Origin of the sequence: Devosia soli, assembly GCF_000970455.1 — a bacterium.
Taxonomy (GTDB): Bacteria; Pseudomonadota; Alphaproteobacteria; order Rhizobiales; family Devosiaceae; genus Devosia; species Devosia soli.
In genome coordinates, this window is the sequence record NZ_LAJG01000023.1 from 1 (window position 1) to 228,129 (window position 228,129).

General features: G+C 60.5%; 212 protein-coding genes, 5 tRNA genes, 3 pseudogenes and 1 riboswitch (1 of these 221 only partly in view). Of the genes and pseudogenes, 134 read left to right on the forward strand and 86 right to left on the reverse strand.

Annotation, left to right across the window (positions count from 1 at the left end):
* From VW35_RS12255 to VW35_RS12280, 6 genes are all read left to right on the forward strand, one after another.
* Nucleotides 1-1,347 (forward strand): Do family serine endopeptidase (locus VW35_RS12255; RefSeq protein ID WP_046143375.1); only part of this gene is annotated, 1,347 nt, incomplete at its 5' end.
* A gap of 223 nt (nt 1,348-1,570) precedes the next feature.
* On the forward strand, nt 1,571-2,899 hold the full coding sequence (locus VW35_RS12260; protein ID WP_046143376.1) for a replication-associated recombination protein A: 1,329 nt from the start codon (nt 1,571-1,573) through the stop codon (nt 2,897-2,899).
* 49 nt (nt 2,900-2,948) lie between these two features.
* Nucleotides 2,949-3,332, forward strand: a complete 384-nt coding sequence (gene crcB, locus VW35_RS12265; RefSeq protein ID WP_046143377.1) for a fluoride efflux transporter CrcB — start codon at nt 2,949-2,951, stop codon at nt 3,330-3,332.
* Nucleotides 3,329-4,318, forward strand: a complete 990-nt coding sequence (locus VW35_RS12270; RefSeq protein WP_046143378.1) for an RluA family pseudouridine synthase — start codon at nt 3,329-3,331, stop codon at nt 4,316-4,318. The genes crcB and VW35_RS12270 overlap by 4 nt, the downstream gene beginning before the upstream one ends.
* Nucleotides 4,315-4,977: an HAD-IA family hydrolase gene (locus VW35_RS12275; protein WP_046143379.1), complete on the forward strand. Its 663-nt coding sequence runs from the start codon at nt 4,315-4,317 to the stop codon at nt 4,975-4,977. The genes VW35_RS12270 and VW35_RS12275 overlap by 4 nt, the downstream gene beginning before the upstream one ends.
* A 2-nt stretch (nt 4,978-4,979) precedes the next feature.
* Nucleotides 4,980-5,759 (forward strand): ATP12 family chaperone protein, encoded by a 780-nt coding sequence (locus tag VW35_RS12280; RefSeq protein WP_046143380.1) that lies wholly within the window; start codon nt 4,980-4,982, stop codon nt 5,757-5,759.
* Here VW35_RS12280 and folK read toward each other — a convergent pair.
* From folK to rimO, 8 genes are all read right to left on the reverse strand, one after another.
* Nucleotides 5,748-6,182: a 2-amino-4-hydroxy-6-hydroxymethyldihydropteridine diphosphokinase gene (folK, locus tag VW35_RS12285; protein ID WP_046143381.1), complete on the reverse strand. Its 435-nt coding sequence runs from the start codon at nt 6,180-6,182 to the stop codon at nt 5,748-5,750. The two genes, VW35_RS12280 and folK, sit on opposite strands and share 12 nt — an antisense overlap.
* Complete coding sequence (folB, locus tag VW35_RS12290; protein WP_046143382.1) at nt 6,182-6,562, reverse strand: dihydroneopterin aldolase; 381 nt, start codon at nt 6,560-6,562, stop codon at nt 6,182-6,184. The genes folK and folB overlap by 1 nt, the downstream gene beginning before the upstream one ends.
* An 11-nt stretch (nt 6,563-6,573) precedes the next feature.
* Nucleotides 6,574-7,416 carry a dihydropteroate synthase gene (folP, locus tag VW35_RS12295; RefSeq protein WP_046143383.1) on the reverse strand — a complete coding sequence of 281 codons (843 nt, stop codon included), beginning with the start codon at nt 7,414-7,416 and terminating at the stop codon, nt 6,574-6,576.
* Between the two features lie 90 nt (nt 7,417-7,506).
* On the reverse strand, nt 7,507-8,319 hold the full coding sequence (gene cysW, locus VW35_RS12300; RefSeq protein ID WP_046143384.1) for a sulfate ABC transporter permease subunit CysW: 813 nt from the start codon (nt 8,317-8,319) through the stop codon (nt 7,507-7,509).
* A complete protein-coding gene (gene cysT / locus VW35_RS12305) occupies nt 8,320-9,156 on the reverse strand; it encodes a sulfate ABC transporter permease subunit CysT (RefSeq protein WP_425283771.1) in 837 nt (278 codons plus the stop codon).
* A gap of 66 nt (nt 9,157-9,222) precedes the next feature.
* Nucleotides 9,223-10,206 carry a sulfate ABC transporter substrate-binding protein gene (locus tag VW35_RS12310; protein ID WP_046143386.1) on the reverse strand — a complete coding sequence of 328 codons (984 nt, stop codon included), beginning with the start codon at nt 10,204-10,206 and terminating at the stop codon, nt 9,223-9,225.
* 143 nt (nt 10,207-10,349) lie between these two features.
* On the reverse strand, nt 10,350-11,276 hold the full coding sequence (locus tag VW35_RS12315) for a DMT family transporter (protein WP_046143387.1): 927 nt from the start codon (nt 11,274-11,276) through the stop codon (nt 10,350-10,352).
* Between the two features lie 47 nt (nt 11,277-11,323).
* A complete protein-coding gene (gene rimO / locus VW35_RS12320; RefSeq protein WP_046143388.1) occupies nt 11,324-12,649 on the reverse strand; it encodes a 30S ribosomal protein S12 methylthiotransferase RimO in 1,326 nt (441 codons plus the stop codon).
* Nucleotides 12,650-12,893: 244 nt separating this feature from the next.
* Here rimO and VW35_RS12325 point away from each other — a divergent pair, with 244 nt between their 5' ends.
* Nucleotides 12,894-13,271 (forward strand): DoxX family protein, encoded by a 378-nt coding sequence (locus VW35_RS12325; RefSeq protein ID WP_046143389.1) that lies wholly within the window; start codon nt 12,894-12,896, stop codon nt 13,269-13,271.
* 51 nt (nt 13,272-13,322) lie between these two features.
* On the opposite strand, the gene VW35_RS12330 is transcribed toward VW35_RS12325, so the two are convergent.
* Both VW35_RS12330 and lipB read right to left on the reverse strand, forming a co-directional pair.
* Nucleotides 13,323-13,838 (reverse strand): DUF4282 domain-containing protein, encoded by a 516-nt coding sequence (locus tag VW35_RS12330; RefSeq protein ID WP_046143390.1) that lies wholly within the window; start codon nt 13,836-13,838, stop codon nt 13,323-13,325.
* 42 nt (nt 13,839-13,880) lie between these two features.
* Complete coding sequence (gene lipB, locus VW35_RS12335) at nt 13,881-14,618, reverse strand: lipoyl(octanoyl) transferase LipB (protein ID WP_083982737.1); 738 nt, start codon at nt 14,616-14,618, stop codon at nt 13,881-13,883.
* A gap of 77 nt (nt 14,619-14,695) precedes the next feature.
* On the opposite strand from lipB, the gene VW35_RS12340 reads away from it, so the two are divergent.
* The gene (locus VW35_RS12340; RefSeq protein WP_046143391.1) at nt 14,696-14,929 is read left to right on the forward strand and encodes a FliM/FliN family flagellar motor switch protein; all 234 of its coding nucleotides are present in this window, start codon (nt 14,696-14,698) and stop codon (nt 14,927-14,929) included.
* Nucleotides 14,930-15,051: 122 nt separating this feature from the next.
* Nucleotides 15,052-15,136: transfer RNA gene (locus tag VW35_RS12345), tRNA-Leu, on the forward strand.
* Between the two features lie 111 nt (nt 15,137-15,247).
* Here VW35_RS12345 and VW35_RS12350 read toward each other — a convergent pair.
* Nucleotides 15,248-15,595: an MmcQ/YjbR family DNA-binding protein gene (locus VW35_RS12350; RefSeq protein WP_046143580.1), complete on the reverse strand. Its 348-nt coding sequence runs from the start codon at nt 15,593-15,595 to the stop codon at nt 15,248-15,250.
* A 152-nt stretch (nt 15,596-15,747) separates the two neighbouring features.
* Here VW35_RS12350 and mgtE point away from each other — a divergent pair, with 152 nt between their 5' ends.
* The 4 genes from mgtE (at nt 15,748) to VW35_RS12370 (ending at nt 19,577) form a co-directional block, all read left to right on the forward strand.
* The gene (gene mgtE, locus VW35_RS12355; RefSeq protein WP_046143392.1) at nt 15,748-17,163 is read left to right on the forward strand and encodes a magnesium transporter; all 1,416 of its coding nucleotides are present in this window, start codon (nt 15,748-15,750) and stop codon (nt 17,161-17,163) included.
* Nucleotides 17,164-17,467: 304 nt separating this feature from the next.
* Nucleotides 17,468-18,145 (forward strand): glutathione S-transferase family protein, encoded by a 678-nt coding sequence (locus tag VW35_RS12360; protein WP_046143393.1) that lies wholly within the window; start codon nt 17,468-17,470, stop codon nt 18,143-18,145.
* Nucleotides 18,142-18,567 (forward strand): DUF1489 family protein, encoded by a 426-nt coding sequence (locus tag VW35_RS12365; protein ID WP_046143394.1) that lies wholly within the window; start codon nt 18,142-18,144, stop codon nt 18,565-18,567. Before VW35_RS12360 ends, VW35_RS12365 begins: the two co-directional genes overlap by 4 nt.
* Before the next feature lie 101 nt (nt 18,568-18,668).
* Complete coding sequence (locus VW35_RS12370) at nt 18,669-19,577, forward strand: division plane positioning ATPase MipZ (protein WP_046143395.1); 909 nt, start codon at nt 18,669-18,671, stop codon at nt 19,575-19,577.
* 49 nt (nt 19,578-19,626) lie between these two features.
* Here VW35_RS12370 and VW35_RS12375 read toward each other — a convergent pair whose 3' ends face one another.
* Nucleotides 19,627-20,046: a winged helix-turn-helix transcriptional regulator gene (locus VW35_RS12375; RefSeq protein ID WP_046143396.1), complete on the reverse strand. Its 420-nt coding sequence runs from the start codon at nt 20,044-20,046 to the stop codon at nt 19,627-19,629.
* 187 nt (nt 20,047-20,233) lie between these two features.
* Here VW35_RS12375 and VW35_RS12380 point away from each other — a divergent pair, with 187 nt between their 5' ends.
* Nucleotides 20,234-22,690, forward strand: coding sequence for a beta-glucosidase (locus VW35_RS12380; RefSeq protein ID WP_046143397.1), 2,457 nt, complete (start codon nt 20,234-20,236; stop codon nt 22,688-22,690).
* Here the strand turns inward: VW35_RS12380 and VW35_RS12385 are convergent.
* On the reverse strand, nt 22,687-23,256 hold the full coding sequence (locus tag VW35_RS12385) for a DJ-1/PfpI family protein (RefSeq protein ID WP_046143398.1): 570 nt from the start codon (nt 23,254-23,256) through the stop codon (nt 22,687-22,689). The two genes, VW35_RS12380 and VW35_RS12385, sit on opposite strands and share 4 nt — an antisense overlap.
* A gap of 158 nt (nt 23,257-23,414) precedes the next feature.
* Between VW35_RS12385 and VW35_RS12390 the strand changes: the two genes are divergently transcribed.
* The gene (locus VW35_RS12390) at nt 23,415-24,590 is read left to right on the forward strand and encodes a D-alanyl-D-alanine carboxypeptidase family protein (protein WP_052951696.1); all 1,176 of its coding nucleotides are present in this window, start codon (nt 23,415-23,417) and stop codon (nt 24,588-24,590) included.
* Here VW35_RS12390 and VW35_RS12395 read toward each other — a convergent pair.
* Together VW35_RS12395 and VW35_RS12400 are read right to left on the reverse strand one after the other, a co-directional pair.
* Nucleotides 24,587-24,814, reverse strand: a complete 228-nt coding sequence (locus VW35_RS12395; protein ID WP_244465896.1) for a sulfurtransferase TusA family protein — start codon at nt 24,812-24,814, stop codon at nt 24,587-24,589. The genes VW35_RS12390 and VW35_RS12395 overlap by 4 nt on opposite strands.
* The gene (locus VW35_RS12400; protein ID WP_046143400.1) at nt 24,804-25,289 is read right to left on the reverse strand and encodes a CAP domain-containing protein; all 486 of its coding nucleotides are present in this window, start codon (nt 25,287-25,289) and stop codon (nt 24,804-24,806) included. The genes VW35_RS12395 and VW35_RS12400 overlap by 11 nt, the downstream gene beginning before the upstream one ends.
* A gap of 189 nt (nt 25,290-25,478) precedes the next feature.
* Here VW35_RS12400 and VW35_RS12405 point away from each other — a divergent pair, with 189 nt between their 5' ends.
* Nucleotides 25,479-26,390, forward strand: a complete 912-nt coding sequence (locus VW35_RS12405; RefSeq protein ID WP_046143401.1) for an SMP-30/gluconolactonase/LRE family protein — start codon at nt 25,479-25,481, stop codon at nt 26,388-26,390.
* Here VW35_RS12405 and VW35_RS12410 read toward each other — a convergent pair.
* Both VW35_RS12410 and VW35_RS12415 read right to left on the reverse strand, forming a co-directional pair.
* A complete protein-coding gene (locus tag VW35_RS12410; protein ID WP_046143402.1) occupies nt 26,387-26,872 on the reverse strand; it encodes a hypothetical protein in 486 nt (161 codons plus the stop codon). The genes VW35_RS12405 and VW35_RS12410 overlap by 4 nt on opposite strands.
* A gap of 89 nt (nt 26,873-26,961) precedes the next feature.
* Complete coding sequence (locus VW35_RS12415; protein WP_046143403.1) at nt 26,962-28,146, reverse strand: MFS transporter; 1,185 nt, start codon at nt 28,144-28,146, stop codon at nt 26,962-26,964.
* Between the two features lie 126 nt (nt 28,147-28,272).
* Between VW35_RS12415 and VW35_RS12420 the strand changes: the two genes are divergently transcribed.
* The 3 genes from VW35_RS12420 to VW35_RS12430 all read left to right on the forward strand — a co-directional run bounded on the left by VW35_RS12420 (nt 28,273) and on the right by VW35_RS12430 (nt 29,676).
* The gene (locus VW35_RS12420) at nt 28,273-28,671 is read left to right on the forward strand and encodes an NADH:ubiquinone oxidoreductase subunit NDUFA12 (protein WP_046143404.1); all 399 of its coding nucleotides are present in this window, start codon (nt 28,273-28,275) and stop codon (nt 28,669-28,671) included.
* Between the two features lie 7 nt (nt 28,672-28,678).
* Nucleotides 28,679-29,095: a DUF2155 domain-containing protein gene (locus VW35_RS12425; protein WP_046143405.1), complete on the forward strand. Its 417-nt coding sequence runs from the start codon at nt 28,679-28,681 to the stop codon at nt 29,093-29,095.
* Nucleotides 29,096-29,178: 83 nt separating this feature from the next.
* Nucleotides 29,179-29,676, forward strand: coding sequence for a GyrI-like domain-containing protein (locus VW35_RS12430; protein ID WP_046143406.1), 498 nt, complete (start codon nt 29,179-29,181; stop codon nt 29,674-29,676).
* Between the two features lie 6 nt (nt 29,677-29,682).
* Here the strand turns inward: VW35_RS12430 and VW35_RS12435 are convergent, their stop codons facing one another.
* The 6 genes from VW35_RS12435 to VW35_RS12460 form a co-directional block, all read right to left on the reverse strand.
* Nucleotides 29,683-30,456 carry an APH(3') family aminoglycoside O-phosphotransferase gene (locus VW35_RS12435; protein WP_052951697.1) on the reverse strand — a complete coding sequence of 258 codons (774 nt, stop codon included), beginning with the start codon at nt 30,454-30,456 and terminating at the stop codon, nt 29,683-29,685.
* On the reverse strand, nt 30,443-31,078 hold the full coding sequence (gene aat / locus VW35_RS12440) for a leucyl/phenylalanyl-tRNA--protein transferase (RefSeq protein ID WP_046143407.1): 636 nt from the start codon (nt 31,076-31,078) through the stop codon (nt 30,443-30,445). The genes VW35_RS12435 and aat overlap by 14 nt, the downstream gene beginning before the upstream one ends.
* 46 nt (nt 31,079-31,124) lie before the next feature.
* Nucleotides 31,125-32,471: an acetyl-CoA carboxylase biotin carboxylase subunit gene (gene accC / locus VW35_RS12445; RefSeq protein WP_046143408.1), complete on the reverse strand. Its 1,347-nt coding sequence runs from the start codon at nt 32,469-32,471 to the stop codon at nt 31,125-31,127.
* 11 nt (nt 32,472-32,482) lie between these two features.
* Entirely contained in the window at nt 32,483-32,983 is a 501-nt protein-coding gene (accB, locus tag VW35_RS12450; RefSeq protein WP_046143409.1) for an acetyl-CoA carboxylase biotin carboxyl carrier protein, read from the reverse strand.
* Between the two features lie 32 nt (nt 32,984-33,015).
* The gene (gene aroQ, locus VW35_RS12455) at nt 33,016-33,453 is read right to left on the reverse strand and encodes a type II 3-dehydroquinate dehydratase (protein WP_046143583.1); all 438 of its coding nucleotides are present in this window, start codon (nt 33,451-33,453) and stop codon (nt 33,016-33,018) included.
* Between the two features lie 123 nt (nt 33,454-33,576).
* Complete coding sequence (locus VW35_RS12460; protein WP_052951698.1) at nt 33,577-34,431, reverse strand: DsbA family protein; 855 nt, start codon at nt 34,429-34,431, stop codon at nt 33,577-33,579.
* Between the two features lie 155 nt (nt 34,432-34,586).
* Here VW35_RS12460 and VW35_RS12465 point away from each other — a divergent pair, with 155 nt between their 5' ends.
* Both VW35_RS12465 and VW35_RS12470 read left to right on the forward strand, forming a co-directional pair.
* The gene (locus VW35_RS12465; RefSeq protein WP_046143585.1) at nt 34,587-35,741 is read left to right on the forward strand and encodes a pyridoxal phosphate-dependent aminotransferase; all 1,155 of its coding nucleotides are present in this window, start codon (nt 34,587-34,589) and stop codon (nt 35,739-35,741) included.
* Entirely contained in the window at nt 35,738-36,241 is a 504-nt protein-coding gene (locus VW35_RS12470) for a GNAT family N-acetyltransferase (RefSeq protein WP_046143410.1), read from the forward strand. The genes VW35_RS12465 and VW35_RS12470 overlap by 4 nt, the downstream gene beginning before the upstream one ends.
* Here VW35_RS12470 and VW35_RS12475 read toward each other — a convergent pair.
* The 3 genes and pseudogenes from VW35_RS12475 to VW35_RS12485 all read right to left on the reverse strand — a co-directional run bounded on the left by VW35_RS12475 (nt 36,238) and on the right by VW35_RS12485 (nt 40,104).
* Nucleotides 36,238-36,603: a VOC family protein gene (locus tag VW35_RS12475; RefSeq protein ID WP_046143586.1), complete on the reverse strand. Its 366-nt coding sequence runs from the start codon at nt 36,601-36,603 to the stop codon at nt 36,238-36,240. The two genes, VW35_RS12470 and VW35_RS12475, sit on opposite strands and share 4 nt — an antisense overlap.
* Nucleotides 36,604-36,665: 62 nt before the next feature.
* Nucleotides 36,666-37,355 (reverse strand): annotated as a pseudogene (locus VW35_RS12480) (helix-turn-helix transcriptional regulator).
* Nucleotides 37,356-37,395: 40 nt separating this feature from the next.
* A complete protein-coding gene (locus VW35_RS12485; protein WP_046143411.1) occupies nt 37,396-40,104 on the reverse strand; it encodes an Rne/Rng family ribonuclease in 2,709 nt (902 codons plus the stop codon).
* Between the two features lie 589 nt (nt 40,105-40,693).
* On the opposite strand from VW35_RS12485, the gene VW35_RS12490 reads away from it, so the two are divergent.
* Nucleotides 40,694-41,941, forward strand: coding sequence for an N-acetylmuramoyl-L-alanine amidase (locus tag VW35_RS12490; protein WP_083982739.1), 1,248 nt, complete (start codon nt 40,694-40,696; stop codon nt 41,939-41,941).
* Between the two features lie 101 nt (nt 41,942-42,042).
* Nucleotides 42,043-44,547 (forward strand): penicillin-binding protein 1A, encoded by a 2,505-nt coding sequence (locus VW35_RS12495; protein ID WP_083982741.1) that lies wholly within the window; start codon nt 42,043-42,045, stop codon nt 44,545-44,547.
* A 6-nt stretch (nt 44,548-44,553) separates the two neighbouring features.
* Here the strand turns inward: VW35_RS12495 and VW35_RS12500 are convergent, their stop codons facing one another.
* Nucleotides 44,554-44,757 carry a hypothetical protein gene (locus tag VW35_RS12500; protein WP_046143412.1) on the reverse strand — a complete coding sequence of 68 codons (204 nt, stop codon included), beginning with the start codon at nt 44,755-44,757 and terminating at the stop codon, nt 44,554-44,556.
* 125 nt (nt 44,758-44,882) lie between these two features.
* Between VW35_RS12500 and VW35_RS12505 the strand changes: the two genes are divergently transcribed.
* Nucleotides 44,883-45,164 carry a hypothetical protein gene (locus tag VW35_RS12505; protein WP_152662579.1) on the forward strand — a complete coding sequence of 94 codons (282 nt, stop codon included), beginning with the start codon at nt 44,883-44,885 and terminating at the stop codon, nt 45,162-45,164.
* 15 nt (nt 45,165-45,179) lie between these two features.
* Here VW35_RS12505 and VW35_RS12510 read toward each other — a convergent pair.
* From VW35_RS12510 to VW35_RS12520, 3 genes are all read right to left on the reverse strand, one after another.
* Nucleotides 45,180-45,263, reverse strand: a tRNA-Leu gene (locus tag VW35_RS12510).
* 53 nt (nt 45,264-45,316) lie between these two features.
* Nucleotides 45,317-45,625 (reverse strand): AzlD domain-containing protein, encoded by a 309-nt coding sequence (locus VW35_RS12515; RefSeq protein WP_046143414.1) that lies wholly within the window; start codon nt 45,623-45,625, stop codon nt 45,317-45,319.
* Nucleotides 45,609-46,340 carry an AzlC family ABC transporter permease gene (locus VW35_RS12520; RefSeq protein ID WP_046143415.1) on the reverse strand — a complete coding sequence of 244 codons (732 nt, stop codon included), beginning with the start codon at nt 46,338-46,340 and terminating at the stop codon, nt 45,609-45,611. Before VW35_RS12520 ends, VW35_RS12515 begins: the two co-directional genes overlap by 17 nt.
* Nucleotides 46,341-46,650: 310 nt before the next feature.
* Between VW35_RS12520 and VW35_RS12525 the strand changes: the two genes are divergently transcribed.
* Nucleotides 46,651-48,012: an MATE family efflux transporter gene (locus VW35_RS12525; RefSeq protein WP_046143416.1), complete on the forward strand. Its 1,362-nt coding sequence runs from the start codon at nt 46,651-46,653 to the stop codon at nt 48,010-48,012.
* Between the two features lie 33 nt (nt 48,013-48,045).
* Here VW35_RS12525 and VW35_RS12530 read toward each other — a convergent pair whose 3' ends face one another.
* On the reverse strand, nt 48,046-48,315 hold the full coding sequence (locus tag VW35_RS12530; protein ID WP_046143417.1) for a hypothetical protein: 270 nt from the start codon (nt 48,313-48,315) through the stop codon (nt 48,046-48,048).
* Nucleotides 48,316-48,400: 85 nt separating this feature from the next.
* Nucleotides 48,401-49,969 (reverse strand): serine hydrolase, encoded by a 1,569-nt coding sequence (locus VW35_RS12535; RefSeq protein WP_052951700.1) that lies wholly within the window; start codon nt 49,967-49,969, stop codon nt 48,401-48,403.
* 334 nt (nt 49,970-50,303) lie between these two features.
* Here VW35_RS12535 and clpS point away from each other — a divergent pair, with 334 nt between their 5' ends.
* From clpS to VW35_RS12550, 3 genes are all read left to right on the forward strand, one after another.
* Nucleotides 50,304-50,723, forward strand: coding sequence for an ATP-dependent Clp protease adapter ClpS (gene clpS, locus VW35_RS12540; protein ID WP_046143589.1), 420 nt, complete (start codon nt 50,304-50,306; stop codon nt 50,721-50,723).
* Between the two features lie 9 nt (nt 50,724-50,732).
* Nucleotides 50,733-53,078 carry an ATP-dependent Clp protease ATP-binding subunit ClpA gene (clpA, locus tag VW35_RS12545; RefSeq protein ID WP_083982743.1) on the forward strand — a complete coding sequence of 782 codons (2,346 nt, stop codon included), beginning with the start codon at nt 50,733-50,735 and terminating at the stop codon, nt 53,076-53,078.
* A gap of 408 nt (nt 53,079-53,486) precedes the next feature.
* The gene (locus VW35_RS12550; RefSeq protein ID WP_046143591.1) at nt 53,487-53,711 is read left to right on the forward strand and encodes a DUF2798 domain-containing protein; all 225 of its coding nucleotides are present in this window, start codon (nt 53,487-53,489) and stop codon (nt 53,709-53,711) included.
* Between the two features lie 137 nt (nt 53,712-53,848).
* Here VW35_RS12550 and VW35_RS12555 read toward each other — a convergent pair whose 3' ends face one another.
* From VW35_RS12555 to VW35_RS12585, 7 genes are all read right to left on the reverse strand, one after another.
* Nucleotides 53,849-55,051: a molybdopterin molybdotransferase MoeA gene (locus tag VW35_RS12555; RefSeq protein ID WP_046143419.1), complete on the reverse strand. Its 1,203-nt coding sequence runs from the start codon at nt 55,049-55,051 to the stop codon at nt 53,849-53,851.
* Nucleotides 55,048-55,530, reverse strand: a complete 483-nt coding sequence (gene moaC / locus VW35_RS12560; protein ID WP_046143420.1) for a cyclic pyranopterin monophosphate synthase MoaC — start codon at nt 55,528-55,530, stop codon at nt 55,048-55,050. Before moaC ends, VW35_RS12555 begins: the two co-directional genes overlap by 4 nt.
* Entirely contained in the window at nt 55,530-56,342 is an 813-nt protein-coding gene (gene trpC, locus VW35_RS12565; protein WP_046143421.1) for an indole-3-glycerol phosphate synthase TrpC, read from the reverse strand. Before trpC ends, moaC begins: the two co-directional genes overlap by 1 nt.
* Nucleotides 56,339-57,361, reverse strand: a complete 1,023-nt coding sequence (gene trpD, locus VW35_RS12570; RefSeq protein ID WP_046143422.1) for an anthranilate phosphoribosyltransferase — start codon at nt 57,359-57,361, stop codon at nt 56,339-56,341. Before trpD ends, trpC begins: the two co-directional genes overlap by 4 nt.
* Complete coding sequence (locus VW35_RS12575) at nt 57,358-57,957, reverse strand: anthranilate synthase component II (RefSeq protein ID WP_046143423.1); 600 nt, start codon at nt 57,955-57,957, stop codon at nt 57,358-57,360. The genes trpD and VW35_RS12575 overlap by 4 nt, the downstream gene beginning before the upstream one ends.
* 83 nt (nt 57,958-58,040) lie before the next feature.
* The gene (gene trpE / locus VW35_RS12580; RefSeq protein WP_046143424.1) at nt 58,041-59,549 is read right to left on the reverse strand and encodes an anthranilate synthase component I; all 1,509 of its coding nucleotides are present in this window, start codon (nt 59,547-59,549) and stop codon (nt 58,041-58,043) included.
* 30 nt (nt 59,550-59,579) lie between these two features.
* Nucleotides 59,580-61,451, reverse strand: coding sequence for a peptidylprolyl isomerase (locus VW35_RS12585; RefSeq protein ID WP_083982745.1), 1,872 nt, complete (start codon nt 61,449-61,451; stop codon nt 59,580-59,582).
* Nucleotides 61,452-61,571: 120 nt separating this feature from the next.
* On the opposite strand from VW35_RS12585, the gene tpiA reads away from it, so the two are divergent.
* The 4 genes from tpiA (at nt 61,572) to VW35_RS21015 (ending at nt 65,089) form a co-directional block, all read left to right on the forward strand.
* Complete coding sequence (gene tpiA, locus VW35_RS12590) at nt 61,572-62,327, forward strand: triose-phosphate isomerase (RefSeq protein WP_046143426.1); 756 nt, start codon at nt 61,572-61,574, stop codon at nt 62,325-62,327.
* Nucleotides 62,328-62,448: 121 nt separating this feature from the next.
* Nucleotides 62,449-63,015, forward strand: coding sequence for a preprotein translocase subunit SecG (gene secG / locus VW35_RS12595; RefSeq protein ID WP_046143427.1), 567 nt, complete (start codon nt 62,449-62,451; stop codon nt 63,013-63,015).
* 113 nt (nt 63,016-63,128) lie between these two features.
* Complete coding sequence (locus VW35_RS12600; protein WP_046143428.1) at nt 63,129-64,757, forward strand: CTP synthase; 1,629 nt, start codon at nt 63,129-63,131, stop codon at nt 64,755-64,757.
* 155 nt (nt 64,758-64,912) lie between these two features.
* Entirely contained in the window at nt 64,913-65,089 is a 177-nt protein-coding gene (locus tag VW35_RS21015; protein ID WP_083982747.1) for a DUF4169 family protein, read from the forward strand.
* A 123-nt stretch (nt 65,090-65,212) separates the two neighbouring features.
* Here the strand turns inward: VW35_RS21015 and VW35_RS12605 are convergent, their stop codons facing one another.
* The gene (locus VW35_RS12605; RefSeq protein ID WP_046143429.1) at nt 65,213-66,223 is read right to left on the reverse strand and encodes a serine hydrolase domain-containing protein; all 1,011 of its coding nucleotides are present in this window, start codon (nt 66,221-66,223) and stop codon (nt 65,213-65,215) included.
* A 200-nt stretch (nt 66,224-66,423) separates the two neighbouring features.
* Between VW35_RS12605 and VW35_RS12610 the strand changes: the two genes are divergently transcribed.
* The 3 genes from VW35_RS12610 to eno all read left to right on the forward strand — a co-directional run bounded on the left by VW35_RS12610 (nt 66,424) and on the right by eno (nt 70,128).
* On the forward strand, nt 66,424-67,713 hold the full coding sequence (locus tag VW35_RS12610) for an MFS transporter (RefSeq protein WP_425283773.1): 1,290 nt from the start codon (nt 66,424-66,426) through the stop codon (nt 67,711-67,713).
* 90 nt (nt 67,714-67,803) lie between these two features.
* Nucleotides 67,804-68,757, forward strand: a complete 954-nt coding sequence (locus tag VW35_RS12615; RefSeq protein ID WP_046143593.1) for an NAD-dependent epimerase/dehydratase family protein — start codon at nt 67,804-67,806, stop codon at nt 68,755-68,757.
* Between the two features lie 93 nt (nt 68,758-68,850).
* On the forward strand, nt 68,851-70,128 hold the full coding sequence (eno, locus tag VW35_RS12620) for a phosphopyruvate hydratase (protein WP_046143430.1): 1,278 nt from the start codon (nt 68,851-68,853) through the stop codon (nt 70,126-70,128).
* A gap of 230 nt (nt 70,129-70,358) precedes the next feature.
* Here the strand turns inward: eno and VW35_RS12625 are convergent, their stop codons facing one another.
* Together VW35_RS12625 and VW35_RS12630 are read right to left on the reverse strand one after the other, a co-directional pair.
* Complete coding sequence (locus VW35_RS12625; RefSeq protein ID WP_046143431.1) at nt 70,359-70,541, reverse strand: CsbD family protein; 183 nt, start codon at nt 70,539-70,541, stop codon at nt 70,359-70,361.
* Between the two features lie 90 nt (nt 70,542-70,631).
* Entirely contained in the window at nt 70,632-72,107 is a 1,476-nt protein-coding gene (locus VW35_RS12630; RefSeq protein WP_046143432.1) for an AMP nucleosidase, read from the reverse strand.
* A 393-nt stretch (nt 72,108-72,500) separates the two neighbouring features.
* Between VW35_RS12630 and greA the strand changes: the two genes are divergently transcribed.
* From greA to VW35_RS12685, 11 genes are all read left to right on the forward strand, one after another.
* A complete protein-coding gene (gene greA, locus VW35_RS12635) occupies nt 72,501-72,986 on the forward strand; it encodes a transcription elongation factor GreA (protein ID WP_046143594.1) in 486 nt (161 codons plus the stop codon).
* A 177-nt stretch (nt 72,987-73,163) separates the two neighbouring features.
* Nucleotides 73,164-74,069 (forward strand): bifunctional methylenetetrahydrofolate dehydrogenase/methenyltetrahydrofolate cyclohydrolase FolD, encoded by a 906-nt coding sequence (gene folD, locus VW35_RS12640; protein ID WP_046143433.1) that lies wholly within the window; start codon nt 73,164-73,166, stop codon nt 74,067-74,069.
* Nucleotides 74,066-74,641 carry a DUF1643 domain-containing protein gene (locus tag VW35_RS12645; protein WP_052951701.1) on the forward strand — a complete coding sequence of 192 codons (576 nt, stop codon included), beginning with the start codon at nt 74,066-74,068 and terminating at the stop codon, nt 74,639-74,641. The genes folD and VW35_RS12645 overlap by 4 nt, the downstream gene beginning before the upstream one ends.
* Nucleotides 74,642-74,778: 137 nt before the next feature.
* A complete protein-coding gene (locus tag VW35_RS12650) occupies nt 74,779-75,027 on the forward strand; it encodes a hypothetical protein (protein WP_052951702.1) in 249 nt (82 codons plus the stop codon).
* Nucleotides 75,028-75,195: 168 nt separating this feature from the next.
* Nucleotides 75,196-76,239 (forward strand): septal ring lytic transglycosylase RlpA family protein, encoded by a 1,044-nt coding sequence (locus tag VW35_RS22165; protein WP_342017196.1) that lies wholly within the window; start codon nt 75,196-75,198, stop codon nt 76,237-76,239.
* 59 nt (nt 76,240-76,298) lie between these two features.
* A complete protein-coding gene (locus tag VW35_RS12660; protein ID WP_244465898.1) occupies nt 76,299-77,444 on the forward strand; it encodes a D-alanyl-D-alanine carboxypeptidase family protein in 1,146 nt (381 codons plus the stop codon).
* A gap of 197 nt (nt 77,445-77,641) precedes the next feature.
* On the forward strand, nt 77,642-78,328 hold the full coding sequence (tmk, locus tag VW35_RS12665; RefSeq protein WP_046143435.1) for a dTMP kinase: 687 nt from the start codon (nt 77,642-77,644) through the stop codon (nt 78,326-78,328).
* Entirely contained in the window at nt 78,325-79,347 is a 1,023-nt protein-coding gene (locus VW35_RS12670; protein WP_052951704.1) for an AAA family ATPase, read from the forward strand. The genes tmk and VW35_RS12670 overlap by 4 nt, the downstream gene beginning before the upstream one ends.
* Complete coding sequence (gene metG / locus VW35_RS12675; RefSeq protein ID WP_046143436.1) at nt 79,347-80,897, forward strand: methionine--tRNA ligase; 1,551 nt, start codon at nt 79,347-79,349, stop codon at nt 80,895-80,897. Before VW35_RS12670 ends, metG begins: the two co-directional genes overlap by 1 nt.
* 2 nt (nt 80,898-80,899) lie before the next feature.
* Nucleotides 80,900-81,679, forward strand: a complete 780-nt coding sequence (locus VW35_RS12680; RefSeq protein ID WP_046143437.1) for a TatD family hydrolase — start codon at nt 80,900-80,902, stop codon at nt 81,677-81,679.
* Nucleotides 81,679-82,515: an MBL fold metallo-hydrolase gene (locus VW35_RS12685; protein WP_046143438.1), complete on the forward strand. Its 837-nt coding sequence runs from the start codon at nt 81,679-81,681 to the stop codon at nt 82,513-82,515. The genes VW35_RS12680 and VW35_RS12685 overlap by 1 nt, the downstream gene beginning before the upstream one ends.
* 164 nt (nt 82,516-82,679) lie before the next feature.
* Here VW35_RS12685 and parE read toward each other — a convergent pair whose 3' ends face one another.
* Nucleotides 82,680-84,704, reverse strand: coding sequence for a DNA topoisomerase IV subunit B (gene parE / locus VW35_RS12690; protein ID WP_083982750.1), 2,025 nt, complete (start codon nt 84,702-84,704; stop codon nt 82,680-82,682).
* Nucleotides 84,705-84,911: 207 nt separating this feature from the next.
* Here parE and VW35_RS12695 point away from each other — a divergent pair, with 207 nt between their 5' ends.
* Both VW35_RS12695 and VW35_RS12700 read left to right on the forward strand, forming a co-directional pair.
* Nucleotides 84,912-85,229, forward strand: a complete 318-nt coding sequence (locus tag VW35_RS12695) for a hypothetical protein (protein ID WP_046143439.1) — start codon at nt 84,912-84,914, stop codon at nt 85,227-85,229.
* A 553-nt stretch (nt 85,230-85,782) separates the two neighbouring features.
* Nucleotides 85,783-87,301, forward strand: a pseudogene (locus tag VW35_RS12700) (ABC-F family ATP-binding cassette domain-containing protein).
* Here VW35_RS12700 and VW35_RS20660 read toward each other — a convergent pair.
* From VW35_RS20660 to VW35_RS12720, 4 genes are all read right to left on the reverse strand, one after another.
* Complete coding sequence (locus VW35_RS20660) at nt 87,298-88,485, reverse strand: GGDEF domain-containing protein (RefSeq protein ID WP_052951705.1); 1,188 nt, start codon at nt 88,483-88,485, stop codon at nt 87,298-87,300. The pseudogene VW35_RS12700 and the gene VW35_RS20660 sit on opposite strands and share 4 nt — an antisense overlap.
* 145 nt (nt 88,486-88,630) lie before the next feature.
* On the reverse strand, nt 88,631-90,010 hold the full coding sequence (gene tig, locus VW35_RS12710) for a trigger factor (protein WP_046143440.1): 1,380 nt from the start codon (nt 90,008-90,010) through the stop codon (nt 88,631-88,633).
* A 45-nt stretch (nt 90,011-90,055) separates the two neighbouring features.
* Nucleotides 90,056-90,140, reverse strand: a tRNA-Leu gene (locus VW35_RS12715).
* Nucleotides 90,141-90,271: 131 nt separating this feature from the next.
* Entirely contained in the window at nt 90,272-92,041 is a 1,770-nt protein-coding gene (locus tag VW35_RS12720; protein WP_152662582.1) for a methyl-accepting chemotaxis protein, read from the reverse strand.
* 334 nt (nt 92,042-92,375) lie between these two features.
* On the opposite strand from VW35_RS12720, the gene VW35_RS12725 reads away from it, so the two are divergent.
* From VW35_RS12725 to VW35_RS12750, 6 genes are all read left to right on the forward strand, one after another.
* Nucleotides 92,376-93,401 (forward strand): PAS domain-containing protein, encoded by a 1,026-nt coding sequence (locus VW35_RS12725; RefSeq protein ID WP_161796904.1) that lies wholly within the window; start codon nt 92,376-92,378, stop codon nt 93,399-93,401.
* 245 nt (nt 93,402-93,646) lie between these two features.
* On the forward strand, nt 93,647-93,985 hold the full coding sequence (locus VW35_RS12730; RefSeq protein ID WP_046136017.1) for a P-II family nitrogen regulator: 339 nt from the start codon (nt 93,647-93,649) through the stop codon (nt 93,983-93,985).
* Nucleotides 93,986-94,043: 58 nt separating this feature from the next.
* Nucleotides 94,044-95,453 carry a type I glutamate--ammonia ligase gene (gene glnA / locus VW35_RS12735; protein WP_046143442.1) on the forward strand — a complete coding sequence of 470 codons (1,410 nt, stop codon included), beginning with the start codon at nt 94,044-94,046 and terminating at the stop codon, nt 95,451-95,453.
* Between the two features lie 104 nt (nt 95,454-95,557).
* Entirely contained in the window at nt 95,558-95,896 is a 339-nt protein-coding gene (locus VW35_RS12740) for a DUF2322 family protein (RefSeq protein WP_046143602.1), read from the forward strand.
* Between the two features lie 65 nt (nt 95,897-95,961).
* On the forward strand, nt 95,962-96,264 hold the full coding sequence (locus tag VW35_RS12745) for a hypothetical protein (protein ID WP_046143443.1): 303 nt from the start codon (nt 95,962-95,964) through the stop codon (nt 96,262-96,264).
* A 201-nt stretch (nt 96,265-96,465) separates the two neighbouring features.
* The gene (locus VW35_RS12750) at nt 96,466-97,935 is read left to right on the forward strand and encodes a bifunctional ADP-dependent NAD(P)H-hydrate dehydratase/NAD(P)H-hydrate epimerase (RefSeq protein WP_046143603.1); all 1,470 of its coding nucleotides are present in this window, start codon (nt 96,466-96,468) and stop codon (nt 97,933-97,935) included.
* An 89-nt stretch (nt 97,936-98,024) separates the two neighbouring features.
* On the opposite strand, the gene VW35_RS12755 is transcribed toward VW35_RS12750, so the two are convergent.
* Nucleotides 98,025-99,281 (reverse strand): cytochrome P450, encoded by a 1,257-nt coding sequence (locus tag VW35_RS12755; RefSeq protein WP_046143444.1) that lies wholly within the window; start codon nt 99,279-99,281, stop codon nt 98,025-98,027.
* Between the two features lie 148 nt (nt 99,282-99,429).
* On the opposite strand from VW35_RS12755, the gene VW35_RS12760 reads away from it, so the two are divergent.
* From VW35_RS12760 to clpX, 4 genes are all read left to right on the forward strand, one after another.
* Nucleotides 99,430-99,828: a YciI family protein gene (locus VW35_RS12760; protein ID WP_046143445.1), complete on the forward strand. Its 399-nt coding sequence runs from the start codon at nt 99,430-99,432 to the stop codon at nt 99,826-99,828.
* Nucleotides 99,829-99,919: 91 nt separating this feature from the next.
* Nucleotides 99,920-100,147, forward strand: a complete 228-nt coding sequence (locus VW35_RS12765) for a hypothetical protein (protein ID WP_046143446.1) — start codon at nt 99,920-99,922, stop codon at nt 100,145-100,147.
* A 293-nt stretch (nt 100,148-100,440) separates the two neighbouring features.
* The gene (locus tag VW35_RS12770; protein WP_046143604.1) at nt 100,441-101,070 is read left to right on the forward strand and encodes an ATP-dependent Clp protease proteolytic subunit; all 630 of its coding nucleotides are present in this window, start codon (nt 100,441-100,443) and stop codon (nt 101,068-101,070) included.
* A 173-nt stretch (nt 101,071-101,243) separates the two neighbouring features.
* Nucleotides 101,244-102,521, forward strand: coding sequence for an ATP-dependent Clp protease ATP-binding subunit ClpX (clpX, locus tag VW35_RS12775; protein WP_046143447.1), 1,278 nt, complete (start codon nt 101,244-101,246; stop codon nt 102,519-102,521).
* A 58-nt stretch (nt 102,522-102,579) separates the two neighbouring features.
* Here clpX and VW35_RS12780 read toward each other — a convergent pair whose 3' ends face one another.
* Nucleotides 102,580-102,972 carry an ester cyclase gene (locus tag VW35_RS12780; protein ID WP_046143448.1) on the reverse strand — a complete coding sequence of 131 codons (393 nt, stop codon included), beginning with the start codon at nt 102,970-102,972 and terminating at the stop codon, nt 102,580-102,582.
* 4 nt (nt 102,973-102,976) lie between these two features.
* Nucleotides 102,977-103,945 carry an arginase gene (rocF, locus tag VW35_RS12785; RefSeq protein WP_046143605.1) on the reverse strand — a complete coding sequence of 323 codons (969 nt, stop codon included), beginning with the start codon at nt 103,943-103,945 and terminating at the stop codon, nt 102,977-102,979.
* A 327-nt stretch (nt 103,946-104,272) separates the two neighbouring features.
* Between rocF and lon the strand changes: the two genes are divergently transcribed.
* A complete protein-coding gene (gene lon / locus VW35_RS12790) occupies nt 104,273-106,696 on the forward strand; it encodes an endopeptidase La (protein ID WP_046143606.1) in 2,424 nt (807 codons plus the stop codon).
* A gap of 189 nt (nt 106,697-106,885) precedes the next feature.
* On the opposite strand, the gene VW35_RS12795 is transcribed toward lon, so the two are convergent.
* Entirely contained in the window at nt 106,886-107,530 is a 645-nt protein-coding gene (locus tag VW35_RS12795; RefSeq protein WP_046143449.1) for a TetR/AcrR family transcriptional regulator C-terminal domain-containing protein, read from the reverse strand.
* A gap of 77 nt (nt 107,531-107,607) precedes the next feature.
* Between VW35_RS12795 and tet(30) the strand changes: the two genes are divergently transcribed.
* From tet(30) to VW35_RS12870, 14 genes are all read left to right on the forward strand, one after another.
* Nucleotides 107,608-108,804 carry a tetracycline efflux MFS transporter Tet(30) gene (gene tet(30), locus VW35_RS12800; RefSeq protein ID WP_280136765.1) on the forward strand — a complete coding sequence of 399 codons (1,197 nt, stop codon included), beginning with the start codon at nt 107,608-107,610 and terminating at the stop codon, nt 108,802-108,804.
* 371 nt (nt 108,805-109,175) lie between these two features.
* Nucleotides 109,176-109,448 carry an HU family DNA-binding protein gene (locus VW35_RS12810; protein WP_046143451.1) on the forward strand — a complete coding sequence of 91 codons (273 nt, stop codon included), beginning with the start codon at nt 109,176-109,178 and terminating at the stop codon, nt 109,446-109,448.
* A gap of 129 nt (nt 109,449-109,577) precedes the next feature.
* Nucleotides 109,578-109,653 (forward strand) — tRNA-Val (locus VW35_RS12815).
* 110 nt (nt 109,654-109,763) lie between these two features.
* Nucleotides 109,764-110,822, forward strand: a complete 1,059-nt coding sequence (locus VW35_RS12820) for a LacI family DNA-binding transcriptional regulator (protein ID WP_046143452.1) — start codon at nt 109,764-109,766, stop codon at nt 110,820-110,822.
* A gap of 2 nt (nt 110,823-110,824) precedes the next feature.
* Nucleotides 110,825-111,826 carry an ABC transporter permease gene (locus VW35_RS12825; RefSeq protein ID WP_083982758.1) on the forward strand — a complete coding sequence of 334 codons (1,002 nt, stop codon included), beginning with the start codon at nt 110,825-110,827 and terminating at the stop codon, nt 111,824-111,826.
* Entirely contained in the window at nt 111,826-112,725 is a 900-nt protein-coding gene (locus tag VW35_RS12830; protein WP_046143454.1) for a carbohydrate ABC transporter permease, read from the forward strand. Before VW35_RS12825 ends, VW35_RS12830 begins: the two co-directional genes overlap by 1 nt.
* Before the next feature lie 211 nt (nt 112,726-112,936).
* The gene (locus VW35_RS12835) at nt 112,937-114,367 is read left to right on the forward strand and encodes an extracellular solute-binding protein (protein WP_244465900.1); all 1,431 of its coding nucleotides are present in this window, start codon (nt 112,937-112,939) and stop codon (nt 114,365-114,367) included.
* A gap of 264 nt (nt 114,368-114,631) precedes the next feature.
* Nucleotides 114,632-115,801: an ADP-ribosylglycohydrolase family protein gene (locus tag VW35_RS12840; protein WP_046143455.1), complete on the forward strand. Its 1,170-nt coding sequence runs from the start codon at nt 114,632-114,634 to the stop codon at nt 115,799-115,801.
* 24 nt (nt 115,802-115,825) lie between these two features.
* The gene (locus VW35_RS12845) at nt 115,826-117,922 is read left to right on the forward strand and encodes an ADP-ribosylglycohydrolase family protein (RefSeq protein ID WP_046143456.1); all 2,097 of its coding nucleotides are present in this window, start codon (nt 115,826-115,828) and stop codon (nt 117,920-117,922) included.
* Between the two features lie 14 nt (nt 117,923-117,936).
* The gene (locus tag VW35_RS12850; RefSeq protein WP_046143457.1) at nt 117,937-118,995 is read left to right on the forward strand and encodes an ABC transporter ATP-binding protein; all 1,059 of its coding nucleotides are present in this window, start codon (nt 117,937-117,939) and stop codon (nt 118,993-118,995) included.
* Nucleotides 118,992-120,194, forward strand: a complete 1,203-nt coding sequence (locus tag VW35_RS12855) for a CaiB/BaiF CoA transferase family protein (protein WP_046143458.1) — start codon at nt 118,992-118,994, stop codon at nt 120,192-120,194. The genes VW35_RS12850 and VW35_RS12855 overlap by 4 nt, the downstream gene beginning before the upstream one ends.
* Entirely contained in the window at nt 120,194-121,009 is an 816-nt protein-coding gene (locus VW35_RS12860; protein ID WP_046143459.1) for an HpcH/HpaI aldolase/citrate lyase family protein, read from the forward strand. Before VW35_RS12855 ends, VW35_RS12860 begins: the two co-directional genes overlap by 1 nt.
* Before the next feature lie 73 nt (nt 121,010-121,082).
* Nucleotides 121,083-121,601, forward strand: a complete 519-nt coding sequence (locus tag VW35_RS12865) for a hypothetical protein (protein ID WP_046143460.1) — start codon at nt 121,083-121,085, stop codon at nt 121,599-121,601.
* 287 nt (nt 121,602-121,888) lie between these two features.
* A tRNA-Asp gene (locus VW35_RS12870) sits at nt 121,889-121,965 on the forward strand.
* Nucleotides 121,966-122,013: 48 nt separating this feature from the next.
* Here VW35_RS12870 and VW35_RS12875 read toward each other — a convergent pair.
* Complete coding sequence (locus tag VW35_RS12875) at nt 122,014-124,557, reverse strand: ABC transporter permease (protein ID WP_046143461.1); 2,544 nt, start codon at nt 124,555-124,557, stop codon at nt 122,014-122,016.
* Nucleotides 124,554-125,258, reverse strand: coding sequence for an ABC transporter ATP-binding protein (locus VW35_RS12880; RefSeq protein WP_046143609.1), 705 nt, complete (start codon nt 125,256-125,258; stop codon nt 124,554-124,556). The genes VW35_RS12875 and VW35_RS12880 overlap by 4 nt, the downstream gene beginning before the upstream one ends.
* Before the next feature lie 68 nt (nt 125,259-125,326).
* On the opposite strand from VW35_RS12880, the gene VW35_RS12885 reads away from it, so the two are divergent.
* Nucleotides 125,327-125,956, forward strand: a complete 630-nt coding sequence (locus VW35_RS12885) for an arylesterase (protein ID WP_046143462.1) — start codon at nt 125,327-125,329, stop codon at nt 125,954-125,956.
* 168 nt (nt 125,957-126,124) lie between these two features.
* The gene (budC, locus tag VW35_RS12890; RefSeq protein ID WP_046143463.1) at nt 126,125-126,880 is read left to right on the forward strand and encodes a meso-2,3-butanediol dehydrogenase; all 756 of its coding nucleotides are present in this window, start codon (nt 126,125-126,127) and stop codon (nt 126,878-126,880) included.
* A gap of 71 nt (nt 126,881-126,951) precedes the next feature.
* Here the strand turns inward: budC and fdhD are convergent, their stop codons facing one another.
* The 6 genes from fdhD to VW35_RS12920 all read right to left on the reverse strand — a co-directional run bounded on the left by fdhD (nt 126,952) and on the right by VW35_RS12920 (nt 132,963).
* Entirely contained in the window at nt 126,952-127,743 is a 792-nt protein-coding gene (gene fdhD / locus VW35_RS12895; protein ID WP_046143464.1) for a formate dehydrogenase accessory sulfurtransferase FdhD, read from the reverse strand.
* A complete protein-coding gene (locus VW35_RS12900; RefSeq protein WP_046143465.1) occupies nt 127,740-130,025 on the reverse strand; it encodes an FdhF/YdeP family oxidoreductase in 2,286 nt (761 codons plus the stop codon). Before VW35_RS12900 ends, fdhD begins: the two co-directional genes overlap by 4 nt.
* Before the next feature lie 119 nt (nt 130,026-130,144).
* Complete coding sequence (locus VW35_RS12905; protein WP_046143466.1) at nt 130,145-131,170, reverse strand: aldo/keto reductase; 1,026 nt, start codon at nt 131,168-131,170, stop codon at nt 130,145-130,147.
* A gap of 96 nt (nt 131,171-131,266) precedes the next feature.
* Nucleotides 131,267-131,632: a DUF2200 domain-containing protein gene (locus VW35_RS12910; protein ID WP_046143467.1), complete on the reverse strand. Its 366-nt coding sequence runs from the start codon at nt 131,630-131,632 to the stop codon at nt 131,267-131,269.
* Between the two features lie 159 nt (nt 131,633-131,791).
* Nucleotides 131,792-132,520 carry a PspA/IM30 family protein gene (locus VW35_RS12915; protein ID WP_046143468.1) on the reverse strand — a complete coding sequence of 243 codons (729 nt, stop codon included), beginning with the start codon at nt 132,518-132,520 and terminating at the stop codon, nt 131,792-131,794.
* Nucleotides 132,517-132,963, reverse strand: a complete 447-nt coding sequence (locus VW35_RS12920) for a DUF2170 family protein (protein ID WP_046143469.1) — start codon at nt 132,961-132,963, stop codon at nt 132,517-132,519. The genes VW35_RS12915 and VW35_RS12920 overlap by 4 nt, the downstream gene beginning before the upstream one ends.
* Before the next feature lie 201 nt (nt 132,964-133,164).
* Between VW35_RS12920 and VW35_RS12925 the strand changes: the two genes are divergently transcribed.
* From VW35_RS12925 to metH, 10 genes and pseudogenes are all read left to right on the forward strand, one after another.
* Nucleotides 133,165-133,824 (forward strand): DUF2491 family protein, encoded by a 660-nt coding sequence (locus tag VW35_RS12925; RefSeq protein WP_046143470.1) that lies wholly within the window; start codon nt 133,165-133,167, stop codon nt 133,822-133,824.
* Nucleotides 133,825-133,856: 32 nt separating this feature from the next.
* Complete coding sequence (locus VW35_RS12930; RefSeq protein WP_046143471.1) at nt 133,857-134,258, forward strand: DUF350 domain-containing protein; 402 nt, start codon at nt 133,857-133,859, stop codon at nt 134,256-134,258.
* An 11-nt stretch (nt 134,259-134,269) separates the two neighbouring features.
* Nucleotides 134,270-134,854, forward strand: coding sequence for a DUF1190 domain-containing protein (locus VW35_RS12935; protein WP_046143610.1), 585 nt, complete (start codon nt 134,270-134,272; stop codon nt 134,852-134,854).
* A 3-nt stretch (nt 134,855-134,857) separates the two neighbouring features.
* Nucleotides 134,858-136,015: a glutathionylspermidine synthase family protein gene (locus VW35_RS12940; RefSeq protein ID WP_046143472.1), complete on the forward strand. Its 1,158-nt coding sequence runs from the start codon at nt 134,858-134,860 to the stop codon at nt 136,013-136,015.
* Nucleotides 136,016-136,079: 64 nt separating this feature from the next.
* Nucleotides 136,080-136,976 carry a lipid kinase gene (locus VW35_RS12945; RefSeq protein ID WP_046143473.1) on the forward strand — a complete coding sequence of 299 codons (897 nt, stop codon included), beginning with the start codon at nt 136,080-136,082 and terminating at the stop codon, nt 136,974-136,976.
* 56 nt (nt 136,977-137,032) lie between these two features.
* Nucleotides 137,033-138,109, forward strand: coding sequence for a FecCD family ABC transporter permease (locus tag VW35_RS12950; protein ID WP_046143474.1), 1,077 nt, complete (start codon nt 137,033-137,035; stop codon nt 138,107-138,109).
* Nucleotides 138,106-139,104, forward strand: coding sequence for an ABC transporter ATP-binding protein (locus tag VW35_RS12955; RefSeq protein WP_052951706.1), 999 nt, complete (start codon nt 138,106-138,108; stop codon nt 139,102-139,104). Before VW35_RS12950 ends, VW35_RS12955 begins: the two co-directional genes overlap by 4 nt.
* Nucleotides 139,101-140,348, forward strand: coding sequence for an ABC transporter substrate-binding protein (locus VW35_RS12960; protein WP_052951707.1), 1,248 nt, complete (start codon nt 139,101-139,103; stop codon nt 140,346-140,348). The genes VW35_RS12955 and VW35_RS12960 overlap by 4 nt, the downstream gene beginning before the upstream one ends.
* Nucleotides 140,349-140,367: 19 nt before the next feature.
* A riboswitch (cobalamin riboswitch) is annotated at nt 140,368-140,558 on the forward strand.
* A gap of 164 nt (nt 140,559-140,722) precedes the next feature.
* Nucleotides 140,723-142,621 (forward strand): TonB-dependent receptor plug domain-containing protein, encoded by a 1,899-nt coding sequence (locus VW35_RS12965; protein WP_052951708.1) that lies wholly within the window; start codon nt 140,723-140,725, stop codon nt 142,619-142,621.
* Nucleotides 142,622-142,754: 133 nt separating this feature from the next.
* Nucleotides 142,755-146,482: pseudogene (gene metH, locus VW35_RS12975) on the forward strand (methionine synthase).
* Here metH and VW35_RS12980 read toward each other — a convergent pair.
* Entirely contained in the window at nt 146,463-147,002 is a 540-nt protein-coding gene (locus VW35_RS12980) for a cob(I)yrinic acid a,c-diamide adenosyltransferase (RefSeq protein ID WP_046143477.1), read from the reverse strand. The pseudogene metH and the gene VW35_RS12980 overlap by 20 nt on opposite strands.
* A 102-nt stretch (nt 147,003-147,104) precedes the next feature.
* On the opposite strand from VW35_RS12980, the gene msrA reads away from it, so the two are divergent.
* The 22 genes from msrA to VW35_RS13090 all read left to right on the forward strand — a co-directional run bounded on the left by msrA (nt 147,105) and on the right by VW35_RS13090 (nt 169,244).
* The gene (gene msrA / locus VW35_RS12985) at nt 147,105-147,836 is read left to right on the forward strand and encodes a peptide-methionine (S)-S-oxide reductase MsrA (protein WP_052951709.1); all 732 of its coding nucleotides are present in this window, start codon (nt 147,105-147,107) and stop codon (nt 147,834-147,836) included.
* A gap of 197 nt (nt 147,837-148,033) precedes the next feature.
* On the forward strand, nt 148,034-148,582 hold the full coding sequence (locus tag VW35_RS12990; RefSeq protein ID WP_161796906.1) for an outer membrane protein: 549 nt from the start codon (nt 148,034-148,036) through the stop codon (nt 148,580-148,582).
* A 328-nt stretch (nt 148,583-148,910) separates the two neighbouring features.
* Complete coding sequence (locus VW35_RS20665) at nt 148,911-149,501, forward strand: outer membrane protein (RefSeq protein ID WP_161796907.1); 591 nt, start codon at nt 148,911-148,913, stop codon at nt 149,499-149,501.
* Nucleotides 149,502-149,754: 253 nt separating this feature from the next.
* A complete protein-coding gene (locus VW35_RS13000; protein WP_046143479.1) occupies nt 149,755-150,297 on the forward strand; it encodes an outer membrane protein in 543 nt (180 codons plus the stop codon).
* 351 nt (nt 150,298-150,648) lie between these two features.
* Entirely contained in the window at nt 150,649-151,014 is a 366-nt protein-coding gene (locus VW35_RS13005; protein ID WP_046143480.1) for an NADH-quinone oxidoreductase subunit A, read from the forward strand.
* Entirely contained in the window at nt 151,005-151,586 is a 582-nt protein-coding gene (locus VW35_RS13010) for a NuoB/complex I 20 kDa subunit family protein (protein ID WP_046143481.1), read from the forward strand. The genes VW35_RS13005 and VW35_RS13010 overlap by 10 nt, the downstream gene beginning before the upstream one ends.
* 8 nt (nt 151,587-151,594) lie before the next feature.
* The gene (locus VW35_RS13015) at nt 151,595-152,233 is read left to right on the forward strand and encodes an NADH-quinone oxidoreductase subunit C (RefSeq protein WP_046143482.1); all 639 of its coding nucleotides are present in this window, start codon (nt 151,595-151,597) and stop codon (nt 152,231-152,233) included.
* The gene (locus VW35_RS13020; RefSeq protein WP_046143483.1) at nt 152,233-153,423 is read left to right on the forward strand and encodes an NADH-quinone oxidoreductase subunit D; all 1,191 of its coding nucleotides are present in this window, start codon (nt 152,233-152,235) and stop codon (nt 153,421-153,423) included. The genes VW35_RS13015 and VW35_RS13020 overlap by 1 nt, the downstream gene beginning before the upstream one ends.
* Nucleotides 153,423-154,745 (forward strand): NADH-quinone oxidoreductase subunit NuoE, encoded by a 1,323-nt coding sequence (nuoE, locus tag VW35_RS13025; protein WP_046143484.1) that lies wholly within the window; start codon nt 153,423-153,425, stop codon nt 154,743-154,745. Before VW35_RS13020 ends, nuoE begins: the two co-directional genes overlap by 1 nt.
* Nucleotides 154,745-156,052, forward strand: coding sequence for an NADH-quinone oxidoreductase subunit NuoF (gene nuoF / locus VW35_RS13030; protein ID WP_046143485.1), 1,308 nt, complete (start codon nt 154,745-154,747; stop codon nt 156,050-156,052). Before nuoE ends, nuoF begins: the two co-directional genes overlap by 1 nt.
* 4 nt (nt 156,053-156,056) lie before the next feature.
* Nucleotides 156,057-158,159, forward strand: a complete 2,103-nt coding sequence (gene nuoG, locus VW35_RS13035) for an NADH-quinone oxidoreductase subunit NuoG (RefSeq protein ID WP_046143486.1) — start codon at nt 156,057-156,059, stop codon at nt 158,157-158,159.
* A 9-nt stretch (nt 158,160-158,168) separates the two neighbouring features.
* Nucleotides 158,169-159,266 carry an NADH-quinone oxidoreductase subunit NuoH gene (nuoH, locus tag VW35_RS13040; protein WP_083982760.1) on the forward strand — a complete coding sequence of 366 codons (1,098 nt, stop codon included), beginning with the start codon at nt 158,169-158,171 and terminating at the stop codon, nt 159,264-159,266.
* Nucleotides 159,266-159,754: an NADH-quinone oxidoreductase subunit NuoI gene (gene nuoI / locus VW35_RS13045; RefSeq protein ID WP_046143487.1), complete on the forward strand. Its 489-nt coding sequence runs from the start codon at nt 159,266-159,268 to the stop codon at nt 159,752-159,754. Before nuoH ends, nuoI begins: the two co-directional genes overlap by 1 nt.
* Nucleotides 159,755-159,765: 11 nt before the next feature.
* The gene (locus tag VW35_RS13050) at nt 159,766-160,374 is read left to right on the forward strand and encodes an NADH-quinone oxidoreductase subunit J (RefSeq protein ID WP_046143488.1); all 609 of its coding nucleotides are present in this window, start codon (nt 159,766-159,768) and stop codon (nt 160,372-160,374) included.
* Between the two features lie 15 nt (nt 160,375-160,389).
* Nucleotides 160,390-160,698: an NADH-quinone oxidoreductase subunit NuoK gene (gene nuoK, locus VW35_RS13055; protein WP_046143617.1), complete on the forward strand. Its 309-nt coding sequence runs from the start codon at nt 160,390-160,392 to the stop codon at nt 160,696-160,698.
* A 4-nt stretch (nt 160,699-160,702) separates the two neighbouring features.
* Nucleotides 160,703-162,850, forward strand: a complete 2,148-nt coding sequence (gene nuoL, locus VW35_RS13060; RefSeq protein ID WP_046143489.1) for an NADH-quinone oxidoreductase subunit L — start codon at nt 160,703-160,705, stop codon at nt 162,848-162,850.
* A complete protein-coding gene (locus tag VW35_RS13065; RefSeq protein WP_046143490.1) occupies nt 162,850-164,433 on the forward strand; it encodes an NADH-quinone oxidoreductase subunit M in 1,584 nt (527 codons plus the stop codon). The genes nuoL and VW35_RS13065 overlap by 1 nt, the downstream gene beginning before the upstream one ends.
* 9 nt (nt 164,434-164,442) lie before the next feature.
* The gene (gene nuoN, locus VW35_RS13070; protein ID WP_046143491.1) at nt 164,443-165,888 is read left to right on the forward strand and encodes an NADH-quinone oxidoreductase subunit NuoN; all 1,446 of its coding nucleotides are present in this window, start codon (nt 164,443-164,445) and stop codon (nt 165,886-165,888) included.
* Nucleotides 165,889-166,719, forward strand: a complete 831-nt coding sequence (locus tag VW35_RS13075; protein ID WP_046143492.1) for a biotin--[acetyl-CoA-carboxylase] ligase — start codon at nt 165,889-165,891, stop codon at nt 166,717-166,719.
* Nucleotides 166,720-166,789: 70 nt separating this feature from the next.
* A complete protein-coding gene (locus VW35_RS13080; RefSeq protein ID WP_046143618.1) occupies nt 166,790-168,463 on the forward strand; it encodes a ribonuclease J in 1,674 nt (557 codons plus the stop codon).
* Between the two features lie 4 nt (nt 168,464-168,467).
* Nucleotides 168,468-168,719, forward strand: a complete 252-nt coding sequence (locus tag VW35_RS13085; protein WP_046143493.1) for a DUF1467 family protein — start codon at nt 168,468-168,470, stop codon at nt 168,717-168,719.
* A 48-nt stretch (nt 168,720-168,767) separates the two neighbouring features.
* A complete protein-coding gene (locus VW35_RS13090) occupies nt 168,768-169,244 on the forward strand; it encodes a hypothetical protein (protein WP_152662583.1) in 477 nt (158 codons plus the stop codon).
* Between the two features lie 7 nt (nt 169,245-169,251).
* Here VW35_RS13090 and VW35_RS13095 read toward each other — a convergent pair whose 3' ends face one another.
* Nucleotides 169,252-169,578 carry an MmcQ/YjbR family DNA-binding protein gene (locus VW35_RS13095; protein ID WP_046143495.1) on the reverse strand — a complete coding sequence of 109 codons (327 nt, stop codon included), beginning with the start codon at nt 169,576-169,578 and terminating at the stop codon, nt 169,252-169,254.
* Between the two features lie 294 nt (nt 169,579-169,872).
* On the opposite strand from VW35_RS13095, the gene proS reads away from it, so the two are divergent.
* From proS to VW35_RS13175, 16 genes are all read left to right on the forward strand, one after another.
* Entirely contained in the window at nt 169,873-171,222 is a 1,350-nt protein-coding gene (proS, locus tag VW35_RS13100) for a proline--tRNA ligase (RefSeq protein ID WP_046143496.1), read from the forward strand.
* 62 nt (nt 171,223-171,284) lie between these two features.
* Nucleotides 171,285-172,592 carry an ABC transporter permease gene (locus VW35_RS13105; RefSeq protein ID WP_046143497.1) on the forward strand — a complete coding sequence of 436 codons (1,308 nt, stop codon included), beginning with the start codon at nt 171,285-171,287 and terminating at the stop codon, nt 172,590-172,592.
* A complete protein-coding gene (locus VW35_RS13110) occupies nt 172,585-173,271 on the forward strand; it encodes an ABC transporter ATP-binding protein (RefSeq protein ID WP_046143498.1) in 687 nt (228 codons plus the stop codon). Before VW35_RS13105 ends, VW35_RS13110 begins: the two co-directional genes overlap by 8 nt.
* A gap of 729 nt (nt 173,272-174,000) precedes the next feature.
* Entirely contained in the window at nt 174,001-177,456 is a 3,456-nt protein-coding gene (gene dnaE / locus VW35_RS13115) for a DNA polymerase III subunit alpha (protein WP_046143499.1), read from the forward strand.
* 372 nt (nt 177,457-177,828) lie between these two features.
* Nucleotides 177,829-178,599: a 30S ribosomal protein S2 gene (rpsB, locus tag VW35_RS13120; protein ID WP_046143500.1), complete on the forward strand. Its 771-nt coding sequence runs from the start codon at nt 177,829-177,831 to the stop codon at nt 178,597-178,599.
* Nucleotides 178,600-178,670: 71 nt separating this feature from the next.
* Nucleotides 178,671-179,597: a translation elongation factor Ts gene (tsf, locus tag VW35_RS13125; protein ID WP_046143501.1), complete on the forward strand. Its 927-nt coding sequence runs from the start codon at nt 178,671-178,673 to the stop codon at nt 179,595-179,597.
* A 178-nt stretch (nt 179,598-179,775) separates the two neighbouring features.
* Nucleotides 179,776-180,495, forward strand: coding sequence for a UMP kinase (gene pyrH, locus VW35_RS13130; RefSeq protein WP_046143502.1), 720 nt, complete (start codon nt 179,776-179,778; stop codon nt 180,493-180,495).
* Between the two features lie 95 nt (nt 180,496-180,590).
* Entirely contained in the window at nt 180,591-181,145 is a 555-nt protein-coding gene (frr, locus tag VW35_RS13135) for a ribosome recycling factor (protein WP_244465901.1), read from the forward strand.
* A gap of 31 nt (nt 181,146-181,176) precedes the next feature.
* Complete coding sequence (gene uppS / locus VW35_RS13140) at nt 181,177-181,938, forward strand: polyprenyl diphosphate synthase (RefSeq protein ID WP_046143504.1); 762 nt, start codon at nt 181,177-181,179, stop codon at nt 181,936-181,938.
* Entirely contained in the window at nt 181,935-182,795 is an 861-nt protein-coding gene (locus VW35_RS13145; protein WP_052951711.1) for a phosphatidate cytidylyltransferase, read from the forward strand. The genes uppS and VW35_RS13145 overlap by 4 nt, the downstream gene beginning before the upstream one ends.
* 39 nt (nt 182,796-182,834) lie before the next feature.
* The gene (gene rseP, locus VW35_RS13150) at nt 182,835-183,971 is read left to right on the forward strand and encodes an RIP metalloprotease RseP (RefSeq protein ID WP_046143505.1); all 1,137 of its coding nucleotides are present in this window, start codon (nt 182,835-182,837) and stop codon (nt 183,969-183,971) included.
* Between the two features lie 181 nt (nt 183,972-184,152).
* The gene (bamA, locus tag VW35_RS13155) at nt 184,153-186,276 is read left to right on the forward strand and encodes an outer membrane protein assembly factor BamA (protein WP_052951712.1); all 2,124 of its coding nucleotides are present in this window, start codon (nt 184,153-184,155) and stop codon (nt 186,274-186,276) included.
* A 73-nt stretch (nt 186,277-186,349) separates the two neighbouring features.
* The gene (gene lpxD / locus VW35_RS13160) at nt 186,350-187,378 is read left to right on the forward strand and encodes a UDP-3-O-(3-hydroxymyristoyl)glucosamine N-acyltransferase (protein ID WP_046143506.1); all 1,029 of its coding nucleotides are present in this window, start codon (nt 186,350-186,352) and stop codon (nt 187,376-187,378) included.
* Nucleotides 187,375-187,851 carry a 3-hydroxyacyl-ACP dehydratase FabZ gene (gene fabZ / locus VW35_RS13165; RefSeq protein ID WP_046143507.1) on the forward strand — a complete coding sequence of 159 codons (477 nt, stop codon included), beginning with the start codon at nt 187,375-187,377 and terminating at the stop codon, nt 187,849-187,851. The genes lpxD and fabZ overlap by 4 nt, the downstream gene beginning before the upstream one ends.
* The gene (gene lpxA / locus VW35_RS13170; RefSeq protein ID WP_046143508.1) at nt 187,848-188,657 is read left to right on the forward strand and encodes an acyl-ACP--UDP-N-acetylglucosamine O-acyltransferase; all 810 of its coding nucleotides are present in this window, start codon (nt 187,848-187,850) and stop codon (nt 188,655-188,657) included. Before fabZ ends, lpxA begins: the two co-directional genes overlap by 4 nt.
* On the forward strand, nt 188,658-189,803 hold the full coding sequence (locus VW35_RS13175; protein ID WP_046143509.1) for a lipid-A-disaccharide synthase: 1,146 nt from the start codon (nt 188,658-188,660) through the stop codon (nt 189,801-189,803).
* 43 nt (nt 189,804-189,846) lie between these two features.
* Here VW35_RS13175 and gltA read toward each other — a convergent pair whose 3' ends face one another.
* Together gltA and gltX are read right to left on the reverse strand one after the other, a co-directional pair.
* Complete coding sequence (gene gltA, locus VW35_RS13180) at nt 189,847-191,136, reverse strand: citrate synthase (RefSeq protein ID WP_046143510.1); 1,290 nt, start codon at nt 191,134-191,136, stop codon at nt 189,847-189,849.
* A 153-nt stretch (nt 191,137-191,289) separates the two neighbouring features.
* Nucleotides 191,290-192,702: a glutamate--tRNA ligase gene (gltX, locus tag VW35_RS13185; protein ID WP_046143511.1), complete on the reverse strand. Its 1,413-nt coding sequence runs from the start codon at nt 192,700-192,702 to the stop codon at nt 191,290-191,292.
* Nucleotides 192,703-192,868: 166 nt separating this feature from the next.
* Between gltX and VW35_RS13190 the strand changes: the two genes are divergently transcribed.
* The gene (locus VW35_RS13190) at nt 192,869-194,917 is read left to right on the forward strand and encodes a ComEC/Rec2 family competence protein (protein ID WP_161796908.1); all 2,049 of its coding nucleotides are present in this window, start codon (nt 192,869-192,871) and stop codon (nt 194,915-194,917) included.
* Here the strand turns inward: VW35_RS13190 and VW35_RS13195 are convergent.
* Genes VW35_RS13195 through VW35_RS13210 form a run of 4 tightly spaced genes read right to left on the reverse strand, consistent with a single transcriptional unit; the run spans nt 194,886 to nt 199,262 of the window.
* Nucleotides 194,886-196,847, reverse strand: coding sequence for a beta-galactosidase (locus VW35_RS13195; RefSeq protein WP_046143513.1), 1,962 nt, complete (start codon nt 196,845-196,847; stop codon nt 194,886-194,888). The two genes, VW35_RS13190 and VW35_RS13195, sit on opposite strands and share 32 nt — an antisense overlap.
* Nucleotides 196,848-196,855: 8 nt before the next feature.
* Nucleotides 196,856-197,731: an SMP-30/gluconolactonase/LRE family protein gene (locus tag VW35_RS13200; protein WP_046143514.1), complete on the reverse strand. Its 876-nt coding sequence runs from the start codon at nt 197,729-197,731 to the stop codon at nt 196,856-196,858.
* The gene (locus VW35_RS13205) at nt 197,728-198,339 is read right to left on the reverse strand and encodes a 2-dehydro-3-deoxy-6-phosphogalactonate aldolase (RefSeq protein ID WP_046143515.1); all 612 of its coding nucleotides are present in this window, start codon (nt 198,337-198,339) and stop codon (nt 197,728-197,730) included. The genes VW35_RS13200 and VW35_RS13205 overlap by 4 nt, the downstream gene beginning before the upstream one ends.
* Before the next feature lie 11 nt (nt 198,340-198,350).
* Complete coding sequence (locus VW35_RS13210; RefSeq protein ID WP_046143516.1) at nt 198,351-199,262, reverse strand: 2-dehydro-3-deoxygalactonokinase; 912 nt, start codon at nt 199,260-199,262, stop codon at nt 198,351-198,353.
* 283 nt (nt 199,263-199,545) lie between these two features.
* Here VW35_RS13210 and VW35_RS13215 point away from each other — a divergent pair, with 283 nt between their 5' ends.
* Entirely contained in the window at nt 199,546-201,351 is a 1,806-nt protein-coding gene (locus VW35_RS13215; RefSeq protein ID WP_046143517.1) for an IlvD/Edd family dehydratase, read from the forward strand.
* 783 nt (nt 201,352-202,134) lie between these two features.
* Here VW35_RS13215 and uvsE read toward each other — a convergent pair.
* The 9 genes from uvsE to VW35_RS13260 all read right to left on the reverse strand — a co-directional run bounded on the left by uvsE (nt 202,135) and on the right by VW35_RS13260 (nt 209,861).
* The gene (gene uvsE / locus VW35_RS13220; RefSeq protein ID WP_046143518.1) at nt 202,135-203,169 is read right to left on the reverse strand and encodes a UV DNA damage repair endonuclease UvsE; all 1,035 of its coding nucleotides are present in this window, start codon (nt 203,167-203,169) and stop codon (nt 202,135-202,137) included.
* 54 nt (nt 203,170-203,223) lie between these two features.
* Entirely contained in the window at nt 203,224-203,937 is a 714-nt protein-coding gene (gene lexA, locus VW35_RS13225) for a transcriptional repressor LexA (RefSeq protein ID WP_046143519.1), read from the reverse strand.
* Nucleotides 203,938-204,081: 144 nt separating this feature from the next.
* Complete coding sequence (locus VW35_RS13230) at nt 204,082-204,498, reverse strand: HIT family protein (protein ID WP_046143520.1); 417 nt, start codon at nt 204,496-204,498, stop codon at nt 204,082-204,084.
* A 12-nt stretch (nt 204,499-204,510) separates the two neighbouring features.
* Nucleotides 204,511-205,638 carry a hypothetical protein gene (locus VW35_RS13235; RefSeq protein WP_046143521.1) on the reverse strand — a complete coding sequence of 376 codons (1,128 nt, stop codon included), beginning with the start codon at nt 205,636-205,638 and terminating at the stop codon, nt 204,511-204,513.
* Between the two features lie 57 nt (nt 205,639-205,695).
* Complete coding sequence (locus tag VW35_RS13240; RefSeq protein WP_046143522.1) at nt 205,696-206,868, reverse strand: GNAT family N-acetyltransferase; 1,173 nt, start codon at nt 206,866-206,868, stop codon at nt 205,696-205,698.
* Complete coding sequence (locus tag VW35_RS13245) at nt 206,855-207,619, reverse strand: glycerophosphodiester phosphodiesterase family protein (RefSeq protein WP_046143523.1); 765 nt, start codon at nt 207,617-207,619, stop codon at nt 206,855-206,857. Before VW35_RS13245 ends, VW35_RS13240 begins: the two co-directional genes overlap by 14 nt.
* A gap of 170 nt (nt 207,620-207,789) precedes the next feature.
* Nucleotides 207,790-208,248 (reverse strand): RidA family protein, encoded by a 459-nt coding sequence (locus tag VW35_RS13250; RefSeq protein WP_046143524.1) that lies wholly within the window; start codon nt 208,246-208,248, stop codon nt 207,790-207,792.
* Nucleotides 208,245-209,573 carry a DNA polymerase IV gene (locus tag VW35_RS13255; protein ID WP_046143525.1) on the reverse strand — a complete coding sequence of 443 codons (1,329 nt, stop codon included), beginning with the start codon at nt 209,571-209,573 and terminating at the stop codon, nt 208,245-208,247. Before VW35_RS13255 ends, VW35_RS13250 begins: the two co-directional genes overlap by 4 nt.
* 9 nt (nt 209,574-209,582) lie before the next feature.
* Entirely contained in the window at nt 209,583-209,861 is a 279-nt protein-coding gene (locus VW35_RS13260) for a DUF3572 family protein (protein ID WP_161796909.1), read from the reverse strand.
* A gap of 122 nt (nt 209,862-209,983) precedes the next feature.
* Between VW35_RS13260 and VW35_RS13265 the strand changes: the two genes are divergently transcribed.
* Together VW35_RS13265 and VW35_RS13270 are read left to right on the forward strand one after the other, a co-directional pair.
* On the forward strand, nt 209,984-210,355 hold the full coding sequence (locus tag VW35_RS13265) for a response regulator (protein WP_046143527.1): 372 nt from the start codon (nt 209,984-209,986) through the stop codon (nt 210,353-210,355).
* Nucleotides 210,356-210,440: 85 nt separating this feature from the next.
* Nucleotides 210,441-211,811, forward strand: a complete 1,371-nt coding sequence (locus VW35_RS13270; RefSeq protein ID WP_046143528.1) for a PleD family two-component system response regulator — start codon at nt 210,441-210,443, stop codon at nt 211,809-211,811.
* A gap of 399 nt (nt 211,812-212,210) precedes the next feature.
* On the opposite strand, the gene rpmG is transcribed toward VW35_RS13270, so the two are convergent.
* A complete protein-coding gene (rpmG, locus tag VW35_RS13275; protein WP_046143529.1) occupies nt 212,211-212,378 on the reverse strand; it encodes a 50S ribosomal protein L33 in 168 nt (55 codons plus the stop codon).
* A gap of 119 nt (nt 212,379-212,497) precedes the next feature.
* On the opposite strand from rpmG, the gene VW35_RS20670 reads away from it, so the two are divergent.
* A complete protein-coding gene (locus VW35_RS20670) occupies nt 212,498-212,875 on the forward strand; it encodes a hypothetical protein (protein ID WP_152662585.1) in 378 nt (125 codons plus the stop codon).
* Between the two features lie 74 nt (nt 212,876-212,949).
* Here the strand turns inward: VW35_RS20670 and VW35_RS13285 are convergent, their stop codons facing one another.
* The gene (locus VW35_RS13285) at nt 212,950-213,348 is read right to left on the reverse strand and encodes a DUF983 domain-containing protein (protein ID WP_046143530.1); all 399 of its coding nucleotides are present in this window, start codon (nt 213,346-213,348) and stop codon (nt 212,950-212,952) included.
* A gap of 4 nt (nt 213,349-213,352) precedes the next feature.
* Nucleotides 213,353-215,629, reverse strand: coding sequence for a ribonuclease R (rnr, locus tag VW35_RS13290; RefSeq protein WP_046143531.1), 2,277 nt, complete (start codon nt 215,627-215,629; stop codon nt 213,353-213,355).
* 289 nt (nt 215,630-215,918) lie between these two features.
* Between rnr and VW35_RS13300 the strand changes: the two genes are divergently transcribed.
* Complete coding sequence (locus tag VW35_RS13300; protein ID WP_046143533.1) at nt 215,919-216,965, forward strand: dipeptidase; 1,047 nt, start codon at nt 215,919-215,921, stop codon at nt 216,963-216,965.
* A 122-nt stretch (nt 216,966-217,087) separates the two neighbouring features.
* Here VW35_RS13300 and topA read toward each other — a convergent pair whose 3' ends face one another.
* The 7 genes from topA to ruvX form a co-directional block, all read right to left on the reverse strand.
* A complete protein-coding gene (topA, locus tag VW35_RS13305) occupies nt 217,088-219,748 on the reverse strand; it encodes a type I DNA topoisomerase (protein ID WP_046143534.1) in 2,661 nt (886 codons plus the stop codon).
* Between the two features lie 82 nt (nt 219,749-219,830).
* Nucleotides 219,831-220,946 carry a DNA-processing protein DprA gene (dprA, locus tag VW35_RS13310; protein WP_244465902.1) on the reverse strand — a complete coding sequence of 372 codons (1,116 nt, stop codon included), beginning with the start codon at nt 220,944-220,946 and terminating at the stop codon, nt 219,831-219,833.
* 14 nt (nt 220,947-220,960) lie between these two features.
* Entirely contained in the window at nt 220,961-221,569 is a 609-nt protein-coding gene (plsY, locus tag VW35_RS13315) for a glycerol-3-phosphate 1-O-acyltransferase PlsY (protein ID WP_046143535.1), read from the reverse strand.
* 374 nt (nt 221,570-221,943) lie between these two features.
* Complete coding sequence (locus VW35_RS13320; RefSeq protein WP_046143536.1) at nt 221,944-222,444, reverse strand: DUF1993 domain-containing protein; 501 nt, start codon at nt 222,442-222,444, stop codon at nt 221,944-221,946.
* 89 nt (nt 222,445-222,533) lie between these two features.
* Nucleotides 222,534-223,826, reverse strand: a complete 1,293-nt coding sequence (gene pyrC, locus VW35_RS13325; RefSeq protein WP_046143537.1) for a dihydroorotase — start codon at nt 223,824-223,826, stop codon at nt 222,534-222,536.
* Nucleotides 223,823-224,785 carry an aspartate carbamoyltransferase catalytic subunit gene (locus VW35_RS13330; RefSeq protein ID WP_046143538.1) on the reverse strand — a complete coding sequence of 321 codons (963 nt, stop codon included), beginning with the start codon at nt 224,783-224,785 and terminating at the stop codon, nt 223,823-223,825. Before VW35_RS13330 ends, pyrC begins: the two co-directional genes overlap by 4 nt.
* A 76-nt stretch (nt 224,786-224,861) precedes the next feature.
* Entirely contained in the window at nt 224,862-225,314 is a 453-nt protein-coding gene (ruvX, locus tag VW35_RS13335) for a Holliday junction resolvase RuvX (RefSeq protein WP_244465903.1), read from the reverse strand.
* Between the two features lie 814 nt (nt 225,315-226,128).
* Here ruvX and VW35_RS13345 point away from each other — a divergent pair.
* The 5 genes from VW35_RS13345 to gatA all read left to right on the forward strand — a co-directional run.
* Nucleotides 226,129-226,653: a hypothetical protein gene (locus tag VW35_RS13345; protein ID WP_046143540.1), complete on the forward strand. Its 525-nt coding sequence runs from the start codon at nt 226,129-226,131 to the stop codon at nt 226,651-226,653.
* An 87-nt stretch (nt 226,654-226,740) separates the two neighbouring features.
* Nucleotides 226,741-227,028 carry an Asp-tRNA(Asn)/Glu-tRNA(Gln) amidotransferase subunit GatC gene (gatC, locus tag VW35_RS13350; RefSeq protein WP_046143624.1) on the forward strand — a complete coding sequence of 96 codons (288 nt, stop codon included), beginning with the start codon at nt 226,741-226,743 and terminating at the stop codon, nt 227,026-227,028.
* Complete coding sequence (locus tag VW35_RS13355; protein WP_046143541.1) at nt 227,028-227,510, forward strand: GNAT family N-acetyltransferase; 483 nt, start codon at nt 227,028-227,030, stop codon at nt 227,508-227,510. The genes gatC and VW35_RS13355 overlap by 1 nt, the downstream gene beginning before the upstream one ends.
* On the forward strand, nt 227,510-227,965 hold the full coding sequence (locus VW35_RS13360; RefSeq protein WP_046143542.1) for a hypothetical protein: 456 nt from the start codon (nt 227,510-227,512) through the stop codon (nt 227,963-227,965). Before VW35_RS13355 ends, VW35_RS13360 begins: the two co-directional genes overlap by 1 nt.
* Nucleotides 227,958-228,129 carry the 5' portion of an Asp-tRNA(Asn)/Glu-tRNA(Gln) amidotransferase subunit GatA gene (gatA, locus tag VW35_RS13365; RefSeq protein ID WP_046143543.1) on the forward strand. Its footprint extends 1,313 nt past the window's final position, so 172 of the gene's 1,485 nt are visible here — the first part of the coding sequence; it begins with the start codon at nt 227,958-227,960; its stop codon lies off the right edge, out of view. The genes VW35_RS13360 and gatA overlap by 8 nt, the downstream gene beginning before the upstream one ends.

Consider the following 228,129-nt stretch of genomic DNA (forward strand, 5'->3'; position numbering starts at 1 on the left):
ATCCCGGACACCGCCCCCCGCGCCGTGCCCACTAGCCAGCCCCAGGTGCAGCTCAGCTTCGCGCCCATCGTCCAGGCTGTTTCGCCCTCCGTGGTTAATGTCTACGCCACGCGGATCGAGGCGCAGTCCGCATCGCCCTTTGCCAATGATCCCTTCTTTTCCCGCTTCTTCGGCGATCAGTTCCAGTCCCGCCCGCGCGAGTCGCGCGCCTTGGGCTCTGGCGTCATCGTCGATGGCAGCGGGGTGATCCTCACCAATTCCCATGTCATCAACGGCGCCACCGACGTCCGCATCTCCCTTAGCGACGGTCGCGAATTCGCGGTCGACGTCATTGTCGAAGATCAGCAGACCGATCTCGCCGTCCTCCGCGTCCGCGATCCGCGCGGCGTCACATTCCCGGCCATCACCTTTGCCGATAGCGACAAGCTACTCGTTGGCGATCTGGTCCTTGCCATCGGCAATCCCTTCGGCGTCGGCCAGACCGTGACCTCCGGCATTGTCTCCGCGCTCGCTCGCACTGGCGTCGAAAGCTCCAACTACGAGTTCTTCATCCAGACCGACGCGGCCATCAATCCCGGCAATTCCGGCGGCGCTCTCGTCGATATGCAGGGGCACCTCGTCGGCATCAATACCGCTATCTATTCCCAATCCGGCGGTTCGGTCGGCATCGGCTTTGCCATCCCCGCCAATATGGCCAAGCTCGTCGCTGATGCCGGCGTCACTGGCGGCGCCATCGTCCGCCCCTGGTTTGGCGCCAAGATGCAGGCCGTTGATTCCGATATCGCCACCAGTCTGGGCATGGACGCCCCCCACGGCGCCCTCATCACCGAAGTCGCCCCCGATGGCCCCGCCGCCCGCGCCGGCTTCAAGTCCGGCGACGTGATCCTCTCCGTCGATGGCCAGAAGGTTGATGACCCCAGCGCCTTCAACTTCCGCCTGGCGACCAAGCCCATCGGTCAGACCACCAAGCTCGAGCGCCTTCGTGGCTCGGCCACCGACACCCTCGATTTCCCCGTCGAAGCTGCCCCAGCGCCCTCAGACAACGCCACGGCCACCATCTCGGCCACATCGCGTTTCTCCGGCGTCACCGTCCGCCAGCTCGACCCAGCCTTGGCCGAGTCCAAAAATCTGCCATACGACGCCAAAGGCGTTATCGTCACCGCCGTCGCTCCAAACTCACCCGCCGAAGCCATGGGTCTCAAGGTCGACGACATCATCCTCCAGCTCAACGACACCGTCATCACCGATGCCCAGTCCTTCAGCACCCTGGCCTCGCAGCGCGTCCGCACCTGGCAGATCATCCTGCAGCGCGATGGGAGAGTGAGCAGGGCTATCGTCAGCGGATAGTTCTTGCCCAGCCACCGTCATTGCCCGGCTCGTCCGGGCAATCCATCTTCCCTCCGCATTGACCACCCGGACAAGCCGGGTCGTGACGACCAGCGAGATATTAGCCGCGCGATCACAACGGCCTTCCCAAACTCGATCCAACTCCTCCCCCTACCAGGGGGAGGCCGGTTGGAGGTAAGCGCACCCTAGTGCGAACGAAGCCGCACTCTGCTAATTAACCCCCATGTCCGACCTCTTCGCCGCCGACCCCACCGAAACCGATAAGGCCCGCCCGCTCGCCGACCAGTTGCGCCCGCGCGCGCTCGATGAAGTCATCGGCCAAACACACCTTCTAGGCCCCGATGGCACGCTGACCCGCATGCTCGCCTCAGGTCGCCTTGGCTCGCTCATCCTTTGGGGCCCGCCTGGCACCGGCAAGACCACCGTCGCGCGCCTCCTTGCCGACCAGATCGGTTTCCGTTTCGAGCAGATCTCCGCCATATTTTCCGGCGTCGCCGATCTCAAGAAGGTTTTCGAGAAAGCCCGCTTCGAGCGCCTCTCCGGTCACCACACGCTGCTCTTCGTTGACGAGATTCATCGCTTTAATCGCGCCCAGCAAGATAGCTTCCTGCCGGTCATGGAGGACGGTACCGTCGTCCTCGTCGGCGCTACGACCGAGAACCCATCTTTCGAACTTAACGCCGCGCTTCTGTCCCGCAGCCAGGTCCTCCGTTTCGAGTCGCTGGCCGCGCCCGATCTGGAGCTGCTTCTCCAGCGCGCTGAAACCCTCCTCGGCTCCATCCTGCCGCTGACCGACGAAGCGCGTCACACCCTCCTCGGCCTCGCCGATGGCGACGGTCGCGCACTTTTGGGTCTCGTCGAAGAGATCCTGGCGTCGTCTCGCGCCAATGAGACGCTGGATGTTAACGGAATGCTAACAGTAGTGCAGCGTCGGGCGCCTATTTACGACAAGGCGCAGGACGGCCATTACAACCTCATTTCCGCGCTTCACAAGACCATTCGCGGCTCCGATCCCGACGCCGCGCTCTACTACTTTGCCCGCATGGTCGTTGCCGGCGAGGATCCGCTTTTCCTGGCTAGACGCTTGATTCGCATGGCGTCTGAGGACATCGGCAATGCCGATCCGCAGGCGCTTCCCCTCGCGATCGCTGCCCGCGATTCCTACCAAATGCTCGGCTCGCCAGAAGGCGAGCTAGCGCTCGCCCAAGTCGTCGTCTATCTCGCGCTCGCGCCCAAATCCAACGCCGTCTACACCGCTTTCAAAGCCGCGATTTCCCTCGCAAAATCAAGCGGTTCGCCCATGCCACCCATGGTCATTCTCAACGCCCCGACCAAGCTGATGAAGGGCGAAGGGTATGGGGAAGGTTACCAATACGACCACGACGTCCCCGACGCGTTCTCCGGCCAGGAATACTTCCCCGAAGCCCTTGGCCGACAACAGTTTTATCAGCCCGTCGAGCGCGGCTTCGAGCGCGATCTCAAGAAACGCATGGATTATTTCTCGCGCCTCCGCGCCGAAAAGTCCCGCAATCGCAACGCTCTAGACGAGTAATCCCCGTGCTCCAGTTCCAGTGCTATTCTTGCGTCACATCGGATCAGCCATGAACGGCTTCCTCCTCGTTGGCGCTGGCGGCGCAATCGGTGCCATGGCCCGATACGGTCTCGCTGGCTTGATCGGCCGCCTCTGGCCAATGGGCTTTCCGCTGGCGACGCTCCTGATCAACATCACCGGCTCGATCGCCATGGGCGTCTTCGTTGGCCTCATGGCCCGCTTCCTCCCGCCCAATCAGGAAGAGGCCCGGCTGTTCGTCGCCGTCGGCATCCTCGGCGGCTTCACCACCTTTTCCTCCTTTTCCCTCGATACAATCGTGCTCTTCGAACGCGGCGCATGGCTGCAAGCTGGGCTCTATGTCGCCTTGTCGGTTGTAGTTTGCCTCGTGGGCCTATATCTCGGCCTTCTGATAACAAGAGGCGGCCCCGCATGAGTGGCGTTCAACATCGGGAAGTCACGGCAGACGAAGACGGCATGCGTCTCGACCGCTGGTTTGCCCGGCATTTCCCCCAGGTCGGCTTCGGCCGCCTGCAAAAACTGATCCGCAATGGCGAGGTCAAGGTCGATAAGGCCAAGGTCGAAACCAGCACGCGTCTCGCCGAAGGCCAGACGGTGCGTATCCCGCCGGTAGACGATCCCGGCACGGTCCGTCCGGTTAAGGTCAACCAGGAAGATGCAAGGTTTCTCAAGGACATAATCCTTTATGAGGATGATGACCTTTACGTCTTCAACAAGCCCCGTGGCCTCGCCGTGCAGGGCGGCAGCGGCACCACGCGCCACCTCGATGGCCTCCTGAAAAGCTTGCCCAACAAGCTCGGCGAAGCCCCGCGCCTCGTTCATCGGCTCGATCGCGACACCTCTGGTTGCCTCGTCGTCGCCAAGACCGCCGCGGCGGCTACGCATTTCGGCAAGGTCTTCATGTCGCGTTCGGCCCGTAAGATTTACTGGGCCCTCGTTGCCGGCAACCCGACACCGCGCCAAGGCGAAATCTCCTGCTTCATCGCCAAGCGCGTCACCGAGGACGGCGAGCAAATGGTCGTGGTGAAGAATGGTGCCCCCGGCGCTGTTCACTCATCGAGCTATTATTCGACCACAGACACCGCCAGCCGCCGCTTTGCATGGGTCACGCTCAAGCCCGTCACCGGCCGCACCCACCAGTTGCGCGTCCACATGGCCCAGCTCGGCACGCCGATCATCGGCGACCCGCGCTACTTTAACATTGAAAACTGGATGCCGGCGCCCGGCCTCGGCGAGGGGCTGCATCTCCACGCTCGCCGCATCGCTCTACCGCTCCGCAATGGCAAAAGGCTAGATATTTCAGCGCCTTTACCGCCGCACATGCGCCAAAGCTGGGACGCCCTCGGCTTCGATGCAGAGCGGTTCGACGTGCAGGACACCGACCCCGAGGACCATGCATGAAGCTGATTATGTTCGACATGGACGGGACGCTGATCGACACCGAAGCCCTGATCGTCGAACATATGACGGCCACGTTCGAAAGAGCGGGACTGCCTGCGCCGACTCACCATGAGGCCCGCCGCGTCATTGGCCTCTCGCTTCCGAACGCCATCGCCCGTCTTCTTGGCACTGAGCTGACCCCTCAGGCCGAGCGGATGGCCGATGACTACCGCAAGCACTATCGTGCTTCGCTCGTCCAGGCCGAAGGCCGCGAAGGTCTTTTCCCCGGCGCCCGCCAAGCTCTTGATTTGCTAATAGATTGGCCCGAAACGCTCCTCGGTATAGCCACGGGCAAGGGCCTCAACGGCGTTCATCGCCTGACCCAGATTCACGGTATAGCCGAACATTTCGTGACCTTGCAGACGCCCGATCATAACCCATCTAAGCCCCATCCCGGCATGATGCTGCGGGCAATGGCTGAAACCGGCGCTGACAAGGCCGATACGGTCATCATCGGCGACACCACCTACGATATCGAAATGGGCAAGGCCGCCGGCACCAAGGCCATCGGCGTCACCTGGGGCCATCACGACACCGACGAACTGCTGGCCGCAGGCGCCGATATTCTCGTCGATAGTTACGCCGATCTGCCAGCGGCGATCAAACACGTATTGGACTGAACATGCGCGACCAGCTCGAAGATGCTCTGAAAAATCAGGAGTTTGGCTACGGTCAGGCCCAGCACATCAACCAGATCGAACTGCCAAAGCGCTTCTATAAAAACGTCGACGTCGCCCGCACCGAAGCGGGCTTCGTCGTCACTCTCGATGAAAAGCCGACCCGCACCCCAGGTCGTAAGGTGCCCGTGGCGGTTCCCACACACGCCATTGCGCAAGCCATGGCCACTGAATGGGCTGCGCAGGAAAAGTACGTCGACCCCACTACCATGCCCATGGTGCGCCTCATCAATTCCGCCGTCGAAAGCGGCGAAGAACAAGCTCCGGCGTTCCGGGCAGAAATCGGTAAGTTCGCTGGCAACGATCTATTGCTCTATCGCGCCGATACCCCGCAGGAACTGGTCGACGACCAGGAACGTCATTGGGATGGAGCGCTGGTCAAGCTTGCGCGCCATTTCGACGTCGCATTCCAGCCCACCATCGGCATCATTCATCAGGCGCAACCCGTCTCGACATTGCAGCGTCTCGACGCCGCGCTCGAAGGGCAGGGGCTGCTGTCGCTGACCGCACTCGTCTCCATCACGGGTATTACCGGCTCCGGCCTCCTTGCCATCGCCTTGCTGCATCAATTGCTGACGTCGGATGAAGTTTGGACGGCAGCACACGTCGACGAGGACCATCAGATCCGGCTATGGGGTGAAGACGAGGAGGCGATGGAACGCCGCGGCAAGCGACGGGTCGAATTCGACACCGCTGTTGCTGTCGTCGAAGCGTTACGCGCTTAGGGCCACGATCCAGTTCGCCGTGTCCGGGGCAATCTCCCGCAGCGGCACCAGCACGAAATCGCGCGCGTGTGCATGCGGATGGGGCAGGGTCAATCGCCCCGTCTGCATTTCGATCCGCTCATAGGCGATGATGTCGATATCGATGACGCGCGGTCCCCAAACCTCGTGCCGTACCCGGCCCATCTCCCGCTCGGTATCGAGCGCGACATGCAAGAGGTCGATGGGCTCGAGATCGGTCTCGATCTCGGCTGCCATATTGGCAAAATCCGGTTGATCGGTCTTGCCCCAGGGCTTGGTCGAGATCACCTCGGACTGCTTGGTCACACGAATATGCGGATGCGCGTCGAGCCGCCGGATCGCCTCTTCAAGTTGCGCTCGCGGATCGCCAATATTCGCCCCGAGGCTGAGCCAGGCCAGCGCCATCAGCTGGGCCTCACGCGGTGCAGCTCAATTGCAGCTTCACCCCGCACCATGGCGATCGGCGCCTCTGGCTTACGGATGCGAATGATAATCCATTTGATGTCGCCAAACCGCTCGAACAGCGCGGAAACGATGTTCTGCCCTAGTGCCTCGATCAGTTTCGTACGGATATCGAACGTCGCTTTCACAACATCGTAGATGTCCGCGTAAGAGACTGTGTGCCCGATCGCATCGGTTTCACCCGGCGCTCGCAAATCAACCCCACATTCGAGATCGACGAAAAAGCGCTGGCCCAACCGTTGTTCTTCCGCAAACAGGCCATGAAAGCCATAAAATCCCAAGTCGCGAAGGATAATGCGATCACCGGTGAAGGGTGTAGTCATCTGAAGTCCTGTCAGGGTCCGTAGAGCGTCGCCTGTGCCACCCGTAGCGCATCGCGGTTGGCTGCAACATCATGGACGCGAAAAATATGTCCACCGCGTTCATACCCCTGCACGGTCGTTGCAATTGTTCCTGACAGTCGCTCGCTCGGCTGCTTGTCGAGCAGTCTGCCGATCATGGATTTTCGTGAGGTGCCTATCAGAATGCCGAGCTTGGGAAATGCCTTTGCAAGCTCAGGCAGTTCGCGGAGGATTTGATAGTTCTGCGCCAGTGTCTTGCTGAAGCCGAAGCCTGGGTCGAGGATGATCTGGCCGATCGGTAGGTTCGCCGCCTGCGCGATGTCCTGCGTTTTTTGAAAATAACGGATGATTGCGGGGAGAGGCAAAGTATTTTCGTCCCATCCCCGATCCCAATGCATGGCGATGACCGGTGCTCCATAGGTCGCAGCGACCTCGACCATTTCCGGGGCGCCCTGCAAGCCATGAACATCATTGATTATATCGGCGCCGGCCTGGATGGCTTGGTCCGCCACCAAAGGCTTGTACGTATCGATCGAGACCGGAATTTCGATCCCATCCTGCCGGATAGCGTCGATCACCGGTATGACGCGGTCCAATTCCTCCTGCACGCCGACAGTTTCCGAGCCCGGACGGGTGCTTTCACCACCCACATCGATGATGTCCACACCCTCTTTGGCCATCGCACGCGCATGGTCCAGAGCCCTTGCAACGTCGTCATGCTTACCGCCATCGGAGAAGCTGTCCGGCGTGACATTGAGTATGCCCATGATCAGCGGACGCACGCCGAGTTCGAGCGCCGATCGCTTTGGGAGAATGACTTTGTGTGTCTTGTGCATCCGGGCGTCCTGACCCTGTCGCAGCGGCTTTGGTGAGCGTGCCGGTTCGGGCGTCTTAGCATAAGTGCCGCGCCGCCCGCACGCGCCGGGTCACTTCTGTTCCCAAGCTTCCAATGCTGATTTCAGAACCAAGGTCAGTACGGCAATCAACGCTAGGGTCGACGCAGCAGCGAAGGATCCGGCGATGTTGAAATCATTGAACAGCAGATTGATTTGCAAGGGCAGGGTGTTGGTCTGCCCTCGGATCGATCCCGAAACCACCGAAACAGCGCCGAATTCGCCCATCACCCGGGCATTGGTCAGCACGGCGCCATAAACCAGGCCCCAGCGAATATTGGGCAATGTGACATGGAAAAACATCTGCCATCCATTCGCGCCGAGGGACAGGGCCGCCTCCTCGTCGTCGGTCCCTTGTTGGCGCATCAGCGGCACCAGCTCCCGCGCTACATAGGGAGCAGTCACGAAGAGGCTGACCAGGACGATCGCCAAAGGGGTGAACATGACCTGAAGGCCGAGCGGCTGCAGTATGGGCCCAAGCAGCCCCTGATTGCCGTAGAGAAACAGATAGACGATGCCCGCGACGATCGGGCTGATGGCGGCTGGCAATTCGATTATCGCCACGAGCAGTTGCTGTCCGCGGAAGGTGAACCGGGTGACGAGCCAGGCGAGTGCTACGCCGACAACCATGTTGATCGGCACTACGATCAGTGCTGTCAGGACCGTCAAGAAGATCGCGTGAAGGGTGTCGGGTTGAAGGATTGCGCCCAAATAGGCGGTCAAACCTTCGCGAAAGGCGAAACTGAAGATGAGCACCATCGGAACGACCAGCGCCATGCCGGCGAAAACAAACGCCAAGCCGATCATTGCATTGGCGCCGGTGGAGCGTGCAACGGGCGTACTCATTCAGGCTCTCCGCTCAACATACCGCACCTGCCAGGCAGCAAGGAGATTGGTAGCGATCAATGTTGCGAATGCGACGACCAAAAGCACGAAGGCCAGCGCCGCCGCCGCCTCGTAGTTGTATTCGTCGAGCCGGATGAAGATCAGCAGCGAGACGATTTCGGTCAATCCGGGCAGGTTGCCCGCGATAAACACCACGGCCCCGAATTCCCCCAGCGATCTGGCGAATGAGAGCACGCAGCCGCCGATGAAGGCCGGCAGGATGGCGGGCCAGATGATGCGGCTGAACACCTGCAAGCGCGTCGCGCCCAAGGTCCGCGCGACGTTTTCGAAGTCGATGTCAACCTCTTCAAGCACCGGCTGCACCGCCCGCACCACAAAGGGAATGGAGGTAAAGGTCATGGCGCAGATGATGCCGAGCTGGGTGTAATTGACCTTGACGCCATTGGGCTCGAGAAACTGACCATACCAGCCGGTATCATCGAAAAGCGTAACCAGAACCAGACCCGCAACAGCCGTGGGGAGAGCGAAGGGTAGGTCAACCAGGGCGTCCAGAAGGCGCCGCCCCGGAAACCGATATCGCGTCAGTACCCATGCGAGGAGTAGGCCCACCACGCCGTTGATCACGGTGGCGACCAGAGCCGACCCAAAGGTGACGCGGTAAGCAGCGAGCGCACGATTGGAGCTAACGATGCGCCAGAATTCCGGCATGCCCATCCCCGCGACCTTCAGCAGCATCGCTGCCAGCGGCAAGAGGATGACAAGGGTGAGATAAAAGAGGGACACGCCCATCGACAGCCCGAAACCGGGCAGCAGGTGCTTGCTGCGATGCTGTGCCATCATGCCCTCTGGATGCCGAAAGGCGGCGCAGCAATGCCGCGCCACCCATGCCATCGGTCGATACGGTTATTGATTGACGAAAACCTTATCGAGCAGGCCGCCATCGGCGAAGTGCTCGCTGGTAACCTTTTCCCAGCCACCGAATGCATCTTCCACGGTCACGAGGCGCACCTCCGGGAAGGTCGAGGCATGGGCTGCGGCGACCGACTCGTCCTGCGGGCGGTGGAAGTTGGCAGCGGCAATCTCTTGGCCTTCGGGCGTAAAGAGGAAGTCGAGGTAAGCCTTGGCGAGTTCCCGGCTGCCACGCGCATCGACAACCTTATCGACGATGGCGACGGGAAATTCGGAAAGGAAGCTCACCGACGGAACGACAGCTTGATATTTGTCCGCTCCGAGTTGCTTGACCACGGCCAGCGTCTCGGCCTCGAATGTCACGAGCACATCGCCCAACTGCCGCTCGGTGAAGGCAGTTGTTGCGGCGCGCCCACCGGTTTCGAACACCGGCACATTGGCGAATAGCTTCGTGAGAAACTCCTCGATCTTGGCTTCATCGCCAGCATATTCCTCTGTCGCCCACGCGCGGGCGGCAAGATAGGTGTACCGCCCATTTCCCGAGGTCTTGGGGTTGGGGAAAATCACCTGCACGCCTTCGTTTGCGAGATCACCCCAGTCTGCGATGTTCTTGGGATTGCCTGCGCGCACAAGGAAGGATGGGAAAGAATAGAACGGCGCCGCATTATCGGGGAATTCGCTCGCCCAATCCGCGCTGACATACCCGCCCTCGACAAGCTTTTCGATGTCCGTCACCTGGTTGAAGGTCACGATGTCTGCCTGAAGACCCTCGAGGATAGCGCGCGCCTGCGCCGAAGAGCCGGCATGCGACTGGTTGACCGTCACTGTGGCGCCCGTTGTCGTATAAGCAGCGTTCTCGGCCTCAAACAATTCGCGCGCGATATCGTATGAAGCGTTGAGGATATCGGTCGGCTGCGCCAGGACAGGGACGCTGCTGAGGGCGAGAGCAGCAAAGGTGGAGAAAATGAGCTTATGCATGGGACGCAAATTCCAAGAGCGAAACGGATCTGGAATACGGTGATGCGGCGCGCTCAGCCTACGGTAAAGAGCTAAACGACTGCCCCGGATGAGTAATTCAGCCTGGCTTTCGAGCCAGCAAAGCCGTTGCGTCGCTGCTCAACTCAGCGCGATTTTGTTTCAGATGGGCGAGGCCGGACGGTCAGTTGCTCGCCGTATTTTGCAATCCCGATGCCGGAAACAACCAGCAACAGCGCAAGCACCAGATATAGAGTCAGTTCCGCCTTGCCCAAAGCCACGAGATAGACAGCCGTCAGAACCGGCGTCAGGAAGCTGACAACGCCGATCAACTGCGCATCGCCCTTCTTCATGCCGAAATCCCACATCGCATATGCCAGCGCAAAAAAGATCGAGGCAAAGGCGATGACGGCGAGACTGACACCCGGAGCAGGTGGCGCGCCGAGAGCAAACAGCCAGACGGCACCATTGATGACGCTGCTAGCCAAAAAGACAACGCCGAGAAAATTGCTGCTCGTTGCTGGATAGCGCGCAGCCATGGCTGAGAATACCGCCCAGCTCACCGCAGAGATCGCTGCCCATCCATGCCCTGGCATCAGGTGAAAAGCGCCGGCGGCGAGACCTTTGCCAACGAGAAGCGCAACAATTCCCGACAATCCCAGCGCTCCGGCTAAGGCATGAAACCAGCGGAAGCGTCGCCCCAGCGACAAGGTCGTTAAAATGACGACCAGCAAGGGCCAGGTATAGATGATCAGCGTCGCTTCGAGCGGCGGCGCCTGCTGCAGGGCGGCAACCCATGTCAGATTATGCCCACCGATGCCGAAGATGCCGAGTAGATAGAGCCAGATGGGAACCCGTTTCAGCTCCGGGAGCGGATTGTGCCGTCGCGCGACCCAGAGCGCCAAGAAAACCAGCGCCCCGACGCCGTCTCCCAGTGCCACATAGAGAAAAGGATGCACTCCGTCGACCGAGGCAACGATCGGCGCCGTCATGGACCAGATGAAAACAGCAGCAACGCCACCCGCCGTGCCCCAGCGCGACGCCCGTTGCAGAGTGAATGGATGCAAGTCCATGCGGGGATGCCAGAAAAAACCCCGCTTTCGCGGGGATGGAGGGGAACCTAGTGCGTCGCCGGCCTTGCGAAGAGATCGTATTCGTCATTGTCGGTGACAGTCACCGAAACGATGTCGCCGATCTTGATGCCGGTCGCGTTGTCGACGATCACCTGGCCGTCGATCTCCGGTGCGTCCCACTTGGAGCGGGCAATGGCGCGGTTCTCTTCTGGGCGGACATCGTCGACGATGACTTCGATTGTGCGGCCAACTTTTTTCTGAAGCTGGTGGAACGATACGTTCTGCGCCACTTCCATCAACTGGGCAAAGCGCTCTTCCTTGACTTCGTCTGGCACGATGCCTTCAAGTTCGTTGGCCGTAGCGCCCGTCACCGGCTCATACTTGAAGCAACCGGCACGATCGATCTCGGCCTCCTCGATAAAGTCGAGCAGCATTTCGAAATCTTCTTCGGTTTCGCCGGGGAAGCCCACGATAAAGTTCGAGCGCACAGTCAGGTCGGGCACCTGGCGCTTCCAGTCGAGAATGCGGTTGAGCGTCTTTTCCTGGTGGGCCGGGCGGCGCATGGCCTTGAGCACGTTCGGAGAGGCGTGCTGGAACGGGATGTCGAGATAGGGCAGGACGAGACCTTCGGCCATCAGCTCCATCACCGGGTCGACATGGGGGTAGGGGTAGACATAATGGAGGCGAACCCACGCGCCGAGCTCGCCCAGCTCCTTGGCAAGGTCATAGAACTTGGCCTTGACGTCGCGCCCACGATATTTCGAGGTAGCGTATTTCAGATCGAGACCATAGGCGCTCGTGTCCTGCGAGATGACCAACAGCTCCTTGACGCCCGAACGGATCAACCCCTCGGCTTCCGACAAGATACCAGCAGCCGGACGCGAGGCGAGGTCGCCGCGGATCTGGGGGATGATGCAGAAGGAGCAGCGATTGTTGCAGCCCTCGGAAATCTTGAGATAGGCATAGTGCCGCGGCGTCAGCTTCAGCCCGCTCTCAGGAACGAGGTCGACGAACTTGTTCGGCACCGGCGGCAAATGATCGTGCACCGCCGAGACAACGCTCTCATACTGATGAGGGCCGGTAATCGCGAGCACGTTCGGATGGGTTTCGCGGATCAGGCTCTCCTCGACGCCGAGGCAACCCGTAACGATGACGCGACCATTTTCGTTCAGCGCTTCGCCGATCGCTTCAAGACTTTCCTGCTTGGCGCTATCGAGAAAGCCGCAGGTGTTGACCAGGACGATATCCGCGCCAGCATAGTCGCGGCTGAACGAATAACCCTGCGCCCGCAGGGTTGTCATGATGCGTTCGCTGTCGACGAGCGCCTTGGGGCAGCCGAGGCTGACTAAACCGATTTTAGGCGCCTGAGTCATGCGCGTGCAAAGGTCCAAAACTGTGGATGAGTTGGCCGCGTCATATAGAAACTTTGACGGTTACGCAATGTTACTGCCCCGCCGAATAGGCGGATCAGACCTGCCTTGGGCGGTGGACACGTGATCTTGAATGTTGAATCTGCTGAACAGTGCGTTCTGCAATGTTCAGTTTTTGTAACCTCCCGCCTAGGCTAGGCGTCTTGAGTCCGCGCCAACGAGGCGCTGCACGGGAGTATAAAAAACAATGTTCGATCGTCTCTCCGCCTATGCGCCGCAGGCCCTCGCCGTGCTGCGTATCGTCACAGCGCTGCTGTTCTTCCTCCATGGCACCCAGAAGCTGCTCGGCTTCCCGGCAGCGGAATTTTCCCCGCCGACATTCTCGATCTTCTGGTTTGCCGGCCTTATCGAAATCGTCACCAGCATTCTGATCGCCATCGGCTTTTTCACCCGTCCGGCTGCGTTTCTCGCTTCCGGTACTATGGCCGTTGCCTATTGGATGGTTCACGCTCCCGGCAATCTCTTCCCGACCAACAATGGCGGCGATGCAGCGATCCTGTTCTGCTTCGTGTTCCTTTATCTCGTCTTTGCCGGCCCAGGCGCCTGGAGCGTCAACAAGAAGTAGTTTTCGCTTCCGTCGAAACGAAAAGGCCGCCCCTGGGGCGGCCTTTTTTTGTCAGGTAATGGGCGAGGATGGCGTGCGCTTGGGTTTGAAAGGTTCCCCCGCGGTTGTGGAAGGCTCGCGCTGAATGTCATCCTCAGGCGTCACGCGCGGTGGCGCTTCGGTTGCTGGTGAATAATAGTCGTCCGCCTCAGCATAATCGGTATCCTCGCCTTCCTCTGCGAGATCGCGGATGGCATCGCGCACCTCGTCGAGCAGCGAGGCCGAATAGCGCTTGCGATTGACGCTTTCGCCCGTGGCCTCATGCGCCTTGAACCAAACCAGCAGCGCTTCGCAACCGATACGCAACGCCACGAATGCAGCGAGCCCGAACACTACGATCTCGAGAATGCCCCAGAGGCCGTCACCAAAACCGCTGCCGAACCGGAAGAAGAAGTGGCTCACGGCCCAGAGCAGAATGGAAGCCAGCCCAAGCGCATAGAGAATTGGAACCAGCTTCGGAGACAGGATGGCATCGAGCTTGAACAGCGTCTGGCGGGTGAGTAGGCGTTTGAGATCGTCCGTTGTCATGCCGAAATCCTCGATTCGGAGAGTGGTGCCATGCTTAGAGGTTCACGCGACCGAGGCAAGAGCGCTTGGCACCGAGACGGTCGGGCCAAAAATCGCCTCGAATGACGCCCGTAAAACCGAATCGACTTCGGCCATCGAGACCAGCTGCCCCAGATCTTCGAAGCTCGTTACACCCTGGTCGGTGATTCCACAGGGCACAATGCCGTTGTAGTGATGGAGGTCGGGGTCGACATTGACAGAAATCCCATGGAACGTAACCCACTTACGGACACGCACGCCGATGGCAGCGATCTTGTCCTCGCGTCCCAAACCCTTGTCGGGCCGCTGCACCCAGACACCGACCCGGCCCTCGCGGCGCTCCCCGGTGATGTTGTGCGCGGCAAGCGTCTCGATCACCCATTGCTCGAGCCCCTGAACAAGGCAGCGGACATCGCGGCCACGCTGCGTCAGATCGAGCATCACGTAGGCCACCCGCTGCCCCGGTCCATGATATGTATATTGCCCGCCACGCCCGGCCGCGTGCACGGGGAATCGCGCATTGATCAGATCAGCCGGCTGCGCAGATGTGCCGCCGGTATAAAGCGGCGGGTGTTCGAGCAGCCACACCGCCTCCGGCGCTTCGCCAGATGCTACCAAAGCTGCGCGTCGCTCCATTGCCGCTAGCGTTGCTTCATACGCCTGGAGGCCGTCGAGATGCGCCCATTCTACCTTTTGTCCGTCTGTTCGTGACAGCTTCGACCGAATTTGGCACGCCGCGTCGCTTGTTGTTAAGACTTCCATAACCAAGCCTGAGCAATCCTTAATTCATGAAGCCCGCCGGCATCCGGCCCGGCAGCCCATCCCTAAGATCTCTATCTATGAGCACGCTCGACAATATTGAAGTCGACATCACCGTTGAACTCGGTGCAACGGTCATGCCCATCCACCATTTGCTGCGCATGGGTCGCGGCGCGGTCATCGAACTCGAGCAGACCGAAAACGACCCGCTTTCCATATACGCCAACCATACCCTCATCGCCCGCGGCGAAGTGAACGTCGAGGATGGTCAGCTGCGCGTGCTCGTCACTGAAAAGGTCTATAAGCACGGCTGACTTATCCACACATCAAAGCCACCTGAAAGAATTCTCCATTTAGGTGCTTGAGGTTCGCCAAGTCCTTTGCTACATCCCCACTCGCTTCAGGCGCTTCGGCGCAGAAGCTTCTACCACACAGTGCGGTCGTGGCGGAATTGGTAGACGCGCAGCGTTGAGGTCGCTGTGCCGTGAGGCGTGGAAGTTCGAGTCTTCTCGACCGCACCATTCTTTCCCAGCGGGAAAGAAACAAAAAGCTGCCTGCGGGCGGCTTTTTTGTTTTAGGCGTCGGATATCATCTGCAGTCCCGGAAGGCCTTCGCCGTAAGCGTCGCTATGCTCAGCCTTCCTTGGTATTCTGCGCCCTGAAGCGCCAAGCATCTTCGAGCCTTAGTCCGAGCTCTTCGTCCTCGATAGCGTCGAGGCGAACGAGAACCGCGTCATAGCCGATATAGTGATCCGTCTCGAAATAAATGCCGGGCGAAATTTCCATTAGCAGCACTTTTTGTTCGAGCGGGCACTGCAGAACGATCGTTGAAGCATCGAGCTGACGGACAAAGCTCCGGCCTTTGACCGTAAGGGCAGGGGTCCCGTAGCTTGTTGCTCGTTCGATGTTTGCAAGCCCGCGTGAACTTGCCAGCTTTTCGATGCGCGCAAAGGCGGCTGCAAGGTCGGCATTTGAACTCATCGCAATCTCCATCGTGCTCGGTCTGCTGCAAATGGGCGGCAGACATGTGAAAATTGGAAGAAAACTTCGGGCCTCTAGTCTGGCGCCTTTGGTCTTGATTGGCTACTGCTTGCCTTGCCCCTGAAACACCCAGGATACGCAAAGGGCTCCCGATGAGCAGCGATTTCGAAACCGAGCTCGGCAAAGAGGCCGAGATGGATGTCAGCGCGTTCCGCGATGCGGACGATCGCATCAATCCGCTTTGGATCGAACGCTTGCGCGCCTTTATAGAAGGTCATCGCGCCGAAGACGTCGCAATGGTCATGGAGCCACTGCATACGTCCGATGTCGGCGACGTTCTCGAACATCTCGAGCATGACGAACGCCTCGCCCTGGTTCGTATCTTGGGCGATAAGTTTGACTACTCCGCACTCACCGAAGTCGACGAAAGCATTCGTATCGAGCTGATGGAAGCGTTGCCCAACGCGGAAATCGCCCGTGGTGTGGCCAATCTCGACAGCGACGACGCCGTCGCAATTCTCGAAGACCTGGGCAAGGAAGATCAGAACGAGATTCTCTCGGCCCTTCCAACCTTCGAGCGACTGAGCCTAAAGCGTAGCCTCGATTTTCCCGAGAAATCCGCCGGCAGGCGGATGCAGACAGAATTCATCGCGATCCCGCCCTTCTGGACTGTCGGTCAGATGATCGACTACCTGCGCGCCGAGCGCGATCTGCCCGACGAATTCTTCCAGATCTATGTCGTTGATGCCGGCTACAAAGTCCTTGGCACAGTGCCCCTCGATCGCGTGCTCCGTTCGCAGCGTGCGGTAAAGATCGAATCGATCATGAACACCTCGTTGGTTTTGATCGAGGCATCTGAGGATCAGGAAGAAGCCGCCCGCGCGTTCGAGCGCTACGACCTTATCGAAGTCGGAGTCGTCGATGACAGTGGCCGTCTCGTCGGCGTCCTGACCATTGACGACATGGTCGACGTCATCACCGAAGAAGCTGACGAAGACATCAAGCTGCTTGCGGGCGTCGGTGACGAAGATCTTTCCGATACGACCATCGACACGGTCCGCAGCCGCGTGCCCTGGCTGGTCATCAACCTCATCACCGCCGTGCTCGTCTCACTTGTCATCGGGCTTTTCAACGGCACCATTGAGCACATGGTAGAGCTCGCTGTGCTGATGCCCATCGTCGCCTCGATGGGCGGAAATGCCGGCGCGCAGACAATGACAGTGACCGTCCGGGCCATCGCCATGCGCGAATTGGAGGGCGGCCGCTTGAGGCGCCTCATCCGCCGCGAAATGGTTGTCGGTTTTGCCAACGGCGTCATATTCGCCATTCTCATTGGCATCATCACCTGGCTGCGCTACGGCAATGAGGGTCTCGGCGCCGTTATCGCACTCGCCATGATCACTAATCTGGTGGTGGCAGGCACGGCCGGGATTTTGATTCCCCTTACCCTCAACAGGCTCAAAGCCGATCCCGCGATCGCCTCCGCGGTCTTTGTGACGACCGTCACCGATGTCGTTGGTTTCTTTGCATTTCTCGGTATCGCGGGACTGTGGTTTGGGCTTTTCTGAGGCGATTTCAGGGTTTTCAACTGTTGCAAAAAGGGCGCTTGCTAACCATCTTTCACACGGTTAACGCTAGGTGACCGGGCCCGATCGGGCCGGTTTGAAAGACTGGCAAGGAGCGGCATATGCGCAGTCAATCGAAGGTTGTGGCTTGGCGATCTATGAGCTGGGCCCTGATTTGTCTCCTCTCCATGGGGATTGTTCTTTCGGTAGTCGCTGGCGTCTAGCGCGCTGGAGTTCTTCAGGCAAAGTCATTAGTGAAGGGCGCCCTTAGCGTTGGGGCGCCCTTCCTTTTGCAGCGAGGTTGGTCATGAAACTGTTGATCGGAAACCGCAACTATTCGACCTGGTCACTGCGCCCCTGGCTGGTGCTGCGCCACTTCGATATTCCGTTCGAAGATGAAGTGCTGATGCTTTCCGGCGATGGTTGGCGTGAGGCGCTTGCCGCGCGCTCGCCCACTGGGAAAGTGCCGGTACTCATCGACGGCGACCTCGCTGTGCCCGAGACGATCGCGATCATCGAATATCTCGCCGACAAGTTTCCCGAGAAGGCCATATGGCCGGCCGACCGGCGGGACCGCGCCCTCGCGCGCGCGGCAGCTGCCGAAATGCACTCTGGCTTCACAGCGCTGCGCAACAATGCGCCGATGAACCTGCGAGCGTCCCACCCAGGCAAGGTTGACCTCGATGCCGTGCGCAAGGATCTACATCGCATCGGGCAGCTCTGGGGCGAGCATCTAGGCCAGTCAGCTGGCCCGTTCCTTTTTGGCGAGTTCTGCGCAGCCGATGCCATGTTCGCACCGCTCGCTACCCGCCTGCGCACCTATGCTCTGCCGGTCTCCGACACGGTGGGCGCTTATGTCGAAGCCATCTATAGCCTTCCTGCCTTTCAGGAATGGCTGGCCCTGGCGCTCAAGGAGCCGTGGATTGTCGATGACGATGAGATCGACGTCATCCAGGGCCGCGTCGCTCCCGGGACCATTGTATGATTCATATGGTTAAGCTGTGCGTCGGCATTTCCAGCTTCGAGGAGCTGGAAAGCTACCGCAACGAGCGCGCCCATTGGTGGGGCGCTGATTACGGCGAGGGCGTGCACGTCCATCGCACCCGGATGATGCCCAAGCGCGCTGCGGAAATGGAAGGCAAGTCCTCGATCTATTGGGTAATCGCGGGTGCCATCTGCTGCCGTCAGGTCATCGAGCGGCTTGCGCCCTATCGAGATGCCGAGGGCAAAGACTATTGCGACATCATCATGTCGCCCGAGCTCATCCGCACGATTCCCTACCCCAAGCGTCCCTTCCAGGGCTGGCGATACCTTGAACCCAAGGATGCACCGCCTGACATGGCCGCAAACTCTAGGGAAAACTCCGGCGAAATCGCGGCCGAACTGGCGCGCCTGGGACTGTTGTAAAGCCCCAATACGCAAACGTTAATCGTTTAACGATTGTTAATCATCAGCCCACTTGTGCATAAGGCTTGAAAAGCTGAGACTCGGACGAGTGATTTGAGGGCATGATGGTTCGGCAGGCGGCGCACGTCATCGTCGTTGGCAATGAGAAAGGTGGGTCGGGCAAATCGACCACCGCTTTTCATTTGGCCATCTACTTGCTCTATCAGGGCTATAAGGTCGCGTCGATCGACGTGGATAGCCGCCAGCAGACGCTGACCCACTATGTCCGCAATAGGCGCGATTGGGCCCGTCAGCGTGGCCTCAGCGTGCCGCACACAACCCACTTTCACTTGCCTCTGGCTCGCGGCGATTCTCTGAAGGAGAATAACCGCGTCGAATTCGACCTTTTCCGCCAGGCGATAGCCGAAGTGGAGCAAAGCGCGGAGTTCATCGTCGTCGACACGCCAGGCTTCGACACAAACCTGACGCGCCTTGCTCATTCGCTTGCCGATACGCTCGTCACGCCGGTGAATGACAGTCTCATCGATCTTGATGTCATGGCCCATGTCGATCCGGTGACGGGCGAGCCGCGCGAGCTTAGCCATTATTCGCGGCTGGTCCAGCGAGCCCGCTCCGAGCGCCTTTCTATCGACGGCCGCACGATCGACTGGGTCCTGGTCCGCAACCGCATCTCCATGCTGTCCTCGCGCAATATGCGTCAGGTCCAGACCATGCTCGAGCGCATCGCCATGCGCCTCGGCTGCCGCGTTGCGGACGGGATCGCCGAGCGTGTCATCTTCCGCTCGCTGTTCCCGACGGGCATGACGGTTTTTGATCCGCTGGACGAAGAACTGCTCGGTGGTGTCCCGTCGATGTCGCACACGAGCGCTCGTCAGGAATACCGGGCGCTTGTCGGCGCACTCAATCTGCCTGCCAACCGCCGCGCCGAAGCGCGCCGCGAAGTGCTGGAGGCCGGCCAACGCGAAACCGATGCCAGCCGCTTCGTCCATATGGCACCGACCGATCGCTAGGACGTTCGGCACCCAATCTTATCCTGGGTTGATACCGGGATGACAGACTCTACTGCCCGCGAGCGTAGGCGATCTTGCGTGGCTCAGCGGCTTCGACTGCAATCTTCTGCTGATCGTAGATCGACCGCGCCTCCAGGATCGACACGTGATTTTCGGCCGACCAATCCCAAAGAGCGTTGATGGGTCCCTGCAGTGTCTTGCCCATTTCGGTCAGACTATATTCAACGCGCGGCGGCACTTCCGGATAGATGGTGCGGTGGACCAGGCCATCACGCTCGAGATTGCGAAGCGTCAGCGTCAGCATGCGCTGGGAGACGCCGTTGATCATGCGCTTCAACTCGTTGAACCGCAGCGTGCCATTGCGGCTCAGCATGCCGACAACCATCACACTCCACTTGTCGCCGATGCGGCTCAGCACATCAGACATCGCCGAGCAGTTCGCGTGTTGCGACGTATCGGTCAATGACATGGCCGTGGCTCCTGAAATCAGTGATACTCAGGCACAAATATAGACGCAGTTACTGAATGTGACCAGTCTCGAAGCCTCACGTTCTCGTTGAGTAAGGTGCGCAGTCTGCGCAGACGCTGCTGCTAAATGATTGACAGCCCGGCCGCCCCTGTCTCATCTCCCCGTACTCCGGCATATGAGGCCCGCAATGACCGACAGCATCGACCAGCTTCTCTCCGCAATGACGCTCGACGAAAAGGTGATCCTGCTCTCGGGCGAGGACTTCTGGTCCGTTCCTAGTGTCGAGCGGCTGGGGATCGGTAAGCTTCGCGTGACGGATGGGCCGAACGGCGCTCGCGGTGGCGGTTCGCTTATCGGTGGCGTCAAATCGGCGAGTTTTCCCGTAGGCATCGCTATCGGAGCCACCTGGAATGTCGAGCTTGCCCGCGAAATCGGCACGGCCCTTGCCGAAGAGGTGAAGTCCAAGGGCGCTCATATGCTGCTTGCCCCGACGGTCAACATTCACCGGTCGGTAACGAACGGCCGCAATTTCGAATGCTATTCCGAAGATCCCATTCTCTCTGCCGAGCTCGCAGTCGGCTATATCGAAGGCCTGCAAGGTCAGGGGATCGGCGCTACCATCAAGCACTTCGTAGGCAACGAAAGTGAGATTGAGCGCACCACCATGTCGAGCGAAATCGACGAGCGGAGCCTCCGCGAAATCTACCTCATCCCCTTCGAATGGGCGGTAAAGAAGGCCGGCACCTGGGGTGTCATGAGCTCCTATAATCGCCTCAACGGCACGTTTACCTCCGAGCATAACTGGCTGCTATCGACTGTCCTTCGCTCCGAATGGGGCTATGATGGCATCGTCATGTCCGATTGGTTCGGCTCACACTCGACGGCTGAAACCGTCAACGCCGGACTCGATCTCGAAATGCCCGGCCCGTCGCGCGATCGCGGCCAGAAGTTGATCGACGCTGTCCATTCCGGCACTGTGTCCGAGGCCACGCTCGATAAGCGTGTCCGCGCCATGCTACGCCTTATGGAGCGCACGGGCTCGCTTGATGACCATCGCCCTCACCATGAAGAGGCTCAAGATCGCCCCGAGCATCGCGCGTTGATCCGTCGTGCTGGTGCTGAGGCCGCGGTACTACTCAAGAACGACGGCATCTTGCCGCTCACGCCCGGCGCCCGCCTTGCCGTTATCGGCCCTAATGCCAAGCGCGCTCAGATCATGGGCGGCGGCAGCGCTCAGCTCAATGCCCATTATCGCGTTTCGCCTTGGGAGGGTCTGGTTGCCCAACTTGGCGAGCAACGCCTTTCTTATGCTCCCGGCTGCGGCAATGATCGTTTTGAGCCGCTACTTCGTGGCACTTTTGAAGTCGATTACTTCGCCAACGAAAAGCTCGAAGGCGAGCCGGTTCATACCGGCACTCAGGAGGATGCTCAGGCCTTCTGGATTGGCAATGTTGCGGAAGGCAAGGTGGATCCACTCCACTTCTCCGCGCGCATTCATGCCAGCTTTACCCCGGAGCGCTCGGGCACCCACCGCGTCGGGATCTATTCGGCCGGCTTTGCCAAAGTCTTCGTCGACGGCAGGCTGATTGCCGACGCCTGGGCCAACTGGACCAAGGGGCGCACGTTCTTCGAAGAAGGCTGTGATGAGGTCGTCGGCGCTATTGATCTCGAAGCTGGCCGCACCTATTCCGTGACCATCGAATTCGCCACCAAGAATTTTGCGACACTTGGCCTTGCCGCCTTTGCCTGCGGTATCGGCCTGCCACTGGGTGAGGCGGATATCGCCGAAGCCGCGCGCATCGCCGGAGAAGGCGAGATTGCCGTTGTTTTCATTGGCCGCAATGGCGAATGGGACACCGAAGGCAGCGATCTCCCCGGCATTGAACTCCCCGGCCGTCAAAACGAGCTCGTCGCCGCGGTGGCGTCCGCCAGCCCTAACACCGTGGTCGTCCTTCAAACCGGTGGGCCAGTCGAAATGCCTTGGCTCTCTTCGGTCCGCGCAGTTCTGCAGGCGTGGTATCCCGGTCAGGAGGCCGGAAATGCCATAGCGGACGTCTTGACCGGGGCCGCAGAGCCCGGTGGCAGGCTGCCACAAACCTTCCCGGTCCGCTGGGCTGACAATCCTGCCCATAGTCAGGATCGAGAAGTCTATCCCGGGCTTGAAGGCAAGGTGCGCTATGAAGAAGGCATCTTCGTTGGGTATCGACATTGCGATCGCCTGGGTATGACGCCGCTTTTCCCATTTGGCTTCGGGCTCGGCTACACCGGCTTTGCCCTCGGCGACCTCCAGCTCGAAACCAGCCGCTTCGAGGCAGAAGGCGAGCTGGTTGCCACTGTGACCGTAAAGAACACGGGCAGCCGTGCTGGCTCGACGGTCGTGCAACTTTACGTCAGCGACGATGTCAGTTCTTCGCCGCGTCCTGAAAAGGAGCTCAAGGCTTTTGCAAAAGTAGCGCTTGCGGCAGGAGAAAGCCGCGAAGTCACCTTGAAACTCGATGCCCGGTGCTTCGCGTTCTTCCGTGCCGAGGCCAAGCATTGGCTCGTCGAAGCCGGCTTGTTCAAGATACTCGTAGGACAGTCGTCTGCCGATCTGCCGCTTTCAGCGGCAGTGACGCGGAACACGACGCTGATGCTGCCGGTCTAGGCTTCTTGATGCTCGGCGCCGTATAGACCGACGTAAAAGTCCAGATCGCCATTGCGTAGGCCGAGCGATTCCATCACGGCGCTCATGAACGTCACCGGCGCCGTTCCGGGCGCAGTGACAATGCGGTCGGCCAGCACGGCATTTGGCTGGTCGCGATAGAAAGACACCCCCTTATAGCCGGTATCGGGCAGGCTCTCGGGGCCGTTCGAGGTGTGGGGTACATCGTCCAATAGCCCGGCACGGGCTAAAGCCAGGGTGCCATCGCAAATCCCGCCGACAATCTTGCCGGCCGCGCGAGCGCGCCGCAGCAGATCGGAAATATCGGGCGCATCTGGCGAACTCCAGATCGACCCGCCATTGACGATCACGGCGTCAATGGCGTCGACATCGATGTCTTTAACGCTCATGTCCGGCAACACTTTGAGCCCGCCGGCTGACGTGACGTCCTCGCCATCCGGCGTCGCATAAAGCGTCTTCACGCGATAATGGCTGCGCGCCGCCGCGTTGAGCAGCGCTGTCTCCCAGTTAGCATAGCCGGGCGTCAGAAGCGTGACGATCGTGGTCATGGCAAATCCTCTTGTTCTTGAGGACACTGACCCGCCGCGCTGACAGGTCGCGTCAGGAGGCCATTCACATGGCCGTCAAACTTTCCCCCATTTCTTGAGGCTTCAAGGCGACGCTGCTAAGAACGCCACGTTCCCCAAGACTTGCCGAGAGATTCACAGTGTCCATCCTGCGCCGTTTCGCCTTTGCCTTCGCTGTCAGCTTGATGAGCCTGGCATCGGTATCGGCGAACCCGCTTCTCCTTGTCGATCGTGACACGCTGCAGGTTCTTTATGCCGAGGATGCCGGTCAGCCCTGGCATCCCGCTTCCCTCACCAAGCTGATGACTGCCTATGTAGCATTTGAGGAAATCGCCAAAGGCACTGTGACGCTGGACACGCCCGTTACCCTTTCCAAATATGCGCTGAGCCAGGCGCCGAGCCGCTCCGGGCTGAAGGTCGACACTTCGGTGTCGCTCGAAGACGCGCTCTACATCCTTATTGTCAAATCCGCCAACGACATGGCTGTGGCGATTGCTGAAACCATCGGCGGCAATGAAGCTTCTTTCGTAGCCAAGATGAATGATGCGGCCAGCCGCATGGGGCTGACGGCGACGCACTACGTCAATCCCAACGGCCTCCACGATCCGCGCCAGACGACCAGCGCGCGGGACCTTGCCATCCTCTCGCTCTATATCGAGCAATATTTTCCGCAGTATATGCCGATGTTTCGCACCAGTGCCGTCAACATCAACGGCATGCGTCTTGAATCGCAGAATGAGCTGTTGACGACGTTCGCTGGAGCCGTCGGCATGAAGACGGGTTATGTCTGTGCCTCGGGACTCAACATGGTCGCCGATGTCGACCGCAATGGCCGGCGGCTCATGGCCGTCGTGCTCGGCGGGTCTTCCGGCCGCGACCGCAACGAACGCGCGGCCGAGCTTCTGCTCAAGGGCTTTTCCGGTTCTGCCCAGCCTACCGGGCAATCCGTATTGAGCCTCTCCAACGCCGTCGGCGCTGCGCCGGTCGATATGCGCCCTAATATCTGCGGCAAGTCGGCCGCCGAATATGTAAAGGCCCAGGAAGCCGCTTTCCCCATGGGTCTCAAGGGTCAGCCAAGCTACTTGACCGATAAGATTGCGGCAATCGAACACGTCGCAACTGACCTTGGCCGTGTCCGCACCGGCATCGTTCCGCCGCGGCCGCGTCCGTCGCATGTGCCCGCGTTTCCGAGCCAGACGGTGGCGGTCAACACCACGGCCGACGCCTCCGTTCTCGACACCAGCTTGCGTCCCGGCCTCGATGTTTCGGCAAACCCCGACATTCCCTATCCTCGGCCTCGACCCGCCTCTCGCTAGGCCGAAACGATCTCGAAACGCAGGACATCGTCCTCGCGGGCGAGCGTGTATTGGTGCCCATGTTGACGGCAATAGAGCGGAATGTCGATTTCGGCCATGGGATCGGTGGCCAGCACCGTCAACTGCGATCCAGTCCCTAGGTCATCCAGCATCTTTTCAAGCTTGAGGACGGGCAGGGGGCATTTGAGCCCCCTGGCGTCGATCAGCCTCGGCTCAGTTGGCAAGGACGAGCACCCAGTAGACGCCATAGCCCGACGTGGCATTGTAAGCAGCGGCAACGCCGGCCTTGGTTGCGGAGGCGGCGAGGCCCGATGCGTCCGCTGGGCTGTTGCGCCAGCCCGAGAAGGTTTCGGCAAACGTGGCATAACCAGCGCTGAGCTTCATGACCAACAACCCTTGGGGCGTCGCGGGGGCCGTGCCGGTCTGGGCGTATTGGTTGGCGAGCGCCTGAGCGGTGCCGTCCAATCCTGCATCGGGCGTCAACGGTGCGACGCCGCGCGTCGCGCGGTAGGCGTTGACGAGGTTGACAGCCTGGACCTTGTCGAGAACCGCGCCAGGCCGGTCCATGCGTGCCGTGAGACCGCTGGCGAGGCTGGTCGGGGCACCGCCGCCGCCCATCATCGAGCATCCGGTCACGACAAGGCCGGCAGTAAGAGCGATGCCGGCAGCGGCGGCGAGGCGAAGCGGAGAAATCGTCATCGTTGTCCTTTAGGGCTCTGGGCGCCAATTGCGGGCACACTGCCATAGCGAGCCTGCCGCGAGGTTAATCGGCGGAGGCAGCATTGCTCCCTCTCGCGAGCGCCACTATGGTCGCTTGGCCTTGTCCGCACACTTTGCGGCAGGGTCTTGGCAGGGCAAAAAGATTTCTGCCGCAATGGGGAAGAGGGAATGCCGGATTCAATTTACGAGATCATCGATCCACGCTTCAGCGATCTGACGATTGGCAGTGCGCATCTCGAGCAACTCTTCTCGGGCTGCCGATGGGCGGAAGGTCCAGTGTGGTTCAAGGACGGCGATTTTCTGCTTTGGAGCGACATACCCAATCATCGCATGATGCGGTACCAGCCGGACGGCACGGTTTCGGTCTATCGCACGAATTCCAACTTTTCCAACGGCAATACGCGTGACAGGCAGGGACGCCTCGTCTCGTGCGAGCACGGTCTTCGCCGGGTAACGCGTACGGAATATGACGGCACTATCACAGTTCTCGCCGATCGGTTCGAGGGAAAACCGCTCAATTCCCCCAACGACGTGGTCGTCCATTCGAATGGCAGCGTGTGGTTCACTGATCCGACCTACGGCATCATGACCGACTATGAGGGCTTTCAGGCTGAACCTGAACAGCCGACCCGCAATGTTTATCGCCTTGATCCGACCTCAGGCGAACTCACCGCGGTGGTCACGGATTTTCTGCAGCCGAATGGACTGGCATTCTCCGAAGACGAGACCCGGCTTTACGTCGCCGACTCCGGCTCGAGCCATTCGGCCACCGCGCCGCGCCACCTGCGCGTCTTCGATGTGGTGGGGGGTAAGACCCTTGCCAATGGCCGGGAATTCTGCCGATTGCCATCGGGCGTACCTGATGGGCTACGTGTCGATGTTTATGGAAATGTGTGGACCAGCGGCGGGCCAGCGGTGCACTGCTATGCCTCGGATGGAACGCTGCTCGGCCGCATCCATGTTCCCGAGGGGGTATCGAATCTGACTTTCGGCGGCCCGAGGGGTAATCGGATGTTCATCACCGCTACCACCTCGGTTTATGCCGTCTATCTCGCAACTAATGGCGCGCAAACGCCCTAGTGTAGGTCACTGCGGACTTCGTCTCGGTCGGCCATCCGCTCGTCACCAAGATCGACGTCGTCTTCGTCGTCCGATTCAATCTCTTCGCCGTCCTCGGATATGCCGGATAGCTCTTCGAGAGCGTCGACGTCATCCGGGGATAGCGCATGAGAATGGTTGGCGGGATCGTCGATCACAACGTTGGCCATTTCGAAATTCTCGTCGCTATCAGCACTGTCGCCGCTGAGTTCTTCGATGGCGCGGTCGATTTCGTCCATCGCGGCCACCGGATCTTCGTCGCCCCAGTCGCCGCTCTCGCGAACCGCTGCGTCCTCGCGCATCTGCCGCAACTGCGCGAGACGCTCCTCGACCGGCAGGTCGCTGCGATAGAGCAAATCTTCGATCTCGTTTTGGCTATAGGGCTGGGCAATGTTGGTCTGATCGGGAATATCGAGACTGCCGTCGCGCGAGCCAAGCAGATCGCCGGTTTCGTTGGATGCCATTTTGGATCTCCCTTCATGAGATGTGATGGGCACAACGTCACGGAGCTGGATGGGTTCGGGCCGGCAGCGCAAATGTGAACCGGAGCGTGCTAGTCAGTGGCGCGAAGTCCGCGACGCTGCCCAAGGATGATCCAGACCGCCAACGGGAGCATGAGAAGACCCGCCCATCCATAGGCCGGCAACACGCCAGCACGATCGGCGAGAAAACCGAAGGCGAGAGTCGCTCCAACTCCAACCACGTTCTCCGCCATCACCAGAGCCGACGTCGTCGTCGCCCGGCTTTTGCCTTCCATCACGCGATGGAACCGCGCTTCGGCCAGAACAGTCACTGGGGCAACGACGATATAGGCCAACGAGAGCAACATCACCTGCCATGACGCGTAGCCGCTGGCGGATGCGATGAGCAAAAGACCACCTAGCCCCGGCAGGACCCATGCCAGCCAAGGCCGTCCGGCCAGCCTGTGGGCATGAACGCTGGCAAGCGCATAGAAGGCCTCGACGCCTGCAGCGAAAATCCCCCAGGCCCAGACGGGTAATGAGACCGCAAGGTAGTAGAGCTCGTCGAACTCCTCGAGGATTTCGAACACGATCAGGCCGGCAGCCATATACGTCGTGACGAACCGCAAATCTGCTCGCTCGCGAAATTCGTGCCAAGCATCGGCAAAATGGGAGAAATAAGTCCGCTTGTCCTCTTGGTCGTCCTCGAGAGATTCTGCCCGGCGGACATCCTCGAGCCAGAACGCGAGTGACGAAGCGATCAGCAGCGGTGGAATGGAAAGCCAGATCGCCCAATCGAAATTCTGCCAGGCGACAAAGCCGCCGAAGAGCGTGCCGAGACCAATCCCCAATCCCTCGGCGGCATTGTCCCGCCCTAGAACTTTATCGAAGTCCTCGCTGCGCCCTTCCGCGGCCATCCTTTCGTAGAGCAGGGCTTCGCGCGAACCGGACTGCATTGCCTGCCCCGCGCTCCAGAAGAGAAATCCGGCGCCATAGACCCAGAAATTCCCATCCGCTATTCCCCAAAGCAAAAACGTGCCCGCTTTGGCCAAAGGTGCCATCACGAGGAGCACGCGCCGGTCGAAATGATCCGATAAGGCTCCCGAGGGCATTTCGAGAATGATTGCGGATGCCGACCAGAAGGCGAGCAACACGCCGATTTCGCTGGGGCTCAATCCTTCCAGGGAAAAGAGGGCAGCATAGACGGCATAGGCGAACATGAAGTCGAACAGAAACGCGTAGGCGTAGTAGGTCCGCAGGAATGAGCTGAGCTTCACCGCTGAACGCCTCCATATCCCCGGTCGCGCCAAGTTGCAGCCGTTTTGCTGCGCTTTGGTCTAGGCTCCTCGCAGCGACCGTGATAAACCGCCTGACAAATCGTTCCTGAAGAGCGGAATCGTATCGTGGCCCAGTCTGATCTCAAGCAATTGTTCACCGAAATCTTCGCCTGGTGGCGTGGACAGACTTGGGGAACGCGTCTCTGGATCAAGCGCTTCGGCAATTATGTCGGTTCTGACGAATTCGGCAATCGCTACTATCAGGATAAGAAGGCTAACCGTCGTTATGTGACCTATGCCGGCTATGCAGACGCTTCGGCGATACCGCCGGGCTGGCACGGTTGGATTCATCACCGGACCGACGTTGTCCCGACGGACGCAAATTATAAGCCGCGTGAGTGGGAAAAGCCGCATCACGCCAATCTCACCGGTACGCCCGATGCCTATCGCCCCGACGGCAGCCTGCTGAGCAAAGGCGAGCGGCCGCGCGTCAGTGGCGATTATCAGGCTTGGTCCCCTGAATAAGGCGTCCATGCGCCTCTCCCAATCTATTTGGAGGCTGATAGCCCTGGTCCTTGCCACGGCTTTCTTAGCTGCGCCAACTTTTGCCCAGCCTGTCGCCAATCCGGTCGCAACCCTCGCGGGTCTCGATAAGATCACCGGGCGCATTACGCGGTTCGATGTCTATATCGGCGAAACCGTGCTCTTCGGCGCGCTCGAGATAACGCCACGCGCCTGTTATGATCGTCCGGCAAACGACACACTTCAGCGTACCTCGGCATTTCTTGAAGTCGACCAGCGCTCGCTCGACGGCACCGCCAAACGCATTTTTACCGGTTGGATGTTTGCCGATAGCCCCGCGCTGAATGCGGTAGACCATCCGGTCTATGACGTCTGGCTCATCGAGTGCAAAACGAGCACCAACGTTCCGCCGCCCGACCAGCGATAAATTTGCGCCAAGGCGTGTCTAAAATGCCCGCACTTGATCGTCATCCTGACAGAAGCCCCTAAGCTTTCATCAGGAGGACGACCATGCTGACTTTGCCCAAGACGGAAGATCGCAAGCCACAGGCCTATATCTACGTGCCGTTTACCGTGACGATGACCGAAATGCAGAAGCCCGCTCGAGAGGGGTTTCCGCAACTCTTCGAGTATATTGCCAAGCACGGACTGACCCCCATCAGCCACGCCTTCTACAATTATCGCCGCATCGATATGACCGCAACGCTGGACGTCGAAGCCGGCATAGCCGTCGAAGCGGTGGGGCCAGCCGAGGGGAACATACGATCCGGCATGTTGCCTGGTGGAAGATTTCTCGGCCTGAGCTGGGTTGGCCATCCCGATAAACTCGAAACCGTCACCGGAATGCTGATCGGCTGGGCCAGGCTGACAGAGCAGGAATTCGACATGGTAGAGCGTCCAGATGGCGACCATTTCGCTTGCCGTCTGGAAATGTACGAGTCCGACCCTCAAGAAGTGCCCGACATGGAAGAATGGGTGACCACTCTCGCATTCAAGCTCAAGGACTGACGTGGCCTAGAACAACTCGTCGAGCGCGCAATAATATTGATAGCGCTCGGCGTCGAACCTCACGCCGTAGGCGTCGAGAAATGCGTGGACCATGTCCATGCCGCCGTTGAACTCAAGGCTCCAGCAGGTCAACGCCAGATCCTGCCAGCGATCGGCAACGCCCAGACGGGCACAGTCAACGATGCCGCTGAACCGGCTATCGCCGGCTAGAAAGTTGGGCAGGGAAGCGTCGCCATGCGTCACCACTCTGTCGGTTTCTGCTGGCCGCTGCGCCACCAGCCAGTCATAGACCTGCTGCGCGGTCCACCCTTCGTGCCGGTCGTCAAAATCTGTCTCGTCGACACGCCCGCCAAGTATGTTCGCCTTGCCGTCGCTAAGCCTCCGATCAAGCGAATGATCGAAAGGACAACTGGCTGGGTCGAGAGCGTGAAGCCGCTTCAAACCGTCCGCAAGAACTTGAATCAATACCTGAGGTTCATCCACCAGGTGCGTCAAATCCTTGCCCTTTACCTCGGTCATCAGCAGCCAGTTGAAGCCCTCGCCATCGACATAATCGACGATGCGCGGCGCCGGAAAGCCCATTTCGGCCAGGTAATCGAGACGAAGAACCTCGGCACTTAGTTCGCTAAGCTCATGCGCTGGATCAGCCTTGAGAAAGAGAGCATTCTCGGCCATCGGAATCCGCCATACCGACGCCCCGGATTTTCCGATCGTCGTCGCGTGCCATTCCCGATCTGCCAACGGCTTTAACTGCAGCGGCAGGCGGTCACGCGGATCCATCGATCGCTCCCCAGTTCCCCTCAAATGTCAGCGCTTCCGCCAACCTATCTTCGTATTCCGCCCGCGATATTTCTATTCCGCCGAGCGAAGCGAGGTGAGGCGTGATGAACTGCGTATCCAATAGCTTGAAACCGCCCTTGTTCAGCCGTTCCACGAGATGTGCCATTGCCATCTTGCTGGCGTCAGTCTTTCGATGGAACATCGATTCCCCAAAGAAGGCCCCACCGATCGCCAATCCGTAAAGACCGCCTATAAGGTCTTCGCCGTCCCACACCTCGACCGTATGGGCAACGCGGCGCCGGAACAGCTCGCCATAGACGGCACGGATCGTGCCATTGATCCAGGTCGTGGAGCGATCTTCGCCCACAGTCGCGCAGCCTTCGATGATCCCGTTCCAGTCGGTGTCGACGCGGATTTCCCAGCCCGATTTTCGCATCGCCTTGCGGAGGCTCTTGGAAGCGTGAAATCCGTCGAGCGGCATAATCCCGCGCCACTCGGGACTCACCCAGAACAGGTCCTCGTCAGCAGCATCTTCGGACATGGGAAAAATGCCGGCGCGATAGGCCCGCACGATCAGTTCTGGGGTAACCTCGATGTCGAAGGGATCGGCGGGGCGGACCATAGGCAATCTGCTCAAAGAAAAGGGGCGCAGTGCGCCCCTTGTCGGATTAGGCTTTGTTTTCGGCCAGGAATTTTTCCAGCCAGTGGATGTCGTAGTTTCCGGCAATGATGTCCGGTTGCTTGATCAGCCGCTGGAAGAGGGGAAGGGTGGTCTTGACCCCATCGACGACGAATTCGTCGATCGCACGGCTCAGGCGCTTCAGGCACTCCTCGCGCGTGCGGCCGTAAACGATCAACTTGCCGATCAGCGAGTCATAATAGGGCGGGATCTTGTAGCCTTGGTACACCGCCGAATCGACGCGCACGCCGACGCCGCCTGCTGGGTGATAGAAGGTGATGGTGCCCGGCGAGGGTGTGAAGGTCTGCGGATCTTCGGCATTGATCCGCACTTCGATGGCGTGCCCATAGAAGCTGACCTGATCCTGCGTCATCGACAGCGACTCGCCCGAAGCAACGCGAATCTGCTCATAGACGATATCGATGCCCGTGATCCGCTCTGTGACCGGGTGCTCTACCTGAACGCGGGTGTTCATTTCGATGAAATAGAACTCGCCGTTCTCGTAGAGAAACTCGATCGTTCCAGCGCCCGAATATTTGAGCTTCCGCATGGCAGAGGCGCAGATCTCACCGATATGATCGCGCTCTTCGGGGCTGATCGTCGGGCCGCCTGCTTCTTCCCAGACCTTCTGGTGGCGGCGCTGCAGCGAGCAGTCGCGTACGCCAAGATGCACGGCATTGCCTTTGCCATCGCCGAGAAGCTGCACTTCGATATGCCGCGGCTTACCGAGATACTTCTCCATATAGACGGCTTCGTTGCCGAAATTGGCCTTGGCTTCCGAGCGCGCCGTCGACCAGGCAACGACCACGTCATTTTCGCTGTGGGCAACCTTCATGCCCTTGCCGCCGCCGCCGGCCGTCGCCTTGATCAGGACCGGATAACCGATTTCGTTGGCGGTCCGCTTGGCGTCTTCTTCGGTCTCGACCGCACCAGCCGAGCCTGGCACCACAGGAATTCCGAGCTCGACAGCCGTCTTCTTGGCGGTGATTTTGTCGCCCATGATCTCGATGTGGTGCGCCGAGGGACCGATAAAGGTAACCTTGTGCTCTTCGAGAATCTTCGCGAAACGCGCGTTTTCCGAAAGAAATCCGTAACCGGGATGCACCGCATCGGCGCCGGTGATCTCGCAGGCGGCGAGGATCGACGGGATATTGAGATAGCTGTCCTTGGCCGCGTTAGGGCCAATGCAGACGCTCTCGTCGGCGAGGCGGACATGCATGGCATTGGCGTCAGCCGTCGAGTGCACCGCAACCGTCTGGATACCCAGTTCCTTGCAGGCGCGCAGGATGCGCAGGGCGATTTCGCCGCGATTGGCGATCAGGACTTTCTGGAACACTGAAAGTCTCCTTACTCGATGACGACGAGCGGCTCGCCATACTCGACCGGCTGGGCGTCATCCACCAGAATGCGGGTTACAGTGCCCGAGCGATGCGCCGGAATCTGGTTCATCGTCTTCATCGCTTCGATGATCAGAACCGTCTGGCCTTCGGAAACCTTGGTTCCGACATCGACGAACATCGGCTTGCCCGGTTCTGGCGAACGATAGGCCGTTCCAACCATGGGCGAGGTCAGCGTGCCGGGGTTTGAAGCCAGATCTTCCTTGCTGGCCGGCGCAGCCGCGGGAACGGAGCCGGCGGGCGCAGCAGGAGCCGGCGCAGCCGGAGCCGCAGGAGGCGCAAAGTACTGCGGGGCAGGCGCATATGCCGGAGCTTCGACCGGGTAGGAGCGCGTAACGCGGACCCTAAATCCTTCTTCGTGCTCGATTTCGATCTCAGCAAGGTTCTCCTTGTTGAGCAGTTCGGCGATGGCGCGGATCAGGTCCTGATCCACCTGCGATGACTTGGTCATTCTTGTCGGTCTCCCGGCTTCGCGGCGAAGCGTTATTTCAGTTTCTCAGCCATGGCTTCCAGGGCCAATCTATACCCCAGCGTACCAAAGCCGCAAATGACGCCAAAGGCGACTGCCGACACATAGGAATGGTGCCGGAAGGCCTCGCGCTGATGAATGTTGCTGATGTGAACTTCCGCAACCGGCAGTGCCACGGCTTTGAGTGCGTCGTAGATCGCTACCGAAGTGTGCGAATAAGCGCCGGGATTGATCAGGATGCCGTCGGCAGTGCCGAGCGCTTCCTGGATCCAGGTGACCAGTTCGCCTTCATAGTTGGATTGGCGGAAGTCGATGGAAAGCCCGAACACGGTTCCGGCGGCTCGGCAAAGGGCCTCCACATCTGCCAGGGTCTGCGCGCCGTAGATCGCCGGTTCGCGCTTGCCGAGCATGTTGAGGTTCGGGCCGTTGAGGACGAGAACGTTCTTTGCCATTGTCTTTGCGTTGTGCACCGGGTGTTTCCGGTGGTGCAAGGCCGGTTACACGAAATGCACCGAAAAGGCGAGCCTTCCCGGTGCGTTGAGGCCAACTATCCAAAGAGTCAGGCGAGATTCAGGCTAGCTGCACGTTGTCTCACCACAATCGCGCATATTGGCGATCCGGGCCCTCAGATCATCGACCCCAATCGCGCCGGGTATGATCTCGTTGCCGATGATATAGGTCGGCGTGCCCGTGATCCCCAGCGCCTGCGCGATCTGGTAGGACGTCTGGATCGTCTTGGCGACGCGATCCTCACCCATTTGCAACTCGAGATTGACCGGGCTCAGGCCCAGGTCCGATGCTGCCGCCAGCGCCACGGACTTGTCCACCTTACCGCGGCTCGAAAACAGCGCCTCGTGGAAGGTCCAATAGTCGACATCCGACTCACCGACGAGCACGCCGATACGCGCCGCGTCGATCGATTCATTAGAGAGTATCGGAAATTCCTTAAGGATAATCTTGAGGTTCTGATCCTCCGCCAGAAGCGTAGCGAGGTCGGGCAGCGCAGCGCGGCAATAACTGCAGTTGTAATCGAAAAACTCGACGAGCGTCACATCGCCTTCCGGGTTGCCCAGCACCACCTGGCCCGGACCGTTGAAGATCTGGTCATGCATTTCGGCGATCGCCGTGCGCGCCTTGGCTTCGCCCTCGGCCTTGAGCGTATCGTCGAGAGCAATTGAAAGCCGCTGCAAAAGCTTGGGGTCGCTCATCAGGTAGCTTTCGATCATGGGGTTGAGCACGGCCGGATCGATCGCCGCCGTCTCCTGGACGGGCGCCCGTGCCGCGGCCTCGCGCTCGTCGAGCACGTTTTCGACAATGGCGCGCACGGCCACTTGGTCGGTCTGCGGCGCCGGCTGGTTGAGCTGAGAATAGCCCAGGGCCCCCGCAAAAATGCCGGCGACGGTGGCCAGGACGATAGACAGACGATTCATCGGATCCCCAAGGCAAAAAGTTCTTTTCGGCCTTCTAACAGACCTCGTGCCAGACTGGCACGGAACAATTGCCGTCCGCTGAACGCTGATTTCAATTGTTGTTGAGTTGCACCACGCTTGTCGTTAGTCCCGAGGTCCAAACAAGGACAATGCCGATGACCTCCCCCAGCCAAGACGGCCTGATGCCGTTTCTCGCCATGGACATCCTTAACCGCGCGAAGGTGCTGGAAGGGCAGGGCCGCACCATTTGCCACTTGGAATTGGGGGAGCCTGGCCAGCCGCCTGCGCCGAAAGTCCTCGAAGCTGTCGCGCGCGCCCTCCCCAATCCGCAGGGTTATACCAGCGCCAAGGGGCTGCCCGCTCTTCTGGAGCAACTTGCGCGCTACTATGAACACCAGCACAACGTCGCCGTCAGCCCGGATTTGATTCTCGCCACAATGGGTTCGTCGGCCGGCTTCATCCTAGCCTTTCACACGGCCTTTCGCCCGGGCGCCCGCATAGCTATCACCCGCCCAGGCTATCCCGCCTATATCAACACCATCATCGGCCTCGGCTTTCAGGTCGCTGAAATTCCGGTTTCTGCGGAAAACAACTGGCACCTTACCGGTGCGCAGATCGAAGCTGCCTACAAGAAGATGCCATTCGATGGCCTGCTCTTTGCCAGCCCCGCCAACCCCACCGGCGCGGCAGTTGACCGTGCCGGTCTCGCCGACATCATCGAAACCTGCAAGCGGCTGGGCATCACCTTCATCTCCGACGAGATCTATCACGGCCTCGATTATCGCGGCCCCTCGGTGTCGGCTCTCGAACTGACGCGCGACGCCATCGTCATCAATAGCTTCTCGAAATACTATTGCATGACCGGTTGGCGCATCGGCTGGATGATTTTGCCCGAAAGCCTCGTCCGCCGCGCCGAAGTGCTCCAGCAAAACCTTTTCATATCTGCCCCCACCCTCAGCCAGGTCGCCGCCACGGCGGCGCTGGACGAGCGCGACTATTCCGAAGCGCAAAAGGCCATCTATGCCGAAAACCGCCGGATTCTCACCAAAGGTCTCCAAGACCTTGGCTTCGATCTCCCGGTCGCCGCTGACGGCGCCTTCTATGCCTATGCCGGAATATCGAAGTTTTCCAAAGACTCACTGGCCTTTTGTGAATCACTTCTCGAACGCGCCGGTATCGCCTCGACGCCCGGTGTCGACTTCGACCGCAACAACGGTCACGGCTATGTCCGCTTCAGCTATGCTGGTACGCGCCAGACTGTCGAACTCGCCCTTGAACGGCTCGACACGTACCTGAGGGCAGGGGCATGACCGTTCCAACGCTGGAGACGGAGCGCCTCGTCCTGCGCCCAATGCGGATCGATGATTTCCCTGCATACGCCGCCTTGATGGCGTCGCCCCGGTCCCTATTCATGGGCGGGCCCTATGACCAGCGCGGCGCCTGGGGCATGTTTTGCCACGACGTCGCGCTGTGGGCGCTTTATGGCCATGGCGCCTTGATGATCGATCGAAAATCGGATGGGACATGCATAGGACAGGTTGGTATCAACCATGGCCCGCTCTACCCCGAAAAAGAACTCGGCTGGCTGCTTTATGACGGTTTCGAGGGCCACGGCTACGCTACGGAAGCGGCTATGGCACTGAAGGATTGGGCGTTTGAATTTCTCGAGCTGCGCACCCTTGTCAGTTATGTCGACCCGGCCAACGAGCCGTCAAAGTCAGTCGCCACGCGCCTTGGCGGAAAGCGTGACGTCGATGCCCCGGTGCAGGACGAAGGCGATCTAGCCTATCGCTACACCGCCAGAAATTAGCGCGCGGGCGGTGCAAAGATCCTTATCCGGTGCCCATCCGGGTCTTCGAGGACAAACGTGTATCCAAAATCCATCATATGCGGCTCCTGCAAGACCTTCGCCTTGCTCGACCAATCCCTGAAAGTCATCTTGACGGCGGCATCGTCCGCCTCACTGAACGTCACTTCCATGCCGCCAGCGGGCAGGGGCCTTGGAACGATGTCGTCGGCGATCCAAGGTCCAAGCTTCATACCGTTCGCCAGAATGTAGAGCACGAAGGTTGGCGAATTCTCGATTGGGCTCAAGCCAAGAAGCGAGGTGTAAAAGGCTTCGCTCCGCGCCGGATCGGCGACCGACAGCAAAATGTAATTGAGTGTACGCATGGCGTTCTCCTTTTCGAAGGAGATCACCATAGGATGACGGGCTGCCAGTTTCCGGCAGTGGCTCAAGGCGACGCAATGCCTTCCCGCTCGCGCCATTCCTTGAGCATCGCGGCACGCCGCCGCGGATATCGTTCATCGGACACGTCGAGCCGGGTGATCCGGTCGACGCGAAAACTCCGGTAGTCATGCCGCATCTCGCACCACGCACTGACGACGCGCACCTTATCGAAGAACCCGATCAGAAATGACCAGATGGTTCGGTCCGTCGTTTTTCCGGCGGAATCGGCTTAGGTGATAAAGAGTTTGCGCTCATTGCGAATGGCGAGGCGGATTTGCCCTGCATCGACAGATGCAGTCTCCATGCCCATCCGGGCGACCAGCAGATTGGTCGCTTCGGCCCGCTCCCGCAATTCCGCCGGCAGGACAGCAAGGATTTTGCTCATTGCTTGATGTGCGGACTGGCTGAGCCGCCGGTCATTTGATCGCGCGACCACCCAACGCGATCCGAGAACGATGGCTTCGATCTCGTCGGCAGAAAACATCAGGGGTGGCAATGTAAAGCCGGGCCTCAAAACATAGCCAAGGCCAGGCTCGCCTTAGATATCCGAGCCCTGCGCCTGCAGTGTCGCAATATCTCGATAGAGCGTACGAATGGAAATGCCGAGTTCCCGGGCCAGGTCAGGCCCGGTTACCGGCACGCGCTTATTGCGCAGCAGTTGCAAGAGATCGAGCAGTCGTTCAGAACGAGACATGAGACGAAAAGGGCGGCCCGAAAGCCGCCCTCGTTAGATCCTAGCCTAGGCCAAGCCGGCGCTGCCACCAGCCGACCTTTTTCTTCTTTTCAGGCTCCGTTTCGCCTTCGGCAGGCTCGGCCGCTTCTTGGGCATTGGCGCTCGAAGAAACCACGACACCTTCTGGTGGAAGTTCCTTCTTCTGCCGCCTTGGGCGGGTTTCAGCTGCTTCCGTCGCGGTCTCTGCCTTGGGTTCTGGCGCAGTCTCGACGGGCGCCTCGGCCGCTGGAGCCTCTGTCGCCATTGCCTCGGCTTCAGCCACCGGTTCGGCCTTCTTGCGCGTGCGCGGCTTGCGCTTCGGCTTTTCCGCAGCAGCTTCTGCTGCTCCCACTGGGGCTGGCGCCTCGACAGCTACGTCTGCCGGAGCCTCGGCCTCGCTTGCCTTGGGCTTGCGCGCCCGAGGCTTGCGCTTCGGCTTCTCGGCGATGGCCTCGGCTTCCGCCATCACGCTTTCGGCCATGGTTTCCGCCGGCTGCACCGCCGGAGCACCCTCTTCATTGCCCTGCGCCAGAAGCACATCGGCAATCACGGCCTGCTCGACTGCGGTTACTTCCGCCACTGGCGCTTCCTCGCCGGCAGCTGCCACGACATCGCCATCCTGATCGCGGCGGTTACGGCGACCGCCGCGGCGGCCGCGACGGCGACGACGACGGTTTTCGCTATCGGCCTCCGTGGGCCGTGCCGAGTTTTCCTCGTCACCGTCTTCGTCGCCACCTTCAGCAACTTCGGCTTCGTCGGCCTCGCCTTCGGCTTGGCTTTCACGCACTTCGACTGCTGGGCGTTCTTCGCCACGCTCGCCACCAGCACCACCGCGACGGCGGCGGCGACGGCGACGGCGACCATTGCCGCCACTGCCTTCACCTTCGCCATTGTCGTCGCTGCGGGCTTCGGTTGATTCCTCTTCATCTGCCACTTCGATCTCGACATCGTCTTCGATGTCTTCGATCACAGCCGTGTCGACGCGAACGTGCTCGACCGCGCGCTGATCGGCATAGGACATGACCCGCGCTTCGCCCTTTTCGATGGCGAACTGGTGTCCCGTCATCTTGCTATCGGCCGTTATGGTGATCGAGAGGTGATTGCGAATTTCGAGCGCAGTCAGCGTCTCGCGCTTGAAGTTGAGGATATAGAGCGCCACCTCGACCGGCACGCGCACGTTGATCGACTGCCCCTGCTTGCGCAGCACGTGGTCTTCGATGTGGCGCATGATCATCAGCGCCAGCGATTCGGTCGAACGCACGAGGCCCGTGCCATCGCAGATCGGGCACTTGTGGGTCGAGCTTTCAACGACGCCGAAGCGGATACGCTGGCGGCTCATTTCCATGAGCCCGAAGTGCGAAATCCGGCCAACCTGGATACGCGCGCGATCGTCCTTGAGCGCATCCTTGAGCTTGCGCTCGACGGCTCGATTGGAGCGGTTCTCCATCATGTCGATGAAATCGATGACGATGAGACCGGCAAGGTCACGCAGGCGAAGCTGCCGGGCCACTTCGTCGGCGGCCTCGAGGTTGGTCTGAAGCGCCGTGTCCTCGATGTTGTGCTCCTTGGTGGAGCGCCCCGAGTTCACGTCGATCGAAACCAGCGCTTCGGTCGGATTGATGACGATATATCCACCGGAGGGCAGGGTGACGACCGGCGAGAACATCTGGTCGAGCTGGGTCTCGATGCCGTACTTCGAAAAGAGCGGCTGCTCCTCGCCATAGATGCGTACGTTCTTGGCGTGGCTCGGCATGATCATCTTCATGAAGTCCTTGGCCTCGCGGTACGCCGCTTCGCCAGCCACCAGAACTTCGTCGATGTCCTTGTTATAGAGGTCGCGAATGGTTCGCTTGATAAGCGAGCCTTCTTCATAAACCAGGCACGGCGCAGAGCTTTGCAGCGTTAGCGTGCGCACGCTTTCCCAAAGACGCATCAGGTATTCGAAGTCGCGCTTGACCTCTGCCTTGGTGCGGCTGGCGCCGGCCGTACGTAGGATAACACCCATGCCCTGCGGCACTTCGAGATCGGCGGTGATCTCCTTGAGGCGCTTGCGATCGGCTGCGTTGGTGATCTTGCGCGAAATGCCACCGCCACGCGCAGTGTTCGGCATGAGCACCGAATAACGGCCGGCGAGCGAGAGATATGTCGTCAGAGCCGCGCCCTTGTTGCCGCGCTCTTCCTTGACCACCTGCACCAGCATCACCTGCCGGCGCTTGATCACTTCCTGGATCTTGTATTGCTTGCGGCTGTGGTGCGAGCGGCGACGCTCCGGCACTTCCTCAAGCGCATCCGCGCCACCAATCGATTCAACTGGCTCGGAATTGGCTGGTGCCTGCTCGATATGGCTTTCTTCTTCGCCTTCGGCTTCAGAATGCTCTGCCTCGGCGTCGCTCTCAGTCGTCGCCGGCGCAGCCTCCGCTGCTTCCTCGTGGTGGTCGTCGTCGTGCTCTTCTTCGCGCAGCAGGGCTTCGCGGTCGGCCACGGGGATCTGATAGTAATCGGGGTGGATTTCGCTAAACGCGAGAAATCCGTGGCGATTGCCGCCATATTCGACAAATGCTGCCTGCAGCGACGGCTCAACGCGCGTCACCTTCGCAAGGTAGATATTACCCCGCAATTGGCGGCGGGTCGCCGATTCAAAGTCGAATTCCTCAAGCCGGTTACCAGCGGTAACGACAATCCGTGTTTCTTCCGGGTGGATGGCATCCACCAGCATTCTTTTGGTCGCCATTGTGAACTCCGCGCACCCGCGCGCCGACAAGGGGCTGCCGGTTGACCGGCATACCTGAAGTGGCGCGTTGCGGGGCGAATGGTGTGGGTGAAATCGGGCGCGAACCTCTCACATTCAGCGCACCGGCAAAACTGGTCATGGCCGGGGTAAGGGGCGAAGCAAAACGGCAATCGGCTAATTCGATCGCGTCGCGCTTTGTCCGCCTGCGGGCCATATGACCTCTTCCTATTGGATGGCAAACCGCGAGGGCTCGCCATCGTCCGATCCAAGACGGACCGAAATTCGTCATCGAAGGCGCTGAAAATCGCCGCTTTCAATCCGGGCCATGTGTTTGTGTGACACACTGGCCCGGGCGGTATCCGCGGCGGCGCGACGAGATCGAGAACTCGATCGCTGGCGCTCGCAAAATACCTGCGCCTTCATGTAAGCGTGTAGGGATGTTGCGCCAGATTAGCAACAGGAAACTCTAAATCTGAAGAATGTCTGGCTTTTGTCCGGACCGTTCTTTGCCCCATTGGCCAAATCATCGCATAACCCGTGTCTGCCGCAGATTCGCCCGAAGGGCATGTGACATGGCTTGGCGACACGCATGGGGCCCGTTCCAGTTTTGAATATTCGTCTCTTCCGACTTTTCCTTCTCGGATTGTTGGCGTTTGTGGTCATTGCCGTCCCCTTGCGCGCACAGGAAGCTGCCCCGGTTGGCTTGCCCAACGTCATCGATGTCCGCGTCACCGTTGGAGAAGACCGGGCGCGCCTTGTCATCGATCTTGCAGCAAAGACCGAGTTCTCGTTCGTTTCCCTCTCCGAGCCTGATCGTCTCGCCATCGACGTGCGGGCCGGCACCTTCTCGGTTCCCAACCCCAGCGGCGAGCCGACTGATACTTCGCTCGTGGCATCCTATCTTGTCGAGCAGGCGGCGGGCGACCGCGTTCGCACCACCTTGACCCTTGCTGCCCCCGCTCAGGTTCAGCAGGCCTATGTGCTCGACCCGTTCGAAGATCAGCCGGCCCGGCTTGTCGTCGACATCATCCCGGCCGACGCAGCGACCTTTACCGAGAACGTCGAAAAGGATCGCGTCGCCTCCGCCACCGTTGCCCAGACCACTGCAGAATCAACGCCGGCCGGCAGCTCCGAGCTACCGCTTGCCACGCGCCCGCTTGTCGTCATCGATCCGGGGCACGGCGGCATCGACAGCGGTGCCGAAGCGCCGAACGGTATCAAGGAGAAGGATATCGTTCTCGCCTTCTCCCTGAAACTTCAGCAATTGCTGGTCGCCTCTGGGCGCTTCGACGTGGCCCTGACGCGCGAGGACGATACCTATCTTCGCCTCGAGGAGCGGGTCGATCTCGCCCGCACCAATAAGGCTGATCTCTTCCTCTCCATCCACGCCGACAGTTTTCAGCAGCCCGAAATTCGGGGCGCGAGCGTTTATACCCGCGACGAAAACGCCACCGACGTTCTCGATAAGGTGCTGGCCGATAACGAAAACAAATCCGACGTCATCGCCGGCTTCGCCATGCCGCAAATGGCGCCGGAGGTCGTGGATATTCTGCTCGACCTGATGCGCCGCGAAATGCGCGTCCAATCCTACGTTGCGGCCCAGGCCATTGTGCATCAGCTCGAACCAAGCGTCGCCCTGCGCCGATTCCCTGTACGCCAAGCAGATTTTTTCGTCTTGCAGGCCCCCGATGTTCCCTCGGCGCTCATCGAGCTAGGATTTCTCTCGAACCTCGATGACATCACCAATTTGACGCAGTCCGATTGGCAGGATCGCACTGCCGAGGCCATCGCCCGGGGCATCTCCACATATTTTGATAGCGTCGAGGCCGACGAATGACCTGCCGGGGATTCTGGCACGGCTTCGGCTCTGTTATTCTTTTAGTACCGGCGTGAATCGCGGCCCGTTGGACCCGCTCATGCCGCGAGGATATTGACCATATGTTTCGTCTACTCGGCTGGCTTTTCGGTTTCGGCATGTTTCTTGCGCTGGGTGGCGTTGCTGCCGGCGCTGTCTATCTCGCAACCGTCACTGCCCAATTGCCAGATTATACCGTACTCAAGGACTATCAGCCGCCAGTCACAACGCGCGTCCACGCCGCCGACGGCACTTTGCTTGCCGAATATGCCCGTGAACGTCGCCTGTTTCAGCCCATCGAGACCGTACCGCCGCTGCTGATTCACGCTTTCCTTTCGGCGGAAGACAAGGATTTTTACAGTCACGGCGGCATCGCGATCGATGGTCTTATGCGCGCCGTCCGTGACAACCTCATGGCGCGCATGGATGGCAACAATTCCATTCAGGGGGGTGGCTCGAGCATCACGCAGCAGGTCGCCAAGAACTTCCTGCTCACATCGGAACAGACCTGGGATCGAAAGATCCAGGAAGCCATCCTGTCGCTGCGCATCGAGTCGACCTTTTCCAAGGACAAGATCCTCGAGCTCTACCTCAACGAAATCTTCCTTGGCCTTAATTCTTATGGCGTCGCGGCTGCAGCGCTCAATTATTTCGATAAAGCGCTCTACGAGTTGACGCTCCCCGAAGCTGCCTATATCGCAGCGCTTCCCAAGGGGCCCAACAACTATCATCCATTCCGCCGCACCCAGGCCGCCATCGAGCGCCGCAATTGGGTTATCGATCGGATGGTCGAAAATGGCTATGTTACGCCCGAAGAAGCCGAAGCCGCCAAAGCCGAGCCCCTTAACGTCATCCCGCGCGCCTCCGGCAGCCAGGTCTATGCCGCCGAATATTTTACCGAAGACGTGCGCCGCGAACTCGCCAAGCTCTACGGCGAAGATCAGCTCTATGGCGGTGGCCTTTCTGTGCGCACCACGCTTGAGCCGCGTCTCCAGGAATACGCCCGCCGCGCCCTGATGGACGGTCTTATCGAATATGATCGTACGCGCGGCTTCCGCGGCCCGGTCGCCAGCATCGAACTGGGCGAAGATTGGGGGCTCGATGTCGCCAAGATCAAGCCGCTGAGCGACGTGCCAGAGTGGCAACTCGCCGTCGTCCTCTCGGTCGGCAACAACGAAGCCCGCATTGGGCTCCGTCCCGAAGACGACGTCGATGGCGCGACAAGTCCCGAACGCGTCGAGGGCACGCTTGCCGGTCCGGACATCCGCTGGGTGTCAAAGCCCGTGCAGAATATCCTCAAGGTGGGCGATGTCGTCTATGTGTCGCCGCTGGCCGACAAGCAGGGCGCCTTTACGCTTGAACAAGTTCCGGAAGTTGAAGGCTCGCTTGTTGCGATGGACCCGCGCACCGGCCGCGTCCTCGCCATGGTCGGCGGCTTCTCATTCGCCGAATCCGAATTCAACCGCGCGACTCAGGCACTCCGTCAACCGGGCTCGTCCTTCAAGCCCATCGTCTACGCCGCTGCCCTCGACAACGGCTATACCCCGGCCTCGGTTATCCTCGATGCCCCGGTTGAAATCCGCAACGGCGATGGCTCCATCTGGCGGCCGGAAAACTACGCGCAGGAATTTTACGGGCCTCAGACCTTGCGCCGCGGCATCGAGCGCAGCCGGAACGTCATGACCGTGCGTCTCGCGCGCGATATCGGCATGCCGCTCATCGCCGAATATGCGCGCATGTTCGGCGTCTACGACGACATGCAGCCCGTGCTCGCCATGTCCCTTGGCGCCGGTGAAACCACCAATATGCGGATGACATCGGCCTATGCGACCATCGCCAATGGCGGCCGCAAGATTGTGCCGACGCTGATCGACCGCATCCAGGATCGCTACGGCAAAACCGTTTATCGTCACGACGAACGCACCTGCGACGGTTGCGCGGCAACCGATTGGCATGGACAAGGCGAACCACGCATCATCGACAATCGCCCTCAGGTGCTCGACCCGATGACCGCGTATCAGATCACCTCGATGATGGAAGGCGTCGTCCAGCGCGGCACCGGCACCGCCGCACGCGCCCTCAACCGTCCTGTTGCCGGCAAGACCGGCACGACCAACGACTATAAGGACGCCTGGTTCGTCGGCTTTACGCCCGAACTGGCCGTCGGCATCTATGTCGGTTACGACCAGCCGCGCTCGATGGGCAATGCTTCGACCGGCGGCGGCCTGGCTGTGCCGATCTTCACCAATTTCATGGCCAAAGCCCTGCAGGGGAAGCCGCCGACCCCCTTCCACGTCCCCGACGGCATGACGACCGCCCTGATCAACCCCAATACTGGCGTCCAGGCCTATGATGGCCAGTCCGCCATTGAAGAGGCCTTCAAGCCAGGCACTGGTCCCAATCTCATGACCTCGGTCATCGGCGTCGACACCAGCGGGTACGATGAAGCCGTGCGGCAGATGCAGATGCAGCAGCAATATACTGGCGGCTTTGCGACACCGCAGGCCGTCCAGCCATCGCGGCCGAGCACCGCCGGGCGGTTCATGGATCAGACCATGGAAACTCCCAGCAGCCTCGTCGACTATTAAGACCGATCAGAGCGGTTCGGGCTCGTGATCGGGAAATGGATCGCGACCGGGCGGCAAATCCGGTCCTGGGTTTGGATTATCGATCGGATCATCCGGATCGGGCGCGGGAATGTCCGTGCCCGGCTGTGGCATTTCATCGGGGGTTGACATCGGCGGCACGGGGCCGGGGTCAGGCACTGTCGGGCTTGGTTCGAGCGGTGGGAAGCTCATGATGGCACTCCTTTTCGAAGCACACCCAACCACGCTATCTGACTTTGGTTCGCCCACAGGCGCCGCGGTCACGCACTCGTGCAAGCGCTTGTGATTTGCTGCGTCAGCCAGGACTACCCATCTTGGTGAGCATGAAGACAACTCGGTTCATTGTCATAACGCTCGCCACCGTGCTGGTTTCACCCGCTTTCGCGGCCTGCCCGGCACCCTTGGCCGGTGACACCCCCGAGGTGCTCGAAGCCAATCGCGAGCGCCTGATTTGCCTGCAGAGAGAGCTGTCCGAAAAGGCCGACGATTATCAGGTCACCGTCGACCTCGACAATCTCGACCGTCGCTTCGATGATCTGCAGCTCAAGCAGCGGTTCAATTCGCTGCAGTTCACGCCACCCAAAGTGCCGGATTTCTAGCGATGTCGGGAAAGTTGGTGCCCCCCGCCGGACTCGAACCGGCACGCCTCGCGGCGGAGGATTTTGAGTCCTCTGCGTCTACCATTCCGCCAGAGGGGCACGGGCAGGGTTCCTAGCCCAGACAGCGCCGACTGGCAACAGTCGTTCGCGCTTTATCCAGCGATCAGTAGCCGTATAAGATAAACGGTCGCAACGCCCGTCGCCATGGCGGCGAAAAGACTGCGGCTCAGCAGAAAGACGCCCGCTGTCGCTGCTGCGGCAATGATCTCAGCAAGACTGCCGGTAACCAAGGCTGGCGCCACAAGCGCAGCCAAAACCGCGCCGGGAATATGGCGCAGCCAGGCTGCCGCAAATCCCTCTCTTGGCAGGCGGTCGGCAAGCAGCAGTCCGCAGGCCTTGATCGCCAAGGTCACGATCGCCATGCCCAAAATGGCAAGGACGGCTTCAGGACTGGCGTACATGCCTTCGCCCCTCCATGATCGCGCCGACCAGACTGCCGGCCATGCCGCCCCCAAGAATATGCCAACTTCCCTCGACGAGGCGCGAGGTCAGGATGGCAGCAAGCGCTGCCACGAGCCAAGGCAGGAGATCGCCTCGGCCTTTCCACATGCCCAGCAACAGCGCGAGAAACGTAGCTGTGAAGGCAAAGTCCAGCCCCCAGCGTGATGGGTCGTCGATCGTCGAGCCAAGCCCATAGCCGATGAGATTCGTGCCCATCCACGCGATCCAGGCGAGGACGCCGCCGCCCACAAGAAACGCGACCGAGCCCTCCCCTCGCGCCATGGCGGCAACCGTCATCGCCCAGTTCTCGTCCGTTACGAAATACATGCTGAGAATGCCGCGGCCCATACCGCCCTTGGCCGGATAAAGCGGCCTCAAGGTTGCGCTGAGCAAGAGGTAGCGCAGGTTGACGATCAGTGCTGCAAGGATCAGAGGTCCGACGGGCAGGGCGCTTGGCACGCTTGTCCACAGGTCAAGCGCCACGAACTGCGCTGAGCCGGCAAACACCAGCCCGCTCATCAGGCTGACCTCAAGTAAAGTCAGGCCGGCTCCTCGCGCCAGTACACCCCACACCAGCCCATAGGCCCCAATCGAGATCGCAACCGGAAAGCACGCTCGCGCGCCCAGAAGGAAACGATCGAAGGAAGAATCGCGCCGGCTCGAAGTCTGGTTCATGGAACGGTCCTAGCACGGCGTTTGGCGAGCCAGACGATGACAAACGCTGATGAAAGAGATCGGCGAAGGTGATCCCGTGTTGCGCCGGGGCCGCAGCCTGGGGCAATCGCCCGCGCCCAATTGACGCTCCCTTGGGCGCGGCGTACGAAGGCGCCGTGTCATTGCCAAGCCTCCAGCGCCCGTCCAGCCGGCATCTCGTCTTCGAGGTGTGAATTGGTCCCTCCGGCGACCTGATCCGTTCAGATTTCGCCGGCTCCGGGGCCACGCGCCGTGACGCCTTGCCTGTGACCAATTCCTGGAGTGTTCCCTGATGAACGCCGTTTCGCCCCGTCCGCTCTGGCAGCGGTTCGCCCTGTTTCTCCTGCCCCTTATGGCCTCGAATATCCTTCAGGCGCTCTCGGGCACCATCAATTCCATCTACGTCGGCCAGCTGATCGGCGTCGAAGCGCTTGCCGCGACCGCCACCTTCTTCCCGATCATGTTTTTCCTGATGAGCTTCATCATCGGGCTTTCGGCTGGCTCGACCATCCTGATTGGACAAGCCTGGGGTGCCAAGAACGTTGTCAAGGTCAAGCAGGTGGCGGGCACCACTCTGGCGGCAACCATCTGTCTTGGCCTGCTCGTTGCCGTTGCTGGCGGCATCTGGACCGAGCAGATCATGACCGTACTTGGTGCGCCGGACAATATCCTCGGCCTATCGGTCGGCTATGCGCGCATCGTGCTCATCGGCATGCCTGGCTTCTTCATGTTCCTCGTCGTCACCTCGGTTTTGCGCGGCGTCGGCGATACCATCACGCCTCTGCTTTCGCTGATCATGTCGATGGTCGTCAGTCTCTTGGTCACACCCGCCCTGATCCTTGGCTGGTTCGGCCTGCCGCAGCTCGGTGTCAATGCCGCTGCCTTGGCTTTCATCGCTGGCTTCCTGACCGTTCTGGTCTTCCTCTTCATTTACATGCGCGCCCGCAACATGCCCCTCGCGCCCGATGCAATCCTGCTCGGCGCCATGCTGCGGCCAGACCTCAAGCTGCTTGGCCTCATCCTCAAGCTGGGCGTTCCCGCCGGGCTGCAGATGGTGATTTCGTCCATCGCCGGCATTGTTGTCGTCGGTCTCGTCAACCGTTTCGGTTCGGATGCCACTGCCGCCTATGGCGCCTTGGGACAGGTGATGAGCTACGTACAGTTTCCCGCCATGTCGATCGGCATCGCTGCCTCGATTTTTTCCGCCCAAGCCATTGGCGCCAAGCGCCTCGAGCAGTTGGGCGCCATAACGCGGACAGCGCTCCTGCTGAATCTCATCATTACGGGTGGGTTGATCGTGCTGGCCTATCTCTTCAGCCAGCATGTCGTTGCGCTGTTCATCACCGATCCATCGGTGGTTGATCTCACCGAAAGGCTTCTCCATGTCGTCTTGTGGAGCGTCCTCTGCTTCGGTGCGAGCGTCGTCTTCTCCGGCATCATGCGGGCCAGCGGCACGGTCTATGCACCGATGGCGCTGTCGCTTGCCTGCATCCTTTGCATCGAACTGCCCGGCGCTATTCTTTTGAGCCGCACGAGTCTTGGCCTGACCGGCATCTGGGTCGCCTATGCCACGAGCTTCACCATGATGCTGGTGCTGCAAGCGTCCTGGTATCAGTTCGTGTGGAAGAAAAAGAAGATCGTGGCTCTCGTCTGAGCCAAAAGGGAAGGGGCGCCGCAGCGCCCCTTTTTATTCGCCGATCTTGAGCAGCACCGCGCGTTTCCCGCCGGGCGCAAAGACGTCTATGTCGATCTTGACCGGCTCTTGGACCATGCGTCGCGTGCGGGCCGAAAGCGTCAGCACCACGTTCATCAGGTCACCCACGGATCGCCGCTGCTTCGGCATCAGGCGCTCGGTCATACCCGAGAGCGCCTTGTTGCGCGCCGCCATGTCAGGCGAGGCCAGCGGGGAGCGGCCGATAAAATTGGCCAACTCCACCAGGGAATTGCGTTCGCTCATTGGGCTACTCCAAACACAGGCACCAAACTGCTTACACAAGAGGCGGCAGGCGACAGGCCCGCCACTTCGATTATTTCGCCAGGGCTCAGCCCTGCATCGCCAGGCAAGCCATGTCTGCGTCCTTGAGGCGGTTGCACATTTCGGTCGCTCCATCCCGATCGCCAAAGCCGACGAAGCGGGCGCGGAAGAAGACTTGGCCGTTCTTTTCGAAGCGCTCGACATAGGAGCGGAAGTCGCCAAGACCGCCGACTTTGCTCGCTGCGTTGGAAAGCATGGCGCGCGCACTGTCTTCCGAAGGGCCTGCGCCGATTTGGACGATCCACGCACCGGCTTCGAGGCCCGCAGATTGCACGCTGCCGCTGGTCAGGAGATCGACCGGCTGTGCCTCAGGTGCCCCGCCGCCCACATTGGCCGGCGGTTCGAGTGGTGCTGAGGGACGTGTGGCTCCAAGCGAAGAGGGCGGAGCGCCAAGATTATAGGTCTCGCTGAGCCAGGCGCCGATGATGTCCTGGCTCGGATAAGCCGGTGTGGGGGCCTGTGTGGGCGCTGCGAGCACTGCTGCGGCCTGGACGGCCGGTTGCGTGCCAAGATCGACCGGCGGCGGCGCGACGGGCATGGCACTGGCAACCACAACCTGTGGCTGCGGCTGTGCGCCATTGCGCGCTGCAAGTTCGGCAAGGCGGAAACCGGGCAGGGGCATCGGCATCACGAAAACCGGCTGCGTGGGCTGGGCCACGGCTACCTGAACGTTGGCATTGCCCTGGCGACCCGGCTGCGGAACCATGGCCTGCGCGAGATAATCGCCACGGCGGCCCTTGGGAAGATAAGCGGCAACAAGCTGGCGAACCTTCTCGTCGCGCGCGCCGGCCGAGTTGAAGCCAAAGGCAACAACGACGATATGACGGTTGTCCTTGCGGGCCGCAGTCAGCAGGTTTGAACCAGCAGCGTTGATATAGCCGGTCTTGATCCCGTCGACGGCGCCCATATAGCCGAGCACCCGATTATGGTTGCCATAGGTCTTGCCCGCATAGCTGAAGGACTTTGTCTGGAAGAACTCATAGTACTGCGGAAAATGCTGGTAGATGGCGATGCCGAGGATCGCCTGGTCCCGAACGGTTGTCACCTGGCCGCCATCAGGAAGACCCGAGGCGTTGCGATAGGTGGTGTTGCGCATGCCCATGGCACGCGCCGTCGCGGTCATGCGCTCGGCAAACTTGGCTTCGCTGCCCGAAATATGCTCCGCGATCACGCGGGCCATGTCATTGGCCGAAAGCGTCACCAGCGATTTGATCGCGTCTTGCACCGAAATAGTCGAACCCGCACGCAGACCGAGCTTGGTCGGCACAGCTGAAGCAGCAAATTTCGACACGGTCATCTTGGTCGAAAGGCTGAGATTGCCGGCCTGCAGCTCCTGGAAGAGCACATAAAGCGTCATAACCTTGGTCACGGACGCCGGATAACGCCGGGAGTCGCCTGCTTCCTCGTAGAGGACCTCGCCCGATTTCGCGTCGACCACGATGCCGGCATATTTGCGGAGATTTTCGATGGCATGCGCGGGGGCGGTCATCTGCATGGCAAGGCCAAGCAAGACGGCGATCGCGACGAAAGCGCGGCGGAAGGATACGCGCCAAGGGGTGATGGCCTGGGAGGTCAACCCGATACTCCAACATTACTCGATCGGGCGAAATCTGCCCGTACGCAACTGAAACTTGGCTTTTCGGATCCGGCGCCCCCCGCCTGATCCCTGCCTTGAGGCGACGTTAGCGCGGACCCCGTTACGAATCCGTAAAATGCGAGCAAGTTGGGTGGCACGGCGGCAAGCCTGTCATGTGGCGTCACGCGTCGTCCGGTGCCGCAACTCTTTGTCCAAGGTAGGTTTTTGCCGCTCAACTTTTCGGGAACGCGTGCCCCTTAACACGGGGCCTTTTTTGCTTACATAATGGTACCGATTAGCTGCTTCGGTTTCCCCCTCAGATACCGTAATGAATATGACCCGCACCACCACGCATTCAGCTCAAGACCGCTCGTTCAATGGCTCCCAGCGACCCCTTGGAGAGCTCGCGGCCGGTCCGAATGACAATGATGGTGGGCGCAAGGGGGAAGGCGGCGGCGGCTTCGAGACTGGGACGGTCACAAAGACCCGCCCCAAGACCAAGCGGCCGAACCTGTACCGGGTTCTTCTGCTCAACGACGACTACACGCCGATGGAATTCGTCGTTCTGGTCTTGCAGGACGTCTTCAACAAATCCCGTGAAGACGCGATGCAGATCATGCTGCACGTTCACCAGAAGGGGGTGGGTGAGTGCGGCGTATATCCATACGAGGTCGCCGAAACCAAGGTGACCCGCGTCATGGATACGGCACGCAAGAACCAGCATCCGCTGCAATGCGTGATGGAAAAGCAATAGGAACATCAGATGCCCTCATTCTCCCGCGGACTCGAAAAGGCTCTGCATCAGGCGATGAACCTGGCGCGCGAGCGAAACCACGAGTTCGCCACGCTTGAGCACCTCTTGCTGGCCCTGACCGACGACCGTGAGACGATCGCCGTGCTCAATGGCTGCGATGTCGATATCGACGCGCTCAAGAGCGATTTGGAAGATTTCATCAACGAGGAACTGGACAGCCTCGTCGTGCAGAATGGCCAGGATGCCCGCCCCACGGCGGCGTTTCAGCGCGTCATTCAGCGCGCCGTCATTCACGTCCAGTCTTCAGGCCGCGAAGAGGTCACGGGCGCCAATGTGCTCGTCGCCATTTTCGCCGAACGCGAAAGCCACGCCGCTTACTTCCTCGAACAGCAGGATATGAGCCGGCTCGACGCCGTCAATTTCATCTCCCATGGCATCACCAAGTCCGGCCCCGCCGAAGACCGCAAGGTCCGTGGCGCGGAGGAAGGTGAAGGCAATGGGGAAGGTGGCGCTGCCGAAGGCAAGAAGACCTCGGCTCTTGCCGATTTCTGCGTCAACCTCAACGAAAAGGCCCGCCAGGGCAAGATCGACCCGCTGATCGGCCGCGACGGCGAACTGCGCCGGACCATCCAGGTGCTCTGCCGCCGCTCCAAGAACAATCCGCTTTATGTGGGCGACGCCGGCGTCGGCAAGACTGCCATCGCCGAAGGCCTTGCCCGCAAGATCATCGAGGGCGATGTGCCCGAAGTGCTCAAGGAAGCGGTCATCTATTCGCTCGACATGGGCTCGCTGCTCGCCGGCACCCGCTACCGTGGCGACTTCGAAGAACGCCTCAAGTCGGTGATGAAGGAGCTCGAGAAGATGCCGCATGCGGTGCTCTTCATCGACGAGATCCATACCATGATCGGCGCCGGCGCTACCTCTGGCGGCGCGCTCGATGCCTCGAATCTCCTTAAGCCCGCGCTGGCTTCTGGCGCGATCCGTTGCATCGGCTCGACCACCTATAAGGAATATCGCCAGTTCTTCGAGAAGGACCGCGCACTGGTCCGTCGCTTCCAGAAGATCGACGTCAATGAGCCAACCGTTCCCGATGCCATCGAGATCGTGAAGGGCCTGCGTCCCTATTTCGAGGACTTCCACAAGATCAAGTACACGGATGAAGCTCTCAAGGCTGCCGTGGAGCTCAGCGCCCGCTATATCAACGATCGCAAGCTGCCCGATAAGGCGATCGACGTGATCGACGAAACCGGTGCCAGTCAGATGCTTGTTCCGGAAGATCAGCGCAAGAAGTTGATCGACGTGGAAGACATCGAAGCGACGATCGCGACAATCGCCCGCATCCCACCAAAATCGGTCTCCAAGTCGGATGCCGAACTGCTCTCGGGTCTCGAACAGAGCCTCAAGACCGTAGTCTTTGGTCAGGATCAGGCGATCACGGCGCTTTCTTCGGCCATCAAGCTGGCGCGTGCCGGCCTGCGTGAACCGGAAAAGCCCATCGGCTCCTACCTCTTCACCGGCCCGACCGGCGTCGGTAAGACCGAAGTCGCCAAGCAGCTCGCCGATACCCTCGGCGTCGAACTGCTGCGCTTCGACATGTCCGAATATATGGAGCGTCACACCGTCAGCCGTCTGATCGGTGCGCCTCCGGGCTATGTCGGCTTCGACCAGGGCGGACTTCTCACCGACGGCGTCGACCAGCACCCGCATTGCGTGGTCCTGCTCGACGAAATCGAAAAGGCTCATCCCGACCTCTACAACATCCTGTTGCAGGTCATGGATCACGGCAAGCTCACGGACCACAACGGCAAGTCGGTCGACTTCCGCAATGTGATCCTGATCATGACGTCGAACGTCGGTGCATCCGAACTCGCCCGCTCGCCCATCGGCTTTGGCCGCAAGCGCGAGCAGGGGGACGACGAAGAGGCTATCAACCGCACCTTTACCCCGGAGTTCCGCAACCGTCTCGACGCTATCATCTCCTTTGCGCCGCTGCCGCGTGAAGTGGTGCGCCGCGTGGTGGAAAAGTTCGTGCTGCAGCTTGAAGGCCAATTGGCCGAACGCGGCGTCACGATCAATCTGACCCCGGAGGCCGCCGATTGGTTGGCCGAACATGGCTATGACGAACGCATGGGTGCGCGTCCCCTCGGTCGCGTCATCCAGGAACACGTCAAGAAGCCGCTGGCTGACCAGGTCCTCTTCGGCGAACTCGTCAACGGCGGCAATGTCACCGTCGCCGTGGTTGGCGAAGGCTCGGAAGCCAAGCTCGAACTGATCGCGGTCCCGCCGCGACCCGCAAAGCCCAAGGCGCTTCCCAAGCCAAAGAAGCCCAAGGCCACGGCCGACAAAAACACCTAAAACCAAAAGGCCGGGAGCAATCCCGGCCTTTTTTGATTCTTCATCATCCGCCATCACCGGCCCATTCTTCTCCTTCTTGGGGAGAAGGTGGCGCGCAGCGCCGGATGAGGGGGTATCGACAATTACGACACCACCCTCTCACCCCAACACCTCGCAGTGCCTTGCTCTGAAAAATCGCGTTCGCGTAAGCGGTTTCTGCGCAAACCAGCCATTCGCCTCCGCTGCTTGCCGGAACGGGCGCTACTCCATACATAGAACCAGCCGAAAAGACGTCGCCGGTTGGTATCCCGGCCCCGCAGCAATGCGGTTTCGACGCATCCGCGTCCCAGTGGCACCAAACTTCAAACCCTTGAAGGTGGTGCTGACGTGGAATTTTTCCGTCAGATCATCTTTGTGACGGAGCCGACCATGTCCAAAAAGACCATCATTCTCGCGCAGGTATTCATCAGCTTCTCCATGGCCCTGTCCATGTCAGGCATCATGGGCTTTATCGCCCTCGGCGCCGACGTGCTGGCTGTCTGGCCCAGAAGCTTCATCATCGCCTGGCCGATCGCCTTCGTCGTCAGCCAGATCCTGACGCCGCTCTCATTCAAGCTCGCCAATATGCTGACGGCCGAGCCCCGCGCGGCCTAACTATCGCCAGTGTCACTGAAATTACTCACCCCCGATTGTCACCCCGGCGCAGGCCGGGGCCCATCTTGAGATGTAAGGAGGGATCTCGGCCCACCCGGGATGATGGCCCGGGGGTGTGATACGATGAGGCCTAAACTTTATCCAAGCCCGATCGGCAACGCCGAAACCACCGTGCCCGTCGTCTGCCCCGGATCATGCCCCGGTTGCACGATCAGCGCATCCGCCGCGGCCAGCGACGACGTATGCCCGCTATCTGTCTCACTGATCGGCAGCAGTCCGGTCATGCCGTCAAGCATAACGATCCGCGCTCGCATAAAATGCCGCCGCGCCGTATTGGGCGGCGTCGGCCCCAATAGCGGCAGCCGCAGCGGCTCAACCGGCTCAAGCCCCAGCCAATGTCGCAGCGCCGGCTTCAGGAGAATCTCCGCCGTCACCAGAGCCGAAACAGGATTGCCCGGCAGTCCGAACACCAGCGTCTTGCCCCGCGTCCCGAACATCAGCGGCTTGCCCGGCCGCATATTGATCCGCCAGAAATCGAGCGTCACGCCGTGATCAACGAGCGCAGCCTGCACCAGATCATGCTCGCCAACGCTCGCACCGCCTGTGGTCACGACCACATCCGGCTCACTGGCGAAAATCTCGCGTAGCACGGCATCGAGATTTTCGCGGCTGTCCCGCGCAATTCCGAAATCCGTCACGGTTTCGGCGAACGGCGCTAGCGATGCGGCGAGCCCAACGCTGTTCGACGCGACGATCTGATCCGGCCCCAGCGGGGTCCCCGGCATGACCAGCTCATCTCCCGTCGCCAACAGAGCTACCTTCGGCCGCTTGGCAACCTTAACAGTCCCGGTATTGGCCGCTGCCGCGACCGCCAACTGAAACGCCCCCAGCCGCGTCCCGCGCTCGAGGATCATATCTCCAACGGCAAAATCATAACCGCGCGGCCTGACACTGTGCCCAAGCCGGGCAGGGGTCGTGAACCGAACGAGATCCCCATTTCGCTCCGCCTCTTCCTGCATGATGACGGTGTCAGCGCCCTCAGGCAGCGGCGCCCCGGTAAAAATCCGCACTGCCTGGCCTTCGCCCACCGCGCCCGCAAAGCCCGCACCCGCCTGCGACATGCCGATCACTTCGAGCCACGTTCCCTCGGCCACATCGGCGGCCCGCATGGCATAGCCATCCATGGCGCTGGCGTTGAACGGCGGCTGATTATGGCTCGCCACCACCGGTTCCGCCAATACCCGCCCGGCAGCATCCGATAGTGCAACACGTTCGCAGACCACATCAGGCACACGTGCCAGAATGCGATTCAAAGCTTCATCGACTGGAAGCAAGTTCATGATTCTCTTCGATAATCGCCCGATTTCCCGCCTGATTTTTCATTCAGGCAAACATCTGAAATCACCATGGCCCGATCAAGCGCTTTTGCCATGTCATAGAGCGTCAACGCTGCGGTCGTCGCCGCCGTCAGTGCTTCCATCTCGACACCGGTCTGCCCGGTCGTCTCGGCCACGGTGCGAATGAGAATGGTTGTCTCGCTCTCACCCTCGATCTCGACGCTCACCTTCGTCAGCGGAATCGGATGGCAAAGCGGGATGATATCGCTGGTTTTCTTGGCGCCCATGATCCCGGCGACGCGTGCCACAGCCAGCGCATCGCCCTTCTTGAGCCCACCGCCCAAAATGGACGCGATCGTCTCGGCCTCGCCACTTAGCCGCGCCTGCGCCACCGCCCGCCGCCGCGTGATCGCCTTCTCGCCGATATCGACGATATGCGCCTCACCCTTGGCATCGAGATGGGTCAGCCGCCGCTCGGCCATCAGCGCACGGTCTCCGGCGCGCCCATCATCAGCGCACGTGTCGCCGCAACCACATCGTCCTGCCGCATGAGGCTTTCGCCGACGAGAAAATGGCCGATCCCGGCCCGGTCCTCCAGCATGCGCACATGCTCATGGTTGACGATACCGCTCTCGCTCACCAGCGTCACATTGCCCGGCACACCAGCCGACAGCGTCACCGAAGTCTCAAGCGTCGTTTCGAACGTCCTGAGATTGCGGTTATTGATGCCGATAAATTTTGCGTCCAACGCCAGCGCCCGATCCAGCTCAAGCTGGTCGTGCACTTCAACCAGAGCATCCATGCCCCATTCGGCCGCCGAATCGAGCAGATAGCGAGCGACGTCATCGTCGACCGCAGCCATGATGATCAGAATACAGTCCGCCCCCCAGGAGCGCGCTTCCGCCACCTGATAGGTTTCAAACAAAAAATCCTTACGCAGCACCGGCAGCCGGGTCGCCGCCCGCGCTTCGATGAGATAACTCGGCGAGCCCTGAAAACTCGGCCGGTCCGTCAGTACCGACAGGCAAGCCGCGCCTGCCGTCTCATAGTCCCGCGCAATCTGCGCCGGATTGAAATCGGCACGGATGAGACCCTTTGAGGGGCTCGCCTTCTTCACCTCGGCGATCAGCCCATAGTGCCCCTGCGCCCGCTTGTCCTTCAGCGCCCGCAAAAAGCCGCGCGGTGCCGGCTGGTCATGCGCCTGCGCCACGACCTCGGCCCAAGGCCGCATCGACTTTGCCGCCGCGATTTCCTCGCGCTTATAGGCTTCGATTTGCTTGAGAATGTCGGTCATGCAACCTGTCCGTTCGAAACGGCCACCAGCTTGGCCAAGGTCTGTTTTGCGGCGCCGGAATCGATCGCCTCGCGGGCAATGGCAACGCCTTGCTTGAGATCATCCGCCTTGTCGGCGACGATCAGCGCTGCCGCCGCATTAAGCAGCACGATATCGCGATAAGCGCCCGTCGCGCCATCAAAGAGCGCGTGGATCGCCGTGGCGTTTTCGTCCGGCGTCCCACCCAAAATGTCCTTGAGCTCGTGGCGCTCCAGCCCTGCCTGCTCCGGCGTGATTTCAAAGCTGCGCAGGTCGCCATTAGCAATCTGCGCCACAAAGCTCGGACCCGTCACCGTAAGCTCATCGAGCCCATCGCTGCCATGCATAACCCAGGCCTTGATCGCCCGATTGGCCAAAAGCGCCGCCGCTACCGGCTCGACCCATTGCTCGGAATAGACCCCGAGCACATAGCGCCGGACGCTCGCAGGGTTGGATTGCGGCCCCAAGAGATTGAACATTGTCCGCACGCCAAGCTCGGCGCGGGCAGGGCCCACATGCTTCATAGCCGGGTGATGCGATGGCGCGAACATGAAACCGATTCCGGCCTGCCGCACGCATTCGCCAATCTGCGCCGGCGTCAGATCGAGCTTCACCCCAAGCGCCTCGAGCGCCTGCGATGAGCCAGACTTTGACGACAGGGCGCGATTGCCATGCTTGGCGACCGGCACACCTGTTGCCGCCACGACAAAAGACGCCGCCGTCGAAATATTCAGCGTCCCGATGCCATCTCCGCCAGTCCCGACGATATCGATCGCCTCCTCCGGCGCATCGACCGGCACCATCTTCTCGCGCATGATCGACACTGCCGCGGCGATCTCGCCCACGCTCTCACCCTTGATGCGCATCCCCATGAGGAAGGCGCCTGTCTGCGCCGGCGTCGCCTGACCATCCATGATCAGCCGCATCACCGAGCGCATTTCCTCGCCCGCCAAGTCACGTCCTTCGGATATTTTATGCAGCGCCTGCTTGATATCCATCACGCAGCCCTCCGACCGTTGAAGTCGCGGGCGATGTTCAAAAAGTTCTGCAGGAGCGCATGCCCATTCTCGCTGGCAATGCTTTCGGGGTGAAACTGCACTCCATGCATCGGCAGCGTCTTGTGCTGCATGCCCATGATCAAGCCATCATCGGTGGTGGCCGTCACTTCGAGCACATCCGGCAGCGTCTCTTGCTTGACGATCAGCGAGTGATAGCGCGTCGCCTCAAAGCCGGCGTTTAGCCCGCGGAAAATACCCTTGCCGGTATGATTGATCTTGCTCGTCTTGCCATGCACCAGATGCGGCGCGCGGATCACGTCGCCGCCCATTGCCTGGCCCATGGCCTGATGCCCGAGGCAAACGCCCAGCATCGGCGTCTGCGCCTTGAACCGATCGATCACCGCGAGGCAAATCCCTGCCTCGGTCGGCGTGCACGGCCCAGGCGACAGCACAATCGCCTCCGGCGCCATGGCAGCAATTTCATCAAGGGTGATCTTATCATTGCGGCGCACGGTAATGTCGGCACCCAGTTCGCCCAGGAAGTGGACGAGATTATACGTAAAGCTGTCGTAGTTATCGATGACGAGGGTTTTGGTCATTCTTTTGGCCTGTCCTCAAGAGTTCGGTTCTGGTGAAAGCGTTCAGAACCAACCCCGCCATCGCAATAATTTCGCACGCACGCTCACTGTCCCACTCCCGCTTCGCCGGCATAGCGTAGCGCTTCTTCTGCCGCGCTGAAAAGGGCACGCGCCTTGTTCTCGCATTCGAGCTGTTCGAGTTCGCGCACACTGTCGGCGACGATTCCGGCGCCCGACTGCACATAAAGCTTGCCGTCCTTGACGATCCCTGTGCGCAAGACGATGCAGGTATCCATGGTGCCATCGGCGCCAAAATACCCCACGCAACCGCCATAAATCCCGCGCCGCGATTTTTCGAGTTCGTCGATGATCTCCATCGCCCGCACCTTCGGCGCACCCGAAACCGTCCCCGCCGGAAACCCGGCCGAAAGCGCATCGACAAAGTCATATTGCGGATCGAGCTTGCCGACCACGTTCGAGACGATGTGCATCACGTGGCTATAATATTCGAGGAAGAACTTGTCGGTCACCTTCACCGAACCGGTCTCAGCCACCCGACCGACGTCATTTCGGCCCAAATCCAGCAGCATCAGATGCTCGGCCAGTTCCTTGGGGTCGCTCAAGAGCTCCGCCGCCAGTTCCTGATCCCGCGTCGGCGTCGCCCCACGTTTTCGCGTTCCTGCAATGGGGCGGATTGTAACCTCCCCGTTCTGCACCCGGACCAGGATTTCCGGGCTCGACCCCGCCACGGCAAAGTCGCCGAAATCGAGGAAATACATATAGGGGCTCGGATTGGTCCGGCGCAGCGCCCGGTAAAGCGCCGTTGGCGGCAAGGTAAAGTCGGCCGAAAAGCGCTGGCTCAACACCACCTGGAAAATATCGCCAGCCGCGATATAGTCTTTGGCCCGCGCTACCATCTCGAAATATTCTTCGCGCGAGGTATTGCTGGTCACCGCAATGGATTCGAGATTGACGAGGGCCGGGGTTGCCGGCAGCGTCCGTCCGAGGCGCTCAATCGCATCGTCGATCCGCGCCTCCGCCGCCTCCAGCGCCTGCCGCGCCGAAACCCCGTCCCGCACATAGACGGGCGCCGTCAGGTAGAGCTCGTCCTTGACCGTATCAAAGATCGCCAACAGAGACGGACGCATTAACACCGCTTCCGGGGTATGCAGGTCGTCCGGATTGCCGTTGGGCAACGCCTCCATGTAGCGGACCATCTCATAGCCGAGATAGCCATAGATCCCCGCCGATTGCGGTGGCAGTCCCGCCGGGACCTCGATCTGGCTCTCCGCTACCAGCGTTCGCAGTGCGTCGAGCGGCTTCTCGCTCATCGCCTCGAAAGCATTGGCATCAAGCTGGGCCTGCCGATTAACCTTGGCCGCTCCGTCCTCGACCCTCACGATCAGGTCCGGAAGCAGCCCGATGATCGAATAGCGCCCGCGCACCGTGCCATCCTGCACGCTTTCGAGCAAAAACGAATGCGTCCGCCCCTCGGCGAGCTTGAGATACGTGCCGATCGGCGTTTCAAGATCGGCCACGATACGACGCCAGACGATCTGCGATTTGCCGGCTTGGTATTGCTCTGCAAAACGCGTGGAAAAATCGTCGCCCATCGTGGTCCGTTCCGTTGGTGGGTGAGGCCTTTATTGGCCGAAGTTGAGAGTGAGCAGTTGCTGCAGCGCCTGCTGGTTGATCTTGAGGCCCACATCGTCGCGTATGGCACCGACAAAATCGCTATAGAGCCCTTGCTGCGCTTCGCCCTGGAGGTTGTCAGCTGCTGCCGTTTCAAGCGGTTCCGTCGGCACGGTATTGTCGACGACCTGATAGACCATGTAGTCGCCGGAACCGCTCACGACCGAGCCGTGATGCTCCGGCCCGCCATTGAATGCCGCTTGCGCCACCACATTGTCGATCGAGCCGTCATCCGAGCCGAAGCGCGAGAACGGCGGCGAAATCTGCGGGAAGAGGTTGAGCGACATTGCAACATCGGCGAGCGGAGTGCCGCTGTCGAGCTGGGCGACGATTTCCTCACTCTTGGCAAGCAGCGCATTGTTCGTGCGTTCCGTCGTCATCGCGGTCGTCACTTCGGTGCGCACTTCGTCGAGCGTCTGGTCACGTGCCTCCGCCACATCGAGCAGATCGAAGAACACATGGGCATTGCCCGTCAGCGGGATCGATGGCGTCAGCTGGCCCTCGGTCGCCTTGAAGATTGCCTGGCTGATCTTGGTGCGGTCTTCCGGCTGCAGGTTCGGCACCACATCGAGCTGATTTCCGCCGGCGGTCACGTCGGCTTCGTAAAGCTGCAGGCCGAACCGCTGGGCGATTTCCGAGAGCGGCCGGAACGCGGCGCGTAGCTCTTCGATCTGGTCGAGCACGTCGTTGATTTCGGTGCGCGCCTGCGCAGTGCCGAGTGCGGTGACGATCTGCTGGCGTGCTTCTTCGAGTGTAGGCTGGCCGGTGGCTTCGATAGCCGAGACGTGGACGGCCCGCTTGCCGGCGACGCCGTCGATGATCGTCGTGCCACCCTCTGGCAGTGCAAAAGCCGCATTGGCCAGCGCCGTATCCGTCACTTGCGCCCGCGTCAGCGTGCCAACTTCGGTCGCGGTGAGGCCGGTTTCGGTGAGGAGCGTGGCAAAATCTTTGCCCGCCGCAACCCCGGCTTCGAATGCTGCCTGCTGCTCGGCATTCAGCACCACCTGCTGGATCGTCCGCTTTTCCGGTGTCGTCAGCGTATCCTTGATCCGCTCATATTCAGCGGAGATCTCTTCGTCGGTAAAAGTCTTGCTTGCCGCGAGCGAAGCCAGGGACAGGTCCAGAACCTGAACCTTGCGCGTTTCGACGGTCCGGAATTCGGCCTGGTGCTCGGTCAGATAGGCAGCGAGCTCTTCTTCTGTCGGCGCAGCGGGCGTTTCGATATTGGCGTCGGTCAGCGTGATATAGTCGATCGTTCGCTGGGTGCCGACATAATCGTTGATGAGTGTCTTGGCGACATCGGGCAGGGGGCTTTCGGCAAAGAGCGTGCCCATCAGCTGCTCGCGCTTGGCTTCCTCGCCGCGCGTCTGGAAATATTCCGCTTCTGTCCAGCCGCTGGCCTGCAATACCTGGTCGAACACGGACGGATCGAAATTGCCGAGCGTCCCCTGGAACGACGGATCGGTCCGCAACATCTGGCTCAGCTTATCCTCGGATACACCCAGCCCCATTTGATTGGCGAGCACGTTCATCGCCTCGCCTTCGGAAAGGTTGAGCAGCACGAAGGTCGGCAGGCCCATGGATTCGGCTTCGGCGACCGTCGGCACGCGCCCGAGCTGCTGGGCAAGCCGGCTCGTCTGGCTCTGGTATGCGCGCAGGAATTCACGCGAGGTGATTTCCTGATCGCCCACGCGCGCAACGGTATTGCTTCCCAGATCGGTGATCACATTGTTGATGCCAAAGCCGGCTATACCAACGAGCAGAAACGCTCCCATGATCTTCCCGGGCCAGGATTTTGCAAAGCCTCGCAAACCATCGAGCATTTCGAGCGTTCCGTTTTGGGCCTGAGGCTTTACCGCAAGGTTCGCCTGAGACTAGAAGACATACCGACTGCCGGGGTTAGGGCAAAGCCCACTTTGGCGCAAGAGGCAGGAGTAGCAAGATTGACGACCATCTCACCGCTGATCGCCGGAAACTGGAAGATGAACGGGCTTTCACAGTCGCTCGAGGAGTTGACTGAACTGGCCCAATTGCTGACCACCGGTGAGGCGCCACGAGCCGTAGTCGTGGTCTGCCCACCCGCCACTCTTCTTTCCGCCGTCGCCGCTCAAGGCGCCTCGAGCGGCATCATGGCCGGTGGCCAGGATTGCCATACAGAAGCCTCCGGCGCGCACACGGGCGATATTTCCGCCTATATGCTGGCCGATGCCGGCGCCCAGTTTGTCATCCTTGGACACTCCGAGCGTCGAGCCAGCCATCGCGAAACCGACGACTTGGTGCGCGCAAAGGCAGAGGCGGCCATGGGCGCCGGCCTCAAGCCAATCATCTGTGTTGGCGAAACAGAAGAAGAGCGCGACGCCGGTCGCGCTGAAGCCGTCGTAGCCGGCCAGCTCGCCGGATCTATCCCCGATGCGGCAAGCCAGCACGAAGTCATCGTTGCCTATGAACCCGTCTGGGCTATCGGCACCGGTCGCACCCCGAGCAATGACGATATAGCCAAGATGCATGCGAGCATCCGCCAGGCGCTTGTCGAACGGTTCGGTGAGGAAAAGGGCAATTCGATCCGCATTCTTTATGGTGGCTCGATGAAGCCTCTTAATGCGCGTGAGATTCTTGCCATTGATAACGTCAATGGCGGCCTCGTTGGCGGCGCCAGCCTCTTGGCAAAAGACTTTTACACCATTATCTCCGCCGTATAGCCGAACGGCATTCGCATTAGCCGAGCTGTTGTCGCGAATTTCGCGGCAACGCTCTGGCCTTTGCCGTTTTAGGCGTGTATGACGCCGCATCTTTTATGACTGACGCGAAGACCAAGACCTCATGGCGAACGTCCTTATTGTTGTCTATCTGCTGATCGTTGTGGCGCTGATTGCCGTCATCCTCGTCCAGCGCTCCGAAGGTGGCGCGCTTGGCATCGGTGGTGGTGGCGGTGGTGGCCTGATGACGGCGCGTGGCTCGGCAAACCTGCTGACTCGCACGACGGCAATTCTGGCAACCCTGTTTTTCGCCACGGCCATTGGCCTTACGGTCCTCAGCGAACTCGATCGCGGCACCTCGAGCATTCTCGATCGTGCAACGACCACCGAAGATGGCGCCCAGCCGTCCAACGTTCTCGACGCGCTGAACGCCCTCCAGGGCGATACGACTTCCGATCTTCCGGTTCCGGCCGACGCCCAGACCCCCGCAACCTCGACTCCGGCGCCGTCGACGACGACTACACCCGCTGCTCCTGCCACCACGGCACCGGCAGCGACGACTCCGGAATCGACCAGCGACCTGCCTGTCCCGTCCGCTCCGGCAACGCCCGAGGCACCGTCCGAAACGACGACCCCGAGCGCGGCCCCCGCGACCGAAAATCAGCAGCCGGCTCCAACGACCGGCAACTAAGACGCCGAAAGGCGAAGCCGAAAAAGGGGATGGAAACATCCCCTTCTTCTTTTTGTGTGGAGCGCATGCAGCGTCTCTGCGAATCGTTTTTGATGTGCTTATGGTGATCGCCCATGGCTCGGTACGTTTTCATCACCGGAGGCGTGGTTTCCTCCCTTGGCAAAGGTTTGGCTTCAGCGGCGCTCGGCGCTGTGCTGCAGGCGCGTGGCTATAAGGTCCGCCTGAGAAAGCTCGACCCCTATCTCAACGTGGACCCAGGCACGATGTCGCCCACTCAGCACGGCGAGGTCTTCGTGACCGACGATGGTGCCGAGACCGATCTCGACCTCGGCCACTATGAGCGCTTCACGGGCCGTGCGGCCAACAAGCGCGACAACATTACCTCGGGCCGGATCTATTCCGACCTCCTGGCCAAGGAGCGCAAGGGCGAGTTTCTCGGCGCCACCGTGCAGGTCATTCCGCACGTCACCGACTCGATCAAGAATTTCGTGCTCGAAGGCAATGAGGACTACGATTTCGTGCTCGTCGAAATCGGTGGCACCGTCGGCGACATCGAGGCCCTGCCATTCTTCGAGGCCATCCGCCAGCTTGGCAACGATCTGCCGCGCAACCACACCTGCTATCTCCACCTCACCCTGATGCCCTATATTCCATCGGCCGGTGAGCTGAAGACCAAGCCGACCCAGCACTCCGTCAAGGAGCTCCGCTCCATCGGTATCGCTCCGGACGTCCTGCTCGTCCGCTGCGATCGTCCGATTCCAGAAGGCGAAAAGAAGAAGCTCTCGCTTTTCTGCAACGTGCGTGAATCCGCCGTGATTCAGGGCCTCGACGTCGCCTCGATCTACGATGTGCCGCTCGCCTATCATAACGAAGGCCTCGACCGCGAAATCCTTGCCGCCCTCGGCATCACTGACGCGCCCGAGCCCGATATGTCCGCTTGGGACGAAGTCTCCCGCCGCTATCACAACCCGGAAGGCGAAGTGAATATCGCCATCGTCGGCAAATATACCGGCCTCAAGGACGCTTATAAGTCGCTGTCCGAAGCCCTGACTCATGGCGGCATCGCCAACAAGGTCAAGGTGAACTTGCAGTGGATCGACTCGGAAGTGTTCGAGCGCGACGACCCGGCGCCATACCTGGAACATGTCCATGGCATCCTCGTGCCCGGCGGTTTTGGTGAGCGCGGCTCAGCCGGCAAGATCGAAGCGGCACGCTTCGCCCGCGTTAAGGACGTGCCTTATTTCGGCATCTGCTTCGGCATGCAGATGGCCTGCATCGAGGCAGCCCGCAATACGGCCGGCATCAAGAATGCTTCTTCCACCGAGTTCGGCCCGACCAAGGAACCGATCGTTGGCATGATGACCGAATGGGTCAAGGGCAACGACACCGAGACCCGCGATGCCTCCGGCAATCTCGGCGGCACCCTGCGCCTCGGCGCTTACCCCGCCCAACTCACGCGCGGCTCCCGCGTTGCCGACATCTACGGCTCGACCCGCATCTCCGAGCGCCATCGTCACCGCTACGAGGTGAACATGGACTATCGCAAACTCCTCGAAAAGAACGGTCTCCTGTTCTCCGGCGTCTCGCCCGACGGCAAGCTGCCCGAAATCGTCGAACGCACCGACCACCCATGGTTCATCGGCGTCCAGTTCCACCCCGAACTGAAATCCAAGCCGTTCGAACCACATCCCCTGTTCACGAGCTTCATCGCCGCCGCGATGGATCAGAGCAGGCTCGTTTAAACTATCTTGCGGAAGCCGCTTGAACTGGCAGTTCGAGCGCCGCATCTTCGGCCATCGTCACCACCGGGCTCGTCCCGGTGGTCTATCGAGCCCGTCTGTACTGCCGGGCAGCCCCGGTATGACCATTCCAGTGGTCGAGAATTCGGAGAGGATCAATGGCTGAAATCATCAATCTCCGCAGCGCCCGCAAGGCCAAGGCCCGCACCGAAAAAGAAGCGGCGGCCGAAGCCAACCGCATCAAGTTCGGCCGCACCAAAGCCGAAAAACAAAAGTCCGCCGCCGAAAAGCTGCTCGCTGACAAAAAACTCGACAGTCACAAGCGCGAAGACTGAACGCTTGGCGCGTTCACTTTATTCTTCTCCCCATGGGAGAGACGAGCCTGCCCGGGACTTGATCCGGGGTGGCCGAAGACCGGATGGGGTGATTTTGTGTCAAGGCAACGCCGGGCCTGAACCTTAACCCTTCTGCTCCTCACCCCGCACTGCCTCAATAATCTCCCCCAACAGCGCATGCAGCGCATCGCGATGCCCGTTGCCGGCCGAAGGCGAATTCTCGTCGGACGTCATCACCACGGTCAAATCGAGGCTCGGCACGATATAGAGCATCTGCCCGCCATAGCCCCAGGCATAGCGCACGTCCTCGCCGCCGATTTCGCGCAGGAACCACCCATAGCCATAACCGTCCCCGGTAAACCGGGAACTGGTCCGTGCCGTCCAGGATTGCTCCACCCAATCTGCACTTAAAACGCGCGACCCATCCGGCGCCAGCCCACCCGTCCTGTATACCTCGCCAAACGCCAGCAGGCTCCGCGGGCTCATCGCCATCTGGTTGCCGCCGAGATAGATCCCCTGCGGATCCCGCTCCCAGCCGCCAATCCCAAAATCATCCACCGAGCCAAACCACTCCCGCGCCAGCGCCAGGCTCGATTCGCCGCCCGCCTTGGTCAGGATGGCGGAAAGCAAATGCGTCGATCCCGTCGAATAAAGCATCCGTCCGCCCGGATCGGTCTCGAATGGCTGGTCCAGCGCCGCGCGCACCCAGTTCCGGCTCGCAACCCAGCGCCCATAATTCGGCCCCGAGGTCGGCGCGAGTCCCGCCTGCATCGAAAGCAGATTGCCCACCGTCACGTCATTCAGACGCGGGTCCGCATCCTCGGGGAAATCATCGCTGAGAAAATCGGCAATCTTCTGGTCGACGCCCTCGATCAAACCCGTGTCGATCGCAATCCCGACCAGCGCCGAAACCACAGTTTTGCTCGCCGATTTGATATTGGTCGGATCGTCCACGCTGTTCCCAGCATAGCCGCGTTCGGCGATTACTTCGCCATCCACCGCCACCAACACCGTCTCGAGCGGCTCCAGCGTCTCGGCATCTTCAAGAATTGGGGCGAGGTCCACCTCCTGGCCAAAAGCAGAGAGAGGAAAGAGAAATGCGGCGGCGAGGAGGGCAGGGCGAATAAGGGTCATGCGCCAGTGTTTTCTTGCACTTGAGGCAAAAGTTGGGGAGCGCCGGCCTCGCTGCCCCAAATCCCCGTGATGCCGAAGGCAAAAATCCTTGCGCGCAACCGTACCCTGCGGTACTGCCGCAGCCAACGAGCACCATCGCGGTCGTTCGGGGATGGAGGCGCGCTGGCTCATAGCCTGATTGAAGAACACCCCGGAACACCATGACCATCGATATGCAAACGTCCACGGCTGCCCTGCCGCGGAATTCTGCCCGCCGCGTCCTTGCCGCGAGCATGATCGGCACCACGATCGAATTTTTCGACTTCTACATTTATGCGACCGCCGCGGTGATCGTTTTCCCGCAGCTCTTCTTCCCCTCGACCGATACCAATTCAGCGCTGCTCTCTTCGCTCGCCACCTTCGCCATTGCCTTCCTCGCCCGTCCCATCGGCGCCGCCTTCTTCGGCCATTTTGGCGATAAGGTCGGCCGCAAGGCGACCCTCGTCGCCGCGCTTCTCACCATGGGCATTTCCACCGTCCTGATCGGCGTCCTGCCGACCTATGGCCAGATCGGCATTTTCGCGCCGCTCTTGCTCGCGCTCTGCCGTTTGGGGCAGGGGCTTGGTCTTGGCGGTGAATGGGGCGGTGCCGTTCTCCTCGCCACCGAAAATGCCCCCGAGGGCAAGCGCGCCTGGTATGGCATGTTCCCGCAATTGGGCGCGCCGGTCGGCTTTTTCTTCGCGACCACTATTTTCCTTGTCCTCGCCCATTTCCTCGGCGATGAAGCCTTCATGGCCTGGGGCTGGCGCGTGCCGTTCCTCGCCAGCGCCGCGTTGGTGATCTTCGGCCTCTTCATCCGCCTCAAGATCACCGAAACCCCGGAATTCGCCAAGGCCATCGCCAAATCCGAGCGCGTCGAAGTCCCCTTCCTCGACGTCTTCAAGAGCCACAAGCTCAGCCTCGTCCTCGGTACCATGGCCGCGCTCGCCACCTTTGTGCTGTTTTACATCATGACGGTGTTTTCGCTGAGCTATGGCACGGGAACGCTCAAATATAGCCGCGAGGAATTCCTCATCCTGCAGATGGTTGGCGTCCTCTTCTTCGGCGCCTTCATTCCCATCGCCGCCGTCCTTGCCGATCGCTTCGGCATGCGCCCGGTCATGATCGGCGTGTCCATCGGCATCGGCATTTTCGGCCTCATCCTCGCGCCGCTTCTCGGCTCGGGCAATGTCTATGGCGTCCTCGGCTTCCTCTGCATCGGCTTTGCGCTTATGGGCATGACCTATGGCCCGCTCGGCACTGCTCTCGCCGCGCCATTCCCCACCGCCGTCCGCTACACCGGCGCCTCGCTCACCTTCAATCTCGGCGGCATTTTCGGCGCCAGCTTCGCGCCCTACATCGCCTCCTGGCTCGCCAGCACCTATGGCCTCCACACCGTCGGCTTTTACATGATCCTCGCCGCCGTCATCACCCTCGTCGCCTTCGGCTTCATTCGCCAGACGGCCGACTAGACGGTGCCAGCTAGACCGCTTGCCGGTTTGGCCATGGCCGTTCCTTATGCTAGGACCGTGCCGGCCAAATCGGCGGGAGGATTTTCCATCATGGCACGCGTCGTCGTCATAGGGGCCACTGGCCATATCGGAACCTATCTCGTCCCACGCCTCGTGCGTTTGGGCCATGAAGTCGTCGCCGTCACGCGCGGCACCTCAAAGCCCTATCTGCCCGACCCAGCCTGGTCGGAAGTCGAAAACATCACCCTCGATCGCGACACCCTGGAGCGCCAAGGCAGCTTTGGCTCGACCATCGCCAATCTCCAAGGCGATGTGGTCATCGACAATATCTGCTTCACTCTCGACAGCGCCCGCCAACTCACCGAGGCCCTAAAGGGCACGGTCCAGCATTTCCTTCACATCGGCACCATCTGGACCCACGGCCATTCCGAGGTCGTCCCAACCCCCGAAGACGTAACCAAGCGCCCCTTCGGCGACTATGGCATCCAGAAAGCCGCGATCGAAGCCTATCTGCTCGATCTCGCCCGCCGCGAAGTCTTCCCCGCGACCATCATTCATCCCGGCCACATCGTGGGGCAGGGCTGGGCGCCGCTCAATCCCGCCGGCCACTTCGATCTCGCCACCTTCGAAACCATCGCCCGCGGCGAAACGCTCGAACTACCCAATTTCGGCATGGAAACCATCCACCATATCCACGCCGACGACATTGCCGCGCTGCTGATCCTGGCCATGACCAATTGGAACGCCTCGGTCGGTGAGGCCTTTCACGCCGTCTCCCCTGGCGCCCTGACGCTGCGTCACTACGCCAGCGCGATGTATCGGTATTTCGGCCATCAGCCCAACCTCGCTTTCGCTCCTTGGGATGATTGGAAATCGCGCCAGACCGAACAAAGCGCCGCCGCCACATGGGAACACATCGCCCGCAGCCCCAATTGCTCTATCGAAAAGGGCAAGCGCCTCCTCGGCTACGCCCCACGCTCCTCCCTCGCCGCCGTTGAAGACGCCCTCGGCTGGCTCATCGCCAACGGCAAGATCAAAGCCTGACGCGCCAGTATTTTTGCGCGCCCCTCTTTCCTCTGTCACACGGCGCGTCTAGACAGGCTCCACACCGCGAAAACTGCCCCGAAGGGAATTTCCATGTCATCCATCATCCATGTCCAGGGTCGCCAGGTTTACGATAGCCGCGGCAATCCCACAGTCGAAGTCGATGTGGTTCTGGATGACGGCAGCTTCGGCCGCGCCGCTGTGCCCTCCGGCGCCTCGACCGGCGCGCATGAAGCCGTCGAACTGCGCGATGGCGGCAAGACCTACAATGGCAAGGGCGTCACTCAGGCGGTCGAAAACGTCAACACCGTCATCTTCGATGAAATCCAGGGCATGGATGCTCTCGATCAGCTCGGCATCGACCAGGCCATGATCGAACTCGACGGCACCTCCAACAAAGGCAAGCTCGGCGCCAACGCCATTCTTGGCGTCTCGCTCGCCGTCGCCAAGGCCGCCGCTGAATCGAGCGAACTGCCGCTCTACCGTTATATCGGCGGCCCGAACGCCCACGTTCTTCCCGTGCCGATGATGAACATCATCAATGGCGGCGAGCATGCCGACAATCCGATCGACATGCAGGAATTCATGATCCTGCCCGCCGGCGCGACCTCGATCGCCGACGCCGTCCGCATCGGTTCGGAAATCTTCCATACGCTGAAGAAGAACCTCTCCGCCGAAGGCCACAACACCAATGTGGGCGACGAAGGCGGTTTCGCGCCGAACCTCGGCTCGGCCGATGAGGCCCTCGGCTTCATCATGCGCTCGATCGAAAAGGCCGGTTACAAGCCCGGCGAGGACGTGTTCCTCGGCCTCGATTGCGCCGCCACCGAGTACTACAAGAACGGCAAGTACGAGATGGTCGGCGAAGGCAAGTCGCTCACCTCCGAAGAAAACGTCGCCTTCCTCGCCGATCTCGCCGCCCGTTACCCGATCATCACCATCGAAGACGGCATGGCCGAAGACGACTGGGATGGCTGGAAGGCCCTCACCGACGCCATCGGCAAGAAGGTGCAGCTCGTCGGCGACGATCTCTTCGTCACCAACACCCAGCGCCTCGTGTCGGGCATCAAGATGGGCGTCGCGAATTCGATCCTCGTCAAGGTCAACCAGATCGGTTCGCTCTCGGAAACCCTCGACGCCGTCGATACCGCGCACCGCGCCAGCTACACCTCAGTCATGTCGCACCGCTCGGGCGAAACCGAAGACTCGACCATCGCCGACCTCGCCGTCGCGCTCAACTGCGGCCAGATCAAGACCGGTTCCCTCAGCCGCTCCGACCGTATGGCCAAGTACAACCAGCTGATCCGCATCGAAGAACAGCTTGGCGGCTCCGCCAAATACGCCGGCTACTCGGTCGTCAAAGGCCGCTGATCGGTTTCTTGAAATGAAAAAAGCCCGGCGGAAACGCCGGGCTTTTTTTTGTTTTTGTCACGACCCCCACCTAACCTCCCCCTGCGAGGGGGAGGGACACATCGAGCGCGCACAATCGCCAGGCAACCACCAACAAATCCCTCCCCCTAACAGGGGGAGGCTAGGAGGGGGCAATGCCCAACAAAAAGGGCCGCGTTTCCGCGACCCCTTTTCAACCAGTCCTGTGGACCTTAGTGCTTCAGCGCGTCCCGCGCCTTGTCCTTGAACTCGCCGGACTTCTGCTGAACCTTGCCAGCAGCCTTGTCGGCCCTGCCTTCGGCTTCAAGTCGCTCGTTACCAGTGACGCGGCCTGCCGCTTCCTTCACTGCGCCCTTGATCTGATTACCAACGCCTTTAGCTTCGTCCTTGTGCATCTTTCGCTCCTATCGAAAGTGTTATGCATCAACAACGGACTAACCCAAGCTATGTTCCGGATCCGAACAAAGACGTGATTGAGACGGCTCCTACTGAAACGCCGTCTCTGCAAAGCTTCTTAGCTTCCGCGAATGCAGCCGCTCGGCAGGCTGATCCCGCAATATTTCCATAGCCCGCAGCCCGATCTGCAGATGCTTGTTCACCTGAGTGCGATAAAAATCCGACGCCATGCCCGGCAGCTTCAATTCGCCATGGAGCGGCTTGTCGGATACGCAGAGCAGTGTCCCATAGGGCACTCTGAACCGAAACCCGTTCGCCGCGATCGTCGCGCTTTCCATATCGAGCGCCACCGCGCGCGATTGGCTCAATTGCCGCACGATCTCCGTCTGGTCGCGCAATTCCCAGTTGCGATTATCGAAAGTCGCCACGGTCCCCGTGCGCATGATTTTCTTGGTCTCGATCCCCTCCGTCTGGGTAATCTCCTCGACCGCCTGTTCCAGCGCCACCTGCACTTCGGCCAGCGCCGGCACCGGAACGGTCAGCGGCAGATCGGCATCGAGCACATGGTCCTCACGCACATACGCATGCGCCAAGACATAATCACCGAGCTCCTGTGAGTTCCTAAGCCCGGCGCAATGCCCTAGCATGATCCAGGCATGCGGTCGAAGCACTGCGATATGGTCGGTGATCGTCTTCGCATTGCTCGGCCCTACGCCGATATTGACCATGGTGATGCCGCGCCCGCGGTCGCCCACCAGGTGATAGGCCGGCATTTGCGGCGCCCGCGGTGGCGGATTGCCCGTCACGCCGCCTCCGGTGAGCATATTGTCGGTCGCGACGTTCCCCGGTTCGATGAAGCGCTGATAGTGCGGGTGCTTCTCGCTCATCCACGCCTTCGCCACTCGGCAAAATTCGTCGATGTAGAACTGATAATTGGTGAAGATCACGAAATTCTGGAAATGCTCGGCAGCCGTGCCGGTGTAGTGCGCCAATCGGAACAGCGAATAATCGACGCGCGGCGCCGTAAAGGCCGAAAGCGGGTAGGGCCCACCACGCGGCGGCACATAAGTGCCATTGGCGATTTCGTCGTCCGTATTGGTCAGGTCCGGCGCATCGAACACATCGCGCAGCGGAATACCGAGCGCATTGAGCGCCGCCCCATCTACATGCTCATGCGGCGGCAGTGCGAAATGCAGCGGAATCGGCGTCTCGCTCTCACCAACATCGATCGTGCCGCCATGATTGCGCAGCAGCACCGTGAACTGTTCCTGGAAATAGGTTCGGAAAAGGTCCGGCGCCGTCACCGTCGTGCGGTAGATGCCCGGCGTATGAAGATACCCATAGGGCAGGGTACTCTCGTGCTTGGAATAGCTCGTCGAGCGCACTTCCACCTGCGGATAGCAAGCGCGCACCCGGCCTTCCGGCACCTCTCCCTTCGCCAGCCCATGCAGGTGGTCGCGGATGAAACCGCAATTGCGATGATAGATTTCGGCAATGCGCGCCCAGGCCGCTTCCGGATCGGTGAAACTTTGCGTTTCAAGGCGGGGCGGTGTGAGTGTCGTCATTGCACATCCTCATCTCGGCGCCTTGGATTCGCGCCGCTTTTAGCCGCTCACTATAGGCACCGCATGACAGCTTCTCAACGGAGCGAGCAGGTTGAGTATCCTCTTTCACACTTCGGTGAGCCGTACTTTTCTTGCCGCATTTGGCCACCATCTTTCCCCTCAGTTCACTGGAGACGCAAACGACCCATGCACCGGTGAGCAGGATATGGTCAGCCGCATGTCCCCCAAGCCCTCAACAGCGCGGCGGGCTATGTCCCCCAAGGCCGTCCGGCACTCGTGCCGGGCGGTCTTTCTTTTTCAGGCTCGGGCAAATCAGTCGTCGGCTTATGGCGGTCGACAATCGCGCTCTGTCTGTGGCAAGCGCAATGTCCAAATGTTTGATTGGAGATCGCCGTGAGCGTCGCCTTCACCAAGGAAGAAAGTGCCGAGACCGCCGCCGAATCCGTCCTTCCGGATCGCCCGATTCCACCCGGCCTCAACCTCGTGACCGAATCCGGCCTAAAGGCTCTCCACACCCAGCTCGAATCCGCCCGCGCAGCACTCGAAGCCGCCAACGCCATCGAAGACATCAACGAGCGCCGCCGCCAATCCGCCGTGCCGCTCCGCGACTTTCGCTATTTCACCGAGCGCGTCCGCTCCGCCCAGCTGATCGCCGCACCGACCGACCCATCAAAGGTCACTTTCGGCAGCCAGGTCACTTTCACCCGCGACGACGGCCGCGAAGAAACCTACCGTATTGTCGGAGAAGACGAAGCCGACCCCAAATCCGGCACGGTCTCCCACGCCTCCCCGATCGCCCAGTCCCTCCTCGGAAAATCCGTCGGCGATATCGCAACCCTCGGCAACCACGACCTCGAGATAATCGACATCAAGCTTTAGTCGTCGTCTCCGACCGATGCACCAACACCCTCGCTGCGTTCCTCCCCCTATCAGGGGGAGGCTAGCTGGGGGGGGGCAATGCAAAACCATGGACGGATGCCACCCCATCCCTTATGTCCAAGCCGAAACGCGAGGCGCGCCGCCTCGCGCCTCCATCCCCGCCGAAACGAGGCCGCCATGACCGCAAAAATCATTGATGGAAAACTGTTCGCCGAGAACCTGCGCGGCGCCATTACCGGTCACGTTGCGCGCCTCAAATCCGAACATGGCATCACCCCCGGCCTCGCAGTGGTCATTGTCGGCGAAGATCCGGCCAGCCAGGTCTACGTGTCCAATAAGGCCAAGCAGACCGCCGAGGTCGGCATGAATTCCTTCAAGCACGAGCTCCCCGCCGACACCTCGGAAGCCGACCTCCTCGCGCTCGTCGAAAAGCTCAATGCCCATCCAGCCGTCCACGGCATTCTTGTCCAGCTTCCGCTCCCCGGCCACATCGACACCACCAAGGTTATCGAAACCATCGATCCGGCCAAGGATGTCGATTGCTTCACTCCGGCCAATGTCGGCAAGGTTCAGATCGGCCTGCCTGGCCCCGTCTCCTGCACCCCGCTCGGCTGCCTTATGCTGCTGCGCGATCATTTCGCCGGCGACCTCACCGGCAAGCACGCCGTCATCCTCGGCCGCTCCAATCTTGTCGGAAAGCCGATGGCCCAGCTCCTGCTCCGCGACAATTGCACCGTCACCGTCGCCCATTCCAACACGCAAAATCTCGCCGATGTCGTCCGTCAGGCTGATATCGTCGTCGCCGCTGTCGGCCGTCCCGAAATGGTTCGGGGAGATTGGTTGAAACCCGGCGCGGTAGTCATCGACGTCGGCATCAATCGCGTCCCGGCGCCTGAAAAGGGCGAAGGCAAAACCAAGCTCGTCGGCGACGTCGCCTATGCCGAAGCCGCCGAAGTCGCTTCCGCCATCACTCCTGTTCCCGGTGGCGTCGGTCCCATGACCATCGCCTGCCTCCTTGCCAACACCATCACCACCGCCTCGCTTATCAACGGTCTCGTCCCCCCGAGCGACCTCACCGCATGAGCCAGACGAGCCTAGACCTCGGCGACAGCGCCCACGATCCCGGCGGAAAGGTGCGCCTGCGCCTCGGCGCCGGGGTGAAAGGCGACGCCGTCATGAGCCCCGACGGCCGCTATCGCCAGCTCATGCGCCGCTGGCTCGGCGATACCTTCCCTGAGAACTACATCGTCTTCATCGGCATGAACCCCTCCACGGCCGATGCCACCGTCGACGATCCCACATGCGCCAGAGAATGGACCTTCGCCCGCCGCGAAGGTTTTTCCGCCATGGTCAAATGCAATGTCGGCGACTATCGCGCAACCGACCCAAAGGCGCTGCTGCAGCCCGGCGTCGTCGCCGTCTCGCCCGCCAATCTCCCCGCCATTCGCCAAGCCGCCAGCGGGGCAGAGCGCGTCGTCCTCTGCCATGGTAAGCTCAATAAAGCGCTCGCCCCCGCCGGCCGTGAACTTGTCGCCACCCTCCGCGCCGACGGCATTACTCTCTGGTGCTTCGGCACCAATGCCGACGGCTCCCCCAAACACCCGCTCTATCTCCGCGCCGACACGCCTCTCGTGCCGTTTCCGCACGCCCCTTGAAACCTTTTGCCTGTCGCCCAAATTATCTGTCGCCCACGCGCTGGGCGTGAGAACTGACGCTTCTCTTTGTACCTATGTTCGCTTGAATGAGGATGTAGCTATGAGGACAAACCTCGATCTCATCACCAATCCTGCCGATGATCTACCATCACCCCCGTGAAATCGTCGCCGATCCCGAGCTGACCATTGCCCGCAAGAGGGCGATGCTGTCGCGTTGGCTGTCGGATTCCAACGCCATTCCCAATAGTCCGCAATGGCGCCGCTCGCCCTATGGGGTCAGCGCCACGGTGGAGGATTTGCGCAAGGCGCTCGATCGTCTCGATGAAATGGTGGAAGCCATCGCGCTGACCGAATTGGCCCGCCAATCCGCGGCCAGCGCGGCGTGATCGATCCGGGGTGGCGCAACGTGCGCCACCCCAAAGCCTCCCCTTTGAACGGGATTCCGTCAGCATTAACGCGACCTAAACCACAGCCATGACAACTTGCGGAAAATTGTCACTGGTCGGTTCATAATCTGTCCCGCCCTGACGCAAGCGTGTTGAGTAAAGAGTACCGTGACGACCACTTGGCGCCACCTTATCCGCACTGTCGCACTCTGTGCGTTGATCGCTCCCACTTTAGCGGCCTGCATGGGCGGTGGCGCCGGTCTTGGCGCAACGGTCAAGCGCGGTGCATTCACCTCCAAAGAGTTCGGCGTCTCCGTATCCCCGCGGGTCACCAATAATCCCAATCCGCCGCGCGGTGGCGGGCGCTACCAGGTGGGTCAGCCCTATACCGTACGCGGCAAGACCTACGTCCCGCAGCACGATCCCAACTATCAAGCGTCCGGCACAGCCTCCTGGTACGGTTCCGATTTCCATGGCCGCCGCACCGCCAATGGCGAAATCTTCTCCGCCAATGCCATCACCGCGGCCCATCCCACCCTGCCGCTCCCGTCCTATGTGCGCGTCACCAATGTCGACAATGGCCGGTCGTTGATCGTCCGCGTCAACGATCGCGGCCCCTATATGCCGGGTCGCATCATCGATCTGTCCTATCGCGCGGCCTCGATGCTCGGCTACGTCAACAATGGTTCGACCGATGTGAAGGTCGAATATGTCGGCGAAGCGCCCCTTGAGGGCGACGACACGCGCATGTTGGTTGCCTCCTATTCCGGCCCCAACGATTTCGATAGCGGTAATGTCCGCGTCGCCAGCGCCGGCGATCGCAGCCTTGTCGGCATCACGACCAATTTCTTCAATGGTCTCTTTTCTTATGCAGATACGACGCCCCAGGCAGTCGATGCGGGCATTGGCACAGCCTTTGATGCGGTCAATTCGATGGCCTCCGGTTCGCCTGATCTCCAAGCCTGGGCCCAGAGCGTCGACGCCGATCATCGCGCCTTCAAGCTCAGTCTTGGCGTTTTCTCAAATCAGCACAATGCCATAGCTCTGGCCGAGCGCTTCGCTGTCCTGGGCGCAGTCGATGAAGAACAGGTATTGGTCAAGGGCAAGCCCGCGACCCGCCTCACCCTCAGCTATCTCAAGCCCGGCGCCACCAGGGATGATGCGCTCGCTTTGGCGCGAGAACTTGGACTAAGCGACATAATTCTCTATTAAAGAGAGATGGAGCGCCGCGCCGAATTCGGTCAGTCCGGCCGCAACGCAAGGTTTTGCCCGTGAGACTGCTGTTCGCCCTGTTCGTTTTAGTCTTCGGCACGGTCGGCGCCTTCGCCCAGACCGCAACCTTTGAGACGGCCGCTCGCTTCGCCGTGCTGATGGATTATGAATCCGGCACCGTGATTTTCCAAAAGGATGCGGACGCCCGCCTCGAGCCGGCCAGCATGACCAAGCTCATGACGCTTGCCGTGGTTTTCAACGAACTGCGCGCCGGCCGCATCAAGCTGACCGACCAGTTCTTCATCTCCGAAAATGCCTGGCGCACGGGCGGCGCTGCCTCGGGTGGCTCGACCATGTTCGCCGACCTCAATTCGCAGATTCCGGTCGAAGATCTCATCCGCTCGGTCATCATTCAGTCCGGCAACGACGCCGCCATTGCCCTTGCCGAAGGCATTGCCGGGAATGAGGCGACCTTTGCCGGCATGATGAACCAGCTGGCCCGCCAGATCGGTCTAGAAGGCTCGAATTTCGTCAACTCAACAGGTCTGCCTGATCCCGACGAATATTCAACGGCCCGCGATCTTGCCAATCTCGGCCGCTATCTCATTCGCGAATTCCCTGAATTCTACCACTACTTCTCTGAGCCCGAGATGGAGTGGAACGGGATCAAGCAGGCCAACCGCAATTCGCTGATCGAGGTCGGCATTGGCGTCGACGGTCTCAAGACCGGCCACACCGAGGCCGCTGGCTATGGCGCCGTCATTTCCACGGCCCAGGGCGGTCGTCGCCTCGTTGCTGTCGTTCACGGCCTTGGTTCCATGCGCGAACGTGCCGAGGAGGGCCGCAAGCTTCTGACATGGGGCACCCGCGCCTTTGAACGTTTCTCCGCTTATAAGGAAGGCCAGGTGGTTGCTTATGCAGATGTCTATGGCGGCACCAGCAGCAGCGTCGGTCTGGTGGGCAAGGGCGAGATAGCGCTATATCTGCCGCGAGGCTCACGCGAATGCCTCTCTGCCAAGATCCATTATGTCGGTCCCTTGCTGCCGCCGGTCAAAGCCGGTGAGCAGGTCGCCGAATTGCAGGTCTTTTGCAACGACGACCTGGTCCAGAGCGCGCCTCTTTTCGCAGCTGAAGATGTCCCTCAGGGCGATCTTGTTCGCCGCGCGACCGATGCGCTGAAACAGTTGGCCTTGGGTTGGCTTTGACTAGCGCGTTGCCGAACCTGTAGCTGGTCGACGCCAGATATCATTCCCGCGAGTATGTCCTCGCAGATAATACGAAACACCCTTATCGGTCAGCCACTGGTAGATTTCGTCCCCTTCTGGGGAGGGCGAGGCGGGGGTAACCTTCCGCCGTCATCCGAGTTAATTTAGATAGACCGCACTCAAGGAATGACTCGCTGATGCTTGAAGCGCCAAATCGCCGTCCTGCTCGCTTCATCACCTTTGAAGGCGGCGAAGGCGTGGGCAAGTCGACTCAAGTCAAGCGCCTCCTTGCCAATCTCGCCACGCAGTCCATTGAGGCCGTACGCACGCGCGAGCCGGGCGGTACCCCTAAAGCCGAAGCCATTCGTTCCTTCATTCTCCAGGGCCGCAGCGAAAGCTGGGGCGCTGGCGCGGAAGCCGTGCTCTTTGCCGCTGCGCGGCTTGACCACGTCAACCAGCTCATCGCGCCCAATCTTGAAAAAGGCACCTGGGTGATTTCCGATCGCTTCTCCGATTCCACCCGCGCCTACCAGGGCCTCACCGGCGGGGTTAGTCCCAAGCTGATCGATGCCCTAGAGCAGTTGGCGCTTGATGGGCACACGCCGGATCTGACGATCGTCCTAGACATGGATCCCGAAACCGCCTTCAAGCGCGTCGAACAGCGGGCCATCGAAGATGGTCTCGCGCTTACCGGGGATCGCTTTGAAAAAGAAGAACTCGATTGGCATCGGCGCCTCCGCGAAGGCTTTCTCGATATCGCGCGAAACAACACCGATCGTTGCGTCGTGCTGTCGGCCAATCAGGCTGAAGAATCGCTCGAGCAGGAAATCTGGTCAGTCGTTCGCACGCGCTTTCCAGAGTTGCAGGCGGGTACTGCGGCGTGACCGATCCTTCAGCGCTTCCGGGCTTGCCCGTGCCGGAGCAAAGGCATGCAGCGATAGGCCACGAGGCTGCCCGATCCGCAATCCTCCAGCAGCTTCATGAGCGCCGCTTGCCTGGCGCCATCATGCTTCATGGCCCGCAGGGGATCGGCAAGGCCACGTTTGCCTTCGAGCTTGCGGCAGCAATCCTTTCTGCGACCGGCGATGAAAGCGCGGAGCGTGTGGCCGAGCAGGTCACGGCGCTCTCGCATCCGAACCTTTTCGTGCTGCGTCGGCGGCCCAAGGACGCCAAGGGCTACTATACCGCCATTCGCGTAGAAGACGTCCGCGACCTTCGCGATGCCTTGCATCACACGCGCGGCCGCCTCGGTCACCGGATCGCCATTCTCGACCCGATCGACGATTGCAATCCTTCAGCTGCCAACGCTCTGCTCAAGACGCTTGAAGAACCGCCCGCCGACACGACCTTTCTCCTCGTCTCGCACCGTCCGGGCCAGCTTCTCCCCACCATCAAATCCCGCTGCCAAAATATCGCGCTGCGCCCCTTGTCTGATGAGCAAGTCTCCAGCGTTGTCACTGGAAGTCTGGCCGGCATTGATGGCGAAACCCTCGATCGTGCCCTGAGTCTGGCTGGCGGCCGTCCCCGCCGCGCCTTCGAGACCCTGGCACTCTCGCCTGAATCTTCCGTCGGCGCCCTCATCGCCTGGCTGCAATCCCCCCTCGGTCATCCCGCCGGCGTCTCGATCGCCCTGGCCGATGCCCTTGGTGCCGATCCGCAGGGACCCGACATGTCCTTCGCCCGCGAAATCCTCCTCGATTGGCTTGCCGACGAAGCCCGCTATGCCGCTTTCGGCCCCGGTTCACGGTTGCGGCTTGCCTCCGCCACGGACCTATGGGACAAGGCAAACGCGCTTCTGGCCGAAGCCGACAGTGTCAATCTCGATATGAAACAGACACTGTCCGTGCTCTTCGATGCCATCAGAAAGCACCTCAACACGACTGCCATTCCCGCCGAGCCATAATGACCGCCAAGCCATTTTACGTCACGACAGCGATCTCCTATCCCAACGGCGCCCCGCATATCGGCCACGCCTACGAGATGATCGCGACCGACGCCATAGCGCGCTGGAAGCGGCTGGAGGGCAGGGAAGTCTATTTCCTCACCGGCACCGACGAACACGGCATCAAGATGGTGCAGACCGCGGCCAAGGAAGGCATTCCGGTTCGCGAACTCGCTGATCGCAATTCCGGCGAATTCCGTCGCCTTGCTCAAGCGCTGAACCTTTCCAACGATGATTTCATCCGGACGACGGAACAGCGTCACCACGAAGCCTCGCAGGCCATCTGGAAAAAGATGGAAGCGAGCCAGAACGGCGACATTTTCCAGTCGACCTACAAGGGCTGGTACTCCGTTCGCGACGAAGCCTATTTCGACGAAAGCGAGCTGACTGAGAAGGATGGCAAGCGCTTTGCCCCCTCCGGCGCCGAAGTCGAGTGGGTCGAGGAACCGACCTATTTCTTCCGCCTTTCCGCCTATCAGGAAAAGCTTCTCGCTCTTTACGAAGCCAATCCCGATTTCATCGCGCCCAAAGAGCGTCGCAACGAAATCATCTCCTTCGTGAAGGGTGGCCTGCAGGACCTCTCGGTGTCCCGCACCACCTTTGATTGGGGCATTCCGGTTCCCGGCGCCGAAGGCCATGTCATGTATGTCTGGGTCGATGCCCTGACCAACTACATCACCGGCCTCGGCTATCCGGACGAACAGAGCGAACTCTTCAAGAAATTCTGGCCTGCCGATCTCCACGTCATCGGCAAGGACATCATCCGCTTCCACACCGTCTATTGGCCCGCCTTCCTGATGAGCGCTGGCCTCCCGGTGCAGCACCGCGTCTTTGCCCACGGCTTCCTCACCGTCGACGGACAGAAGATGAGCAAGTCGCTTGGCAACGTCATCGACCCGTTCCACTTGGTCGAAACGTTCGGTCCCGACGCCGTCCGCTACTTCTTCTTGCGCGAAGTCTCCTTCGGCAATGATGGCGACTATTCCAACGAAAAGCTCGTCAACCGCGTCAATGCCGATCTTGCCAATAATCTCGGCAATCTTGCGCAGCGCTCGCTCTCGATGATCAACAAGAACTGTGAAGGCAAGGTCCCGCAGGTCGGCCACGCCACCCCCGCCGACGAAGCGCTCGAAAAGGAAGTCGGCGAAGCCATCCAGGCGGCGCAGAAGGCGATGGACGAGCAACTCATCCACGAAGCGACCGGTTCGCTCATCGCTGCCCTCAGCTCGGCCAACAACTACTTCGCCGCCCAAGAGCCTTGGGCGCTCAAGAAGACCGATCTCGAGCGTATGGCCTCGGTGCTTTACCGCACCGCCGACACGGTCCGCCGCCTCGCCATCCCGATGCTCGCATTCGTGCCCGCTTCGGCTGCCAAGCTCCTTGACCAGCTCGCCGTGCCAGAAGCAGATCGTATCCTGCCGCTCGCTTTGGTGAAAGATCGGCTTGTCACCGGCACTGAACTGCCGGTCCCGCAGGGCGTTTTTGCCCGTCTCGAAAAGCCGGCTGAGTGACCATGCTGGTCGACAGCCACTGCCACCTCGACTTCGAGGCGCTTGCCGCTGACCTTGATAACGTGATGGCCCGTGCAGCGGCCGTCGGTGTTACCGGAATGGTAACGATTTCCACACTGGTGGATAACTTTTCCACCTATGCGGCCATCGCGGAACGTTTCCCGAACGTCTGGTGCTCGGTCGGTACGCATCCGCACAACGCGGACAAGGAACTGCATATACAAACGGACGATCTTGTCCGCCTAAGTGCCCATCCCCGTTGCATTGCTATCGGCGAAGCGGGCCTCGATTACTTCTACGACAACGCCCCGCGCGAGGCCCAGGCCATCGGTCTCCGCCGCCACATCGCCGCCGCCCGCATCACCGGTCTTCCACTGGTTATCCACAGCCGCGCCGCTGATGAAGACATGGCGAATATCCTCGAAGAAGAAAGCCGGCGAGGGGCATTTCCCTTTGTCCTGCACTGCTTTACAGCCGGTCGCGATCTCGCCGATCGCGCCCTCGCGCTCGGCGGCTACATCTCCTTCTCCGGCATCGTCACTTTCAAGAATGCCCAGGAAATTCAAGATGTTGCGAAAGTTGTCCCCGCGGACCGCTACATCGTCGAAACTGATGCTCCATACCTTGCCCCGATTCCCCATCGGGGCCAGTCCAACGAGCCGAGTTTCGTCCGTCACACGGCCGAAAAAGTGGCCGAGTTGCGCGGCATTTCGCTGGAACAATTGGGCCGCGAAACGACCGCAAATTTCGGTCGCCTGTTTTCGAAATCCGGCATTCAATAATGGCCAGGCCCGATCGGATCGTCGCGACCATCCTGGGCTGCGGTTCCTCCGGCGGCGTCCCGCGCATCGGCAATGATTGGGGAATTTGCGACCCTAACGAACCCCGCAACCGCCGCCGCCGCTGCTCGCTTCTCATCGAGGGCTGGACGCAAGGCATTGAAGAACCAACACGAATCCTGATCGACACCGGCGTCGACCTCCGCGAGCAGCTGCTCGATGCTGAGGTCGATCGCGTCGACGCAGTGCTCTATACCCACGAGCATGCTGACCACACCCACGGCATCGACGACCTCCGCGTCCTTGCCCTTCACAACCGCCGTCGCGTCGACGTCTTTTTCAGCGCCGAATGCCGCGAGCGCCTCTTCGAAGCCTTCGGCTATTGCTTCGTCACGCCACCAGGCAGCAACTATCCGCCCATTCTCAACGCTCACACCGTCGAGCCGGGCCAAACGCTTAGCGTCACCGGCCCCGGCGGCACCATCGAGGTCACGGTCTTTCTCCAGAACCACGGCGACATCGATTCCCTCGGCTTCCGCGTCGCCAACGTCGCCTATAGCTGTGACCTCTCGGGTATCCCGGCACAATCCGAAGCCGCGATCTTCAATCTCGACCTCTGGATCGTCGACGCCCTACGTCCAACGCCCCACCCAAGTCACCTGAGTTTGCCAGAGACTCTTAATTTAATTGAGAAATTCCAGCCCCAACAAGCCGTCTTGACCGACATGCACATCGATCTCGACTATGCTCAGACCGATTCCACCACGCCGGCTCACATAACTCCGGCTTTTGACGGCATGCAGATTGATGTGTTGAGCGGGAAAATCCTGAACCAGTAATCGGCCTGTGTCGCCAATTCTCTCCCCATCACGGGACAACGACACATCACCGAACGTCACCACCGGGCTTGTCCCAGTGGTCCATATAGCCACCAACTGGATCGCCCGGACAAGCCATACAACAACGACATTGGGGAAGCAGTGCGCTTTGGTGAGACCAGGCCCTAAACGTCCAGATCCGTAACAAACGCCGCATTTTCTTGAATAAACTCAAACCGCGCCTCGGGTTTCGTCCCCATCAGCCGGTCCACCGTCGTCTTGGTGGCAGCGTGGTCGTCCAGAACCTTCACCTGCAACAACGTCCGCGTCTTCGGCGACATCGTCGTCTCACGAAGATGAGCGAATGGCATTTCACCGAGGCCTTTAAAGCGAGTGATGTCCACTTTGCTCTTGCCGGTAAATTCCTTAGCCATCAGTTCGTTCTTGTGCGCGTCATCACGTGCATAAAGCGTCTTGCCGCCCTGGCTGATGCGATAAAGCGGGGGAAGAGCGAGATAGAGATGCCCGTTTTCAATCAGCCGCGGCATTTCTTGAAAAAAGAAGGTGATGAGCAGCGAAGCGATATGCGCGCCGTCGACGTCCGCGTCCGTCATGATGATGATCTTGTCATAGCGCAGATCATCCTCCGTATAACGGTCGCGCGTCCCGCAACCGAGCGCCTGCACAAGATCGGCGATCAACTGGTTTGCCGCCAGTTTGTCCCGGCTCGCGCCCGCAACGTTGAGGATTTTGCCACGAAGCGGCAGCACCGCCTGATTGGAGCGGTTGCGCGCCTGCTTGGCGGAACCGCCTGCCGAGTCGCCTTCGACGATGAAAAGTTCAGCGCCCTGCGCCGCATTCTGCGTACAGTCGGCCAGCTTGCCCGGCAGCCTGAGCTTGCGCGTTGCGCTCGCCCGGTCGATTTCCTTTTCCTTGCGCCGGCGAAGGCGCTCTTCGGCGCGTTCGATGGCCCAGTCAAGCAGCTTACCAGCCTGTTGCGGCGACGATCCAAGCCAGTGGTCGAACGCATCGCGCAGGGCATTTTCGACGATGCGCGTCGCTTCACCCGAAGCCAGCTTGTCCTTGGTCTGGCCGACGAATTCCGGCTCGCGCACGAAGACCGAAAGCATGGCATTGCAGTGCCCCAGCACGTCTTCCGCCGTCAGGGTTGCCGCCGCTTTGTTCTTCGTTAGCTCCGCATAATTCTTGAGCCCGCGCAACAGCACCAGGCGCAAGCCGGCCTCGTGCGTGCCGCCGTCGGGCGTCGGCACGGTATTGCAATAGGACGAAACGCTGCCGTCCTCGATCGTCCAGGCAATCGCCCATTCCACTGAGCCATGGCTGCCCGGGCGTCCGCTCTTGCCAGCAAAGATGTCGTCGACGATCCGCGTCTCACCCTCGATGCGCGCCGACATGAAGTCCTTGAGCCCATCGGGATAGTGAAAGACCGCCTTGGCGGGCACATCGTCGCTCGCGAGGCTCTCGTCGCAGCTCCAACGCAGCTCGACGCCACCAAAGAGATAGGCCTTAGCCCGCGTCATCCGGAAGATACGGCCCGGCGAGAAATGGGCCGTCGCCCCAAAGATTTCGGGATCGGGATGGAAACGCGTTACTGTCCCTCGGCGGTTCTGCACGCGGCCAACATTGACGACATCCTGCACCACCTTGCCACGCGAGAAGACAATGCGATGCAGCTGCTGGTCGCGCGCCACCTCGACGATCATGTCGTCGGAAAGCGCATTGACCACGGAGACGCCGACACCGTGCAGACCGCCCGAGGTCTCATAGGCCTTGGAGTCGAACTTGCCGCCCGCATGCAAGATCGTATGGACGATTTCGAGGGTCGACCGGTTCGGAAATTTCGGATGATTTTCGACCGGAATGCCACGCCCATTATCGCCAACGGTCAGATATCCGTCCGCACCAAGGTGCACCTCGATTCGAGTAGCATGGCCGGCGATCGCTTCGTCCATGCAGTTGTCGATCACCTCGGCGAAGAGATGGTGATAGGCATTGGCATCGGTACCACCGATATACATGCCCGGCCGGCGCCGCACCGGTTCAAGCCCTTCGAGCACCTCGATATCGGATGCGCCATAGCTTTCCGTCGTCGCCGGGGCAGGGGCCTTGGCAGGTGCCTTTTCCTTGGCTGGCTTGGTGTCCAGGGGCAGGGCTGTGGCGCCACCGCCAAATAGATCGTCTGCTTGCATGCAACCGGAATCCGATATTCGGTACGAATCAGAAGAGCGAACCAGTAACATATCCCAACCGGGTCGCCGGGCGCTTGCCACCGCGGTTTTCCCCCGAAAACATGGGAAATGAACGGGTCATGAACACGCCAGAAGGCGAAAGTTCAGGAGCCAAATGTCACTTTTGTTCGTTTATTGTTCCAGGATTGATGGAGGAGGCTTGTCACTATGGTCAAGAGATTTTTTGCCGCTGCGGCTCTCGCATGTCTTGCCCTGTTGCCCTCCGCGGCATCGGCCCAATTTGGGTTCGGCATTCACTTTGGCGATGAGCGACGCGATTTCGCGCCCAGGCTGCCGATGTGCCTGACCGACCGCCAGATCCGGGAGGCCATCGCGCAGCGGGGCTTTACCAACATTTCGCTCAATGTGCCGAACGGCAGAAAAATCCAGGTCCGCGCCACTCAGGACGGCTGGGTCTATCTTATCGATTTTGACTTTTGCGGCAATGACATAAGGGGCATCAAGCGGCTTCGTCCAGCGCAATAGATAAACCTGCGTTTCAACTTGAGTCGGCCTGTTTACCCCTCGTTTGCTTCTTGAAAGCACTTTTTTAAGTGCGTGCTGATAGTTCTCTTGTCATACGGTTTTTGTATGGAGTTGCCGTATGCGAACCCGAAATGGGCCCAGTACTGCGTATCGAGTGCCCCATTTCGGTTCATTCGAGGGCGGTTTGCCAGATGCCGGATTGAGTATTGCGTACCGGCTGGTAGAGCTGCGCGTATCGCGCTGGGCGGCGACTTTGGCCGCCAGCCTCGTTTTCTACCTGTTCTAGCCTCTTGCCTTCGACATGTCCCTCGATTAGGACTGCCGCGTCATTCAAACGAACCGGGGAGGGATGCATGACCGTATTTTATCATCATCGCCAGCGTGGCCCCGTTTCTGCCCTGTGGCTCAAGCTGCAGGGCTGACCAGCGCGGTTCGGACGACATTCGTTTTTGATCCTTCTGGTTTGCCCGTCTCGGCACTCGCTCGCGAGTGCTCATTGATGGTCTAGGCGCGCAAAAAAGACGCAAGCGCCGCTCCCAGAAAGAAACTTCCGATGGCAACGATTAGCCTCCGTAATGCCGGCTTGCGCTCCGGCAACGTCCTTTTCTCCAATCTCTCGCTGACCCTGTCCGATGGTGACCGCGTTGGCCTTGTGGCTGCCAATGGCCGCGGCAAGTCGACCCTCCTACGAGCCATCCTCGGCTCAACCGAACTGAGCGAGGGAGAGCTCACGCGATCTCGCGGCCTTACAGTTGGCTACGTTCCGCAAGACGTGCCCGAAGAGGCGTTTGCGATCCCGCTCCGCGATTTCGTCGAGTCTGCGTTGCCCGCACCTGACCGGAAAAGTGAAGGTTGGCGTGCGGATGTAGCGCTTGATGCCATCGGCTTCCCGCTCGAGCTCGTCTCGCGGCCCATTGGCCAGCTGAGCGGCGGCTGGCAGCGCTTGGCGCTCATCGCTCGTGGCTGGGTAACCGAGCCCGACGTCTTGCTGCTGGATGAGCCGACAAACCATCTCGATCTTGGACGCATCCTGGCCCTTGAATCCTGGATGAACGCGCTGCCGCGCCCCGACGATCGTCATTATGGCAAGCCATGATCGACAATTCCTCGACAGCGTCACCAACCGGACGCTCTTTCTGCGGCCGGAAATGTCACCCTTTTTCCCAACTGCCTACAGCGCCGCCCGCACCTCGCTCGAGGAAGCAGATGCGGCCGCCGAGCAGCAACGCACTCGCGATCTCAAGGAAGTGGCCCAGCTCAGAAAGCAGGCCGCCAAGCTCACCAATATCGGCATCAATTCCGGCAGCGATCTGCTGACGGTCAAATCCAAGCAACTGCGCGAGCGTGCGGAGAAAATCGAGAGCCAACTGGTCTCGGTCCATCGCGAGAAGACCGGAAAAGTGATGCTCGGCAATTCCGGTGCCGAGGCACACGTCATGCTGGCCTTCGAAAACATGCCGGTTTCGACGCCCGACGGACGTCTGCTTTTCACCATCGAAAAACTGCACGTGTTTCAGGGCGATCGCCTTGTTTTGCTCGGCCGCAACGGTACGGGCAAATCGCAGCTCATGCGAAAGGTCGCAGCCGCCTTGTGTGGCGAAAGCGTGGACGGTCTTCGCCTCAGCCCGCAGATCGTCCCTGGCTATCTTGATCAGGCACTCGATTGGCTCCCGCTCAAGCAGACGCCAATCGATTTCATTGTCTCGCGCTATAACGAGGGCGACCGACGCAGCATTGCGCTCCTTGCCGGCGCCGGCTTCGATCCTGAGCGACAGGACAAGCCTATCCGCACGCTCTCGCTCGGTCAACGCGCGCGCCTGGCGCTTCTCGCCTTGCGTCTCCAGCGTCCGAACTTTTACCTTCTCGACGAGCCGACCAACCACCTCGACATCCCCGGCCAGGAACAACTCGAGGCCGACATTGCCGAGCATGGTGCAACTTGTCTTCTCGTCTCGCACGACCGCGCCTTTCTGCGCGGCACTGGTACGCGCTTCGTGCAGATCGTGGGGAAGCGTCTTCGTGAAGTGGATGGCCCGGAAGAGTTCTTTACCGAGATGGCCGAGGCGCCCTAGGCGTGAGCGTTTTGTGGGGCGAGGCGCAGCTGTATCGGGGTGAGGACAGCCTTGTCCTTGCCCTCGCGCTTTGCGCGATAAAGAGCCTGATCGGCACGGGCCATCATATCGATCAGACCCTCCTGGCTGTATGCGACGTGAATGCCCATGCTCAGAGTAATCGAATATCCATCGGGTAATCCCGGAATGTGGAGGTTCTCAAGCTCACCGCGAATGGTGCGCGCGAGTTCGGTCAGGGCAGCCCGGCTCATGTCGGCATAATAGAGCGCATATTCCTCGCCACCGATCCGCGCTGCGAGCTTCGCACGGCCATGCAAAGACAAGACTTTGGCCACGCCAGCGATCACCGCGTCGCCCACTTTATGGCCATAGGTGTCATTGACCTTTTTGAAGTCATCGATATCGGCAACAATCATTGCCGATTGCCTTGAACCAGCCAGGTCGCGCGCCAAGGCTTCCGCGCCGGCAGTTTCAAATCCACGGCGATTGAGTAGGCCGGTTAGATAGTCCCGGTCCGCCTGGCCTTGCAGATGGCTGACGATATCGAACGTTATCCCAGCGGCAAAGAGCGTGGCGACAACGAAGGCCATGAGCGGCGTGAAGGCTCGGATGGAGATCCAGTAGTCGGACATCGCAAATCCACCGGGGCTGTCGATCGCCAAGAGCCCGACGACGACAAGCACAGGCCGCAGAATCGCAATGGCGAATGCAAGCGCGACGCCGGCTGCAAAGAGATTGTCGGCAAAGCTGCGGTCGGTCTGTTGCAGGAGCCTCCAGAGGGTTATCCCTGTTACAGCAGCGAATATTCCAGATGTCGCGATGATCCGCCCCTGCAGAGACGGCTCGATGAACAGAAACCAGGCGAAAGGCATGGCTCCCAGTGCTATCGCCGCGCCGAACAGTGCACTTGGAGGCGAGATCGACTTGCGCAACAGCGTGCTGCTGCACGCCAATGTAACGGCGACGACATAGAGCACGTTTGCACCGATATTGACCTCGCTTGGCCAAACCAAGAGCTGCAATTCATAGACCACGAAAGCAAGGCAAAGACTTAGGAAGGCAAGGGACAGCGTGGGGAGATGCCGATAGTGCGGCCAGCGCAGCCATAGCGCCCCGAAAACCAACGAAATCAGCAAGCAAACGATAGGGTTGACCAGCGCAAAAAAGAATTGGTCATGCACCATCGCCTACGCTCCCAAGCGTTTTCTGCGTCCCAGGGTGAGACTATTCCCGCGGGTCCCAACAGCAGGTTAATCCGGAACGATGACTTGTCTGGCCAAGAAAAAAGGCCGCCCTGAGGCGGCCTTACTAGAGCATGAGTCGCGTGACTCAGTGGTGGTGTTCTTCCGGCACTTCGTCCTCGTCGGCCTGGATAAGCTTGGCTAACTCGTCGCGAGACATCTTCTTCTCAGTCATATCGGCCTGAGCAGCGACGAAGTCCACGACTTTATTTTCGAAGACCGGAGCACGGAGGCTCGCGAGAGCCTGGGCATTCTTGCGATAGTAGTCGTAAACCTGCTGTTCCTGACCCGGGAAGCGGCGGATTTCAGCCAGCAGTGCCTGCTGATGTTCGTCGTCGGTCACCTGGACTTCGTTCTGGTTGCCGATTTCGGCAACGACGAGCCCGAGGCGCACGCGGCGTTCGGCAATGCGCTTATACTGCTCGCGCGCTTCTTCTTCGGTCGTGCCTTCGTCTTCGAACGAACGGCCGTGGCTTTCAACTTCATGCTGGACGCGCTGCCAGATCGTGTTGAACTCGGCTTCGACGAGCTGTTCCGGAACGTCGAACTTGTGACCATCGTCGAGCGCATCAAGAATCTGGCGCTTGATGTGCTGACGGCTCATGGATTCGAGCGCCGATTCCATCTGCTCCTTGACGGTCTTGCGGAGGGCCGCGACGTCTTCCAGGCCAAGACGCTTGGCGAATTCGTCGTCGAGTTCGCCCTGGTTTGGGCCATCGACGTGAAGAATGGTGACGTCGAAGGTCGCTTCCTTGCCGGCAAGTTCGGCATTGCCGTAGTCGGCAGGGAAGGTGACGTTGATCGTACGCGTTTCACCCTTCTTCTGGCCGACGAGCTGCTCTTCGAAGCCAGGGATGAATTCGTTCGAACCAACGGTCAGGTGAGCGTGGTCCGACTTGCCGCCTGGAAATTCAACGCCATCGATCTTGCCGACGAAGGAGAGGCCGAGACGGTCACCCTGTTCGACGACGGCGTCATCGCCCTTGTCGGTATAGCCACGGTTCTGGGCGAACACGCGGTTAACTTCGGCGTCGAGCTCTTCGTCGGTCACTTCGACGATCGGCTTGTTGATCTTGAGGCCCTTGAGCTCCATCAGCGAAACCGGCGGCAGGACCTCGTATTCGACTTCGAAAGCGAGGTCGGACTTACCATCCAGCACTTCGTTGATGACGTTCTGGTCCTGCGGCAGGTCGACCTTGGGCTGGGTCGCAGCGCGTTCCTTGCGCTCGTCGAGCGTATCGGAAACGGTCGAATTGATCGCGTCGGTCATCACTTCGGACATAGCCGAGCGGCCATAGACCTTCTTGAGGTGCGCGGTCGGAACCTTGCCGGGACGGAAGCCCTTGATGTTGGCCTGGCCCTTGAGTTCTTCGAGCTTGGCATCGAGGCGCGTGACGAGGTCAGCGGCCGGAATGGTGACGCTGAGCTTGCGCTTCAGGCCTTCGTTAAGGGTCTCAGTTACCTGCATTGGGGTTTATCCCGTATTGGTTCATCTCGTTCAGCCAGGACCGTATGGTGCGGGTGAGAGGACTCGAACCTCCACGCCTTGCGGCGCTGGAACCTAAATCCAGTGCGTCTACCAATTCCGCCACACCCGCAAGGGTCCCGTTGGCCGGGTTGGGGTTGCATCTATATGAAGAGTGTTGGCCAGTCAAAGCCTCGATTGGCCCTTTCGCTCGAATAGACAGGCCTTTCGACACACTCTTTACAACGGCCTGCCGAAGCGAGCCTAGAAGTCGCCCCAATCATTCGCCGCCGCGGCAGTCTTGTAGGGTTGAAGCGTTCTTGAAATGCCTCGAGGCACAACGCGCTCTGGCGCAGTCTGCCGGCGGGTCTCCTGCGTCAGGAAGACATCAACGATACGATCGAGTTCACTGGCTTCGCCTTCGGTCTGCTCGATCGCTGCGTTCGTCTCCTCGACAAGCGCTGCATTGTGCTGGGTCATTTCGTCCATCTGCTGAATGGCGGCTGCGACTTCAGCAATGGCGCCTGACTGTTGCCGGCTGCCGCGCGCGATTTCGTCCATAAGTTCCCGATTGTCTCGCGCGTCCCCAAGCATCGCTGCGATCCGGTCCGCTGCGGCCGAGAGCAACTTCGAACCTGCAGCTATTTCTTCGCCCGATTGCTGGATCAAGGATTTGACATCGGAGGAAGCGCCCGCAGCCGATTGAGCCAAGCGGCGTACCTCAACGGCCACTACCGCAAACCCTTTGCCCGCATCGCCAGCCCGTGCAGCCTCTACTGAGGCGTTGAGCGCCAGGAGGTTTGTTTGAAACGCGATGTCGTCGATGAGCCCGACGATATTGGAAATTCGAGCTGAAGACGCCAGTATGCGCTCCATAGCCTGCTGCGCCTCGCCCATCACCTTGCCACTGGTCTCGGCGGTCGTTGATACGGCGATCGCCTTGCTGCTAGCCGATTGAGCACGGGCTGCGTTTTCCTCAACCGTAGAGGAAAGACGACGCATCGCCGCGCTGGTGTCCTGAATCGCCGAAGCTTGCCGCGCCGTCCGATCAGCCAGGTCATTCGCGCCGGATAGAATGTCCGATGTCGCCGAACGCAACGTGCCAGACGATGCTCTGAGCCGCGTCACGATCTCCGAAAACCGATCGACAGTATGGTTGAACGCCTCGCGCACAGTATCGAGTTCGCCAACGAATTGCTCCTCGATACGCACGCGAAGGTCACCATCAGCCAGTTGAGAAAGCCGACCGCCCAACATGTTTACCGCACGCTTCCGCCCGGTAATGTCCGTCGCGTACTTGATGACCTTGAACACCTTTCCTTGCATGTCGAAGATCGGATTGTAGGTTGCCTGGATCCAGACTTCCCGCCCGCCCTTGCCGATACGCAGATATTCGGCCGCTTCAAACTCGCCACGAGCGAGTCGCGCCCAGAACGCTCCATATTCTGCGCTCGCTGCCTCTGCCGGAGTAACGAAAATCCGGTGATGCCGTCCGCGAATTTCCTCGAGGCGATAGCCGAGCGCCGCGCAGAAATTATCGTTAGCCGTGATGATCTCGCCCTCGGGCGTGAATTCGATCACTGCCTGCGAGCGCGAGATGGCTGTCAGCTGACCAAGACTCTGCGCTGCTTGGAGCTTCGCATCGGTGACATCCGTCGCGACTTTGACGATCTTGTAGATTTTGCCATCGCGGCCGCGCACTGGATTATAGCTTGCCTGGATCCACACATCGCGGCCGCCCTTGGCCAGCCGGCGATACTCCGCTGCCTGAAACTGCCCGTCGGCCAGGCGTTCCCAAAATGCCTTGTAAGCGGGCAGGGCGGCATCCGCGGGATCGACGAGCATCTGATGATGCTGTCCCACTATTTCCTCAAGCGCATATCCCATAACGCTGAGGAAATTTTCGTTGGCAGTCCGGATCGTTCCATCCGGGTCGAATTCGATCACGGCCAGGGCCGTTGAGATAGCCTCCAGCGTTGCAAGGCTGTCGGCGACGGCACGGCTTTTGGCATTGGCAAAAAGGCGGATGTCCACACTATCCCCCGGAACAAAAAGTTGGCGGACAATAACAAGTTGGAATGTCTGCCAGCTTTCGGTCGGAGCGACATTCTCGTGATTTATCGCTACGTAATTTTACCAATGAATCAAAATCGAAACAATTCGATCCAACGCGCTGGATCGAATTGTCTCACTGCTAAACCCAACGCATAAGTCGAAGTTGAGTGGCGGACACTTGTTTTCCGAACCGCTTTGGTCGAAACACGCTATGCGGCAGATTTGATGATGCCGCATTCTGCCCGCCATGATCCGGCGGCTTCTGCTGAGCGTAGGTCTGCTGCTAGTGCCGATGTTCGCCGCAGGAGTTACCATGGCCGACAGAAATCCTGCTGCCCGAAGCGCTGAAGAATGGGTCAAGGTTGCAGAAACCAGTCTTGGCCTTGGGTTTTGGCATTGGGAAGCATCGACGGCCAAGCTAGCATGTTCGCTTGGGCTTTATGCTCTCACCGGCGTCAATCCTGCCGGCGTCCAGCTTGATCTGGCTTTCCTTGAGTCTCTCGTCCATCCGGCTGATCGCTTGGTGGTTCAAGGCGCACACGGTCTTGCAACCGATACACGCCAGGCCAGCCGCCAGTTTCGCCTTATCCGGCCGGACGGCCAACTCCGTTGGCTCCATGGTCGCGCCAACACTTTTTTTGACCGAGAGGGCGCCATAACTCGTGTTGTGGCGGTTGTGTCCGACGTCACGGAACAGCGCGAGGCCGATGCGCGTCTCGCCCGTAAGCGAGCGCTCCTCCAAAATCTCTCAGCCCTTGTCGATGGCGTTTTCTGGATCGCTGATAATGAAGGCCAGCTCGTTGACGTCTTTGCCGCAGATCCTGTCGTGTCGGACATCGATATCAGGAATGGTGGCATCGACTGGCGAGCCTCTATGCATCCAGATGATCTTGATCGCTTGGCGACGTCCTGGAAAAGGGCAATCGACACTAAAAAGCGTTATGACGCTGCGCCGAGGCTCCGTCGCGCAAACGGAGAATATCAACAGTTTCACATCGCGGGTCTGCCTCTTTATGTAGAGCACTCATTGGCGCCGCTTTGGGCCGGGCTGGCAACGCCTAACCCTCAAGCCATCACTAGCGCCGCCTACGGTTTGGCATACGATCTCGCTCTGACGGCCGGCCAGGTTAGGGCATGCCGAGCGCTTCTCGACTGGAATGCCGAGGCGTTGGCCAAGGCAGCTGGTGTGTCGCTTTCAACCATAAGGCGGATCGAAGCTTCAGAAAGCGGCTACCTTCAGGGCGAAAGCATGCGTCTTGTCACAAAGGCATTCAGAAATGCTGGGTTGAAAATCTGGCGCGGGGAAGACGGCAAGGTGTGTATCACGGATCGCGACTAAGCCGCTTGTGTGCAGATTTTGATCAGATTGTACCTGAGAAGGGCGTCAGAGCGGACCATATCTGCACGCAAAATGGGCAAGTAGCCCATTTTTTAGTCGATCGATGCTGCCGTGTTCATTGCCGCGAGCATGCTAAGAGCGTCAACTGCCTGCAAAGCTTAACGTTTTAACTCGATCGAGCCTCTGGCACAGCCCGTGCATACCGATTTGCGGTAACGGCCAAGCCGGCCCAGTGGAGGCATGAGTTGAAAAAAATCGAGGCTATCGTAAAGCCCTTCAAGCTCGACGAAGTCAAAGAAGCGCTGCAGGAAGTCGGCCTGCAGGGCATCACCGTGACCGAGGCCAAAGGTTTTGGCCGCCAGAAGGGCCATACCGAGCTGTATCGCGGCGCTGAATATGTCGTGGACTTCCTGCCAAAGGTGAAGGTCGAGGTGGTTTGTCCCGACGACCTTGCTGAAAAGGCGATCGAAGCGATCCGCAATGCTGCCCAAACGGGCCGTATCGGAGATGGCAAGATTTTTGTCTATTCCATCGAACAGGCCATCCGTATCCGTACGGGCGAATTCGGCGACGACGCGCTCTAAGAAGCACGCGCCTGCCATCCACCAAACAAGAATTTCCGTCTAAGACAGGGGAAGACCTATGACGACCGGTGCAGACATTATCCAGCGCATGAAAGACGAGAACATCAAGTATCTCGACGTGCGCTTCACCGACCTGCGCGGCAAGCTGCAGCACGTTACCATGGACGTTTCGGTCGTCGACGAAGACATGTTCGAAGACGGCGTGATGTTCGACGGTTCCTCGATTGCCGGCTGGAAGGCCATCAACGAGTCCGACATGGTCCTGATGCCCGATCCGAACTCGGCCTATATCGATCCGTTCTTCGCCGCTTCGACACTCGCCATCAACTGCGACATTCTCGAGCCGTCGACATACCAGCCCTACAACCGCGACCCGCGCTCCATCGCCAAAAAGGCCGAAGCCTTGGTCAAGTCGTCCGGTATCGGCGACTCCGTCGTGTTTGGTCCGGAACCCGAATTCTTCATCTTCGACGACGTTCGCTATTCCAACACCACCTATAATGTTGGTTTCGCCCTCGACGCGAGCGAACTGCCCACCAACAACAACACCGAATATGAAGCCGGCAACAACGGCCACCATATCGGCCTCAAGAAGGGCTACTTCCCGGTTCCCCCGCTCGATAGCGCCCAGGATATGCGCGGCGAAATGCTTGAGGCCATGGGCCAGATGGGCGTCATCATCGAGAAGCACCACCACGAAGTGGCTTCCGCCCAGCACGAACTCGGCCTCAAGTTCAAGCCGATGATCCAGTCGGCCGACGACGTCCTGATCTATAAGTATGTCGTGCAGCAGGTTGCCAATGCCTATGGCAAGACCGCAACCTTCATGCCCAAACCCGTCTATGGCGACAACGGTTCGGGCATGCACTGCCACCAGTCGATCTGGAAGGACGGCAAGCCGCTCTTCGCCGGTGACCAGTATGCCGGTCTGTCGATGGAATGCCTCTATTACATCGGCGGCGTCATCAAGCACGCCAAGGCCATCAACGCCTTCACCAACCCGACCACCAACTCCTATAAGCGTCTGGTGCCGGGCTTCGAAGCCCCGGTTCTCTTGGCCTACTCGGCTCGCAACCGTTCCGCTTCCTGCCGTATCCCCTTCGGCCAGTCGCCGAAGGCCAAGCGCGTCGAAGTGCGTTTCCCCGATCCGCTGGCGAACCCGTATCTCGCCTTCACGGCGCTCTTGATGGCCGGCCTCGACGGCATCAAGAACAAGATTCACCCCGGCGATCCGATGGACAAGGATCTCTACGAGCTCCCGCGCGAAGAACTCAAGGAAATCCCGACCGTCTCCGCCTCGCTCCGCGAAGCGCTGGAACAGCTCAATGCCGACCGCGAATTCCTCAAGGTCGGCGGTGTGATGGATGACGATTTCATCGACAGCTATATCGAGCTCAAGATGCAGGAAGTGATCAAGTTCGAGCACACCCCGCATCCGGTTGAATACGAGATGTACTATTCGGCCTAAGCGCCGATACTCCAAGAATTGGAAAGGGCCCTTCGGGGCCCTTTTTGTTTTCCGGCGATTTTCGGGTAGTGCCAAGTGACCATTCCAAGACGGATTCGCGCTCCATGATCACGCCTGGCCCATCGTTCAAAGAGAACTTGGCAAGACTCCCCTCGATCGATGGCGTCGAAAGGATCGATCTGGTGGACAAATCCGGTACGCGGGTTGCCAGTATCGAAATTCAGCCGGGCAAGCAGGGCTCGGTGGCGGTCTATCAATATCTTGGGCAAACGTTCGATAGCCTCGACGCGGCTGCCGCAGAGCACGGCCTCGCGATCTTCGGCGAACATACAGCCGACGCCCGCAACCACCCCGGAGCTCATCCCAACATCGACCGTTTGATCGGCATAGCCACTGGCGAGGAAATGCTCCTGATCAGCGTCATTCCGAAGGCCGACGCCTGATTTGCCTTCAAAACAACGCATCTCGTTGAAAAGCATTGCTTTCGTTTGATTGAGGTTATCGAACCATGCTGAAAAAGCTAACTTTGCTCGCGCTCGTCTTCGCCGTTGCGACGCCAGCTTTCGCCTCCTCCGATGACGCCTGGTCAGAGTTCGCGACCAAGGTCCAGGACGCCTGCCTTGCCGCTACCACCGAAATCCTCACCGACGCGCGAGCCGTCGTCGATCCCTTTGGCAGCGAAAGCTATGGCCTCGCGGTCATCACCGGCAAGGTCGACGCTACAACCACCAAAAGCATCGTCTGCGTGTTCAATAAGCAAACGGAAGCTGTTGAAATTGGCGGCGAGCTGGATATCCCCGCGGCTGAGTGAGGCGTGGCGATCGATTAACTCGCACCCATAGACGCGTGGGCCGACCTTATCGCCAGCAATCATCTCCAGCGCCTGAAGGCCTGAAGATGGCGTTTCGCGGTCTAAAGCATTCCGGCGGGCGGGAAATCTAGCGAAAGGCCTGTTTCTTTTGGCGGTCAAGCCGTTATGAAAGTCGTACGACTTTCGCCAAGCGAGACCGCCATGCCCAATGCCGACGCTCTTCTCACGCCACAGGAAATGGGGCAGGCCGACCGTCTTGCCATGGAAGGCGGAGTTCGTTCATTCCGATTGATGGAAGCGGTGGGCAAGGCTGTCGCCGATGCGATCATCGAGCGATACTATCAGCGCTCCGTCCTGGTCCTGTGTGGCACCGGCAATAATGGGGGAGATGGCTTCGTCGTTGCGCGACTTCTCCAGCAGCGTGGCTGGCCGGTACAGGTTCGCCTGTTGGGAAATCGAGAAGGCCTGCGTGGCGATGCCCAAGTTGCTGCGGAACAGTGGACTGGCCGGATCGACACACCGAACGAACAGGACATCGAGGACGCCGATTTGATCGTCGACGCCATCCTTGGCGCTGGTCTTGATCGCGATGTGGAAGGCGACATCGCCAGCATTATTTCCCTCGTAAATTCCTCCACCCTGCCGGTGGTCAGCGTCGACGTACCGAGCGGGATCGATGGCGCGACGGGCGCCGTTCGCGGCGTCGCCATGATCGCTGATATGACGATCACCTTCTTCCGCCTGAAGCCTGGCCATCTGCTGCTTCCGGGCCGTCAGCATTGCGGCGAAGTCGTGCTGACCGATATAGGTATCCCTGAAGCGGTGCTGGACAGGATCCAGCCTCGCGCCTGGCAAAACACACGCGGCCTCTGGACCCTGCCGGCAACCATGGCTGACGGCCATAAATATGATCGTGGCCATGTCATTGTGGTCAGCGGCAGCGAGTTCGAAACCGGCGGTGCACGCCTCGCCGCCCATGGCGCTTTTCGCGTTGGGGCAGGGGTCGTCTCCCTTGTCGGCGCAGCCGACGCCCTGCGCATCCACGCCGCGCACGTGACGGCGATCATGCTCAAGCCTGCCGAAAGTCCCGAAGATCTGCGCGAGCGGCTGAGCGACAAGCGCATGAACGCGGTCGTTCTTGGGCCCGCTGCCGGCGTCGGCGAAGCCACACGCAAGAATGTGCAGGTGGTCCTGGCGTCAGGCGCCGCGACCGTGCTCGACGCCGATGCCATCACCAGTTTTGCAGAAAGTGCCGAGACGCTTTTTTCTGCCATCCGCGCCAATCCCGAGCGTCCGGTTGTCATGACGCCGCACGAGGGCGAGTTCCAGCGCCTTTTCGGCAAGGTTCCCGGAGGCAAGCTGGAGCGCGCCCGCGCCGCGGCTCAGCATTCAGGCGCCATCATTCTTCTCAAGGGCAGCGACACGGTCATCGCTTCCCCTGATGGCCGCGCCGCGATCAACGCAAATGCCCCCGGCTGGTTGGGCACGGCCGGAGCCGGCGACGTGCTGGCTGGCGTCATCGGTGGTCTACTCGGCCAAGGCATGGCTGGTTTCGAAGCTGCATGCGCCGGTGCCTGGCTCCACGCCGAAGCCGCCAATCGTTTCGGCGGCCCAGGCATGATGAGCGAAGACCTGCCGCTGCTGTTGCCTGGCGTGTTGGCGAGCCTCTGAGAAGGAAATCACATTAGCCACGTAATCGCGGCGTTCGTCGATGGCGGCGTGGACTGGGCAACTTGCCCGGCCCGGCCGCTTGTCGCGCTTCAGTCCCAACTGACCATCAGCTTTTCGAGCCCATGGAAGTGGTAGACATCTGCATAGCGCGGTGTTTCGGCGAGCCTCAATTTGGGCAGCCTTTCGAAGAGTACGGACATTGCTTCTTGCAGCTCGATGCGCGCGAGCGGCGCGCCGATGCAGAAGTGGATGCCCGCGCCGAAGCTGACATTGGCGCCGTCGCTGCGGAACGGATCGTACCGGCCGGCATGTGCGAAGCGCATTGGATCGCGATTGGCCGCTCCGAGCATCAGCCCTATAACGTCACCCTTGCGTAAGGGAATCCCGTCCACCTCGGTATCGGTCAAGGCATAGCGGGTGAAGAGATGCAGCGGCGCGTCGAACCGCAGGCATTCTTCCACAGTCGCCTCTGTTTGCTCGGGCGTCGCAAATAGAGCTTTTGGATCAAGCCCGCTCTCGAGGATCGATTTAACTCCGTTGCCTGTCGTGTGCACCGTTGCTTCGTGGCCGGCATTGAGCAGCAGGATTGCCGTCGACATGACCTCTTCGTCGCTCAACCGCTCACCGCCCTGTTCTGCGGTCAACATATGAGTCAGAAGATCCTCGCGCGGTGATTTTCGCCGCTCGGCAATGATGGCCCGTAGATAGGACATGAAATCTGCCGACGCCTGATTGGCATCGATCTCAGTCTCGTGGGTAACGCCGAACATATACATGGTCACCATGCGGTTCGACCAGTTGAGCAATTGCGGCGCCGACTCGGCCGGCAGGCCGATCATTTCGGCGATGATGATCGCGGGCAGGGGAGCTGCGAAAGCCTTGATCAGGTCGACGCTTTGCTCGCCTTCGAACCCGTCGATGATCTCATTGGCCAATTGCCGGATGCGCGGCCGCAGCTGCTCCACCTGTCGAGACACAAACGCCCGATTGACGAGAGTACGCAGCCGCGTATGCGCCGGCGGCTCGAGGTTGAGGAGCGAGAATTTTTCGGTGAGGTCAAAATCAGCTACGTGCGGCTTGGGTTTCGGCAGCCCAATTTCCTCGCGCGTTGCCACATGCAGGATTTCCCGGCCGAACCGCTTATCGCGCAAAAGCGCTGACACGGATCTGAAATCGGCAAAGCACCAATGCCCATACTCTTCCCAAAAGAAGGCCGGGCTCGTTGCGTGCCGCTCGGCGTAGAAAGCGTAAGGGTTCTGGAAGAACGCTGGATCGCGCGGTGCAGCACTGGCACTGCGGTCTGCGGGAACATCGGTGATGGGTTTGACTTGGATAATGGCGGCCATGGTCGTCCGAAAGGCTTGTTCGACCTCACCTTAGGCCAGGTCGCGCGGCGTGCAATTTATTTGTCCCTCTGACGATAAAAAGCGAGAGGATTAGTCGAGCCCCAGCCGGCCCAACCGTCCTCTGGCAGTCCAACCAAGGAGACCAGCCATGAAATTCCTCTGTCTTTTCCACTTCGCGCCAGACGCGTTTGCCGAGGTCACGCCCGAGGAGATGCGCCGCCTCGAAGACGCGACCATCGAACACGATTACAAGCTGCGTGAAAGCGGGCATCTTCTCATCGCGTCCCCCTTGGAAGCCGCCAGCACGGAAAAGGTCATCGATCGACGCCGCCACCTCAAGGTCCAACAAACTGATGGCCCTTTTGCCGAAGCCAAGGAAGTGGTCGGCGGCGTGGTGCTGGTTGAGGCACGGAACATGGACGAAGCTTTGGGGCTGTTCGCTGATGATCCTATCGCGGCCTATGCCCGCATTCAGATCCGGCCCTTGAGAGAAGACCATCGCCATAGCGAAACGGGACAAGCCCGGCCCGAATTCCGCACGCCATAAAGTCTCCGGCGACCAAATCATGCCGAAAAGGCTTGGCAAGACCGCACCAATCATGTCTTGAGATCGCCGAAAGCGACGAAGGATATTCCCCGTGAGCGACATTTCCGTTTCCGAGGCCACCGATGCGGTCTACGCCTCGATCAAGAACAACAACGAAGATCTCGACCTGCACATCGCGGCATTGAAAGCTGCGATGGCGCGCGAAGGCGCCAAGGAAGCGGTTTTCGAAACCGCCAAGCTTGCGCAACCGAACCGGCAGGGCCGAAAGCTCATGCAAGCTTATTTCAAGAAAAAGGGTGTCGCGGTCTCGTTCTCCTGAGCTGGGTGGTGCGGCGCGGCAAAAAACCGAGCATTGCATCTCGCAACTTCCCAAACGCCGCATTCACCTTAGTGTCATTGGATCGGCTGGGGTCTATTGAAGCCAGCCCCATTGCCGCCTATTTGTCCTTTTACCGCCCATTAAGGCGGCATCGCCTGCAATCGGCCGGTCGCGCCGATTCGATTTAAACCCAAGATCTGCCTTGCCATGTGCGCGTTCGGGGCAGCCTCTCGGGCCAAACCAACCAAGCCCACCGTTCGCTCGCGACGCCGACGGGGGCCAAGGGGCAAAATATGCGGGATCCGCACGATCTTTACATGAATACGCTCGTACCCATGGTGGTCGAGCAGTCGAACCGTGGCGAACGCGCCTTCGACATCTATTCGCGCCTCCTGCGCGAGCGCATCATTTTCGTGACCGGTGTGGTCGAGGACAATATGGCCTCGCTCATCGTCGCTCAGCTTCTGTTTCTCGAATCAGAGAACCCGAAGAAGGAAATCGCCATGTACATCAACTCGCCCGGCGGCGTGGTGACGGCTGGCCTTTCCATCTATGACACCATGCAGTTCATCCGTCCGGCCGTTGCTACGATGGTCATGGGCCAGGCTGCGTCCATGGGTTCGCTGCTGCTCGCCGCCGGTGAAGCCGGTATGCGCACCTCGCTGCCGAACTCGCGCATCATGGTCCACCAGCCGTCCGGCGGCTTCCAGGGTCAGGTTACCGACATTCTGATCCATGCCAAGGAAGTCGAGGGTTTGAAACGCCGTCTTAATCAGATCTATGAAAAGCACACCGGCCGTACGTACGAGGAGATCGAAAACGCTCTCGAGCGCGATCGCTTCCTGTCGCCGGAAGAGGCAAAAACCTTCGGTCTGATCGACTCGATCCATGAAAAGCGCGCTGTGCCAGAGGCGACACCCTGATTTGGTGCGCGTTAAGCACAATGCCGATGCGCTCTGGACTGTGATCCTGACGCAATTGCACGCAGCCGGAACGGCCTTTAAGGTCGTTTCGGCTTAGACTTTCTTTATGTCTTGCGCGTTACCGTTTCCGATAACGCTGATTTTGGGGGCCTCAAGCTCCCGGGAGTGACTGGATGTCCAAAGAGACAACGAACGGCGAAACCTCCAAGAACACGCTTTACTGCTCGTTCTGCGGGAAATCGCAGCATGAGGTTCGCAAGCTGATCGCCGGCCCGACCGTGTTCATCTGCGATGAATGCGTCGAGCTCTGCATGGACATCATCCGCGAAGAGAACAAGACCTCCATGGTCAAGTCCTCCGATGGCGTCCCGACACCGGCAGAAATCTGCAAGGTGCTGGACGACTACGTCATCGGTCAGTTCCGCGCCAAGCGCGTGCTCTCCGTGGCTGTCCACAACCACTACAAGCGCCTGCATCACGCGACCAAGAATCAGGACGTTGAACTCTCAAAGTCCAACATTCTGCTGATCGGGCCAACCGGTTCGGGCAAGACGCTTCTCGCCCAGACCCTGGCGCGCATCCTCGACGTGCCCTTCACCATGGCGGACGCCACCACCCTGACCGAAGCCGGTTATGTCGGTGAAGATGTCGAAAACATCATTCTCAAGCTGCTCCAGGCTGCCGACTACAATGTCGAAAAGGCCCAGCGCGGCATCGTCTATATCGACGAAGTCGATAAGATTTCCCGCAAGTCGGACAACCCGTCCATAACCCGCGACGTGTCGGGTGAGGGCGTGCAGCAGGCTCTCCTCAAGATCATGGAAGGCACTGTCGCCTCCGTGCCTCCGCAGGGCGGCCGTAAGCATCCCCAGCAGGAATTTCTGCAGGTCGACACGACGAATATCCTCTTCATATGCGGTGGCGCTTTTGCCGGCCTCGAGAAGATCATTTCGGCTCGTGGCGAAGGCTCGGGCATCGGCTTTGCGGCCACCGTAAAGGACCCGCAGGACCGTCGCGTCGGCGATCTTCTCAAGGACGTTGCGCCTGAAGATCTCGTCCGTTTCGGCCTGATCCCGGAATTCATTGGTCGTCTTCCGGTCCTGGCGACCCTGGAAGACCTCGACATTCCGGCCCTGATCGAAATCCTGACAGCTCCGAAGAACGCTCTCGTGCGTCAGTACCAGCGCCTCTTCCAGATGGAAGAAGTCGAACTGACGTTCCACGAAGACGCTCTCAAGGCGATCGCCGAGAAGGCTATCGAGCGCAAGACTGGCGCCCGCGGCCTCCGCTCGATCATGGAAGCGATCCTCCTCGACACCATGTACGACCTGCCTTCGCTCGAAGGCGTCGAGGAAGTGGTAATCTCAGAGGAAGTGGTGAAGGGCAAGGACGTCCGTCCCCTCTACATCTACTCCGAGCGCAAGAAGGACGACGCTCCGGCAACGGCCTGAGGCCTTCGCGCAGCTCGAAATGATTCAAACGCCGGGCATCGCGCCCGGCGTTTCCGTTTTAGAGCTGCGCCGCGATTTCTGCCTTGTCGATAATCGACCACACTTCGTGGATGCGGCCATCGAGGAAGCGATAGAAGACGTTCTCGTGAAACTGCACCCGTCGCCCATTGACGGCGAGCCCGAACAAAGTGCCTACCGGCGTGCAGTCGAACCGGAGACGGCTCGAAATATAGGGCGGTTCGCTGGTCAGAAGCGCGACGTCGAAGCGCAGGTCCGGTATCGAAGCGAAGTCGCCTTCCAACATCTGGCGATATCCCGCCAAGCCGACGGCGACGCCGTTGTGAGCGGCGTCCTCATGCACAAAATTGCCGAGCCGTTGCCAGTCCTGACGATTGAGACAGTCGATGTATGCCAGATACTGCCTCTTTAGCGATGCTGGCTCCGTTTCCATGGCGCTATTCACGTGTCACAAACTCAACTGGTCCCGGTTCTTCCCCGATGACGGAGCGCCCGAAAAGGCTCGCCACCAAGTCCACAAGCAGCGTCGCGCTCTTGCCGCCGTGGTCCAGGAATGGATTGAGCTCCACAATATCCAGCGATCCCACCACGCCGCTGTCGTGCAGCATCTCCATGATCAGGTGCGCCTCGCGATAGGTGAGCCCGCCCGGCACCAGTGTGCCGCCGCCCGGCGCCAAAGTGGGATCGACCACATCCACATCAAAGCTCACATGCAGATGCCCATCCGCTGCCTTCACGCGCTCGATGATCGGCTGCATCAGCCCCACGACCCCGGTCTGGTCGATCTTGCGCATATCGATCACCTCCACACCCCGTGCCTGCAATAGCCGGCGCTCCTCCCGGTCGATCGAGCGAGCGCCAAAGATGGTCACATTCCTTGGGTCGACTTTCCCCAACCAATCACCTTTAAAATTATCGTCAAACCCCGGTTCGCCGCAGAGCAGCGCTAGTGGCATGCCGTGGAGATTGCCCGAGGGCGAGGTATCAGGCGTGTTGTAGTCGGCATGGGCATCGATCCAAAGCACATGCACCGGCTTGCCCTTCTCCGCATTGAACCGGGAAACCGCCGAAAGCGACCCCATGGCAATCGAATGGTCCCCGCCGATAAAGATCGGAAAGTGCCCGCCGCTCAGAATGTCGTACCCGGCATTGCTGGTCCTCTCGGCAAGCTCTAGCACGTCCGCCCTGCGCTGCTCCGGCAGCCGCCAGCTCGAAGGATTGGTGCTGATCTCGGGGTACACGCGGCGGAGATCACCATGATCGGCAATTGAATGTTCCAGCTCAACCAGAGCCTCAAGCAGGCCCGCCACCCGCAGCGCCTCTGGCCCCATGCCGCAGCCTCGAACCGAGGCACCTGAAGCCGTCGCTACCCCCAGAATGTCGATCCGTTTGGGTTTCGTTACCATTGTTTCGTCCTCATTTTGGGGCATGGCTACTGGACAACCATGGCACAGCTTCATGTCACACCCAATCGATAGGGCGCGCCTCAGCGGCTGAATGGCCAAAAGCCAGATTCTCCTTTGCCCCCAAGGCACATGAGTGTTCCTGTCTCGGTGCGCATGCCTCCTGTGCGAAGCGGTGCAATAGGTCATAAAACCGCAATGTTTGACTTGCGGCAGAGACGTGCGAACCTATTTATTAACCTGAATCGCCCAGCCTCAATGAATCTGGGCAGTCGCAATACGGGCGCGCTATACCCAGTTCCTCCCGGCGCGCCCCGGAAAGGAAATATGATGTCGGACGTCAATCCAACCGGCCAAGTTAGCCGGGACCGGGTTTACCCGGTGCTTCCCCTGCGCGACATCGTGGTCTTCCCCGGAATGATCGTGCCGCTCTTTGTGGGGCGCGAAAAGTCGGTCAAGGCACTTGAAGAAGTCATGCGCGACGACAAGCACATTCTTGTCGTGACCCAGAAGAATGCGCAGGACGATGATCCAGCTCCGGACCAGATCTACGGCACCGGGACCATCGCCACTGTGCTCCAGCTCCTCAAGCTTCCCGACGGTACCGTCAAGGTGCTGGTCGAAGGCCTGAGCCGCGCGACGATCGACACTTATCTGCAGACCGAAGAGTATTTCGAAGCCGAAGCCAGCCCGCTTCCCGAACCGGAAGAAGACGCGACCGAGCTCGAAGCTCTGGCGCGCTCGGCCCAGAGCGAGTTCGAAAACTACGTCAAGCTGAACAAGAAGATCTCGGCAGAGGTTGTGGCAGCGGTCGGTCAGATCGAGAGCCCGTCCAAGCTCGCCGATACGATCGCCAGCCACCTCGTCATCAAGATTCCGGAAAAGGAAGACCTGCTGTCGACCGTTTCTGTCATTGAACGCTTCCAGAAGGTCATCGGCCTGATGGAAGGCGAGATCGGCGTGCTGCAGGTCGAAAAGCGCATCCGCTCGCGCGTCAAGCGCCAGATGGAGAAGACGCAGCGCGAGTACTATCTCAACGAGCAGATGAAGGCGATTCAGAAGGAGCTCGGCGACGGCGAAGACGGCGCCAACGAGATCACCGAACTGGAAGAGCGCATCGCCAAGACCAAGCTTTCAAAGGAAGCGCGCGCCAAGGCTGACGGCGAAGTCAAGAAGCTCAAGGGCATGAGCCCGATGTCGGCTGAAGCCACTGTCGTGCGTAACTATCTTGATACGCTTCTTGGCCTCCCATGGGGCAAGAAGTCGAAGGTCAAGCGCGATCTGGCATTGGCTGAAAAGGTGCTCGATGAGGACCACTACGGCTTGGATAAGGTCAAGGAGCGCATCCTGGAATATCTGGCCGTGCAGGCTCGCACCGGCACGCTCAAGGGCCCCATCCTCTGCCTCGTTGGCCCTCCGGGTGTCGGCAAAACTTCGCTTGGCAAGTCGATCGCCAAGGCGACCGGCCGCGAGTTCGTGCGCATGGCGCTCGGTGGCGTCCGTGACGAAGCCGAAATCCGCGGTCACCGCCGCACCTATATCGGCTCCATGCCCGGCAAGATCATCCAGTCGCTCAAGAAGGTCGGCAAGTCCAACCCGCTCTTCCTGCTCGATGAAATCGACAAGATGGGCCAGGACTTCCGCGGCGATCCGTCTTCGGCTCTGCTCGAAGTGCTCGATCCGGAACAGAACAATACGTTCGCCGATCACTACCTGGAGGTCGATTATGACCTTTCGGACGTGATGTTCGTGACCACTTCGAACACGCTGAATATCCCCGGCCCGCTGATGGACCGCATGGAGATCATTCGTCTCTCGGGTTACACCGAAGAGGAGAAGCACGCGATCGCCAAGCAGCACCTGATCCCGGAAGCTGCCAAGGAAAATGGCATCGCCCACGGCGAGTTCATTCTCTCCGACGAGATGCTGATGAAGGTCATTCGCGGCTATACCCGCGAAGCCGGCGTCCGCAATCTCAAGCGCGAAATCTCCAAGCTGATGCGCAAGGCCGTGACGGACATCGTGCGCACCAAGGTCAAGTCGATCGAGATCACCGAAGAAAAGCTCGCCGAATATCTCGGCCCGCTGATCTTCAAGCATGGCGAGATCGAAGCCGAATCCCAAGTTGGTCTCGTCACGGGTCTCGCTTGGACGTCGGTTGGCGGCGAAATCCTCACCATCGAAGGCGTGATGACGCCGGGCAAGGGCCGCATGACGGTCACCGGTAACATCAAGGAAGTGATGAAGGAATCGCTGACGGCTGCCACGGCCTATGTCCGGTCCCGCTCGATCGACTTCGGCATCAAGCCGCCGATGTTCGACACGCGCGACATCCACGTCCACCTGCCCGAAGGCGCAACGCCCAAGGACGGTCCGTCGGCCGGTATCGGTCTTGCGACCGCCATCGTCTCGGTGATGACCGGTATTCCGGTCCGCAATGATGTCGCCATGACCGGCGAAATCACGCTGCGGGGCAGGGTGCTCCCCATCGGCGGTCTCAAGGAAAAGCTCCTTGCAGCCCTCCGCGGCGGCATCAAGACGGTGCTGATCCCTGAGGAAAATGTTCGCGATCTCCAGGAGATCCCGGATATTGTCAAGGAGGGCATGGAGATCGTCCCGGTGTCTCGCATGGACCAGGTGATCGAACGCGCCTTGGTGCGCAAGCCCGAGCCTATCGAATGGAACTTCGACGAGGCTCCCGCCGTCGCCAAGACCGATCCGGTCGAAGACAATTCGGCCAGCCTGACGCACTAAGCAATCGACTGAGTATGAAAACGGCGGCCCAAAAGGCCGCCGTTTTTGTATTGAGAGCCTGCAAAGAGATTAACCGCGCCCCCATCGTCATTGCCCGGCTTGTCCCGGCAATCCATCTCGCCTCCGCACGGACCACTGGGACAAGCCCGGTAGTGACTATCGAAAGTAAATCGCGTTCATTGGAAAGCGCTACGGTTTCTTCGTCCCAGTCCTACTCATCCGCATCCCCTCGACCATGTACCGCAGCCCCCGCTCGAAGGCTTGCTCGGTATTGATCGTGCCCTCCTTCTCAAGCGATCGGAACGCCTCCGCCAAAATTGGGAACGGCTCCAGCGCGCCATCGATATCCCCGTCCTGGCCTTCTTCTTCCGCCTGCCGTTCGCGTTCGCCTTGTTCCTCAAGTACATAGCCGACGACATAGCGCGCCACCGAGATCGAAATGTGCAGCGCTTCCTCGGCGGTAAACCCGGCGTCGACATAGAGCTTGAGCTGCAATTCCGCGTCAGCAAAATCTGCCGTCGACGGTCGGGTTCCAGCCGCAATCCGTGCGCCATCGCGCACCGCCAGTAGCGTCTTCCGCATGCTGCGAGCCGTCGCATAGGTGAAATCCACCCAGTCCTCGCCGGGCGCAGGCAATCGATGCGTGTGATATCGCGCCAGCATCTCGCTGTTGATCGCGTCGAGTAGCGCCGACTTGTTTCTGAAGTGCCAGTAGAGCGCAGGCTGCTGGACGTTTAGCCGCTCCGCCAGTTTTCGCGTCGTCAGCTTATCGATGCCCACCTCGTTGAGCAGCGTCATCGCCTCATCGACGATCTGGCCACGATCAATCGCCATAGAAAAATTCTTCCTTGACTTATCAACCATAAGTAAGCTTATCACTGATAAATAAATTTATCGTCGATAAGGTACCTCTGGAGGTCCTGATGAACAAGGCCCTGATCGTCATTCTTGCCACCGTCGCGATCGATGCGATTGGCGCCGGCCTGATTTTTCCAATCCTGCCCGAATTGTTGACCCAACTTAACGAAGGCGGCGACATTGGCTTCCTCTATGGCGCCATGCTGGCCATCTATGCCGTCATGCAGTTCATTTTCTCGCCCGTGCTTGGCGTGCTAAGCGACCGGTTTGGCCGTCGCCCGATCCTGTTGCTTTCGCTTGCCGGAACGCTACTCGATTATCTCATCATGGCGCTGACCCCGATTGGCTGGATGCTGGTCGTCGGCCGCGCCATGGCGGGCATTACAAGCGCCAACATGGCGGTCGCCTCGGCGTACATCACAGACACTACGCCGCCGGAAGAGCGCGCCCAGCGGTTTGGGCTCATTGGCGCCGTGATGAGCGTCGGCTTCATCATTGGTCCGGTCATCGGCGGCGTAATGGGCGCTTGGTGGCTCCGTTCGCCGTTCCTAGTCGCCGCGCTGTTCAATGGCCTCAACCTGGCTGTCGCACTTTTCATCCTCCCAGAAAGCCGAAAGGCATCCGACGAGACTTTCGATATCAAAAAGCTCAACCCGATCGCTCCGTTGGTCTGGCTGTGGAATTTCAAGCCGCTCCTGCCTTTGGTTGTGGTCTCTGTCGTGTTTGGTCTCATCGCCGCCGTCCCTGGCACTATCTGGGTGCTCTATGGCGCCGATCGCTTCGGCTGGGATTCGGTCCATATGGGGATGTCACTGTCTCTTTTTGGGGTGAGTGGCGCCCTCGCTCAAGCCTTCCTCGTTGGCCCACTGACGAAGCGTTTCGGCGATCTCGGTACCTTGATGATCGGCGTGGCCTTCGACACACTGGCCTATACGCTGATGGCTTTCGCTGATCAGAGCTGGATGGGTTTTGCGGTAGCTCCGCTCTTTGCTCTCGGCGGTGTGGCCATGCCAGCGCTCCAGTCTCTGCTCACCAGTCGAGTCAGCGACGAGCAACAGGGACAGTTGCAGGGTGTCCTCGCAAGTCTCATGAGCCTTGCCGGGATCGTCGGGCCGGTGCTGACCACCGCCATTTTCTTTGCGACCAGAAACATCTGGATCGGCACAATCTGGCTTGTCGGCGCTGCTCTCTATCTCCTTGCCACCCCGCTTTTCGCGACGGTGCGTCGGCCGAAACTGGCCGCCGCGTAAAAGACTAGCGTACGCCCGGCTACGGAAGAGGGGATAGGTTTGCAAGGGAATCGTCTCATTTGATGAGAGCGTAATGAATGGCTGAATTGATCTGGCCATCGCAAATACTGATCCGTGTCTTGGCGCCGTCCATCATGCCTGGGAGGAAAACCGGGACAAATGCGGCGGAAAGGCTGGCGGAATGACGGTGAAAAGGCCGGAAAACCTGATGTTTGGCCTTGTCGGCCCTGGATTTCCGCGTCATTAACGTTTCCGTACCGTTCGGCCTCGCCAAAAGGGCGGAAACACTTGCGCTTGAGCTAGAATCGACCAAGGGTTGCCGCCACCAAAGCTTCGCCAGCGAGGGCGGGCATTCACTGTGAGGATACGCGATGAACAAGAACGATCTGGTTGGCGTCGTTGCCGACAAGGCCACGATTACCAAGGCTCAGGCTGCAGAAGCCGTGGACGCAGTGTTTGAAGCCATCACTTCTGCTCTGAAGTCCGGTGATGAAGTCCGTCTCGTCGGCTTCGGCACTTTCGCCGTTTCGCAGCGCAAGGCTTCGACCGGCCGCAACCCGGCCACGGGTGCAGAGATCCAGATTCCGGCCTCGAACCAGGCCAAATTCAAGCCCGGCAAGGGCCTCAAGGACGCGATCAACTAAGCGCGTCTACCCTTTCGCAGTCGATCAAACGGCCCCGCGAATTCTCGCCGGGGCCGTTTCTTTATATTGGCAGTTGACGCGGGGCGACGGGCACCCTAAGCAGGGCAGCGTTCCGGCAAATGCCCGGACGGGCGATTAGCTCAGTTGGTAGAGCGTCTCGTTTACACCGAGAATGTCGGCGGTTCGAGTCCGTCATCGCCCACCATTTTTCTCCTTCTTTTTCAGTCGCTTCCCCGAACTCCGGGGATAGAATTATTTTGGCCACTTGACTTTCGAAGCGCTCGCGGTAACGTTCCCATGCGTGGAGGAAGTTTGATGGTGGAACGAAGCCGCAGTCGTCGGCCGACCATTATCGATGTTGCGGAGCGAGCCGGGGTGTCCAAGAGCACCGCGGCGCGAGCGCTCGCTGGTTCTTCCAATATTACTGATGAAACCCGGGAGCGCGTCGTCAAGGCAGCTGCCGCCGTCGGTTACGAGCGAAATCATCTTGCGGTCGGCATGCGTTCCGGGCGGAGCGGCATGCTCGGACTCGTGATTCCCGATATCGCCAATCCGTTCTGGGCCGAAGTCGCGCGCGGTGCGCAGGATCGCGCTGCGCGGGCAGGGGCCTCTTTGCTGGTCTTTTCGTCCGATTGGGATCCCGAAGCCGAGGCCACCCACCTTCGCACGCTGCGGCGAGCACGAGTCGATGGGGCCATCGTCAATCCCGTTTCCGACAGTTTCGATGACCTCGACCGCTTCGGCATGCCCTGCGTCTTCATCGGCTCGAGCGCCGAGCGCTACCCGGATATTTCGAGCGTTGGCTCGGATATCACACAGGCGGTTCGCCTGGGACTCGATCATCTGATGTCGAAAGGGCATGTGGCTCCAGCGCTCATTCTGGGGCCGAAGTCGCGACTGGCCCGCGCACGGTTTCTCCGGGCAGTGCACGAACATTTCGTCGAGCGCGATCTCGATCCGGGCGTTCTGGCGGTGGAAGATGGCGAATACACCGTCGAGGGCGGACGCGAAGCCATGCGCCGCCTATTGGCGCAACCACGGGTCGGGCATCTCGCCGTCTTTGCGGCCAATGACATGATGGCCCTTGGCGCGATGATGGCCGTGCGGGATGCGGGTCTCGATTGTCCCAGGGATGTCTCTATCCTCGGATTTGACGGTATCCCGTCTGGCGAGTTCGCTTGGCCTGGACTGACGACAATCGCCAAGCCCGGACGGGATATCGGCGAACGCGCTGTCGAAGGGCTTTTCGACGAAATCGAACACAGGCCGGAACACCGCCGGATCTATATGCCGTGCCGATTGCTGGAGCGAGGCTCACTCGCCGACCTTTCGGTTGCGGCGCCCCAGCGCATAGCCGGGGCAGGGAGGAACTAAGCATGGTTGCCGGAGACGGGCAAAAGATCGCCGCCGTGACGTCAGATGGGAACGTTCCCGCTGTCGGTGAGAGGGTGCGCAGTTCGGGTAACATTCCGTTATCGTCGACGACGAGTTTGGGCGCGAAAGTACGTCAATGGTGGCCCTATTACGCCATGATGGCACCGGGCCTCCTGTTTTTCTTCATCTGGCACTATGTCCCCATCTGGGAAGCCAAGATGGCGTTCGAGCAGGTACGGATCATTCCACCCAATATCTGGGTGGGGCTCAAGAACTTCCAGCAGCTCTTTTCCTCACCGATATTCTACCAGGTGCTGGCCAATACGCTGATCATTTCGGGGATGAAGATCCTCTTCGTCTTCCCGGTCCCGATCATCGTTGCGCTGCTGCTCAATGAAATCCGTAGCGGCAAGCTGCGCGGATTTGTCCAGTCGGCGATCTACCTGCCGCACTTTCTGAGTTGGGTGGTTATCGCGGGCGTGTTCATCGCGCTGCTTTCGCCCACCGACGGTGCCGTCAATCAGATCCAGAATGCGTTCGGGTTTCCTTCGGTGAACTACATGACCAATACCGGCACCATTCGCTGGGTCCTGGTCATCTCCGAAATCTGGCGTTCTGCCGGCTGGGACAGTCTGCTTTATCTTGCCGCCATCTTCGCCATCGATCCGCAGCTCTACGAGGCCGCCGAGATGGACGGGGCCAATCGCTGGCAGAAAATCTGGCACGTCACCATCCCGGGCATCGTGCCGACCATCGCAACGCTCTTCATTCTCAACATGGGCATGTTCCTGAGCGCTGACCTCAACCAGGTCATCAACATGCAGAACGACGTCAACGCATCGACCATCGATATCCTCGACACCTATGTCTACCGGCTGGGCCTTTCGACCGGCGAATACGCGTTGGCCACCGCCGCGGGGCTCTTCAAGGCGGTGATCGGCATGATCCTCGTTGTCTCGTCGCATCTCGTCAGCAAGCGCCTGACCGGCAAGGGGCTTTGGTAATGGCCAGTCAATCCCGCCGCACGCCGCTCGAGCGCGTGGAATACGTGCTCATCGTTTCGACGCTGCTGCTGCTCGTCGTCTTCACCGTGCAGCCGCTGCTCAACCTTCTGGCTCTGTCATTCTCCGATCCGAGCAAGGTTGCCGGCTTTTCCGGCCTTTCGATTATTCCCGATGGTTTTTCGCCCGATGTCTGGGCGCTGCTGCTGCAGCATCCCAATGTCCAGCGCGGCATCTTCAATTCGATCTGGATGACCGCCACCAGTGTCGTCATCGGCGTCTTGGGCACGGCACTCATGGCCTGGGGCCTTTCACGGCCGGGCCTGCCGGGCCGACGGGTGATCTTCATCCTTGTGCTCGTGACCATCGTCTTCGAGCCGGGCATCATTCCCGACTACTTCCTGATGAAGCGCATGGGCCTTCTGAACACGCCCTGGTCGGTGATCATGTATAAGGCGATCAGCGCCTGGTACCTCATCATTCTCGTGCGGTTCTTCGAGGAAATTCCCCGCGAGCTGCTGGAAGCCGCCGAACTCGACGGCGCCAATCCCTTCCAGACCTTCTTCCTCGTGGTGCTGCCGCTTGCCAAATCGGCGCTCGCAACGATCGCGCTTTTCTACCTGGTGCTGCACTGGAACGAGTTCTTCCGGGCGATGATCTATCTCAACGACCAGAGCAAATGGCCGCTGCAGGTGGTGCTCCGGCAGTTCGTCATCGAGGGCGACAAGATCGCCATCGTCGGCGCCAACAATGCCAACAACAATATCGGCATCGCCCAGATCAACATCAGGGCACTGAAAGCCGGGATGATCCTCATCACCATCCTGCCGATCCTCGCCATCTACCCGCTGATCCTCAAATTCTTCACCAAGGGGACGATGTCGGGGGCGCTGAAGGGATGAAGTGGCTTTGGGTTCGGTGTTTGCGGCTTCACCCCGCCCTGCCTCCGCCCACCAAGGGGAGGTGGACGCCAGTGCGGCGGAAAGATGGTTCCACGCACGCGATACGGCATTGCCCCCTTGATGGGGGAGGACGGAAGGGAGCGGCGTCAGCCGCCATCCAAAACGAATTCCGCTTCGGCGGCATGACTGAAAACAACGGAGGAGACGACCAATGACGATCAAGAAACTGCTGCTGGCAACGACTGCCGTGGCCTTGCTGGGTGCAAGCATTGCCCCGGCGATGGCGCAGACGACCATTCGGCTGGTCAGCAAGGACTTGCTGACGACCAATCCCGACGACATGAAGGAAATCGAAGAGATCGAAGCCGGACTCAAGGCTGCGGGTCACGACATCGATATCCAGACCGTCGACCTGCCGGGCGGCACGGCTGCCTATGTCGATGCCCTGGGCGTAATGCTGCTCTCGGGCGACATCCCCGACATCATCTATTTCCAGGGCGGCGACCAGAAAATGGCCGAGCAGGGCATTCTCGAGGACCTGAACCCGTTCATCGAGAAGTCCGAGCATATCAAGGACGCGCTCTGGCCGCACAATGTCGATCGGCTCGCCAACTATCCGTACCTGCTCTACATCTATCCGCCGCGCGCGCCGCAGCCGGTGATCCGGCAGGACTGGCTCGATCAGCTCGGCATGGAACCGCCCAAGACTGTCGAAGAATACGAAGCGCTGTTCCAGGCAATCCATGATGCCGACCTCGACGGTGACGGCACGCCGGGCAATACGCTGGGCCTGACCGGCTTCGGCAATACCAACGAACTCGACTCCATCTTCAACCAGGCCTTCGGCGTGACCGGTACCTGGATGAAGAATGCCGATGGCGCCTGGGTCAATTCGCGCGTCACCGACGCAGAAAAGGCCAAGATCGAGTTCTATGCCCGCCTCGCCGAAAAGGGCCTCTTCGACAAGGAATATGTCACCAACACGTTCGACGTGAAGGAAGACAAGTTCTACACCGGCAAGGCTGGCGTCGTCTTCGGCTCCTCGCCGGAGGTCATCGACATCTATGCAGGCAAGATGCGCCAGGCTCATCCGGGCGAAGACATTACCCTCGCTCTGCTGCCGATCCCGTCAGGTCCGGGCGGACAGGGTCTGGCTGCCGTCGACGTTTCCAAGGAATCGCGTGGCTTTGCGATCTCGTCGCTTTCCGAGCACAAGGACGAGGCCTTTGCGGTACTCGATTTCATGGCGTCCAAGGAAGGCCAGGATATCGATCGGCTCGGCTTTGAAGGCGTGCATCACAACACGGATGCGAGCGGCGCTGTGACCTTCACCGACCAGATCTCCACCTGGTATGCGCGCTTCTTCAACGCAGCCAACTGGGTCCCGCCGACCCCGCTCTTGTCCCCGACTGCCCAGGCTGCGCTCGACACGATCAAGGACAATTTCGTCGCCGACAACGCCTTTGTCTGGCCCGCTGATTATGCCGCCGATGTCGACGCCACCGAGCAGGTCTATCGCTCCTGGGTGGCCAAGTTCATCACCGGCGAAGCGAGCCTCGACCAGTGGCAGCAGTTCGTCGACGAGTACAACGCGGCCGGCGGCACCCGCATGGCCGAATATGCGGCGACGGTGCTGAAGTAAAAATCCTGGGTCTGGGGCCTGATGGTTCCACGCCCCCCCTACGGCACCTCACTCCTTACGAGTGAGGTTGGGAGGGGGTGCGAGAGCCGCAGTTTTGTGGCTCTCACCCTCACCCTTGATCCAGCCAGACGAGCATAGCTCTCGTGGGCTGGATCGCTCAAATCGCTCCACCGGAGCGATTTACCAAACGACACGCCCAAGCCCACAAGGGGAGGGTGTCGACTGCTAGGGCCGTGCATCAGCGGCGACAGGAATGAAGATAACATGACACCAACCCTCTCATCCCGCGTCCGCGGCATGCTCCATGGGATCGCTCTCGGCGATGCCTTGGGTGCGCCGGTAGAAAAACTGTCGGCCGCCGAGATCAGGGCGCGCTATGGGCGGGTGACCTCGGTGATGACGCGCTGGCACAAGATGGACCTGCCGCCTGCGGCGCGAAATCATCGGGTGCGCGGCGACGGCATTGTCACGGACGATACACTGATGACCTTGGCGCTGATGGACATCTATGCCGAGGAAAAACGCCATCTCGATGCCTGGGACATGGCCGACGGCATGGTTCGGCAGATTGCCTGGACACCGCGCTGGGTGCCTGAACTGCAGCGCGAGGCGATGCTGATCGATCGCCTCTTCTATCCGGAAAAATGGATTTTCCAGCGCCATCAATTGTCCAATTGCGACCCGCGCCAGGGCGGGATCGGCAACATGGTCAATTGCGGCGCGGCTATGTATATCGCCCCGATCGGGGTGGTGAACGCTGCCGACCCCAAGGCCGCTTATGACGAAGCGATTGCTTTCGCATCGGGCCACCAGGAGAGCTACGGTCTTGAAGCCGCTGGCGCAATGGCCGCCGCGGTTTCTGCTGCCTTCGTGCCCGGAACGACCATCGACCGGATCGTCGACACGGTGATCGGCCTTTCCAAGGACGGCACGCGCGAAGCCATCATGGCTATTGCCGAGCAGGCCCGGCAAATGCGCGGCGCCGGCGCAGGCTACGACCAGGTCTGCGCGGCCTTCCATTCGACGATTGCGCGCTTTTCGGTCATGGGCGACGATGTCAATCACATGCCCGAAAAGGCCGGCCGTCTGACTGACGCTTATCGCCCAAGCCGGTTGATGGCGATCGAGGAGCTGCCGCTGGCGCTTGGTTTCTGCCTCCTCAATGACGGGGATTTCCGCCGCTCGATCGAGGACGGAATCAATTCGGGACGCGACACGGATTCCATCGGCGTCATGGCCGGTGCCATTCTCGGCGCTCTACACGGCGAGGCGGTGATCGATCCTGCCGATCAGGCGCAGATCGACACGGCCAACAGGCTCGATCTTACCGCTTCCGCCGACTCCTTTGCGCAAACTGCAGCACAGATTCTCAAGGCAGACCGCGCCGCAGCTGCGCAGCGCGAAGAAGCGCGCGCCGTCCTTCTCAAACTCTGACCCTTATCGACTGAAAGACCTTTGATGCTGTCCGAAACCGAAATTCTCGAAAAGATTTATGCCGGCTTTATCGGCAAGGCGATCGGCGTGCGCCTCGGCGCTCCGGTAGAACCAACCATCTGGAGCTATGATCGCATTCAGAAGACCTATGGCGAGGTGACGCAGTATCTGCGCGATTTCAAGAATTTCGCTGCGGACGACGACACCAACGGACCGGTCTACTTCATTCGTGCGCTGCGCGACTATGGGCTCAACGCAACAGCCGAGGATGTGGGCAAGACCTGGCTCAATTATGCTGCCGAAGAGCATGGCATGTATTGGTGGGGCGGATTCGGCGTTTCGACCGAGCACACAGCCTATCGTAATCTGCGCGCCGGCATTCCTGCGCCCCAGTCTGGCTCGATCGCGCAGAACGGCACCACTGTTGCCGAGCAGATCGGCGGCCAGATCTTTATCGACAGCTGGGGTTGGGTGAACCCAGGCAATCCCAAGCGCGCAGCCGAAATGTCGGCCATGGCAGCCTCGGTGGCTCATGATGGCGACGGGCTCAATGGCGCGCGCTTCTGCGCGGCGGCGATCGCTGCGGCATTCGAAGCCACGAGCATCGATGAGATCGTCGAGACGGCGATGGGCACGATCGACTCCAGCTCGACCTATGCGCGGGTGTGCCGGGCCGTCATCGACTTCCATAAGGCCAATCCGGACAATTGGCGCGCCTGCCGCGACATGCTGACGGCCTATTGGGGGTATGATCGCTATCCCGGCGTTTGCCACATCATTCCCAATGCCGGGGTCACCATCATGTCGATCCTTTATGGCAAGGGCGACCTGCCGCGGACGGCGGAGATCGCCACCATGGCGGGCTGGGACACCGACTGTAACGCCGGCAATGCCGCGGCGATCGTCGGCACATTCCAGGGGCTGCAGGAAGGTTGGGGCAAGTATCGCGAACCGATCAACGATTTCCTCGTCGCCTCGGGCATCGTGGGCTCGATCAACATCGTCGATATCCCGAGCTTCGCGCGCGAACTGACCGTGCTGGCGCTGCAGCTTGCTGGGCGCGAGGTGCCAAAACTGTGGCTTGAAGATTTCACCCGGCGCGGCCTGCGGTTCGACTTCGACCTGCCCGGCTCGACCCATGGTTTCCGGACCGAGGGCTTTAACCAGATCACCCTTAAGCATTCCGATGAGCGTCATGTCGAAGGCTCGCGCGGGTCGCTCGAAATCCAGCTCGATCGGCTGGAGCGCGGGCAGGGCGGGCGCGTGTTCTGGAAGCCGTTCTATCGCCGCAGCGATTTCGACGACGAGCGCTATCGTCCGATGTTTTCTCCGGTGGTGGATGCGGGCCAGACAGTATCGTTCAAGCTCTGGCTCGACCCTTGGAATGGCGATGGCAATCTGCGCGTCGCGCCCTATGTGCGGCGGACGATGAGCGGGGCGATCGAGGAAACGGGCGCCTGGCACGTGCCCTCTGCCGAAGGCTGGCAGGATTACAGCTTCGTCGTGCCCGAGGGTGATGAGGCGATCGACGAGATCGGTGTCTCCATCGAGTATTTCGGACGCCTCAAATTCCTCGGCCGGCTGTTCCTTGCCGACTTCAAGGTCGAGGGCGCGGGGCATACGGCCATCGACCCGGCCGTCGAAACGCAGGAATGGGGCGCCATAACGCGCTTCACCTTCAATCGCGGCCACTGGACCAAGCAGGAAGGGCGCATCCACGGGCACACTGCGGGCGACGCCGATATGTGGACCGGGCACTACTATGCGCGTGACGTGGTCGTCTCGGCCGATATGCGGCGCCTGTCGGGCATTTCGCAACTGGTCACCGCACGGGTGCAGGGCACCGGGCGGTTCTATGCAGCGGGCTTTGAGGGCGATGAGGTCGTTATCCTCAAAGAGGATTTCGGGTCGACTGTTCTCTCGCGCGCGCCGTTCAAGCCGGAATCCGGCAAGAGCTATCAGTTCGCCTTCTCGGTGAAGGGTGACACATTGAGCTTTGCCGTCAACGGCCAGCAGCTGATCACCGCGACCGACACCGCCTATGCCTATGGCATGGCGGGCATTCGCCTCGCCTCGGCCGGGCGGATGAGCGTCGGCCGCTTCGAGATCGTCGAAAGCTAACAGAGGAGGCCAGCATGGCGGAAATCGAACTCAAGCATGTCGCCAAGACCTATGGCTCGGTGCAGGTTCTCAACGACATCTCGCTTGAAATGGCCGATGGCGAATTCGTCGTGCTGGTCGGGCCCTCAGGCTGCGGGAAATCGACACTGCTGCGGATGATCGCCGGGCTCGAGGATATCACCTCGGGCGAGATCACCATCGGCGGCAAGGTCGTCAACAATATGCCGGCCAAGGAGCGGGACATCGCCATGGTGTTTCAATCCTACGCGCTTTATCCGCATATGAAGGTGGCCGACAATATGAGCTTTTCGCTCCGGCTTGCGGGGGCGCCGAAGGCGGAAATCAAGACCCGGGTGGCCGAAGCCGCGGCGATCCTAGGGCTCGAAAACCTGCTCGATCGCCTGCCGCGCGAACTCTCGGGCGGCCAGCGGCAGCGCGTCGCCATGGGCCGCGCCATCGTGCGCAACCCGCGGGCATTTCTGTTCGACGAACCCCTGTCGAATCTTGATGCGAAGCTGCGCGTCAAGATGCGCGGCGAGATCAAACGGCTCCATCAGCGCCTGGGCAAGACAATGGTCTATGTGACGCATGACCAGACCGAGGCGATGACGATGGCCGACACGATCGTCGTGCTCAACAATGGCCGCATCGAGCAGGCGGGTGCTCCGCTCGAGCTCTACAACAATCCGGCAAATCTTTTTGTCGCGGGCTTCATCGGCTCACCAGAGATCAATCTGGTGACGGCGCGTTATGAGGGCGGCTCAGCGATCAACCTTGCCGGCGGCGTGTCGCTGCCACTTGGAACGCCGCTCGATGTGTCCCCAGGAACCGAAATCGTTTATGGCATTCGCCCGCAGCATATCACCTTGGGCACGAGCGGCGTGCCGGCATCGGTCATCGTGGTCGAGCCGACCGGCGACGCGCAGGAGGTTTTGGCACGCGCCGGCGAAACAGATATCTCGGCGGCCATCCGCGACCATGCCCTCCTCACCCCAGGCGAAAACGTGCATCTGGTGATCGATCCGGCAAAGGTTTTCATCTTTGACCGGACGAGCGGACAACGGCTGCGATGAGCGAGAACGTCAAGCGGTTCGACCCCGCGGCTACCGGTCCGCTCGAGGGCATTCGTGTCCTCGACCTGTCGCGGCTTATGGCGGGCAACATGCTCAGCCTGCAGCTTGCCGATTTCGGTGCTGATGTCATCAAGATCGAACCGCCGGAAGGCGATCCGCTGCGCGACTGGAAAGACGACGGCCTGTCCCTGTTCTGGAAAGTTTATGGACGAAACAAGCGCTCGGTGATGCTGAACCTGCGCGATCCGGCCTCGATGAATGCGCTATGGCGGCTGATCGAGACCGCTGACGTCTTCATCGAAAATTTTCGCCCCGGCACGCTCGAAAAGATGGGCCTCGCGCCGGAAAGACTGCTTGAGAAAAACAACCGCCTCATCGTGGTGCGCATATCTGGATTTGGGCAGACCGGCCCCTATTCGCGCTTGCCGGGGTTTGGAACGATCGTCGAGGCCATGAGCGGTTTTGCCGAGCGCACCGGCTTTCCCGACCGGGAGCCGGTTTTGCCGCCGCTCGCTTTGGCCGACATGATCGCCGGGCTTTACGGCGCCTCCGCAACCATGATGGCGCTATATGCGCGTCAGGCGGGCACGGCGGCGGGGCAGGTGATCGACCTATCGCTGCTCGAACCGATGTTTTCGGTTCTGGGCCCGGAAGCCGCGATTTTCGCCAGGACCGGCAAGATCAAGCAGCGCGTCGGCAGCGCGTCAAACACGGCCTCGCCCCGAAATGTGTATAAGTGTGCGGATGGAAAATATCTTGCTCTTTCGGGCTCTACCCCCGCGGTGGCGCGGCGGATTTTCGAGATCATCGGTCGAGCTGATATGAACGATGATCCACGCTTTGCGACCAATTCCGATCGTGTCAAGAATCGCGACCTGGTCGATGCCGCGGTCGGCGAGTGGTTCGCGCATCTGGACAGCAGCGAGGCGCTTGAAACCATGCGAGCGGCCGGAGCGACGGTTGGGCCGGTCTATAACATCGCTCAGGCGATGGACGATCCGCATTTCAACGAGCGGGAAGTCATCGTGCCGGTCGAAGACGAAGGCGCAGCGCCGCTTCCGATGCACAATATCCTGCCGCGCCTGTCTGCTACGCCCGGCGTCTGGCGTCGGCCCGCTCCCAGTCTTGGCGAGCATAACGACGAAATCTTTCGTGAAGCAGGAATCGCGCTGCCTCGGGCCGGTGGAGGACCCGCCTGATGCGTTCGCTTCTTTATGTTCCAGCTCATCAGGAGCGATTTATCGCCAAGGCGCACGAGCGCGGCGCCGACGCGATCATTCTCGATCTTGAAGATTCTGTACCTGCCGAAGCAAAGGACGGGGCGCGAGCCGGCTTGGCGGCAGCCATAAACAGCGTCCGTCAGGGCGGCGCCCAGGTTTTCGTGCGGATCAATGACGGCGAACGACAGCATGACGACGCGCGGGCAGCGATTAAGGCAGGGGCCGACGGGCTATACGTCCCCAAGGTGCGGAGCGCGTATGCTATCGAGAGCCTCGCGGTTATTCTCGACGCTGAAGAGGCGGGAGGGACGCCACTTCAACTGGTTGCTCTGATCGAAGATATCGGCGCCGTCATGGATGCGCGGTCCATCGCCCGGGCGTCACGCCTGACCGGGCTTTCGGTCGGCGGCGAAGATCTCGCGCTTTCGCTTGGTGCCGAGCCGACACCCGATGTCCTGCGCCTGCCGAAATTGCTGGTTCACTATGCTGCAAAAGACCGTGGGCTCTGGTCGTTCGGGCTTCTGCGCTCTGCCGCCGACTATTCCGATCTTGCCGGCATCGAATTAGCCGCACGCGAGGCGCAGGCCCACGGCTTTGACGGAGCGACCTGCGTACATCCCGCTGTCGTGCCGGTGCTGAACACGGCCTTTTCGCCGAGCGCGGACATGTTCGCCTGGGCTGAGCGCGTCATCGAGGCGGCCCGAACGGGCGAGGGGGCTTTTCAGGTCGACGGCAAAATGGTCGACGCGCCGATTATCGCCCGCGCCCGAAGAATTCTCGAGCTCCGCCGCTAGAGCCGCATCATTTCTCGCGGAGCCGCGCCATCTAGGCTTGCGGGGCCAGTAATGTGAGATCAATGCTCGGGTTATGACCCAACCCCGATTCCTTTCGCTCGTTTTCGCCGCGGCGCTACTGCTCGGCGGCAGCGGCGCAGCCTTGGCCGATGGGCGCGGCGACTGGAAGGGCTATGATTGGCAGCGGGTCGATCTCGACACCTGTCCGACGCTCGGCGCGGGAAACCCCTGCCAGATTTTTCATGGCAAATGGGACTGGAAGCGCAATCAGTGGGTCGATCTGATGTTGACCTATACCGGCTCGGCTCTGGAGCTGGTCAATATCCTCACCAACTACGATCGCGCCGACGACGACTATGTGTGCACTGTCGTGTTATTCGTTAGTAGCGAAGGGCGCAACCTCGCCGCGTTCCACTTCAACGAGCACAGCGACCACCAGACTGCGGCCAATTTTACCAGTCGCTTCCCGATCTCCAGGGCGGCACTTGCCCAGACCACGACGGTCGACGTCGGCACCAAGCAATGCCGCGAGGGTGGCAACCAGGACAAGGGCACCTATGCGCGCGTCGTGGAGGCTATTCGTCAGAACTAGCTCAAGTTCGCACTGGCTTTTGACGCCTGAGGTGGGCTAGAAGGCCGCAGCCGGCTGGCGCGGACATGAATCGTCTTCGTCGCACTGGGCCCGGTCTTCTCACCCACAATCATCCAGCTTCAGATGCCGCGTGAAAAAATGCGGCTTGATGCTTGTTGTTTCATAGTTTTCCACAGCCGCGTCGACATCTGTGAAGTTTTTATGCCGGAACGCTCGAGCGGCGCTTGACTTGGGAATGGGCACTGGGTACATGAGCCTCACGTTCAGCGAACGAACAGTTCGCCGATGCGGGAGTAGCTCAGTTGGTTAGAGCGCCGGCCTGTCACGCCGGAGGTCGCGGGTTCGAGCCCCGTCTCTCGCGCCACCCTTTTCAATTACATTGTTGTCGTTAGGGTGGTGCGGCTGGTCGCTGTCATCCCACATCTGCACGAAGTTGTCGCGCCGGGCGCACGGACATGGCTGACCAAGTCGTAAGAACGCCGGTCGCGATCGTCGTGATAACGGCGCCGATGACGACGATGACGACCGTCAATGCGTTCGGGGCGAATGGGATTTCCATGACGTAGGTCAGGATCGCCCAGGCTGCGGTGATGCCGAGGGCTGCACCCAGGGCCGCGGCGAGGAAGCCCAGCACGCCATATTCGACGACGAACGCGACGATGACCTTGCGCCTCGTGGCGCCCAGCACCTTCATGACGACCGCGTCGGCTTCGCGCTGCTTCCGCCCCACCGCCATGGCGCCAGCAAGCACCAGCACTCCAGAGACTACTGCCAGGCTGCCGACGAGGGCGACGGCGTTGGCCAGGCTCGAAAGAATGGCTTCGATCCGCTCGATGGCATCGCCGACCGGCAGGAAGCTCAAAGTCGGAAACGTCTTTCCAAGACGATTCTCGACCGCAGCGGCGGTGCCATGTTTCACATCGATAGTGCCCATCACAGTCTGCGGCGCGCTTTCGATCACGCCTGGCGAAAACAGCAGGCGAAAATTGAGCCCTCCTTCACGCCAGTCGATGTCACGAAAATTGGCGATGGTGACATCGATCGGGCGGCCGGCAATGGCGATGGTCATGGTGTCGCCGACGGAAAGGCCGAGAGGGTCGCGCAGTTCGGTGCTCAGGGACACGAGCGGCGGGCCGGAATAGGTATCGGACCACCAGTCGCCGGCAACGACGGTTGAGCCCTCCGGCACGCTGCTTGCCCAGCTCAGGGCCGCGTCGCCCTCGAACATATCTGCGATGTCGTCTGGAACCGGACCGATATCGATAACTGGCGTGCCCTTGATCCGCTCGATGGTGCCGCGCAGCATCGGGATGGTCTCGAGCGTCTCGATATCTGGGTCGGACGCGGCAAAGGATTCAACCAGCGGCACCTGGTCCTTGGGCATATCGAGCAGCACGAAAGCAGGCGCATCTTCGGCGACGACGCTATCGATCTGACTGCGCAGGTTCTGGTCGAGCAGGGTGATCATCAGCAACAGCGCCAGACCGAGGCCAAGGGAAAGCACGACGACGGGCGCGACTGAACCGGGGCGATGGATCGCCTTGAAGGCTTGGCGCAGCGTTGTGTTGGGAAGCGGCGGCAAAAGCCGCAGCGCGACTTGCAGGAGCCACGCGGCGGCGCGGAGCAAGGCGAATGCGACCGCAGCGCCGATGGCGTACCACAGAACCAGTGACAAGGAGGCGGTGGTGAGGATGGCCAATCCGGCAATGGCCAGCAGCGCGAGCAGCAGCGGCACGCCCGTGCGCCAATGGGTGAGGTCACGCCAGCTGATGCGCGTCTCGCCGCCGTCGGAGGCGCGAAAAAGGCTGGCGGGCTTGAGCTTTTGCGCGCCACGCAACGGCAGAAGCGCAAAGGCAAAACCGATCAGCAGGCCGAAGAGCGCGGCGGTGGACAGGGATCCCACGTCTAGCGTGGGAGCAAGATCGATGCCGAGCATGCCCGAGAGAAAGGGCAGGGCAAGAAGGCTGGTCGTTGCGCCGAGAATGAGGCCGATCAAAACGCCGGCGAGAGAGAGCACCAGAACCTGCGTCAGGAAGTGGACCATGACTCGGGCGCTGGTGGCGCCGAGGCTGCGCAGGGTCGCGATCGAGCTGCGCCTTTCAGTGATATAGGCCGATATCGCATTGGAAACGCCCACGCCGCCGACCAGCAGCGACGACAGGCCGACCAATGTCAGAAAGCGCGCGAAAAGATCGAAAAAGCGCTTGAGGTTGGCCGCGGCATCTTCAGGTTGCCGCAAATCCCATCCGGCGTCCGGGAATACGTCCGTGAGCTCCGCAATCGCAGATGCGGCATCTTTTGACCCAAGCAGAACCTTATAGCTGAAGCGGCTGAGAACGCCTTGCTGCTGCAGCCCGGCGGCGCTCAACGCGCTATCGAGCACAAGGGCAGGGCGACCAAGCTGAAACCCTTGGGCTGCCTGGTCTGGCAATGCGACAAGCGTGGCGCGGACTGAAAAATCGGCATCGCCGATCCTGATGGCGTCGCCGATCGCGATGCCGAGACGATCCAGAACGCCCTTATCGACAATTGCGCCTGGAAGGCCATCCCTGACCGAGAGCAATTGGCCAATCGGCTGGTCCGTCGCGGGCGCTACGGTGACCTTGCCCAGCAAAGGATAGTTCGCGCTAACCGCGCGGAGGCTCAGGAGCGTACTGGCGTCGTTGACACTGGCACGGGCGTTGAGGTCGACGACGCGCGTTACCTGGCCGAGCGCTTCAACCGCAGCCCATTGCTCAGACGAAATATCGCTGCCGCGCATGCGGATCTCGATGTCGCCGCCCAGGATGACACGCGCGTCGCGCTGCACCGCAGCCTGGAGCGCGGCGCCAACGGACGACACAGCCGCAATGGCGCCGACGCCCAGCGCGAGACAGGCGAGCAGAATGATGAAGCGGCGAACATCGCCGCGCAGATCGAGAATGCCGATGCGGACCCAGCTGAGAAGGCGGCTCATGCCGTCACGTCTTCGGTAAGCGGCGTCAGCCGCCCATGATTCATCGAAAGCACGCGATCGGCCCGGCGGGCGAGGGCAGGGTCGTGGGTGATGAGGAACACTGCGGTGCCATTGTCGCGGGCCAGGGCAAACATCATATCGATGACCCTGGCGCCAGTGTCCTGATCCAGATTGCCGGTCGGCTCGTCAGCGAGCAGGAGTTTCGGCTTGTTGACGATAGCCCGAGCAAGCCCGACTCGCTGCTGCTCGCCGCCAGAGAGCGCGCTTGGGCGATGATCGAGACGGTCGCCAAGGCCTACGGCCACCAGAGCCGCTTTCGCTGCGGACATGATCTCCGCGTAAGACTGCCCGGTTTCGCCGATCTCAAGAGACAATGCGACGTTTTCGAGAGCAGTCATCGACGGGATCAGATGAAAATTCTGAAAGAGGATGCCGAGATGCTGGCGCCGGAAAATGGCCAGCTGATCCTCGTCGAGTCCGGTGATCGATGTACCCGCTACACTCACGTGACCGTTTGTTGCCTGTTCGAGGCCGCCCAGTACCATGAGCAGCGATGTCTTGCCGCTGCCCGACGGGCCGACCACGGCAACGACCTCGCCGGGCGCGATGGAAAACTCGATGTCCTTGAGGATGTGAAGTGGCGTCTTGCCTGACCGAAGGTGCAGGTTCATGGCGGCAGTCGCAACGACAGGGCTGCTCATCGGCGGCACTTCCATTCGGTAAAGCGTTGAACGAGAAGTATGTGGTCTCGACGGAAAGAACAGCAGCGATGAGAAAAATTGTTCGTGACGCGATATTTCGCGCTGCCCTTGCCGTGTTGGCGGTCGGCTTGATACTGGCTCCAGCCAATGCGGCCGAGCGGACGTTGATGCTCTACGGCGACAGCCTGATGGCGGGTCTCGGCCTTTCTGCAAAAGACAGCTTTGCTGGACAATTGCAGGCCGCGCTCGGTGACGAGGTTACGATCGTCAATGCCAGCGTTTCGGGCGACACGTCGGCCGATGGTTTGGCGCGCCTTGATTGGTCGCTGGCCGATCGGCCCGATGCAGTTGTGCTCGAACTCGGCGCCAATGACATGCTGCAGGGTCTGCCGGTCGACGCGATGCGCGAGAATCTCAAGGCAATCCTCCGTCGGCTTCGGGATGAGAACATCCCGGTTCTCTTGGCCGGCATGCGCGCTAGCCCAAGCCTTGGCAGTCAATATGTAGAGGCTTATGACGCAGTCTTTCCAAGCCTTGCAGCGGAATTCGGCACGGCGTTTTATCCGTTTTTCCTCGAAGGCGTAGCGACCAACGCCACGCTCAACCAGGCCGATGGCATGCATCCGAATGCCGAAGGGGTGCGCATCATAGTCGAAGCAATCCTTCCACACATCAAAGCGCTGCTCGCAGAATCTTAAGGTCAACTTGCCGGCAGGCGGATGAAGGGGACGGCCAAGCCTGTTCACTGCACCACACATCTGCCCACGGGTTCTCCGCTCCGACGATGAACGATTTGCCGGGGTAGCGAAGGATCAATCGGCACGCTTCGCCGTTGCTTGGCAAACAGCCAACAGGAAATCGGTGCGATGCAAAGGTTTAAGGATAAAGTCGTTCTCGTCACGGGTGCAGCGTCGGGGATTGGCGCAGCAACGGCCAAGCGTTTCGCCAGCGAAGGCGCGAAGGTGGCGCTGGTAGACGTCTCCGATCTATCCGCGACAGCGTCATCGATCGGGCAGGACGCTGTTCTGACCATCACCGCCGATGTTTCTGATCGCAGCCAGGTCGACCGGATGGTTGAGGAAACTGTGGCCAGGTTCCGCGGGCTCGATGTGCTGGTCAACAATGCTGGCGTCTATAGCGGTGGCGATCCTGCCAAGATTTCGGACGATGACTGGCACAAGGTCATCGCCACTGACCTCGACGGTGTTTTCTTCGGTTGCCGCGCGGCTATTCCGCACCTCGAAAAAACCAAGGGCTGCATCGTCAACACCGCGTCGGTCTCGGGCACCGGCGGGGACTGGAACACGCTGCCCTATAACGCTGCCAAGGGCGGTGTCGTCAATTTCACCCGCTCACTGGCAATGGACCTCGGCAAGCGCGGTATTCGCGTCAATTCCGTCTGCCCGAGCCTCACGCGAACGCCGATGACCGAAGAGACGTTCAAGGATCCTGAAGCACTCGAAGAGTTCAATGCCCGCATCCCGCTTGGTCGTCCATGCGAGCCCGAAGAGGTTGCAGCCGTCATCGCGTTTCTTGCGAGCGAGGATGCGAGCTTCATGACAGGTGCGAACATTCCCGTCGACGGCGGCGTGAGCGCATCCAACGGGCAGCCCCCGCAATGATCTTTCGGCTAGTCGGCGTATTTGCTGGCGCCGACTAGCCGAAGTGGCAAGAAACCAGTCGCGAAGTAAGCTCAGCTGCGGGCACTCGCAGCCGGTGAAAATCGTTCAAATCCGTCGCCGCGGGCCACCGCAATGACTTGAAGGCCAGCCTCGGCGGCAGTCTCGAGCGCCAGTCTTGTCGGAGCAGAGACGGCGATCAGTAGCGGGACGTCTAGCACGGTTGCCTTTTGGACGAGGTCGACGGAAATCCGACTCGTGAGCAAAAGCGCGCACTCGGTAGTGGGGAGGCGCAACTGGCGGCTTCGGCCAAGCAGTTTGTCGAGGGCGTTGTGCCGTCCGACATCTTCGCAGACGGCGAGCAGGCCGCCCTTCGGGTGCCAAAGCCCCGCAGCATGAACGGCGTGGGTTTCCGCGTTAAGGCTTTGTGCAAGACGCAGCGCGTCCATGGCCTCCATGACCTGGTGCGGGGTGAGGTCGAGCCGGGACGAAACCAAGGCTGAAGGACGTAGCGCCTGTTCGAGGCTCTCGATACCGCAGAGGCCGCAACCGGTTGGCCCAAGGGACTGCCGGCGCCGCTGCAGCAGCGCCATGGCGCGCGGCTGGTCCACCCAGAGCCGGACTTCTATCCCGCGGTGATGATCGATGACCTCGAGCCGCTCGATCTGGTCCACGCTGTCGATGACGCCCTCGCTGAGGGCAAAGCCTATACCGAAAGCTTCGAGGTCGGCCGGCGTAGCCATCATCACGGCGAGGGTCGTCCCGTTGACGACGATTGCGACCGCCGCTTCTTCGGCGATTTCGCGCTGCGCCAGGCCGCGACCCCAAGGCTCGGGATAGGAAGTGACGTGCGTGGCAAAGCTCATCGCACGATCCTCACGGGCACGGATTTTGCGGCCGGCACCTGACTGCCCTCGGCATGCTGCCAGATGGGAATGAGCACGTTGCACTCGGGGTAGTATCCCGCGCAACTGCCCTCGGGTAGGTCATAACGAACCGCGCGAAGACCGCCGAGGCGCCGCGTGACGCCATCGTCTGCAACGGTCTCGATTGTTACGCTATCGGCTTCCTTGATGCCGAAGCGCTGCATGTCCTTTTCGTTGAGGAGGATCACATCGCGCGTGCCGTGAATGCCGCGGAAGCGGTCGTCATATCCATAGACCGTCGTGTTGAACTGATCATTGCTGCGTAGCGTCATCAGACGCAGCACCTCATCATCTGAGCCGTCGTCGAAGCTGGAATGGAGAGCAGGGGGAATGACGAAGTTCGCCTTGCCGGTCTTCGTCTTCCATTCCCGATGGCTGGCGGCGATTGGCCGGCGAAAGCCTTTTGGCTCGTTCATCCGGCGATTGAAATCGGCAAACTGCTCCGGGTAGGTGCGCGCGATAGCGTCGCGAACGAGGCCATAATCGGCGACCCAGGAGTCCCAATCCACCTTAGGATTGTGTGGGAGACACGCCTTAGCAATTTCTGCGACGATGCGGGCTTCCGATAGCAGATCGGGGCTTGCCGGCTCGACCAGGGCCTTGGACTTATGAATGAAAGCGGTGCTGTCCTCGATGGTGACGATCTGTTCGCCGCTGGCCTGCCTGTCCTTTTCGATCCGCCCAAGGCAGGGGAGGAGATAAGACACCCTGCCATTGAAGAGGTGGCCGCGGTTGAGCTTGGTGGCCACTTGCACGGTGAGGCGCATGCTGGACCAGGCTTCTTCCATAGGTCCGTGATCGGGGACGGCGCGCAGGAAGTTTCCGCCGAGGCCGATGAAGGCTTCGACAGTTCCATCGATAATGCCTTTGCAGGTTTCGACGGTCGTCAGGCCTTTTTCGCGCGGGGCTGAAAAGCCGTAGAGTTCTTCCAGGCGGTCAAGCGGCACGAGCTCGGGCTTGTCGGCGATGCCCACCGTGCGCTGGCCCTGGACATTGGAGTGGCCCCGAACCGGGCAGATGCCCGCGCCTGGCCGGCCGATATTGCCGCGCAACAAGAGGAGGTTGACCAGCATCTGCACCGACTGCACGCCCAGCTTATGCTGCGTGATGCCCATGCCGTAGATGACCATTGCCGCCTTCGTGCGCGCATAAAGCCGCGCGGCCTTTTCGATGTCGGCGCGTGACAGGCCGGATTCGCGTTCGAGATCTTTCCAGTCCAGCGACAGCGCCCACACCGAGAACGCTCCAAAACCATGTGTGTGCTGGGCGATGAAATCGTGGTCGAGAAGTGGCGCTTCGCCCTTTGCCTGTGCGGCGCCATCCGCCTCGATGAGCCAGCGGCACATGCCGGCAACAACAGCTATATCGCCGCCGGGGCGCACCTGAAAATAGTCCCGCGCGATCGGTGTTTCGATGCGCGTGACCATCTGCATCGGGTCTTGTGGATTGATGAAGCGCTCAAGGCCGCGTTCTTTGAGCGGATTGAACGCGACGATCGTTGCGCCACGGTCGCTTGCTTCCTGGAGCTGGTGCAGCATTCGCGGCGCATTGGAGCCGACATTCTGCCCGAAGAAAAACAGGCCATCGGTCTTGTCGAAATCGTCGAGCGTCACTGTGCCGACCGGCACGCCAATGCTTTCAGCCAAGGCGACCGACGTCGACTCGTGGCACATGTTGGAACTGTCGGGCAGATTGTTGTTGCCGTAGAGCCTAGCGAGGAGCGCGTACATGTAGCTCGTTTCGAGCGAGGCACGGCCCGACGCATAAAAGACCGTTCGCTTCGGGTCTGTCTCGCGAATGGCGGCGAGCTCATGGCCGATGGCGGCAAAGGCTTCGGTCCAATCGACGGCGACGAACCGATCTGTCGCCGCATCGTACTTCATCGGCGTCGTCAGGCGTCCGCTGGCTTCGAGCTGATAGTCGCTCCAGGTCCGCAGTTCACTGACCGTGTGTTCCTGGAAGAACGCAGGAGTGACACGCTTCTTGGTTATCTCCCAAGCCGTAGCTTTGGCGCCATTTTCGCAGAATTCGGCAGGATGTGGTGGATAGGGTTTGGCCCAAGCACAACTCACGCACGCAAATCCGTTGGGCTTGTTCTGTTTTAGGAGAACCGCCGGCCCCTCCACGACCACATGTTCGGAGCCGAGATATTTGGCGACCGATTTGGCCGAGCCCCATCCTCCCGCGGGACCCTTATACGGCGCGATACGGATCCTGCTCATGATGTCTCCCGGTCGAAGTAACGCTTGCCGAAGGCAACGGGAGCCGGAAGCGATCGTTCCGGAAGCGGTCTACGTCCGGTCTCAAAAGTGCGAAACCGGACGCGATCGACTGCAAAGGCTCAGCGGCCGCCTTCGAGTTTGCGATTGCGCTGATTCATGCCGCCCTCGCCATAAGGATAGTCCGACATTTCAGGCTTGCTGACGGCACTGAGCGAGGCGATTTCGCCCGCCGTCAGTGTCAGATCCGCGGCGCCCAGATTGTCCTTGAGCTGTTCGGCCGTGCGCGCACCGAGAATGACAGACGTGACTGCCGGTTGAGCGGCAACCCAGGCGAGCGCGACCTGGGCCATCGAGGCGGCACGCGCATTGGCGATATCTTCGACGGCACCGATCACATCCCAGGTCCTGGCCTGGCTGTTGCGTTTTTCAAAGGCTTCCATGCCGCGCTTGGGATTTTCACCAAGCCGCGTGGCACCGGTCGGCATCTGATCGCGCTTGTATTTGCCGCTCAGCCAACCACCGCCGAGCGGCGACCAAGGCAGAAGGCCAATGTCGGCATCGAGTGCGGCCGGAACAATCTCATGCTCGATATCGCGCACGAGGAGATTGTATTGCGGCTGCAGGGTGACCGGCGGCTGATAGCCCTGCGCCTTGGCGGTCCACACCGCCTTGGTCAGTTGCCAGCCAAGGAAATTGGAAAAGCCATAATAGCCGATCTTGCCACTGGCGATGGCGTCATCGAGGAAGCGCAGGGTTTCGTCGATCGGTGTCAGAGCATCGAAGGCATGCATCTGGTAGAGATCGATGTGTTCAACCTGCAGGCGCTCGAGCGAAGCATCCAGCGCCTCGCGTAGGTTTTTACGCGAAAGCCCCAGGTGGTTGGGGCCGTCGCCCATGGGGAAACGACCTTTGGTGGTGATGACCAGGTCACGAAGCTGTTTGGTCTTGAGCCAGCGGCCGACGATTTCTTCGGAAACACCGGCGCTGTAGACATTCGCCGTATCGAGAAAATTGCCCCCGGCTTCGACGTACTCGTTCATGATCCGAATGGATGTTGCCTCGTCCGATTCTGCGCCAAAAGTCATGGTGCCGAGGCAGTAGGCGGAAACCACCGTGCCACTGTTGCCGAGCTTGCGATATTCCATCGTGAAATGTCCTCCTTAGTCGTACGCCAACGAGCCTGGATCGCCCTGGTTACCGGCGGCGCGTAATATTTTGGCTTTGTTGAAACCTGAAGGGCGTCAGACCTGCTGGGGCTGACGAAGAATTTTGGTCATCGGCCGACCCTTGGCAAGTTCATCGACGAGTTTGTCGAGATAGCGGATTTCGCGCATGGTCGGCTCGGCGATTTCTTCGATACGGACGCCGCAGATCATGCCAGTGATCTGCGACCGCGCCGCATTCATCTTCGGCGCGCGGTCAAAGAATTCCTTGAAGGTCGTGAGGTTTGAGAGCTCGGCCTCGAGCTGGCTCTGGCTATAGCCCGTCAGCCACCGCGTAACCTCGTCGACCTCGTCTTTCGAACGGCCCTTGCGCTCGGCCTTGGCGACGTAGTGCTTGTAGACACTGGCGACACTGGTTGCGTAAATCCGGTCGGTATTGTTCATCGCACTGTCCTCCCTTGGCCAGCGTGAGCCGAGACGCCTTTCCAGTCCAGCCCTTTTATAGCAACCGTAACGGCTGCGTTGCCAGTCGTTGCGGGTTCAAAAATGAAAAGGCCAGGACCCTGAGGGCCCTGGCCGTTGTCTAAAGCACCGGGAAAGACTTCAGCCGTTCTTCTTGCCGGTCGGCAGAGCAAGGGGATCCTGCGCCGGGCTCGACATCAGCTGCGCCAGGATATCATCGGCCGATTGGCTCGATCCGCCGATGCCGGCCTCGAGCAATTGCCGGTCGAGATCATTGCCGTTTTCGAGCGCGGCCAGTTCAGCGCCCGCCGCGATCCGGCCGGCGGTTGCCTCCTGGCGCTTCTTGATGCGCTCGAGGCTGTCGACTGCGCTGCCAAGACGGGTATTGATGCCGGATTGGCTATGGGCCAGCGCCGACTGCGCCTTGAGGAGGGCCTCATTGGCCTTCACATTCTCGACTTCGCGCTTCATCTGCGTGATGCGCGCTTCGGTATCCTGGATGGCGCGCAGCATCTGCTGCTGGCGTGGCAGAAGCTGATCGAGCTCGGCCTGGTCGCGCTGCAATTCGGTGCGGATCGTTGCGATCCGCTGCGCGAGACCCTGCGCGAGGTCCGTGCGGCCGGCGGCAATCGCAGCGCGGGCGCTATCGGTGTCCTTGGCTTCCTTGGCGCGATTCTCTTCGATCCGCCGCATAACGCTCTTGTTGGAAGCCATAATGCCGGCAAGGTCCGACCGCGCCTGGCGCAGGGACTGTTCGGCATCGCGGATTTCCTGGTCGAGAATCCGCATCGACTGGCTATCTGCCACGGCTTCCGCAGCTTCATTGGCGCCGCCGCGAATGGCGGTGAAAATCTTGCCCCAGGCGCTCATGCTGCGAAGTCCCCATTCTTCCATTCGTTGATCATGTCAGCTGCATCGACCGCATTGGCGGCGAGCACGGCGACTTCCTCGACCACGGCTTCAGCGCTCGAACGCGCCGAAAGTGAGCCAAACAGCTCATACCATTCTTGACCCTGGATCTGGGTGATCCCAAAGCTCGACAGCGGCACGAGCTTATGGGTGCGCAGCACCATGCGCTCGAAGGCTTCGCGGTTGGGAATGTCCTTGCACGGCGCGAGCACGACGCTGGCCAGAATGTCGCGATCCCCGCTCACGGTCACGAAGACGTCGAGATCGCCCTTTTCCTTGAGCGTCACATAAAGCACGCTGCCTTCGGGCGGCACATGCACGTCCACATCGCCAAGCGCCTCGGGGTCGGACGCAAACAGCTGCGTCAGTGTCGTGAGGTTCCAGGTATCCAAAAGGTCCTCCATGGGATCTGTCGATATCGGCCGGCTGATGCGGGCGTATACGCCCATATGGTGGTATCATCTTGTCGCCGCAACGACATTCTGACTGTGGCGACTTGTCGCTTTTGCAAAAGCGACTTGGTCTTCCTAGCATCTTGACGCATCACTACCATATTTGTCGCTGAGTTTGCGCTGCATATCGCCAAACAGCGTCGGGAGGCATGAATGATCGGTTGGTTCGGCCGCAAGAACGAGACTCGGCTGCTGCCCGTCGAGCGCGGGCCCCTTGCCGTCGGCATCGGCGGCGCGCTCGACCTTGATCTTTTGTCGCTTGAAGCCAATGCGCTGGGCGGCGATCCCGCCATGCCCTTGCCGGTCAGCGGCCCCTTCATCGTCGCCGCCTATGGCGAAGCCAAGCTCGATGCGGCCACCGTCCTCTCGCGCTATTATGACGAAGAGCACCGCATGATCCAGACCATGTCGGGCGGTGGCAAACCCGGCGATGCTGTGGAAGACATCAGCTTCTATCACCCCTGGGATAGCGTCGTGCCCTCTGGCCCAAACGAATGGTCGCGCTGGACCGGTCCGCAGGGTCTTATCGGTCTGGCCGATTACGACGCCGACGGCATCCTCTTCCGCCGCTTCTGGGGGGAGGGGCCTGATCGCGCCCCGCTCGTCGAATTCGTCGAACAGGTCGACGATGGCGAGGCGGTCCGCTCCATTCACCAGACCTGCATGCTCTATTACCGCCCTCTCGGCCAATCGCGCGAAATGCTGCTGATCAATGTGGAGCGCGATCTCGGCGAACGCGAGCGCCAGACTGGCAGCTCCGTCGAATTTCTCATCGGCTATGGGCTCACGCCTGCCGACGTCCGCCGCGTATGATCACTTGACCCCTTTTGCAACGGAGTTTCGACATGCTTGACTATGTGGCGGGCCTGCCGGCCTTCCTGGGCTATTTCGCCATCGGCTTGGCCGCTTACGGCGTCTTCGCGCTCGTCTATACGACCATCACGCCGCATCGCGAAGTCGAACTGATCCGTGCCGGCAACATGGCCGCGGTGACAGCCTTTCTCGGGGCCATCCTCGGCTTCAGCCTGCCGCTCGCCTCGGCCGTCGCCAATTCGGTCAGCATCATTGACTACATCATCTGGGCGGTCATCGGCATCCTGGCGCAGATCATGGCCTATTACATCGCCAATTTTACCCTCAAGAACCTTCATGAAAAGATCACCGCTGGCGACGTCACCGCAGGCATCTGGGGTGGCGGTATCGCGCTCGCCGTCGGCATCCTCAACGCCGCCTGCATGACCTATTGATGGAGACCGCCATGCGCAGACGTCTCAGCGGCCGCAAGCCACCGCTTCTCTCCCTCGGCACCATCGCCCTTTCCTCGATGGCCCTGTCCGCCTGTGCCGGCGACCCACCGGGCGAAGTCCTGTTCTCCTCCGTCGATCAGTGCATCACCGCCGGCATGGACGCCCAGGTCTGCCAGGCCGGCTATCAGGACGCCATGCAGGCCCACCTCGCCAATGCGCCGCGCTTCGATGGCCTTGCCGCCTGCGAAGCCGAATATGGCGCCGGCCAATGCACCGAGGAATCGACCAGCGCCACAAATAGCGGCGGTGGCGGCAGCTTCTTCACGCCCTTCCTTGCCGGCTATCTGCTGTCTTCGACCATCAACAACCTGACCGACTACAACAACTATCGCCGCACCCAGATCAACAATGGCTATGCCTATGGCTCGACCCCGATCTACCGCAATCGCAGCGGCCAGACGCTGACCCCGGGCTCGCGTCCGGGCGGCGATGTCGTCGCGCCCGGCCGCCAGACCATGCAGCCGGTCAACGTCAATACCCGCACCGTCGTCCGCCAGGGTTTTGGCGGCGGTGGCAATCACAGCTTTGGCGGCTAAGCCATGAAACGCATGACTTTTCCCGAGCGTCCCGGCTGGCGCGATAAGGCGCGCGCCGTCGGTTTCGGTTTTCATGAAATGTATGGCGAGCCCTATTGGCTCGACGATGCTGCCTATGCCTTTACGCTCGAGGAAATCGAAGAGCGTATCGAAGCCCCGAGCGAAGAGCTGCACGAGATGTGCATGGACCTCGTGGGCGACATCGTCGCGAGCGAAGAAGACCTCGATCGCCTCGCCGTGCCCGAAGACCTGCGCGATCTCGTCCGCTCATCCTGGCAGCGCGGCGACCGACATCTCTATGGCCGTTTCGATCTCGCCTATGACGGCACGGGCCCGGTCAAACTCCTTGAATACAATGCCGATACGCCCACCTCGATCTTCGAGACGGCTTTTTTCCAATACAATTGGCTGACTGATCAGATCGAAGCCGGCGTGCTGCCCGAAGACGCGGACCAGTTTAATTCGGTCCAGGAAAGCCTGATCGAAGCCTTTTCCAGCTTTTCGTCCGATTCGATCTTTCACTTCGCGGCCATGACCGACAATGAGGAAGATCGCGGCACGACGGTCTACCTGATGGATTGCGCGAGCCAGGCCGGCCATCGCGTTGAACTCCTCGACATCAAGGATATCGGCGTCGACGCCCAGGGCCGCTTCACCGATCTTCAAGACCGCGTCATCGACCGCTGCTTCAAGCTCTATCCGTGGGAATTCATGCTGCGCGAAAAATTCGCTGAGCATCTCCCGAAATCTGGCCACGTCTTCGTCGAGCCCGCTTGGAAAGCCGTACTTTCCAACAAGGGCCTCCTGCCGCTTCTTTGGAAGCGCTATCCCAACCACCCGAACCTCTTGCCCGCCTTTTCCGAAGACGATCCCGCAGCCCAAAGCCTCACGAGCTTCGTTCGAAAACCGCTCCTTTCCCGCGAAGGCGAAAACGTCACCATCATGACCGAGGGCAGGGAGCTCGCCGCCGCACCGGGCGACTATGGCGCCGAAGGCTTCGTCATCCAGCAATATGCGCCCCTGTTTGAGAGCGAAGGCGGTTATGCCGTCCTCGGCAGCTGGATAGTCGGCGATCGCGCTTGCGGCCTTGGCGTCCGCGAGGATCGCTCCCGCATCACCGCCAATCTGTCGCGCTTCGTGCCGCACGTCATTCTTGAATGAACCGGTCTTGAGGTCGCCTCGTTTGAACGCCATCTGACAAGCCTCTCAAATTAAGGTCTCCCCGATGAGCGTTGCACCGCTTGCCCGCCGCCGCGCTCTGATGCTGGTCAACCCCAACGCGCGGCGCGGTTCCGAAGCGCTTGATCCCGTCATCGCCCGCCTTGCCCAAGGCGGTGTCGACGCGGTCATCGAGCGCTTCGAAACACCGGAAGAGGTCTCGGCCGACATTGCCCGCCGCCGCCACGAAGCCGATCTTGTCATCGTTTGCGGCGGCGACGGCACAATCAATTCCGCCGCCAAGGGCATTTTGGAAACCGGCCTCCCCATGGGCATCATGCCGATGGGCACCGCCAACGATCTCGCCCGCACGCTCGGCGTCCCGGACGATCTGCTCAAGGCCGCCGATATCGTCGCTGCCGGCAATCTTCGGCGCGTCGATCTCGGCGAGGTCAATGGTTGCCCCTTCTTCAACGTCGCCAGCATGGGCCTCAGTGTCGATCTCGCCAAGGGCTTGACCCCCGAAGCCAAGCGCCGCTGGGGCAAGCTCGGCTATGCTCTCGCGGCCCTGAAGGTCGCGACCCGGGCCGAGCGATTTCGCGCCGAAATCGTCAGCGACACCGGCCGCGTCAAGGTCAAGACGCTGCAGATCGCGGTCGGCAATGGCGTCCATTATGGCGGTGGCACCAAGATCCACGCCGATGCCACCATCAATGACGGGCACCTCGATCTCTATAGTCTCGAACTCAAGAACGTCTGGAAATTCGGCCTGATGCTCGGGGCCTTCCGCCGCGGCGAACACGGCGCCTGGGACGAAGTGCGCACCGCCAAGAGCACCGAATTCGACATCCGTACCGAAACGCCCATGCCGATCAACACCGACGGCGATCTGGTGACGGAAACTCCGGCCCACTTCATCATCCGCCCCGATGCAATCTCGGTTTTTGCGCCGCGTAGACCTTGAGCCGCATCCCGATTTGTGGTGCTTCTGCACCATGCGCAGCAGGCCGGGCGGCATTGATGACTTTGGATAGTACTGACGCTCTGCGACACCGCATCGACCGGCGCAACAGGATCGCGCTCGCTCTTGCCGCGGCGCTGCTGGCCATCAGTTTCGTCGCGGCCATCTGCCTTGGGTCGACATCGATACCCATCCAGTCCGTCCTTGCCGCGCTGAGCGGACAGACGTCGAACACAAATCCCGACATTGGAATTATTCGGTCAATTCGCCTGCCGCGTGCGGTGACTGCAGCGCTGGCGGGCGCTGCATTGGGGATCGCCGGGCTGCAGATGCAGACGCTGCTTCGCAATCCGCTGGCCGATCCTTTCGTCCTTGGCATCACATCTGGCGCGAGCCTCGGCGTGGCGCTTCTGGTGTTCGGTACCGGTGGTGCTATCGGAACGCTCACCTTGAGTGGCTTCGGCATGAGCAGCAGCGTTGCCATTGTGGTGGCAGCAACGCTCGGCGGGCTACTGGTTCTCGTGCCGACGCTGATGATCGCCGCGCGTCTTCAGAACGCCGCAACAGTTTTGATTTTTGGTCTCATGACGGGATATGCCGTCTCGGCCCTCGTGACGCTTCTGGTTGCCGGGGCACGGCCTGATCAATTGGCGCGTTGGGTCGCCTGGGGTTTCGGCTCGTTTGGGGCGACGACGTGGACTGAGCTGAGCGTAATGATTCCCGTCGTTCTCATCGCTCTTCTTGTCGCAGCGTTCGGCACCAAGCAGCTCAATGCCCTGCTGCTGGGCGAAAACTATGCCCTATCGATGGGCCTCAATACGCGCATGATGCGTCTGGTGACGATGGCCTCGGCTTCGCTCCTCGCCGGCGCAGCCACGGCCTTTTGCGGGCCGATAGGATTTTTGGGCGTCGCCGTGCCGCATATCTCCCGTGCTGTTCTTAAAACATCGGATCATCGCCTGCTCGTGCCCGCGACGATCATGCTGGGCGCGACGCTGGCCCTCATGGCGCAATTGATTTCTCTACTGCCGGGGCAACTCGGCGTACTGCCTCTCAACGCCGTCACGGCGCTGATCGGTGCGCCGGTTGTTGCCTATGTAATCCTCCGTTCGCGCCGCGGAATTTTTGTCGGATGAGTGCCCTTGAAGCGCGCGATCTCGCCATCGGATACCGCCGGCGCAAAGTCCTCGATCACCTCGATCTGACGCTTGAGACAGGTGAACTGGTCTGTCTTCTGGGGCCGAACGGTACCGGCAAGTCCACGCTTCTCCAGACGCTCGGCGGCATGCTGCCAGCCTTAGAAGGCGACATTTTGATAGACGGCTCAGCCATCGCCGCTATGTCTGCAGCCGAACGCGCGCGGCGCCTCGCCACCGTCCTGACGGAAAAGGTCGAGGTCGGTTCACTCCTTGCGCGGCAACTGGTCGAGCTCGGGCGTTACCCCCACACCAATTGGTCCGGCCTGCTGGGAGTACATGATCGCCGCGTTGTCGACCGGGCGATCGGGATGGTCGATGCTGCGCACCTGGCAGAGCGCGACGTCAACGAACTGTCCGATGGCGAGCGGCAGCGTCTGATGATCGCCCGGGCGCTGGCGCAAGAGCCCAAGGTTCTGCTGCTCGATGAACCGTCTGCCTTTCTCGACGTTTCGGCGCGCGTGGAAATCATGGCCATGCTGCGCCAGCTCGCGCGCGAAAACAGCGTCGCCGTCATCGTTTCCAGCCACGACCTGGAACAGTCCTTGCGCTTTGCCGACACGATCTGGCTCATCAATGAAACCGGCGAATGCCATACCGGCGCACCGGAGGACCTTTTGGCGGACGGCACGATTGGGCAGACCTTCGCCACTGATCGGGTCGACTTTGAGTCACGAGATCGCTCATTCCACCTGCGGCGGTGGCCGCAGGCATTGGCTTCTCTAGACGGCACTCCCGAAAAACGTGCGTTGGCTGAAAGCGTCTTGCGGCGAGAAGGCTTTGGCGTTGTAGAAGCGCGAGAGCAACCAAGTCTTTCGATATCCCTACTCGATGCGGGATGGACCGCCGATATGTCTGGTGTCAGAGGGCAGGGTGCTACATTCGGCGACCTCGCGCGGTTTTTGCGCAAGGGTAACAGGCAGGCTACCAAATGATCCGTTTGCATCGAGGCCTTACGATCCTGGTCGCCATGTGGGCATTTACCGGAGCAACCGCGGCCGCTGAGCCAAAGTTCGACGCCGATGGCTGCGCCGTGGATTTCGATCCGCAGACGGACTATTTCCCCACAAAGTCCGACGTGGCCTTTTCGGACAATTTCTCCGTCGAATATTCCGGTCACTTCAAGGTCGTGACTGTCGCACGTCCATTTCCGGGCGGCGCAGCGGAGCGCTACATTCTCGTCCAATGCGGCACGCCCGAGCCGGCGCTTGAACCGGATCTTGCCGCCGCGCCGCGCATCACCATTCCTGTCCGATCCCTTTTTGTCGGGAGCACCTCTGAAAACCCCGCACTTGTCGCGATCGGTGCCGTCGACGCCGTCACCGGCGTAGCGCAGAAGGATCTTATCGCGACCCCTGAAATCCTCGCTCACGTTCAAAGCGATGCTACTGTGCAATATCACGGGGCGGGGGTCTTTGATGTGGAGGCTGTCGTCGCCGCCGCGCCGGATGTGCTGATGGCAGGCGGCAGCGGCGAGCCGGAACTTCAACGTATCGCGGCCGCTGGCATTCCGGTGGTCAACTTTGCCGACTGGCAGGACAGTTCGCCGCTTGGGCGCGCCGAATGGGTAAAGTTCTTGGGGCTGTTCTTTAACGCCGAGCAAAAGGCCAACGCCGCCTTTGATGAGGTGACAAAGCAGTATCAAACGGCGCAAGCGCTGGTGGTCGACGTCGAAAGCGCTGATCGCCCACTCGTTCTGAGCGGCCAGCCCTTTGGCGGCATTTTTTTTGCCGCAGGCGGACGATCCTTCGTTGCTCAATTCATCAAAGATGCCGGCGGTACCTACCTTTTTGCCGACGACACCAGCACAGGCAGCTTCCAGATCGGCGATCTCGAGCGGTTGATCGTCGCGGCGCGTGAAGCCGATGTCTGGATTCAGGCGTCGATGAACTACCGGTCGCTTGCCGATATCGCGGACGATGACCCACGGCTAGCGGAACTGCCGGCCGCGAAGAACGGCGCGGTCTGGATTCCAGATGCACTCAAGGGCTCAAATGGCGGGGTCGAATTCTACGAGCTGGGCACGATGCGACCCGACCTTGTGCTGATGGATCTGATCTCCATTTTCCATCCGGAAAAGCTGCCCGGTCGTCAACGCGTCTTTTATCGGTCCATCACACTCGACCAAGACAGTGCCAAGGCTGTGGAGAGACATATAAAGAATCCTTTATATCATTGACTCGCTGCCACCCTTTCGCCATTTTCGATCCGTCCATGGTCCCCGCGAGGGGATAATAGGGAAGCCGGTCCGGGATCCATCCCAAGTCCGGCGCTGCCCCCGCAACTGTCGGCGGAGACGGCGCTTCATTGTCCACTGGCCGTCGGCTGGGAAGGCGAAGCGCCGGTTTGATCCGCAAGCCAGGAGACCTGCCACGGACTGAAAATCCATTTCAGGCTGATCGGGCGGATCGGCTGGAGGACAGGTTCGATGCTGAGCATTCGTAGACGTTTGCCGCCGCGCTGCTGATCGCGGCCACTCATTCCATTTCAATTTTCTGGCGCGCCCGCTTCCGCTGCGGAGGCCGAGGCGTCGCGCCGATCCGAAAGCTCATCATGCGTTCAGAGTCTCAGATTTCTTCGCTCGTCCTGCTGGCGACCGTTCTCGCCCCAATCGTTCCGGCAGTCGCCCAGAGCACTATCCTGCCAACTCTCGTCATCAATGCCGGCGGCCTCACGCCTTTCGAGGAAAAGGAAATTGGCCGCTCGGTCACCGTGATCGATGGCCAGACGATAGCGCAGATGGGCACGCCCTATGTAGCTGACGTGCTGCGCATGGTTCCGGGCTTTGCAGTGTCGCGAACGGGCTCCTTCGGCAACAAGACCCAGATTCGGGTACGCGGCGCTGAAGCGAACCAAGTCCTCGTATTGATCGACGGCGTTCCGGTTGGCGAACCCTCTGATGGCGAGTTCGATTTCGGACGGCTTGCCGTGGCCAATATCGAGCGCATCGAGATTCTGCGCGGCCCGCAGAGCGCCTTCTGGGGCGCGAATGCCATGGCAGGCGTGATCAACATCGTCACCAAGTCGACCACCGAAAATGGTGTGCACGGCAGTGTCGCTGGCGAGGTCGGGTCGGACGGCACGCGCATGACCAGTGGTGCCCTGCAATATGGCCAGGACAATTTCGACGCCTCCGGATCGGTGACGCTGCGCGGCACGGATGGGTTCAATATCTCGTCCTTCGGCGGCGAGCTCGATGGTGCTACGCATATCGATGCCAATGCTCGCTTCCGGGCCGACATAACGCCGCAACTGACCCTCGACGGTACGATCCGTTACGGGCACCTCTATGCCGATGCCGATGGTCAGGATTTTTCGGGCATCGTTCAGGACACCTTGGACACTGCGCGCGTCAACGAGCTCTATGGCGCCCTTGGGCTCGGCTGGACAAGCGAAGATGGCCTCTGGTTCCAGAACGCCCGAGTGAGCGGGGGAACTGTCGAGCGCTTCGCCAACGATCAGTTCGGCGATTCTCTCAACACCGGCGATCGCTACAAGGCTTCTTATCAGGTCGGCCGAACCTTCGAGACGCCGGACGTCCTCGACAGTACGCACACGATCACGCTTGGCTACGACCTCGTCCACGAAACCTTCCAGCAACTTGTGCCGGCCCGGCTCGACCAGCAGAAGCGCACGACGCATTCGCTCGTCGGCGAATATCGTGGCACTTATTACGATCAGGTCTTCCTGACGGCCGCGCTGCGCCACGATTTCAACGAAGGGTTTGCCGACGTCACCACTTATAGCCTCAGCGGTGCTTGGCAGGTGCCCGATACCGGCACGCGCGTCCACGCTTCGCTTGGCACGGGCTCAACCAATCCAACCTTTTACGAGCAGTTCGGCTTCAATCCTGCGCTCTTCATCCCCAATCCTGCGCTGGTGCCAGAGTCGAGCTTCGGCTGGGATGTCGGCGTTGAGCAGAGCCTGCTCGATGGCGTCGTTGTGGTCGATGCCACCTACTTTAACCAGACGCTTGAAAACCAGATCCAGACCCAGGGCTTCGCGCCGAGCACGGTGGTCAATCTCGTCGGCACTAGCAAGCGGCAGGGCGTCGAATTGACCGCGCGGGTCAATGTCGTCGAGGGTCTGAGCGCCGGGGTCACCTACACCTATGTCGATGCCCGCAAGCCAGATGGCAGCCGGGAAATTCGCCGTCCCGAGCACTCCGGCGCGATCGACGTGGCTTATTCGTTTGCCGAAATTCCGCTAACGCTGCACGGCGAGGTGGTGTTGACCGGCGACAATCTCGACACCGACTTCTCGACTTTCCCGGCGACGAACGTGACCTTGCCGGCCCATGCTGTTGTCAATGGCGGTTTCAACTATAAGGTCAGCGATCAGGTTGAAGTCTATGGCCGCGTCCAGAACATCTTCGATACCAAATACCAGGAAGTCCTTGGCTACAATACGCAGGGCCGCACCTTCTACGCAGGCGCGAAGGCGAGCTTCTGAAGCGCCCCTTGTCTTGAGCGGGACGCTGGCTTGCGCGTTAGGCCCTACTCGGCCCGGCGCAGAGACCCCATATCGCACCTGGCTTTTCTTTCGGGGCATCCCTCGCTAAAAGGCCAGGAAAGACGAGGTCACTATGCCGGCAATCCCATCTCCGAGCCGTAAAGCACTGGAAAAACTGGCGCGCGAGCGCATCCTGATTCTGGATGGCGCGATGGGTACGCAGATTCAAGGTCTGGGCCTTGGCGAAGACGATTTCGTCGGTCATGGCTCGGGCCACGCCTGCCGCCACCATTCCGACCATCCGCAGAAGGGCAACAATGACCTGCTCATTCTGACCCAGCCGGAGGCGATCGAAGAAATCCACTTCAAATACGCCATGGCTGGCGCCGATATCGTCGAGACCAATACGTTCTCGGCGACCACCATTGCCCAGGCCGACTACGGCATGGAATCGGCTGTGCATGATCTTAACGTCGAAGGCGCTCGCATCGTGCGCCGCGCGCTTGATCGCGCCACCGCTATCGACGGTAAGCCCCGCTTTGTTGCAGGCGCTGTCGGGCCGACCAACCGCACGGCATCCATCAGCCCCGACGTCAACAATCCCGGCTTCCGCGCGGTGACGTTCGAAGACCTGCGAAAGGCCTATTCGCAGCAGGTCAACGGCCTCATCGAAGGCGGCGCCGACGTCATCCTCATCGAGACGATCTTCGATACACTCAACGCCAAGGCCGCGATCTTTGCCTGCATGGAAGCCTTCGAGCGCACCGGAATTGCCCTGCCGATGATGATCTCGGGGACCATCACGGACGCTTCCGGCCGCACGCTGACGGGCCAGACGCCGACGGCATTCTGGCACTCGGTCAAGCATTCGCGTCCTTTCACCATCGGGCTCAATTGCGCGCTCGGCGCTGAAGCCATGCGGCCTCATATGGCTGAAATCGCCAGCGTCGCCGACACCTTCACCTGCGCCTATCCCAATGCCGGCCTGCCCAACGCCTTCGGTCAGTATGACGAGGGCCCGGAAGATACGGCAAAGCAGGTGGGCGAGTTCGCCCGCGAAGGCATCGTCAATGTCGTCGGCGGTTGCTGCGGCACGACACCAGACCACATCCGCGCTATTGCCGCTGCCGTTGCAGGCGTTCCGCCGAGGGTCGTGCATTGAGCCGTTATCTGCGCCTTTCCGGCCTCGAGCCGTTCGTTCTCACGCCCGACATTCCATTCGTTAATATCGGCGAACGGACCAACGTCACCGGCAGCGCCCGCTTCCGCAAGCTGATTACCGCGCGCGACTATGCGGCGGCCCTTGAAGTGGCGCGCGACCAGGTCGAGAACGGCGCCCAGATCATCGACGTCAACATGGACGAAGGCCTGATCGACTCCAAGGCGGCGATGGTCGAGTTCCTCAACCTGATCGCCTCGGAGCCTGAGATCGCCCGCGTACCGGTGATGATCGATAGCTCAAAATGGGAAGTCATCGAGGCCGGCTTGCAGTGCGTGCAGGGCAAGCCGATCGTCAATTCGATCTCGCTCAAGGAAGGCGAAGAACAGTTCCGGCATTATGCCAATCTCTGCCTCGCCTATGGCGCCGCCGTCGTCGTCATGGCCTTCGACGAGCAGGGCCAGGCCGATAACTATCAGCGCAAGATCGACATCTGCGCGCGCGCCTACAAAATCCTCGTCGATGAGCTGGGCTTCCCGCCCGAAGACATCATCTTTGACCCCAACGTGTTCGCCGTTGCCACCGGCATCGAAGAACACGACAATTACGGCGTCGATTTCATTGAAGCGACGCGCTGGATCCGCCAGAACCTGCCCTATGCGCATATCTCAGGCGGCGTCTCCAATCTTTCCTTCAGCTTCCGCGGCAACGAGCCAGTGCGTGAGGCGATGCATGCGGTGTTTCTCTACCATGCCATCAAGGCGGGGATGGATATGGGCATCGTCAATGCCGGGCAGCTGGCGGTTTATGACCAGATCGACCCGGAGTTGCGTGAAGCCTGCGAGGACGTCGTGCTCAACCGCACGCCCAAGTCTGGCGGCACGGCAACGGAGCGGATGCTCGAGATCGCCGAGCGCTTCAAGGGCGGCGCGCGCGAAGAAAAGGTGCGCGATCTTGCCTGGCGCGAATGGCCGGTCGCAAAGCGTCTGGAGCACGCACTGGTCAACGGCATCACTGAATTCATCGAGGCCGACACCGAGGAAGCGCGGCAAAATGCCGAGCGCCCCTTGCACGTGATCGAAGGCCCGCTGATGGCGGGCATGAACGTCGTGGGCGACCTTTTCGGCGCTGGCAAGATGTTCCTGCCGCAGGTGGTGAAGTCCGCACGCGTAATGAAACAGGCCGTCGCTGTCCTCCTGCCCTATATGGAAGCCGAAAAGGCGGCCATTGGCGGCTCGCAGCGTCAGTCGGCTGGCAAGATTCTGATGGCGACCGTCAAGGGCGACGTGCACGATATCGGCAAGAACATCGTCGGCGTCGTGCTCGCCTGCAACAATTACGAGATCGTCGATCTCGGCGTCATGGTACCGCCGCAAAAGATCTTGGAAATGGCCCGCGCCGAAAATGTCGACGTCATCGGATTGTCGGGTCTTATCACGCCATCGCTCGACGAAATGGTGCATCTCGCCTCTGAAATGGAGCGCGAAGGCTTTGACATCCCCCTGCTGATCGGTGGCGCGACGACCTCGCGCGTGCATACCGCGGTCAAGATCGCGCCGCGTTATACCAAGGGCCAGGCGATCTACGTCACCGACGCCAGCCGCGCAGTCGGCGTCGTCGGCCAGCTTCTCTCCGAAACGATGAAGCCGGACTATGTCGCCAGCATTCGCGCCGAATATGTGGAAGTCGCTGAAAAGCACGAACGCGCCGAACTTGCCAAGCAGCGCCTGCCGCTGACATCCGCCCGTGCCAATCATTTCAAGATTGATTGGTCCGATTATAAGGTCAACGCCCCCAAATTCCTCGGCACGCTCGTTATCGACGATTGGGATCTCGCCGAAATCGCCAAATATATCGACTGGACGCCGTTCTTCCAGACTTGGGAGCTTAAGGGCGTCTATCCGCGTATTCTCGACGATGAAAAGCAGGGCGAGGTTGCCCGCCAGCTTTTCGCCGATGCGCAGGACATGCTGAAGCGGGTCATTGCGGAAAACTGGTTCAAGCCGCGCGCCGTCGTCGGCTTCTGGCCAGCCAATGCCGAGGGGGACGACATCCGTCTCTTCACGGGCGAAGATCGCGCCAAAGAACTCGCGACGCTCTACACGCTCCGCCAGCAGACATCCAAGCGCGCCGACAGCCCCAATGTGGCGCTTGCCGATTTTGTCGCGCCGATCGGTAGGCCCGATTATGTCGGTGGCTTTGTGGTCACGGCGGGGCCGGAAGAAAACGAAATCGCCGAGCGATTCAAGCGCGCCAACGACGATTTCGGATCGATCATGGTCAAGGCGCTGGCCGATCGATACGCCGAAGCCATGGCCGAAATGCTGCATCAGCGCGTGCGTAGGGACCTTTGGGGTTATGCCTCGGATGAGACCTTCGCGCCCAACGAACTGATCGGCGAACCCTATCGCGGCATCCGGCCCGCTCCGGGTTACCCGGCCCAGCCGGACCATACCGAGAAAATCACGCTCTTCCGTCTGCTCGATGCTGAAGCCAAAACCGGCGTGCAACTGACCGAGAGCATGGCCATGTGGCCGGGCTCATCCGTGTCGGGTATCTATATCGGTCATCCCGACGCCTATTATTTTGGGGTCGCCAAGGTCGAGCGCGACCAGGTGCTCGACTATGCCAGCCGCAAGGGCATGGACATCGCCGAGGTCGAACGCTGGCTTGCGCCGGTGCTCAACTATATTCCCGCCTAGGCCGCCAGTACCGCTCGCTGCCGCCCGAGGCGACGCGGGCGGCAATGAACAGCAAGTCCGACAGCCGGTTGAGATAGATTCGACCCGGCGCGGTTCGCTCGTCGTCGAGCGACAAGAGCCGGCGCTCGGCGCGCCGGCAGACTGTCCGCGCCATGTGCAGCGACGCAACGGCGGCCGAACCGCCGGGCAGGATGAACTCCTTGAGTGGCGGAAGATTCGCGTTCCAATTGGAAACGACCTTTTCGAGCCGCTCAATGTGATCATCGGTCAGCACGGCGTGACCGGGCATCGAAAGCGCGCCACCCAGGTCGAACAGATCGTGCTGGATATCGATGAGCACTTTGCAGATCTCCGCATCGCTCTGCTGGCTTTCGGCGAACCCGATGGCGCTGTTGAGTTCATCCACCTCGCCCATTGCCTCGATGAGCGGGGCGTCCTTTCGCAGGCGCGACCCATCCGTCAGGCCAGTGGTCCCATCATCGCCGGTGCGCGTAACGATCCTAGAAAGCCGGTGTCCCAATCGTGTCTCCGTCTACGGCAGCGTTGTTCCGCCGTCTGTTCAGCATTTTGTGTGTAACTGCAAAGGGGCAGGGGACGTATGGTGGTCAATAGGAGGGTTCAAATGCAATCCCGTACATCCCCATTTCAAGTTTCCCGTCGTTCTTTCCTTGGTGGTCTGGCTGCCTTGCCGGTCCTTGGTTACGCGCTGACGCCAGTGCTGAGTCGGGCACAGGAAGCGCCCGTCGAGATCCCGCCGCCCGAAAAAGACCTCGCCGAAACCGGCAGTTCTGCCGTCGCCGTTCTGGCAGGTGGCTGTTTCTGGGGCGTCCAAGGCGTGTTCCAGCGGGTCAAAGGCGTGACCAATGCCGTTTCCGGATATGCCGGCGGCGCCAAGGAAACCGCGACCTACGACCAGACTTCGCGCGGTGACACGGGCCACGCAGAAACCGTCGAGATCACGTATGATCCCTCAGTCGTCACCTTTGGCAAGCTTCTGCAGATCTACTTCTCGGTGGCGCACAATCCGACTCAGCTCAATTACCAAGGGCCCGACCACGGCACGCAATACCGTTCCACCATTTTCGCGGTAAACGACGCCCAGGCAGATGTTGCCCGCGCCTATATCGCGCAGCTTGATGTGACGAAACGCTTCGAAGGTCCGATCGTTACGACAATGGAGCCGCTCAAGGGCTTCTATCCGGCAGAGCAGTATCACCAGGATTTTCTGACGCTCAACCCGACCTGGCCCTACATCGTTCACAACGACTTGCCCAAAATCGACGCCCTGGCGGCCCTCTTCCCGCAGGAATATCGCGCCGAACCTGTGCTGGTGGGAGAATTGGCTACCAGCTGATTACGGGCTCGGCCACTGCCTCCTGGTGTTGACCGAGCGCCCATTTCTCGCCCGATTGCGGCGCAAAACTCGCTTCCGTGACAGCCGGTGCGAGAATTTCGCATTTTCTGAAGGGAATGGGTCTGGTCGGCGGAACGGAGGGGAGAAAGATTCCGTTCTTTCTTGACCTGATCGTTGCAGAGCTAAGGAGAAACGCGATGCGCACATCCTTGAACGTCGTTCTGGCAGTTTGCGCTACCGCACTGTCCACGAGCGGAGCTTTTGCTGCCGATCTCATCACCGTGCCGACAAGCGCTTCCGTCGCTGAAATTCCGATCCACCAGGATACGGGCTTTGATTGGAGCGGTTTTTACGCTGGGCTCTACGCCGGCGTCCAGAATAGTCCCGCTGGTGGCATGCAATACGGCGCCGGCGTCATGGCTGGTGTAAACGCCCAGTTCGATTTCTACCTGCTCGGCACTGAAGTTGCGGTGGAGGGCATCAGCGGCGGCAATACCAACACAAGCTATGGTCAGCTGCTGGCGCGAGCCGGTCTGGTCATTTCCGACAATGTGCTGGTTTATGCCGCAGGTGGGTATGGCATCGATCTTGGCGTCCCCGAGGAGAGCGACGCTCTGCTCGGTGGTGGCGTCGAGGTTGCCGTCACCGACAACGTCTCCATGCGAGCGCAATACCTCCATGGATTTCCAATAGACGGCGGCAATCCGAAGGATCAGTTCACGGTCGGCGCCGCCTTCCATTTTTAAGTTGCGCATTCGATTCTAAAGCGAATCTGAAAAACGGCCTCGCAAATGTTGCGAGGCCGTTTGCATTTGGGGCAGCAATGTGGCAACGTGCCTTTCGACTGCCTCATTTGGATTTTTGTTGCGCCACGCTGTGGACAACTTTCTGGCCGTCCGATGCGTCAATTTGTATCAAATTGAGCCAAATGCGCGACCTTGTTGCAACACCGCGCCACTTTTGGTCACGAAAACTTATCCTCGTCGCCCAATATATGTGCGTGCGGGGTTGCCACTTTTTGCTCCTTGAGTCATTTAACCAGCGACTACGGTTAACTCTATGGGAGTGCAAGATATGTTTGTACGTTCTCTCTCGCTCGGCGTTGCTGCCGCTGCCGTTATGGTTGGTGGCGCTCAGGCTGCTGACCTCATCATCCCGACCACTCCGCAGCCGATCTATGAATCTGCTGGTTTCGATTGGGAAGGCCTCTATGCGGGTGCTCGTATCGGCGCTCAGTGGGTCGGCACCAACGACTACGGCAACATTCCTGCCGGCGCTTCGATCACCCAGGGTGTTGTCGGTGCCGCCGTCGGCGTGAACTTCATCCCCGTCGACCCCTTCCTGCTCGGCGCTGAAGTCACCGGCGACTATGTCTGGGGCAACAACCTCTCGACCGGCGAATTCTTTGCTAACCTCCGCGCTGGCGCTGTCGTGACCGACAACGTCCTCGTCTACGCCCTCGGCGGTGTTGGCGTTCAGAGCGGCCCGAACAACAGCAGCACCACCGGCCTCTATCAGCTCGGCGGCGGCGTCGAAGTTGCTGTGACCGATGCCATCACCGTTCGCGGTGAAATCGTCGGCCAGGGTGACTTCAACAACACTGGCGCTTCTGACCCGTTCTTTGAAACGGCCAAGGCCACCGTCGGCGTGTTCTACCACTTCTAAGATTTGCCGCGGCGGAATCACCGCCGCGACGATTTCTTGCAAACCCTGCGGCGAGCCGGTTTTCCGGTTCGCCGTTTGTGTTTTTGGCTCCCTGATTAAGGATTCGAAAAGCTCTGTGGTCAAATGTGTGTTGTGTTCGCCACACAAAGGCAAAAGGCGCCTTGAACAGCCGATGTGAACGCTGGTTCCCATTGCTAGGACAAATCGCCTCTGTCAGGTTGCTTCTACCAACGGATTCTTTCGAGGGCTAAAAATGCTTCGTACTCTTCTTCTCGGCGCTTCGATCGCCGCTCTTGGTACCGCTGCCGCTTCGGCCGCTGACCTCATCATCCCGACCACTCCCGAGCCGATCTATGAAGCTGCTGGCTTCGATTGGGAAGGTCTCTACGTCGGTGCCCGTTTCGGCGGTCAGTCGTACAACAGCGTCGGCATCGGCCACGTTGGTCTCGCCGCTGGCGTTAACTTCGTTCCCGTCGACCCGCTGCTGCTCGGCATCGAAGTCACCGGTGACTGGCTCTGGGGCAATGGCGTGAACGCTGGCGAATACTTCGCTAACCTCCGCGCTGGCGCCATCCTTACCGACTCGGTTCTCGTCTACGCTATCGGCGGTGTTGGTGGTTACTCCGGCAACGGTTTCTCCGTTGGCGAATACCAGCTCGGTGGTGGTGTTGAATTCGCTGTTACCGACGCTGTCACCGTCCGCGGTGAAGTTGTTGGCCTCGGTGATTTCGACGGCGCCAACGATGCCTTCTTCGAAGGCGTCAAGGGCACCGTGGGCGTGTTCTACCACTTCTAAGATCGTATAGGCGGACAATTGTTCCGTCCGATCTGAAAGTTCAGGCGGCGAGTCGATTTTCGGCTCGCCGTCTTTGCTTTTGTGCTTTGCTTATCAGGCGCTGCGCACACTACAAATTGGATCATAAGCGCGAAGATTGACCTCTGAGGACAGCTTCCGCAGGCGCATTCTTCCGACGGCCACCCAGATCGATATATGATCTTTCTGATCATATTTTCTTTCCCTTGAAACCGTTTGGGGGAAGGTCTAAGCCCTAGCCATCAACAGACGCGGTGGTCGGCTCGCCCCAATTGCTTGCTCGCCTCGCGCATCGCCGGCCCCTCCCGGTTGGCTCGAACCTTAGGCTGCCGCATGACTGACTTGCTCAGCAATTACTTGCCAATCCTTCTGTTTATCGGTCTTGCCGCCGTGATCGGTGCCGCGCTTCTGGTGGCACCGTGGCTGGTCGCATATCGCCGTCCGGACCCCGAAAAGCTTTCCGCGTTCGAGGCGGGTTTCGATGCGTTTGACGACGCGCGCATGAAGGTCGATGTCCGATTCTACCTCGTGTCGATTCTCTTCATCATATTCGATCTCGAAGTCGCTTTCCTCTTCCCGTGGGCGGTCGCATTCCACGATGTGGGTTGGTTCGGCTTCTGGTCGGTCATGGCCTTCCTCGGCGTGCTGACGGTTGGCTTTATTTATGAATGGCGCAAAGGAGCTCTGGAATGGGATTGAGCCCCTCCAACGCGACGCTCGTGACACCTCGTCCGACTGGCGCGCTCGACCCTGCTACCGGCAAGCCTGTTGGCGCCGACGATCCGTTCTTCATGGGCGTCAACAACGAGCTGGCCGACAAGGGTTTTCTCGTCACCACCGTGTCGCAGCTCATCACCTGGGCGCGCACCGGCTCGCTCATGTGGATGCAGACCGGACTTGCCTGCTGCGCGGTTGAAATGATGCAGATGTCGATGCCGCGTTATGACGTCGAGCGCTTCGGTACCGCGCCGCGCGCCTCGCCGCGCCAGTCGGACGTTCTGATCGTTGCCGGCACGCTGACCAACAAGATGGCCCCGGCGCTGCGCAAGGTCTACGACCAGATGCCAGAGCCGCGCTACGTTATCTCCATGGGCTCCTGCGCCAATGGTGGCGGCTATTATCACTATTCCTATTCGGTGGTGCGTGGCTGCGATCGCATCCTGCCCGTAGACGTCTATGTCCCGGGCTGCCCTCCGACCGCTGAAGCGCTTCTTTACGGCATCTTGCTGCTGCAAAAGAAGATTCGCCGCGACGGCACGATCGAGCGATAGGGCCTAGCATGACCGACACCGTTGAAACCGTCGAGCCCGTCGTTCCGGTCCATCCGCTGGTTGCGCTTGGCGAGCATATCGCCACTTCGCTTGGCGACGCTATTGAAGGCTATGAAAATGCCTTTGGCGACCTGACCCTGTCCGTGCGGCTCCAGTCTATCGTCGAGGTTGTCACTTTCCTTCGTGATGACCCGAAGTGCCGCTTCATCGCTTTTCTCGATGTCTGTGGCGCAGACTATCCGTCACGCGAATTCCGCTTCGACGTCGTCTACCACTTCCTTAGCCCGCATCTTAACCAGCGCATCCGCCTCAAGGTGCAAACCGACGATTCGACGCCTGTGCCGTCGATCACCGGCGTCTTCCCTGGTGCCGACTGGTTCGAGCGCGAAACCTACGATCTTTACGGCGTACTCTTTTCCGGTCACCCGGACCTTCGCCGTATCCTGACGGACTATGGTTTCGATGGGCATCCGCTGCGCAAAGATTTCCCACTGACCGGCTTTGTCGAAGTGCGCTACGACGAAGAGCGCCGCCGCGTCATATATGAACCGGTGTCCCTGCCACAGGAATTCCGCTCGTTCGATTATTTGTCGCCTTGGGAAGGGACGGACTACGTGCTGCCCGGCGACGAGAAGGCGAAGAACTGATGTCAGAAGTCGACGTCCGCAATTTCACAATCAATTTCGGCCCGGTTCACCCATCGGCCCACGGCGTTTTGCGTATGATTCTCGAGCTCGACGGCGAGCTTGTGGAACGTGTCGATCCGCATGTTGGCCTTTTGCATCGCGGCACCGAGAAGCTGATTGAATACAAGACCTATCTGCAGGCCTTGCCCTATTTCGATCGCCTCGATTACGTCGCGCCGATGAACCAGGAGCACGCCTTCGCGCTCGCCGTCGAGCGGATGCTTGACGTTGAGGTGCCGCGGCGCGGTCAGCTCATTCGCGTGCTCTATGCCGAAATCGGGCGTCTTCTGGCGCATCTGATGAACGTAACCACTCAGGCCATGGATATCGGCGCGCTGACGCCGCCGCTCTGGGGCTTTGAGCAGCGCGAAAAGCTCATGGTCTTTTATGAGCGCGCTTCCGGCGCCCGTATGCACGCGGCCTACTTCCGGCCGGGCGGGGTCCATCAGGATCTTCCCCAGGCTTTGGTCGACGATATCGGTGTCTTCTGCGACGAGTTCCCCAAGGCGCTCGACGATATCGATACGCTTCTCACAGAAAATCGCATCTTCAAGCAGCGCAACGTCGATATCGGCGTCGTGCCGCTCGAGGAAGCTTGGGGCCGTGGTTTCTCCGGCGTCATGGTGCGCGGTTCGGGCGCCGCATGGGATTTGCGCAAGTCGCAGCCATACGACGCCTATGCCGAGATGGATTTCGACATCCCGACCGGCTCGAACGGTGACTGCTATGATCGCTACCTCGTGCGCATGGAAGAAATGCGCCAGGCGAACCGGATCATGAAGCAGTGCGTTGAAAAGCTGAATGCTCCGGACGGCAAGGGTCCGGTGTCTTCGGTCGACGGCAAGGTCGTGCCGCCAAAGCGCGGCGAGATGAAGCAGTCGATGGAAGCGCTGATCCATCACTTCAAGCTTTATACCGAAGGCTACAAGGTGCCCGCCGGCGAGATTTACGCCGCTGTCGAGGCGCCCAAGGGCGAGTTCGGCGTCTATCTGGTGTCCGATGGCACCAACAAACCTTATCGCTGCCATATCCGCGCTCCGGGCTTTGCCCATCTGAGCGCCATGGATTGGCTCTGCCGCGGCCACATGCTAGCCGACGTCACGGCGATCCTTGGGTCGATTGATATTGTGTTCGGAGAGGTTGATCGCTGATGAGCGTGCGACGCCTTGCAGACGAGTCGGTCCAGCCGGCTAGTTTCGCCTTTACTGATGCCAACCAGGCCTGGGCCGAAAAGCGCATCGCGCTCTATCCGGCCGGTCGTCAGCAGTCCGCTGTGATTCCGCTGCTAATGCGCGCACAGGATCAGGACGGCTGGGTTTCCCGCGCGACCATCGAAAAGGTCGCCGAGATGCTTGGCATGCCCTATATCCGCGTGCTGGAAGTCGCGACCTTTTATACCCAGTTTCAGCTGCAGCCGGTCGGCTCGCGGGCTCACGTGCAGGTCTGCGGCACGACGCCGTGCATGCTGCGCGGGGCAGGGGAGCTTATCGAGGTCTGCAAAAGCAAGATCCACCACGAGCCGCATCATCTAAACGGCGATGGCACGCTCTCTTGGGAAGAAGTCGAATGCGCTGGCGCTTGCGTCAATGCACCGATGGTGACGATCTATCACGACACCTACGAAGACCTGACTGCAGGTCGCCTCGAAGAAATCATCGACGCGTTCCACGCCGGGCGGGGTGACACCATCAGGCCGGGCACGCAGATCGAGCGCCTTAATGCGGCTGCCGAAGGTGGCCAGACGACTTTGCTCGAAACGCCGACGGCAAAGCGCGAAAGGTTCGTGCCGCCCGCTCCGCCGGAAGGTGCTGCGCCCCCAGATGCGCCTGCTTCGGCTGCGCCAGCGGCGAAGTCGCCCGAGCCGACCACGGCGAGCCGCCCCAAGGACGTGTCCGAAGAGTCCGCTCCGGCTCTCAAGGGAACGCCTCAGGAAGCCAAGGTTTCTCGTGCCAAGGCCGAGGGCGAGCGCAAGGCTGCGAGCGCCGCCGCCAAGGCCGATGGCGAGCCCAACAAGGAAATGCGTCCGAACGCAACCGGCGCGGAATCCGACGCCAGCAAGATCGACGGTGGCAAGGCTCCGGGCAAGGCGACCGCCTCAGCCGCTCCTGCCGGCGCGACTGCAACCGATGTTCCCAAGGAAGAGCCGGCCAAGGTTGCTGCGCCTGCCGAGGGTCTGAGCCCGACGGCCGAAACAGGTGGTCCGGTGCCGATCTTCCAGCGTCCGGAAGGCCCGGCCGATGATCTGAAGCTGATCTCGGGCGTCGGTCCGGTGATGGAAGGCAAGCTCAACAGCGTCGGCATCATCAAATGGAGTCAGGTCGCTGCCATGACGCCCGAGGAGATCGAGCGTCTTGAATCGAGCCTGAATTTCCGTGGTCGCGTCGCGCGTGACAACTGGCTGGCCCAGGCCGAAGTCCTCGCCCGCGGCGGCATCGAAGAATATCGCAAGGTGTTCGGGAAGGACCCGCGCTAATGCTCGCTGATAAAGATCGCATCTTCACCAACCTCTATGGCCAGCACGACTGGCGCCTTGAAGGCGCGCGTGCACGTGGTTCGTGGGTTGGCACCAAGGAATTTCTCGATCAGGGCCGCGATTGGATCACAAACGAGGTCAAGGGTTCGGGTCTGCGCGGCCGTGGCGGCGCCGGCTTCCCGACTGGTCTTAAGTGGAGCTTCATGCCCAAGGTCAGCGATGGCCGCCCGCATTATCTCCTCGTCAACGCCGACGAATCTGAGCCCGGCACGTGCAAGGACCGCGAGATTCTGCGGCACGATCCTCATCACCTGATCGAAGGCTGCCTGATCGCCTCGCGCGCCATGGATGCGCATCTTGCGTTCATTTATGTCCGCGGCGAATTCATCCGCGAACGGCAGCGCCTCGAGGAGGCCGTTCAGGAAGCCTACGACGCCAAGCTGATCGGCAAGGACAATATCCACGGCTGGGACCTTGATATCATCGTCCATCACGGTGCCGGCGCTTACATCTGCGGCGAAGAAACCGCGCTGATGGAATCGCTCGAAGGCAAGAAGGGCCAGCCGCGTCTCAAGCCGCCATTCCCGGCTGGCATGGGCGTTTATGGCAACCCGACCACCGTCAACAATGTCGAATCCATCGCCGTCGTCCCCGAAATCCTGCGTCGCGGCGCTGGCTGGTTCTCCTCGATCGGTCGCCCGAACAATGTCGGCACCAAGCTGTTCATGGTCTCTGGCCACGTAAACAAGCCGGCGACTTTCGAAGAATCCCTTGGCGAGTCGTTCAAGGACATTATCGAAAAGCATTGCGGCGGCATCCGTGGCGGTTGGGACAATCTCCTGGCGGTCATTCCCGGTGGTGCATCTTGCCCGGTCGTCCGCGGCGAAGACATGATGGATGCCATCATGGATTTTGATGGCATGCGCGAGAAGAAATCATCGTTCGGCACCGGCGGCATGATCATCATGGATAAGTCGACCGACATCATCCGGGCCATCTGGCGCATCGCGGCTTTCTTCAAGCATGAAAGCTGCGGCCAGTGCACGCCGTGCCGCGAAGGTACCGGCTGGATGATGCGCGTCATGGAGCGCATGGTCGAAGGCCGTGCCCAGAAGCGCGAAATCGACATGCTCTTCTCGGTGACCAAGCAGATCGAAGGCCACACCATCTGCGCCCTCGGCGACGCTGCCGCCTGGCCGATCCAGGGCCTGATCCGCAACTTCCGCGACGTCATCGAAGCGCGGATCGATCAGTATACTTATTCGTCCACCAGCGACGGCGCGGTTCCGTCGATCGCTGCGGAGTAGGGAAATGGCTTCTATCAAAGTCGACGGCACGCTCGTCGAAGTCCCTGACTACTACACCCTCATGCAGGCCGCGGAAGCAGCCGGCGCCGAGATCCCGCGCTTCTGCTACCACGATCGTCTTTCGGTCGCGGGAAACTGCCGTATGTGCCTCGTCGAAGTGAAGGGTGGTCCGCCAAAGCCCCAGGCCTCCTGCGCCATGTCGGTCAAGGACCTGCGTCCCGGCCCGAATGGCGAACCGCCCGAAATGTTCACCAACACGCCCATGGTCAAGAAGGCCCGCGAAGGCGTGATGGAATTCCTGCTGGTCAACCACCCGCTCGACTGCCCGATCTGCGATCAGGGCGGCGAGTGCGACCTCCAGGATCAGGCCATGGCCTACGGCGTAGATAAGTCGCGGTTCCACGAAAACAAGCGCGCTGTCGAAGACAAATACATCGGCCCGCTGGTCAAGACCTCGATGAACCGCTGCATTCACTGCACGCGGTGCGTCCGCTTCACCACCGAAGTCGCCGGCATTTCCGAAATGGGCCTGCTCGGTCGCGGCGAAGACGCCGAGATCACCACCTATCTCGAAAAGGCGCTGTCGAGCGAGCTCCAGGGCAATGTCATCGATCTCTGCCCGGTTGGCGCCCTGACCTCGAAGCCCTATGCCTTCAACGCCCGGCCGTGGGAGCTGAACAAGACCGAATCCATCGATGTGATGGATGCCGTCGGTTCAGCAATCCGCGTGGATAGCCGTGGCCGCGAAGTCATGCGCATCATGCCGCGCGTCAATGAAGCCATCAACGAAGAATGGATCTCGGACAAGACCCGCTTCATCTGGGATGGCCTCAAGAACCAGCGCCTTGACCGGCCTTACGTTCGAAAGAACGGCAAGCTCCAGGCCACGAGCTGGGACGAGGCCCTCGGTGCCGTTGCTGCTCGTATCAAGAAGGCCGGCAACAAAGTCGGCGCGATCGCTGGCGATCTCGCCGCGGTGGAGGAAATGTACGCGCTCAAGGGGCTTCTGGCTTCCATCGGCTCGGGCATGACCGACGTGCGTCCCGCCATGTCGGGTATCGACCCCTCGATGCCGCGATCGGCCTATATCTTCAATCCGACCATTGCCGGCATAGAAGACGCAGACGCCATTCTGATTATCGGCGCCAATCCGCGCAAGGAAGCCGCACTTATCAATGCGCGCATCCGCAAGACCTGGCGCGCCAAGAACATCCCGGTTGGCGTGATCGGCGAACGCGCCGACCTCACCTACACCTATGATTATCTCGGCGAAGGTTTTGAGACCCTGGCTGACGTTGCCGCCGGCAAGGGCTCCTTCGGCGAAATCCTCGCCAAGGCCCAGCGTCCGATCATCATCGTCGGCGAAGCTGCTGTCTCGCATGCTAATCTCGGCAAGCAGGTGGGTCGCGACGTTATCGCGCTCGCCTCCAAGCTGGCCAACGGCGCTAATGTCGCCGAAGGCTGGAACGGCTTCGCGCTGCTCCATAACGCGGCTAGCCGCGTTGGTGGCCTCGATATCGGCTTCGTCCCGCATGACGGTGGCGTTTGCTCGGCTGACCAGATCGCTCTGGCCGGCAAGGGCGAACTCGACGTCCTGTTTCTGCTCGGCGCCGACGAATACGATATGTCCGCCATGGGCAAGGCCTTCGTCGTCTATATCGGCTCGCACGGCGACCAGGGCGCACATCGCGCCGACGTCATCCTGCCGGGCGCGGCATATACGGAAAAGTCGGGCACCTATGTGAACACCGAAGGCCGCGTGCAGCAGACTGCTCGTGCCGTATTCCCGCCGGGCGATGCCAAGGAAGACTGGACCATCATCCGGGCGCTCTCGGGCGCCATCGGTAAGCCGCTGCCTTACAATTCGCTCGCCCAGTTGCGTTCGGCGATCTATGCCGAATTCCCGCATCTGGCGCGCGTAGACGAAATCGAAGCAAGTGACTTTGCTGCGCTCACGACCTATGCGAATGCAACGATCATGACCAAGTCGGCACCCTTCGGCTCGGCCGTTGCCGATTTCTATCTCAGCAACCCCATCGCACGCGCCTCGGCCGTCATGGGCGAATGCGCCGCGCTGGCTGCCGGTCTTCGGCAGGCGGCGGAGTAGGGGACCATAATGGACGCTTTTCTTTCGGCCCTCGACTATTTGCTGGGCATTCCGGTCCTTGGGCTGGGCGTGCAGATCGGCTTTATCTACAAGGCGCTGCTGCTCCTCGTAGTGCTCCTCGTCTTTACGGCCTTTATTCTTCTCGCCGACCGTAAGGTCTGGGCCGCGGTCCAGATGCGCCGCGGCCCCAACGTCGTCGGTCCCTTCGGTCTCTTGCAGTCCTTTGCCGACCTTTTGAAGTTCGTCTTCAAGGAGCCGATCATTCCGGCCGGTTCCGACAAGGCCTTGTTCCTGCTCGCCCCGCTCCTCACCGCGACTCTCGCGCTCGGCGGCTGGGCTGTTGTCCCGATCGACAATGGCTGGGCGATGGCGAACATCAATATCGGCATTCTCTACCTGCTCGGTATTTCCTCTCTCGGCGTTTATGGCGTCATCATTGGCGGCTGGGCCTCGAACTCGAAGTACCCTTTCTTCGGCTCGCTCCGTGCTGCCGCACAGATGGTGTCGTACGAAGTCTCGATCGGCCTCGTCATCATCACCGTGCTGCTCTGCGTCGGCTCGCTGAACCTGAATGACATTGTGGTCGCCCAGACCCAGATGGGCCTCGCCCATACCCTTGGCGTGCCGTGGCTTTCGTTCCTCAACTGGTTCTGGCTGCCGCTCTTCCCGATGTTCGTGGTGTTCTACATTTCGGCTCTCGCTGAAACCAACCGCCCGCCATTCGATTTGGCGGAAGGCGAATCCGAACTCGTCGCCGGCTTCATGACCGAATATTCGGCCACCCCCTACATGCTCTTCATGCTGGGCGAGTACATCTCGATCCTTCTCATGTGCGGCATGACCGTGATCCTCTTCATGGGCGGCTGGGCCTCGCCGATCGATCTGCCGCCGTTCACCTGGATTCCGGGTTCGATCTGGTTCTTCATCAAGCTTACGCTTGTCTTCTTCATGTTCGCGATGGCCAAGTCCATCGTGCCCCGTTACCGCTATGACCAGCTTATGCGGATCGGTTGGAAACTGTTCCTGCCGCTCTCGCTCGTGATGGTCGTGATTGTTGCCTTCGTCCTCAAGCTCACGGGCTGGGGTTGGCACGGAGGGATCGCCTGATGCGCGCCAGCCAGTTCGTCAATACGCTGATCATGAAGGAGTTCGTTTCGGCCTTCTTCCTGGCCATGCGCTACTTCTTCAGCCCCAAGCCGACGATCAACTACCCCTTCGAAAAGGGACCGGTGTCGCCGCGTTTCCGGGGTGAGCACGCGCTCCGCCGTTATCCCAATGGCGAAGAACGGTGCATTGCCTGCAAGCTGTGCGAAGCCATCTGTCCGGCTCAGGCCATTACCATCGAAGCCGGTCCGCGCCAGAACGACGGCACCCGCCGCACCGTGCGCTATGACATCGATATGGTGAAGTGCATCTATTGCGGCTTCTGCCAGGAAGCCTGCCCGGTCGATGCCATCGTCGAAGGCCCGAATTTCGAATTCGCAACTGAAACGCGCGAAGAGCTCTACTTCTCGAAGGAAAAGCTCCTGGCAAACGGCGATCGTTGGGAGCGTGAAATCGCCTCCAACCTTGCGGCCGACGCGCCTTACCGCTGAGAGGGAAGAGGATGACCCTTCCATTATTCTTTTTCTACGTCTTCGCGGCGGTAGCAGTCGTCTCGGCCTTCATGGTCATTTCGGCGCGCAATCCCGTGCACGCGGTGCTGTTTCTCATCCTGACCTTCGTCAACGGCGCAGGTCTCTTCATGCTGGCCGGTGCCGAGTTCCTGGCACTGATCCTGATCGTCGTCTATGTCGGCGCCGTGGCCGTGCTGTTCCTCTTCGTCGTGATGATGCTCGACATCGATTTCGCCGAAATGCGTCAGGGCATGCTGCAATACGCTCCCGTCGGCATTCTGGTGGGTGTCGTGCTGCTACTCGAGCTGCTGCTTGTTGCCGGTAGCTTCTTCATCTCGCCGGATGTGGTGAGCGGGTCTGGCCTGCCGATCGATGCCACCATGGACAATACGCGCCAGCTCGGCCTTGTGCTTTACACGCGCTACTTCTTCCTCTTCCAGACCGCCGGCGCCGTGCTTTTGGTCGCCATGATCGGCGCCATCGTGCTCACGCTGCGTCATCGTTCGACGGCGAAGCGGCAGAATCCGGTGGATCAGGTGGCTCGCCGGGCCAGCGAGACGCTTAAGGTGGTCAAGGTCAAGAGCGGTCAGGGGCTATAGGGGTTTATCATGGGCTTGGAAATCGGGCTCGGTCACTACCTGACCGTTGCTGCAATCCTGTTCACGCTTGGCGTGTTCGGCATCTTTCTCAACCGCAAGAATGTCATCGTCATCCTGATGTCGGTCGAATTGATCCTGCTTGCGGTCAATCTCAATCTGGTGGCCTTCTCTGCGCATCTCAATGACCTTCAGGGTCAGGTCTTTGCGCTGATGATCCTCACCGTGGCTGCCGCCGAGGCTGCCATCGGTCTGGCTATCCTCGTTATCTTCTACCGCAACCGTGGGTCGATCGCGGTTGAAGACGCCAATGTGTTGAAGGGCTAGGACTATGGGTCTGACTGTTCAGGCGATTGTCTTCCTGCCCCTCATCGGGGCACTTGTTGCAGGCCTTCTGGGCCGCTCGATCGGTCATCGGCCGAGCGAATTCATTACCTCTGGCCTCCTGATCATCGCGGCCGTTTTGAGCTGGATCGTCTTCATTCCCATGGCCTTCGGCGATGGTCTTGTCGGCGCGGTCGGCGATGGCCACGCCGCAGTCCTCAAGGTCGAGGTGATGCGCTGGATCCAGGTCGGCGACATGGATCTGCGCTGGACCCTGCGGGTCGATACGCTCACCGCCATCATGCTGGTGGTCGTCAATACCGTGTCGGCGCTCGTCCACGTCTATTCGATCGGCTACATGCACGAAGATCCGCACCGCTCGCGCTTCTTCGCCTACCTCTCGCTCTTCACCTTCGCCATGCTCATGCTGGTGACGGCGGACAATTTCCTCCAGATGTTCTTCGGCTGGGAAGGCGTGGGCCTCGCGTCCTACCTCCTCATCGGCTTCTGGTATACGCGCCCCTCGGCGACGGCTGCCGCAATGAAGGCATTCATCGTCAACCGCGTCGGTGACTTCGGCTTCGCCCTCGGCATTTTCGGTGCCTTCATGGTGCTCGGCCATATCGATTTCGACGGTGCCTTCCAGGCTGCCGACGAATTCGCGACCACCGGTCTGCCGGTCATCCGGTTCCTCAACTGGAACCTTGATGCGATGACGGTCATCTGTCTGCTTCTCTTCATGGGCGCCATGGGTAAGTCGGCGCAGTTCCTGCTGCACACCTGGCTTCCGGACGCCATGGAAGGTCCGACCCCGGTATCAGCGCTCATTCACGCCGCAACCATGGTTACCGCCGGCGTCTTCATGGTCGCCCGCCTATCGCCGCTCTTTGAACTCTCGCAATTCGCGCTGACCGTAGTCATCGTCATCGGCGCCATCACGGCTTTCTTTGCCGCGACCGTTGGCCTCGTGCAGAACGATATCAAGCGCGTCATCGCCTATTCCACCTGTTCGCAGCTCGGCTACATGTTCGTCGCGCTTGGCACCGGCGCTTATTCCGCCGGCGTCTTTCACCTCTTCACCCACGCCTTCTTCAAGGCGCTGCTGTTCCTCGGCGCCGGTTCGGTCATCCACGCGATGCACCATGAGCAGGACATGCGGAACATGGGTGGCCTTCGCAAGAAGATCCCCATCACCTATGCGATGATGATGATCGGCACGCTGGCGCTGACCGGCGTCGGCATCCCGGGCACAAGCCTTGGCTTTGCCGGTTTCTTCTCCAAGGACTCGATCATCGAAAGCGCCTATGCTTACGGTGGCAATGTCGGCAGCCTCGCTTTCTGGCTGCTCGTCATCGCGGCTCTCTTTACGAGCTTCTATTCCTGGCGCCTCGTGCACCTGACGTTCCACGGCTCGCCGCGCGACGCTCAGCACGCTCATACCGCGCATCCGGACCCGGCCCATGCCGATGCCGAAACGCACCATGAGCCGATCGACGACAGCAATGCCGACGATCATCATGCTCATACCCATGCCGCGCATGCCCATGATGACCATAGACATGGCCACCATGGCTCGGCCTATGACAATGCGCATGAATCGCCAAATGTCATGCTCGTGCCGCTCTATGTTCTGGCGGCTGGTGCTGTGCTTGCCGGTGTCGTGTTCTACGGCATGTTCTTCCATGAGGTTGAACATATCGAACACTTCTTCGCCGGCTCGATCGTCGTCGATCACGAGATCATCGAAGCTGCGCACCACGTGCCGCTTTGGGTCAAGTGGAGCGCCACGATCTCCATGATCATCGGCTTCGTCGCCGCCTGGTACATGTATATCCGGCGCCCCGACGTGCCCGGCAAGCTGGCAGCGACCAATCCTGGCCTCTACCAGTTCCTCCTCAACAAGTGGTATTTCGACGAGCTCTACAACACGATCTTCGTGCGCCCCGCGCTCTGGATCGGCCGTGCCATCTGGCATGGGTTCGATGATTGGCTGGTCGACGGAAAGATCGCGGAAGGCCTCGGCCGCCGCGTTCAGAACGTCACCTCCTGGGTCGTCAGGCTCCAGTCCGGCTACCTTTACCACTATGCCTTCGCCATGCTGATCGGCATCGCGGCACTGCTCACCTGGGCCATCACGGCCGGGGGTCTGATCTGATGAACTTCGAGAACTCTATCCTCACGATCGTGACCTTCCTGCCGCTCCTCGGCGCGGCGCTGGTTCTGGTCACCCCCAAGTCGGCCGTGAATGCCATCCGCTGGACGGCGCTGGCGACGACCCTTGTCACTCTGGCGCTCTCGCTTTGGATCTGGTCGGCGTTCGATCCGTCCAATCCTGGCTTCCAGTTCGTGGTCAATTACCCCTGGCTCGGCGACAGCATCGGCTATCGCGTCGGCGTCGACGGCATTTCGGTGCTCTTCGTCGTCCTGTCGGCGCTCCTCATGCCGTTCTGTATCCTCGCGAGCTGGGAGGCGATCGAGAACCGCGTCAAGGAATACATGCTGGTCTTCCTGATCCTGGAAGTCCTGATGATCGGCGTGTTCACCACGCTCGACCTTGCCATGTTCTACGTCTTCTTCGAAGGCACCCTGCTGCCGATGTTCTTGATCATCGGTATCTGGGGCGGCAAGCGCCGCATCCAGGCGAGCTACAAGTTCTTCTTCTATACATTCATCGGTTCGGTCCTGATGCTCCTGGCCATCATGGCCATGTATTGGAACGCTGGCACGACCGATATCTCTCGCCTCCTGACCCATCAGTTCCCGGAAAGCATGCAGATCTGGCTCTGGTTGGCCTTCTTTGCTTCCCTCGCGGTCAAGATGCCCATGTGGCCGTTCCACCGCTGGTTGCCTGAGGCGCACGTCGAGGCGCCGACTGCTGGTTCGGTGATCCTGGCGGCGATCCTCCTCAAGCTTGGCGGTTATGGCTTCCTGCGCTTCAGCCTGCCGATGTTCCCCGACGCTTCTGCGCAGCTTTCGAACTTCGTCTTCGTGCTGTCGGTCGCTGCCATCATCATCACCTCCTTGGTGGCGCTGGTGCAGACCGACATCAAGAAGCTGATCGCTTACTCGTCGGTCGCACATATGGGTTTTGTGACCATAGGCATCTTTGCCGGCAATGCGCTCGGCATCCAAGGCGCCATGTTCCAGATGCTCTCGCACGGCCTCGTTTCAGGCGCGCTCTTCCTTTCGGTCGGCGTCATTTATGATCGCATGCACACCCGTGACATCGAGGCCTATGGTGGTCTTGTCGAGCGCATGCCCCAATATGCCTTCGCCTTCATGGTGTTCACCATGGCGAACGTCGGCCTTCCGGGCACTTCGGGCTTCGTGGGTGAATTCCTAACCATGCTCGGCGTCTTCCAGGTCAATACCTGGGTCGCGTTCGGCGCCGCCTTCGGCGTGATCTTCTCGGCTGGCTATGCCCTCTGGCTTTACCGCCGCGTCGTCTTCGGTGCGCTCACCAAGGAATCGCTCAAGGGCATCCTCGATCTGAGCTTGCGTGAAAAGATCGTGCTTTATCCGCTGATCGTCCTGATCATCGTCTTCGGCTTCTATCCTTCGCCAATCCTCGATACCACGGCGGCCGCGGTCGACAATCTCGTTGCCCACTATTCGGCTTCGGTTGGTCTCGACCCGGCCGTCTCCCTTGCCGATGCAAGGGCACCCCTTGAATATGCCGCGCCCACGGGCGAGGCCCAGCCGGCCGCTGAACACGCGGCCGAGCCTGCTGCGCACTAGGAGAGCGACGTGAACTCTGACATCGTTGATTTCGCAAGCGTCGCGCCTGCCTATCCCGAACTCGTCGTGGCGATCGGCGCCCTGGTCCTTGTGGTCCTGGGTGTCGCCATCAACAAGGAACGCTCAAGCCTCATCTCCTGGCTCGGCGTACTCATCCTCGTTGCCGCCGGCGCCGTGGCGCTGCTCAATCCGTCCGATGGCGTGCTCTTCAACGGCGTCTTCATCGCCGATGCTTTTGCGCGCTACATGAAGCTGCTGGTCCTCGGCGGTGCAGCACTCTCGCTGATCCTCGCCATGCCCAATTCCGAGGCCAATGGCGTTCATAAGTTCGAATATTCGATCCTGGCTGTCCTCGCGACTCTTGGCATGATGATCATGGTTTCCGCCAATGATCTGATGAGCCTTTATGTCGGCCTCGAGCTGCAGTCCCTGGCGCTTTACGTCATGGCCGCCATCAAGCGCGACGACAGCCGTGCGACGGAAGCGGGGCTCAAATACTTCGTGCTCGGTGCGCTATCCTCAGGCATGCTGCTCTATGGCGCCTCGCTCGTTTATGGCTTCACCGGCCACACCAATCTGACCGAGATTGTCGGCGCCATCGCCATGGAAGGCCGTTCGGTCGGCCTCGTCTTTGGCATGGTGTTCCTGCTTGCCGGCGTCGCCTTCAAGATTTCGGCCGTCCCGTTCCACATGTGGACGCCCGACGTTTATGAAGGTGCGCCGACCCCGGTGACGGCCTTCTTCGCCATGGCGCCCAAGGTCGCGGCGATGTCGATGATGATCCGGCTGGTCATGGACACATTCCAGCCGATTACGTCGGACTGGCAGCAGGTCATCGTCTTCCTCTCGATCGCCTCCATGGTTCTTGCCGCCTTCGCCGCCATCGGCCAGAAGTCGCTCAAGCGCCTCATTGCCTATTCCTCGATCGGCCATGTGGGCTTTGCCCTGGTCGGCCTCTCCTCGGGCACGCAAGTGGGCGTCGAAGGCGTGGCCATCTATATGGCGATCTATGTCACCATGACAGTCGGCCTTTTTGCCTGCATCCTCTCGCTGCGCAACGAGAACGGCTATGTCGAAACCATCGATGACCTTGCCGGCGCTGCCCAGACGCGGCCATTTGTGGCCGCCATCATGGCCATCCTGATGTTTTCGCTGATCGGGATGCCGCCGCTTGCCGGGTTCTTCGCCAAGTGGCACGTCTTCCTCGCGGCAATCGAAGCCAACCTCTATGTCCTCTCGGTCATCGGCGTTCTGGCTTCGGCGGTCAGCGCCTATTATTACCTGCGGGTGGTCAAGACGATGTATTTCGACGAGCCCAAATCGACCTTCATAGCGGTGCCGAACGAATTGAACATCATTCTTGGCGTCAGCGCGTTCCTTGTCGTCACCTACTACTTCAGCGTCGGCAGTTCGCTGACAAGCTGGGCGCATACCGCGGCCGGAAGCCTGTTCTAGGTGGCTGAGTTTTTGCTTGGGCCCAGGGCCCGGTCTGCCGGTTATCGGCTGGCCGGGTTCGATGAAATCGGGTCCACCAATTCAGAAGCGCTCGCGGCAGCGGCCGCGGGCGATCCGGGCGGCATCTGGTTTGCAGCACTCAAGCAAACCGCAGGCCGGGGCCGGCGGGGCAGGGCTTGGGAAAGTCCCTCGGGAAATCTTGCGGCCAGCCTGCTTGTCATTCCAGACGCCGATCCCAATATTCTGGCGACGCTCGGTTTTGTCGCCGGCGTTGCTATGCAGAACGCATTCGCCCAGATCCTGCCCCGGGGCGCGGTCCGCATCGGCATAGATGGCGCCGATGCCCTCAACGGCGCCGGTCGTGTAGCCCTCAAGTGGCCTAACGACGTTCTTGCCGATGGCGCCAAGATTGCCGGCATTCTTCTTGAAATGGGCAAGACCGTCGACGGCCGCCACGCGATCGTCATCGGCATCGGCGTCAATGTTATTGCTGCGCCGACAGGTTTGCCTTATCCCGCGACAAGCCTGCGCGATCTCGGATATGAGCGGCGCGCCGAGGATGTATTCGAGGCCCTTGCCGAAGCTTGGGTCGATGCCTTTTCGCTCTGGGCGGAAGGCGCGGGGATCGGCGCCATTCTTAGTCAATGGCGGAATTCGGCTGCGGGCATCGGTGCCCCGGTCGCTGTCGCGCAGGACGGCGTCGTCCGGCGCGGAATTTTCGAAACCATCGATTCTACCGGTCGATTGGTCATGCGCGACGATGAAGGCGCGCGGATCGTGATCACGGCAGGCGATGTGCATTTTGGGGCAACGGCCAGCGCCCGGAGCTGACCACAACATCTGCGTGACGACCAGCGACCAAAGATCGCCAGGCGCCGCGCGCAAAAAGGAAAAGAAACCCATGGCTCAGAACCAAAGGGATGAACTTGTCTTCGTACCGCTCGGGGGCGTCGGCGAAATCGGCATGAATATGGGGGCCTATGGCTTTGGCCCCGCAAAGTCCCGGAAATGGATCGTCGTCGATTGCGGCGTCAGCTTCGGCGGGCCGGATCTGCCGGGCATCGAACTCATCATGGCCAATCCCGAATTCCTCGAGGAAAATGCCGATGACGTTCTTGCCCTGATCCTCACCCACAGCCACGAAGACCATTATGGCGCGGTGCTCGATCTCTGGCCCGTCTTCGACAAGCCCGTCTATGCGACGTCGTTCACCGCGGCCATGCTTGCGGCCAAGCGGGCAGGGGACGGCATCGTCGAAAACGTCGACGTGCGGATCATGCGCCCCGGCAAGCCGTTTGAACTGGGACCCTTCACCGTTGAGGCGATCAACGTCGCCCACTCGATCCCGGAATCAAACAGCCTGCTGATTTCGACACCCATCGGCCGCGTCCTGCACACCGGCGACTGGAAGCTCGATCCGACGCCCGTCATCAGTGCGCCGACCGATATCGCGCGTTTCCAGGCCATCGGCGCCGATACCAGCACGCCGCTGGCGCTGGTGTGCGATTCGACCAATGCCCTCAAGGATGGCGAGAGCCCGAGCGAAGCCGAGGTCGGCGCCACGCTCGCCGCACTTATCGCCGAAGCGCCCCACCGCGTCGCGGTGACGACCTTTGCGTCCAATGTCGGTCGTGTGGTCTCGATCATTCGCGCCGCCCATCAGGCGGGCCGACAGGTCGTGCTCTCGGGCCGGTCGCTCCACCGCATCATGGGCATCGCTAAGGAACTCGGCATGCTCGAAGGCCTTCCGCCCTATTTCGATCAGGACGCCTATAAGACCGTTGCGCGCGACAAATGCGTGCTGATCTGCACCGGCAGCCAGGGCGAAGCCCGCGCCGCCATCGCTCGCATTGCGCGCGGCGAACACCCGGTGATCGATCTTAATGCCGGCGATCGCATGATCTTCTCGTCCTGGGCGATCCCAGGCAACGAGCGCGAAGTCATCGATATCCAGAATCTCCTGATCGACAAGGGCGTCGAAGTCATCACCGCCAATGATGGCCTCGTGCACGTGACCGGTCACCCGCGCCGCGAGGAACTACGCCGGCTCTATGAATGGGTGAAGCCGCAGGTGCTCGTGCCCGTTCATGGTGAAGCGACCCACCTTGCAGCGCATGCCAAGCTTGGTCGCGAGCAGGGCATTCCCAATGTCTGCGAGGCGCGCAACGGCGATCTCGTTCGCCTCTTTCCCGAGCCCATGGCCTTCCCTGCCGAAGTCCGCACCGGCGAACTTTATCTTGATGGCCTAGTGCTCTGCTCGCCTGAAGAGAGCGGCGTTAAGGGGCGTCGTCGCCTTTCGTTCGGCGGCATGATCATCGTTTCCCTCGCCGTCAATTCAAGCGGTCAGGTGGTCTCGGGCCCGGACTATGTGGTTGAAGGTCTTCCTGAAACCGAAGATGAATCGATCGTCGAGCTCATCGAAGATACCGTCACCGGCACCATCAAGAGCCTGCCCAACAAGCGCCGGTCGGATCCCGATGTCTTCAGTTCGGCGCTTTTCAAGGCTATCCGCAACGAAGTGAACGCCTTCTGGGGCCGCAAGCCCAACGTGAACGTGTTCGTCCACAGGGTGTGATGCCATGCAATGGGGTTCGATAGTCGCGGTATTTTTCGTCGTCTGGTGGCTCTGCTTTGTTGCAGTGCTGCCCATCGGCTCCCATAGTCATCACGAAACCGGCGAAACCCTGGTTCGTGGTGCTGACCCGGGCTCTCCCGTCGCGCCGCGGTTCCTGCAAAAGGCGTTGCTGGCGACGGGGCTTGCCATCGTCTTCACCGGGCTCCTCCTTTGGGGCCTCACCAACGAAACGTTGATGGCTTACTGGAACCGCTGAGACTCGCCGGTCTTTGCCTTTGGCAGTTCGCCTAAGGGGAGTTCGAACATGCTCAGACTATGCGCCATTGCCGCTCTGATGCTGGTTACCGTAAGCCCTGCCTTCGCCCGCTGGCAGGTCGATGACGAATCCGACGGTGGCGGGTTCCTCTTCATTGCCTCCCAGGTGGATGAGACCGACACGATTGAGGTCCAGCTCGTCTGCGATGAGATGCGAGAGGGCAAGCTGCTCTTTTCGGTCTTCACCGGCACCGAAATGGCCAAGCAAAAATATGCCATCCCCGCCGTGCCGATTACCGTGCGCTTCGGCGCTGTTGCTTTCGAAAATCTCGAGGGCGAGGTGGTCGGTAATGATGTGGAGCGCATCCTTGATGTATCCGAAGTCGACGAACCGCGCGTCCGCGACCTTGCCGCTGCCATGCGCAAGGGCAAAGACATGACGCTTACCTATCGCGACGAGGAGTGGTTGCTGACCGGCGAGAATGCAGCGGCCTCGCTCGATACCATTTTCGAGCATTGCCCCTGAGCTGTGCTCACCGCTTCTTTTTGGCCGGGCCCAATGCATGCCCATGCGCCATTCGCAGCGCCGCTTGCACATCCTCGTCGGTCGCCGGAGCCAGCCACATTGTGGTCCACCCCTGTCGTCCCCAGCCGTTATCGATCGCTTGAAAGAGGTCCGGCGCGAGCTGGCATTTGAACTCCTGTTCGTCCAGCTCAAACTTGATATTGGCGCTGAGGCCATCACCCGCCAAGGTGGCAAAAATCCGCTTTACCCGGAACGCAGTGCGATCGAAATGCGGCGCACTGACCGTGTCGGGCAGGGCAATAGCAATTCGCGTAAAGCTTTCAGCGCTGGCCATTAGCTATTGATCCAAAAATAAAAAAGCAGGGCACAACGGCCCTGCTCAAAGAGTTTAATCGACAATACGTTGGTCTTAGGCTCGCTGTTCAGCGTGCGGCCAACGCTCCTCCCTTGACGTTGTCGATCTTTAGCGGTTCAACCACCTCGTTTTATTGTGACGGGAACCTAACAACAGATTTTCGTCGTGTCACGTAGATTCTGCATGGCTTGCATGCTTGAATCGTATGGACGGTTGGGCTCTGAGTGGGCATCAACAAAACCCTTGAGTCGACGCATCAATTTCGGAGTTCCCATGCGCCTTTCCCGCTACTTTTTGCCGGTCTTGCGCGACGTGCCCAAGGAAGCCGAGATCGTCTCGCATCGCTTGATGCTGCGCGCCGGCATGATCCGCCAGCAGGCCTCAGGCCTCTACTCCTGGCTGCCGCTTGGCTACAAGGTCCTGATGAAAGTCCAGAAGATCATCGAGGAGGAGCAGAACCGCTCCGGTGCGATCGAGCTTTTGATGCCCACCATCCAGTCCGCCGATCTCTGGCGCGAATCGGGCCGCTACGATGCCTATGGCAAGGAAATGCTGCGCATCGAAGATCGCCACGAGCGCGAATTCCTCTATGGTCCGACCAACGAGGAAATGGTCACCGACATTTTCCGCACTTACGTCAAGTCCTATAAGGACTTGCCGCTCAACCTCTACCACATCCAGTGGAAGTTCCGCGACGAAGTGCGCCCCCGTTTCGGTACCATGCGCAGCCGCGAATTCCTGATGAAGGACGCCTATTCCTTCGATCTCGATAAGGACCGCGCCGTCGCCGCTTACGAGCGCATGTTCGTCGCGTATCTGCGCACCTATGCCCGTATGGGCCTCACCGCCATTCCGATGCGCGCCGATACCGGCCCCATCGGCGGAGACCTCAGCCACGAATGGATCATTCTGGCCGAAACCGGCGAAAGCCAGGTCTTTTGCCATCGCGACCTCCTCGATAAGCCGATCCCCGGCCAGGATGTCGACTTCCGCGGCGATTTGAAACCCATCTTCAACGATTGGACTTCGCTCTACGCCGCTACGGAAGAAATGGTCGATCAAGCCGAATACGAAGCTGCCGTCCCCGAGGACAAGCGCGTCTCCGCCCGTGGCATCGAAGTCGGCCACATCTTCTATTTCGGCACCAAATATTCCGAGCCGATGAAGGCCTCGGTCACCGGCAATGACGGTAAGGAGACCATTGTCCACATGGGCTCCTACGGCATCGGCCTGACCCGCGTCGTGCCCGCCATCATCGAAGCCAGCCACGACGAAAACGGCATTATCTGGCCGGTCTCCGTCGCGCCCTTCGAAGCCGTGCTGGTCAATCTCAAGGCCGGCGATGCCGATACCGATGCCGCTTGCGACAAGCTCTACGCCGAGCTGACCGCTGCCGGCCTCGACATGCTCTACGACGATCGCGATCAGCCTGCCGGCTCCAAATTTGCGACGGCCGATCTCGTCGGCATTCCCTATCAGCTCATCCTCGGGCCTCGCGGCCTTAAATCGGGCGAAGTTGAAATCAAACATCGCAAGACTGGCGAGCGCGAGACGCTGCCGCTCGCCAACGCGGTCGAGCGTCTCAAGGGCCTGATCGAACCCCAGCGGATGAACGACATTTGACCACCTCAGCCCAGCATGCCCCGGCCGGCCGATCCACTCGGCCGTTCTCCCGGTTCGAGTGGATGATTGCTGGGCGCTATCTGCGCGCAAGGCGAAAAGAGGCGTTCATTTCCGTCATCGCCAGCCTCACCATGGTTGGCGTTGCCATCGGCGTGGCGACGTTGATCGTCGTCATGTCGGTGATGAACGGCTTCCGCGCCGAGCTGCTCGACAAGATCCTGGGTCTCAATGGCCACTTCACGGCCTATCCCATCGAGAGCAAATTCACCGATTACAAGGACGCCATCGCCGATCTCGAAACCGTTCAGGGCGTCAAGTTTGCGGTCTATTACGTCGAAGGCCAGGTGCTGGCGTCCGGTGGCGGAGGCTCGACTGGCGTCTCCGTCCGCGGCATGGATGCCGAAAATATCGACAAGCTGACGCTGCTGATGAATTCGGCAGAGCAGGGCGGTTTCGATAGCTGGGACGAGAACGATGGTGTCGCCATCGGTTACCGTCTGGCGCAGACGCTCGGCGTCGGTCTTGGTGATCAGATACAGCTCATCTCGCCGCAAGGCGCCATGACGCCCTTCGGCTCAACGCCCCAGATCAAATCCTATCCGGTTCGCACCATTTTCAATCTTGGCATGGTCGAGTTTGATAGCCTCTTCGTCTATATGCCGCTACATCTGGCGCAGGATTATTTCCGGCTCTATGAGGACGTGCTCAAGCCGGGCGCCGGTCCGCTTGATCCGATGGCGAGCGACGAAGAAATCGACGCGGCCTATGAGCGCGTCTATCAGGCTTCGGGCGCTGAGATTTTTATCGACGATCCTGATGAAGTGAACGTAGTCCGCGAGCGCATCGCTGCCACCCCGGGAATTCGGCCGTTCATCCTCACCGATTGGCAGCAGCGCAACGAGACCTTCTTTTCCGCCCTGCAGGTTGAACGAGTCGTGATGTTCACCATCCTCTCGATGATCATCCTCGTTGCAGCCTTCAATATCATCTCGAGCCTCGTCATGCTGGTGAAGGACAAGAGCAAGGACATCGCCGTCCTGCGCACCATGGGCGCGACACGCGGCGCCATCATGCGCATCTTCTCGATCACAGGCACGACCATCGGCGTCATCGGCACCCTGACCGGCCTTGTGCTGGGTCTTTTGGTCGCGGCCAATGCCGAGACACTGAGGGCGTCGATTTCCAATCTGCTCGGCGTTACGCTTTTTCCGCCCGAAGTGTTTTTCCTTTCGTCGCTCCCGAGCAAGACGGACCCGACCGAAGTTACGGTCGTCGTCGTCCTGGCGCTGAGCCTCAGTTTCCTCGCGACGCTCTATCCGGCTTGGCGCGCCGCTCAATATGATCCGGTCGAGGCGCTGCGTTATGAGTAATTCGTTCCTGCGCCTTTCGGGCGTCCATCGCCATTATGGCGAAGGCGCGACCCAGGTTCGCGTCCTCGATGAAGCCGATCTCGCCGTTGAAAGCGGTGAGCTTGTCGCCCTCGTCGCCCCCTCGGGGGCCGGCAAATCGACGCTCCTCCACCTCTGCGGATTGCTTGAGAGTCCGCAGGCCGGCGAAGTTGAAATCGTGGGCAATAAAACCAGCCAGCTCAACGATCGCGGCCGCACCCAATTGCGCCGCAACACGGTGGGCTATGTCTACCAGTTCCATCACCTGCTGCCAGAATTTAGCGCCCTCGAAAACGTCTCCATGCCGCAGATGATCGCGGGCAAGACACCCGCCGAGGCTGCCGTCCGGGCCCAGGAACTGCTCGATATTCTAGGCGTCGGCCCCCGTGCCGCCCATCGCCCCGCCGAACTTTCGGGTGGCGAACAGCAACGCGTCGCCATCGCCCGCGCCGCTGCCAACCATCCGCGCGTCATCCTCGCCGACGAGCCGACCGGCAACCTTGACCCTGCGACCAGCGATATCGTCTTCGAAGCCCTCAAAAACCTGATCCGCACCGAGGGCGCCGCAGCGCTGATCGCTACCCACAACTACGATCTCGCCCGCCGCGCCGACCGCATCGTCACGATCAAGAACGGTAAGGTCGTCGCGCATACGCTCTAGCACTTTGGCAAACCAGCGCTCGAAGGCATGCTAGTCGGTTCGGAGGACCCACGGGTCCCCCTACGTCATTGCCGGGCTCGTCCCGGCAATCCATCTCGCCTCCGCATCGATACGCATGAGCGACCGGGTTTATGGCCCGTCTTATCCCTCTTATCCCCGCACCAAATTCCTTCCGCATAATCCTGCCATCCATCCCCGCACGGACGGTCTGCAGACGACAGGAGCGGGGAGGGCCCTGCATGGGGCGTCTCCCATGCACGTTCGGGACTGGCCGCCTCGCGACGAGCGATCAAAGAGGCGCAGTGAGACCCATCCGAAAAAGGGCGCCCCGGAGCGGTCATCCGCTTCACCAAAACTAAAACCCTTCGAGGCGAATGCCGCTCCGGGGTCCGTCCATCCAAAAACCGGAGGCCATTGGCCAACCGGCACTTTGTGACGTCTTGATTCTCTCGCCGTGCTAAGGAAACCCTAACGCATTAACCCTGTCCCCGCTTTCCCCATAGCTCTCCCTAGACCAGAACGAAGAAAGAACATATAAGAACAATATAGCAACAAGGGAGCTAGAAATGATCGATTTCGTCAAGGACTTCGCCGCCTTCGTGACCCTCTGTGCCTTCACCGTCGGCTCGTTGACCTGGATGGATTTGTTGACGCACCTGAGCTGATGCTTGTGGATTGGCGGGAGGGTGATTTGACCTCCGGCTTGGACTGGCCCAAGGTCTGACGATCATGCGCGGCCCCGGCTTTATTCACCTCCACGTTCACTCGGCTTTCTCGCTTCTCGAAGGCGCAGTTCAGCTCGAAACGATTCTCAAACTCGCTGCCGCCGACAACCAGCCGGCGCTCGGCATTGCCGACACCAACAATGTCTTTGGTGCTCTCGAATTTTCCGAAAAGGCGTCCAAAAAGGGCATTCAGCCCCTCGTCGGCGTCGAAATTGCCATTGATTTTGCCGCTGCCGAAGAGCGGATCAGCGAACGCGGCCACGTCGCCTGGGCCGGCAAATCCAGCGTTGTGCTCATGGCGCAATCCGAGGGCGGCTTCGCCAATCTCTCGCGCCTTGTTTCTCGCGCCTATATGGAAGGCGAAAATGGCCTTGCCCGCGCCAAGCTTGATTGGCTGACGCCCGACTCGCTGTCCGGCCTGATCTGTCTGACCGGCGGCCCGGAGGGCGCCATCGACATGGCCTTCGCCCAAGGACAAGATGCTAATGCCCTCCGACGCCTCGATCGCCTCGCCGATCTTTTTGGCGATCGGCTCTATGTCGAGCTACAGCGCCATGGTCGTGCCCAGGAAGCTAGCGTCGAGCCGCGCCTCATCGACTATGCTTATCGCAAAGGCATTCCGCTCGTCGCCACCAATGAGCCGTTCTTCAAGTCCGCCAAGGAATACGAGGCCCACGACGCGCTCCTGGCCATCGCCGGCGGCTCCGTGCTCGCCCAGACCGAGCGCCGCAAGCTCAACGACCAGTATTATTTCAAATCCCGCGCGGAAATGATGGAGCTGTTCTCGGATCTCCCCGAGGCACTCGATTCGACCATTGAAATCGCCAAACGCGTCGCCTTCCGCCCGCGTACCCGCGGCCCAATCCTGCCAAAGTTCGCTGCTGGCTCACACGCAACGGAAGAAGAAGTCGTTGCCGCTGAAGCTGCCGCCTTGCGTGACATGGCTGTTACGGGTCTCGACAAGCGCCTCGCCGCGCACGGGCCTGGGCCGGGCAAGACGGAAGAAGAATATCGCGCGCGGCTCGATTTCGAGCTTGGCGTCATCGAGAAGATGAAATTCCCCGGCTATTTCCTCATCGTGGCCGATTTCATCCAGTGGGCCAAAGCCCAGGGCATTCCAGTCGGGCCTGGCCGCGGTTCAGGCGCCGGCTCGCTCGTAGCCTATGCCACGACCATCACCGATCTCGACCCACTGCGCTACAATCTGCTGTTCGAACGCTTCCTCAATCCAGAGCGCGTTTCGATGCCCGACTTCGACATCGACTTCTGCCAGGATCGGCGCGAAGAGGTCATCGAATACGTTCAGAAGAAATACGGCGCCGAACAGGTTGCCCAGATCATCACCTTCGGTTCGCTCCAGGCCCGCGCCGTGCTGCGCGACGTCGGTCGCGTCCTGCAGATGCCCTATGGTCAGGTCGATCGCATCTGTAAGCTTGTGCCAGCCAACCCCGCCGATCCCTGGACCATCGAGCGCACCATGAACGAGGTGCCGCAGTTCAAGCAGATGGCCGAGGACGACGAGACCGTCGGTCAGCTCGTTGAGATCGCCAAGTCGCTCGAGGGACTATTTCGTCACGCCTCGACCCACGCCGCCGGCATCGTCATCGGCGATCGACCGCTTCAGGAACTGCTGCCGCTTTATCGCGACCCGCGCTCCGACATGCCGGTCACGCAATATAACCTCAAGTGGGTTGAACCCGCCGGGCTCGTCAAGTTCGACTTCCTCGGCCTCAAGACGCTGACGACGATCCAGTATGCCGTCGAAATGGTGCGTCAACGTGGCATCGACCTCGATATCGACGCCATTCCGATCGACGACGCAGCGACCTACAATCTTTATGCCCGCGGCGACACCTACGGCATCTTCCAGTTTGAATCTGCCGGCATGCGCCGCGCCTTGATGGATCTCAAGCCCGACCGCATCGAAGATCTCATCGCCATGAACGCGCTCTACCGGCCGGGCCCGATGGACAATATCCCGAGCTTCATCGACCGTAAGCACGGCAGGGAAGAGGTGGAATATCCTCATCCCAAGCTCAGCGAAGTACTCGACGAAACCTACGGCATCATCGTCTATCAGGAGCAGGTGATGCAGATCGCCCAGCTTCTGTCGGGCTATTCGCTCGGCGAAGCTGACATGCTCCGCCGCGCCATGGGCAAGAAGATCAAGGCGGAAATGGATAACCAGCGTATCCGCTTCCGTGAGGGCTCGGGCCCCAACGGCGTCAGTGAAGCGCTCGCCGATCAGATCTTTGATCTTCTCGCCAAGTTTGCCAACTACGGCTTCAACAAGAGCCACGCTGCCGCCTACGCGTGGGTTTCCTATCAGACCGCCTACCTCAAGCAGCATTTCCCGCACGAATTCTATGCGGCCTCGATGACGCTCGATATGGCTCAGACCGACAAGCTCTCCGACTTCCGCCGCGAGGCCGGCAAGAAGAAGATCGAAGTTGTCGCTCCCTGCATCAACAGGTCCGAGGTCGTGTTCTCGGTCAAGGACGATCGCATCCACTATGGCCTTTCCGCCGTAAAGGGCGTCGGCCGGGCCGTCGCCGAGCACATCGTCGATGTTCGGGGTGATCAACCGTTCAAGGATCTCGGCGACTTTGCTCGCCGCGTGGATCCAAAGGCGATCAACAAGCGCACCCTCGAGACCCTGGTCAACGCCGGGGCCTTTGATGGTCTCGCGCCGCGCCGCGAGATCGCGTTTGCCGCGATCGACCAGGTCATGGGCACGGCGCAGGCCCTGACCTCCGAGCGGAATGAGGGTCAGTGGAATATGTTTGCTTCCAGCGAACCCGAGCCGTTCCGCCTCCCAACGAGCGTTCCGGCTTGGACTTCCACGGAGCGTGCCGATCGCGAACTGTCGGCCATCGGCTTTCACCTTTCCGCCCATCCGCTCGACGCCTATGCCGATCTTTTCGAGCGCCTTCGCGTCCAGCGCTGGGCCGATTTCGAGCGTGCCGTAAAAGACGGCGCTTCGGCCGGCCGCCTCGCCGGCACGATTTCGTCCCGTAACGACAGGCGAACGCGTAAGGGCACGCCGATGATGATCCTGACCCTGTCGGATCAGAGCGGCACCTTCGAGTGCATCGCCTTTTCCGAGCAGATCAGCCAGTTCGGCGGCTTCCTGCAGCCGGGCAATTCGGTGATCCTGGAAGTCGGCGCCCAGGAACGTGCCGAAGGCATCAGCCTCATGCTCAATGGAGCAAAGCCGATCGAAGGCGCCGCCGAAAGCATCGATCGCCAGCTGACCATTTTCGCCGCTGATTCCAAGGCGCTACCTGCCGTAGGCGCTCAGCTCAAGCGCGGCGGCAATGGCACGGTCAGTTTTGTTGTTATCCGCGACGCCGGTGCGAAGGAGTATGAAATCGAACTCCCCGGCAAGTATTCCGTCAGCGCCGAAGTCGCCGGCGGCATCAAGGCGCTCGAAGGCATCACGGACGTAAGGTTCAACTGAGGCGCTGTTCCGAAAGGGCTTTGCCGGTGAGCCGTAGCAAAACGTCATGCTGGGCAAAACAACGCGGAGGAGGCGAGCCCGGAGCCCATCCTCCCCCGCTCAGGGGCTTTCACCCTTGTCCCCGCGTCCAGGCGCGGGTCTATGATCGGTCAATGCACGGGCCTAAGCATGGTTCATTAACGTTGCCGTGAGGTTTCGAGGCGCGGCAAGGCGGGTTGCGCTTCCCGCAGACTTCGCTTATATCGCCCTCGCGCCCGGCATGTTGCCGGCGTGATCTCACACACGAAGCCGGCATTCCCTTGGAACGCCATCCGGTGGCGGGCAACCGTCGCACTGCTTCGTGGAGGACATAACCGGTAAAGGAAAACAGACATGGCTCTGCCAGAATTCTCTATGCGCCAGCTCCTCGAAGCAGGCGTGCACTTCGGCCACCAGAAGCACCGCTGGAACCCGAAGATGGAACGCTTCATTTTCGGCGTTCGCAACGACATCCACATTCTTGACCTGTCCCAAACCGTGCCGGCCCTGAGCCGCGCGCTGCAGCTGATCTCGGACACCGTTGCCGATGGCGGCCGCGTGCTCTTCGTTGGCACCAAGCGTCAGGCAGCTCCGCTGGTTGCTGATGCAGCCAAGCAGTCGGCACAATACTTCGTCAACTCGCGCTGGCTCGGCGGCACGCTGACCAACTGGCAGACGATCTCGAACTCCATCGCGCGCCTTCGCGAGCTGGAATCGATGAGCGAAGAAGACCTCAACCTGCGCACCAAGAAAGAGCGCCTGATGATGTCCCGCGAGCAGGAGCGTCTTGAGCGCGACCTCGGCGGTATCAAGGACATGGGCAACGTTCCTTCGCTCTTGTTCGTGATCGACACCAACAAGGAAGCGAACGCGATCAAGGAAGCGCGTCGTCTCGGCATTCCGGTCGTCGCCATCGTCGACACCAACTGCGATCCGGACATGGTCGATTACCCCATCCCGGGCAATGACGACGCCAGCCGCGCTCTCGAACTTTATGTGTCGCTCGTTTCGCGCGCCGCTCTCGATGGCATCGCTCGTTCCTCGAGCGCCCTCGGTGCTGATATCGGCGCTTCGTCGGAAGCTCCGGCCGAAGATATTCCGAGCGAAGGCGAAGCTGTCAACTAAGTCCGGTATCTCCGGACTCGTCATGAACGAAACTATGCGGTCCCCTTGCGGGGCCGCCGAAAGGTGAACCCATGGAAATCACTGCTGCAATGGTTAAGCAGCTCCGCGAGTCGACCGGCGTCGGCATGATGGACTGCAAGAAGGCCCTGGCCGAAACCAATGGCGACATGGAAGCTGCCGTCGATTGGCTGCGCACCCGCGGTCTCGCCAAGGCCGCCAAGAAGGCCGACCGCGTTGCTGCCGAAGGCCTGGTCGGCGTAGCAACTTCGGGCACCAAGGCTGCCGTCGTCGAAGTGAACTCTGAAACCGACTTCGTTGCCCGCAACGAGCAGTTCCAAAACATCGTCGGCACCGTGGCCAAGCTCGCTCTTGATGCCGACGGCGATGTCGCAAAGCTCGGCGAAATGCCGTTCCCCGGCACTGGTCACTCGGTCCAGGCCGAACTGACCGAAGCCATCGCCAAGATCGGCGAGAACATGAACCTGCGCCGTACGACCACGCTGTCGGTCACCGACGGCGTGGTGGAAAGCTATGTCCATAACGCCGTCAAGGCAGGCTTGGGCAAGATTGGCATCCTCGTGGCTCTCGAATCGACCGGCGATAAGGCTGCTCTTTCGACGCTCGGCAAGCAGCTCGCCATGCACATCGCAGCGACCAATCCGCTTGCCATCGATGCCAGCGAACTGGATCAGGACGTCGTCGCCCGCGAACGCGCCATTATTCTTGAGCAGGTCAAGGAATCCGGCAAGCCGGCCGACATTGCCGAGAAGATGGTCGAAGGCCGTCTTCGCAAGTATTACGAAGAAGTTACGCTCCTCGCGCAGACCTTCGTTATCGACGGCGAAACCAAGGTTGCCGACGCAATCAAGAATGCTGAAAAGGAAGTTGGCGCGCCGGTCAAACTGACCAAGTTCGCCCGCTTCGCCCTCGGTGAAGGCATCGAAAAGGTCGAGACCGACTTCGCTGCTGAAGTTGCCGCGACCGCCGGCGTCAAGTAAGACGTTTTGCAGGCGGGCTCTGTAGTCCGCCTGCAGCTCTCCAGTTCAGCTGGATCGAGCATGTTTAATTCGCATACATTACAGCGTGCCTTCGCCTTCTGCTTCGGGCCTTTTTGCCTTAGTGTCCCTTGGGCGTGCAGAATCGCGAGCGCCGCAGCACCTAAGATGAGGTCTTCCGATGGCGTCCGGATATAAGCGCATCCTGCTCAAGGTTTCGGGCGAGGCGCTGGCGGGAGATAACTCCTTTGGCATCGAGCCTCCATTCCTCCAGGGCGTAGCGCGGCAGATCGCTGACGTAGCGCGCACTGGCACGCAGGTCGCGATCGTTGTCGGCGGCGGCAATATCTTTCGCGGCATGGCCGGCGCTGCAGACGGTACGGACCGCGTCACCGCAGACCTGATGGGCATGCTCGGCACCATGATCAATGCCCTTGCCCTCTCCAACGCCATCTCGCGTCAAGGCGTCAAATCCAAGCCTTTCTCGGCTGCAACCATGCCGTCCGTGGCCGACACCTTCACGGCGCGCGACGCCAAGCTTGCTCTCGAAGAAGGCTTCGTCGTCGTGCTGGGCGGCGGTACGGGCAATCCCTTCTTTACGACCGATACGGCAGCCACGCTTCGTGCCATAGAACTTGAATGCGACGTTGTCCTCAAGGGAACCAAGGTCGACGGCGTTTATTCCGATGATCCGAAGAAGAACCCCGACGCGGTCCGCTATGCTCATATCAGCTTCGACGACGTTATCTCGCAGAACCTGAAGGTCATGGATACAGCGGCCTTCGCGCTTGCACGCGACAATCGCATGCCCATTATTGTATATGCGCTGGATGTCGCCGAAGGCCTGTCCGGCGTTCTCGAAGGTCGCGGCCGTTCGACCCTGGTCGGTGACCACGGCTAGGGCAGGGCGCAGCCGCCCGGCATTGCCGGTTCGCATGAGTTTCAACAAGAGCGCGCCCCATGTCGGCAGCGCCAAGACCGAAAGGACTATCGGCCATGGCCTATAATCTGAACGACCTCAAGTCTCGCATGCAGAAGTCGATTTCATCGCTCAAGGACGAACTTTCGGGCCTGCGGACGGGGCGCGCCAGCGCAAGCCTGCTCGAACCGGTCACCGTTGAAGCCTATGGTTCGCGCACGCCGCTCAACCAGGTAGCGACCGTCACCGTGCCCGAGCCGCGCATGCTTTCGGTCCAGGTTTGGGATCGTGGTCTTGCCAATGCCGTGGAGAAGGCGATCCGCGATAGCGGTCTTGGCCTCAATCCGATGGGCGAGGGCCAGGTCATTCGTGTTCCGCTACCCGAACTAAATGAGCAGCGTCGCAAGGAATTGGCAAAGGTTGCGCATAATTATGCGGAACAGGCCCGTGTTGCTGTCCGCCATATCCGTCGCGACGGTATGGACGCCTTGAAAAAGGCGGAGAAGGACGGCGACATGAGCCAGGACGACGCGAAAAAGCAGTCCGATCTCGTCCAGAAGGCGACCGACGACGCCGTCAAGGAGATCGACACCATCGTGGCGACCAAGGAACAGGAAATCATGCAGGTCTGAGGATCTGCTAACGCCGCCGGGAGGGGCGTTGATGGCTAGCGAGATCGCTGCGAAAATTAGCCCGGGCCACGGCCCGGGTCTGCGTGTTCCGGTCCACCTTGGTGTGATCATGGACGGCAATGGCCGCTGGGCAAAGGCGCGCGGCAAGCGACGCACGGAAGGTCATGTGCAGGGCGTGCAGTCGCTCCGCAACACGGTCGAATATTGCATTCGCTATGGGGTGCAATACCTGACGGTGTTCAGCTTCTCCTCCGAGAACTGGACGCGTCCGCCCGAGGAAGTCTCGTTTATCTTCAATCTTTTGCGTCGTTTTGTAGCCTCGGACCTACACCGTTTGATGCGCAACAACGTCAAGATCCGTATCGTCGGCTCCCGCGCTGGGCTGGAGCCACCGCTGATCCGCCTCATCGACGATGTTGAAGCGAAAACGCGGACAAACACTGGTCTCGTACTTGTTGTTGCATTCAACTATGGCGGCCGCGCTGAAATCGCCGAGGCCGCTCGCCGCCTTGCAGAAGATGCCGTTGCAGGACGCATCGACCCATCTTCGATCACTGAGGCCAGCCTTGGCCGCGCGCTTTACACGTCCGACATTCCCGACCCCGATCTCATCATCCGCACCAGCGGCGAACAGCGTCTGTCAAACTTCCTTTTGTGGCAGTCCGCCTATGCCGAATTGGTTTTCGTGCCAGAGAACTGGCCGGACTTTGATGAATCGAGTTTCTTACGCGTTCTCGAGGCTTATTCGCTTCGAGAGCGTCGTTATGGCGGATTGGGGGCGACCGGGAGTTGACCGATCCGGGCGAGCCTTCTCCTAAGCCTGTCGCATCCCAGCGTCGCAATTGGGCCGATGTCGGGCCTCGCCTTGCCTCCGCGGCCTTTCTGCTCGTGATAGTGATCGTCACGCTTTATCTGGGCAGTTTCTATTTCTCGACTGTTGTAGGCGCCGTCTATGCCGGCGCCTACCGCGAATGGGAAACGATGGTTTCCCGCGCGACGATTTCGATACCGGGTCTGGCTCTCGTGGCTCTCGTCTGGCTCTCTGGCACGGTATTTCCCTGGTTCGGGATTCTCGGGCTGGCCAGTGCAATCCTGGTCGCCATCGTTGTCGCTGCCTTCATGGATCGAAAACTGCTCCTCTGGCGCGCAACGGGCCTCGCGCTTTTCGGTCTCCTGATTCTGTCGCATGTGCTCATGCGCGGCGACACCATGGCGGGTCTCTGGGCGGGTGTATTTCTTGGCACCGTTGTGTGGATGACCGATTCTGCTGCCTTCTTTACCGGCCGACAGATCGGCGGGGAAAAGCTCGCTCCGGCAATCTCGCCCTCCAAGACCTGGTCCGGTGCCCTTGGCGGTCTGGCGCTTGGAGCAGGTGCAGGGCTGATCGTCTGGACGCTGATCACCGACTCGCCTTGGTGGATCGGTCTTCTCATTGCCGTCGCGATTAGCATTCTCGGCCAGTTCGGCGATCTTCTTGAAAGTGCGGTAAAGCGCCGCTTTCGCATCAAGGACAGCGGTGACATCATTCCCGGTCATGGCGGCTTGATGGACCGGCTGGATAGCCTCACATTCGGCGTGATCCTCGTCCTGATCATTGGCGTCCTCCACGGCGGCATCGACCGGGTCGCGGAAGGGCTGCTTTATTGGTGACCGGCATGGCCATATGCCCGCCGCAACTGTGGATCGACGATGTTTGATTTTGCCGCCTGGCTGCTCTCCTATGTCATTCCGTTCCTAGCGGTTCTGACAGTCATCGTCTTTGTCCACGAAATGGGGCACTACCTCGTCGCTCGGTGGAACGGCGTTGCCATTCAGGCTTTTTCGATTGGCTTCGGGCGCGAGCTCGTCGGCTGGACCGACAAGCATGGCACACGCTGGAAACTGTCGGCGATTCCCCTGGGCGGTTACGTCCGCTTTGTCGGCGATATGAATCCGGCGAGCGTGCCTGATCCAGATTCGCCAGAACTGAAGAACCCCGAGCTGGCGCCACATCTTTTCGTCAACAAGACGGTGTGGCAGCGCATCGCCGTCGTGGCAGCAGGGCCGATCGCCAACATCATCCTGACATTCGTCATCCTTTATGCCCTGCTTCTCGGCTATGGCCGCTACACCGTTCCTGCCGTAGTTGAGGACGTCATTGCCGGCTCCGTTGCTGAGGCTGCCGGCTTTGAGCCGGGCGACAAGATTTTGTCGGTCGATGGCTACGTCGTTCGTGGCTTCGAGGATTTCCAGCGTTACGTCGCCACCAGTCCCGCTCGGCAGGTAAGCATCGATATCGAGCGGGGCGGGTCTGAGCGCACCCTGACGTTGACGCCGGAGCCGGTCGTTATTCAGGACAGATTCGGCAATGACCAGCGGATAGGTCGCATTGGCGTCAGCAGCAATTTCGACGACGCCGATGTCGAACTCTATCGTCCGGGCCCCATCGAAGCAGTGGGCATGACGGTCGAGGAAATCCGTTTCATCGTCCAGCGCACCGGAGCGTTCCTTGGCGACTTCTTCGTCGGTCGCGGCGATGTCGAGCAGCTCAGCGGACCGGTCAAGGTTGCAAAAGTATCGAAGGAAGTGGCCACGCTCGGCGTGATAGCCCTCATTAACCTGATGGCGCTACTCTCTCTCAATATTGGGATATTCAATCTTTTGCCCGTTCCCATGCTCGACGGCGGGCATCTGTTGTACTATCTGATCGAAGCCGTTCGCGGCCGACCTCTCAGCTTGCGCGTTCAGGAGATCGGTTTTCGGTTCGGTTTTGCGTTGGTGCTGGCTTTGATGGTTTTTACCCTGTTCAATGACACGGTCTTCGATCATTTCGGCATCCTTCGTTAACCTCCTGTTAGCCTTGGTTCGCAAGGTGTTGCACGAATACCAGCGCGCCAATGAATTACTAACCGCGTCCCGGCTTACGGCTTGTCCGTGGTTAAAAAAACAGTAAAACACTTCAATGGAGTTAGCTTGGGGGAGCGGCGTATGACGATTCTCCGGGCGGGTCGCAGAAGGCAATAACAATATGATTAACCCCACCAAGCTGATGCGTGGCGCCGTCTCAGTGATCGCCATTATGGGTGCAGCGCCCATGGTCGGCGCCGGGATCCCGGTTCTGGGCGTTGCCGTTGCGCAGGCTCAGGAGCAGCTGGTCGGTTCGGTCCTGTTCGAGGGTAACCGCCGCTTCTCCGATGCTCAGCTTCTTGCGATGGTCGATCTGAATGCGTCGGGCATCTATACGCCGCAGCGGCTGGCCGCTGACGTCGAGAGCATCCGTCAGGCCTACGATCGCGACGGCTTCATGGGCGTTACGGTCACCTCGCGCACTGAAGCGACCGCCGACGGCCGCGTCCGCGTGATTTTCCAGGTCAACGAAGGTGAGCGCGCTGGCATTGCTGCCATCAACTTCACCGGCAACAATGCGATCAACGGCGGCAACCTCAAGGGTGCCATGCTGACCAAGGAAACCGGCATCTTAAGCTGGCTCCTTCGGGACGACACGTACGACGAGCAGAAGCTCGCCGTCGACCGCGAGCGTATCCGTCTTTATTACGCCAACCGCGGTTATCCTGATGCGCAGGTCAATTCTGTCGCTGAATATGATGCGGCCAAGAACGCCTACTTCATCAATTTCACGATCAACGAAGGTCAGCACTACGATTTCGGCAACATTGGTATCGAGACCAGCATCAATGGTTTGAATACCGACGTGCTGCGCTCGACTGTCAAGACCGGGCAGGGCTCGCAGTATTCTGTCGCCGACCTGCAGAAGACCATCGAGGACATGGCTTATGAAGCCACGACGCAGGGTTACTCCTTCGCCGACGTCCGCGCTCGCCTCGACCGCGATGTCGCCACCGGTACGTTCAACGTAACCTACCTCGTTGACGAAGGTGCGCGTATCTATGTCGAGCGCATCAACATCACCGGCAACACCAAGACCCGAGACTTCGTGATCCGTCGCGAGCTGGCTTTCGGCGAAGGCGATCCGTTCAACCGTTCCATGGTTGTCCGTGGCCGTACCGCCATCCAGGATCTGGGTTACTTCTCCGCCGTTGAAGTCACGACAACTCCCGGTTCCTCGCCCGATAAGGTTGTTCTCAACATCAACGTCACCGAAACCTCTACGGGTGAATACGGCGCCAGCGCCGGCTTCTCGACCACCGATGGTATCCTCGGCGAAGTTTCGCTCACCGAGCGCAATTTCCTCGGTCGCGGCCAGTATCTGCGCGCCGCGATTGGCGCGACGCAGTCGGGCCGTACCTTCGACTTCTCCTTCACCGAGCCTCGCTTTATGGGTCTCAAGGTGTCGGCTGGTTTCGATGCCTATCATCGTATTTCGGACGAAACGACAACCACCTTTTACGGTTCGCAGTCGACCGGTGGTCAGGTGCGGTTCGGCGTGCCGATCACCAGCGCTCTCTCGGCGTCGCTCTTCGGCGGCTACGAGCGCAAGGTGATCTCGGACGTCAAGGACAACCCGACCTATCAGTCCTCGCTCGTCACCAACGGCCAGGAATTCAACAAGGCTTTTGTTGGCTACTCGTTGACATGGAACGGCGTGGACGACGTCAAGGACCCGACCGAAGGCCTCTATGCGACGTTTACCCAGCAGTATATCGGCTGGGATCATAACCTCCTCAAGACCGAGGCGCGCGCTCGTTACTTCGTTCCCTTGCTCGATGACAGCGGCATCGTTGCCAGCGTCAAGGGACAGGCCGGCGTCGTCAACAGCATGAACAATGGAGCCGTGAATTCGGTCGAAGCCTTCATGCCTGGCCAGAACATCATCCGCGGCTTTGAAGGCCGTGGCGTTGGTCCGCGTCTCGTCAGCGGCGAATATCTTGGCGCGACGGCCTATGCCGCCGTGTCGGCCGAAATCGAGTTCCCGATCCCGGCTCTGCCGGAAAGCTACGGCCTCAGCGGTGCAGTCTGGGCGGATGCTGCCTGGATCGATGGCCTTCCGGGCATCGGCGCCGTGCCGGTCGATGGCAACAGCCAGGACCAGCCGTTGCGCACGTCGATCGGTGCCTCGCTTATCTGGGATTCGCCGTTCGGCCCGCTCCGCGGCGACGTTTCGCAGGTGCTCAACAAGTCGACAGCGGACCGTGCGCAGGTCTTCCAGATCACCATCCAGACCTTGCTCTAGACCGAGCAACGTGGAACAAGTCTTTGAGCCGCGGGGCGGTAGCGCCCGCGGCTCTTTCTTTTGAAGTGATCCCATGGTCGATACCCGATTCCACCGATTTGCCGGCCCCGTCGCGATCGGCGCTCTCCTGACGGAACTGGGCCATGCCGATCTGGTCGCCGGTCTTTCCGATCCCAGCAAGATGGTTGAAGGCGTCGCCGAGATTGACCTGGCCGGTCCCGGCGATCTGGTGCTCGCTGCACATGCGAGCTACGGCGCGGAGCTCAGCCGCTCCTCTGCCGGTTTCGCGCTCATTCACCCCGTGGTGGCCGACAAGGTGCCTGCGGGCACCATGGCCATTACCGCGCCACGGACACACAATCTCTTTGCCGATATTCTCGATCGCCTATATCCCGACAGCACCAAGGCAATCATTGCCGGCGGTCGTGATGACCTTGGCGCTCCGATCTTCGAGCGGGACGTGACGATCGGGTCCAATGTCGTCGTCGGTGCAGGCGTCGAAATCGGTCGCGGTACCATCATTGGCGCTAATACCGTTATCGGACCCGGCGTCACCATCGGTCGCAATTGCGTCATCGCCGCAAATTGTACTATCGACTGCGCTCATGTCGGCAATGAAGTCGTGCTGCATTCCGGTGTCCGCATCGGCACCGAAGGTTTCGGCTGGCTCGATCACGGCGTGACAAATCGCAAAATTCCGCAGCTTGGCCGGGTGATCATTCAGGATCGCGTAGAGATCGGCGCCAATACGACGATCGATCGCGGCGCATTAGGCGACACAGTCATCGGTGACGGAACGAAAATCGACAATCTCGTGCAGATCGGCCACAACTGCCGCATCGGGCGGAACTGCCTCGTGGCAGCGATGAGCGGTCTATCGGGTACTACTGTGGTCGAAGATGGCGTCTTGTTGGGCGGCGGCGTTGGGACCTCCGGCCATCTGCGAATCGGCGCTGGTTCGGTAGTTCATGGGCGCGCCGCCGTGACCAAGGACTGGCCGGCCGGCTCCAAGCTTGCCGGTGCTCCGGCGCAGGATATAAAGGATTTCTGGCGAGAAATCGCCTTCGTGCGGAAGTTGATCAAGGGGGAAAAGCAGGGATGACGGACACGGTAGACGCAGCCACTGAACTCGATGCGATGAGCATCACGGATATCCTCGTGGCGCTGCCGCATCGTTATCCCATGCTGATGATCGACCGGATCATTGATATCAAAGGCGACGATTCAGCGATCGGCATCAAGAACGTCACCGTCAACGAGCCAATCTTCCAAGGCCATTTCCCCAACAGCCCGATTTTTCCCGGCGTTCTGATCATTGAAGGCATGGCCCAGACTGCGGGAGCGATCGTCATCCGTCATGATTCGACTGCCGACAAGAAGAGCATCGTCATGCTGCTCGGCGTCGATGCTGCTCGCTTCCGCAAGCCAGCCGGACCGGGCGACACAATCGAATATCACATCACCAAGATGCACCGCCGCCGGACGGTTGGCCGCTATCGTGCCGAAGCGAAGGTAAAGGGTACGATCATTGCGGAAGCTGAAATCACCGCCATGATCGTCGAGGCGACAGCGTGACCGGAATCGTCGTCCATCCGACGGCGATCGTCGCCAAAGGTGCTCAACTCGGCGCTGGCGTCAAGATCGGTCCATATTGCATCGTCGGCGACAATGTCGTTCTTGCAAATGATGTCGAACTCATTTCGCATGTCGTCATCGAGGGCCGCACGACCATTGGCGCCGGAACTCGCATCTTTCCGTTCGCCTCCGTTGGGCACCAGCCGCAGGATCTGAAATTCCACGGCGAGGAATCAAGGCTCGAGATCGGCGAGCGATGCACCATTCGAGAATCGGTGACCATCAATCCCGGAACCGAGGGCGGCGGCATGCTGACCAAGATCGGCAACGACTGCCTGCTGATGGCCTGCTCGCACGTGGCCCACGATGCCCTCGTCGGCAACAACGTCGTCCTGGCCAATTATTGTGGTCTCGCAGGGCATTCCATTGTCGGCGATTATGTCCGCTTCGGCGGTATTTGCGCGGTGCATCAATTCGTGCGGATTGGCTCGCATGCCTTTATCGGCGCGCAAAGCATGATCGACGGCGACGTTATTCCTTATGGTCTTGCAGTCGGCAATCGCGCTCGTCTCGCCGGTCTCAATCTTGTCGGCCTCAAGCGCGCAGGTTTCGAGCGTGACAGCATCCACACGCTGCGCGCAGCTTATCGTATGATCTTCTCGAGCGAAGGAACTTTGCGCGAGCGGGTTGACGACGCGGCAGTCATGTTCAAGGACGCCAAACTCGTTCAGGAAGTTGTGTCGTTTATCTCCTCAGCCAAGGATCGGCCGCTGACGCTGCCGCAAACCGGGGCGGACGAGGAGTAGATGGCTGACGCCGTTGCGCCGCCCAAGGCGCTTCGACTGTTCGTTCTCGCCGGCGAACCATCTGGCGATCGCATCGCCGCTGATCTAGTCCGGCGCCTCCGCCAGCGCGTCCCTGTCGTAGTAACCGGGGTGGGCGGAGACGCATTGGCAAGCGAGGGTCAGGTCTCGCTTTTCGACATGAATGAACTGTCGGTCATGGGTTGGGCCGACGTTCTGCCGCGACTGCCCAAGCTATTGTGGCGCGCTCGGCAGGTGGCAAGGGCCATCGTCAAAAGCCGTCCTGACGTCGCGGTCCTTGTCGATGCGCAGGTCTTTTCCGCCATCGTCGCCAAGCAAGTTCATAAGGCCGCGCCGGATATCCCGGTTGTTCTTTGCGTTGCCCCCGCAGTATGGGCTTGGAAGCCCGAGCGCGCCCAGGAGCTCAAGCCGCATTTCCGCGAGGTCATGGCTGTCCTGCCATTTGAGCCAGCTTTCATGCGCGAAGCAGGTGGCCCGAAAACCAGCTATATCGGCCATCCCGCCGCTACTGCTCTGCAGTTCAGGGAGCAGCGACCCAGTCAGGGTCAAATCCTGCTTTTGCCAGGCAGCCGCGACGGTGAATTGCGCAGGCATCTGCCGCTGATGCGCGAGGTTGCATCAGCGTTGAGCGGCCATTCCGCCGTCAATGGTTTCGTCCTGCCGACCCCGCGGCGCCTTGTAAAGACCCTTGAGCAACGCGTGGCAGATTGGCCGGTTAAGGTCGATGTCATCACCGGCGAAGATCGCAAGGCAGCTGCGATGAATGCGGCCGTCGCTGCTGTCGCCGTAACGGGAACGGTAACGCTGGAGTTGGCTCTTGCGGGCGTGCCGATGGTCACGACCTACCTTGCCGACAAAGGTCAGGCGAAGCGCTGGTTCAAGTATCAGGTCAAATATGCGTCCTTGCCCAACGCCATACTCGACCGACCACTGGTGCCGGAAATCCTACAGATCGAGCCAGACCCTGCGGCCTTATCAGGGGCAATTCGAGAGCTTCTCGACTCTCCGGCCAAGGCAGAAGCGCAGGTCCAAGGATTTGCTGAGATTCGCTGCCTCATGGAAAACGGCACGCTTGAGGATCCGAAGGTCGATCCAGCCGAGCGTGTGCTGAATTATTGGCGACCATAAAAAAAAACGGCCCCGTGTAAGTGGGGCCGTTTGATGTTGTGTCTTAGCGCGCCTTGATTTCCGTATAGTCGCGGGCCGTTGCGCCGTTATAGAGCTGGCGCGGGCGGCCGATCTTCTTCTGCGGATCGCCGATCATTTCCTTCCACTGGCTGATCCAACCGACAGTACGCGCAACCGCGAAGAGCACGGTGAACATCGAAGTCGGGAAGCCGATGGCGTCGAGGATGACGCCTGAATAGAAGTCGACATTCGGATAGAGCTTGCGGTCGACGAAGTATGGATCCGAGAGCGCGATCTTCTCGAGTTCCTTGGCAACCTGCAGCGTCGGGTTGTTCTCGACGCCGAGCAGATCCAGCACGCGGTTAGCCGTCTGCTGCATGACCTTGGCGCGCGGGTCGTAGTTCTTATAGACGCGATGCCCGAAACCCATCAGGCGGAACGGATCGTTCTTGTCCTTGGCGCGGGCGATGAATTCGGGGATACGGTCGACCGTGCCAATTTCGCGCAGCATGTTGAGCGCCGCTTCATTGGCGCCGCCGTGAGCAGGGCCCCACAGGCATGCAACGCCTGCAGCGATACATGCAAACGGGTTGGCGTCGGAGGAGCCGGAAAGACGAACCGTGGAGGTCGACGCGTTCTGCTCGTGGTCGGCATGGAGCGTGAAGATCAGGTCCATAGCCCGAGCGATTTCGGGATTCACCTTGTATTCTTCCGCAGGCACCGAGAAGCACATGTGGAGGAAGTTCGAGGCGTAGTCGAGATCGTTCCGCGGATAAACGAAAGGCTGGCCGATCGAGTACTTGTAGGCCATCGCCGCAAGCGTCGGGATCTTGGCGATCATTCGGATCGACGCGATCTCTCGCTGCTGCGGATCGTTGATATCGGTCGAGTCGTGATAGAAGGCAGCCATGGCGCCGACGACGCCGGTCATCACCGCCATCGGGTGCGCGTCGCGACGGAAGCCGCGATAGAAATAATGCATCTGCTCGTGCACCATGGTGTGCTTGGTCACCAGCTGCTCGAACTCCTTGAACTGCTGGGCGGACGGCAGCTCGCCATAGAGCAGCAAGTAGCAGACTTCGAGATAATTGGACTTTTCAGCCAGCTGCTCTATCGGATAGCCGCGATAGAGAAGCTCGCCCTTGTCGCCGTCGATATAGGTGATCGCGCTGTCGCAGGCGGCCGTCGAGGTGAAGCCCGGGTCATAGGTGAACAGGCCGGTCTTGGCATAGAGCGAGCGGATATCGACGACATCCGGACCCACTGTTCCGCTCAGAATTGGAAATTCGACGGTCTGGTCCCCGACGACGAGTTTGGCGACTTTTTCGGTCATTGAGCTCTCCTCGTTTTGCCCGGCTCCGAGGGAGGGAGAATGGAGCGGAGCAGCACCTCCAGCGGTGCAGATTGCCGACCGCAGAGGTATCAGTTTTTGCCCCGCTGAGGCAACCGATAGGTAAGGATAGGTTACCCTCTCTCGCGGGTCGCCTTAAGCGATTTGATCGCCCAGACGCGCCATCGATTCTTCCCGTCCGATCAAGACCATGACCTCGAAGATACCTGGCGAAACCGTGCGTCCAGTAAGGGCCGCGCGAAGCGGTTGAGCGAGCTTGCCGAGCTTGAGACCCTTTTCTTCCGCGAGCTGGCGCATCGCGCCATCGATCGCGGGCACTGACCAATCGGCAAGGCCCCCTAACGTTTCGGCAATGCTGGCGAGGATGGTCTTGGCTTCCGGCGTCAACAGAGCTGCCGCAGATGCGTCTGGCGTGATCGGTCTCAACGCATAGATGAACTGCGCCAGATCGATCAGTTCGAGCACGGTCTTGGCGCGCGGCTGCAACTCAGGGAGGGCGGCAAGCACGGTGTTGTGGTTGGCTATCAGCCCCTTGACGTCGTCTTCTCGGCCGACTTCCTTGGCCGTGTCGATCATGACGTTATAGAGATAGGTCGGGTCGGCCTCGCGGATATAGTGCCCGTTGATGTTCTCAAGCTTGACGAAATCGAAGCGAGCCGCGCCCTTGTTGAGCGCTTCGAGGCTGAACCACTCCACCATCTGCTCGGTCGAGAAGATTTCCTCGTCGCCATGGCTCCAGCCGAGACGGGCGAGGTAATTGCGGACTGCTGCTGGGAGGTAGCCCATCTGGCGATAGGCTTCTACCCCGAGCGCGCCATGGCGCTTCGAGAGCTTTGCGCCATCCGGGCCATGGATCAGCGGAATGTGCGCCATCTCAGGCACAGTCCAGCCCATCGCATTGTAAATGACGATCTGCCGGGCGGCATTGGTCAAATGGTCGTCGCCACGGATGATGTGGGTCACGCCCATATCATGGTCGTCGACGACGACTGCATGCATGTAGGTCGGGGTACCGTCCGACCGCAGGATGATGAAATCGTCGAGATTTTCCGTCTTGAAGACGACGTCGCCCTGAACATGGTCATGCACGACGATCTCGCCGCTAAGGGGCGCCTTGATGCGGATAACCGGCGAGACGCCTTCGGGCGCTTCCTTGGGGTCGCGATCGCGCCAGTACCCATTGTAGCGTGGCGGCTTGCCGGCAGCCCGGGCTTCCTCCCGCATCTGGTCGAGCTCTTCGGGCGAGCAATAGCAATAATAGGCGTGACCCATTTTAACCAGTTCATGCGCGACTTCCGCGTGCCGCGAAGCGCGCGCAAACTGGCTGATCGGTTCACCTTCCCAATCAAGACCCAGCCACTTCAGCCCATCGATTAGCGCGACGACGGCGGCTTCGGTTGACCGTTCGCGATCGGTGTCCTCGATGCGCAAAAGCATCTTGCCGCCCTTGTTCTTGGCATAGGCCCAACTGAACAACGCCGTGCGGGCACCGCCGATATGCAGGTACCCGGTTGGAGAGGGAGCAAAGCGAGTAACGACCTGGGACATGGTAACCGGAACGAATTGAGGGAATTTCGGGCCGTGTGTAGCATAGGCGGGCTTGAGCGCAAGGGCGGGGCAAGGCGTGCAGGGGCGGGAGCCGACATCGCTGACATTATCCAAGCCGCTCGCTGGGATGCGAGGCGGCCGGCAGCGTGGCTTTACGCTGCTATCCATGAGCCAGGGATTGCGCTCGCTGACGAGCAGCCTCGCACAAGCGTTGGACCAGCGTCGCCTCTTCGTGCTGTTACCGTTCAGCCTTATTGTGGGCCTCGTCATCTATGCTTTCCTTCCCGGCGAGCCGTCCGCCCAGAACTACCTGATCGGTAGCGGCGCGGTTACGGCACTGGTTGCTCTGGCCCTGCTATTCCAGTCCGTTGCGGGGATGCGATGGAGCTCCCAACTGGTCGCTGTCTGGTTGGGATTTTGCCTCCTGCCGCTCCATGGCGCGGTCTTCGGGACGACGATGCTGTCATATCCAGCCTATGGAACATACGAGGCGCGGATCGTCGAAGTCATTTCCAGCGACGATGACGCGCGCCGCGTGATTGCGGGCGACCTCATGCCGATCGAGGATGCGAGAGCGCTCGATCTGCGGCATGCGCGATTGCTGATGCCGGCAGTTCCGCCACTCGCGCCGGGCGACCAGGTCAGGGCGCGCCTTCGCCTGGCGCCCGTCCCCGGCCCCGTTCTTCCCGGAGCCTATGACAGCCAGTTTCACGCCTATTTCGCCGGCATCGGTGCCTACGGCAACGCCATCGGCTCTGTCGAGGTAATCACGCGCGGCGATGACAGCGATCCTTTGCGGCGTATCCAGTCGCTCCGCAATTTCATCGGTGAGCGCATCGATCTGGTTCTTCAAGGCAGCAGTGCTGCCATCGGCAAGGCTATGATGGTCGGTGACCAAAGCGGCATTTCGGACGAAATCCGCGATGTCATGGCCGCCTCCGGTCTTGCCCATGTTTATTCGATCTCGGGATTGCATCTGTCTATCGTTGCAGGCGGCATGTTATGGCTAGTCCGATTGCTGCTGGCTCTAACGCCCGCAGTTCTCTCCTGGCCGATCAAACAGTTTGCCGCCATCGCGGGACTTCTGACCGCGTTTGGCTACCTCATGCTCGCTGGCGGACCAGATAACGTCCCTGCCTTCCGCTCCACCTTGATGCTCGGCCTGATCTTTGGGGCAGTGCTTGCCGGACGGCGCGCCTTGACCATGCGCAATGTAGCGATCGCGGCGCTGGTCATCATCGTGCTTGACCCAGCCAGTGTCTTCCGGGCGAGCTTCCAGCTTTCCTTCGCCGCTGTTGTGGCTCTCATCGGTGTCTATGAATTGCCCCGCGCACTGCCCCCGGCGACGGGCGGGAGCCTCGAGCGCGTTGTTCGTTTCATTGCCGCCACGGCATGGACGAGTTTTGTCGCAGGGCTCGCGACGCTTCTGTTTTCCGCCTACCATTTTCAGCAGACGGCGCCGCTCGGTGTCCTCGGCAATCTTCTCGCTTTGCCATTTGTCAGCCTCATCATGTGGTTTGGCGTTCTTTCCGTGCTCGCCATGTCATTCGGACTGGATGGCCCGTTTCTCCGGCTGATGGGCTGGAACATCGACCGCATGGTGGATGTCGCTCATCTGGTTGCGGGATGGAGCGCCGGCCTGACTGGAAACCCCCTTCTGGCGGGATGGACTTTATTGGGCGGGCTTGCAGCCCTGGCTTGGTTCGCCTTTATCGAGACGCGATGGCGGCTTCTCGGGCCTTTGCTGCTCGTGCCGCTCGTCTTTCTCTTCGGATTTTCGCCACGACCGGATGTGTTGATCGCGGACACCACCCAGGCTGTTGCCATGCGCGACGGCGAAGGCTTGGCTCTGGTCAGCGGAAAGACCGGCAGCTTCGCCGTCGATGTCTGGAGCCGGTACTATCAGACGGAAATTGCGCCCACGCACACGCATGCACGCTGTGACAGCCTGGGCTGCATCGTTGATACCGGCCGCTTCACTGCAGCTGTCGCGCGCAGCGCCGATGCATTTGCCGAGGATTGTTTCGGTCAGGACCTGGTGATTGCCCGGATTTATCCCCCAGCCAATTGCGCAGCCGGAGGCGTCCTCATCGGACCGCGCGAGTTAGCCCGGGGCGGCGTGCACTGGCTGGCCTGGAACGAAAGGGCTGGGCGCTTCGACGTGCGCCCAGCCATCGACAACCTCAACCGACCTTGGCGAGCCGTGCCACGGTAACGCCAGCCGCGGGTATTTCTGCGCCGCCGATCACGTAGCCGCTTTCATCGGCCGCGGCATTCAGGGTTGCGGGGCTCGCCGAATAGTTGACATAGACGCGGAAGCCCCCGCGGCTGCGGGTGCGCACGCCGGCAGGCAGGCTGAGCACCGGAAGGTCGGCCTCGGCAATCAGGTAGTCGGCAATGCGCTGCATCAGGGCGCGATCGCCACTGGCCGTGAGATAGAAGATCTTGCCCTGCGAGATCAGGACGGGCACGCCCTCGTTGTCTTCCATGACCACTTCGCCGCGCGTCTCGACCTTTTCGCGCCAGAGGCGGGTTGTGCCGCCACCTTTGACAGGGATCGACACGTAGCTCGGGATGCTGTCGACGCGCATGACCTTGGCGTCGAGCAGGTTGGGAGAGAGGTCGGGCCCAAGCCTGGCGGGAATAGAAAAATTCTTGGTCTTCGAACCGGTGCGTGGGCCAAGCAGCAGATAACCTTCGAAGCTCGCGACAGCTTCGCGCAGTTCATCAGTCCAGGCGAAGAGCGCTGGAATGGCGACAACGTCATAGCCTGCAAAACTTTTGGTCTTGGGCGAGAGAATATCGATGTCGATGCCGTGCTTGCGGAAGGCCGCGTAGATGTCGCGGACATGAGCGCCGTGTTTGAAGCCATCGGCCTGCGGCTGAACCTGCCAGGCCCATTCGCTGTCGTAATCGAAGACAATGGCGACGCGGGCCTTTTCGACCTGACCGTCGATGCCGCTCTGCTTCAGCTCCTGCGCGACCTGAAGCGCCTCCTCATAGGCGGGCGCCGGTTCGCTGTCGGGGCGGAGGAGGCCGGCGTGCATTTGTTCCTGGGCGAATGGCGCCTGGCGCCAGCGGAAGTAGGAGACGACTTCGGCACCATGGGCAAAGGCTTCCCAGGCCCAGAGACGGGCCATGCCCGGCAGCGGATCGGGATTGAACTTCGCCCAATTCACCGGGCCCGGCTGCTGCTCCATGATCCACCAACGGCCGTGGCCGACCGTGCGGTAAAGATCGTGGTGGAAGGCGGCGTTATCGGGATCGCCCTGGCGCATATATTGGCGCTTGATGTCGTCGGGTTCGTCGCTGACCGCCAGATGGCCGATTGGGTAGGAATCCCAGCTCGCGACATCGAGGGTTTCGGCCACGTCGTAGTGGTCGAACTCGGTGTAGCGGCTCATGAAATTGTGGATGACCGGCAGGTCCGGCCGCTTGGCCTTGAGGATATCGTACTGGGCTTTGTTGAACGCGGCGACCTGATCGGACGAATAGCGCCGGAAATCGAGCGCGTGGATCGGGTTAGGATCGGTGATCAGGAGGTTCGGCAGCTCGATCTGGTCGAAGCTATTATATTCCATCGACCAGAAGACGTTGCCCCAGGCCTCGTTCAAAGACTCGATCGACCCGTAACGGGACGCGAGCCATTTGCGGAAGCCGTCGAGCGCAGCCGGCGAATAAGAATAGGTCGTGCCGTGGCAGCCGTATTCGTTGTCCGTCTGCCAGCCGCCAAGTGCCGGGTGGTCGCTGAGGGCATCGGCGAGGATCTGGGTGATGCGCGCTGACTCTTCGCGGAACGGTAGGTGCGAAAAATCGTAGTGGCGGCGCGAACCGAAACCTTTGCGGTTGCCGTTCGCATCGACCGCCAGCATGTCCGGGTGCTTATCGACCATCCAGCGCGGCGGCGTCGCTGTCGGCGTGCCGACGATGACCTTGTGGCCGTGCTTGCCGAGGACGTCCATCGAGCGGATCATCCAGGCCAGCTTGATATCACCCGGCGTCGGCTCCATCCGTGACCAGGCGAATTCGCCGATACGGACATATTTGATGCCGACTTCGGCCATGCGGGCCGCGTCTTTCTCCCACCACTCTTCGGGCCAGTGTTCAGGATAATAGCAAACGCCGAGGGCAGGAGAGATGGACATGGATGGGCTCAGATTGCGATTTTAGGTTCAGACTGACCGGCGACGTCGAGGTCGATGGCAAAGACGCCACCGGCGACCTCTTCCTCTGCGAGTTGCTCGGCACTGAGTGTCTTGGCAGCCGTGGTGATAAAGAGCGTCTTGAGGTCTTTGCCGCCGAAAGCGGGGCAGGTGACCTGGCTGACAGGCACTTCGATTATGCGGTCGATCGAGCCATCCAGCGCATGGCGGACGACGCAGCTGCCGCCCCATTTGGCGTTCCAGAGATAGCCTTCGCTGTCTACCACAGCGCCATCGGGGTAGCCGCGTCCCTCGGAAACGTCAGCGAAGAGTTCCCATTCTCCAGCGGGTAGGCCGGTTTCGGGATCCAGGGCACATTTGAGGATTTTTTTCGTTGGCGTATCGGTGAAATATGCCATGCGTCCATCGGGTGAGAAGCAGATGGCATTCGGAATTGCGACGTTCTCGATGATCTTGGTCAACTGGCCGGCGCGGTAATGGTAGACCGAACCTTCCTTGGGGCCTTCTTCCTTGACCATGGTGCCGATCCAGAACGCGCCTGAGGGATGCACGCGGCAGTCATTGCTGCGATTGGCTTCGTTATCGCGCTCGATGTCGATTAGGCGGTTGATGCCGCCGACATTGAGATCGAACTCGATCAGGCCATTTTCAGTCGCGAGAACGAGGTTGTGTTCGTCGACGATGGCGGCTGCAGTGACTGTTTCGTTGAAGAGCCAGCTATCCTCGATTTCGCCCTCGGCATTAGCGGCGAACAGAGACTGCTCGTTGATATCGAACCAAAAAAGCTGCTGGCGGGCGGCGTGCCAGAACGGGCCTTCGCCCAATTCGGATTTGCTGTCGATGAGAAGACGTGCCGTCTCGGTCATGCCTTGGCTCCCTTGTCATAGGCGGCGACGGCGGTAGCGGCGCGCTCGGCGACGTCGGCTACGCTCATGCCGGGTTTGTAAATATAGGTTCCGAGGCCGAAGCCGGCGCAGCCGACGGCGAAGAACTCGTCGAAATTATCGGGGTTGGCGCCACCGACGGCGTAAAGCGGCAAGGCAGGCGGGAGAACCGCCTTCATGGCCTTGATGCCCTTGGAGCCAAGAACCTCGGCAGGGAAAAATTTGAGGCCGGTCGCACCGGTGCGGATCGCCGTGAAGGCGTCGCTGGGCGAGAAGACGCCGGGATAGGATTTGAGGCCGAGGCGAACGGTTTCAGCGATCACCGCTTCATTGGTATCGGGCGACACGATGAATGTGCCACCGGCCGCGACGACGGCGCGCACGTCTTCTTCAGTGAGGACAGTGCCGGCGCCGATCTCGGCGCGAGTGCCCAGCGCTTTGGCGGCACGCGAAATGCTCTCGATGGCGTTGGGCGAATTGAGCGGCACTTCGATCAGCGTGATACCCGCATCGACGAGTGCCGTGCAAACCGGCACGGCTTCGTCATTGGTGATGCCACGCAGGATTGCAATGATGTGACGATGGAACATGAGGAGAATCCTTAGGCGGCGTTTCGTGCGGCCTTGAGGCCCGCCAATACAACTTCGGTAGCGTCGACGGGTTGGCCGGTGGCTCCAGCCATCTGAAGCACCTGGGCATAAAGGTCGCAAAGAGCAGGGGAGCCGATGAGCGGAACGGGCGCGCCACCGATCTGATCCCGGTTGGCAGCGATTTCCGTGCCGATGAGCAGCCCCGAAAGATAGCCGAAGCACCAGGCTGGCTCACGGCCCGAGACGAGCGATGCTGCCCGGACGCGGAAGAGCTGGCCCAGAAGGTCCTGCGGCCGATCAAGACCATCTGCGGCGCCGGCGGCAAAGCCATCGTCACGCGCAGACGTTTCAAGATCGCCGTTAAGGGAATGCCGAAGCACCGAGTGAGTCTTGAGGAGCTCGAACATTTCCCCGGTCATGGCGGTGGTGAAATGCTTGATGGTGGTGCCGTCGAGCAGTGCCCACTTCGAGTGCGTTCCGGGCATGCAGACGAGGCCAGCATAGCCGGGCAGGGTTGACGCAAGCCCAAGGAGCTGGGTTTCTTCGCCACGCATGACATTCTCGCCGCCATGCTTCTGGCAGACGCCAGGAAGGATCGAGACCGTCAGCCGGTCGGAACCGCTTTCGGGGTGGACGGCACCCTTGATAAGGCCGGAAAGGTCAGTCGGCGCTTCAAGATATGGCGCTTCGAGCCAGCCCTGGCGGGCGCCGGCCATGCCGCAGACCACGACGTCGGTTTTGTCCGTCAGCGGAATATCGGCCAGCAATTCGGCGAGCGCGGCGGGAAATTCTCCGCGCGTCAGTTTGCCCATGCCCTTGGGCGAGTTCCGCGACGCCAGAACATTTCCAGCATGATTCAAGGTCCAGCCGCGCAAGTTGGATGTGCCCCAATCCACGGCAATCCAGGCAATAGATTCGCTCAAACAAGCCTCCCCTACAAACGCCCAAACAATGCGGCGCGACCCTAATTGGGTTCTTGACCCATGAACAGGGCCATCAGCGCAGGGGCTATCGGAGAGCTCAAATGTGTTCTCCGCTATTGGTAAGATTTTCAGAGCGTTCCAGCACATATGCCCCCTGTTGCCGCACCCAAATCAATTGTATGATTTTTTCGATGGGAACCGTTCACAGCGGCGCTTGCCGTGCTAAAACGGCAACCAGCAAGGCCCACGGTCCGCGCGCTGCGGACGGATAAGGAATTTGACGATGACGACTGATAATAGCGGCGCTCCGAAAAAGCTGCGTTCGCGCGCATGGTTCGATAACCCCGATAACCCGGACATGACCGCGCTTTATCTCGAGCGCTACATGAACTTCGGCGTCTCGCGCGAAGAACTTCAGTCGGGCAAGCCTATCATCGGCATCGCGCAGACCGGTTCCGATCTCAGCCCCTGCAATCGTCACCATATGGTGCTGGCGGAACGCGTGCGCGAGGGCATTCGTGAAGCCGGCGGTATCGCCATCGAATTCCCGGTGCATCCGATCCAGGAAACCGGCAAGCGCCCGACTGCGGGCCTTGACCGAAACCTTGCTTATCTCGGCCTTGTCGAAGTGCTTTACGGCTATCCGCTCGATGGCGTGGTGCTGACGATCGGCTGCGACAAGACGACCCCGGCCATGCTGATGGGCGCGGCAACCGTGAACATTCCGGCGATCGCGCTGTCGGTCGGTCCGATGCTCAATGGCTGGCACAAGGGCGAGCGCACCGGCTCCGGTACGATCGTCTGGAAGGCGCGCCAGATGATGGCCGCTGGTGAGATCGACTATCCGCAGTTCATCGAACTGGTCGCCTCTTCGGCGCCGTCGACCGGCTATTGCAACACCATGGGCACGGCGACGACCATGAACTCGCTGGCCGAGTCGCTCGGCATGCAGCTGCCGGGTTCGGCCGCCATTCCGGCGCCCTATCGCGACCGCCAGGAAATGGCCTACCGCACCGGCAAGCGGATCGTCGACATGGTGCACGAGGACCTCAAGCCCTCCGACATCCTGACCAAGGACAATTTCATCAACACCATCGTCGTCAATTCCGCGATCGGTGGTTCGACCAACGCGCCGATCCACATCCAGGCTATTGCCAAGCATATCGGCGTTGAACTGGAACTGCAGGACTTCCAGACCTACGGCCACAAGGTGCCACTGCTCGTGAACCTGCAGCCGGCCGGCGAATATCTCGGCGAGGACTACTACCATGCCGGTGGCGTGCCGGCGGTGGTCAACGAACTGATGAAGCAGGGCCTGATCCGGGAGAACGCGCCGACCGTCAACGGCAAGAGCATCGGCGAAAACTGCCGCAATACGCCGATCCAGGACGAGAAGGTTATTCGTCCGTTCGACCAGCCGCTCAAGACCGATGCCGGCTTCCTCGTGCTGCGCGGCAATCTCTTTGACAGCGCGATCATGAAGACATCGGTGATTTCGTCGGAATTCCGCGACCGCTATCTCAACAATCCGGCTCATCCGGGCATGTTCGAAGGCAAAGCGGTGGTGTTCGATGGTCCTGAGGATTATCACCACCGGATCGACGATCCGTCGCTCGATATCGACGAAAACACGCTGCTATTTATGCGTGGTGCTGGCCCGATCGGCTATCCGGGCGCTGCTGAGGTCGTCAACATGCGTCCGCCGGCATATCTTATCAAGAAGGGCATCCACTCGCTCGCTTGCATCGGTGACGGTCGTCAGTCCGGCACGTCGGGTTCGCCTTCGATTCTCAACGCGTCTCCGGAAGCCGCAGCCGGCGGTAACCTTGCCATCCTCAAGACCGGCGACCGCGTACGCATAGACCTCAACAAGGGCGAAGCCGATATCCTGATCTCGGACGAAGAGATCGCGACCCGTCGCGCGGCGCTCGAGGCTGCCGGTGGCTACAAGTATCCCAAGCACCAGACGCCGTGGCAGGAAATCCAGCGCGGCATCGTTGGCCAGCTCGGTGAGGGTGCGATCCTCAAGCCTGCCGAAAAGTATCAGCGCATAGCGCAGACAGAAGGCCTTCCACGCGACAACCACTAGGATCGACCGTTATTCGGCCGATGCTGGTCTGCAAATGCCTGTCTCTTGCGCTTCCAGTGCTCACGTACTGATGTACGCTGCGCTCCGGTTCTAAGAGACCGACATTTTCGCCTCAGCCTAGGCCGACTACAGGCCAATCCTTCGGTGCCAGTTTGAGGGCCGGGCAGCACGAAGTGCCGCCCGGCCTTCTTATTGGCCTCGCGGTGACACGGGTAACGGGCGGCCTTTGGGCCTTCTGACTAGGTAGAACGGTCCAAGGGCCGCCCGTCACGGGCCGGAGTTGTCAGCAGGTCCGGTTCAGGCATACCCTGTTTTTCTAGTATGGCTGCCGCATTCATATCCCCGCCCGGAAAGGCGCCCCTCTCCACCGGCCGTTCCGCCCGACCCTGCGTGGGGGCCGCGTGACTGACGGAACGGGGTGAGTATGGGGGAGGTCTTGGTGGGCGGGGAGAAGATGGATAAGCCTTTGTGATTACCCCCTCCTAGCCTCACCCTGCTAGGGGGAGGAGTCTGGCGGTGGCTCATACCGCTTGAGCAGACGCAATGTGTCCCTGTTTCTCATAGGGAGCACTGCTCGCATTCGACTCATCTGTCCCACCCACTGTGCTTTCCTCGGGCTTGACCCGAGGGTCATTGTCCCACGCAAAAATGCTCGTTGCTTCCGCATTGGCCCTAGGGTCAAGCCCGAGGGAAGCCCCACGCTTGAGAAGGCTTTGGGAATACGGATGCGTCCGAGGTGCCACTCTCTCTACAGAAGAAAATTAGGTGGACGAGGTCGCCCGCCTAAGCCGGCTGTTCGAGGAGGCTTGCCTCTTCGACTTCGAACGCCTGTTGTTGCGCGGCGGTGAGGCCAAATCGTGCTGCGACATCCGGAGCATACCGCAAGAGGTCCGGACGGAGGCGGATGATGGCGAGATCCTTGGACTTAGCTTCGAGCATGACGTCGAACTCCAGCCCCTCGGCGATGCGCATGAAGGTGGTGAATTCGAACGGATTGACGAAGTCGGCGTGTCCGGTCCACACCGGTGCGACATTGACGATCTCGTTCTTGCCGGTCTTGCGGCTTTTCCGGGTCAACTGGCGAAGCTCAGTGCGCGGCGAGGAAAAGTGCACCTTGGCCCGGACATGGGACGGCCAGGACGCCAACATCTTTTCAACCGTGTCGCGCATGTCGAGATTTTCAGGATTGAGGCACCAGAAATGCTGGTGGTCGAAAATCAGGCGGACGCCGGTGTATTCATGGATATGGAGAACGTCGGCGCAGGAGAAACGCAGGTCGTCGTTTTCGAGGGCGAGCCGCCGCCGAACTGGCTCGGGTAAAGTTGCCCAGGTATCGATCCAGCGCTGGCGCGCAGCGTCCTTGTCATCGTAAACGCCGCCGACGTGGACAACGAGGACGGCTTCGGGGCCGAGTTCCATGAGATCGAGCATTTCTGCCTGACTTGCGAGATCCCAGATGCTCTTGCGGACCAAGTTGGGGTCGGGGCTGTTGAGGACGATGAACTGGCTGGGATGGAAGGACAGCCGAATGTCGAGCTCACGCGCCTTTTTGCCGATCGCAGCAAGGTCTGCAGCGCTGTCGCTGACCATCGCGTGAAACTGCGGCATGTCCGGGTGCGTGGCGTAGGGTGCCAGGTCCGATGACATGCGGTACATGCGGATGTCGTGCTTGACGAGATAGTCGAAGATTTCGTCGAGATAGCCCAGCGACACGCGCAAATGCGGATCGGACTGCCAGCGCCGCGCATCATTGCTTTTGAGAGCAGGGTTTCCCAGAACCTTGACCGGGAAACCGAGTTTGAGCGGCTTGGATTTCATGGCAGCTACCTCCGGGGAGGCAATGCCAGGATCGCCGAGGCGTTCCGAAAACGATCAGTACTTGCGCAGCAGGCCGACGAGACGGCCCTGCACCTTGACGCGGTCAGGCGGGAAGATGCGGGTTTCGTAGGCCGGATTGGCGGCTTCAAGCGCAACGGTTTTGCCCTTGCGGCGGAGGCGCTTCAGGGTAGCCTCTTCGTCATCGACCAGGGCGACGATGATTTCGCCGGTGCTGGCCTGATCCTGCTTCTTGATAACGACGGTATCGCCATCGAAGATGCCGGCTTCGATCATCGAATCGCCGCGCACTTCGAGTGCGTAATGCTCGCCGGCACCCAGCATTTCGGGCGGCACCTGGATCGTGTGCGTATGCTGTTCGATAGCGGAAATCGGCGTACCTGCAGCAATGCGGCCCATGACGGGGATCGAAACCGGGCGGGCATATTCTTCGGTCGCAACGCCACGCGCAGGCGTCGAGCTGACCTTGCCGAGACTTCCCTCGATAACCGACGGCTCGAACTTGGCCTTGCGCCCGCCGAGGGAAGGATTCATTGAATCGGGAAGCTTTACGACTTCCAGCGCACGGGCCCGGTTGGGCAGGCGTCGGATGAAGCCGCGCTCTTCGAGCGCAGTGATGAGGCGATGGATGCCGGATTTAGACGCCAAATCCAGCGCATCCTTCATTTCGTCGAAGGATGGCGGAATACCACTTTCCTTCATCCGTTCATGGATGAACATCAGCAGTTCGTGTTGTTTGCGCGTCAGCATTGCCGGTGAGCCCTAGAATCGGAACGGATACGGAACGACTATAGGTGTTCCGTCTATGTTCCGCAAGAGTCCCCAGTATTTCTTAAATCGTACGGTCAAAGACACAAACAACGCTCGACGCCTACACGTGGCGTTCTGTTTTTTCTAGAGCGCGGCTGAGATGTCTTTAGCAAGCTGCGCCAGCTCGGCATCGTCGGCCCTACCGCTGCCATGGGCGCCCAGCGCAATCCCTTCATAGGCGGGGATAAGATGGAAGTGGAGGTGGAAGACGGTCTGGCCGGCGGGGGCTTCATTGAACTGGGCGAGGCGAATGCCGTCTGCCTTCGTCACAGACTGGACCGCCTTGGCGACGCTTTGGACCAAAGGCATGACGCTGGAGAGAACTGAGGGATCGGCATCCAGAAGGTTACGCGACGAGGCCTTCGGAATAACCAGTGCATGACCCTTGGATTGCGGGAAAATGTCCATCATCACAAGCGCCGTTTCATCCTCGTAGACCTTGTGACAGGGGAGTTCGCCTTTGAGGATTTTGGCAAAGATATTGTTCGGGTCATAAGTCATCGGAGCCTCGGATTATTCGGCAGCAGCCAGCACTTCGTCGCTGGCATTGTTGGCATAGCGGAAGCGGAAGAAGTTGAGGACGGCGAGCCCCGTCAGGGTCACCGGCACATATTTGAAGCCGCGGGTGATAAAAAAGAGCGTGATTTTGACCGCCGTCTCGGCCGACATGGCGCCTTTGCCCATCGCTGAGGTGAAGGACGATGGGACGATGTGGCGGTAGATAAGCTCATCGGAGCGATAATACTGCCGCGCGCGAGCCGCGAAGGCGCGCTTGGAGCTCGAATAATCGCGCAGTTCGTCCATGCCCATGTCGCCATGGAATTCGACTTCCGAGCCCACTGCCCAAACTTCCGGCGCCAGGAGGCGATTTTTGCCGAGGGCGGTGAAGCGTTCGGTGAGGTCGCGGAAGGTAACGTAATTGGCGTTCCAACAATCTTCGGTCTTGGCGCCGTGCGAGAGGATCAGGACGTCGGCGCGCGCGAGCTTTTCGTCCATCGCGGCATAATTGCCGGCGCTGAAGTCGACGCCCGATTTGGCCGTTTCTACGATGCCGCCCCGCTTTTCAAGCGCCTCGGTCATCGCCGAGCCGAAGGCGCCGCCGGCGCCCGTGACGAGAAAGCGCCGCCCCTCAATCTGGCAGGTGGTCCCGACGAGGAGATCGAAGGTGTTGGCGAAGGAGGAAAAAAAGTTGTGCGGATAGACGTGATGCATCGCATGGTAGTTGTTGTTGACCCACAACAGTCCCTGCTTGCCGCCCACGCGATCCATGGACATGTGATTGTAGTCCAGACCCTCCTCGCGCAGGGTCATGATGAACATGATTGTACGGATGACCGCCACGAGGGCCACCGGCTGCCACGGAATGGCCAGAAGAAAGAGCGCGATGGCGGCCATCGAGGTCAGGTATTCCGGCAGCACGTGATACCAGATGTTCTGGCGCGCATAGGCCGGGTTGATCTTCATATCGAGGCCGAGGAATTTGTGGTGCACCCAGTGCCAGGACGAGAAGGTGCGCAGAAGGGGGATTTTTGACTTTTCCCAGCGGTGCAGCAGCCAATGGAGGGTATCGAACAGAGTCGTGGCCACCACGAAGACGACAAGAGCTTCGAGAATGAAGGCGACGACGTCCCAAAAGTCCATTGATTCCGGATCTCCAACGCGGGTTTCCGGCCTTTTAGCACACTCGTTTGGCCGGGGCTAACGCTCCTGCCGTTCGCCCCTTCGATAGGGCGTAAACCCTTCTAGCGCCTCCTGTTCCCGCTCGACCGCCGGGCGCTCGGCTTCAAGATAATCGGCAACTGCTTCGCGCAGACCTGGATGGGCGATCCAATGAGCGGAGTGCGTCGTCACGGGGGTATAGCCGCGCGCCAGCTTGTGTTCGCCTTGGGCGCCGGCTTCGACGACGGCTAGCTTGTGGGCGATGGCGTAGTCGATGGCCTGATAGTAGCAGACCTCGAAATGGAGGAAAGGCACGTCACGCGTGGCGCCCCAATTGCGGCCGTAGATGCGGTCGCGACCGAGGAAGTTGATGGCGCCAGCGATGGGCTGGTCGGCTTCGTAGGCAAAGACCAGGACGACCCGATCGGCCATGTACTGGCCAAGCAGCGAGAAAAACTGGCGATTGAGATATGGGCGGCCCCATTTGCGGGCGCCGGTATCCTCGTAAAAATCGAAGAAGGCGTCCCAATGGTGCTCCTTGATATCGCCGCCCTGAAGCCATTTGATCGTCAGCCCATCGGCCAGCGCATCGCGACGCTCGCGCCGGATGGTCTTGCGTTTGCGGGATGAAAGGGACTCGAGGAACTGCTCGAAGCTGTGAAAACCCTGATTGTGCCAATGAAATTGCGTGTCGACGCGGCTTAGCCAATCGGCGGCTTCGGTCAGTTGCGCATCCGCTTCCGGCAGGAAAGTCAGGTGGATCGATGATGCCTTGCGCTGCTGCGCCAATTCCTGCGCGGTCTGCAGCAGGGCGGCCTTGATCTCGAGGCTGTCACTGGGAACGAGCAGCTTCGGCGCGGTGACCGGAGTGAACGGCACGGAGCCTTGCAGCTTGGGATAATAGTGTCCGCCAGCGCGCTCGAGCGCTTGGGCCCAGCCATGATCGAAGACATATTCGCCCATCGAGTGCGTTTTGAGAAACAGCGGCAGGAGACCGACCGGCGACGTGCCATCGGAAACGACGATATGCTGCGGCTGCCAGCCCGTGCGACCGGTTGCACAACCCGATTCTTCGAGGGCGCGAAAAAACGCAAAGTCTAGGAATGGATTGTCGGGCACGCCAGCGGTGCCTGGCACGAGAGCGTTCCACACTGCGGCGCCGACTGAAGCCGTCGTGGGATGGATGGTGGCGGTGAGACTATTCGGAGACACTGTCCGGGTTGAACCCTTCGAACACGATCTGGTCGATGTAGGGGCGCGCGGCCTCTGCTTCAACCTTAGACCGGATCGTCCAGGCGGTCACGGGCTTGCCGAGCGCGCGCCAAAAGGTGATCGCCGGGAGAGTGAGGGCATTCTTGTCGCAGGAGATGAAATCGAACTGCGTTTCGTGCCAATGGAGGAGGTGGCGCAGGGTGTAGCGCTCATCTTCGGTGATGCCGGGCGGATAATCCTCGCCTTCGTAGTCGTAAGTGATGATACCGCGCGGGCCCGCAAAGCCATATTCGCGAATGAGAGTGATGAGGCGGGGATCGAAGGATTCGACGGTCACCGGGCCGGAATACTGCGCAAGGGCGTTTGCGGCCACGCGGGCAAGGCGCTCGGTGGCTTCGCGCGTCGGCTGGTGCTTGAGCTCGATCTGAAGGAGAGCGCGGCCGGCGATTTGCTCGAGGAAGGCATCCAGCGTTTGCGGCCTGTCACCGGCGGCGCTACCGAGGAGCGTGATGCCGGTCATTTCCGCCACCGTGCGCTCGCTGACGAGGCCGGATTCGCCGGTCAGGCGTTCCAGCTTTTCGTCATGGAAGATTACAGCTTGTCCATCGCTCGTGAGCTGCAGGTCGCACTCGATGGCAAAGTTTCCAGCGATGGCGGCGGCGAAGGCGCTGGCGCTGTTCTCGATGACGCCACCGGCGCGATCATGAAGGCCGCGATGAGCGACGGGACGGGGGAAGAGCGATTGGGCCATTGGACAGACCTGGGGATTGTTGGGAGGCGTCCGGTTCGCACGCCTCCGTGACAGTGTGATTGCAGTCTCTTCGATTGTCGTCACTGATTAGCTTGGCCGGAGAATTCAGCTCTCGGGAGGCATGAACCACCGTGACAGGCCCGGCGGTGATGACGATTGGAAGTTGAGGTCTAGACTTCGATGACTGCGTCGATTTCCACCGCGGCGCCGAAGGGCAGGGAGGCGACGCCGAAAGCGGCGCGTGCATGCTTGCCCTTGTCGCCGAGAATGCCGACCAGCAGGTTGGAGGCGCCATTGGCCACGAGGTGCTGTTCGGTGAAGTTGGGGTGCGAGCACACCAGAACGGTCAGCTTCAGAATCTTCTTTACTTCATGAAGCGGAATGCCCGCCGAAAACACGACGTGCGAGAGGACATTGAGAATTGCGAGTTCAGCGGCGTTCCCGCCTTGCTGAACATTCATGGTGTCGCCGAGGCGACCTTCAACAACTCCGTTCTCGCCGGACGAGATCTGTCCCGAAACGTAGATGAGGTTGCCGCTGCGGGTAACGGGGACATAGCTGGCCACCGGCGCTTTTGGCGCGGGCAGTTCATAGCCGTATTCGCGGAGCTTTTGGATCGGATCGGTCATCGCGTCTTGCCTTCCAGGTCTTCTGCTTCTTCTTCAGATGCCGGCGCCGACCGAGGATCGGGCCGATTGGTATATAGCTTGCCGCGTACCACGGCGGCGCGGCCAAAGCGCGACCGAACGCGGTCCATCGCTCGTTCGGCCGCCGCCTTGCGCGCGACCTGCGGTTCGAGCAGGTCGATCGGATCGGACCCATCTGCTGCTTCGATTCCAGAAACGCCAATGCCGATCAATCGGAACGGCGTGCCGTCCACCTCGCGCTGCAGAAGGCTCAGCCCCGCTTCGTAAAGCACGTTGGCAAGCTGCGTCGGCATCATCAGGTGTCGGGCGCGGGTGCGCAACTTAAATCCGGCCGTTTTGAGCTTCAGCGTCACCGTGTCGCCGACGATGCCCTTGGCCTTGAGGCGTTCGGAAAGCCGCTCGCTGCAATGCAAAAGCTCGGTGGAAAGTTCTTCGAGCGTTGTGTGGTCGCGGTTGAAGGTGGTTTCCGACGAGACGGTTTTCATCTCGCTGTCGGTCGAAACGCGGCGGCTATCCTGACCCTGGGACAGTCGAGCAAGGCGCGCACCCGATTCGCCATAAAGTTTCATCAGCCGGTTGGGGTCTTCGGCCTGCAGCTGGCCTATCGTGTGGTAGCCGTCTTTCCTCAGCGTTTCCGCAAACACCTTGCCGACACCAAAGATCATGCTGATCGGTTTTGGCGCCAGAAATTGCAGCGTTTCCGCCTTGCCGATGACTGCAAAGCCGCGGGGTTTGTCGAGATCAGAGGCGACTTTGGCGAGAAACTTGTTGTGGCTCAGCCCAACCGAAATCGTGACGCCGATCTCCTGTTCGACAGTGCGGGCAAAACGGGCCAATGCGATCGCTGGTGGGGCCTTATGGACTTTTTCCGTGCCGGTGAGATCGAGGAATGCCTCATCGATGGATATGGGTTCAACAAGCGGCGTTAGCGCTTCCATGTGCGTGCGAATGGCCCGGCTGACCTCGACATATTTTGCCATGTTCGGCTTGATGATCACCGCATCGGGGCAGAGATCCATTGCCTTGAACATCGGCATGGCTGAGCGCACGCCGGATTGCCGGGCAATGTAGCAGCAGGTCGAGACGACGCCGCGCGTGCCACCACCGATGATCAACGGACGATCGCGCAGGCTAGGATCGTCCCGCTTTTCGACGGAAGCGAAAAATGCGTCGCAATCGACATGGGCGATCGAAAGGCCGAGCAGTTCGTTGTGGCTGCGGATGCGCGGCGAGCCGCATTTCGGGCACCGCCGCGGTTCAGTCGCGGCATTTCCGAAGTTGAGACAATCGCGACACAGCCAATCCATTGGAGGAACTTATCCGTTCGGATTGAGCTTGTGCCACAGGCGCATGAACGTCTCGGGGCTCATACCGGTATTGGCGCACAGGGCGAGCAGAATCGATTCATTTGCGGCAAAGTAATCGACGAGCCCTGTCTGCAGACGCTTCGTGCCAACGGCGGCCCGCAGTGCCTGTGGGTCGAGCCCAGCTTGGTTCATGAAGGCGAGAAGCTCATCCGGATGCTCGGAAAGATAGCCAAGGCAGGCGTCGGCTACTTCGGTAAGAGTCGGCGGAGCGGTCTTGGCAACGGGCAATTGAAGCCTCATTTGAGGTTTTGTAACGCTTTGAATGTTACCCCAATACGGCGGGGAAGCGAAAGGCCGTGGTGCTGCGCTGGAAACAACGCGCCGCGCCGCAGGCTCGCAAGTGAGGACCAATGTCCAAGACAGTGATGATCGTCGAAGATAACGAGCTGAACATGAAGCTCTTCAACGATCTGCTTGAATCGCGTGGCTATAGGGTCATCCAGACCCGCAACGGTCTTGAAGCTCTTGATCTCGCCCGGGCCCATATGCCCGACCTGATCCTGATGGACATCCAACTGCCCGAGGTTTCGGGCCTTGTCGTCACCAAGTGGCTCAAGGACGACGATCAACTGGCCCATATCCCTGTCATCGCCGTAACGGCCTTTGCCATGAAGGGTGACGAGGAGCGGATTCTTCAAGGTGGATGTGAGGGTTACATCAGCAAGCCCATCTCCGTGTCTCACTTTCTGGAAACCATTGCCCGCTACATTGGGCCTGCCTGAAGGCTCGGACGCCAGCACGCGTTCGGCCTGACGCCGACAGTCGGGACGCTGTCGGCGCGATGCTCTGTGACTTGGGGGATTTGACGTGACCGCGCGCGTTTTGATTGTCGATGACATTCCAACCAATGTGCGGCTGCTCGAAGCTCGGCTCACTGCAGAATATTTCGAGGTTCTGATCGCCAATTCCGGGCCCGAGGCGCTGGCAATCTGCCAGGAGACCGAGGTCGACATCATCCTTCTCGACGTGATGATGCCCGTGATGGACGGTTTCGAGGTTTGCCGCCGCCTCAAGGCCAGCCCGAAAACGCACCACGTGCCCGTGCTAATGATCACCGCGCTTGACCAGCCCTCGGACCGCGTAAAGGGCCTTGAGGCCGGGGCGGACGATTTCCTCACCAAGCCGGTCGACGACATGCAGCTGATGGCGCGCGTCAAAAGCTTGGCGCGGCTCAAGTCGCTGACCGACGAACTGCGCGCCCGCGCGTTGACCGGCCAGCAGATCGCCATCGAAGATGCCTTGCGGGCCATGGATTCGATTTCGACGAGCGGCGGCTCGGTTCTCATCATCGATACCGACAAACGCCATGCCGAGCGCGTGCAAGGCTATCTTGCGCATGAGCATAAGGTCGACGTGCTGCTCGAGCCGGCCGATGCGGTGTTTCAGGTTTCTGGCGCCAAGTACGAGCTGGCGCTGGTCAGCATGTCGCTGAACGATTTTGATCCGCTGCGCGTCTGCTCGCAAATCCGGACGGTGGACCATACCCGAAACCTGCCGATCATCCTGATGGCGGACGAAAGCGACAAGCCGCGCGTGGTGCGGGCGCTGGACCTGGGCGTCAACGATTTCATCTCGCGGCCCATCGAACGCAACGAACTGATGGCGCGCGTGCGCACGCAGATCCGCCGGCATCGCTACGCCATGGAGCTGCGCCAGAGCGTCAACAATTCCATCGCCCAAGCGGTTACCGACGATCTCACCGGCCTCTACAACCGCCGCTATTTCGATAGGCACCTCAACATCTTGCTAGGGAAGGCCCAGGAGCAGGAGCGCGAGCTGGCAGTGATGATCCTCGACATCGATCACTTCAAGGCTGTCAATGACACCTATGGCCATGACGTGGGCGACGTGGTGCTCAAGGAGTTTTCAGCGCGCGTGAAGCGCAATATCCGCGGGGTCGATCTCGCCTGCCGGTTCGGCGGGGAAGAGTTCGTCGTGCTGATGCCCGATACCGACACCAGCAATGCCGAGCTGGTCGCCGAGCGGGTGCGGGAGGCGATTGCCAACAAGCCGTTCGAGATCGGGGCGCAGCGGCCTCTGTCGGTGACGGTGTCGGTGGGGGTCTCGTTCAATGAAACCGGCGCGGATACGCCGGAAACCTTGATCAAGCGGGCGGATGTGGCGCTTTACCGCGCAAAGCGCGAGGGACGCAATCGCGTCATCCTCGATGCGGCTTGATTAAAAGGCCGCCTATTAGGGTTATCTGTTATAATTAACAAAAGGTTATGCCGCCGAAACGGCCGGTAAACCTTGAGTTTTTGCTGCTGCGGAGTAGGTTGAACTCAAGACAGCGAGCGGGGAATACCCGAACTGTTCTAGAGCTCCCTACGGCTTTTCTCAGGTCCGCCGCAACTCCTGAGTTCCGTAGGGCGGTTGGTCCGGACGCGGTGAGAGTGGCCTCTTCGACGTACCGCTCCGGACCAGCCACTCATTCTTCGTACAGGTTATGGTTAGGCGTTCCGATGTTAGCATTCCGTTAACATCGAGTTTGCCGTTTAGCCCAGTTCGTCAAGCCAGATAGCAAAAGGCCCCGCACGATGTGCAGGGCCTTCAAGCGCGTAAAATGGTCAGACCAGATTACTTGATCTTGGCTTCCTTGAATTCGACGTGCTTGCGAGCTACCGGATCGTACTTCTTGAAAGCCAGCTTTTCGGTCTGGGTACGGGCGTTCTTCTTGGTCACGTAGAAGTAGCCAGTATCGGCAGTCGACACGAGCTTGATCTTGATGGTGGCGGCTTTTGCCATTTTCGTAGTCCTTATCAAAACGAAAAGGCGCCGCGAGCCAAGGCAGCGCCGGAATTTGGGCGCAACCTACGGATTTGGCCGACATTGTCAAGCAGATAGAGGGTTATGGAAACAGTAGGATGACCGCTCCGACGGAATTGCTGCACCGGCTGCAGATAAAGGCCGGGACCAAACTTTGGCTTATCAACGTCCCAGACCATATCGCCCAGGAAATCACCGCGGGAGCAGAGGTCGAACCGGTGTCGGGCGATTCTTACTACGACGGCGTACTAGCGTGTTTTGCCTCTATGGGCGAGGTGGGCACCATGGCCCCGCGTATCCTCGCCGAGCTGCCTCCGGATGGGCTCCTATGGGTCGCCTATCGAAAGGGCGGGGCAGAGCTCACGGAGGCGGCGGGATGGGCGTCATTCGAGAACGCGGGGTTGAAGTCGGTCGAGGCTGCCGAACTGGATGCGGAATGGTCCGCGCTACGGTTCCGCCCAAAGGACGCGGCCTAACGACGAAAACCACATGCAAAAATCCCCGCTTTCGCGGGGATCATGCAGCATTCTAGCTTCTAGTCGCGAGCAAATCAGTCTGCCCGGCTAGGCGTGCCAAACCCATACATTCTCGCCGACCACTGCAGCCCGACGATGGCGCCCTTGATGGAGGGGAGCATGGCGAGGGGGAGGATGATGGCCAGGGGAATCATGGAGAGGAGGTAGGTCATCGGATTAACGTGCCAGACCATGTCCATGTGCAGCATGATGCCGACAAGGAGATGGCCGACGATCATGATGGCAATATAGGGCGGGAAGTCGTCGGCGCGGTGATGGCTCAATTCTTCGCCGCAGACATCGCACTCATCGGCGACCTTGAGATAGGCGCGGAACATCTTGCCCTTGCCACAGTGCGGACACTTGCAGAGGGCGCCGCGCCAGATGGCCTGGCCGGTGCTGCGGGTTTCAAGAGTGGTTGCGTTATCGGTCATCGCACTATCTCTTTCTCCGGCCCTTGGGGCCGAAGCTCTTATTTGGGCGCTTTTGCGGGCGGCGGCCAGATGGCGGATTGCCGCGGGTGCCTTCGGACAGTAATTCGAAGCGTAGCGCGCCGGCTACGGGTGCGGCTTCAAGAAGGCGCACGGTCACGCGGTCGCCGAGGGTAAAGGTCTCGCCGCCGCGCTCACCGATCATCGCCTGCCGTTCTTCGACGTAGCGATAATAGTCCTGGCCGAGGGTCGAGGCGGGGATAAAGCCATCGGCGCCAGTTTCGAGAAGGCGGATGAAGAGGCCCGAGCGGGTGACGCCGGAAACGCGGCCCTCGAAGCGTGCGCCGATTTTTTGTGACAGGAACTGCGCAAGGAGGCGATCGGAGGTTTCGCGCTCGGCCAGCATGGCGCGGCGTTCGGTCGCCGAGATGTGCTGGGCAATACCGGTGAGCTTTGTTTCTTCCTGCTCGGTGAGGCCATCATTGCCCAGGCCAAGGGCCTTCACCAAGGCGCGGTGGACGATCAGGTCGGCATAGCGGCGGATGGGGGATGTGAAGTGGGCATAGCGGTCGAGGTGAAGACCGAAGTGGCCATAATTTTCGGCGGAGTACTCAGCCTGCGCCTGGCTGCGCAGCACCATTTCGCTGACCTGCTCGACATTGCCCGTCTTGCGCGCCTGATTGAGGATGCCGTTGAAATCTGAAGCGCGGACGCTGTCCGACTTTTTGACCGCGATATCGAGGCTGCCGAGGAAATCGCGCAGACTCTGCAGCTTTTCGGACGAGGGTTCGTCGTGGACGCGATAGAGCAGGACCTGGCGCTTTTGTTCCAGCGTTTCCGCGGCGGCGACGTTGGCCGCAATCATCATCTCTTCGATAAGCCGGTGGGCTTCGAGCCGCTCGGGAATGCGGATATCGGCGACCATGCCCTTGTCATCGACGATGATCTTGCGCTCGGGCAGATCGAGATCGAGCGGACCCCGCTTGTCGCGGGCTGAGGCCATGGCATCGTAAGCCGCCCAGAGGGGCCGCAGGATGGGTTCGAGCAGCGGGCCGGTCTTGTCGTCGGCATGGCCATCGATGGCCGCCTGAGCCTGCTGGTAGCTGAGCTTGGCGCCCGAGCGCATCAGGATGCGATGGAAGCTGTGGCTGATTTTCTGGCCATCGGCATTGAGCACCATGCGCACCGCGAGGGCGGCGCGGGGTTCGCCTTCCTTGAGCGAGCATAGCTCATTGGAAATGCGCTCGGGCAGCATGGGCACGACGCGGTCGGGAAAATAGACCGAATTGCCGCGGAGATAGGCTTCGCGATCAAGCGCCGTGCCGGGGCGGACATAGGCTGCAACGTCGGCGATTGCCACGGTGACCACGTGGCCGCCCGGATTTTTCGGATCATCGTCCGACGCGGCATGGACGGCGTCGTCGTGGTCCTTGGCATCAGCGGGATCGATGGTGATCAGCGGCAGATCGCGCCAGTCTTCGCGACCTTTCAGGGTCGCTTCCTTGGCCTCTTCGGCCTCGCGGATGACGCTCGTCGGGAAGACATAGGGGATTTCGAGATTGTGGATGGCGATCATCGAGACCGCGCCTTCGGAGGCGGGGTTGCCGATGACATTGGTGACCTTGGCGCGCGGAATCATCAGGCGGCCGGAGAGCTTTACTTCCACCTCGACGAGGTCGCCGTCCTTGCTGTCGCCGAGATCGCCAAGCGGAATGCGCATTTCCTTCTGCTTGCGATCGATCGGGATGAGGCGGGCGCCCTCATTGTCCATACGGACGATGCCGATCTGGCCGCGACGGGGCTTGTCGAGCACCTTCATCGGCTTGGCAGTATAAAAGGGGATTTCCCCATCGCCCGCATCGATGCGCGCGAGGATGCGGTCGCCGGGGGCGGGCACCACGCGGGAATCGCTGTTAACCAGCACTTCGACACGCGGCTTTTCGCCTTCTTCCGGGTTCCACTGGGCCGGGAAGGCGTGGAGCGCATCGGGATCGGCGTCGGCGGGAATGTCGAGGACGGTGACGTGGGGCAGGGCGGCCGTGCGGCGCAGCGCCTTGCGGGTGCGCGTGATGACGCCTTCGCCCTCGAGCTCGGCCAGCATGGCCTTGAACGGCCGGCGCATGTCGCCACGAATGCCGAAGACCTTCGCGAGATCTCGCTTGCCCTTGATGTCGGCATCTTGCGCGAGGGCTTCGAGCAGCTGCTCGCGGCTGGGCAATTCACCAGCGCGCGGCTGTACGCTGCGCTTCGGGCCCGAGGTGTTTTTGGGTTTTTTGGTTTTCATGTTGAGGGATATGTAGGGGATTGGCGGGGTTTTGCCAATTCAGGGCGGTCCACGGGAATAATCGCTCCGATGGATCGATTTGAGCCGGGAGGCTTTGAGAGCGATGTTCGAATGGCCGGGCGGCGCCCGCACCTAACCTTCCCCTGGCAGGGGGAGGGATGTATCCAGTTTGCTGCGACAAGCGAGAGCAACGGAAAGTTCCTCCCGCTGACAGCGGGAGGCTGGGAGGGGGTGCTTGCCCCGCACGCCTAACAGCCGTTGAATATCCGAGTTACCAGAAAGCGATTCCATGACCATTCCATTTTTCGACGGCCACAACGATACGCTCCTGAAGCTGCTCGAGGATCCGCGGCCCAATAAGGTCGAACTCTTTGCGCAGGGGATGCCGGAGGCGAATATCGATTTGCCGCGGGCGAAGGAAGCGGGGATGGTCGGCGGATTTTTTGCGATGTTTCCACCGCCGCTGAAGAGCAATCTCAGCGCCGTGGCGGCGAGCCCGACGACGTCGGCGGGGCAGTTGCCACCAGAGCTCGATATTGCCGAGGCGCAGCGCTCGACCAACGGGATGGCGGCGCTGATGTTCCGGCTGGAAAAGGCTGGGGCGCTGGCAGTGTGCCGAACAGAGGCGGATATTCGCGCGGCGATGGCCGAAGGAAAGCTCGCGGCGATCTATCACCATGAGGGCGCCGAGGCGATTGACACCGATTTCAATGCGCTCGAAGTACTCTACGCGGCCGGCTTCCGGTCGCTCGGGATTACCTGGAGCCGGGCGAATGCTTTTGGGACCGGGGTGCCTTTCCGGTTCAATGCCGATCCCGATATCGGGCCGGGACTGAGCGATGCAGGCAAGGAACTGGTACGGGTCTGCGATCGGATGGGCATCATGATCGATCTCAGCCACCTCAATGCGGCGGGCTTTCGCGACGTGGCGGCGATCTCGGGCAAGCCGCTCGTTGCGACCCATTCCAACGTTCATGCGCTATGTCCCTCGACGCGCAACCTGACGGACTGGCAGCTGGCGGCGATCCGGGAAAGCGGCGGCGTTGCCGGGCTCAACTATGCCACCGGGTTTTTGCGGCCGGATGGGAAGATGGAGCCGGACATGGAAATCGACCTGATGGTTCGTCACATCGATGCGCTGGTCGAGGCGCTTGGCGAAGATGGCGTGGCGCTGGGCAGCGATTTCGACGGGGCGATGATGCCGGCGCCGATCAAGGATGTGACGGGCGTGCCGAAACTGCTGCAGGCGCTGCTCGACAAGGGCTATGGCGAGGGGTTGGTCAGGAAGATCGCGCTCGGGAACTGGCTGGGCGTGATCGGGCGGACGATGGGGTAGGGGCGTTACCCCCACCTAGTCTCCCCCTACTAGGGAGAGAGGCATATCGAGTCTGCCGAAATTTCCGAGTGCCGCCGAGCGGCTCCTCCCCCCTATCAGGGGGAGGTTGGGTGGGGGCGCCTTCAGAACGGCACGTCTTCGTCGGTGACGGTACTTTTCTTGGCGGGTGCTTTCTTAGCTGCAGGCTTTTTGGCCGGCGCTTTCTTTGCTGCTGACTTTTCATCGGCAGCGGCGGCCTTCTTGGCTGCCGGCTTTTTGGCAGCAGCTTTCTTGGCCGGGGCCTTTTTCACCTTGGTGCCTGTGGCTTCGGCGCGGGCGGCGATCCATTCAATGGCTTGCTCGACCGTTACGTCCTCGGGCTTGATGTCCTTGGGAATCGTCGCGTTGACCTTGCCCTGGTTGACGTAAGGCCCGTAGCGGCCGGCGCGGACGGTGATGGGACCGTTGTCGTGCTCGAAGGTCTTGATCGCAGCCACCGCGGCGCCGCCACCGCGCTTGAAGCCGCCTGCGGCCTTTTGGGCGAGGAGGTCGACTGCGCGGTTGAGACCGACGGTGAAGACTTCTTCCACATCGGGCAGGTTAGCATACTTGCCATCATGCAGGATGAAGGGGCCATAGCGGCCGAGGCCGGCGGAAATAGGCAGGCCGGTTTCGGGATGCAGCCCGACTTCGCGCGGCAGCGACAGGAGCTGCAAGGCTTTTTCGAGGGTCAGCGCGGCCGGTTCCCAGCCCTTGGGCAGGGACGAGCGCTTGGGCTCCTTGCCTTCGCCGAGCTGGACATAGGGACCGAAGCGGCCGGACTTGAGGTGCACTTCCTCCCCCGATTCCGGATCGGTGCCGAGAACACCGTCACCCTGCGCTGCTTCCGAGGACTGGCCGGAGGCGGCGTCGGACAACTGCATGGTGTGCTTGCATTCGGGATAGTTCGAGCAGCCAATAAAGGCGCCGAACTTGCCGAGCTTCAGCGAGAGCGTGCCAGTGCCGCAGGTGGGGCAGCGGCGCGGATCGGAGCCGTCTTCCTTGGGCGGGAAGATGCGGCTCGCGAGTAGATCATTGAGTGCATCCAGAACTTCGGAGACGCGGAGATCCTTGATCTCGTCGATATTGCCGTTGAAGTCCTTCCAGAAGTCGCGAAGGACTTGCTTGTAATCGAGCTTGCCATCGGAAATTTCGTCGAGCTGCTCTTCGAGGCCGGCGGTGAAGCCATATTCGACATAGCGCGTGAAGAAGCTTTCGAGGAAGGCGGTGACAATGCGGCCGCGATCTTCGGGGACGAGCGCCTTGCCCTCGAGGCGGACATAGTTGCGGTCCTTGAGGGTGGTGACGATGGCGGCATAGGTCGAGGGGCGGCCAATGCCGACCTCTTCCATCTTCTTGATCAGGCTCGCTTCGGTGTAGCGGCTCGGCGGCTGGGTGAAATGCTGCTCGATGTCGACCTTTTGCAGGGTCGGCTTATCGCCCACCTTGAGCGGGGGTAGTTCGCGGCTGTCTTCGTCGTCGGTTTCCTCGTCGCTCTTGGCTTCGACGCCATAGAGTTTAAGGAAGCCCGGGAAGGTAACGACCGAGCCGACGGCACGAAGGGTGACGGTGCGTCCGGGTATGTTGACGGCGATATCGGCAGTCGTGCGGTCGATCTCGGCGGAGGCCATCTGCGAGGCGACGGTGCGGCGCCAGATCAGGCCATAGAGCTTTTGCTGATCGGCATCGAGGCGCAGGTCTTCGGGGCGCTTGAACATGTCCGTCGGGCGGATCGCTTCGTGCGCTTCCTGGGCGTTCTTGGCTTTGGACGAATAAATACGGGCCTTCTCGGGCAAATATTCGGCGCCGTAGTGCTTGCCGATCACCGAACGGGCCATGGCAATGCCTTCGGGCGCCATCTGCACCGCGTCTGTACGCATGTAGGTTATGAGGCCGTCTTCGTAGAGGCGCTGGGCGATCTGCATGGTGCGGCTTGGCGACAGGCCAAGGCGCGAGGAGGCGTCCTGCTGCAGAGACGAGGTGGTGAAGGGCGCGTAGGGATTGCGCTTGGTCGGCTTCTTTTCAACGCTGGCGACGTTGAACTGGCCGGCTTCGATGAGCTTCTTCAGCGCGCCGGCATCTTCGCCCGTTTTGATATCGAGCTTGTCGGTCTTCTTGCCATCGACCGAGAAAAGGCGTGCGACAAAGCCTTTGCCGTTCTGGGCAAGCGAAGCCTCGACGGACCAATATTCTTCCGGCTTGAATTTTTCGATCTCGGCTTCGCGATCGGACACGACGCGGAGGGCCACGGACTGCACGCGACCGGCGGAGCGGGAGCCGGGCAGCTTGCGCCAGAGGATCGGGGAAAGAGTGAAACCGACGAGATAATCGAGGGCACGGCGGGCGAGATAGGCATCGACCAGCGGCATATCCACCTGGCGCGGATTGGCCATGGCGGTGGTCACCGCGTCCTTGGTGATGGCGTTGAAGACGACGCGCTCGACAGGCGTATCTTTCTTGATCGCCTTTTTCTGCCGGAGCACATCGAGAATGTGCCAGGAAATGGCTTCGCCTTCGCGATCAGGGTCCGTCGCAAGGATCAGGCCATCGGCGCCCTTGAGCGCATTGGCGATATCGGCGACGCGCTTCTTGGAGGCGGTATCGACCTCCCAGGACATGGCGAAATCTTCATCGGGACGAACCGAACCGTCCTTGGCCGGCAAATCGCGGATATGGCCGAAGCTGGCCAGGACCTCATAGTCCTTGCCCAAATATTTGTTGATTGTCTTGGCCTTAGCCGGACTTTCAACGACGACGACCTTCATGGAGAACCCATTCCGCAACGCTTTGACTGAGGTGGCGCAACATGGTGAACCGAGGGGACGGTGTCAACGGGGCGCGGCAAGACTAGCTTGGACGAAGCGCCACAAGCTGGCCACCGGACCATTCGAGGCGCCCTTCGAGATCGAGCTCTAGGAGCAGGCCCTGCATGATCGATGGGGTGATCAGCGTCTGGGCGATCAGCTCGTCGATTTCCATCGGCGTCGTGGACAGCGCGCTCAAGAGCCGCTGGCGATCGTTTTCGTCCGGCTGATTGTCGGCGGTGATATCGCTCAGGTCCGGGCTCCAGGCAGGATCGAAAAGCAGACCCCTCGCCGGATCGGCGACGGCGATGGATTCGATGATGTCGGCGGCCGAGGTAATGAGCTTGGCGCCTTGCTGGATAAGGAGATTGCCACCCTCGGCGCGCGGATCGAGCGGCGAACCGGGGACGGCGAAGACATCGCGATTCTGTTCGAGAGCCAGGCGGGCGGTGATCAATGACCCCGAACGCTTTGCGGCTTCGACTACTACGGTGCCCAGAGATAGACCGGAAACGAGACGGTTACGCCTAGGAAAGTCGCGAGCGCGAGGCTCCCAGCCGAGCGGCATTTCGGTGATGAGTGCGCCGCCTGCATCGAGGATGGATTGGGCAAGGGGGATATTCTCGTCGGGATAGATGTTATCGAGCCCGCCGGCGAGCACGGCGACGGTGCCTGTCGAAAGACTGGCGCGATGGGCGGCCGTATCGATGCCTCGAGCAAGGCCCGAGACGACGGTGTAGCCGGCTTCGCCCAGATCGGTAGCCAGAATACGGGTCATCTTGGCGCCGGCAGCGGAGGCATTGCGGGCGCCGACGATGGCAACGGTGCGATGCCAATCGAGCGCGGTTCCGCCGACGAGTGTAACGATCGGCGGGGCGCCATGAATATGGGAAAGATGCGCCGGATAATCGGCTTCGCCGAGAGCGACGATGCGCGCGCCCCACTTTTCGAGGGCCGCCACTTCGTCCTCAGCTTGGCTCAGGCTTGTGATGCGGGCCGGTCGTCCCGTATTGCGCAGCAGGTCGGGCAGGGCTGCAAGGGCGGCTTCGGCAGAGCCGAAGCGATTGAGCAACTGGCGGAACGTGGCGGGGCCGACATTGTCGGAGCGGGCAAGACGCAGCCAGGCAAGGCGTTGGGCCGGCGTGAGCTGTTGCGTCACGCCCGTTCCCAAAATCAGGCCGCCGTCTTTTCGCCGCCGATGCGCGGCTCGGTGCCCTTGAGGAGCCGCGCAATATTCTCGCGGTGCTGGAAGAAGAGCAGCAGCGCGAGCAGCAGGACGGTCAGCGCCAGGCGATCCGTGCCCAGAACATAGGCAAAGATCGGCGCCGTAGCTGCCGCGGTGAGCGCGGACAGCGAGGAGATTTTCCGCGTGAAGGCAATAAGCAGCCACACGGCGCAGAAGATAAGGCCGACAGGCCACGCCAAAGCCAAGAGCGAACCGATCATCACGGCGACACCCTTGCCGCCCTTGAAGCCGAGCCAGACGGGGAAGCAATGGCCCAGAAAGGCTCCAAAGGCTGCCAGCATGGCCGGCTCTTCGCCCCAGAAATAGCGGGCGACGAGAATGGGCAGGACAGCCTTGAGGGCATCAAGCACGAGTGTTGCAGCAGCAACCTTCTTGTTGCCGGTGCGCAGGACGTTGGTCGCCCCGATATTGCCCGATCCGATATTGCGGATATCGCCGAGGCCGGCAGCGCGCGTGAGGATCAGGCCGAAGGGAACGGAGCCACAGATGTATCCGAGAACGAGCGCCAGGATGAATGGCAGGATATCTGTCGGCATGGTTTCTCCCCTGTTAGCGAAGGATTAGCGCCGGGCCGGGCACTGGGCAAGGGCCGGACGGAATGCGGCGGAGGAAATTTGGGGCCGGCGCTCGCCCAGTGCATATCCGATGCGCACCCTCCTCTTGACGGGGGAGGGCTGGAAAGGGGCGTTCACGCGCAGGGAAATCGTGGCGCCCGCACCCCTTCCCATCCTCCCCCGTTAACGGGGGAGGTGTTCACTTTGGGCCCGCGCGGCGTTTCCAATTTCCACCGTGTCATCCCGCTTTCGCGGGAATGACACCGTGGTTGGGAAGGCAGGCTACCGACAGTCCAGAGTGCATAGTGCACCATCATGGGGGAGGTGGTTCGCCGATGGGTGCGGAAGCTTCGGGCTTAGCCCAAATAATCCTTCTTGCCGATCGGCACACCCTTGTGGCGGAGGATGTCGTAGGCGGTCGTGACGTGGAAATAGAAATTGGGCAGACCGCGGTTGAGAAGATAGGTTTCGCCTGTGAGTTCGGTATCCTGGCCGCCGATCTTGATGGTGACCGTTCGATCGTCAGAGCCGGCAAAATCCTCCGGCGAGAAGGTCGCGAGATAATCGATGGCTTTTTGCAGGCGCTGCTTGAGTTCGGCGAAGGTCTTTTCGTCATCCGGCCAGCTCGGCAATGGCTTTCCGGCGAGCCGGGCGGAAACACCCTTGGCGCCGTCAGTGGCGATCTGCACCTGGCCGCTCAGTGGGATCATGTCGGGCGCAAGGCGGGTCTCGACGAAGCTCTGCAGGTCAATGTTCTGCTCGGCCGCATAGGCTTCGGCCTTTTCGAAGATAGCGAGAAGATTTTTGAGCATGCGGGAAAAGACCGGCACCGAAGCCGAATACATGGACAGCGTCATTGGAACACCATGAAAGAAAAAGCACGGGAAGCTGAGTGCCTCCCGTGCCGCAAGATAGGGTCTTGGTGTTTGCGCGGAAAGGCCAGCGCTTAGTCCTCGTGTAAAAATACAGTTTCGCCGGCGACGATGGTGCGCATGACCTTGCCGGCGAGGCGAGCGTTTTCGAAGCTGGTATTGCGCGAGCGCGACCGAAGCTGCTTTTCGTCGACCTGCCAGGGATAATCGAGATCGACGAGGATCAGGTCCGCCGGGGCGCCCTTGGCGATGCGACCGGCTTCGAGGCCGAGGATTTCGGCGGGTCGACTGGTCATGGCCTTCAACACGGTCAGCAGCGGAACGTCATCGGAATGAACGAGGCGCAGCGCGGCAGCGAGCAGGGTTTCGAGGCCGATGGCGCCGGTGGAGGCCTCGGCAAAGGGCTGGCGTTTGACTTCGCTGTCCTGCGGGTCGTGATCGGAATGGATCGTGTCGATCACACCCGACCGTAAACCTTCGATGACGGCGCGGCGATCGTCTTCGCTGCGGAGGGGTGTGCCGAGCTTGAAGTAGGTGCGGTAGCGGCCGATGTCGTTTTCGTTGAGGCAGAGATTGTTGATCGAGACGCCAGCGGTAATGCGCGCGTTACGCCTTTTTGCGGCCGCGACGATCTCGACTGAGGCTTCGGTCGAAATCTGAGCAGCATGGTAGCGGACACCGGTCAGTGCCGCGAGCTGCAGATCGCGCGAGAGCGGGATGGTTTCGGCTTCGCGGGCAATGCCCTTCAAACCCAAGACCGTGGCGAAGAGCCCATCGTTCATGACGCCTTCGCCGGCAAGGCTCATATCGACCGTGTGGTGGACGATCGTCATGTCATAGTTGGCGGCATAGGACATGGCGGTTCGCAGAAGCGCGGTCGACTGGATGGAATTGCGGCCATCGGACAGGCAGACCGCACCGGCTTCGCGCATGAGACCGAACTCGGTCAGGTCCTTGCCAGCCAGGCCCTTGGTGATGCCGGCCGCGGGAAGAACGTTGACCTTCGAGGTCGCCTTGGCGCGACGGACAAGGAAATCCACCACGGCACCATCGTCCACTGCCGGCATGGTGTCGGGCATCATCACGAAGGAGGTGACGCCACCGGCCGCGGCGGCTTCGCCAGCCGATGCGAGGGTTTCGCGATATTCCCAGCCGGGCTCGCCGGTGAAGACGCGCATGTCGATGAGGCCCGGGGTAAGGACCAGGCCGTTTGCGTTGATGACTTCAGCGTCGTCGGGGACGCCGACGGGACCATCGAGGGCGAGGTCGGCGATGCGCCCGTTTTCGATGAGGACGGCGCCGCGCTGGTCGGTGCCCGAGGCGGGATCGACGATGCGGGCGTTTTCGATGAGGAGCGGTTTGGTCATGCCTGATCTCCCGAAAGCAGCGCGTCGAGGACAGCCATGCGGACGGCAACGCCCATTTCGACCTGATCGGTGATGACCGAACGGGCGCCATCGGCGATGGCGGGATCGATCTCGACGCCGCGGTTCATGGGGCCGGGATGCATCACGATGGCATCGGGATTGGCAAAGGCGAGCTTTTCGGCATCGAGACCATAGAAGCGATAATATTCGCGCACCGAGGGGATCATCTTGCCGCTTGCCCGCTCATGCTGGAGGCGCAGCATCATGACGACATCGACGCCTTTGAGGCCTTCTTCCATGTCGGTGAAAACTTCCGTCGCGAGGTGCTCGATGCCAGCAGGTAGGAGATTGCGCGGGGCGATGACGCGGGTGCGGACATGGAGCGCGCCAAGCAGCAGCAGATTGGAGCGGGCGACGCGGGAATTGGCGATGTCGCCGCAGATTGCGACGGTAAGGCCGGAAATCCGGCCCTTGTGGCGGCGGATGGTCAGCGCGTCGAGAAGGGCTTGCGTGGGGTGTTCGTGAGCACCGTCCCCGGCATTGACGACCGAGCAGCCGACTTTTTGGCTGAGCAGTTCGACGGCACCAGCAGCGCCATGGCGGACCACCAGCACATCGGGGCGCATGGCGTTGAGCGTCGCGGCCGTATCGACGAGGGTTTCGCCCTTGGAGACCGACGACGTTTTCACCGACATGTTGACAACGAGGGCGCCGAGGCGCTTGCCGGCGATCTCGAACGACGACTGCGTGCGCGTCGAGGGCTCGAAGAAAAGGTTGATCTGGGTCTTGCCGGAGAGCGTCGGGAGCGATTTGCGCTCCTGCCGGCTGACCGGAACCATGCGCTCGGCACGGTCAAGAAGGTCGATGATCTCGTGCTGCTTGAGATCAGCAATGGAAATCAGGTGTCGTTGGCGGAACGGGGGAAAGTCGCCGGAGGTGCGGGCGGGCGTATCGGCCATGCGCGGATCCCTTCAGATTTGCTGCGGTCTATCCGAGGGGGGCGCGAGGGGCAAGCGATGAGTCGGTTTTCAACGCTTATGGACGACGCAGCCGATCGAGGGCGCCCTGCAAAATGTAGCTCGCTGCCAGTTTGTCGACGACCTCGGCGCGGCGATCGCGGCGCAGATCGGCTTCGATCATCATGCGGGTGACTGCAGAGGTCGAAAGACGCTCATCCCAGAAGGCGATCGGAAGATCGAGTTTCTGGCTGAGATTGCGGGCGAAAGCGCGGGTGGACTGGACGCGTGGGCCTTCAGATCCATCCATGTTGAGCGGCAGGCCGAGGATCAGGGCGACGGCGTTGTTCTCGGCGACAAGAGCGATGATGCGCTCCGCGTCCTGGGTGAATTTTGTGCGCTTGATCGTTTCGAGTGGAGAGGCCGAGTATCGCATGCCATCCGACACAGCGACGCCGATGGTTTTGGTGCCGAGATCGAGGCCAAGTATTTTGCCGGTGGGGGGGATGGCGGCTAGTGGGTCATTTTCCAAAACTATAACTCTTGACTTGGAACACAAAGAGAACAATAGTAGAACCAATCTACTATATAAGTGTCTTTCCGGACTTGCTGCATCTTCCTACCGATGGCTCTGTGAAATCTGCAGTGAATGCTGATTTCTCGAGTTAGAGGACGGGATATGCGGCGGTGCCTGGATAGATGTGTAAGTACCAAGCCCAATTCGGACAGATGTCGGGCACGGCTATGCTGTGCCGTACGCCCGCGTGTTGGGTTTTGGGTCAGTGTCTATATAACTGAAATTGGACGTCGAGCAGCCCCAATTCCGTTCTCAAAATGGCGCGGGTTTTGTGGTTTGGCGCTCGCGGGAGCAACTACCTTGATGCTGCACGTCGCTGGCTTGGTAAGGCCGGCTCACAGGTTATCCAGCGTTGTGCCACTAGCCGGACGGGTCGTGAAGATCGTCTGGTCTGACGGCCGTGAGTCTCAGGCTGATCTGATGCCGCTCTTGGCCAATCATCGATCCTACGTGTCGCTCAGAAAAGACGACCGATTATTCCGGTCCGCCCGCGTTTCGGCTGATGGTGGGGCGTTGGAATGGAGCGATGGAAGTCGCGTGGCAGTCTCCGCCATGCTTAAACTGCCCCAGACATACATGGACGCTATCGAACTTCGGGCAATCATGGACGAATTGCGTTTGAGCGTAGAAGGTCTGAGTGCCCTGCTTGGCCTCTCGAAGCGCGTCATTGCGGACTACAGATCAGGTGTGCCAATACCAAAGCCTCTTGCCTTGGCTATGCGGTACCTGCAGGAACGTGGGAGCATTTAACAAGCAGCATCCCAGATCAATGAAACTCACCTGGTTCGGAGACGACACGTTTCGCATTCATGCGGCGGGCACGATTGTGCTTGTTGATGAAGGCGAAGGGGCCTTGCCAGCAGTGGATCGGGCGGAGCTAGTAAGTGGCGCGGAGCTTTTTGGAGGCTTTGCCGGCTGGCAAGTGCGAGATCCTGTGGCTTGGAAGCCGCGAACGCCTTTGCGGATGCTCGAGGCGGATGAGGCGATGCGGCGGCCGGAGGTGGTTAGGCTGGGGCCGGGCGTGTTAGTGGTGGATGCTGATGGCGAGGCGCCGCTCGTGTTGGCTCAGGCAGATTTTGCGGCGGTTGGGCGTTGGCTGGGACAGGCTATCGTGGTGCTGATCGGGGAAGGGTTGGCGGCGCGCGGTGCGGCGCTTCTGGAGCGGGCGGCGCCGCGGTTGATCGCGCTGGCCGGGAGCGAGATGGAGGTCGAGGCGGCCTTTGATGCTCTGCGGGATCGGCTCGATGGGACCGGGCTTATTGCGCTCGAGCGCGGATTGGCTGTGGAAGTCTGATCCTTGGCATAAGCCATTTTCATTGTCATTTGCCGCTGCGCATTGCTAATGAAGCGGCAAAGAATGCCTTATTCGCTGGAGTTTGCCATGTCTGTCGACGCCGCCACCGTCAAGCGCATCGGGCGCCTTGCCCGTATTCGTATCGAGGAGGATGAAGTCGCTGGATACCAGCAGGAGCTCAACGCGATTCTGGGCTTTGTCGAGCAGCTGGATGAAGTCGATGTCGAAGGGGTGGAACCGATGACGTCGGTGACGCCGATGCAGTTGCGCCGCCGCGATGACGTCGTGACCGATGGGTCCTATCCCGAGCAGATCGTCAAGAATGCGCCGTTGACGGAAGACAACTTCTTCATGGTGCCCAAGGTGGTCGAATAATGGCGATCTCGATCGCCATCGAGACGCCTCTGCAGGATGATGTGCGCGGGCTGGTCGAGCGGTTGAACGCGCATCTCCTGCCCCTGTCGCCGGTCGAATTCCAGTTCAAGATGACTGTCGAGCAGATGGCCGATAGCGACACAACGCTGTTTGTCGCACGCGATGAAAGCGGTACTGCCGTCGGCATGGGTGCGCTCAAGGCGCATGGGCCGGAGCTGGGCGAAGTCAAACGTATGTATACGGTCCCGCAAGTGCGCGGGCAGCGCGTCGGCCGGCAATTGCTGGAGCGGATCGTCGGACTGGCGCGTGAGCGCGGCTTGGCGGCTGTCATGCTCGAAACCGGCACGGGCGAGGGCATGGCCGAGGCGCATCGGCTTTATACGCGTTACGGATTCGTGCCGCGCGGGCCGTTTCTCGATTATCCGGACAGCGAATGGTCGGCATTTTTCGAGATGCAGCTCATTGCAGAGAGAGTAGCGTGATGCGCATTGTTTTGCTCGCGGCTCTGGTTTTCGCGGCGCCTGCCATGGCGCAGGAGGACCTGCGCATCGACCAGAGCAAGATCTATGTCAGCGATCCAAAGGCTTGCGACATGCTCGAGAAAAAAGGAATCGATGCCTTTATGGACCTCGATTTCGTGGCGCTTGGTTTTCCAAAGGGCATCCAGTCCATGGAATTCCAGTGCAATTTCTTCGACATCAAGAGCCGCGAGGGATCGTCGCATCTTTTCGTCGATGCCGTCTGCGAATTGCCAGGCGAGATCTATCCGGACACGCTGGCGATCGCCCCTTATTCCGAGACCCAGATCCAGGTGGTCTCGTCATCCGATGCTGCCATGGCGGCGGCAGGACTTTTCGAACCGGCGAGTGAGGTTGCAGCCCCCGGCGCAACGATTTACACACGCTGCGACAATCTGAGCGAGATTACCGTTGACTGACCTGACCAAGCTGAGCCTCGCCGATGCCCGCAAGGGCCTCAAGGACAAGAGCTTTACCGCGGTGGAACTGACCGACGCCTATATCGGCGCGATCGAGGCTGCCAATGACAAGCTCAATGCCTATGTGGCGACGACGCCCGAGCAAGCGCGCGACATGGCCAAGG

Bases quoted from the DNA above. Each gene is read 5' to 3' on its own strand.
- VW35_RS12260 (WP_046143376.1), top strand. From the start codon at position 1,571: ATGTCCGACCTCTTCGCCGCCGACCCCACCGAAACCGATAAGGCCCGC.
- crcB (WP_046143377.1), top strand. From the start codon at position 2,949: ATGAACGGCTTCCTCCTCGTTGGCGCTGGCGGCGCAATCGGTGCCATG.
- VW35_RS12270 (WP_046143378.1), top strand. From the start codon at position 3,329: ATGAGTGGCGTTCAACATCGGGAAGTCACGGCAGACGAAGACGGCATG.
- VW35_RS12275 (WP_046143379.1), top strand. From the start codon at position 4,315: ATGAAGCTGATTATGTTCGACATGGACGGGACGCTGATCGACACCGAA.
- VW35_RS12280 (WP_046143380.1), top strand. From the start codon at position 4,980: ATGCGCGACCAGCTCGAAGATGCTCTGAAAAATCAGGAGTTTGGCTAC.
- folK (WP_046143381.1), bottom strand. From the start codon at position 6,182: ATGGCGCTGGCCTGGCTCAGCCTCGGGGCGAATATTGGCGATCCGCGA.
- folB (WP_046143382.1), bottom strand. From the start codon at position 6,562: ATGACTACACCCTTCACCGGTGATCGCATTATCCTTCGCGACTTGGGA.
- folP (WP_046143383.1), bottom strand. From the start codon at position 7,416: ATGCACAAGACACACAAAGTCATTCTCCCAAAGCGATCGGCGCTCGAA.
- cysW (WP_046143384.1), bottom strand. From the start codon at position 8,319: ATGAGTACGCCCGTTGCACGCTCCACCGGCGCCAATGCAATGATCGGC.
- cysT (WP_425283771.1), bottom strand. From the start codon at position 9,156: ATGGCACAGCATCGCAGCAAGCACCTGCTGCCCGGTTTCGGGCTGTCG.
- VW35_RS12310 (WP_046143386.1), bottom strand. From the start codon at position 10,206: ATGCATAAGCTCATTTTCTCCACCTTTGCTGCTCTCGCCCTCAGCAGC.
- VW35_RS12315 (WP_046143387.1), bottom strand. From the start codon at position 11,276: ATGGACTTGCATCCATTCACTCTGCAACGGGCGTCGCGCTGGGGCACG.
- rimO (WP_046143388.1), bottom strand. From the start codon at position 12,649: ATGACTCAGGCGCCTAAAATCGGTTTAGTCAGCCTCGGCTGCCCCAAG.
- VW35_RS12325 (WP_046143389.1), top strand. From the start codon at position 12,894: ATGTTCGATCGTCTCTCCGCCTATGCGCCGCAGGCCCTCGCCGTGCTG.
- VW35_RS12330 (WP_046143390.1), bottom strand. From the start codon at position 13,838: ATGACAACGGACGATCTCAAACGCCTACTCACCCGCCAGACGCTGTTC.
- lipB (WP_083982737.1), bottom strand. From the start codon at position 14,618: ATGGAAGTCTTAACAACAAGCGACGCGGCGTGCCAAATTCGGTCGAAG.
- VW35_RS12340 (WP_046143391.1), top strand. From the start codon at position 14,696: ATGAGCACGCTCGACAATATTGAAGTCGACATCACCGTTGAACTCGGT.
- VW35_RS12350 (WP_046143580.1), bottom strand. From the start codon at position 15,595: ATGAGTTCAAATGCCGACCTTGCAGCCGCCTTTGCGCGCATCGAAAAG.
- mgtE (WP_046143392.1), top strand. From the start codon at position 15,748: ATGAGCAGCGATTTCGAAACCGAGCTCGGCAAAGAGGCCGAGATGGAT.
- VW35_RS12360 (WP_046143393.1), top strand. From the start codon at position 17,468: ATGAAACTGTTGATCGGAAACCGCAACTATTCGACCTGGTCACTGCGC.
- VW35_RS12365 (WP_046143394.1), top strand. From the start codon at position 18,142: ATGATTCATATGGTTAAGCTGTGCGTCGGCATTTCCAGCTTCGAGGAG.
- VW35_RS12370 (WP_046143395.1), top strand. From the start codon at position 18,669: ATGATGGTTCGGCAGGCGGCGCACGTCATCGTCGTTGGCAATGAGAAA.
- VW35_RS12375 (WP_046143396.1), bottom strand. From the start codon at position 20,046: ATGTCATTGACCGATACGTCGCAACACGCGAACTGCTCGGCGATGTCT.
- VW35_RS12380 (WP_046143397.1), top strand. From the start codon at position 20,234: ATGACCGACAGCATCGACCAGCTTCTCTCCGCAATGACGCTCGACGAA.
- VW35_RS12385 (WP_046143398.1), bottom strand. From the start codon at position 23,256: ATGACCACGATCGTCACGCTTCTGACGCCCGGCTATGCTAACTGGGAG.
- VW35_RS12400 (WP_046143400.1), bottom strand. From the start codon at position 25,289: ATGACGATTTCTCCGCTTCGCCTCGCCGCCGCTGCCGGCATCGCTCTT.
- VW35_RS12405 (WP_046143401.1), top strand. From the start codon at position 25,479: ATGCCGGATTCAATTTACGAGATCATCGATCCACGCTTCAGCGATCTG.
- VW35_RS12410 (WP_046143402.1), bottom strand. From the start codon at position 26,872: ATGGCATCCAACGAAACCGGCGATCTGCTTGGCTCGCGCGACGGCAGT.
- VW35_RS12425 (WP_046143405.1), top strand. From the start codon at position 28,679: ATGCGCCTCTCCCAATCTATTTGGAGGCTGATAGCCCTGGTCCTTGCC.
- VW35_RS12430 (WP_046143406.1), top strand. From the start codon at position 29,179: ATGCTGACTTTGCCCAAGACGGAAGATCGCAAGCCACAGGCCTATATC.
- VW35_RS12435 (WP_052951697.1), bottom strand. From the start codon at position 30,456: ATGGATCCGCGTGACCGCCTGCCGCTGCAGTTAAAGCCGTTGGCAGAT.
- aat (WP_046143407.1), bottom strand. From the start codon at position 31,078: ATGGTCCGCCCCGCCGATCCCTTCGACATCGAGGTTACCCCAGAACTG.
- accB (WP_046143409.1), bottom strand. From the start codon at position 32,983: ATGACCAAGTCATCGCAGGTGGATCAGGACCTGATCCGCGCCATCGCC.
- aroQ (WP_046143583.1), bottom strand. From the start codon at position 33,453: ATGGCAAAGAACGTTCTCGTCCTCAACGGCCCGAACCTCAACATGCTC.
- VW35_RS12460 (WP_052951698.1), bottom strand. From the start codon at position 34,431: ATGAATCGTCTGTCTATCGTCCTGGCCACCGTCGCCGGCATTTTTGCG.
- VW35_RS12465 (WP_046143585.1), top strand. From the start codon at position 34,587: ATGACCTCCCCCAGCCAAGACGGCCTGATGCCGTTTCTCGCCATGGAC.
- VW35_RS12470 (WP_046143410.1), top strand. From the start codon at position 35,738: ATGACCGTTCCAACGCTGGAGACGGAGCGCCTCGTCCTGCGCCCAATG.
- VW35_RS12475 (WP_046143586.1), bottom strand. From the start codon at position 36,603: ATGCGTACACTCAATTACATTTTGCTGTCGGTCGCCGATCCGGCGCGG.
- VW35_RS12485 (WP_046143411.1), bottom strand. From the start codon at position 40,104: ATGGCGACCAAAAGAATGCTGGTGGATGCCATCCACCCGGAAGAAACA.
- VW35_RS12490 (WP_083982739.1), top strand. From the start codon at position 40,694: ATGGGGCCCGTTCCAGTTTTGAATATTCGTCTCTTCCGACTTTTCCTT.
- VW35_RS12495 (WP_083982741.1), top strand. From the start codon at position 42,043: ATGTTTCGTCTACTCGGCTGGCTTTTCGGTTTCGGCATGTTTCTTGCG.
- VW35_RS12500 (WP_046143412.1), bottom strand. From the start codon at position 44,757: ATGAGCTTCCCACCGCTCGAACCAAGCCCGACAGTGCCTGACCCCGGC.
- VW35_RS12515 (WP_046143414.1), bottom strand. From the start codon at position 45,625: ATGTACGCCAGTCCTGAAGCCGTCCTTGCCATTTTGGGCATGGCGATC.
- VW35_RS12520 (WP_046143415.1), bottom strand. From the start codon at position 46,340: ATGAACCAGACTTCGAGCCGGCGCGATTCTTCCTTCGATCGTTTCCTT.
- VW35_RS12525 (WP_046143416.1), top strand. From the start codon at position 46,651: ATGAACGCCGTTTCGCCCCGTCCGCTCTGGCAGCGGTTCGCCCTGTTT.
- VW35_RS12530 (WP_046143417.1), bottom strand. From the start codon at position 48,315: ATGAGCGAACGCAATTCCCTGGTGGAGTTGGCCAATTTTATCGGCCGC.
- clpS (WP_046143589.1), top strand. From the start codon at position 50,304: ATGACCCGCACCACCACGCATTCAGCTCAAGACCGCTCGTTCAATGGC.
- clpA (WP_083982743.1), top strand. From the start codon at position 50,733: ATGCCCTCATTCTCCCGCGGACTCGAAAAGGCTCTGCATCAGGCGATG.
- VW35_RS12550 (WP_046143591.1), top strand. From the start codon at position 53,487: ATGTCCAAAAAGACCATCATTCTCGCGCAGGTATTCATCAGCTTCTCC.
- VW35_RS12555 (WP_046143419.1), bottom strand. From the start codon at position 55,051: ATGAACTTGCTTCCAGTCGATGAAGCTTTGAATCGCATTCTGGCACGT.
- moaC (WP_046143420.1), bottom strand. From the start codon at position 55,530: ATGGCCGAGCGGCGGCTGACCCATCTCGATGCCAAGGGTGAGGCGCAT.
- trpC (WP_046143421.1), bottom strand. From the start codon at position 56,342: ATGACCGACATTCTCAAGCAAATCGAAGCCTATAAGCGCGAGGAAATC.
- VW35_RS12575 (WP_046143423.1), bottom strand. From the start codon at position 57,957: ATGACCAAAACCCTCGTCATCGATAACTACGACAGCTTTACGTATAAT.
- trpE (WP_046143424.1), bottom strand. From the start codon at position 59,549: ATGGGCGACGATTTTTCCACGCGTTTTGCAGAGCAATACCAAGCCGGC.
- VW35_RS12585 (WP_083982745.1), bottom strand. From the start codon at position 61,451: ATGCTCGATGGTTTGCGAGGCTTTGCAAAATCCTGGCCCGGGAAGATC.
- secG (WP_046143427.1), top strand. From the start codon at position 62,449: ATGGCGAACGTCCTTATTGTTGTCTATCTGCTGATCGTTGTGGCGCTG.
- VW35_RS12600 (WP_046143428.1), top strand. From the start codon at position 63,129: ATGGCTCGGTACGTTTTCATCACCGGAGGCGTGGTTTCCTCCCTTGGC.
- VW35_RS21015 (WP_083982747.1), top strand. From the start codon at position 64,913: ATGGCTGAAATCATCAATCTCCGCAGCGCCCGCAAGGCCAAGGCCCGC.
- VW35_RS12605 (WP_046143429.1), bottom strand. From the start codon at position 66,223: ATGACCCTTATTCGCCCTGCCCTCCTCGCCGCCGCATTTCTCTTTCCT.
- VW35_RS12610 (WP_425283773.1), top strand. From the start codon at position 66,424: ATGACCATCGATATGCAAACGTCCACGGCTGCCCTGCCGCGGAATTCT.
- VW35_RS12615 (WP_046143593.1), top strand. From the start codon at position 67,804: ATGGCACGCGTCGTCGTCATAGGGGCCACTGGCCATATCGGAACCTAT.
- eno (WP_046143430.1), top strand. From the start codon at position 68,851: ATGTCATCCATCATCCATGTCCAGGGTCGCCAGGTTTACGATAGCCGC.
- VW35_RS12625 (WP_046143431.1), bottom strand. From the start codon at position 70,541: ATGCACAAGGACGAAGCTAAAGGCGTTGGTAATCAGATCAAGGGCGCA.
- VW35_RS12630 (WP_046143432.1), bottom strand. From the start codon at position 72,107: ATGACGACACTCACACCGCCCCGCCTTGAAACGCAAAGTTTCACCGAT.
- folD (WP_046143433.1), top strand. From the start codon at position 73,164: ATGACCGCAAAAATCATTGATGGAAAACTGTTCGCCGAGAACCTGCGC.
- VW35_RS12645 (WP_052951701.1), top strand. From the start codon at position 74,066: ATGAGCCAGACGAGCCTAGACCTCGGCGACAGCGCCCACGATCCCGGC.
- VW35_RS12650 (WP_052951702.1), top strand. From the start codon at position 74,779: ATGATCTACCATCACCCCCGTGAAATCGTCGCCGATCCCGAGCTGACC.
- tmk (WP_046143435.1), top strand. From the start codon at position 77,642: ATGCTTGAAGCGCCAAATCGCCGTCCTGCTCGCTTCATCACCTTTGAA.
- metG (WP_046143436.1), top strand. From the start codon at position 79,347: ATGACCGCCAAGCCATTTTACGTCACGACAGCGATCTCCTATCCCAAC.
- VW35_RS12680 (WP_046143437.1), top strand. From the start codon at position 80,900: ATGCTGGTCGACAGCCACTGCCACCTCGACTTCGAGGCGCTTGCCGCT.
- VW35_RS12685 (WP_046143438.1), top strand. From the start codon at position 81,679: ATGGCCAGGCCCGATCGGATCGTCGCGACCATCCTGGGCTGCGGTTCC.
- parE (WP_083982750.1), bottom strand. From the start codon at position 84,704: ATGCAAGCAGACGATCTATTTGGCGGTGGCGCCACAGCCCTGCCCCTG.
- VW35_RS12695 (WP_046143439.1), top strand. From the start codon at position 84,912: ATGGTCAAGAGATTTTTTGCCGCTGCGGCTCTCGCATGTCTTGCCCTG.
- VW35_RS20660 (WP_052951705.1), bottom strand. From the start codon at position 88,485: ATGGTGCATGACCAATTCTTTTTTGCGCTGGTCAACCCTATCGTTTGC.
- tig (WP_046143440.1), bottom strand. From the start codon at position 90,010: ATGCAGGTAACTGAGACCCTTAACGAAGGCCTGAAGCGCAAGCTCAGC.
- VW35_RS12725 (WP_161796904.1), top strand. From the start codon at position 92,376: ATGGCCGACAGAAATCCTGCTGCCCGAAGCGCTGAAGAATGGGTCAAG.
- glnA (WP_046143442.1), top strand. From the start codon at position 94,044: ATGACGACCGGTGCAGACATTATCCAGCGCATGAAAGACGAGAACATC.
- VW35_RS12740 (WP_046143602.1), top strand. From the start codon at position 95,558: ATGATCACGCCTGGCCCATCGTTCAAAGAGAACTTGGCAAGACTCCCC.
- VW35_RS12745 (WP_046143443.1), top strand. From the start codon at position 95,962: ATGCTGAAAAAGCTAACTTTGCTCGCGCTCGTCTTCGCCGTTGCGACG.
- VW35_RS12750 (WP_046143603.1), top strand. From the start codon at position 96,466: ATGCCCAATGCCGACGCTCTTCTCACGCCACAGGAAATGGGGCAGGCC.
- VW35_RS12755 (WP_046143444.1), bottom strand. From the start codon at position 99,281: ATGGCCGCCATTATCCAAGTCAAACCCATCACCGATGTTCCCGCAGAC.
- VW35_RS12760 (WP_046143445.1), top strand. From the start codon at position 99,430: ATGAAATTCCTCTGTCTTTTCCACTTCGCGCCAGACGCGTTTGCCGAG.
- VW35_RS12770 (WP_046143604.1), top strand. From the start codon at position 100,441: ATGCGGGATCCGCACGATCTTTACATGAATACGCTCGTACCCATGGTG.
- clpX (WP_046143447.1), top strand. From the start codon at position 101,244: ATGTCCAAAGAGACAACGAACGGCGAAACCTCCAAGAACACGCTTTAC.
- VW35_RS12780 (WP_046143448.1), bottom strand. From the start codon at position 102,972: ATGGAAACGGAGCCAGCATCGCTAAAGAGGCAGTATCTGGCATACATC.
- rocF (WP_046143605.1), bottom strand. From the start codon at position 103,945: ATGGTAACGAAACCCAAACGGATCGACATTCTGGGGGTAGCGACGGCT.
- lon (WP_046143606.1), top strand. From the start codon at position 104,273: ATGTCGGACGTCAATCCAACCGGCCAAGTTAGCCGGGACCGGGTTTAC.
- VW35_RS12795 (WP_046143449.1), bottom strand. From the start codon at position 107,530: ATGGCGATTGATCGTGGCCAGATCGTCGATGAGGCGATGACGCTGCTC.
- VW35_RS12810 (WP_046143451.1), top strand. From the start codon at position 109,176: ATGAACAAGAACGATCTGGTTGGCGTCGTTGCCGACAAGGCCACGATT.
- VW35_RS12820 (WP_046143452.1), top strand. From the start codon at position 109,764: ATGGTGGAACGAAGCCGCAGTCGTCGGCCGACCATTATCGATGTTGCG.
- VW35_RS12825 (WP_083982758.1), top strand. From the start codon at position 110,825: ATGGTTGCCGGAGACGGGCAAAAGATCGCCGCCGTGACGTCAGATGGG.
- VW35_RS12830 (WP_046143454.1), top strand. From the start codon at position 111,826: ATGGCCAGTCAATCCCGCCGCACGCCGCTCGAGCGCGTGGAATACGTG.
- VW35_RS12835 (WP_244465900.1), top strand. From the start codon at position 112,937: ATGACGATCAAGAAACTGCTGCTGGCAACGACTGCCGTGGCCTTGCTG.
- VW35_RS12840 (WP_046143455.1), top strand. From the start codon at position 114,632: ATGACACCAACCCTCTCATCCCGCGTCCGCGGCATGCTCCATGGGATC.
- VW35_RS12845 (WP_046143456.1), top strand. From the start codon at position 115,826: ATGCTGTCCGAAACCGAAATTCTCGAAAAGATTTATGCCGGCTTTATC.
- VW35_RS12850 (WP_046143457.1), top strand. From the start codon at position 117,937: ATGGCGGAAATCGAACTCAAGCATGTCGCCAAGACCTATGGCTCGGTG.
- VW35_RS12855 (WP_046143458.1), top strand. From the start codon at position 118,992: ATGAGCGAGAACGTCAAGCGGTTCGACCCCGCGGCTACCGGTCCGCTC.
- VW35_RS12860 (WP_046143459.1), top strand. From the start codon at position 120,194: ATGCGTTCGCTTCTTTATGTTCCAGCTCATCAGGAGCGATTTATCGCC.
- VW35_RS12865 (WP_046143460.1), top strand. From the start codon at position 121,083: ATGACCCAACCCCGATTCCTTTCGCTCGTTTTCGCCGCGGCGCTACTG.
- VW35_RS12875 (WP_046143461.1), bottom strand. From the start codon at position 124,557: ATGAGCCGCCTTCTCAGCTGGGTCCGCATCGGCATTCTCGATCTGCGC.
- VW35_RS12880 (WP_046143609.1), bottom strand. From the start codon at position 125,258: ATGAGCAGCCCTGTCGTTGCGACTGCCGCCATGAACCTGCACCTTCGG.
- VW35_RS12885 (WP_046143462.1), top strand. From the start codon at position 125,327: ATGAGAAAAATTGTTCGTGACGCGATATTTCGCGCTGCCCTTGCCGTG.
- budC (WP_046143463.1), top strand. From the start codon at position 126,125: ATGCAAAGGTTTAAGGATAAAGTCGTTCTCGTCACGGGTGCAGCGTCG.
- fdhD (WP_046143464.1), bottom strand. From the start codon at position 127,743: ATGAGCTTTGCCACGCACGTCACTTCCTATCCCGAGCCTTGGGGTCGC.
- VW35_RS12900 (WP_046143465.1), bottom strand. From the start codon at position 130,025: ATGAGCAGGATCCGTATCGCGCCGTATAAGGGTCCCGCGGGAGGATGG.
- VW35_RS12905 (WP_046143466.1), bottom strand. From the start codon at position 131,170: ATGGAATATCGCAAGCTCGGCAACAGTGGCACGGTGGTTTCCGCCTAC.
- VW35_RS12910 (WP_046143467.1), bottom strand. From the start codon at position 131,632: ATGAACAATACCGACCGGATTTACGCAACCAGTGTCGCCAGTGTCTAC.
- VW35_RS12915 (WP_046143468.1), bottom strand. From the start codon at position 132,520: ATGAGCGCCTGGGGCAAGATTTTCACCGCCATTCGCGGCGGCGCCAAT.
- VW35_RS12920 (WP_046143469.1), bottom strand. From the start codon at position 132,963: ATGGAGGACCTTTTGGATACCTGGAACCTCACGACACTGACGCAGCTG.
- VW35_RS12925 (WP_046143470.1), top strand. From the start codon at position 133,165: ATGATCGGTTGGTTCGGCCGCAAGAACGAGACTCGGCTGCTGCCCGTC.
- VW35_RS12930 (WP_046143471.1), top strand. From the start codon at position 133,857: ATGCTTGACTATGTGGCGGGCCTGCCGGCCTTCCTGGGCTATTTCGCC.
- VW35_RS12935 (WP_046143610.1), top strand. From the start codon at position 134,270: ATGCGCAGACGTCTCAGCGGCCGCAAGCCACCGCTTCTCTCCCTCGGC.
- VW35_RS12940 (WP_046143472.1), top strand. From the start codon at position 134,858: ATGAAACGCATGACTTTTCCCGAGCGTCCCGGCTGGCGCGATAAGGCG.
- VW35_RS12945 (WP_046143473.1), top strand. From the start codon at position 136,080: ATGAGCGTTGCACCGCTTGCCCGCCGCCGCGCTCTGATGCTGGTCAAC.
- VW35_RS12950 (WP_046143474.1), top strand. From the start codon at position 137,033: ATGACTTTGGATAGTACTGACGCTCTGCGACACCGCATCGACCGGCGC.
- VW35_RS12955 (WP_052951706.1), top strand. From the start codon at position 138,106: ATGAGTGCCCTTGAAGCGCGCGATCTCGCCATCGGATACCGCCGGCGC.
- VW35_RS12960 (WP_052951707.1), top strand. From the start codon at position 139,101: ATGATCCGTTTGCATCGAGGCCTTACGATCCTGGTCGCCATGTGGGCA.
- VW35_RS12965 (WP_052951708.1), top strand. From the start codon at position 140,723: ATGCGTTCAGAGTCTCAGATTTCTTCGCTCGTCCTGCTGGCGACCGTT.
- msrA (WP_052951709.1), top strand. From the start codon at position 147,105: ATGCAATCCCGTACATCCCCATTTCAAGTTTCCCGTCGTTCTTTCCTT.
- VW35_RS12990 (WP_161796906.1), top strand. From the start codon at position 148,034: ATGCGCACATCCTTGAACGTCGTTCTGGCAGTTTGCGCTACCGCACTG.
- VW35_RS20665 (WP_161796907.1), top strand. From the start codon at position 148,911: ATGTTTGTACGTTCTCTCTCGCTCGGCGTTGCTGCCGCTGCCGTTATG.
- VW35_RS13000 (WP_046143479.1), top strand. From the start codon at position 149,755: ATGCTTCGTACTCTTCTTCTCGGCGCTTCGATCGCCGCTCTTGGTACC.
- VW35_RS13005 (WP_046143480.1), top strand. From the start codon at position 150,649: ATGACTGACTTGCTCAGCAATTACTTGCCAATCCTTCTGTTTATCGGT.
- VW35_RS13010 (WP_046143481.1), top strand. From the start codon at position 151,005: ATGGGATTGAGCCCCTCCAACGCGACGCTCGTGACACCTCGTCCGACT.
- VW35_RS13015 (WP_046143482.1), top strand. From the start codon at position 151,595: ATGACCGACACCGTTGAAACCGTCGAGCCCGTCGTTCCGGTCCATCCG.
- VW35_RS13020 (WP_046143483.1), top strand. From the start codon at position 152,233: ATGTCAGAAGTCGACGTCCGCAATTTCACAATCAATTTCGGCCCGGTT.
- nuoE (WP_046143484.1), top strand. From the start codon at position 153,423: ATGAGCGTGCGACGCCTTGCAGACGAGTCGGTCCAGCCGGCTAGTTTC.
- nuoF (WP_046143485.1), top strand. From the start codon at position 154,745: ATGCTCGCTGATAAAGATCGCATCTTCACCAACCTCTATGGCCAGCAC.
- nuoG (WP_046143486.1), top strand. From the start codon at position 156,057: ATGGCTTCTATCAAAGTCGACGGCACGCTCGTCGAAGTCCCTGACTAC.
- nuoH (WP_083982760.1), top strand. From the start codon at position 158,169: ATGGACGCTTTTCTTTCGGCCCTCGACTATTTGCTGGGCATTCCGGTC.
- nuoI (WP_046143487.1), top strand. From the start codon at position 159,266: ATGCGCGCCAGCCAGTTCGTCAATACGCTGATCATGAAGGAGTTCGTT.
- VW35_RS13050 (WP_046143488.1), top strand. From the start codon at position 159,766: ATGACCCTTCCATTATTCTTTTTCTACGTCTTCGCGGCGGTAGCAGTC.
- nuoL (WP_046143489.1), top strand. From the start codon at position 160,703: ATGGGTCTGACTGTTCAGGCGATTGTCTTCCTGCCCCTCATCGGGGCA.
- VW35_RS13065 (WP_046143490.1), top strand. From the start codon at position 162,850: ATGAACTTCGAGAACTCTATCCTCACGATCGTGACCTTCCTGCCGCTC.
- VW35_RS13080 (WP_046143618.1), top strand. From the start codon at position 166,790: ATGGCTCAGAACCAAAGGGATGAACTTGTCTTCGTACCGCTCGGGGGC.
- VW35_RS13085 (WP_046143493.1), top strand. From the start codon at position 168,468: ATGCAATGGGGTTCGATAGTCGCGGTATTTTTCGTCGTCTGGTGGCTC.
- VW35_RS13090 (WP_152662583.1), top strand. From the start codon at position 168,768: ATGCTCAGACTATGCGCCATTGCCGCTCTGATGCTGGTTACCGTAAGC.
- VW35_RS13095 (WP_046143495.1), bottom strand. From the start codon at position 169,578: ATGGCCAGCGCTGAAAGCTTTACGCGAATTGCTATTGCCCTGCCCGAC.
- proS (WP_046143496.1), top strand. From the start codon at position 169,873: ATGCGCCTTTCCCGCTACTTTTTGCCGGTCTTGCGCGACGTGCCCAAG.
- VW35_RS13105 (WP_046143497.1), top strand. From the start codon at position 171,285: ATGATTGCTGGGCGCTATCTGCGCGCAAGGCGAAAAGAGGCGTTCATT.
- VW35_RS13110 (WP_046143498.1), top strand. From the start codon at position 172,585: ATGAGTAATTCGTTCCTGCGCCTTTCGGGCGTCCATCGCCATTATGGC.
- dnaE (WP_046143499.1), top strand. From the start codon at position 174,001: ATGCGCGGCCCCGGCTTTATTCACCTCCACGTTCACTCGGCTTTCTCG.
- rpsB (WP_046143500.1), top strand. From the start codon at position 177,829: ATGGCTCTGCCAGAATTCTCTATGCGCCAGCTCCTCGAAGCAGGCGTG.
- tsf (WP_046143501.1), top strand. From the start codon at position 178,671: ATGGAAATCACTGCTGCAATGGTTAAGCAGCTCCGCGAGTCGACCGGC.
- pyrH (WP_046143502.1), top strand. From the start codon at position 179,776: ATGGCGTCCGGATATAAGCGCATCCTGCTCAAGGTTTCGGGCGAGGCG.
- frr (WP_244465901.1), top strand. From the start codon at position 180,591: ATGGCCTATAATCTGAACGACCTCAAGTCTCGCATGCAGAAGTCGATT.
- uppS (WP_046143504.1), top strand. From the start codon at position 181,177: ATGGCTAGCGAGATCGCTGCGAAAATTAGCCCGGGCCACGGCCCGGGT.
- rseP (WP_046143505.1), top strand. From the start codon at position 182,835: ATGTTTGATTTTGCCGCCTGGCTGCTCTCCTATGTCATTCCGTTCCTA.
- bamA (WP_052951712.1), top strand. From the start codon at position 184,153: ATGATTAACCCCACCAAGCTGATGCGTGGCGCCGTCTCAGTGATCGCC.
- lpxD (WP_046143506.1), top strand. From the start codon at position 186,350: ATGGTCGATACCCGATTCCACCGATTTGCCGGCCCCGTCGCGATCGGC.
- fabZ (WP_046143507.1), top strand. From the start codon at position 187,375: ATGACGGACACGGTAGACGCAGCCACTGAACTCGATGCGATGAGCATC.
- VW35_RS13175 (WP_046143509.1), top strand. From the start codon at position 188,658: ATGGCTGACGCCGTTGCGCCGCCCAAGGCGCTTCGACTGTTCGTTCTC.
- gltA (WP_046143510.1), bottom strand. From the start codon at position 191,136: ATGACCGAAAAAGTCGCCAAACTCGTCGTCGGGGACCAGACCGTCGAA.
- gltX (WP_046143511.1), bottom strand. From the start codon at position 192,702: ATGTCCCAGGTCGTTACTCGCTTTGCTCCCTCTCCAACCGGGTACCTG.
- VW35_RS13190 (WP_161796908.1), top strand. From the start codon at position 192,869: ATGAGCCAGGGATTGCGCTCGCTGACGAGCAGCCTCGCACAAGCGTTG.
- VW35_RS13195 (WP_046143513.1), bottom strand. From the start codon at position 196,847: ATGTCCATCTCTCCTGCCCTCGGCGTTTGCTATTATCCTGAACACTGG.
- VW35_RS13200 (WP_046143514.1), bottom strand. From the start codon at position 197,731: ATGACCGAGACGGCACGTCTTCTCATCGACAGCAAATCCGAATTGGGC.
- VW35_RS13205 (WP_046143515.1), bottom strand. From the start codon at position 198,339: ATGTTCCATCGTCACATCATTGCAATCCTGCGTGGCATCACCAATGAC.
- VW35_RS13215 (WP_046143517.1), top strand. From the start codon at position 199,546: ATGACGACTGATAATAGCGGCGCTCCGAAAAAGCTGCGTTCGCGCGCA.
- uvsE (WP_046143518.1), bottom strand. From the start codon at position 203,169: ATGAAATCCAAGCCGCTCAAACTCGGTTTCCCGGTCAAGGTTCTGGGA.
- lexA (WP_046143519.1), bottom strand. From the start codon at position 203,937: ATGCTGACGCGCAAACAACACGAACTGCTGATGTTCATCCATGAACGG.
- VW35_RS13230 (WP_046143520.1), bottom strand. From the start codon at position 204,498: ATGACTTATGACCCGAACAATATCTTTGCCAAAATCCTCAAAGGCGAA.
- VW35_RS13235 (WP_046143521.1), bottom strand. From the start codon at position 205,638: ATGGACTTTTGGGACGTCGTCGCCTTCATTCTCGAAGCTCTTGTCGTC.
- VW35_RS13245 (WP_046143523.1), bottom strand. From the start codon at position 207,619: ATGGCCCAATCGCTCTTCCCCCGTCCCGTCGCTCATCGCGGCCTTCAT.
- VW35_RS13250 (WP_046143524.1), bottom strand. From the start codon at position 208,248: ATGACCGATCCGATCCAAAAGCTCCGCGAATACGGCTATGAACTGCCC.
- VW35_RS13255 (WP_046143525.1), bottom strand. From the start codon at position 209,573: ATGGATTGGCTGTGTCGCGATTGTCTCAACTTCGGAAATGCCGCGACT.
- VW35_RS13265 (WP_046143527.1), top strand. From the start codon at position 209,984: ATGTCCAAGACAGTGATGATCGTCGAAGATAACGAGCTGAACATGAAG.
- rpmG (WP_046143529.1), bottom strand. From the start codon at position 212,378: ATGGCAAAAGCCGCCACCATCAAGATCAAGCTCGTGTCGACTGCCGAT.
- VW35_RS20670 (WP_152662585.1), top strand. From the start codon at position 212,498: ATGACCGCTCCGACGGAATTGCTGCACCGGCTGCAGATAAAGGCCGGG.
- VW35_RS13285 (WP_046143530.1), bottom strand. From the start codon at position 213,348: ATGACCGATAACGCAACCACTCTTGAAACCCGCAGCACCGGCCAGGCC.
- rnr (WP_046143531.1), bottom strand. From the start codon at position 215,629: ATGAAAACCAAAAAACCCAAAAACACCTCGGGCCCGAAGCGCAGCGTA.
- VW35_RS13300 (WP_046143533.1), top strand. From the start codon at position 215,919: ATGACCATTCCATTTTTCGACGGCCACAACGATACGCTCCTGAAGCTG.
- topA (WP_046143534.1), bottom strand. From the start codon at position 219,748: ATGAAGGTCGTCGTCGTTGAAAGTCCGGCTAAGGCCAAGACAATCAAC.
- plsY (WP_046143535.1), bottom strand. From the start codon at position 221,569: ATGCCGACAGATATCCTGCCATTCATCCTGGCGCTCGTTCTCGGATAC.
- VW35_RS13320 (WP_046143536.1), bottom strand. From the start codon at position 222,444: ATGACGCTGTCCATGTATTCGGCTTCGGTGCCGGTCTTTTCCCGCATG.
- pyrC (WP_046143537.1), bottom strand. From the start codon at position 223,826: ATGACCAAACCGCTCCTCATCGAAAACGCCCGCATCGTCGATCCCGCC.
- VW35_RS13330 (WP_046143538.1), bottom strand. From the start codon at position 224,785: ATGGCCGATACGCCCGCCCGCACCTCCGGCGACTTTCCCCCGTTCCGC.
- VW35_RS13345 (WP_046143540.1), top strand. From the start codon at position 226,129: ATGAAACTCACCTGGTTCGGAGACGACACGTTTCGCATTCATGCGGCG.
- gatC (WP_046143624.1), top strand. From the start codon at position 226,741: ATGTCTGTCGACGCCGCCACCGTCAAGCGCATCGGGCGCCTTGCCCGT.
- VW35_RS13355 (WP_046143541.1), top strand. From the start codon at position 227,028: ATGGCGATCTCGATCGCCATCGAGACGCCTCTGCAGGATGATGTGCGC.
- VW35_RS13360 (WP_046143542.1), top strand. From the start codon at position 227,510: ATGCGCATTGTTTTGCTCGCGGCTCTGGTTTTCGCGGCGCCTGCCATG.